The organism is Brevundimonas sp. FV1ye28 (assembly GCF_058681135.1).
Window position 1 is genome coordinate 126,325 of record NZ_CM178731.1, and the last position, 221,166, is coordinate 347,490.

Genomic DNA, 221,166 nt, shown 5'->3' on the forward strand with positions numbered 1-221,166 from the left:
GCGCGCCTCGGCGACGATATCGATCAGTCTTGTCTCTGAAATCGTGAGCGGCTCAATGCGCTCGCTCAGCTCATCGATGATGAATTCCGCAGAGCGTACCTTGATGCGCCCCGCCGCGATCAGGTCATCTAGCTCGATCAGGACCAGAGGCGAGATGACCAAGCGGCTGGATCGGGCGATGAGCGTCCTGGCCCTCCGCTCGATCCTGTTGTCCAGCCTCAGAAAGAGACGGGCGACGACATGGGTGTCGAGATGGACGGCGCCCACTACAGGTCTTTGAACTTCTCGACCGGATCGTATTCCGAGGCACCGGATTCCAGAGGCTCGATGTCCCAGTCTTCCCAGCCTTCGCGTGGACCCAGGGCCATATAGGCGTCGAACCTGCGGGCCCGTCTGTCGGCTTCCGCTTCGGATGTCTCGGTGGTCACCCTGACGTTCACGATCTTGCCCTTACGGACCAGGCGCACGGTCTCGCCCGTCTCCAACATCCGATCCAGGATGTTGAACAGGTCCTTCCTCAGGTCGCTGGCGGTGACTTCGATCATGCGTACATGATCCGCCGCCGACATGTACATGTCAACGGAAACGCCCCGTCACCCACTGTGACACCCGCCGGCGGCCGACCTGTGCGATAGGCCTCGCGTGCCCGTAGTTCCCGACAAGCCCCACAGCCCGCTGACCCTCATGGAGATTGGCGCGATCGCCGCCATCGTGGTCATCTGGGGCGCCAACAACGCCGCGGCCAAGATCGCGACCGAGGTCCTGCCGCCGCTATTGGTCGGGACGCTGCGCTTCGCGATCGCCGCCGTCTGCCTGATCCCCTTCGTGCGCCCGCCCTTCCCGAACTGGAAGAGCATGGCCCTGATCGTCATCCTGGGCGGCCCGCTTCACTACGGATTCCTCTACTGGGGCTTTTCCCTGGCCCAGGACGTCAGCCCCGTCTCGGTGGCGTCCCAGCTCTGGATCCCGTTCACGACCCTGTTCGCCTTCCTGTTGCTGGGCGAGCGGCTGTCGGTCCATGCGCTGATCGGCATGGTGATCTCCCTGCTGGGCGTGGTGTGGATGTCGGCCGATCCACACGCCTTCAACGACTGGAAGGCGATCCTGCTGATCACGGTCGCGACGGCCTTCTGGGGGATGACCACGGTGATCGCCCGCCGGACCACCTCGATCCCGCCGCTGAAGATGCAGGGCCTCCTCGCCTTCGTGGCCCTGCCGACGCTCGCCTTCGCCTCGGCCATGTTCGAGACGGGTCAGGTCGAGGCCGTCCGCTCCGCCACGCCCCTGATCTGGGTCTGCCTGCTCTGGGCCGGCATCGTGTCGTCCGTCTTCGCGACCTCCATGGTCTTCTGGCTGGTGCAGAAGCGCGAGGCGGGCCGGGTGACGCCCTATTTCCTAGTCACCCCGGTCGTCTCCATGGCCATCGGCTGGGGCTTCCTCGGTGACGTGCTGACGGTCCAGATCCTGACCGGCGCGGTCCTGACCATGGGCGGCGTCGCTGTCGTGGCCCTGGCCGAGCGCGGCTTGCGAGCCGGCGCGGCGAAAGCCTAGACCGCTAGAGCGCCTTCATTGGCTAGGCGGACGGCTTCCGCCGCCTCGTCGTGCATGAAGGGCAGGAAGGCGAACCGTTCGCCCCTCGTCACCGGCGTCGCCTCGTGCAGGATGGAGCAGGAAAAGACGCAAGCCCCGCCCGGCGGCGGCCGATAGGTCCGCGATCCGTACTCCGGGAACCGCAGATCGCCCCCCTCGTAGTCGTCGTTCAGGTTGATCGACACGGCGAAACGCCGGTGCCGGGTCACGGCGGTCATGTTGTCGCGATGCGGCCGGAAATACCCTCCGGTCTCGGCGCTGTAGCAGGCGACGAGGTAGCGTTCGAGCCGCGTGGCCTTGAAGTTGAAGACCTTCTCGATCTGCGGCACCAGCCGACGCGACAGTCGCTCGAAGATCGCCTTTCTCAGTGTCTCCTCCGCCACCAGCACGTCGGACCGCTTCTTGAAGGCGTCGTTCATCACCAGATGGGTCTTTTCGCCGACCTGGCTCATCACGCCGGAGGCGGCCCCGCCCTGGCGGCGATAGGCGGCGATCAGGACTTCGCAGAACGGCGGCTCGAAGATGCGCGGCGTCACCAGCACCGGTGCCGCCGCCTCGAACCCGCCATGCGTGGCCGGGGAGGGCAGGGCAGGCACGCGGTCGATCATATAGGCGGCCCGATCGGCCCCGCCCCCGGCCAGGATATGCAGCGCCGGATCGACCAGCACCCAGCGTTCGCTCTCGACCGCATCGAACATCGCCGCCGCCGAGCCGTCCGTATCGAACAGAAAGCGCTGACCCGGCGTCTGGTCGCGTCGCCCCTCTCTTTGCGGATCTTCGCCCACGACGATGACAAAGCCGCAGGCATGGACGTCGTCGAACGCCGCGCGGCGCTCGGCCATCGCCTTCATCGCCGCATCGGCGCGGGCCGCACTGACGAAGGCCAACAGCAGATACCGTCCCGCCGCCACATCCAGCGCATAGCGGGGGTTCGTCAGCCCGGAGACGGTGAAGATCGGCAGCGGATCGCCGGGAAGGAGCGCCATGCCTCACGATTGAAGGCGACGGCGTCGCAGATCAAGTGCCGGGCGCGACGTCGCGCCCGGCCTCATGGCCGCTAGTGTCCCGCGTGACCGGCGGCGGCGGCCTGGAACACGCCGCAGGCGATGCGGTCGCCCGCGCCGCCGATCGGCTGGGACACATGGTCGTCGCGGTTGGCGTGGACCAGGAACGAGGTTCCGTCCCCGCCGGTGAAGTCGATCTCGGTCGTCGGCGCATAGACCTCGGCATTGACCGAACCGTCCGCGCCCGCATGCACGTTCTGCAGATCGCCTAGGTCAGGCCCCGCGCTGTTCAACAGGCCGTGCGGCAGCTTCTGTGGGTCCGCATGGTTCACGTGTGCGCCGGCCGAGGTGAAGCCCGGACCTTCGCAGGTCCCCACGGCATGCAGGTGCACTCCGTGCCAGCCCTCGGGCCAGCCCTTGCCCTCGACCTTGAACAGGAAGCCGTCGGGGCCGGCGAAGGCGGTCACCATGCCCGCGTCGCCGCCGTCTGCGGTTTTCAGCGCGGCCATGGCGACCGGCTCGGGCGCAGGCGCGGCCATGGGCGGGGCCGCCGGCGCGGCCGTCTGGGCAAGGGCGCACCCGGCGGTCATCAGGGAACCGGTGGCGAGGATCAGGGCGAGGGGAGAGTGGCGCATTTTTGGTCCTTTCACGGATCGCGTCGCAATGAGCGCAAACTTTGCCTCGCGACGCCTCGAATGCTAGAAAACCGGACAGCGGATCACGTTCCGATTCCGGCAGACTAAAGCCCAGATTCCTTGACCGACGACAGCTACGAAAACGCCGCACCGCCCGCCGGTTCGGGCGGCTCCGACATTTCCGTGATCACGATCGAGGACGAGCTGAAACGCTCCTACCTCGACTACGCCATGAGCGTGATCGTCTCGCGCGCCCTGCCGGACGCCCGTGATGGGCTGAAGCCGGTTCACCGTCGCATCCTGTATTCGATGCACGATCTGAACATGACGCCGGAGCGGTCGTACTCGAAGTGCGCCCGCGTGGTCGGCGACGTGCTGGGCCGCTTCCACCCGCACGGCGACGCCTCGGTCTATATGGCCCTGGTCCGTATGGCCCAGCCCTTCTCGATGGGTCTGATGCTGGTCGACGGCCAGGGCAATTTCGGCTCGGTCGACGGCGATATGCCGGCCTCCATGCGATACACCGAGGCCAGGATGGCTCCGGCCGCCGTGGCCCTGCTGGCCGATATCGACAAGGACACCGTCGATTTCCAGCCGAACTACGACGAGAAGGAGCTGGAGCCTGTCGTCCTGCCGGCGCGGATTCCGAACCTGCTGGTCAACGGCGCGGGCGGCATCGCCGTCGGCATGGCCACCAACATCCCGCCGCATAACCTGGGCGAGATCGTCGACGCGGCCGTGGCCCTGCTCGACAACCCCAATATTTCCGACGACGCCATCCTGGACATCGTGCCCGGACCGGACTTCCCGACGGGCGGCGAAATCCTGGGCCGCACCGCGCCCCGTAATGCGCTGCGTGACGGTCGCGGCTCGGTCGTCGTGCGCGGCGTCGCCTCGGTCGAGACCATCCGCAAGGATCGCGAAGCCATCGTGGTCACCGAGTTGCCGTTCCAGGTCAACAAACAGACCCTGATCGAGCGCATCGCCGAGATGGTCCGCGAGAAACGCCTTGAGGGCATCTCCGACGTCCGCGACGAGTCCGACCGTCAGGGGATGCGGATCGTCATCGAGCTGAAGCGCGATGCCTCGGGCGACGTGATCCTGAACCAGCTGTGGCGCTATACGGCCATGCAGTCGTCGTTCGGCGTCAACATGCTGGCTCTGAACCACGGCCGCCCGGAGCAGATGGGCCTGCGCAAGATGCTCGAGGTCTTCCTCGAGTTCCGCGAAGAGGTCGTGGTCCGCCGCGTCAAGTTCGAGTTGGCCAAGGCCCGCGACCGCGGCCACGTCCTGGTCGGTCTGGCCGTCGCCGTCGCCAACATCGACGAGGTCATCCACATCATCCGGTCTTCTGCGGACCCCGCAGAAGCGCGTGAACGCCTGCAGGCCAAGTCCTGGCCCGTCGGCGACATGATCGCCCTGGTCGAGCTGATCGCCGATCCGCGCTCCATGCTGATCGACGGCGACAAGCTGAACCTGACCGACGAACAGGCCCGCGCCATTCTGGGCCTGACGCTCAGCCGCCTGACCGGCCTCGGTCGCGACGACATCTTCGGCGAGGCGCGCGGTCTGGCCGATACCATCCAGGGCCACCTGACCATCCTGTCGGACCGCGCCAACATCCTCGCCATCATCCGCGAGGACCTGCTGAAGGTCCGCGCCGAGTTCGCGGTCCCGCGCCGCACCCAGATCGGCGAAGGCGACTTCGAGCTGGAAGACGAGGACCTGATCCCGCGCGAGGACATGGTCGTCACCGTCACCCACGGCGGCTACGTCAAGCGCGTCGCCCTCAACGCCTATCGAACCCAGCATCGCGGCGGCAAGGGCAAGTCCGGCATGACGATGAAGGACGAGGACGCCATCACCGGCGTCTTCTCCGCCTCGACCCACACCCCGGTCCTGTTCTTCGCCACCAACGGCAAGGCCTATAAGCTCAAGGTCTGGCGCCTGCCGCTCGGCGCCCCGACTTCGCGCGGCAAGGCCTTCGTCAACCTGCTGCCGATCGAGCCCGGCGATTCGATCATGAACGTCCTGCCCCTGCCCGAGGACGAGACGACCTGGGGCGACTACGACATCATGTTCGCCACCCGCTCGGGCGACGTGCGCCGGAACAAACTGTCGGACTTCGCCACGGTCAACCGCGCCGGCAAGATCGCGATGAAGCTGGAAGACGGCGACCACATGGTCGGGGTGGCGCTGTGCACTGCCGAGGACGACGTCTTGCTGACCACCTCGGGCGGCCGCGCCATCCGCTTCAAGGCCGATGACGTCCGCGTCTTCAAGGGCCGCGATTCCACCGGCGTGCGCGGTGTCCGCCTGCAAGGCGAAGACGTCGTCATCTCCATGGCCATCCTCGGCCGTGTCGACGCAACGCCTGATGAACGCGCCGCCTATGTGAAGCACGCCAACCTGATGCGGAAAGCCGCCTCGGGCGAGACGGACGAAGACACGGTCGTGGTCGATACGGATGATGAGGCTGAAGCCACGGGCGACGCCGCCCTGTCGGTCGAACGCATCGCCGAACTGGGCGCGGCCGAACAGTTCATCCTGACCGTCACCGACACCGGCTTCGGCAAGCGGTCCTCCGCCTACGAATACCGTCGCACCGGTCGCGGCGGGCAGGGGCTGACGGCCCACGGCCTCGGCGGTCGCGCCGGCACCCGCCTCGCCGCCGCCTTCCCGGTGGAAGAGACGGATGACCTGCTCCTGGTCACCTCCAACGGCCAGATGATCCGCACCCGCGTGGGCCAGGTCCGCATCGTCGGTCGCTCCTCGCAAGGCGTGACCATCTTCCGCACGGCGGAAGGCGAAAAGGTCGTTTCGGTCGAACGCTTGGCCGAGACAGGCGGGGACGAACCCGAGGTCGACACCGATGAGGCCGGCGAGGACTGATCCCTCTCCCGGTGGGAGAGGGCTTGAGGCTCGCAGAGCAAAGCGATGCATCTTCAGCCGAAAGGGTGAGGGGCAGCCCTCACCGGTCAGCGCCAGCCCCTCACCCTTTCGCGCAAGGCTGATCACCTGTCGGCTCTCAGGCGCTCAATCCCTCTCCCACCGGGAGAGGGCAGCGTGACAGACCTCCTCATCGACGGTCTCCCACCGACCGAGGCCGACCTCCACTACCTCGCGGCGGTCAACTACGGCGCCTACACCTCCTTCCGACTGGAGGACGGCGGTGTCCGGGGCCTCGACCTGCATCTGGCCCGCCTCGACGCCTCCGCGATCGAACTCTTTGGCGAACCGCTCGGCGAGGCGCGCCTTCGCGACCTGATCCGTAACGCCGTCGCAGACCGCCGCGACGCCTGGCTCCGCGTCAGCCTGTTCGCGCCGGAGATCCTGCCCCGCAGCCCCTCGGCCGAGGTCCGCCCCAGGGTCATGATCGGTGTCTCCCCGTCGCCATCCCCGCTGGCGACCTCCGTCCGAGCCCAGGTTCGGACCTATGTGCGCGCCGACGCCCACATCAAGCACACCGCCATCTTCCCGCTGATCCGGGCCCGTCGTCTGGCGCGACAGGCCGGCTTCGACGACGCCCTGTTCGCCGATGCGGACGGGTTGATTTCCGAGGGCGCCACCTGGAACATCGGTTTCCTGTCCGGCGACACCGTGACCTGGCCCGAAGCCCCGATGCTGCACGGCGTCGCGAAGGCGCTGATTTCCAGCCGCCTCGCCGAGGTCGGTCTGACCCAGGGCAGCGCCCCCGTCCGACTCGCCGACCTGGCGGCCTTCGACGCCGCCTTCCTGTGCAACAGCGCGACGCCCGCCTGTCCGATCACCGCCATCGGCGACCGGATCTTCGACGCTGCGCCGGCGCGGATCGAGCGCATCGCCAAGGCCTGGGCTTCGAATCGCATACAAGCGATCTGACCCTCTCGCCCTCTTCGCCCGATCGGGAGGGAGAAGACATCGCCGACGACCACTGCTAATCACACCTCGCGGCGGGGAGAAAACGCATGCGTATCGGGCTCTACCCGGGGACCTTCGACCCCGTCACCAACGGCCACATGGACATAATCGGCCGCGCCGTGAAGTTGGTCGACAAGCTGGTCATCGGCGTCGCCCAGAACGACGACAAGGGTCCGCTCTTCTCGACCGCCGAGCGCGTCGAGATGGTCAAGGCCGAGGTCGCGCGGCTGAACGCCGATATCGAGGTCCAGCCCTTCTCGACCCTGCTCATGCATTTCGCCGAGAAGCTGGACGCCAACGTCATCGTGCGCGGCCTGCGCGCCGTCGCGGACTTCGAGTACGAGTTCCAGATGACGGCCATGAACCAGCGCCTCAATGACGACATCGAGACCGTGTTCCTGATGGCCGATCCGCGCCACCAGGCCATCGCCTCGAGACTGGTCAAGGAAATCGCCCGGCTGGACGGAAACATCGAAAGCTTCGTCAGCCCCGCCGTCGCCGCCGCCGTGCGCGCCAGAGTCAAACGCTAGAACGCGTCAAACGCTAAACGCGCCAAACGCCAGAACCGGACCGCCTCAGTTGAAGATCACGCCTTACGCCCTCGCCGCCGTCCTGTCGGTCGTCGCCTCCACCGCCACGGCCCAGACGACCCCGGCTCCTGCCGCCACTGCAGCGACCGCACCCGCGCCTGCCGCAAGCGACTGGCGCACCATTGCGCCCGAAAACCTGCTGGTCATCGACACGGCCAAGGGCCGCATCCTGGTCGAGCTGGACCCGCGCGCGGCCCCCAACCACGTCGTGCGCGTCCGCACCCTGGCGGACCAGGGCTTCTACGACGGGCTGAAGTTCCACCGCGTCATTCCCGGCTTCATGGCCCAGACCGGCGATCCGGAAGGCACGGGGCAGGGCGGTTCGGAGCTGCCGGACCTGGAGCCCGAGTTCACCTTCCGACGGGGTCGCGACGCCGGCTTCGCCAGGATCGAGGGCGGCGCCCCCAGCGCCGTGGTCGGCATAGTCGGCTCCCTTCCAGTGGTGACCCAGCCGGACGCCCAGATGATGGTGACCGCCGATTTCAAGACCGATGCGGGCGGTCTCTTCTGTCCGGGCGTCGCCGGCATGGCCCGCGCCGGCGCCCCCAACAGCGCCAACAGCCAGTTCTTCCTGATGACCGGAAACAACGCCAGTCTGAACGGCCTCTACACCGCCTTCGGCCGCGTGGTCTCCGGCTATGCGGTCGTCGAAAGCCTCAAGACCGGCAGCGAGGCGAACAACGGGGCCGTGACCGACCCTGACGTGATGACCCGCGTCCGCACCGCCGCCGTCCTCCCCGAGGGCGAGCGTCCGACGGTCCGCGTGCTCGATGCCCGCTCCGCCGCCTTCCAGGCCCGCGTGGCCGAGATCCGCGCCCAGCGCGGAAGCGAGTTCACCGTCTGCGACGTGCAGCCGGGGGTCGAAGTCACAGGGGGATGATCATGCGGTTGACGGCTCTGGCGATCGGTCTGGTTCTGGCGGGCGCATCCGCCGTTCAGGCTCAGGAAACGGCGGCCACCGCCCCGGCTCCGGCCGCGTCCGCCGCTGCGGACTGGCGTACCGTCCCCGCCGACGACCTGATGATCATCGACACCAACCGGGGCCGGATCCTGGTCGAGCTGGCCCCCCAGGCCGCGCCCCTGCACGTCGAACGCATGCGGCTTCTGACCCGTCGCGCCTTCTTCGACGGCATCACCTTCCACCGCGTCATCGACGCCTTCATGGCCCAGACCGGCGATCCCCTGGGCAATGGCGAGGGCCAGAGCCCCTATCCCGACCTCAAGGCCGAACTGACCTTCCGGCGCGGTCCCGAGATCCCCTTCACCCCGGTCGCCTCGCCCGCCGGGGCCATGCTTGGCTTCGTCGACAGCCTGCCGGTCCAGACCCAGCCGACGTCCCTGATGGCGACCACAGGCGACGGAAAGGTGCACGGCTGGGGCGCCTATTGCCCCGGGGTCGCCGGCATGGCCCGCGACGATGCGCCCGACAGCGCCAACTCCCAGTTCTTCCTGATGCGCCAGCCCTATCCCGCGCTGGACAAGCGCTACACCGTCTGGGGCAATGTGGTGTCGGGCCTCGATGTCGTGCGCGCCATCAAGGTCGGCGACGGCGACAACGGCGCGGTCACCGCCGATCCCGATCGCATGATCCGCGTCCGCATCGCCTCGGATCTGCCCGAGGCCGAACGGCCCGTGGTTCAGGTGCTGGACACGGCCTCGGCGGCCTTCCGCACCCTGGCCGAGAGCGTGCGCACCGCGCGCGGCGCGGACTTCTCGATCTGCGACATCACCCTGCCGGTTCAGGTCTCGGGCGCGCCGGCCCCCGCCGTCTGACCCCCACGCCCCCGACCGCGACGCCGCCGCTGGGGTTTTCGGGCTTCCCGCATCTGCTGCAGCAATAGACCTTCGCGCAGGCCCCTGTCGGCGACGCGCACCCGCTCGCTGGGCCAGGCCCGCTGCACGGCATCCAGGATCGCGGCCCCCGCCAGGACCAGATCGGCCCGGTCAGGCCCGATGCAGGATTCCGCCGCCCGACCCTTCGGCCCCATCGCCTTCAGCCGCTCGGCCGCCGCGTCGCATTCGGTCCGCGTCATCCACAGCCCGTCGACCAGATCGCGTTGATAGCGCCTCAGCTTCAGATGCACCCCCGCCAGACTGGTGATCGCGCCGGACGTCCCCACCAGATGCCCCCTGCCGGCGGCGAACAGGCTGCGGAACTCGGTGTCGTCGAACGTCCCTGCCGCCAAGGCCGCGCTCATGTCTGCGACCATGGCCTCGTACCAGGCCTCGCCCGAGTCTGCCGGCTCGGGGTGCCGCTCGGCCAGGGTCACGACGCCCAGCGGCGCCGACATCCAGGCGACCGTCTTCATCTCCGCCCCCGACTTTCTCAGCCAGGACAGTTCCGTCGATCCCCCGCCCACGTCGATGACCAGCACCGCCTCCGCGTTCGGATCGAACAGGTTCAGACACCCCTCCACCGACAGCCTGGCCTCTTCCGCCGGATCGATGATGCGCAGCTTCAGTCCGGTTCCGCGCCTCACCCGATCGATGAAGGCCTGGCCGTTCTCGGCCTGACGGCAGGCCTGTGTGGCGACGGCGCTGAGCCGGACCGAATCGACGCCGCGTCGCACCACCCGCTCGGCGCACAGGGCCAGGGCGTCGTAGGCCCGGTCCATCGCCGCATCGTCGAGCCGCCCGGTCCGCGACAGGCCCTCGCCCAGCCTGACGATGCGACTGAAGCTGTCGACCACGCGGAAACCCGATCGCGCCGGACGCGCGATCAGCAGGCGACAGTTGTTGGTCCCCAGATCCAGCGCACCGAACACGGGACCGTCACGACCTGACAGATCCCGCATGGACGCCCTCTGGACCCGGGACCGCTCGTCGCGCCGCCGTGGCGCGCCGTCGGGTTCCGGCATGGGCCGAACTTTCATGTGGGCGCAGCCGAACCGGGCGCCCGTCCTGACCAACCTAGTCCGCCGATGCGATCCGCGCCAAGCCTATCTGACGCGAAGATGAACGGGACCACACGCATACGGCTCAGGTGGGCGGTCGTATCTCTCCATGATGACCCAGTCCCAGACAGCGAAATTCGGCCTCGGCCAGATCGTGCGTCACCGTCAGGAAAGCTTCCGCGGCGTGGTCGTCGATGTCGACGCCGCCTACGCCGGTCCTGCCGAAGAGCCGGGCCCGCACGACCGTAACCAGCCCTTCTATCGAATCCTCGCCATGGGGATCGATTCCGGCTTCCTGGTCTATGCGGCCGAGAACGTTCTCGAGCACGATCCGGACGTCGCGCCCCTGTCGCCCGACGAACAGTCCCGCTGGTTCGCCGTGGACGGCCACGGCCGCATCGCGCCGCGTGCTCAGCCGATTCATTGACGGGGACCTGCCTGCACGACCGATGCGCGACCTTTTCGTTGGCGCTAGGCGACAAGGATGTCGTTGGCTCCCGGCCGCCGGGGTTCTAGACTGGCGGTCCAAGGAGTGCGGCATGGCTGATTTCGAACACGTCTTTCAAACCCCGCCCGAAGGCGCGGCGGCGGACTGGACCATTTCGCAGAACTGGCGTGCCTATACCCAGGTCGAGCACGACACCTGGGACACCCTCTATGCCCGCCAGATGGACATCCTGCCGGGCCGCGCCTCCGACGCCTTCATGAAGGGGCTGAAGGCGCTGGACCTGAACACCGGCGGCATTCCCGACTTCGCCCTGATGAACCCCAAGCTGAAGGCCCTGACCGGCTGGACCGTGGTCTGCGTGCCCGGCCTGGTGCCGGACGAGGTCTTCTTCGACCACCTCGCCAACCGCCGCTTCCCGTCGGGCCAGTTCATCCGGAAGCCCGACCAGCTGGACTACCTGCAGGAGCCGGACATCTTCCACGACGTCTTCGGCCACGTCCCCATGCTGACCGACCCCGATTTCGCCGACTACATGCAGGCCTATGGCAAGGGCGGCCAGCGCGCCCAGAGCCTTGGAATGCTCAAGAACCTCGCCCGCCTTTACTGGTACACGGTCGAGTTCGGCCTGATGGACGAGGGCGACGGCCTGCGCATCTACGGCGCAGGCATCGTCTCTTCGGCGTCTGAAAGCGTCTTCGCCGTGGAGGACCCGTCGCCGAACCGCATCGCCTTCGATCTGGAGCGGATCATGCGGACCGACTACCGCATCGACGACTTCCAGCAGGTCTATTTCGTCATCCCCTCGATCGAGGCCCTCAACGACGCGACGCTCGAGGATTTCGGCCCGATCTACGACCGCCTGAAGGGCGCGACCGACATCGGCATCGAGGCCATCCAGCCCTACGACCGGGTTATCACCCAGGGCACCCAGGACTATGCCCACAAGGGCGGAAGGTTCGCAGCATGACCCGCACCATCACCCTGGTCCTGATCGCCGGCCTGGCTGTGTCATCCGCCGCCTGCACGGAGTCGAAACGGGCCCGCAACGCCGCGACCTGGGGCGACAAGCCCGCCGACATCACCTGCTGGACCTATGGGACCGAGACCTTCTCCGGCCGCTCGACGGGCAAGGTCGAGTACAGCGACGAGGGTCGCCTCGCCTTCGTCGACGCCGCCAACGGCCGCTACACGACCGTCGATGGCGAATGCCGCGTTGTCTATCTGGCCGATGGCGAGGAGACGGCGGCGGTGCCCGCGCCGGTCCCGCCGCAACAGCCCACCAGCACGCCCACTCAATAACTCTCCGTGCACCCCGGCGAAGGCCGGGGTCCAGTTGGCGAACACGGTGTCTGGGTCGGACGACACGGCGCTAAATCCCAGTCGCCTCAATCCGTGATCTGGACCCCGGCCTTCGCCGGGGTGCACGGATGAGTTTCAATCCTCTGCGATCAGACTCTTCGCCTTCGTATCCCGCATCAGGACGTAGGTGATCAGCGAGATCCCGATCATCCCCGTGACGTACCAGAAATACAGGCTCTCGCGCCCGTCCAGCTTGAACCAGAGGGCGACGTATTCGGCCGTGCCGCCGAAGGTCGCATTGGCGATGGCATAGGGCAGGGCGACGCCCAGCGCCCGGATATGGGCGGGGAACAACTCGGCCTTCACCACGGCATTGATGGCCGTATAGCCCGACACGATCACCAGCGCCGTCAGTGACAGGCCGAACGCGACGAACGCATTGTCGGTCACCGCCAGCGCAGTCATGATCGGCACCGTCAGGAACAACCCCAGCACCCCGAAGGCGATCATCACGGGCTTCCGGCCGATCCGGTCCGACAGCGCCCCGACCAGCGGCTGGATCAGCATGAAGATCAGCAGCGCCGCCGCCGAAATCTCGGTTGCCTGAGCCTTGGAGAAGCCCGAAGTGTTGGTCAGGAATTTCTGCAGATAGGTGGTGTAGGTATAGAAGGCGAGCGTTCCCCCGGCCGTCAGCCCGATGACGATCAGCGCCTCCTTCGGATGACGCAGCACCAGTTCCAGCGCGCTCGATTTCGGCGCGGCGCGCGTCTCTTCCGACTGGAAGGCCCGCGTTTCGTCCAGACCCCGACGCAGCCAGAAGACGATCACCGCCAGCGCCGCCCCGAAGAAGAACGGGATACGCCACGCCCACTCCGACAGCGCCGCCTCGCCCAGCGTCCGCTGCAGGACGATCAGCAGGGCCAGCGCCAACAGCTGCCCCGAGATCAGCGTCACATACTGGAAACTCGACCAGAAGCCGCGATGCTTCGCCGTCGCCATCTCCGACAGATAGGTGGCGCTGGACCCGTACTCCCCGCCGACGCTCAACCCCTGCATCATGCGAGCGATCAGCAGCAGGGCGGGCGCCGCGATGCCGATGGTCGCATAGCCGGGGGTCACCGCGATCAGAAGCGACCCCGCGCACATCAGACTAACCGACAGGGTCAGTCCGGCCTTGCGCCCCTTCCGGTCGGCGTAGATCCCCATCACCCAAGCGCCGATGGGCCGCATCAGGAAGCCGACCGCGAAGATGGCGGCGGTGCTCAACAACTGCGCGGTCGAGTCGCCCTTCGGGAAGAAGACCGGTGCGAAATACAGGGTGAAGGCCGCATAGGCGTACCAGTCGAACCACTCGACCAGATTGCCGGCCGATCCGCCGATGATGTTCCTCAGGCGGCGGGCAGGGGTCATAGAGAGTTCGGTCAATCCAACCTCCGTGCACCCCGGCGCAGGCCGGGGTCCAGATTACAGACTCAGTCGGTTGGGATCAGACACCGGATCGCCTCGCCGAGGACAGTCTTTTCCATCTGGATCCTGGCTTCCTCCGCGATGCACGGTGAACGACGGACATTTACCTCATCGAAATCGACTTAAGGTTGTATGCAGCGTCCGCCTCTGCGGTCTCGGAGGCCGCCGTGGCGAACATCGACCAGACCTTCGCCGCCACCCAGGCTCCGCCCAGCCTGCGCCGCGACGCCGTCTCCGCCTGGTGGCGCACCGGCATGGCCACGCGTCTGAAGCGTCGCCGCATCGAGATCATGGGCCGCATCCTCGGCATCGACTTCTTCGACGGCCCCGGCCTGTCGATCTGCGACGTCGGCTGCGGCTCGGGCAAGGATTTCATCCGCCCGCTCGCCGACACGCCCCATCGTCTGGCCGGCGTCGATGTCGTCGACGTCGACCTCCAGCAACCCAACTTCCAGTTCATCCAGTCCGACGCCGCCCGCATCGACGTCCCCGACGGCCTCTACGACCTCGCCGTCAGCTTCGGCGTCCTCGAGCACATCGAGCCTATGGAGCATCTGTGCGAGGTCGTCTCCGAGATCCGCCGCATCTCGAAACGGTTCGCCGTCGTCGTTCCCTGCGTCTCGACCCGGCTGGAGCCCCATGTCTTGAAGTTCGGCTGGCCGCTCCAGCCGGTCCGCGAACGGATCGACATCAACTACCTGTCCGACCAGGCCTGGCTGAAGTTCGCGGGCTTCTCGGAGGCGAAGACCTACCGCTTCGACTACGTCCCCGGCCTCATCACCAACCTGTTGATCGTGGGTTAGGGCTACTCTTTCAACCGTGCACCCCGGCGAAGGCCGGGGTCCAGACAGCGGACTCGGTCGTCAGAGCAGAGAGCCAAGACGCTCATCCCGGCCATCGCCGGGGTGCACGGAGGGGATGGCTTGGCCTTCAGGTTCGCTGGAACGGATAAAACCCAGACCCCAATCCCAGGATGCCCGTCAACTCATCCAGCGCCCCCCGGCTCTCGTCCAGCAGGGCCGGATCCATCAGGTCCTTCGGCGCGAGCACATCGCGATACCAGGTCGTCGCCCAGACGCTCAGCGCCCCGTGCAGTTCCTCGGTCAGCCGCATGTCCGGGTTCGTCGCCGCCAGCTCCTCCTCCGTCAGCACGACCCTCAGCCTCAGACACGCCGGCCCGCCGCCGTTCCGCATCGACTGGCGCACATCGACATACTCGACCCGCCCGATCGGCCCGTTCGACGCGACCAACCCCTGCGCCACCGCATGCGCCCGCCCATTGTCCCGCGTCTCCGTCGGACAGATCAGCGTCAGCCGATCCTCGCCCGGCAGGCTGACCAGCATCGAGTTGAACAGATAGGACGAAATCGCATCGGCCAGCGGCAGGTCGGCGTCCGACACCTCCACGAAGACCGGCTCGAACCCTTTCGCCGCCGCCCGGATCGCGGCGTGGGTCCCGGCCGTGTCCTCGAACGCCAGCTCATGATGGAACAGCGTCTCCAGCGCCCCGACGCAGACCACGTCATTGTGGAAGGTCCCGCCCGCGATCGCCGCTCGCGACTGCTGGGCCAGCACCGCACCACTCGCCCCATGCCGTCGCGCCACGGCCTCCGACGCCTGCCGCGTCTGCCGGGCAGGGTAGGGCCCCTCCCACGGCTCGAAGGCGTCCCGTCCCCAGACCAGCAGGTTCACACCGGTCGCACCATGCTCCGCGCACAGCCGCACATGGTTCGCCGCTCCCTCGTCGGCCAGATGCGCCACCGGCCACAGGGCGTCGTGCACCGCGAACCGCTCGCGGTCCGGGAACAGCGCCTCCAGCGCCCGCTTCGTCTGCGCATGCTCCAGCGACCGATGCAGGTTCGTATGCAGGTTTGCCGGCGTGAAATGCACCCGCCCGTCCGCGCTGTCCGCCGAGGGCGTCACCGTCGCCGCATTGGCCGCCCACATCGGCGAGGCGGAACAGGCCGCCGCCGCGAAAGTCGGCGCGTCCTTCCAGGCTTTCGCCAGCACCTCGCCGTCCGATCCGCCGAACCCCAGCCCGCGCAGGAATGTCATGTCCGGCCGCTCGTGCGGCGGCAGGACGAACTGCGGCAGACCCAGGTCCGCCAGCCGCTTCATCTTGTCGAGCCCCTGCAGCACGGCGGCGCGTGGGTTCGACGCCTGCCCCGCATTCAGGCTCGCCGCCAGGTTCCCCGGCGACAGCCCCGCATAGGAATGCGTCGGCCCGATCAGCCCGTCGGCGTTGGCTTCAGTCGCTTTCACGCCCTTCTCCCCTTGGGGGAGAAGGTGGCTCGCGAAGCGAGACGGATGAGGGGGCTGCCAGATACGAGGCCAATCGTCGGATGGGTCGTTCGCGTGAACAGCCCCCTCATCCGACCCTGACGGGCCACCTTCTCCCCCGAGGGGAGAAGGGTCACGCCCTCAACCCCTTGATCTCGCCCTCGATATTCTTCACCGCCCCCGCCTCGAAGCTGGCGACCGGGTAGGCGCAGTAGTCGGCGGCGTACCAGGCGCTCGGCCGGTGGTTGCCGCTGTCGCCCAGCCCCCCGAAGGGCATGTCTCCCGCCGCCCCGGTGGTCGGCCGGTTGAAGTTCACCACCCCCGCCCGGATTCTCCGGATGAACCGCTCCCAGTTCTTCGGATCGTCCGATACCAGACCCGCCGACAGCCCGTACCGCGTGGCATTGGCCGCCTCGATCGCCGCCTCGAACGAGCTCACCCGCGTCACCGACAGGAAGGGCGCGAACATCTCCTCGTCGGGCACCTCCACGCCGGTCACGTCGATGATCGCCGGCTTCACGAAGGCCCCCGGCAGGTTCGCCACCGGCCCGGACGCCCGGATCACCTTCGCCCCCAGATCGATCCGCTGCTGCAAGGCCGCCAGCGCCTGTTCCGCCGCCCGCTGCGAAATCAGCGGCCCGCCATAGGGCTCCGGCGTCTGATCCCACGCGCCGAAGATCAACCGGTCCACCAGCGCATCCACCGCCGCCACGATCGCATCGCCCGCCGCGCCCTCCGGCACGATCAGCCGCCGCGCGCACGAACACCGCTGCCCTGTCGTCACGAACGCCGACTGCACCACGATCCCCGCCACGGCCTCCGCATCCGCCGCGTCCCAGACCACCAGCGGATTGTTGCCCCCCAGCTCGAGCGCCAGGATCACATGCGGATTGTCCGCAAACTTCCGCCGGAAATGCGCCCCCGCCGCGCCCGATCCGGTGAACATCAGCGCGTCGATCTTCTGGTCCAGCAGCGCCGCCCCGACGTCCCGCCCGCCCTGCACCAGGTTGAACACCCCGGCCGGCAGCCCGGCTTCCTCAAGACATTCCGCCATCAGCTGACCCGTATGCGGCGTCTCCTCCGAAGGCTTGAACACCACCGTGTCCCCCGCCAGCAGGGCCGGCACGATATGGCCGTTGGGCAGGTGTCCGGGGAAGTTGAACGGCCCCAGCACCGCCGCCACCCCATGCGGCCGATGCCTCAGGGTCGCCGACCCGAACGCCGTCTCCGCCGTCCGCTCGCCGGTCCGTTCGTCATAGGCGCGGATCGAGATATCGACCTTGCCCGCCATGGACCCCAGCTCGGCCGTGGTCTCCCACAACGCCTTGCCGGTCTCGCGGCTGATCGCCTCGGCAAAGGCCGGCGCCCGCGCCTTCAGCACCGCCTGATACCGCTTCATCGCCGCGATCCGTTCGGCGCGCGCCCGATCCGCCCAGTCGGGGAAGGCCGCCCGCGCCGCCTGGACCGCCGCCCCGACCTGGGCCCCCGATGCCGCGTTCCCGCGCCAGATCCGCGCCTCCGTCGCCGGATCGAACGAGGCGAACCCGTCGCCCGCGCCCTCCACCCAGGCGCCGTTCAGAAACAGTTTGCCGTCGCTCATGATTTCACTCTCACGATGTCGCCCGCCCGCACCTTCAGCGCGGCGGCCGTCTCTGCGGTCAGATGCACGCTGTCACCCTCGATCGCCGCCTTGGCCCGCACCGCCCGGAACGCCTCCACGCTGTCGGTCGAAACCAGCGCCGGCAACTCCGCCTCGAACTCCTCCGTCACCAAGACCGACAACCGCCGCGCATCCCGCACCGTGCGGATATGATCCCTCGGACAGGTCACCGTCGGCCCGGCGTCAAAGATGTCCACCAGCCCGTTCGGCCGGAAGCCTTCGCTTTCCAGCAACGCCATCGCCGCCACCCCTTGCGGATGCACCTTGCCGATCACCGCCCGCGCCGCCTCGGGCAACAGGTCGACATAGATCGGATGGCGCGGCGCCAGGTCGAGGATGAACTGCTTGTCCGTCGACCCCGTCATCATGTCCGCCTGGTCGAACGGCATGGGGAAGAATTTATGCGCCACATGGTCCCAGAACGGACAGGCGCCGTCGGGCGTGAACACCCCGCGCAGCTCGGCCAGCACCGTCTCGGCGAACAGGTCCGGCTGCGCCCCGATCAGCATGTAGCGCGACTGGCTCAGCAACCGCCCCGCGCCGCCTTTGCGCCGATCCGCCTTGAGGAACAGCGACCCCACCTCGGTCCAGCCCGAGCATTCGTTGACCAGGGTCAGGGTCTGGTGATCCATCCGGATGCCCAGCGACGGCGACTGCGCCGGGTTGTTGGCGATGCGGAACGAAAAGAACGGCCGCTTCAGACCCACCGTCGCCTTGACGCTGGCGATGCCGTCGACGTCGCCGGTGTCGGTCTCCTCCATCATCAGGGTGAACCAGCGTTCCTGTGCCGGCAGCACCCCGGTGAAGCTGTCGCGGCTGACGTCGAGCCGCTCGGACAGCTGATCCGGATCCTCGGGCAGGCTGGTGAACCCCGGCCCCGACAGGATGGCCAGCTCCAGCAGGTGATCGAGATCGGCCGGACCGGCAGGACGAACGACGAGCATCAGCAAATCACTCCCACTACCTCTTCGTCATCCTCCGGCGAGCGCAGCGAGACCGGGGGACGCAGCGGCGCGCGAGAGCGCGAACCTTTCGCGGACACAGCGTGCCTGAACGGATCGCCTTCGGCGTGTGCAAAGCCAGGAATCACATCGTCTCCAATCGTAGCGCCTTGAGCTTCACCGCATCGATCTCGCCCGACGCGATCTTGCACAGCATCAGGCACGACAGCCGCGCCCGCTCGACGAAACTGTCGGGCCAGGCGAACTCCTCTGACGAATGGATCAGCCCACCGCGAACCCCGAGCGTGTCGATATTCGGCAGCCCCGCCGCATGCAGATTGTTCCCCTCGCACACTCCGCCGGACGCAGACCAGGCGATCGCCTGCCCCAGCAGGGCGCCGGTTTCCCGAAGCGCTTCGAACAGCGCGGTCTGTGACGCATCCATCGGCTTGGGCGCCCGCGTCATCCCGCCGTGCAGGTCCAGCGTCAGTCCCTCGAACGGCGCCGCCGCCACGATCTCCCCGATCGCATCCACGACCCAGGCCGCACTCTGCGCATCCGGCACGCGGACATTGAACCGCACCACGGCATTGTCCGCCACGACGTTCAGCGCCCCGCCGCCCGAGATGCGCGCCACATTGACCGTCACCCCCTCGCGCCGCCCGTTCAGGCCATGCAGGGCCGCCGCGACCATCGCCGCCCCGGCCACCGCATTGGCCCCCTCATGGAAGGCGCGCCCCGCATGCGCCGCCTTGCCCGTGACGATCAGGTGGAAGTTCCCGCTGCCCTTCCGCGCTCCCGCCAGGGTGCCGTCCGCCAGCGCCGGCTCATAGGTCATGCCGACATGCCCCCGTGCGCCCAGTTCGGCCAGCAGCGGCGCCGAGGCCGGGGATCCGATCTCCTCGTCCGGCGACAACAGGACGGTCCACCCGACCCGCTCCCGCTCCGGGTGGGTCTCGAACGCCTCCAGTGCCCCGAGCATGACGGAGATGCCGCCCTTCATGTCGGCGATCCCCGGCCCGTTCAGCGCCCCGTCCGACCGCGCCAAGACGGTCTGGAATCCGCTGTCCGCCGGATAGACGGTGTCATAATGGCCGGTCAGCACGACCTGGATCGGCGCCTCCGGCCGCGCGGTGATCTTCAGCGCATCGGCCCGCGCCTGGGGCTTCAGCGCCCCGTCGTCGCCGATGGTGGAGAACCCCAGCGTCGGAATCCGCTCGACCTCGGCCGGCAGTTTCGCCGCCTCGGCCTCCAGCAGCCCCAGGACGGCCTCCAGCCCTTCCGCATGATCGCTGCCGGAGTTGACGTTCGCCCACCGAACCGCACGCTCGACCAGAACGGCCTCGCCCCGCCCGACCAGGTCGAGGGCGGCCTGATCCTGTGGGAGAATCCGCATGGTGGGACTCTAGACGGGGCAGGAGCAAAGGTGAACACCACTTCCCTCTCCCCTTGCGGGCGGGTGAAGGATCATCTCCGCTCTCTCTCACCGTGCACCCCGGCGAAGGCCGGGGTCCAGATGGAGGTCACCAAGGGTTCAGGCAGCACACCGACACCTCATCCCGGCCGCCTGGGCGCTTGATCTGGACCCCGGCCTTCGCCGGGGTGCACGGATAAGGGCGTCCAAGTTTGCCCAAGTACGCCCCGAATCCCCCAACGATTCCAACGCCCCGAACTTTTAAGACCCCTCCGAACCGGCGCCCCCTCGAACATCCCTTATGATGGGAGCCATCCCGTCGTCGGGGAAGGCGTCCTGGGCCCAGGACCCGGACGTGCGGCGGGACCGATCGTAGCGGGATTGTCCGGGGGGCGTGAAACCTCGGAGCCCGGCGGGCCTGAGCCCGCCGCCCGTCGCGGGCCTATCGCCTGAGGGTCCAAAGGACTCGGGATTCGTGGCCGGTCTTCGCCGAGGCGGGGATGCAGGCCCCCCCGGGGTGTCCGTAAACCCGCTGGGTGACGCTCGCGGACCCGGTCGGGGACGGAGCCTTCGGCGCGAGCCGAAAACACAATCAATCGGTCCCCGTAACGCGAAAGCAGGGGGCCACCTCGGTTCCGGGCAACCGCCCAGGCTCCGTCGACTTCCCCATACCCGTTCAACGCGGAAGGACGATGAGGCGTGTCTGGCGCCACCTTGTGTAAGGCACCCTTGTCATGTAAGGGTCGCTTGTCATATTTTTGGAAGGAAGCGACATATGAGCTGGTTGAACGCCCTGAACCCCTCGACTCCCATCACCACGGAATCCGAGGCCGCACGTGCCGCCAAGGCCAGCGCGATCTCGATCATCATCGGCGTCGTCGTCGGTCTGGCCAGCCTGGCCTGGACCCTGGCCAATCCGGGCGCGGTGCAGGACGCCGTGGCCACCGCATCCCAGGGCGGGGCCGGCGACCCGGCGACCACCCAGGCCGCGCTTCAGGCCGGTCTGTGGATGGCGGGCGGACTGGTGCTGATCCAGGCCATCTTCGCCATCGTCCAATGGCGCAGCCCGGGCAAGTTCATCGCCATCCTCTTCATGGTCCTGATCGCCTTCGGCCTGGTGTCGTCCCTGGCCACGCCTCTGCTCGCCGGATCCGTCCCGAACATGCCCAACACGCCGATCTGGCAGATCGCCCTCTCGGTCGTGATCATGATCGTCCAGATGATCCTGCACGTCACCGGCCTGAAGGGCATCAAGGCCCTCGACCGCATCCAGATGGAGCAGGCGCGCTAATCGCCCGCTGATCGATTGGGCCGTCGGTCCTGCGCTCCGGTCCCCGGAACGCGGGACTGGCGGCGCCAGCGGATCGACAGGGTCGCGTCGCCTTGTCCGCCGAACTCGGAGCTGATGGCCAGGTTGCGCCGCACCTGCCATTCGACATTGACCGCCGCCCCGCCTTCGCCGCCGCCGATGATCTCCAGATAGACGTCGTCGGTGATGTAGCGACCGCCCGCCACCGTCAGGGCCGAGGCCTCGCCGCCGAACGACAGCCGGTCCAGACCGGCCAGTTCACGCAGGTTGCCGATCACGTCGAACCCGCCGCCGCCCGCCAGCGACGCCACACCCGCCGCCAGTTGAGCCGCCTCGAACGGCGACAGCTGGGACGCCGATCGCCCGAACAGGACCTGCGACAGGATCTCGTCCTGCGGCAGGGCAGGGGTCGAGGTCAGCAGGATCTCCGGCCTCGCCGCCGTGCCGGTCACCCGGATCGTCGCTGTCAAAGCCGGATCCTCGCGCACCGCCGAAAGGTTCAGCCGGATGCGGTTCGGGTCTGTGGACAGGGCGACCGAGCCTCGGTCGTCGAAGACGAACCGCTTGCCCGCGAACTCGTAGTCGCCTCGCACGATGTTGGCAGTCCCGCTCAGCACGGGCTGGGCGATCGTGCCCCTGACCTGGGCGTTGACGTTGAGCAGGACGTTCAGGCCCCGGCCCTCGACGCTGACGTTGCCGCCGCGCGAACGCAACCGGATGTCCATGCCGATCTGCGGACCCCGGCTCGGGCCGTCTTCGGTCTCGACCGGATCGCCGCCGGGGCGGTTGATCTCGACCACGTCCATGCCGACGATGCCGCTGGAGCCCGGCGGATTGGCTTCGATCCGGGCCTCGTCGATGACGATCTCGCCGGCCAGCTGGATATTGCCGTCGGCGCCGCGAACCACGGTCAACGGACCCGAGGCGCGCCCTTCGGCGATCTCGTTGTCGATGATCTTGAAGCGCGTCAGGGCCAGTTCGAAGTTCGATCCCGACCCTTCCCGCAATCCGATCCGCCCATCGCCCGAAACCGTGCCGCCCGAACCGTCGTTGGCGGTGAAGGTCTGGATCAGGGCCGTCGCATCGTCGAACCGGCTGGCCAGGGTCACGTCGTTCAGCGTCAGGCCCACGCCGTTGTCGCGGAACCGCCCCTGCTGAAGGTTCAGCCGCCCGTTGATCAGCGGCGCCGCCAGCGTCCCTCCGAGGGTCGCCGATCCGTCGACCTGACCGGCCAGGGTCCGTTCGCCGCCAAAGAATACGTCCCAGATCGGCTGGATCTGGCCCTGCACCTCGACCTCGCCCGACATCGTCCGGGTCCGGGCGATGGCCAGTCTCAGCGGCGCGGCGGAGGCCTCGACCGGCAGGGTGACGTCGGCGGTCGCCCGTACCGCATCGGTGCCGGCCGCATTGGCCTGGATCCGCAGCGTATCGTTGACCAGCGTCGCCGTGACCGCCCCGTCCACCGAAAGCCCTCGGGGCGCGTCGACGCTTCGCAGCTGCGACAGGTTCACGTTCGCCGATCCCGACAGGTCGTCACCCGAACCGCGCAGCGATATCCGGCCGGTCACCCGACCCCTCAGGTCCGGTGCGATCGATCCCAGTTCGACGCTCGTGAGATCGGCCTGAATGACTGCCGCATCGGAATCCTGCCGGACCTCGCCCATCAGGACCCCGCCGCCGACCGACAGGTCCACCCGGGCAACGCGGCCGTCTCCGGCCAGGGCGATCACCGCCGGATTGCGGGTCGAGAAGGCGACTTCTCGCACCTTGCCGTCGCCGCTCAGGGTCACGCTCTGCGCTTCGCCCTGTCGCGAATAGACGCCGGACCCGTCGAACGAGACGGGCGTCCCCCCACCGACATCGGCCTTCAGAGTGAACGGCAGACGGTCCAGCGTCCCGCGTCCGTCCAGTGCGAAGGTCCGGATCAGATAGGTCGACCCCGCCAGCCGAACATTCGTCCCGCTCACGTCCAGGATCGCCGTCTCGTCCCCCTCGCCCTCGGTCAGGCGGACCCGGCCATCAGCCGAGCCGGAGGCGAGGAACGCCCCGGGCCGGGCGGTGAAGGTCAGGTCGGCGCTCGACGGCGTGTTGTTCGCCAGCGCCACCGACCCCTGCGCGGTGATCCCGCCGGCGTTCAGATCCACGTCCGACAGCCGTATCCGATTGCCGCCGAGGAAGAAGTTCCCCGCCGCCCGGGCCGGGCCATAGTTCGATCCGGCAGTCATCACCACCCGCCCGTCCGAGGCGTCCGCCCCCTTCCTGAAGCTCAACACCAGATCGGCGTCAGTCAGCTTCAGCGGACCCGCGGCCACGCTGCCGAAGGCGGCGGTCAGATCGACACGGGGCTGGGCCAGGGTGCCGGTCAGGGCGCCGTCTCCGGTCATCGCCCCGTCGATGGCCACAGGCCCGACGCCGAAGGGACCGCGAGCATTCCAGTTCAGCGCCAGTCGTAGACGTCCTTCGGGCTCGATCAATCCGCGCGCCGATGCTGTCCCGGCCGCCCCGGTCAGCAGGCCCCGCTCGATGGCGATCCTTCCGTCGTCGAGGTTGCCTGTGAGCTGCAGCCGGGGTGTCGCGCCCAGCAGGCGATCCAATTCCTCCATGCCGGTGGCCAGTCGTCCGCCGCGCCCGTCGAAGGCCAGGACCCAGGGCGCACCGCTGCGGGCCGAGGACGCCTGGATCGGCCCGCCGAAGGTCCCTCGTGCGCCCGGCTGAATGCGGCCGACATCGGTGATCTCGGCCCGACCCCGGAAGCCGAGGCCGCCGGTCAGGCTGCGTCCGCCCGAACCGTTCAACGTCAGCGCCTGCCCCCGCACATCGATCTTCTGCAACAGGATCGCGCCGTCCGACAGACGCGAGGCCTCGAACGAAGCGCGCGGCGCGGCGCCGAGCAGGGCGCCGACGATGCCTTCGCTGCGACCGCCGACGACCCGGAGATCTCCCGCCAATCCGATGCGGCCCCGGTCGGCCGATATGTCCAGCGGTCCGGCGATCGCGCCAGCCGCGTAGCTGGCGAGATCGGCGTTCGACAGACGCACGTCTCCGTCGAGCTTCCAGCGGGTCGCGTCGCCGGTGAAGACGCCGGAATAGGTCGCCGCACCGCCGATGGTCGAGCCGGCCAGCCGGGTGACCGAACCGGTGGACACCGTCACCGTGACGCCATCCGGCGCGCTGCGGTCGTCGAGATGAATCAGACCCTGGGCGCTGGACTGCAGATTCTCCGACGTCAGCTGCCAGGCCATGCCCTGTACGCCTTCGCGGTCGGCCGCCGGAATGGAGGCGAAGCCGAAACGCGCGGTGCGGCCGATCCGCTCGACGAACGGCTCCAGCAGGTCCGAACCGCTGAAGTCGAAATAGCCCGAGATGCGTGAACCCTCGGGGCCATATCGACCCGAGACGGTCAGAGGCGTGAACTCACCGGTCCGGACCACGGCGTTGACGATGTCGCCATTGACCAGGGCCGATGCGAAGAAGGGCTGATCCGGCGAATAGCCGAGCGATCCCGCCAACGGTCCTCCCTGGGCCTCGCTGGCCCGCAGGTTCAGACGCAGATCCTCGGGCTTGGCGCCGAGCGTGGCGCCGATCCGCAGAAAATCACCGGGCCGGTTCAGGCTGTAGGCGGCGACATTGGCGACCCTGTCGCCGGCACGAGGGACCAGGGCGTCGCCGGTCAGTCGCCAGCGACCATATTCCTGCGAGAACCCTTCGAGCAGTTCGATGTCGGCGGTGAACTTGTCGATATCGATGCTGATCGGCATCGGTTGCGGCGGCCGGCCGTCCGGCGGATCGAGCTCCGGTCTACGGATCAGGCGGATCGACTGGGCAGTAATCTCGCTGGCGTGGAACCTGCGGGTCAGAAGCGGCCAGTAGCTCCAGTCCACGCGAACATCCCGAGCCTCCAGCCAGACGCCTTTCTCGTCGGTGATCGTGACGCGACCGAGCGTGAAGTCGTCGAACAGATCGCCCCGAAGGCCTTCGACATTGATCCGGCCGTAGCGGCTGATCTTCTTGCCGGCGACGAAGCTGGTGACCAGGTCTCGCCCCGGTCCGGAGACCAGATACATGCGCCCCCCGAACGCCAGGATCAGCGTCAGCGCCAGCAGACCGATGAGCGCGAAACCGCCGAAGAAGGCGAAGGCCTGGAGCCGCGTGCGACGGCGCCTTTCCGCCTTGGCCGGCGTCTCCATGCCGGCGGCGATCTCTTCAGACGAAACGACCTCGACCGGCTTCTTCTTTCGAAGGGACGGCAAGCGACGCGGAGGCTTGGGGGTCGGATCGGTCAAAACGCCTGACCGATGCTGACATAGACCTGGAAGTCGGCGTCGCCCTCACGCTTGTCGAGAGGGAAGGCGATGTCGGCGCGGATCGGGCCGAAGGACAGATTGTACCGCGCCCCGATGCCGACGGCGGAGCGCAGGTTCGACAAGTCGGGTGTCTCCGAGAAGCCGACCGCTCCTGCATCGACGAACCCGACCACACCGAACCCCTTGCCGAGGTCGCGGCGTACCTCGCCCGAAACCTCGAACAGGGAGATGCCGCCGCGGGGCGTATTGTCAGGCAGGCGGGGGCCGACGCCCTGGTACTGATAGCCGCGCACAGAACCGCCGCCGCCGGAGTAGAACAGACGATCCGACGGGACGCTCAACTCGCTGCCGCCGATGATCGACCCCAGCCGGGCGCGACCAGCCAGGACGGTTCGGGCGTCGTCCTGTAAAGGCAGATAGGCCGTGGCCTGGGCCTCGGTCCGCAGGAAGAGGATCGTATCCTCGCCGGCCACGGCGGTCGGCTGGACGTTCAGCGTCATGCGCCAGCCTGTGGTCGGGTTCAGCGGATCGTTCGAATGGTCGATATAGGCGCTGCCCCGGCCGGTAAGGATCGCCAGGTCACGGTCGAACGAGATCGGTGCCTGGGTGACCGGATCGAACCGGTTCTCGCTATAGCGACCCGCGTCCAGGCCGATGCCGTAGCTGTAGAAGGACGTCTTGCCGATGCGCTGGCGCAGGTCGGCGGACAGGACGCCGGCCGTCCGGACGTAGGCGTCCGTATCCTCGTTCACGACAGCGGCGGAAAGGGCCAGCGTCTGGCCCGGGGTCCGCCAGTGCGGCAGCGACAGGTCGGCGCCGATCCGGCTGTCGATATTGGCGATCCGCGCCTGGAACCTCAGGGTGTCCGCCCGGCCGAAGCGATTGTACCAGGTCCACAGCCCTTCGACGCCGGAACCGTCGGCGGTCGAGAAGGTCGCCCCGGCTTCAAGAATGCGGCGCGGCCGGTCGGTCAACGTCACCACGACCGGACGATTGCCCTCCGGCGTGGTCTGGTCCGCCGCCGTGAGCGCCACCGCCACCCCGTCATAGACGCCAGTCTCCAGCAGCCGACGTTCCAGTTCGGCGACCTGTTCCGGATCGTAGCGCTGACCCTCGTTCCAGGGCGCCAGAGCCATGACCCATTCCGGGTTGGTCGGACCCCGTGTCTCGACCCGCACGCCGTCCAGGCGGACAAGGGGGCCGGCGTCGATGTTGAAAGTCGGCGCCACGGTCATGGCGGCGTGGTCGACGACGACGCGGCGCGGCTGGGTCACGGCGTCGGGATACCCCTCGCGCCCCAGGCTGGCGATGATCCTGCCCTCTCCGGCGATAACATCCGCGGCCCGGCCCGGTTCGCCCGGCTCAAGCTGGATCTCGGCTTGGGCGGTGCGGATGACCTCGGCTTCGGGCTCCGCATCCACCCACTGGATGACAGGCTCGGCCAGGATGAAGCGAGGCCCCGGTGTGATCTCGACGATGGCGACCGGATTATCCTCGCCCTCGACGATGTCGGAGAGCACCGGCTGGTAGTAGCCCTCTGACCGAAGCAGGGCCTCGGCGGATTCTACGGCGGCTCGAGCTCGGCGGCGGGCGTCGAAGCCATTAGTCGGCGGGCCGTCGGTCTCGCCGATCGCACGAACCAGGGCCGCACGTAGGTCGGCGTCCATGTCGCCCCTGATCTGGGCGCGAGAATCGGCCAGAGCCGCCCCAGTGCCGACCAAGCCAAGCGCCGCCGCTACCAGTGCGGTCGAGATATGGCGGAAGGGAGTAGTCGTTGACGTCAAAATGCAACCCTGATCGGCGATCCGGTCCGGATGGATCGAACCCGCCTGAGGCCCCCCTCAATCAGCGAATCGGGACGACCTTGCGGCCGATCAATAAAACAGGGTTTCGCTCTCGGGCTGAACCGTCTCTTCCGACGACCGATTTTCCGGCGGCAGGGTCGAGTTGGGCGGCGCGATGTCGGTCGGGGCGGCGGTGTCTGCGGCCGGCACTCCGGCATCGGCCGCGGACGGAGCGGCGGGGGCCTCGATCGGCGGCGGCGCAGTCTCAACATCCTGATAAGCCGGCTCCTCGCAACCCGCGACGGCCAGACCCACGCCACCCAAAGCGGCCAACAACATCAAACGCTTCATTTCAAATCTCCCCCGGAGTGCGGCGTCGGAACGCGCCGTGAACTGGCCTGTTCCATAGCTTGTCGCGGTTCTTTGGTCACCTTGGATCAACGCCGTTCTGGCAACCAATCCTTCGTCTATTGGAGCGACAATCCCTCCAACGGGAGGACTCCAACATGACGGCGAACGGCTATGCCATGATCGCCCAGGTGCGTTTTCGCGAGTTGAAGACCCGGATCGCCCTGGCGGCGTTCATCGCCGTTACGGCCTGGTTCCTAACGCAGACGATCTGGCCGGCCGTCTGGTTCGGTGCCGTGGTGGCGACGCAGGCGCTCGACTGGATCGCCTTCCGGCCCTTGCGCAAACAGCCCGATCTGGATCCGTCGCTGGCCTACAAGATTATCCTGTGCGCGACCGCTTCGATCAATGTGATCGTCTATTCAGGCATCGCGGCCTACCTGTGGGCTGCGGGTGGTGACGCAGGCCGGCTGTTCGCCATCATCCAGGTGGCGGGCGGCCTGCTGCACGTCAGCCTGCACATGCACCACATGCGACCCCTACTGTTCGCAGCGGTCATTCCGCACAGTCTCTATTTCCTCGGTATGCCGATTGTCAGCGCCATCGCGCACGGCAAGCCCCAGGAGGCGCTGATCGCGCTCGGCGGCGTGCTCTACATGATGCATCTGGTCGTCGCTGTTCGTCAGAGTTCCATGACGACCAAGGCGCTGCAGACGGCCAACACGGAGGCTCGAGAGGAACGCGAGAAGGCGGAGGTGGCCAGTGCCGCCAAGTCCGATTTCCTCGCCGTGATCAGTCACGAGATTCGCACCCCCATGAACGCCGTGATCTCGGCGGCTAACCTGCTGCGCCGCACCAGATTGGATCGGGAGCAGCGCGAGCACGTCTCGATGTTGCTCGACGCCGGTGATGTTCTAGTGGGTCTGCTGAACGACGTTCTTGACCTCTCAAAGATCGAGGCCGGCAAGATGCAGCTCGAGTCCTCGGTCATGGACCTGCGGGAAAAACTGGGTTCGCTCGGTCGCCTGTGGGGGCCGAAGGCGGAGGCGAACGGGGTGCGGTTGAAGATCGAGATCAATCCCGAGGTGCCCGACAGCGTCCGGACCGACCCGCTGCGCCTGCAACAGATGCTTTTCAATCTCTTGTCCAACGCCGTGAAGTTCACCGACGACGGCTCGATCACCGTTTCGGTGGATTGGCGAGGGGCCGATAGTCGCCTGATCATCGCAGTGATCGACACCGGCGTCGGCATTCCGACCGACCGGCTCGCTCGCATCTTCGACAGTTTCGAACAGGTGGATGCGGGAACGACGCGGAAATACGGCGGCACGGGCCTAGGGCTTGCGATCAGCCGCAAGCTTGCCGAGATCATGGGCGGCCGTCTGACGGCCGAGAGCGTAGAAGGCGAAGGCTCGACCTTCGTTCTTAGCCTGCCGATGGAGGCGGTGGCCAAACCGGCGGCTGAGACGCGTCGCCGGGCCGCCCCGCAGACCGGCCTGAAGGGCAAGATCATTCTCGCGGCGGACGATCACGCGGTGAACAGACGTATTCTCAGCCTTCTGCTCGAACCGCACGGGTGCAAAATTCATCTGGTCGAGAACGGCGCTGAGGCCGTGGAGGCGGCGAAGGCCCAGCGTTTCGACGCCATCCTGATGGATATGCAGATGCCGGTGATGGACGGGCTGGAAGCGTCTGCGAAGATCAGGGCCGAGGGTCTCAATCGCAGGACTCCGCTGATCGCCCTGACCGCCAACGCCATGGATACGCACCGTGCGGCCTGGGACGACGCCGGCGTTCACGCCTTCCTGACCAAGCCGATCGACCCAGTCCTGCTGGCCGCGACATTGGCCGAGGCCTGCGCCGAGCCGGTCGATGACGATCAGGCTCTGGTCGCCTAGGCCCAGCGTGAAAGCGCCTCCTCCAAGGTCAAGGATCCTGCAGGTTCGATAGGCGCCACCTCGGCGTCGAAACGCGGCGCGGGCGACGGCTGGGGCGGTGCGCCGGAAATGGTCTGGCGGGCCTTGTTGTGAGGATGCTCGGCGGCCTCTGCAAAGCTCAGGACCGGTGTGACACAGGCCTCCGTCCCTTCGAAATGCGCGGCCCATTCGTCGCGGGGCCGGCCGGCGAACAGTTCGCCAATCCTCGCCTCCAGCGCAGGCCAGCCGCTGATCGGGAACTGCGGCGCCTCCTCCGGCGTCAGTTCCAGGCCGGCCAGCAAGGCGGCGTAGAAGCGCGGCTCCAGCGCTCCGACCGCTACGAACTTTCCGTCTGAGCAAGGGTAGCAGCGATAGAAGGGCGCGGAGCCGTCCAGCAGATTGGTCCCGCGTTCGCTCGACCACTGGCCGCCTGCCGACAGGGCGAAGAACAGTCCCGACAGAAGCGTCGTGCCGTCGGTCATGGCGGCGTCGACGACACGGCCCTTGCCCGTGGTGCGGGCCTCGATCACGGCGGCGAGCACGCCGACGATCAGCAGCATGGCTCCGCCGCCGTAGTCGCCGACAAGGTTCAGCGGCGGCACGGGCGGCCGACCGGCCTCGCCCATCGCATGCAGGGCCCCGGTCAGGCCGATATAGTTGATGTCGTGCCCGACCATCTGGGACAGCGGCCCCGTCTGACCCCAGCCGGTGACGCGGCCATAGACCAGCTTGGGGTTACGCTCGGCGCAGACCTGGGGGCCGAGCCCCAGTCGTTCCAATACGCCGGGACGAAAGCCTTCGATGATCGCATCAGCGCCCGCGATCAGGTCCAGCACCCGATCGCGATCCTGCGGTGACTTCAGATCGACCGGCACGGCGTTGCGGGCCCGATGTGTCACCGAGCCGCCGGCGTCGCCGAAGGCTCCGGTGCCGTTAGCGCGGCTGAGGCGCAGGACGTCTGCTCCCAGATCAGCGAGGACCATGCCGGCGAAGGTCACGGGACCAAGGCCGTCGAACTCGATGATGCGGACGCCGGAAAGTGGTTTCATCGACGTTTGCTAGCCGTTGCCGCGAGCCCGGTCGAGATTATCTAGGGGAAGCCTCACGCCATCAAGGCGGAGAAACGATGGTACGTCCTCTCGGGCTCGAACCGAGGACCCTCTGATTAAAAGTCAGATGCTCTAACCAACTGAGCTAAGGACGCACATCGCATGTCCGCAAACGGCTGGGCCGTTTCGCGGTTGCGCCTTCTGGTTCATCGGGCGTGTCGGGTCAAGGGCTGAACCTTCCTTTCCTGATCTTGTCGGCCGTGTTCGTGGACATGAGTCCCATGCCGCGTATGGTGCGGCATCGTTCGGGGGAGAGTTGGCATGCGCGGTTTCGGGATCACGGCGGCTGCGGTTGCAGCCATCGGGCTGACGGCCTGCACGCCGGCCGAAGACAAGGCAGCCGCCCCTCCGGCTGTGGCTCGGGCTGCGCCACAGCCGAGCCAGACGATGAAGGAGACCTTCGTCAACTGCACCTGGGGCGAGACGACAGGCGGGGGGCTGTCGATCTGGAGCTATGCCTGCCCGCAGTCCGGCAATACGCACATGGTCTATGACGCCAGCCTGCCGGGCTTCGCGCTGGAAGGGACCTACGACGGCCAGACGGCGCGCAGCCCGGCCGTCGTGATCTTCAAGAAGGCCGCAGAGGCGCCCCTCGACTCCATATTGGCCGAGGTGCGCGCCAAATCGCCGGGACCGCACTCGGCGACCTGCGTCCTGTCGACCATTCCGAGCCCCGAGGGCGATATCGCGGGCTTCGAACCGACCGGGGCGGTGAAGACCCAATGGGACGCCTTCGCGTCCGGCGCCGAAGGGGCGGAGCCGATGGACGCACCGTGCGGCGACATGGGGCCGCAGATGTCGGGCGACCGGGGCTTCCGTGTGCTGGCCGACGACCCGACGACGGTGGTCTTCATCGAATACGGCAGCGAGATCCAGCCGTTCGATTTCACGACGATCCGCAAGGTCGGTTGATCCGGAGTTCTAGTGTCGGTGCGTAGCGTTCTGATCCTTTCGTGTCTGGCCCTGCTGGGCGGCTGTTCGGCCGCGCGTCAGGTGGGAGACGGGTTCGGCGATGCGGTGACCTCCCCGCTGGTCGATCTGAATGTGCGCCGGGACCAGATCCCGACGGTGCTGCTGCAGGCTCAGGCCAATCCGTATGACCGGCGGAATCTGAGCCAGTGCACGACCATCGGGGCCGAGGTGGCGCGGCTGGACGAGGCGCTGGGACCCGATCGCGACGAACCGCCGGCGCCCGACAGCCCGACGCTGAGTGAACGGGCCCAGGACGCGATCGCCGAGGCGGCGCTGGATGCGATCCGCGACGCGGTGACCGACTTCATTCCGTATCGCAGCTGGGTTCGGCAGCTGACCGGCGCCCAGGCGCGGTCCAAGACGGTGCAGGATGCGGTCGAGGCCGGACGGCTCAGGCGGGCCTTCCTGAAGGGGCTGGGAATGCGGGCCAACTGTTCGCCCCCGGCGTCGCCCGCCTGGTTCAGGCCAGCAGGGCGTTCGCAGCGTTGACAGCCCGCTCTGGTGAGGCAAACCTTAGCCTGCATTTTGGAGCTGATATGTCTTGCACCAGGCCGTCGCGTTCCCAGCAGGTCGTCATCATTCTGCTTGGTGCGCTCGCGGTGCGCGCTCTTTCCGGCGACGCGATCGGTGCCTTCATGGATGGAATGTACATCGGGTTCACCGACGGGATCTAGCGACCGGCGGGTCGGCGTTTGTCGCTGCGGTCGCCTCTGATCTGGACCGTGCCGTCCCTGGCGAAGGCCTCGAAGGTCGGCTTGTCGATGTTGCGGAACTCGCCCGTGCGGTCCCAGTCCCAGTCGAAGGAGATCAACTCGCCCTTGTGAGCGAACTTGCCGGACCAGTGGGCGAAGAAGGAATATTTGTCGCCGCCGATAATGATGACGTGGCGATGCAGCGCCGTCTCATTGCCCTCGTCGCGGGGTGGCTCTTCCAGATAGGTGTTGTAGGCGTGGAAGCCTGACTTCTCGATGCGCATGGCTAGTTCGACGTATGGCGGGCGTGGAAGTCGCGGCGGAACTGTTCGAAGCGGCCGTGCTGGATGGCGTCGCGCATGGCGGCGGTCAGGGCCTGGAAGAAGGCGATGTTGTGCCAGCTGAGCAGGATCTTACCGAGGATTTCGTCGGCGCGGATCAGGTGATGCAGATAGGCCTTTGAATAGGTCGAGGACGGGCCGTCGATGGTCGGATCCAGCGGATCCTGGTCCTCGGCGAAGCGGGCGTTCTTGAGATTGATGGGGCCCTCCCAGGTCCAGGCCTGGCCGTGACGGCCGGCCCGTGTGGGCAGGACGCAGTCGAACATGTCGACGCCGCGATGCACGGCCTCGACCAGGTCGATCGGCTTGCCGACGCCCATCAGATAGCGGGGGCGGTCGGCGGGCAGCATGTCGGGGGCGTAGTCCAGGACCTCGCACATGGCTGTATGGCCCTCGCCGACGGCCAGGCCGCCGATGGCGTAGCCGTCGAAGCCGATCTCCTGAAGCTGGTCCGACGACTGGCGGCGCAGATCTTGATACGTCGAACCCTGCTGGATGCCGAACAGGGCCTGGGTCTCCCGCGTGCCGAAGGCGGCTTTCGAGCGGGCGCCCCAGCGGATGGAGAGCTCCATGGCGGCCTTGGCGGCGGGTTTCTCGGCCGGGTAGGCGACGCACTGGTCGAGCTGCATCGAGATGTCGGCGCCGATGCGGTCGGCCTGGATCTCGATCGAACGCTCGGGCGACAGGACGTGTTTGGAGCCGTCGATGTGGCTGGAGAAGGTGACGGCGTCTTCCTTGACCTTGGAGATGCCGGCCAGGGACATGACCTGGAAACCGCCCGAGTCGGTCAGGATCGGCTTATCCCACCCCATGAATTTGTGGAGGCCGCCGAGGCGCTCCATGCGCTCGGGGCCGGGGCGCAGCATCAGGTGGTAGGTGTTGCCGAGGATGATGTCGGCGCCTGTCTGTTTGACCTGATCGACGGTCATCGCCTTGACCGTGGCGGCGGTGCCGACGGGCATGAAGGCGGGGGTGCGGATGTCGCCGCGCGGAGTCTTCAGAACGCCGGTGCGGGCACGGCCTTCGGTGGCCGAGATGTCGAATGGAAAGGGCATGGGGTGGTGGCCTTAGCGGCTAAGGCCCTTGAGGTCACGCCTCAGGCCCGCGATCTTGTCGTCAGGCCGTCAGCGCTCGAGGAAGTTTGAATGTGACGGTCTCCGGCTCGCCGGGATCGTCGGCAAGGGTGACGTCAAAGCGGTCCTGCAAGGCCTGCACGACGGCTTGCACGAGCGGCTCCGGGGCCGAGGCACCCGCGGTGACCCCGACGGTCGAGACGCCGTCCAACCAGCTCCAGTCGATGTGCGAGGCGTCGTCGATCAGCTGGGCGTTGCCGGCGCCGGCGCGCAGGGCCACTTCGACCAGCCGCACGGAGTTGGAGGAGTTCTTCGATCCTACGACCAAAATCAGATCCGAACCTACGGCCAGTTGTTTGACCGCCTCCTGCCGGTTGGTGGTGGCGTAGCAGATGTCTTCCTTGTGCGGGTCCGGCAGTTCGGGGAAGCGACGCTTCAAGGCGCGCAGGATCTCCGAAGTGTCGTCCAGCGACAGGGTCGTCTGGGTCGCGTAGGCCAAGGGCAGGTCGCCGGGGCGCTGGAAGGTCTCGGCGTCCTCGACTGTTTCCACTAGCGTGATGGCACCCTCGGGCAACTGGCCCAGGGTGCCGACGACCTCGGGGTGGCCGGCGTGGCCAATCAGGATGATATGGCGGCCGTTGACGTGATGACGTTCCGCCTCGACGTGGACCTTGGACACCAGTGGGCAGGTGGCGTCGAGGAACAGAAGTTCACGGGCGCGAGCGGTTGCGGGCACGGATTTCGGCACGCCATGGGCGGAGAACACGACGGGGCGGTCGTCGGGGCATTCGTCGAGATCCTTGACGAAAACGGCGCCGAGCCCCTTGAGGCGATCAACCACATGTTTGTTGTGGACGATCTCGTGGCGGACGTAGACCGGCGCGCCGAATTTCTCGATCGCGCGCTCGACGATCTGGATAGCGCGATCCACCCCGGCGCAGAAGCCACGGGGCGTCGCCATGCGCACGGTCAACGGGCGAAGCGCGGCGACGGGGGAGGGGGCAAACGCGTCCATGGGCTGAACCTAGTCGTTCCGGGTCTTCGTCGCCACCGCCGCGGCGCGATAGGTTTGCGACGCCTCGCTTTAGCCGCTATCAGGCGGGAAGCCTGACCGCGTTCCGTCAGCGCCCAGATTCCGGATTTCCCAATGCGTCTTGCGACCGTCGCCCTCGCCGCCATGGCGGTCTTCGCTTCAGCGCCTGCTCATGCCCAGATGCAGAGCCAGGGCCAAGGCCAACGCGAGCGTGGCCAAAGCCCCAACGAGCAACAACAGGAGAACGGCGGGCGCACCCGCGCACCGCGCATCGCCCCGCTGCGCTCCGTCGCCAACGCCGGTCCCTGCCCATTCGTCAAAATCCTCTATGATGCGGCCCGCTACGTCGAACTGGAAGGTGGCCGCGCTGCTGCGGCCAATGTCGGCTACACAGGTGAGATCGAGGGCGTCAGCGCCGGCTGTTCGTATCAGTCCGACGAGCCGATCTCGGTCCAGATGGACGTCCTGTTCAACCTGGGTCGAGGACCGCAGGCCACGGGCGATCAGCGAACCTACCGCTACTGGATCGCGGTCACGGAGCGGAACAGCGCCGTCCTGGCCAAGGAATATTTCGATCTGCCAGTCAACTTCGAAGGCGGTGCCACCGCCTCGGTGACCGAGGAGCAGTCGATCCTGATCCCCCGTGCGAACGCGGAGACCAGCGGTGGAAACTTCGAGGTCCTGATCGGCTTCGACGTCACGCCAGAGATGGCCGAGTTCAACCGCACCGGCAGCCGCTTCCGCATGACGGCGGGCCAGGCTGCGGCGGCCCCTCCGGCGGAATAAATGACCGATCTCAGAACCGACCTCGGCGAAGCGGTCGCGGCCGCCTTCGCCGCCGAAGGCGTGGACGCATCCGTCGCCCGCGTCACCGCCTCCGACCGTCCTGATCTGGCCGATTTCCAGTCCAACGGCGCTTTGGCCGCCGCCAAGGCGCTGAAGGCCAATCCCCGCGAACTCGCCGGCCGCGTCGCCGAGCGTCTGGCATCTGACCCGCGGCTGTCGGGCGTCGAGGTCGCGGGGCCGGGTTTCATCAACCTGAAGCTCTCCAACGCGGCCTTGGCCAAGCGAGCGCAGAGCGTGGCGGATGACGCTGCGCTCGCCGGCGCGTCCAAGGTCGCCGAGGCCCGCAAGGTCGTCATCGACTTCGCCGGGCCGAACGTGGCCAAGCCGATGCACGTCGGTCACCTGCGGTCGTCCATTATCGGCGAGAGCCTGAAGCGTCTGTTCCGCTTCCGGGGCGACACAGTCTGGGGCGACGCCCACTTCGGCGACTGGGGCTTCCAGATGGGCCTGCTGATCGTGGCCGTGGGCGACGAAGGTAAGGCTGAAGCCTTCCTGGCCGAGGGCGAGGGTCCGTTCCCGGACCACAGCCCGGTAACGCTGGAGGACCTTGAGCGCCTCTATCCGATGGCGGCGGCCAAGGCCAAGGAAGACACCGAGTATCGCGACCGGGCCCGCAAGGCGACGGCGGAGCTGCAAGGCGGCCGCCTCGGCTACCGCGCCCTGTGGCGGCATTTCGTGGCGGTCTCGAAGACGGCGCTGCAACGCGAGTTCGGCGCTCTGGGCGTGACCTTCGATCTGTGGAACGGCGAAAGCGACGCCGATCCCCTGATCCCGGCCATGGTCGAGCAGATCAAGGCCAAGGGTCTGGCGGAGTTCGATCAGGGCGCCTGGATCATCCGCGTCAACGAGGAGGGCGAGAAGCGCGAGTTGCCGCCCTTGCTGCTGGTCTCGTCGGAAGGTTCGGCCATGTACGGGACGACCGATCTGGCGACGATCCTGGATCGGCGTCAGCAGTTCGACTTCGATCTGGTCCTCTACTGCGTCGATCAGCGTCAGGGCGATCATTTCGAGCAGGTGTTCCGGGCCGCCTACAAGGTTGGCTACGCCACGCCGGGGCAGCTGGAGCACGCCGCCAACGGCACGATGAACGGGTCGGACGGCAAGCCTTTCAAGACGCGGGCTGGGGGCGTGCTCAAGCTGCATGACTTGATCACCCAGGCGCGGGACAAGGCGCGCGAGCGGCTGAAGGAAGCCGAGCTGGGTGCAGACCTGCCCGAGGCGGAGTTCGAGGATATCGCGTCCAAGGTCGCCGTAGCCGCGCTGAAGTTCGCCGACCTGTCGAACAGTCGAACGACCAGCTACGTCTTCGACCTCGACCGGTTCATGAGCTTCGAGGGCAAGACCGGGCCCTACCTGCTTTACCAGGTGGTGCGGATCAAATCCCTGTTGCGGAAGGCGGCGGCGCAAGGCGTGCTGGCCGGGCCGATCTGCGTCAAGGAGCCGGCGGAGCGGGATCTGGTGCTGACGCTGGACGCCTTCGACCAGGCGGTGTCCGATGCCTATGACAAGCGGGCGCCGCACCTGATCGCCGAACACGCCTATCGGCTGGCCCAGTCGTTCTCCAAGTTCTATGCCGCCTGCCCGGTGCTGGCGGCGTCTGAGCCTGAGACGGTGGGGTCGCGGTTGGCTCTGGCCGGGGCGGCGCTGAGCCAACTGGAGACGGCGTTGAGGCTGCTCGGGATCGATTCGCCCGACCGGATGTAGCGCCGACGACACGGACTCCGGCGTTATCCACTGGTTAACTGTCTCGCTTGGGGCGAGGCGAGGCCGGATATGGCGGGGTCTGGATACAGGGGCGTTCAGACGCCGGCGGTGCGCCGGGATGGTTTCCGGCTGCCGATCTTCCGAAAGCGCGCCCGGCTCTATGTCGATGGGTTCAACCTGCATCATGCGATCCTGGATCTGGAGCGGCGGGAGCTGCTGTGGCTGGATCTGAACGCCCTGGGGCGGGCGCTGCTGCCGCCCGGCGAGCGACTGGCCGGGGTGACCTGGGTCAGCGCCCATCGGCCCCAGAGGCGGGACCGGATGGAGGCGTTGCTGGCCTATGAAGAGGCGCTGAGGGCGCGGTCCGTGCGGTGTCTGATGGGGCATTTCGTCATCCACGGTGACCACTGTCAGGCCTGCGGGCATCAGTGGATGGACGCGACCGAGAAGCAGAGCGACGTGAACCTGGCCCTGTCGGTGGCGGCCGATGCGGCGGCGAACCGGTTCGATACGGCCTACATCCTGACCACCGACGGGGACCATGCAGCGACGACGCGGTTCCTGCACGAGAGCTATCCCGACAAGACGGTGGTCAGCGTCGCGCCGCCGGGGCGAGGGCATAATCGCCAGCTGCTGGAATGGGCGCATCTGAGGACCGAGATCGAGATCCCGATGCTGGAGCGGTCCAGCCTGCCCGAGCGTATCCTGACCCGGTCGGGCTTCGTGGACCGGCCACAGGGCTGGCGGGCTGGGGAGGCAGCGCCGCCGCCCCCGACGCCGCTTCCGCCGACGCCGGAGGTCAAGCGTGGACATCTCAGGCTGGTGGTGTCGAACTGACTGGGCTGGTAGCGAGGGATCATGACCGACCTGAACGCCTATATCGCCGGCCTGCCGAAGGCTGAACTCCATCTGCACATCGAGGGCTCGCTGGAGCCCGAGCTGATGTTCGAACTGGCCCAGCGGAATGGGGTCCAGATCCCATTCGACAGTGTCGAGGCGGTGCGGGCGGCCTATGACTTCTCGAACCTGCAGGACTTTCTCGACATCTATTACGCGGGGGCGAACGTCCTGCTGACCCGCAAGGATTTCGAGGACCTGGCCTTCGCCTATTTCCAGCGGGCGGCCGCCGACAATGTCCGTCACGCGGAGATATTCTTCGATCCCCAGACCCACACCGACCGAGGGGTCGCCTTCGGGGTGGTCGTCGAGGGGCTGATCGCGGGGATGGACCGGGCGAAGGCGGAGCTGGGCGTGACGTCCGGCCTGATCCTGAGTTTCCTGCGGCATCTGTCGGAGGAGGAGGCCTTCGCGACGCTGGAGATGGCCAAGCCCTATCTGCATCACTTCATCGGGGTCGGGCTGGATTCATCCGAGGTCGGGCATCCGCCGTCGAAGTTCGTCAGGGTCTTCGCCGCCGCCCGTGAGCTGGGCCTGAAACTGTGCGCCCATGCGGGGGAGGAGGGCCCGCCTGCCTATGTGCATGAGGCGCTGGACCTGTTGCACATCGACCGGATGGACCACGGCAACCGCTCGATGGAGGACGAGAGCCTGATCCAGAGGTTGGCGGCAGAGCAGATGACGCTGACGGTTTGTCCCCTGTCGAACCTGAAGCTCTGCGTGGTCGACGACTTGAAGGATCACCCGGTGCCGGAGATGCTGCGCCGGGGCCTGCATGTGACGCTGAACTCGGACGACCCGGCCTATTTCGGCGGATACGTGAACGCCAACTATGCGCGGCTGGCGGAGGCGGTGGGCCTGTCCAAGGCGCAGGTGACGCAGATGGCGCGGAATAGCTTCGAGGGGTCGTTCCTGTCGGACGCCGAGAAGCTGAAGCACCTCGAGGAAATCGACGCCTACGCGGTCTGAGGCTCGGTCCAGGGTCCGGTCTTAAAACACCATGACATTTCGGACATTACGGACAAAAGGCCGATCGCTCGCTCTCTCCGCGAACCGTGGGCTCGATTGTAGGTCAGCCGCAGACCTGGGCTAACAAATAGGTCCCGACGGAGTGCTGGGGCAGGCGTCGCGGTGTTTCTGCATGCGCGCAAAAATTTTTTTGCATCAGTGAATCCGTGCACCCCGGCGAAGGCCGGGGTCCAGATCGCAAACCGGGACGACTGGGATTGCCGCAGAGTCCGCTAACGTTGGTGCGGCGTCTTCCATCTGGACTCCGGCCTTCGCCGGGGTGAACGGATAAGGGGTAAGCAGGCCCGCGCGAAAAAGGGCGCTCCCGAAGGAGCGCCCTCTCTCTAATCGGATCCCTCGCTATCAGATCGGCAGGATGGCCGTGCCGAAGGCGCGCTTCAGTTCGTGGGCGGCGAAAGTCTGGGCCACGGCGGCGTCTGGGACCACCAGGCCCATGCCGAAGAATTCGTGCGTCGAGCCGTTGAAGGTCTTGGCGCGGGTATCGACGCCCGCAGCCTCCAGCTTCTCGGCCAGTTGCTGGCCCTCGGTGCGCAGGGGGTCGATCTCGGCGGTGATGACCGTGGACGACGGAAGGCCCGACAGATTGGCGGCGCCGACGACGTTGATGCGCGGATCGGCTGTCTCGGACGGGTCGTTGAAGGTGTGCTTCACGAACCATTCCATCATCGGCTTGCTGAGCGGCTTGGCGGCGGCGTTCTCGACGTAGCTCTCAGTCGTCATGTCGTTGCCGACCAGCGGATAGACCAGCACCTGATGCTTGGGCGCAGGCAGGCCCTGATCGCGCGCGGCGATGGAGACGTTGATGGCCAGGTTGCCGCCCGCGCTTTCGCCCATGACGGCGATCCTCTGCGGGTCGCCGCCGATGGTCTGGGCATTGGCCAGCGCCCACTTGTAGGCGGCCGTGGCGTCGTCATGAGCGGCAGGGAACTTGTTCTCGGGCGCCTGGCGATAGTGGACCGACAGGACGACGACGTCGGCGAAACGGGCAACGCCGCGCGGGCCGCCGTCATAGACGTCAAGGTCGGCGATGACGAAGCCGCCGCCGTGGAAATAGACGACCAGCGGCTTCAGGTCGGTGCTGTCGAGGTCGGGCGAATAGACGCGCCCCTGAAGTGGGCCGGCGGCGCCGTCGATGGTGATGTCGCGGGTCTGGATGCCCAGGGTCGGGTCCTGATCCTTGATCGTCTCCTGCAGGATCGCCTTGACCGCATCGGTCGGCGTGGGCTGGAGACGGGCTTCCTGAGGCGACAGGGTTTCGATCGGCTTGCCGCCGAGGCGAGCCAGATGATCGAGAACATGCTGCATCGCAATGTCGGGCTTGGCAGGGCTGGTGCGCTGTTTGTCGTCGTCGCCGAAGATTTTATCGAGAATAGACATGGACTTCTCCGAGGCAGAAAGGCGTTGGGGATGCAGGGCTAAAGCCGGAGAGACGGGCGACGTTCCGTAAGCCGAAGCTTGACTCCGGCCCGGAGTCGGGGCCTTGGTCACTTCGCTCTCGCGGGAGAGATCGGGCGGCTTCAAGCTGACCCGGAGCCGAAGGCGCAACCGCCCCGGAAACGCTCAGGCAAACGGACCGCGAGGACATTCGGACGCTGGAAAGTCGATCTCCGGATCGCGCCGACGGAGCAAGACGCCTCACTTCTGGCGTCGGAATCTCTCAGGCTTCACAGACAGCGGGGGCGCGAGGACGGCGGAGCTTTCCGCCTCGATACGCGACCCTGAAAGTCTGGACCCCGCATGACCGACGACACGCTGAAGACGACCGTCCTGAACGCCGCGCATCGCGCAGCCGGCGCCCGAATGGTCGGGTTCGGCGGATACGACATGCCGGTGCAGTACGAAGGCGTCCTGGCCGAGCACCGCTGGACGCGCGAACATGCCGGTCTGTTCGACGTGTCGCACATGGGCCAGTGCAAGATCACCGGCGCCGACGCGATCAGCCAGTTCCAGCGCTTCGTGCCCGGCGACTACATGGTGCTCAAGGCCGGCAAGCAGAAGTATTCGCTGCTGCTGAATGCCGAGGGCGGGATCATCGACGACCTGATGGCGGGCAAGCCCGACCATGACGGCCTATTCGTCGTGGTCAACGCCGGCAATAAGGACGAGGATTTCGCCTTCTGGTCCGAGCATCTGTCGGGCGACGCCAAGCTGACGGTGCTGGACGACCGCGCACTGATCGCCATCCAGGGGCCGGAAGCGGCCGAGGTCATGATCGCGCACGAGCCGGTCCTGGCCGAGTTCGGCTTCATGGACTGTGCCCGGCTGATGCTGTTCGGGGTCGACTGCTACGTCTCGCGCTCGGGCTATACGGGCGAGGACGGCTACGAGATTTCGGTCCCGGCGGCGGATGCCGAGCGGGTGTGGAACACGATCCTGGAAGATGCCCGGGTCAAGCCGATCGGACTGGGCGCGCGGGACTCGCTGAGGTTGGAGGCCGGCTTGCCGCTGCATGGCCACGACATCGATCCGGGCACGTCACCGGTCGAGGGGGCGCTGACCTTCGCCCTGTCGAAGTCGCGCAAGGAAGCCGCCGACTTCAACGGCGCCGAGCGCATCCTGAAGGAATTGGCCGACGGTCCGTCGCGGGTCCGCGTGGGCCTGAGCGTCAAGGAAGGCGCACCGGCTCGTGAAAGCGCCGAGATCGCCGATCTGGACGGGAATGTCATCGGCAAGGTGACCTCGGGCGGGCCTTCGCCGACGCTGGGTCGCAACATCGCCATGGGCTATGTGCCACCGGCCTTCGCCGCGCTCGGCACCGAGTTGAAGGTCATCGTGCGCGGCAAGGCGGCCGCCGCAGAGGTGATCGACATGCCCTTCGTCGCCCAACGCTATTACCGCAAACCGAAAGCCTGATCCTCCGGTCAAGCCGGAGGACGACGAGAACAAGGAACACGCCATGCATTTCACCAAGGATCACGAGTGGGTTCGCCTCGACGGCGATGTCGCGACGGTCGGCATCTCGAAGCACGCCGCCGATCAGCTGGGCGACGTTGTGTTCGTCGAGACCCCGGAAGCCGGCAAGACCGTCGGCAAGGGCGACAGCTTCGCCGTCGTCGAGAGCGTCAAGGCGGCTTCGGACGTCTACGCCCCCGTCTCGGGCGAGGTGATCGAGGGCAACGCGACGCTGGCGACCGCGCCCGAAACCGTGAACGCCGACGCCGAGGGCGAGGGCTGGTTCGCCAAGATCAAGGTGTCGGACGCGGGCCAGATCGACGGCCTGATGGACCGCGCCGCCTACGACGCGTTTTTGGCTTCGCTGTAAGAATACCCGCTCATCCCCGCGAAAGCGGGGACCCAGTTCTGTCGCGAGGCAGGGTGACTGGGATCAGCGGTTTGTCCTCCCCGGCGACGGTCTTCGCCCAAAGCACTGGCTCCCCGCTTTCGCGGGGATGAGCGGAAAAGAATAGATGCGTTACCTGCCACTGACTCCCGACGACCGGACGGCGATGCTCGCCGCCATAGGCGCGAAATCGATCGACGACCTGTTCGTGGACGTACCGCAGCCTGCAAGGCGGGACGGCTTCGTCGACCTGCCCCACGTCATGGGGGAGCTGGAGGTCGATCGGGCCCTATCGATGATGGCCGGGCGGAATGTGGCGGCAGGGTCGCGGCCCTTCTTCTGCGGCGCGGGTGCCTATCGCCACCATGTGCCGGCGACGGTGGATCACGTCATCCAGCGTTCGGAATTCCTGACCAGCTACACGCCCTACCAGCCCGAGATCGCGCAGGGGACGCTGCAGTATCTCTATGAGTTCCAGACCCAGGTCGCGAACCTGACGGGCATGGATGTGGCCAACGCCTCGCTCTACGACGGCTCGACCGCCATGGCCGAAGGCGTGCTGATGGCGACGCGGGTGACGCGCCGGAACAAGGCGGTCATCTCGGGCGGGGTGCACCCGCACTACGTCAAGGCGACCGAAACCGTCGTGCACGCCGTGGGCGTCGAGACCCAGGTCCTGGCCCCCGCCGTGCACGCCGAGGCCGACGTCATCGCCCAGATCGGGCCGGACACGGCCTGCGTCGTCGTCCAGACCCCGAACGTGTTCGGCACGGCGACCGACGTGACGAAGATCGCCGAGGCCGCCCATGCCGCGGGCGCCCTGCTGATCGTCGTCGTCACCGAGGCCGTGTCGATGGGCCTGTTGAAATCGCCGGGCGAGATGGGGGCCGATATCGTCGCCGCCGAGGGCCAGTCGATCGGCAACGCCCTGAACTTTGGCGGACCTTACGTCGGCCTGTTCGCCACGCGCGAGAAGCTGATCCGCCAGATGCCGGGCCGCCTGTGCGGCGAGACGGTCGATGCTGACGGCGAGCGGGGCTTCGTCCTGACCCTGTCGACGCGCGAGCAGCATATCCGCCGCGACAAGGCGACGTCGAACATCTGCACCAACTCGGGCCTGTGCAGCCTGGCCTTCACCATTCACATGAGCCTGCTGGGCGAGACGGGGCTGCGGAAACTGGCCCTATTGAACCACGAGAAGGCGATTGCGACACGCGATGCGCTGGCGGCCATTCCGGGTGTCGAAATCCTGACCGGCCGGTTCTTCAACGAGTTCGCCGTGAAGCTGCCCAGGAACGCCGCCGAGGTGGTGGATCAACTGGCGGCGCATCACGTCCTGGCCGGCGTGCCCTATAGCCGTCTGGCGCCCGATGCGGGGATGGATGACGTCCTGCTGGTCTGCGCCACCGAGACGACCCTGGATGCCGACATCCAGATCCTCGCCAAGTCTCTGACCAAGGTTCTGGGAGCCGCCCAATGAGCACGATGAATACCGTCGGCCGCCCGACCGCGCCCACCGCCGTCGATCACGACTACAAGCATCCGACCCTGACCGGCGCGCGCGGCCTGTTGCAGGACGAGCTGCTGATCTTCGAGAGCGACGGCTGGGGCAAGACCGGCGTCGATCTGCCGGAGCCGAAAACGGACGGCAGCGATCTGGGCGACCTGATTCGCCGCGACCCGATCGGCCTGCCGGGCTTGTCGGAGCCCGAGACGATGCGCCACTACGTGCGTCTGTCGCAGAAGAACCACGCCATCGACCTGGCGCTGTATCCGCTCGGCTCGTGCACGATGAAGCACAATCCGCGTCTGAACGAGAAGATGGCGCGCCTGCCGGGCTTCTCGGACATCCACCCGCTGCAGCCGATCTCGACGGTGCAGGGGGCGCTGGAGCTGATGGATCAGCTGTCGCACTGGCTGAAGACCCTGACCGGCATGCCGGCCGTGGCCCTGTCGCCCAAGGCGGGCGCGCATGGCGAGCTGTGCGGCCTGATGGCCATTCGCGCCGCCCACGAGGCGTCGGGCGAGCACGAGGCGCGCCGCAAGGTGCTGGTGCCGACCTCGGCTCACGGGACCAACCCGGCGACGGCGGCCTTCGTCGGCTATTCGGTGGTCGAGGTGGCCCAGACCGAGGACGGCCGCGTTGACGTCGCCGATCTGGCGTCCAAGCTGGGTCCGGACGTGGCCGCCATCATGGTGACCAACCCCAACACCTGCGGCCTGTTCGAACGCGACATCCTGGAGATCAGCCGCCTGACCCACGAGGCGGGGGCGTACTTCTACTGCGACGGCGCCAACTTCAACGCCATCGTCGGCCGGGTTCGCCCAGGCGACCTGGGCGTCGATGCGATGCACATCAACCTGCACAAGACCTTCTCGACGCCACATGGCGGCGGCGGTCCCGGCGCGGGTCCGGTGGTGCTGTCCGAGGCGCTCGCGCCGTTCGCGCCGGCCCCGTGGGTCGTGCACGGCGTCGACGGCTATGAGCTGATCGAGCGGGAGGAGGGCGATGCGGCTCAGGCTTTCGGTCGGATGTGCGCCTTCCAGGGCCAGATGGGCATGTATGTCCGCGCCCTGTCGTACATGATGAGCCACGGCGCCGACGGCCTGCGTCAGGTCGCCGAGGACGCGGTGCTGAACGCCAACTATATCAAGGCCCGCCTGTCGGACGTGATGTCGGCGGCCTTCCCGGACGGTCCGTGCATGCACGAGGCCCTGTTCGACGACGAATGGCTGAAGGGCACGGACATCACCACGCTCGACTTCGCCAAGGCGATGATCGACGAGGGTTTCCACCCGATGACCATGTATTTCCCGCTGGTCGTCCACGGGGCCATGCTGATCGAGCCGACCGAGACGGAATCCAAGGCCGAGCTGGACAAATTCATCAACGCCCTGCGTCTACTGGCCCAGGCTGCGAAGGCCGGCGAGGTCGAGCGGTTCAAGGGCGCGCCCTTCCATGCGCCCCTGCGTCGCCTGGACGAGACCCGCGCGGCACGGACGCCGAAACTGCGCTGGACCGCGCCGGAGGGCACGAATATCGCGGCGGAGTAGTCGTCGCGCGCGATCGATGAAGAAAGGCCATGCCGGTTCGCCAGCATGGCCTTTTCGATTCTAGCCCCAGGTCACGCCTGTCAGGCGCTCCGAAGCCGCCCACAGGTCAGAGGCGACGCGGGCGTCCAGCGCCTGGGGTTCGATCTTCCCGGGGCCGGGCGGGCCTTTCATTTCCTGGAAGCCCTGGGGCCCGAAATACTGGCCGCCGGTGACGCCCGGCATCGTCGCGGCCATCAGGGTCGGCAGGGCGCCGTCGGCGGCAGAATGGCTGAGGAAGGCCGACAGGACGCGCGTGCCCAGGGTGAAAAGGGCATTGCCGTCGGCTGGACCGTTGGCGATCAGGTCGGTGCGGGCGAAGCCGGGGTGGGCCGCGACGCTGGTCAGGCCCCAATCGTTCGCCCGGCTGCGACGATCCAGCTCGATCGCGAACATCAGCATGGCCAATTTGGACTGCTGGTAGACCGGCCACGGCTTGTAGCTGTGCTCGTAGTTCAGGTCGTCCAGCCGGATCGCGCCGCCCCGGTGAGCCATGCTGGACAGTTGGACGACGCGGGCCTTGGCGGCGCTCAGAAGCGGAAGCAGCCGCCCGGTCAGGGCGAAGTGGGACAGGTAGTTGGTTCCGAACTGCATCTCTAACCCGTCCGCCGTGGTCTGACGCTTCGGCAGGGCCATGACGCCGGCGTTATTGATCAGGAGATCGATCGGCCGTCCCGCTGCGAGCAGGCCGTCGGCGAAGGCCTGGACCGAATCCAGGTCGGCCAGGTCGACCTGTGCGAATCCGACCCGGGCCGTCTTGTAGCGGCCGCGAATGAGGGCCTCGGCGTCGCGGCCCTTGGCCGGGTTGCGACCGGCCAGGACCACCTCGGCGCCGGCGCCCGCGAGACCCAGGGCCGTCTCCAGCCCTAGTCCGCCCGTCGCGCCGGTGACGACGGCCAGCTTGCCCGACTGATCGGGAATTTCGTGGGTGGTCCAGGTCGTCATGTTCGCTGTCCTTCGTGCGAGAAGCCGCCGGAGAGGCCTTGAGGCGGACCCTATCCAAGTCGGCGGCGTCAGTCGCCGAGGCGGGGCGCGGCGTAGTTCTGGCTCGACATCATCTTGGGCGACTGACCGTAGGCATTGGCGGTCGGATCGCCGTCGAGGAAACCGAGGGTGATCAGGAAATAGACGGCGCAGATCAGGCCGATGACGGCGAAGGCGAAGACGAAGGCAGCGCCGAACGGAACCGTCGGCAATGCGAGCCCAAGCGTCAGGGCCGCCATCGGAACGACGCTCCAGCCAAAGCTGATGGCCTGATACAGGATCAGGCCGCCGCCGGACTGGCCGCGATCATGAGATCGACGCACGCCGACGGCGATCTGGATCCAGAACACCAGAGCGCCCACCGCCAGATTGACGATGACGATCGGCACAGGCCTGGTTGCGCTGCTCGACAGGCTCGACCAGTCGCCGCCCGAGACTGCCAGCGAAACGACGCTGATCAAGACGCTGCCGAGGAGGGTCACACCGATGCAGACCAGCCACCACTCCGAGCGGCGGGCGCGGCCCTCGAAACTGAACAGGCCGGGCAGGGCGCTCATGGGTCAGGCCTGCTGCGGGTGGAAGCCGTGCGCCGTCTCGTCTTCGACATCACGCTTGCGCCTCGGGCCATAGGCGTTCGCGCCGGCGTCGCCGGGCAGCAGGATGAGGACGGCGAACAGGGCCTGGGCACCGACGAAGGGGACCAGGGCGATCCAGGCGTAGCGACCGGGGCGTCCCAGATCGCGCAGGCGGCGTGCGCTCAGGATCAGGAAGGCGCCGAAGAGAGTCAGCATCACCACTCCAGTCGCGGCGTAGCGAGGGCCCTGGCTTGCCGTTTGGTGGATCGCTGCGTCAGCGGCCATGCCGAAGGCCTCGTGCTCGCCATCCCACAGCAGATCCAAAATCCGGCCGCTCTCACTGAAGGTCGGCAAGCCCAGCAGCAGAGGCTGGGCCAAGAGGAGGACCAGCCATAGCCCCATCACCGACAGGAAATAGGGAAGGCGGGATATGCGGCCCTGGAACAGGCGTGATTGAAACACAGTGCGTCTCCCGTTGGACGGCTGAACTCTAGCAAGGGTTGTCGGGACGGCAACGGGTGGGGCGGGAAAATACGGGGTATCCCGCAACTGCGAAGCACGCGGTTGTGAATGTGGCCGAATAGCGTCTTGTCGAAAGAGGCGTAGAGTCCTCCTTGCGTTATCGGAACGGGAAACAAGCGTTGGGAGGCGCTGTCGTTATGATGTCACGCGTACAAAAGGGAATGATCGCCGGGCTTATCGCGACGGTCGCCGTATCAATACTCGAAGCCGTGAATCTGTTTGCTGGGCCGTGGGTGGAGCCTTTTCCGCTGTTCATCGCCAGCCTGATCGGGATGCCTGACAACCTGGCTGTGGGGTGGGTCGTCCACTTCGTCGCCGGGACGGTGATCCTGGGCTCGCTGTTCGGGATCCTGTGTCCCCGGATGCCGGGCCAGACGCCGGAGACCAAGGGGATCATCTTCGCGGTCGGCGCCTGGGCGGTGTTGATGGTGACGGTCTTCCTGTTCGGCGATCCCCGGATGTTCCGAGGATCGGGCGGATTCGGCATGGTCGGCTGGATGCTGGTCAGCCACGCCGTGTTCGGCATCGTGCTGGGCAATGTCTATGCCCGGCTGGTGGCGCGCGAGAAGCGCGCCGCCAAGATGATGGACGGGGTCGCGCCCGCTCACTGATCCGGGATCAAGTCCGGGATGACAAAAGAAGGTTCCGGATCGGGTCCGGGATGAAGAAGTCCGGATAACAAAAGAAGAGAGCGGCGCACCAGACATGGTGCGCCGCTCTTTCGTATTTGGGAATATGTTCGTCGAGTTCAAGCCCGACGTGGCGGCCTAGTTCAGGCGCGTGCCGATCTGGGCGATGGCGGCGTCGAGCAGGGGGTCGGTCTTGGAGCCGGCGGCGCGGGCGGCCAGGATGGTCTCGGCAGCCTGGGCGGCGACGTCGGCGGCGGCGGCCTTCACTTCAGCGGAGGCCTGGGCTTCGGCCGAGGCGATGCGGCGTTCGGCCAGGGCCTGACGGCGGACCATCGACTCTTCGAGGCGGGCCTTGGCTTCGGTTTCCATGATGCGGGCGTCGGCTTCGGCGGCGGAGATCATGGCCTTGGCCTGGGCTTCGGCCTCAGCCTTTTCCGTGCGGATCTGGGCCAGCAGGGCCTCGGCCTCGGCGCGCAGACGCGCAGCCTCATCCAGGTCCGACTGAATCTTGGCGCCCTTGGCGTCGAGAGCGCCGGCTACCAGCTTGGGCACGCCGGCGGCGATGACGATGCCGAAGAAGATGGCCAGGCCGACGGCGACCCACAGCTCGGGATTATCGAGCGAGTAGAGGTGGGGATTGAAGAATTCCATCAGGCGGCTCCGGCGGTGCGGGCTTGGACGACAGCGGCATCGGCTTCGGCCTTGGTCGGGGCGACGCCCGTCAGGCGTTCGACGATGGCGCGGGCCGTGTCGGAGGCGATCGAAGAGACATTGGTCATGGCGGCGTCGCGGGTCCGGCCGATGGCGGCCTCGGCCTCGGCGATGCGGGCGTTGACGACGGATTCTTCCTCGGCGGCGCGGCGAGCCGTCTCTTCGGTGATGCGGGTCTTGGCGGCGACCGAGGCGGCGCGGGCGTCGGCGCGGGCCTTCTCGACCTCGGCCTTGGCGGCGGCGGCCTGTTCGGCGGCCTCGGCCTGGACCGAGCGGGCGGTCGCGATTGCGGTGGAGATCGAGGTCTCGCGCTCATCCATCACGCGGCGGATACGCGGTGCGAAGACCTTGGCGATCAACAGGTAGAGGACGAAGAACAGGACCAGCAGATAGACGATCTGTCCGACCCAGACGCTGGTGTCGAACTGGGGCAGGCCGCCCGAGGCTTCGCCGTGACCCGCGGCCTCTGTCGAGGCGTGAGTGTCGGCGTGGATGTCTGTTGGGGCGTGCGCGACCATGGTGTCCGTCTGCGAGAGTATAAGCAAAGAGGCGACGCCCCCGTTGCCGGGGACGTCGCCGCTGTGACGCCTGAACGGATTAACCGTTGAGGATCAGGATACCCAGAACGAAGGCCAGGATGCCCAGGGCCTCGGCCAGGGCGGCGCCGACGAACAGGTTGCCGACTTGCGAACCGGCGGCCGACGGGTTGCGCAGGGCGCCGTTCAGGAAGTTGGCGAAGATGTTGCCCACGCCGATGGCGGAGCCGATCATGCCGAGGGTGGCCAGGCCGGCGCCGATGTATTTGGCGGCTTCAGCTTCCATGGTTCTATTCCTAGTGTTTCTGAGGGTTCAGGGTTGGGTTGAAAGGGCGGGGTGAGCGGGCTGGGTCTGGCCTTAGTGGCCGTGACCCAGGTTGACCACATCATTGAGGTAGATGCTGGCCAGAACGGCGAAGACGAAGGCCTGAAGGAAGGCCACGAGGAACTCCAGGGCGGTCAGGGCGACGACCATGCCCATCGACAGGGCGGCGATCGGCAGGGCGAACAGGCCCAGGCCCTCGCCGGCGAAGGCCATGCCGCCCAGGGACACCACGAAGCCGGCAAAGATCTTCAGTGCGACGTGGCCGCCCAGCATGTTGCCGAACAGACGAAGCGCCAGGGTGACCGGACGGAGCAGGAAGGAGAGGAACTCGATCGCGCCGACGACGGGGCGCAGCAGCAGCGGCGCGGCCGACGGCCAGAACAGGCCGAAGAAGCCCAGACCGTGGCGACCGATGCCGATGCCGATGACCAGGAGGATGGTCAGAAGGGCGTAGGTCAGGGTGATGGCCAGCTGCGACGTCGCCGTGAACGACAGGAACATGCCCAGAAGGTTCATGCCCAGGATCAGGGTGAAGAGGGTGAAGACGAACGGGAAGAACTTGCGGCCCTCGTGCCCGATGATCGAATCGGTCACGCCGTCGATCATGCCGAACATCTGTTCGCCGGCGGCCTGGAGCCGGCCGGGAACGACCTTGGCGCCCGAGGTGACCAGTTGCAGGAAGCCCACGACCACGACGAAGGCGATGGTCATGGCCATGTGCGAGTTCGTGAACGCGATCTGCTGCTCGCCGATGACGGGCAGGGTCACGGTGCCGAAATCGATGATCGGCGTGACCTGGAACTGGTGAAGCGGATCGGCCATGCGTTCAGTCTTCTTCTTCGTCGTCGAAGGGAACCGACTTGGGCTCCACTCCACTTGCCTTGGCCTTGGCCATGATCCGCTGAGCGGTCCGCCAGGCCATCCATATCGAAATGGCGAAGCCCAGAAGGACGCCGCCGATCAGGCCCCAGGGATTGGTCCCCGCGACCCTGTCCACCACGAATCCGAGGGCCAGGCCCACGAAAACGCCGCCCAGCAGGTCGGCGATGATCCGCCACGCCTCGCTGGCCGCCGCATGACCCGCCATATCGTGATTGACCTCACGAACGGTCTTCGCCTCCAGAACGGATGCGCTGTCGTTGAGGCGTTTGATCGCCTCTTCGCGCGATTCCGGGGGCAGGGACATGGGCTTTTTGCGCTTCTGATCCCGCCCGGCCGCGCATGGATTTGCGGGCCCCGACAGGGGTCTGAATTCGGCGCGGAACCTATAGGCGAGGGGGCGGAAGGTCAAGGCGGGGCGAGATGGCTTTAAGTCCTTGAAATGGTGGGGGTCTGTCCGGGCGGCGCGGTGTGTGGTCGGGCCGGGGGCGCGGGGTGCGACAATGGGGGCCGCACGGTGAAACACCGTCCGAAGCGTCCGAAGCGTCCGAAGCGTTCGGGTGCGCGACTCTAAATAGTAGATACAGAGTCGACAGAGTCGCGCCGAGGGCTGGTGGGCGACGATGTCAAAGACCGGGCGATCAGTGTCGCACGGTTTCGAGGGGTGTCAGGCATAGGGGCGTTCAAAAGAGGCGGGCGTTGAAAACGCTGATGGATCTGGGCGATGCGTTGCCAACTTCGCGCGCTTTCCTTCTCCCCCTGCGGGAGAAGGTGGCAGCCGAAGGCTGACGGATGAGGGGTCACGCCGGCGGCTGGAATGAGGGCTGCCGAGGCTTATCGGTGAGATCGGTGTGACCCCTCACCCGCCCGCGCCAGGACGACGGCTTCGCCGCCGTGCGCGGCCTCCCTCTCCCGCAAGGGGGAGAGGGATCGAAAGCTAGGCCGCCATCTTTTCCCAGGCGGCGCCGACCGGCTGGATATCCAGGCCGGCGGCCTTGGCCAGGCGGATGACGCGGTCGAGGTCGTCAGGGGTGCAGCCGTAGGGGGTTGGGGCGTCCATGACGTCGTGGCCGTAGGCGATCAGCCAGCCCTTGCGGTCGGCGGTCCGGGCCATCAGGGCTTCGAGGTCATAGCCGGGGAGGCGGCGGCTCTCCAGGCCGATGGCCTGCATATTGGCGCGGTCGGCGGAGCCCGAGTTCACGCCGTCGCGGACGCCGCGGGCCAGGGCGAACCGCTGGGCCACCACGGCCTTGGCGCCGACGGAGACGTCTCCGTAGGGGTAGGCGAAGGTGGTCATGACGTGGCCGGCCAGCCGTTCGGCGACCCAGGCGGCGTTCCTGTCCAGATCGGCGGCGTAGGCTTCGGGTGACACCGACAGGGCGCTGACGTGGCCGAAGGTGTGGCAGCCGACCTCGTGGCCGGCGCCGTAGAGGGCCTGGAGATGGTCGGTGGTGAACTGGGGCAGGCCCAGGTTCTGGCCGCCCGACAGGCCGCCGGCGACATAATAGGTCGCGGTGACGCCGTGCTCTTCCAGGATCGGGCCGGCCTCGGTCCAGGCGGTGACCGGGATGTCGTCGAACGACAGGCTGAAGACGCCGCGCGCCGGGCGGACGGGGACGGACTGGACGCCGAGGTAGCGGCCGCCTCTGCGGCGCATCTTGTCGAGGAAAGCGGACATGGGGGGAGGCTAGGGCGGTCGGCTTAAGGGCGGTTGAACGCGACACACAACTCCGTGCACCCCGGCCTTCGCCGGGGTGCACGGAGGGGTAATCATTTGGTCTTCGGCTTCAGCGCCCGCCCGGCCACGACGGCGGAGGCGCCGAACTTCTGGCGCAGGGCGTCGATGGTGGTCTCGGTCTTGAGGGTGCGGCGGTCGGCGGAGGCGAAGAGGCCTTCGGGGAGGTCCTCGGCGTCCTGGATGTCGGCCAGGCCGATGCCGATCAGGCGGTAGGGGCGGCCGAGTTCGGGGGTCAGCAGTTCGCGGCCGATGGCGAACAGGGCGCGGGCGGTCTGGACCGGGTCGGGCAGGGTGCGGCGGCGAGTGATGATCTTGAAGTCGGTGCGGCGCAGTTTGAGCACCACGACGCGGCTGGCGACGCCGTCGCGGCGGGCCTTGGACGCGACCTTTTCGCACAGGGGCCAGAGTTCGGCCTCGAGGTCTTCGAGGCTGGAGAGGTCTGTGTGGAAGGTGTTCTCGGCGCTCATGCCGCGCCGGTCGTGCTCAGGGTTCACGCTGCGGGCGTCGCGGGCGTGGGCGAGGTCGTGCAGGCGAAGCCCGGTCTCGCCGTAGCGTTTGACCAGGTCGCGGACGTCGGCGGCGGCGAGGTCGCCGACGGTGGCGAAGCCGTCGCTGACCAGGGTCTTGCCGAAGACGGGGCCGACGCCGGGGAGGATGCGGACCGACTTGGGGGCGAGCAGGGCCTGGGCGTTTCGCGCGCCGATGACCGAGAAGCCACGGGGCTTGTCGAGTTCGGAGGCGATCTTGGCGAGGAAGCGGTTGGGAGCCAGGCCGATCGAGACGCCGAGGCCGGTCTCGTCCTCGATTCGCTTCTGCAGGCGGATCAGCTGGAATGCGGGCGGGCCGCCGTTGAGCCGTTCGGTGCCGGACAGGTCGATCCAGGCCTCGTCGAGAGACAGAGTCTGGACCAGGGGCGTCAGCTCTCCGACGAAGCGGAAGATGCGCTCCGATTCGGGGACGTATTTGGAGAAGTCCGGCTTGATGACCACGGCGTCGGGGCAGGCCTTCAGCGCCTTGAACATCGGCATCGCCGAATGGACGCCGGACTGGCGCGCGATGTAGCAGCAGGTCGAGACGACGCCGCGCACGCCGCCGCCGACGATGACGGGCCGATCGCGCAGTTCGGGGCGGTCGCGCTTCTCCACCGAGGCGTAGAAGGCGTCGCAGTCGAGGTGGGCGATCGACAGCCGGTCCAGATCGGGATCGCAGACGACGCGCGGAGAGCCGCAGGCCGGGCAGCGTGCGACGGCGTCCGCACCGGTCCAAAGGCATTCGCGACAGATGGCGGTCATGGCCAAGCTTGGGTTTCCGACTTCACCCCAACTTAAGACCCGGTGGGGCACATTCCCACCCGAAGAAGCGGAAAGCCTCATTGCGCAGCGTGCGCATCAGCCGAGGCGGCCAGACCGGGTGAAGATGTCCAAGAAAGTCCTCATCGTCGAGGATAACGAGCTGAACATGAAGCTGTTTCATGATCTGCTCGACTCGCAAGGATACCAGATCCTGCAGACCCGCGAGGGGATGCAGGCGATGGCTATGGCGCGTCAGCACATGCCCGACCTGATCCTGATGGACATCCAGCTGCCCGAGATCTCGGGGCTGGAGGTGACCAAATGGCTGAAGGACGACGAGGAACTGGCTCACATCCCGATCATCGCCGTGACCGCCTTCGCCATGAAGGGCGACGAGGAACGGATCCGGCAGGGCGGCTGCGAGGCCTATATCTCCAAGCCGATCTCGGTGATGCACTTCCTGGAGACGGTGAAGAAGCATCTGCACCAGCCGGTAACAGTGGGGTAGCGTTCCGATGACCGCGCGTATCCTTGTGGTCGACGATGTCGAGGCCAACGTCCGCCTGCTCGAGGCGAAGCTGACGCTCGAATACTATGACGTGCTGACGTGCCAGGACGGCGCGACGGCGATTCAGCTGGCGGCGACCGAACAGCCCGACATCATCCTGCTGGACGTCATGATGCCCGGCATGGACGGGTTCGAGACCTGCAGGCGCATCAAGGCCGACCCGACGACCAGCCATATCCCCGTGGTGCTGGTGACTGCGCTGGACGGGCGCGAGGACCGGATCAAGGGGCTGGAGGCCGGGGCGGATGACTTCGTCACCAAGCCGCTGGACGATGTGATTCTGTTCGCACGCGTGCGGTCGCTGACCCGGCTCAAGCTGGTCATGGACGAGCTGCGCGAGCGTGAGGAAAGCGGGCGCCGGCTGGGGGTCACGACCGACGGGGCCGGCAGGCTGCGGGGGTCGGGCGGACGGGTCCTGATCGTCGACGACAATCCGCGCCAGGCCGAGAAGATCGCCCTGGAGCTGGAGCGAGAGCACCGGCCGACGATCGAAAACAACGCCGGCGACGGGTTGGTGGCGTCCAAGGGCGCGATCGACCTGATGATCGTGAATGTGGCGGCGGCCGAGTTCGACGGCCTGCGCCTGATCGCCCAGGCGCGCTCGGCCGAGCCGACGCGGCACCTGCCGATCCTGGCGGTGGTGGATCCGGCGGACCGGCCGCGACTGGTCAAGGCGCTGGAACTGGGCGTCAACGACATCCTGATGAAGCCGGTGGATCCCGAGGAACTGGCGGCGCGGGCGCGGACGCAGATCCGGCGCAAGCGCTACACCGACTTCCTGAAAGAGAAGCTGGACTACAGCCTGGAGATGGCGGTCACCGATGCGCTGACGGGCTTGCATAACCGCCGTTACATGGCGGGGCAGCTGCAGGCCTTCGTGACGCGGGCGATCCAGGGCGGGGAGCCGGTGTCGGTGCTGGTGCTGGACATCGACCACTTCAAGAAGGTCAACGACGGCTTCGGCCACGACGCGGGCGACGAGGTGCTGCGCGAGTTCGCGGTGCGTCTGGCGACCAATGTGCGGGCCGTCGATCTGCCGTGCCGTTTGGGCGGCGAAGAGTTCGTCGTCGTCATGCCAGGGACCAAGCTGGAAGACGCGCACCGGATCGCCGAGCGGATTCGCAGGGACGTGGGCACGACGCCCTTCCGCGTGATGGGGGGGCAGGAGCACCTGACGGTGACGATCTCGATCGGTGTCGCGGCCACGCTGGGGGCTGGAGATACGCCCGAAGCCCTGCTGAAACGCGCGGACGAAGGCGTCTACGAGGCCAAGGCCACGGGCCGCGACCGGGTCATCGCGCGGGCGGCTTAAACCCAAACACTTTCGTCATCCTCCGGCGAGCTTAGCGAGACCGGGGGACGCAGCGGCGCCGAAGGCGATCTGTTCAAACAGGATGTCGGAAGTGGCTCGCGCGCGGCAGGTTCGCGCTCTCGCGCGCCGCTGCGTCCCCCGGTCTGCGGCGCGAAGGCGCGCCTTGCCGGAGGATGACGAAGCACAAGAAAAACGCCCGGTCATTGCTGACCGGGCGTTCGAAAATCAGAGAGGCGTGAGCCTTACTTGATCTTGCCTTCCTTGAAGTCGACGTGCTTGCGGACGACCGGGTCGTACTTCTTGACGACCATCTTCTCGGTCATGGTGCGAGCGTTCTTCTTGGTGACGTAGAAGAAGCCGGTGTCGGCGGTCGAGTTCAGACGGATCTTGATGGAGGCGGGCTTTGCCATCGGAAATTACCTTTGCGACGGCGGTGAGAGCCGTGAAATGAGAGGCGCGGAACATACTCAGGGAAGTCGCCAAGTCAACCGGCGTATTGGCGCATTGAGCATGATCTCACAGCGCGCGACCCTGACGCCATGAAAACCGCTTTGATCGCCGCTCTCGCCGCTTTTTTGTCCGCCTGCGCCTCGACGCCGGTCCCGTCGGGCCCTCAGGACGTCTTTCTGGCCCGGCTGAACGCCCTGTGCGGCCAGAAGTTCGTGGGCAGGGTGGTCACGACCGACGCCGCCGACGCGCGGTTCGCCAGCGAGCGGCTGTTGATGCATGTGCGGGACTGTTCGCCCGGCGAGGTGCGAATCCCCTTCAGCGTCGGCGAGGACCGCTCGCGGGTGTGGATCGTGACGCGTACGGAGGAGGGGCTGCGGCTGAAACACGATCACCGGCATGAGGACGGCACGGTCGACGTGCTGCACATGTACGGCGGGGACACTGCGGATATCGGGACGGCCGAACGGCAGACCTTCCCGGTCGACGCCTTTTCCATCGCCCTGTTCAACGCCAATGACGCCGCCGTCTCCACCACCAATGTCTGGGGCATGGAGGTTCATCCCGAGCGGATGTTCGCCTATGAGCTGCGTCGCGCGAACCGACACTTTCGGGTAGAGTTCGATCTGACGAATCCTGTCGAGGAGTAGGTCGATGCGGAGTGCGGCGCTGGGACTGGCCCTGATCGGGCTGACGGGCTGCGCCGCGACCGACGATTCGACGATCGTGCCGACCGATGTCGAGGTGACGATGAGTTGCCGCGTTCAGATGGACGGCGGGCTGGCGGACTGTCGCGTGATGCGCGAGCGCCCCGGCGGATACGGCATGGCGGCCGAGGCCCTGGCCTCGGCGGAGGAGGGGCGGGCGAGTTTGCAGCCGATCGGCGGCGGACCGAGGACCGCCTCGGGCAGCCGCCAGACCTTCACCATGCGGGTCGCCATCGATGCGGCGGCCATGACCCGCTTCCGCAGGATCCAGACCGAGGTCTCCGAGCCCCGGAACTGACCGGCATCGCGTTTCAAAGGGGCCGTTCGCGGCGAAGAAGGAGGGCTTAGGATGAAGGGTATTAATCTGGGGCTGGTCGCGGTGGGCGTGGCGGTGTCCGGCTGTGCCGGTGCCGGAGGCGGCACCGGTCTGGTCAATCTGAACTGCGGCGTTGCGACGGACGGCCTGTTGTCGAACTGTCTGGTGGTCTCCGAGAGCCCCGAGGGGCAGGGTTATGGCGCGGTCGCCGCACGATCGGCGGAAGGGACGCGACTGTCCGAATCGACGATGCGCGAACCGCCGGCGTCGGGACGGATCAACTTCGTCGTCCGGGGCGTCGAAAAGCCGGCCGGTTAGCGCGCGCAAAGGCGCTGACGAGGCCCGGTCTTGACCTGATGGGCCTCTAAGCGTAAACGCGCCGGACTTTCGAGGCGGCCCCTGTCTAGGGACCATCCTGATCGTGACAATTGAACGGACGGGCTGTGCCCGCCGGAACGCCCGAAGCGCGCGTTCCGGTTTTTTCGTTTGGTCGACGCGTCAAGGTCTCGAACGACCCCGGGCAGGCCACGAGGCCTGTTCAAAAGAAGGAACCGAGGCGCCCCGGCCGACAGGCACACGCCTCCATCAGAAGTCGAGACTGTTCTACCGATGCCTACGATCAACCAACTGATCCGCAAGCCCCGCAAGCCCAAGCCCGTGCGCAACAAGGTGCCGGCCCTGGAGGGTTCGCCCCAGCGTCGCGGCGTTTGCACCCGCGTCTATACGACGACCCCGAAGAAGCCGAACTCGGCTCTGCGTAAGGTCGCCAAGGTACGCCTGGCCAAATCCGGCTACGAAGCCGTTTGCTACATCCCCGGCGAGGGCCACAACCTTCAGGAACACTCGGTTGTTCTGATCCGCGGCGGCCGCGTGAAGGACCTTCCCGGCGTTCGCTACCACATCCTGCGCGGCGTGCTCGATACGCAGGGCGTCAAGGACCGCAAGCAGCGCCGTTCGCACTACGGCACCAAGCGTCCGAAGTAAGCGACCCGCTCCATCAGAATTCGGCCGTCCACTTCTTCGAGAAGCCGGGGCGGCCCGTCGAAACCGAACTAGAAGGCCAACCGCATGTCACGTCGTCACCGCGCCCAGAAACGCGAAGTTCTGCCGGATCCCAAATACAAGGATCTGACCGTCACCAAGTTCATGAACTACGTCATGTACGAGGGCAAAAAGGCCGTCGCCGAAAACATCGTCTACGGTGCGTTCGCGATCCTGGCCGACAAGAAGAAGGACTTCGAGCCGGTCCAGACCTTCCACACCGCCCTGGAAAACGTCCAACCGTCGGTCGAAGTCCGTTCGCGTCGCGTCGGCGGCGCCACCTATCAGGTGCCGGTCGAGGTTCGCCCCGAGCGTCGCCGCGCCCTGGCCATCCGCTGGCTGGTCAACGCCGCGCGCAAGCGTGGTGAGAACACCATGACCGAAAAGCTGGCCGCCGAGCTGCTGGACGCTTCGAACAACCGCGGCACCGCGGTCAAGAAGCGTGAAGACACCCACAAGATGGCCGAGGCCAACCGCGCCTTCAGCCACTATCGCTGGTAACCGCCTTCAAAGCGTCATGGCTCTTACGTAAGGGCCGGGCGCTGACTATCTAGTGACTATCCGGCGCGGGCGGTTTGAGATAAATCGCCCGCGCCCGCTTATCCGCACACCGACATCTCCCGAGGGCGCCCTCCGCGTCCTGAAAAATTTCAAGGCACGCTTTCATGGCCCGCACACACGCGCTCCAGGACTACCGCAACTTCGGAATCATGGCCCACATCGATGCGGGCAAGACGACGACGACCGAGCGGATCCTGTACTACACCGGCAAGAACCATAAGATCGGCGAAGTCCACGACGGCGCCGCGACCATGGACTGGATGGACCAGGAACAAGAGCGCGGGATCACGATCACGTCCGCCGCGACGACCGCTTTCTGGAAAGAAAAGCGCCTCAACATCATCGACACCCCCGGACACGTGGACTTCACCATCGAAGTCGAGCGTTCGCTGCGCGTGCTCGACGGCGCCGTGACGGTGCTGGACGGTAACGCCGGCGTCGAGCCGCAGACCGAAACCGTCTGGCGCCAGGCCGACAAGTACTCGGTGCCGCGCATCGTCTTCGTCAACAAGATGGACAAGATCGGCGCCGACTTCGACGCCTCGGTCCAGTCGATCCGCGACCGCCTGGGCGCCAAGGCCGTGCCGATCCAGTTCCCGATCGGTTCGGAGAACACCCTGTCCGGCCTGGTCGACCTGGTCGAGATGAAGTCGGTCGTCTGGGACAACGACGCCCTGGGCGCCAACTTCACCGTCGGCGAGATCCCGGCCGACCTGATGGACAAGGCCGTCGAGGCTCGCCAGTACCTGATCGACAACTCGGTCGAGCTCGATGACGAGGCGATGGAAGCCTATCTGGAAGGCAACGAGCCTTCGGTCGAGACGCTGAAGAAGTGCATCCGCAAGGCCGTGCTGACAGGCGCCTTCTATCCGATCCTGTGCGGCTCGGCCTTCAAGAACAAGGGCGTGCAGACGCTGCTCGACGCCGTCGTCGACTACCTGCCTTCGCCGCTGGACATCCCGGCGACCCCCGGCATCGACTTCAAGACGGAAGAGCCCATCACCCGCAAGGCCTCGGACGACGAGCCCCTGTCGGTCCTGGCCTTCAAGATCATGGACGACCCGTTCGTCGGCTCGCTGACCTTCTGCCGCCTGTACTCGGGCAAGATGGAAACGGGCATGAGCCTGCTGAACTCGTCGCGCGACAAGCGCGAGCGCGTCGGCCGCATGCTGCAGATGCACTCGAACAACCGTGAAGACGTCAAGGAAGCCTTCGCCGGCGACATCGTCGCCCTGGCCGGCCTCAAGGAAACCCGCACCGGGGACACCCTGTGCGATCCGCTGAAGTCGCCCGTCATCCTGGAGAAGATGGAATTCCCGGCGCCGGTCATCGAGATCTCGGTCGAGCCCAAGACCAAGGCCGACCAGGAGAAGCTGGGCGTCGCCCTGGCCAAGCTGGCTTCGGAAGATCCGTCCTTCACCGTCTCGACCGACCACGAGTCGGGCCAAACCATCCTGAAGGGCATGGGCGAGCTTCACCTGGACATCAAGATCGACATCCTGAAGCGCACCTACAAGGTCGAGGCCACCATCGGCGCGCCGCAGGTCGCCTATCGTGAATCGCTCGGCCGCAAGGTCGACATCGACTACACCCACAAGAAGCAGACCGGCGGTACGGGTCAGTTTGCCCGCGTCATGCTGACCTTCGAACCCGGCGAGCCGGGCTCGGGCTTCGTGTTCGAGAACTCGATCGTCGGCGGGGCGGTGCCCAAGGAATACATCCCGGGCGTCGAAAAGGGTCTGAACTCCATCAAGGATTCGGGTCTGCTGGCCGGCTTCCCGCTGATCGACTTCAAGGCCACCTTGACGGACGGCAAGTACCACGACGTCGACTCCAGCGTGCTGGCGTTCGAAATCGCATCGCGCGCCGCCTTCCGCGAACTGAAGGAAAAGGGCGCTCCGAAGCTGCTCGAGCCGATCATGGCGGTCGAAGTCGTGACCCCCGAGGAATACCTCGGTTCGGTCATCGGCGACCTGAACGGCCGTCGCGGCATGATCCAGGGTCAGGACATGCGCGGCAACGCCACCGTCGTGAACGCCTTCGTGCCGCTGGCCAACATGTTCGGCTATGTGAACACCCTTCGCGGGATGTCGCAGGGCCGCGCCCAGTTCACCATGCAGTACGACCACTACGAGCCGGTGCCGCAACACGTCGCCGACGAAGTGATCAAGAAGTACAGCGCCTAAGCACCACCCAATCCCGACGGGTTTCGGCCCGTCGGACACCCCCTGAAAACCTAGGATATGCCCCCTCAATTCAGGGGACGGAGAGAAGAGAATGGCCAAGGAAAAGTTCGAACGCACCAAGCCGCATTGCAACATCGGCACCATCGGTCACGTTGACCACGGCAAGACGACGCTGACGGCGGCGATCACGATGACCCTGGCCAAGGCCGGCGGCGCCAAGGCCATGGCCTATGCCGACATCGACGCTGCGCCGGAAGAAAAGGCCCGCGGCATCACGATCAACACGGCTCACGTCGAGTATGAGACGGCCAACCGTCACTATGCTCACGTCGACTGCCCCGGCCACGCCGACTACGTGAAGAACATGATCACCGGCGCCGCCCAGATGGACGGCGCGATCCTGGTCGTCTCGGCCGCCGACGGCCCGATGCCCCAGACCCGCGAGCACATCCTGCTGGCCCGTCAGGTCGGCGTGCCCGCCCTGGTCGTCTTCATGAACAAGGTCGACCTGGTCGACGACAAGGAACTGCTGGAGCTCGTCGAGATGGAAGTGCGCGAGCTGCTTTCGTCCTACCAGTTCCCGGGCGACGACATCCCGATCACCATGGGTTCGGCCAAGGCCGCGACCGACGGCGTGAATCCGGAAATCGGCGAACAGCAGGTGCTGAAGCTGATGGAAACCGTCGACGCCTACATCCCGCAGCCGGAACGTCCCGTCGACCTGCCCTTCCTGATGCCGGTCGAAGACGTCTTCTCGATCTCGGGCCGCGGCACCGTGGTCACGGGCCGCGTCGAAAAGGGCATCGTCAAGGTCGGTGAGGAAGTCGAGATCGTCGGCATCCGCCCCGTTCAGAAGACGACCTGCACCGGCGTGGAAATGTTCCGCAAGCTGCTGGATCAAGGTCAAGCGGGCGACAACGTCGGCGTGCTGCTGCGCGGCACCAAGCGTGAAGACGTCGAGCGCGGTCAGGTCCTGTGCAAGCCGGGCTCCATCACCCCGCACACCAAGTTCCTGGCCGAAGCCTACATCCTGACCAAGGAAGAAGGCGGCCGTCACACGCCGTTCTTCACGAACTACCGCCCTCAGTTCTACTTCCGCACCACGGACGTGACGGGCATCGTTCACCTGAAGGAAGGCGTCGAGATGATCATGCCGGGCGACAACGCCGAGCTGACCGTCGAGCTGATCACCCCGATCGCCATGGACCAGGGCCTGCGCTTCGCCATCCGTGAAGGCGGCCGCACCGTCGGCGCCGGCGTCGTCGCCAAGATCGTCGAGTAATCGACGGTCCAAGCGACCACTGACTACGAAGAGGCCCGCCGGAGAAATCCGGTGGGCCTTTTTCTTTGCCCTTCTCCCGCAAGGGGAGAAGGAAAGCGGTCGGCGGGAACACCGCGTCAGCCCCCGCGTTCGCCAGCGAGTGTTTCCAAAGGAGCCCTCGATGAAGTCCATCTGGACCCTGGCGGCCGTGTCCGCTGCGACCCTTTTGACCGGCGCCTGCGCCACGACCGACAACTACGCCTCGGCGTGCGAGCGCGACTACCGGGACAACCAGAGATACGCGACCGCCAGCGGCGCGGCTCTGGGCGCCATCGCCGGGGCCGCTATCGCGGGCGAGAACGACCGGGAACGAGGGGCCGCGATCGGGGCCCTGGCCGGTGGGCTTCTGGGCAATCAGCTGTCGGAGCGGGACGATCCCTGCGGCTACGGGTTCGGCGGCTATAATCGCGATGGCCGCTATGGCTACGACCGCGTGCCGAGGCGCGGGAGCTACGGCTACTACTGAGGCGTGGGCAAGACCTATCCGACGACGCCGGACGGACGGTATTTCGTGGTCCGTGGCCGTCTCTGGCGCGCGTCGAACGCGGCGCTGAGCGAGGGCGAGCGCGAGGCGCACGTCCGCGACCTGATGACGGCCAGGCGGGCGGTGCGGGCGGCGCTGGCGGAGGACGACGCGGACGCCCTGAAGGCGGCCAGGGCCGGGGTCCAGGCGGCCAAGGTCGCGCTGGGCGAGCGCGGTCCCGTCTGGTGGCGCGACGGCTCGCCGGACTTCAATCGCCATATGGCCAGGAACACCCCCTATGCCGCGTGGCATGCCGGGGTGGACGCGGGTTAAGAGGGCGGATGCTGTTCCGTCTGACCGTGATCCTGGCCTTGCTGTTCCTGGGCGGTTGCGTCGCTACCCATCCCGGCAAGGTGGATCGGGTGCGGTTCGCGCCTGATCGTGAGTTCGTGCAGGCACCGACCGAGGCCGGCATCGTGCGCGGGGTGCAGGGAGCCGGCGTCAGGGCCTTCCTCGGCGTTCCCTACGCCAGAGCGCCGATCGGAGATCTGCGGTGGCGAGGGCCAAGGCCGGTCGAGGCGTGGGACGGCGTGCGCGATGCGACGCGGCTGGGGTCCGATTGCACGCAGGCCTTGGGGCGCAAGGCCATCCTGGGCGGAGGCGCCGGGATCGTCGTCGGGTCCGAGGACTGTCTGTTCGTCAATGTGTACGCGCCCTTCCCCGATCAGGTCCGGGATGACGACCAGCCGGAAGCGCGGCCGGTGATGGTCTATCTGCATGGCGGAGCCTTCACGATCGGATCGGGGGCCAACTACGACCCGTCGCGGCTGGCGGTCGAGCAGGACCGGGTCGTGGTGACGGTCAATTTCCGGCTGGGGGCGCTGGGCTGGCTGGCGCATCCGGGTTTCGAGGCCGAGGGCGAGGGTGTCGGCGGGAACTGGGGCCTGATGGACCAGCAGGCGGCGCTGGCCTGGGTGCAGAGGAACATCGGGGCGTTCGGGGGCGATCCGGCGGACGTGACCCTGTTCGCGGAAAGCTCCGGCGCCTGGAGCGCCTGTTACCTGATGGCGTCGCCGGGGTCGGAGGGGCTGTATCAACGCGTGATCCTGCAGAGCGGACCGTGTCTGGAGCCGCAGTCGCTGAACGCGGCCAAGGATCAGGTTCCGGCCGGGCCGCCGTTTGCCGACGATCTGGGGTGCACGCAGCAGGGACAGGTAGAGTGCCTGCGCGAGCTGTCCGCCTGGCGGATCGCGCGGGCGCCGTCGTTGAGGTCTGGGATCAACGGGCCCGGATCGTGGGGGCCGGTGCATACGGATGCGATCGTGCCGCTCAGTCCGCCCGAGGCCTTTGCGTCAGGCCGGTTCACCCAGGTGCCGGTGATCGTGGGGACCAACACTGACGAGGGGCGACTGTTCGCTGTCGAGGTCAGGGATATGGACCGGTATGCCAAGGAGACGGTCTGGCTGTACGGCGCCGACGGGGAGCGGGCCCTGGCGCGGTATCCCGTGGGGGCCGAGGGGCCGGCGGTGGCCATCGCGCAGAGTTTCACCGACAGCCGGTTCTCTTGCCCGGCCGACGCCCTGCGACGGCTGCTGGCGCGCCATGTGCCGGTGCATGGCTATGAGTTCGCCGATGCGGAGGCGCCCTTCATCCTGCCCGACTGGATCACGGGCCTGGACATGGGGGCCTATCATGCGTCCGAGTTGGCCTATGTGTTCGGGACGAGCTGGCTGTTCGCGGATACCGGCAAATGGACGGACGAACAGCGGGCTCTGTCAGACCGGATGATGCGGCTGTGGGCCGGGTTCGGGCACGACCCGGCCTTCGAGGCGGAGTGGCCGCGAGTCAGTGAAGGCGGCGGGCCGGTCGTAGTGTTCGATCCCGCAGGGGACCGGGTCGATGCGACCTTCCACGACCGGCATCAGTGCGGGTTCTGGGGCGGGACGGCGCTGGGGGCGGTGGAGCCTAGCTGAAGACGACCTCGACGCCCGGCTTGACGGCGGCTGCCAGCTGTTCGGCGCTCCAGTTGGTCAGACGGACACAGCCGCTGGAGGCGGTCTTGGCGATCTTCGAGGGCTCGGGCGTGCCGTGGATGCCGTAGGTGTCGCGCGACAGCTCGATCCAGACGGAGCCGACCGGATTGTTCGGACCCGCGGGCACGACCAGACGCTTGTCGCCCCGGTCGTAGCTGACCCGCTCCGGGTCGTAGGTGTAGTCGGGTTCGTTGGCGACGCCGACGACCGTCAGGCGACCGGACGGGGCAGGGCGTTCGCTGGAGCCGATGGTGGCTGGATAGAAGGCCAGCAGGGTGCCGTCGGCACCATAGGCCCTGAGCGAACTCTCGGTCTTGTCGACCACGATGCGGGTGACGGCGGCGGGCAGGGGGGCGGCCGAGACGGCGGGGACGACGATGGTCGCGCCGACGCGCTCGAAGTTGGCGTCGGGGTTCAGCGCCGACAACAGAGCTTCGGTAACGTGGAACTTCTCGGCCAGGCCCTCGAAGGCGCTGGAGTAGTTCAGGGCGTCGAGTTCGGCCTGATCCTCAAGCGACGTCGGGACGGGACGGAAGGGGCCGGCGACATCCTCGGCCGTGATCGTATAGCGGGTCAGGACCGGAGCGGAGGCCTGTGTCAGCCTGGCGAAGACCTCGGCGGTCAGTTCGCCGTTCGACTGGAGACCGTTGGCCTTGGCGAAGGCGGCCAACGCCTGGCGCGTATTTTCGCCGCCGAGGCCGTCGATGGAGCCCGGCGAGAAGCGGGCGCGTTCGAGCAGGATCTGGGCGCGCACCATCTCCGGGCGAGGCGGCGTGTCGGCGGCGACAGTGGCCGGATCGGCGCCCGGCGCGGTCGGGGCCTGCGCGCCGGGCGTCACGGCCGGCGTCGCGGGCTCTGCCTGCCAGACCGCCGATTCGATCGCCTGGGCGGAAAGGGGACCTGTCGCGTTCACCTGGGCCGGTTGGGTCGCAGGCGCCGTCTCGGTCTGCGCTGTTCGCTCTCCTGATCCACAGGCGGCCAGGGAGACGGAGGCGAGGAGGACGGCGGCGAACGGCAGGCGGATCATGAATCGGACTCTCACGGGACTGGTCCTAGCCAACCCGCACGCCCGTTTACCGTTCCGCACAACCGACAGGGGCGGGGGCTTGCGTGCAACCCCGAAGCGGGGCCTACGTTCGGTTCGGGACGTTAGGGATTTGGTAACCATCATGCGACGCGCGCTTCGGATCGGCCTGTTCATCGGCACCCTGATCGGGGTCTCCGCCTGTGCGTCGCTGGATGACGGCCGGGGCGGCGCCTACGGCTCTGTCGAGGCCGGCCGGACCCGATGATCGCTCCGTCCAAGGAAATCGTGGCGAAACCGGCCGTGTTCGGCTAGGAAAGAACAGCGGACGCCGACGGTTGCGCCGCGCTGGTTCTCTCCCCCTAGATGTTACTGATCGCTATCGTCGTCGTTCTGCTCCTCGTGGTGCTCAACGGCCTTTTCGCGATGACCGAATTGGCGGTCGTCTCCTCACGCCGGTCGAAGCTGCAAAGCCGGGCCGAACGAGGGGATCGCGGCGCGCGAGCGGCGTTGAAACTGTCCGAGAACCCGACGCACTTCCTGTCGGCGGTTCAGGTGGGCATCACCCTGATCGGCATTCTGGCGGGCGCCTACGGCCAGGCGACGATCGCCGGCGAACTGGACAAGATACTTACCGCCGCCTTCCCGACGCTGGATGCCTACACTCAGATATTCTCGACGGCCCTGGTCGTCATCTGCATCACCTATATCTCGCTGATCGTCGGCGAACTTGTGCCCAAGCGGATCGCCCTGATCTTCCCCGAGGCCGTGGCGTCCAAGATGGCGGCGCCGATCTCGACCCTGGCCATCGTGCTCAATCCCTTCGTCCTGCTTCTGACGGCCTCGACCTCGGGCATCCTCAAGCTGCTGGGCGTAAAGGATCGGGACGGCTCCGACGTCACCCAGGAAGAGGTCGAGACCATGATCGCCGAGGGCACCTCGGCGGGTCTGATCGAGCCTGAAGAACAGACGATGATCGAGGAAATCCTGACCCTCGGCGACCGTCCGATTCGGGTGGCCATGACGCCGCGCCACGAGGTGTTCTGGATCGCTCTGGACGACACCGAAAAGGAACTGCGCGAGGAAATCCGCTCCTGCCCCTATTCGCGGATCGTGGTCGCCAGGGAGAACGACGTCGATAACCCGCTGGGCGTCGTCCACAAGAAGGACCTGCTGGACAGCCTGCTGAGCAACGGCAAATTCGATATCGAGGCCCTGGTCCAGACCCCGGCCTTCATTCCGCAGTCGACCTCGGTGCTCAAGGCCCTGGGGATCCTGAAGGCGTCCAAGGTCCACATGGCCTTCCTGGTCGATGAATACGGCGCCTTCGAAGGCGTGGTGACCGCGACCGACCTGCTGGAAATGATCGCCGGCGATTTCGACGAAGGGCACGACGACGTCGAGGCATGGATCCGCCAGCGCGAGGACGGCACCTGGATGGTCGATGGTCAGACGGACCTGGAGGAGCTGTCCGACGTGCTCGGCGAAGATTTCGGAGAGACCGAGGGCTTCCACACCGTGGCCGGCCTGGTGCTGCACCAGCTATCGCGCGTGCCGGACGAGGGCGAGATCCTGCAACTGGGCCGGTTCGAGGTCGAGGTCATCGACATGGACGACCGCCGCATCGACAAGCTGCTGTTCAAACAGCTGGTGAAGCCGGAAGACGAGGCCGAGGCCGTCGCGGCGCATCTGGATCAGTAAGTCCCCCTGAGGGCGGATTAGCCTTGAAATGGCCCGCCGGCTGGGGCATAGCCCCCGGTCTGGCGAGCAGACGCGCCGTTGGGTTCTCCCACGGCGCGCTTCTGTTTTGTCTAGGAGCTTAGCTCAGCTGGTAGAGCACCGGTCTCCAAAACCGGGGGTCGTGGGTTCGAATCCCCCAGCTCCTGCCACTTCCCCCTGTTCCCGCAGACTGGGCCTCCCCATCTGCGGGGACAGGATCAAGCGTTTACGAAGAGACCCCTAGAGCCCATGGCCAAGTCCAAGTTCCCCGGCGGACGCCGTACAGGCAACCCGGCCGCCGGCGCGAAGCCGCAGATGGCGGCGGCTGCATCGGCCTCCACGGTCACGGTGGATGCCCCAACGGCCAAGCCGCGCACGTCGCCGGCCCAGTTCTTCAGCCAGGTTCGTGCCGAGGCCCGCAAGATCGTCTGGCCGAGCCGCAAGGAGACCTGGATCACCTCGGTGATGGTCTTCATCATGGTGATCATCGCGGCGATCTTCTTCTGGGTGGTGGATACGGGCCTGGGCTTCGCCTCGCGCTTCATCCTCGCCCTCGGCCAATAAAGAACAGAAGGAGACGCGCCCATGACGGATGCAGCGCCCGAAACCAAGCCGGCCTCGAACCCGCGCCACAAGTGGTACATCGTCCACGCCTATTCGAACTTCGAGAAGAAGGTCGCCCAGCACATCCGCGATCAGGCCAAGCAGCGCGATCTGGAAGAGTGCTTCTCCGAAATCCTGGTGCCGACCGAGGACGTCGTCGAGATCCGTCGGGGCCGCAAGGTCAACTCCGAGCGCAAGTTCTTCCCGGGCTATGTCCTGGTGAAGATGGAACTGACCGACGACGCCTATCACCTGGTCAAGGACACGCCGAAGGTCACCGGCTTCCTGGGTGCCGCGGGCGGCACCAAGCCCCTGCCGGTCAGTGAGCGAGAAGTTCAGGCCATCATCGGCCAGGTGGAAGAGGGCGTCGAACGTCCCAAGCCCACCATCCGCTTCGACATCGGCGAGACCGTCAAGGTCATCGACGGCCCGTTCGCCAGCTTCGACGGCCAGGTGGAGAGCGTCGACGAAGACGCCGCCCGTCTGCGCGTCGCCGTGTCGATCTTCGGCCGCCCGACCCCGGTGGATCTGGAATACAGCCAGGTGGAGAAGGTCGCGGCCTAAGCGCATTCAGCTTGTCCCTTCCCCTCGGGGGAGGGTGGTCGCGCAAGCGGCCGGGTGGGGCGGTTCGGCAACGAGCCGCCTTTTTGCTGGAGAGTGTTCGGGTTGCCTTGCCGCCCCCACCCGGCCTCGCTTCGCTCAGCCACCCTCCCGCGAGTGGGAGGGAAAATGTCGGCGTTGCCTGATCCTCACCTCTCTGCTACACGCGCGCCTCCCGTGGCTCCGGCCCCGGGATAAATCCGTGGGAGGCAGCCATGCCCGACCACGGCTCACCGGCCCCGATTAGGTTCGGGGTCATTGTTTAGGAGAGACCAATGGCCAAGAAGATCCTCGGCTATATCAAGCTGCAGGTGCCGGCCGGTTCGGCCACGCCTTCCCCCCCGATCGGCCCGGCACTGGGTCAACGCGGCGTGAACATCATGGGCTTCGTCAAGGAGTTCAACGCGCGCACCGAGAAGGAAGTCAAAGGCACCCCCCTGCCGACCGTGATCACGGTCTACCAGGACAAGTCGTTCACCTTCGTCACCAAGACCCCGCCGGCCACCCACTACATCAAGCAGGCCGTGGGCATCACCTCGGGCTCCAAGCTGACGGGCCGCGAGACGGTCGGTTCGATCACCCGCACCCAGCTGCGCGAGATCGCCGAGAAGAAGATGAAGGACCTGAACGCCAACGATCTGGATGCTGCCGCCAAGATCATCGAAGGTTCCGCCAAGGCCATCGGCCTCAACATCGTGGAGCGCTGACCCATGGCCAAGCAAACCAAGGCTCAAAAAGCCCGCACCGGCGACACCCTGGCGCTGATCTCGTTCTCGGACGCCATCAAGGCCGTCAAGGAAAACGCCAAGGCCAAGTTCGACGAGTCGATCGAGATCGCCGTCAACCTGGGCGTCGACCCGCGTCACGCCGACCAGCAGGTTCGTGGCGTCGTCAACCTGCCGTCGGGTACGGGCCGGGATGTCCGCGTGGCGGTGTTCGCGAAGGACGCGAAGGCCGATGAGGCCCGTGCGGCCGGCGCGGAATATGTCGGCGCCGAGGATCTGTACGAGCAGATCGCAGGCGGCCTGATGGACTTCGACCGCGTCATCGCCTCGCCCGACATGATGGCCCTGGTGGGTCGTCTGGGTAAGGTGCTGGGTCCGCGCGGCCTGATGCCTAACCCCAAGGTCGGCACCGTGACGCCGAACGTCGGCCAGGCGGTCAAGGACGCCAAGGGCGGCGCAGTCGAGTTCCGCGTCGAGAAGGCCGGTATCGCCCATGGCGGCATCGGCAAGGCCTCCTTCACCCAGGAAGCCCTCGAAGCCAACGTGAAGGCCTATGTGGACGCCCTGAACCGCGCCAAGCCGGCCGGCGCCAAGGGCACCTACGTCAAGCGCATCACCCTGTCCTCGACCATGGGCCCGGGCTTCAAGATCGATCCGGCCTCGCTGACGGCCTGATTAAACTTACGATTTGACTTCTGATGGGGGCGGCGGCTGAAAGGTCGCCGCCCCTTTCTTTTTGCCCATCGCGCCGGAGACCCGAATGATCAACGACCCGATGTCGGAGAAATACGCCGGCGTTCCCGGCACCATCCCGCTGCCGGTCGCGCGGATGCGGGAAGGCACCAGTATCGCGGACCTCGGCAAGTGGATGGTTCTGGGCGAGACCTTCGCCCATATGGCCGCCCGCATCGCGCCGGTGGCCCAGCCTCGCTACGTCGACATCGGCTGCGGCTGCGGGAAGATGGCGCGGTTCCTGACGCTGGATCGGGGCTGCAGCTACCTGGGCATCGACATCCACAAGGCCGCGATCGACTGGTCCAACGAGGCCTTCGTCCAGCATCCCCGGTTCAACTTCGTCCACATCGACGTCGACTCGCCGATCGCCAATCCGGAGGGGACCATCGATCCGGCCGAAATCCATCTGCCGTGCGAGGATGGGACGGCGGACGTGGTGCTGTGCGGGTCGCTGTTCACCCACCTGATCGAGCCTGTCTTCATCCACTACATGGAAGAGATCGAGCGGCTGCTGTCGCCGGTCGGGCGGGCGCTGATCTCGATCCACAACGAGCCGGCGGACGGCCGTTTTTCGGGCGACGTGCCCAAGATCGACATCTCCGAGGACTATTTCCGCGAGATCGTCGAAGCCGCCGGTCTGAAGATCGTGCACCGCATCGGCTTCTGGCTGGGCCAGTATGTCTTCGTGGTCGGCAGGCCAGAGGATCCGGGATTGGATCTGGGCTGACCCGCCAAACGACAACGGCCCCGGAGAGCGATCTCCGGGGCCGTCTTGGTTTGCGGTCTTCGCTGTGCGCGGGGCCGAAAGACGGACTGCAAAAATCAGGCGACGTGAACCGCCGACACCGCCGATGCCGCAGGCCGATACCGCCGAGGCTGCTAATAGGCGGCGGTTGATGGCAGAGAACTGGCGGGATGGGCGTGATTTCTGGAGGTCTCCAGCCGCGTCCGATACGAGGCCGCTTGCGAGGGGGGCGAGACGCGACAGAGGTTGCCCGGAGAGTGGAGTTCGTAGGACAACTCCGGGTAACGGCCTGGAGGGCGAAGCGTGACTTTAAATCAGCAGATCAAGAAAGTGATGATCGCCGGCCGGGAGCGCATCCTGCGCTCGTTGCCCCACCCTGGTCGTGGATCCAGAAACGCTGATTTGGTCGCCCAGGAGGCTTCCGAGCACAGCCGTACCGAGGCGCAGGCATTGGCGACGCTCAGGCCGAAGTCGCTTCACGTGCTGATGGACATCGTCAACAAGTGCAACCTGCGCTGCATCATGTGCCATTTTACTTTCGACGAGGTCTTCTATCAGAAGTCCCAGCACATGTTGCCCGAAGATTTCGAGAAAATCATCAATAGCGTCGCCCCGTATACCCAGAAGCTTTCCCTTTCGGCCGCATACGAGCCGACATCATCTCCGCATTTTGCTGAAATTCTATTGCTTGCAGCTGGTAAAGATCTGGAGATCAGCTTCCTGACCAATGGAAACCTTCTGAACGAACGGGTGATCGAGGCGATACTGGATTCGGGGGTCTCGGAAGTCTGTTTTTCGATCCATGCCGCGCGGCCGGACACCTACGCCAAGATTCTCAAAGGCGGGAGCCTGGCTCGCGCTCGCGCGAACGTTGCCAGGCTGATCGAGCTGCGTGATCAGCGAGGGCTGGCCTACCCAAAGACCCAGCTAAACATCGCGCTCATGCGCAGCAACCTCGAGGAACTCACGGAGATCATCGATCTGGCGGCGGACCTGCGTATGGATTCCGTCGCCTTTCGCCATCTGATTGTGTTTGAGGGCTTGGGCATGGAAGAGGAGACGCTCGTCGGTCAGGACGACGCCGTCACGAACGCCTTTATTCGGGCCGCCCTGGAACGCGCGCAAGGGCGCAGGATTCGCGTCTATAACAGCCCGGACTTCTTCTCCGCCGAGGGCTTCTCACCTTTCAGCCAGTGGTCGGCGGAGCCGGCGGGGCCGCACTCTCAGCCTGCCGGAGCGACAGGGTTCTCGCCGATCGGCAACACAGACAATCCTCCGGAAGGATCTGACTTCGGCATGGAAGTCGAACTGTCGGGATGGGCTCTCGGGCCGACAGGCCTGAGGGAAGTCTATGTCGTCCGGATGCCAGTCGAAGGCGAGGACGAGGTCGCTGATGCCGATGGCCATATCAGGATCGGCTCTGCTCGCTTTCATAATGGGGTGAGAAGCGACGTCGCCGAGTTGTTTCCAGGAAACCGCTACGCCTACCGTGCGGGATGGTCATTTCGGCTAAGACGTTCAGACCTTCCCCGAGCTTTGTCCAATGTCGCCCTTAAGGTCGTAGCGGTGGACATGGATGGCTCTAAGCAGATTATCGGCGAAAGGCATTTGCGGCTCTCCGCCACTCTCTCCTGGTCAAACGCGCTGCGGTGCCACAAGCCGTTTGACAGTCTCTACATCGATGCTCGTTCGCTGGTTTATCCCTACCCGGACTGCCATACTGACGAGCCCTTCGGCGTACACGTTGGGCAGCCTTTCGATGAGGTCTGGAACGATCAGCGGCTCGTCGATCTTCGCGCACAGCTAGTCGCGGGCCAGGCGCCGGAGATGTGCGTCCACTGTCCTCTCTTCATCAACCGAGAGGTTGACGAGCTGGTGAATGTGGCTCCGCATCCGGACTTCTCGACAGAGACCCGGCGCTAGAGGCCAGGCATCGCCGTTCGAGTTCGCCCGACCCCGGTTGCTTTCCACGCTGCGTCCTGTATAGAGCGCGCCTCTCCGTCAGAGCTTCGGCCCTGACGGTCCTGTCCGAGAACTTCGGGGTCTGGGGGTCACCCAGGCCGTAAATGTCAGAGAGCCCTCTGACGCCGTGGGGAGATAGCGACGCAGACGACGAACGGTCGGCCCGGTTTCCGGGACGGACCCACGTCAGAGCATCCTTCGGACATCGCTGCCGGCCTAGACACAATGCGGCAACGCATTGGGCCCTGGCCACTCGCCGTCGGGAATAAGCCCGGCGTCGAACCTCAAGACTGGAGACCGCAATGGACCGCGCACAAAAAGCCGAGTCGATCGAGTCGCTGAAAAGCGTATTCGCTGACGCCGGCGCCGTGGTCGTGACCCACAACCTGGGTCTGACCGTTGCGGAAATGGAAGACCTGCGGGGCCGTCTGCGCACCGCGGGCGGAGCCTTCAAGGTGGTCAAGAACCGCCTGGCTCTGAAGGCTCTCGAAGCCGCCGAAGGTTCCGACCACCACGCCCTGTTCAAGGGCCCGGTCGGCATCGCCTACGCACCCGACGCCGTGACCGCCGCAAAGGTCACCGCCGAATTCGCCAAGACCAACGACAAGTTCGTCGTCCTGGGCGGCTTCATGGGTGACAAGGTTCTGGACGCGAAGGGCGTGGAGACTCTCTCCAAGCTGCCGTCGCTGGATCAGATCCGCGCTTCGTTCCTGGGACTGCTGTCGACGCCTGCGACCCGTATCGCCGGCATCGTTCAGGCCCCGGCCGCCCAACTGGCCCGCGTGTTCAACGCGTACGCCACCAAGGACGCCGCGTAAGCGAACCCGCTTCCATCTCTGCAAGAATCCAAACCAACCCAATCCTCCGAAGGAACTACTGAAATGGCCGACCTGAACAAGCTCGTCGAAGACCTGTCCGCTCTGACCGTCCTCGAAGCCGCTGAACTGTCCAAGCTGCTGGAAGAAAAGTGGGGCGTCTCCGCCGCCGCTCCGGTGGCCGTCGCTGCTGCCGGCGGCGCTGCCGCTGCTCCGGCTGAAGCCGCCGAAGAGCAAACCGAGTTCACCGTCGTCCTGATCGACGGCGGCGACAAGAAGATCAACGTCATCAAGGAAGTCCGTGGCGTGCGTTCGGACCTGGGTCTGAAGGAAGCCAAGGACCTGGTCGAAGGCGCTCCGCAGAACGTCGTCGAGAATGTCTCCAAGCAGAACGCCGACGAAGTCGCCAAGAAGCTGACGGAAGCCGGCGCCAAGGTCCAGATCAAGTAATCTGGACCGGCTTTCCCGCCCTTGAGGCGGGGTCGATCTTGAAGGCCCGATGGGAAACCATCGGGCCTTTTTCGTCTGGGCGGTAGCAACCGGGCGGGTGCGCCCCCATTTCGTGGCTCCCCCCGACGCAAGGACGCCCCTCATGAAAATCCTGATGGTTCTCACCTCCCACGATCAACTCGGCGACACCGGCAAGAAGACCGGCTTCTGGCTGGAAGAGGTCGCGGCGCCCTATTACGCGTTGAAGGATGCCGGCGCCGATATCGTGCTGGCCTCACCTGCGGGCGGTCAGCCTCCGCTGGACCCCAAGAGCGACGACGCCGACGCCCAGACGGACGACACGCGTCGGTTCAAGGCCGATCCCGAGGCGCAGAAGGTTCTGGCGACCACGGTGACCCTCGACAGCGTGACCGCCGCTGATTTTGACGGGGTCTTCTATCCCGGCGGGCACGGCCCGCTTTGGGACCTGGCCGAGGATCCGGTGTCGATCGCGCTGATCGAGGCCTTTGCAAAGGCTGACAAGCCGGTGGCCGCGGTCTGTCACGCGCCGGGCGTCCTGAAACACGTCAAGGCCGAGAACGGCGAGCCTCTGGTCAAGGGGCGGGCGGTCGCGGGCTTCACCAACTCCGAAGAGGAGGCGGTGGGGCTGACTGATGTGGTGCCGTTCCTGGTCGAGGACATGCTGAAAGCCCATGGCGGCCTCTATGCCAAGGGCGATGACTGGGCGTCGTTCGTGCAGGTCGATGGCAAGCTGATTACCGGGCAGAACCCGGGATCGTCGCGTGAGGCGGCCGAGGCGCTGCTGGCGCAACTGAAGGCTTAACGGCCCCAATCAGCAGAATTCGTCGAGACGCTGACGGCAGCCAGCGCGAGGGCGCCGAGCAAGAAAGACCCTGTCCTCGCGGACTGGATCTGCGAAGGGCCGGTGGGAAACCACCGGCTCTTTCGTCTGTGCGTGTGGGTGGGGCGTGAGTTCCGGTTTGCACACCGAATGGAAAGTCAGTTCTCGACCCGTTGCAGACCTTTTCGTTAGAGGCCGAGAAAGTTCGCCAGCACTACGGTGATTGCGAATGCGAACAGACCTCCGCCCACGAGGAGTAGAGCGGACAGTAAGTCTCGCCTGAATAGGCAGACCGCAATCACGCTTCCGACGACAAGCGCAAACATCACAATGAAGGCGTCTAGAGCCCGACGCTCCGAAACGGTTGAAATCATTAGACCTACAACGACGCAGACCGCCCACGAAGACAGGACGATCGCGATCAGTCGATCGCCCTTCTCCCTAGTGAAAGTCATCCGTGCCCCCTTTTGTCGCCAGCCAACATATGAAGGCGGGTGTCCGCAATCCACCCGTTACTGACATTGGCTAGGTCCGCTCTCCGACCTCTAGGGCGCCGCGAGCCGTGATCGGGCCTATGGCCGGGCGGCGTCGATGCAGGGGAGGATCAGATCCTCGATCTGGTTGATCGCGGCGTGCAGGGTGCTGGGGCCGGGACCGGTGCTCTGCACGATGTCGATGAAGCCTCCGTCCGGGAGGCGCGCCGGGCCCCAGACCCAGTTGGTCGGGCCATGCGGGGGCGGTGGGGGCGGGAAAAGCGAGGTTTGATAAACCGACAGACCGGGCGTCGTGAGGGTCGCGGCGGGCAGGTCTTCGAACAGCAAAGCCGCCTGTCGAAGGGCGGGGCAGTCCGCCTCCTCGATCATTACAGCATGCTCGTGGTCGCCGTCGGCGGTCAGGAGCGACCGTCTGGCCGCCAACTGCGTGGTCCCGAGCTTGATGTAGATTTCCGTCGCCCAGAAGCCCGGTTCGCGGGTTGTCGCGATGGCTGCGAGAAAGCCGTGGCCGGCGGGCGCTGCCTGCCGACTGTGGGCCACAGAGACGTAGGCCACACTCGATTGCGCCGCCAGCGACGCGGCGATGAGCAGGGCGACCGACACAGATCTACCGCCCGCGCGCCGACATGATGTCGCCGATCCGGTCGCGCGTGCCCTCGATCCGCTCGAGGCGCGGGTAGCGGAGGCCGCCAGTGTAGGTGAGCTCGACCGTGCGGATGCGCTGGCCGTTCTTCAGGATCAGGCGGATCGGAGCGTCGCCGGACTTGGCGGCGGTGACGGCGGTGCGCAGGACCTCGGCGGTGGCGACGCGGTCTCCGACGGCGATCAGGTCCCAGCCGGCGCCGATGCCCGCCTCATAGGCCGGGCCGCCCCACTGGATGGCGCCGATGCGCAGGCTCGGGCCGGCCAGGCTGAAGCCCAGGGAGTAGCGGAAGTCAGAGCCCCAGTTGCCGTGCATCGCCTTTTCGTCGGCGTTCGGCTCCTCGACATAGATCAGGCGGTAACCGCCGCGCTCCAGGCCATCCAGAGGCGCGCGGGCATCGGGGCCGGCGGCGTCGAGGCGGGTGCGCAGGAAGGTCGCCCAGTCGTGTGGCTGGACCGCGTTGAGGGCCGCGACCACGTCGGCGAAGGTATAGCCCTGGGGCGTCCACGATCCGTCCGTGCCCTCGGGCGAGAAGAAGGTGCGGGCGAAGTCGTCGAGCGACCGGCGGTCGCGGCTGAGCTCTCGGATCAGGGTGTCGGCGTCCAGCCACATCAGGGCGGCTTCGTCATAGTAGTCGCCGGTGCCGCGCATCCATGACGGCCACTGGCCGGGGACGCGATAGCCGAGCAGGTTGTGGTTGTTGGTGTCCTGCAGGTTCCGCCACGCGCGGCCCGGCTGGTTCTCGTAGAAGGCGGCGCGGTCGGCCAGGCCGATCAGGGCCTGGGCCTTGGTGTGAAGGCCGGCGCGGGCGGATAGGACGTCGCCCCAGTATTCGGTCTGGCCCTCATAGACCCACAAGAGGCTGTTCTCGGTCGGGACGTTGTAGTTGGCGGTCAGCTCGTCGGCCGGGCGCATGAACTTGCCGTTCCAGGAGTGGGCGTATTCGTGCGGCAGCAGGGCCCGGTTACCGGCAGAGGCGCTCCAGCTGGTGAAGAAGTTGGGGCCGGCGGTGTTCTCAGAACTGCGGTGATGCTCCAGCCCGATCCCGCCCAGCTGGTCGGTGAGGGCGAACAGGAAGTCGTACTTGTCGAAATGGCGCGAGCCGAACAGGCGGTCCGCCTGGGTCACCATGTTGGTGTAGAAGCCGATCTGCTCGTCGGTGGGAGCCAGGTTCGCAGCCGTGTCGGCGACGATGTTCAGGTGGACGTCCTCGCCCGTCGGGTCGATGTCGATGCGGCGATAGTGCTCGCCCGCGAACATCGGGCTGTCGACCAGGGTGTAGAGGTCGGTTGGGGCAAAGGTGGCGACGCCGTTCTCGAACGAGGTGGTCTCAAGCGCCACGCCGTAGTTCCAGCCCGTGGGCAGCTTGATGCTGGGGGCGAAGGTGATGCCGGTTGACTGATAGCCGGCCGGGTAGAGCAGGGCCTTTTCCCACTCCATGTTGACGATCGACGGGGTCATGACGACGCGCCAGTTGGCGTTGTCGGCCTGGGTCAGCCACTGGAACTCTGCGACGATTTCGGTCGCGCCCTCGGGGACATCGATGTGGAAGGCGTAGGGATCGACGGCGTCGCGGCGCCATTCGATCCGCTGGCCGGCGGCGGTCAGGGTCAGGCCGGCCAACAGCTGGATAGGACCTGAGTCGGCGTGGTTGCCCGGCAGATATTTCGGATACAGCAGCGTCAGGCTGCGGCTTGCGACGGGGATGGTCTGGCGCACCGAGATGACGCGGTGATCGAGGTCGGTGGCGTCGACCTCGTACTTGATGACGCCGGGATAGGTCGCTTGCGTCGGGGCCGGGATCTGGGGGCTGTCGGGGAAGCCGCCGATGTCGGGGGTGGTCGGGCCGCGCGGCGCTGCTGTCTGGGCCGCCGAGGGCGAGGCGCTCGCGATCAGAAGGGCGGCGAGGCAGGCGGAGACGGCGAGACGCGACATTGGCTGGTCCGAGGCTGACGGCGAGGGGCCGCAGAGGACGCCGGGGGCGATCTCAGGTCAAGGGCGCACGATGCAGCAGGGAGCCGTCGCCGTAGGAATAGAAGCGATAGCCGTCCGCGACGGCGTGGGCGTAGGCGGCCTTCATGGTGTCGAGGCCGGCGAAGGCGCTGACCAGCATGAACAGGGTCGACTTCGGCAGGTGGAAGTTGGTCATCAGGACATCGGCGGCGCGGAAGGCATAGCCGGGCGTGATGAAGATGGCCGTGTCGCCGTGGAAGGGCTGGATCACGCCCTCGGGCGTCGTGGCGGATTCGAGCAGGCGCAGCGAGGTGGTGCCGACGCAGACGATGCGGCCGCCCTTGGCGTGGACGGCGTTGAGGGCGGCGGCGGTCTCAGGCGACACCTCGCCCCACTCCGAGTGCATCCTGTGCTCGGACGTGTCGTCGGCCTTGACAGGCAGGAAGGTGCCCGCGCCGACGTGAAGGGTCACGGCATGGGTGGTGACGCCCTTGGCGCGGATGGCCTCGAGCAGGCGAGGCGTGAAGTGCAGACCCGCCGTGGGGGCGGCGACGGAGCCGTCGTGCTCGGCGAAGACGGTCTGGTAGTCCGAACGGTCGCGGTCGTCCTCGGGGCGTTTGGCGGCGATATAGGGGGGCAGGGGCATGACGCCGACCTCGCGGATGGCGTCGTCGAGGGCCGGGCCGGAGAGATCGAACTTCAGCGTGATCAGGCCGTCGTCATGCTTGGCTTCGACGGTGGCGGTCAGGGTTTGGAAGGCGACACGGTCGCCGGGCTTGATGCGCTTGCCCGGCTTCATGAAGGCCGACCAGGCATCGGGGGCGTCGCGGTGGTGCAGGGTGGCCTCGACCTCGACGGTCAGGGTTTCGCCCTCGGGGCCGCCGATGACGGGGTTGGGGCGCTGGCGGACGCCGGACAGGCGGGCGGGGATGACGCGGGTGTCGTTGAAGACCAGGGCGTCGCCGGGGCGCAGGAAGTCGGGCAGGTCGGAGATGACGTGGTCCGACAGGTCGCCGTCCTTGACGACCAGCAGGCGGGCGCTGTCGCGCGGGTCGGCGGGCCGCAGGGCGATGCGGTCCTCGGGCAGGTCGAAGTCGAAATCGGCGGTCTTCATGGTCGGCGCGAATGGCCACGGGGGCGAGGCGGGGTCAAGAGCGGGGCGACCATCTGTCCGGGCGACCGGGGCGACCGGTAAGGTCATAATGAGCATATGAAACTTTTGACCGTTCTCGCCGTCTCCGGCCTCGCCCTGTCCATCGCCGCCTGCGAGGACGGCGCCTCCGCCTTGCAGGACCTTCAGGACACGGCCGCCCAGGCCGAGGCGACACTGAACACCGTCAACACCCGCACGGCCCAGATCCAGCAGACGATCGACAATCCGGGCGGAGCGCTGCTGGCGGCCGTGGGCGCGACCTTCTCGAAGACGGCGACGGACCAGCCGGGCGTCTATGTGCTGACCGACCTGCAGACGGGCTGCCAGTTCCTGGGCACCTATGGGCCGGACGGGACGACGGTGAGTTCGATCGCGCCGCGTGTCGAAGCGGCGCCGGGCGGCGGAACGCGACAGCGCTGCGTGACCATTCCGGGCGTGGCCAGTCCCGAGGCGGCCGAGAGCGAAGCCGAGGGCTGACAGATGGGCGCCGGCTGCTAGGCTGGCGCCGATGATCACCCTGGACTGGAAGACCGGCTTCGAGATCGAGCTGATGGCGCCATCCGGCCTGTCGCGGCGCGATCTGGCGGAGGCCGTGGCCGCGCGCGTCGGCGGGACAGTCGAACGCTTCTTTCACCCGCAGTCCGAGCCCAGCGCCGTCGAGGGACGGCCCGTGTTCGAGAACCTGACGCCGGGATTTCGAGTGCGGGACGGGCAGGGGACATGGGTCGCGTCCTTCGTCGACGACCTGACGCTGCAACGCGATCTGGACCGGGAGCGGGCGCCGCTGGCGGGCTGGCGGCGGATCGTCGCCGACGACGGACGGCTGTTGAGACTGGTGGAGCGGCATTGCGATCCCGATGCGGCGGGCGACCGGGCGTTGGAGCCGCTGGCCGCCCTGTTCGGGACGCAGGCGCAGCGGCATGAGGCGGAGATGGTGCGGGTCGTCGATGCGAACGGCCGGTCGGTGGCCATCGACGCCCCTCTGCCCGGCGAGCGCGAGCGGCCCTGCGAGATCGTGACGGCGCCGATCGACAGGGACCATGCGGCGGTGCTGGAAGGTCTGCTGGCCGATGCGCGGGCGCTGGGTTTCGTCGTGCCGGTCGAGGGGGCGACCCACCTGCATTTCGACGGCGAGGCGCTCTGTTCGGCGCAGGCGATTGCGGGGTTGGTCGAGATCTGGACGCGGCATGGCGAGGCGTTGAAGCGGCTGGTCGGGGTCAATCCGCGCTGCGTGCGGCTGGGCGACTGGCCGATGGGGCTGGCCGATCTGACTGGCGGCGAGGCGTTCGCGGCGATGGACTGGACCGAGGCGAAGGCGGCCTTTGGGGCTGCGGGACTGACCAAATACTGCGACCTCAATCTGTTGAACCTGCTGACCGGTCGGGCGGACAAGCACACGGTCGAGGTGAGGGTTCTGCCTGCCGTGCTGGAGGTCGAGCCTCTGATGCAGGCGACCGCTCTGTTCGAGGCTGTTCTGGGTTGGTGCCGGGATCGGGCGCCGGGAGAGGCGACTCCGCGCAGCTTGGTAGACCTGCTGATCCAGTCGCCTATGGACGAGACGGCGAAATCGCATTGGCTGAACGCTGTGCGGCGAGAGAACGCAGCTATCGCCTGAACGTCAACAGGCTATAGTCGGGCGTCGGCCGGGGGGCCGTGATCCGCGCGGAGATTGACCATGACCAGTCCCTTCAAGGCGCGCCTGCGTCGTCTGTCAGCCGGGCTTCTGATGTCCAGCGCCATCGCCCTGGTGATGTTCGGACAACCCGCGCAAGCCGTGCCGCAACAGCGCGAGTACGACGCCTTCTTCTCGTCGCGCTACAACTACTGCGACGCCAAGCTGGTGGGCGCGCTCTATGGCCAGGACGCCGCGGGCGGCAAGGTCATCATCGGCCAGAAGATCCTCAACGGCATCGGCACCAACGTGCCGGTCGTCCTGCGCGAGAGCCGGGAGTACGGCAATGTCTGCGAATGGGAGGACACCGGGCTGGAGTATTCCGACGCCCAGGTGCTGGCCGAGACCTGGGGCTTCGACGATCCCTACGACGCCAAGCTGAAGGCGGCTGACCTGTTCACCCATGGGCGCGAGCAACAGGTTCGGAACGGCCTGGGCTACTGAGCCTCGCCGAGAGCTCTGAGCTTCGCCAGCTTCGGGGCGATGTGGGTCTGGCAGAACGGACGCTCGGGGTCCGATGCGTAGTAGTTCCGGAACCGCTCGTCCGACGCGTCGAAGGCTGAGAACGGCAGGACCTGAGTGATCAGGGGCCTGTCGAACTGCGGCTCGAGCTGGACAAGGGCCTGCTGGGAGTCTTTGGCCTGACCGTCGTCGAACACGTAGATCGCGCTGCGATACTTATGCCGCATCGAGTGAGCCGAGGTGCTGGCGTGGGTGTGCAGGTGCGCCTCGATCAGAGCCTTAAGGTCGATGACCGCTGGGTCGAAATGGACGATGACTGCTTCGGACGGTGCGTCGTGAGGCGGCGCCGAACGGATGAAGCCCTGATCGACCTGAACCACGCCGGGCAGGGACTGGAACACCGCCTCGGTGCACCAGTGACATCCGCCGCCCAGACCTATGCGTTCAGTCGCCATCACGATGAAATCGGGGAGGTCGGGCCGGTGCGCAAGCTGAGCAGCGAACCGATGACGGTCCAGCGCATTCAAGCCGCATGAAAATCCTCGATCTTCTGCCTTCCGTCCTCATCGGCGCTGTCGCCAGCGCCCGGTCCATGACGCCAATGGCGGCGCTGGCGGGCGCGCATGTGTTGCACCGGAAGACGCCGGGCAAGCTGTGGCTGCTGGACAAGCCTCTGTTCACCGCCGGGGCCCTGGCGATGGGGGCGGGCGAGCTGTACGGCGACAAGATGAAGACGGCGCCCGACCGGACGGTGTTTCTGGGACTCTTGGCGCGGGTGATGAGCGCCGGCATCGCGGGCGCGGCGCTGGCTCCGAAGGGGCATGAGCGGACGGGCGCGGCCCTGGCGGTCGGGACGGCGGTGCCGATGGCCTATCTGACGCTGGCGGGTCGCAAGAAGGCGATGGCCGAGATCGGCCAGACGAAGAGCGGCGTGATCGAGGATGTCCTGATCGTCGGTGCGGGTCTGGCGGTGGTCGCCTGGGCCATCGGGCGGCGCTGAACGCGTTGACCCACGGGCGCTGAGGCGGCAAACCCGCGCCCATGTTGCAGAACCTCGAAACCCTGGCGCGCGACGCCAAGTCCTGGCCCTTCGAACAGGCCCGCGCCCTACTGGACCATGTGCTGAAGAAGCGTCTGTCGGACGCGGATCGCACGGCGGCGAAACTGCTGATCGACGCCGGCAAGGCGGATGAGGCTGTGGCGACGTTCGAGGCCCTGGTGAAGCCGGTGGTGCTGGAGACAGGTTATGGCCCGTCCGGCCTGCCGCACATGGGGACCTTCGGCGAGGTGGCGCGCACGACGATGGTGCGGAACGCGTTTCGCGCCCTGACCGGCGACCATTGGGCGACACGGCTGATCGCGTTCTCGGACGACATGGACGGGCTGCGGAAGGTCCCCGAGGGCGTACCGAACCCGGAAATGCTGCGCGAGGACCTGCATCTGTCGCTGACGCGGGTGCGCGATCCGTTCGGGACGCACGACACTTTCGGCGCACACAACAATGCGCGGTTGCGAGCCTTCCTCGACAGTTTCGGTTTCGATTACGATTTCATGTCCTCGACCGAGACCTACAAGAGCGGACGGTTCGACGAGACCCTGTTGCGGCTGCTGGAGCGGTTCGACGCGGTTCAGGCGATCATGCTGCCGACGCTCGGCCCGGAGCGGCGAGAGACCTATTCGCCCTTCCTGCCGGTCAGCCCGATTACGGGCCATGTGCTGCAGGTGCCGACGCTCGAGCGGAACGTCGAGAAGGGCACCATCGTCTTCGACGACCCGGCGGGCGGGCGCACCGAACTGCCGGTCACGGGCGGCCATGTGAAGCTGCAATGGAAGCCGGACTGGGCCATGCGCTGGACCGCGCTGGACGTGGATTACGAGATGTCGGGCAAGGACCTGATCGAGAGTGTGCGCGAGTCGTCCAAGGTCTGTCGCGCGCTCGGCGGCGTGCCGCCCGAGGGCTTCAACTACGAGCTCTTCCTCGACGTCGAGGGCAAGAAGATCTCCAAGTCGAAGGGCAACGGCCTGACGATGGAGCAGTGGCTGCGCTACGGAACGCCGGAGAGCCTGAGCTGGTACATGTTCCAGTCGCCGAAGTCGGCCAAGTCGTTGCACTTCAACGTCATTCCGCGCGCGATCGACGACTACCTCGGCGCCATCGATGCCTTCGGGACGCAGGAGCCGGCCAAGCAGATCGACAACGCCGTCTGGTCGATCCACGCGGGCGTACCGCCCAAGGTCGCCTCGCCGGTGTCGTTCGCCCTGCTGCTGAACCTGGTCGGCGTGGCCAATGCGTCGTCGAAGGCGCAGCTTTGGGCCTATTTCGCCAAATACCTGCCGGATGCGACGGCCGAGAACGAGCCGGTGCTGGACGGGCTGATGGACCGGGCGCTGAACTATTACGAGGACTTCGTGAAGCCGACGAAGTCCTATCGCCTGCCCGACGACAGGGAGAAGGTGGCGTTGCTGGATCTGGCCGGGCGGCTGAAGGCCCTGCCGGCGGATACGACCGACGGCGAACTGATCCAGGGCGAAGTCTATGCGGTGGGCAAGGAACACGCGTTCGAGCCGCTGCGCGGGTGGTTCGGGGCGCTGTACGAAGTGCTGCTGGGCGCTTCGCAGGGACCGCGGTTCGGCTCGTTTGCGGCCATCTATGGCCTGCCGCAGACGATCCAGCTGATCGAGGCCGGGGCGAACGGGGAACTGGCGAGCTAGGCTCCACCGTGTGGCGCTTATGTCTTCTGGCGTACATGAACCGAAAATAACGGCAGCGCTCCGGGAGCCTTCATGTGGTGCGGCGCATTCTCACGCCATCGACCAACCTCGATGAAACGGAGAGAGCCATGTCGAAGACATTGAACACCACCCTGGCCACCGCAGCCGCACTGGCCGCCCTGATCACCGCCGCCCCCATGGCGGCCCAGGCCCAGCAGTCCAACGGGATCACCAGCTGTGACGCCCCCGGCGGCCGTCAGCAGGCCGGCGCCGTGATCGGCGGCGTGCTCGGCGCCCTGGCCGGCAGCCGGATTTCCTCGAATGAGCGCACGCTCGGCGCCGTCGCGGGCGGCGCGGCCGGTGCGGCGGCCGGCTCTTACATCGGCTGCAACCAGCAGCGCGGTCGTGCCGCGTCGCAGGCCAGCTCGTCGGGCGCCCAGTATCGCGCCGCGTCGAACCTGCGCATCCGTTCGGGTCCCGGCACCAACTATCGCCAGGCCGGCAGCCTGTCGGCCGGCCAGCCCTTCACGGCCGTCGGCTCGCAAGGTGAGTGGGTCCAGATCGCCGGCGGCGGCTGGGTCAACGCCAACTATGTCCAGCCCTACTAAGGCTGAGACGCTGACAGCGTGACTGAAGTCAGGGCCGTTCCGACGGGGGCGGCCCTTTCTCCTGTCCGTCATCCCCCGGTCTCCGTTTGGCTGGGACGGAGGGTGACGAAAGTAAGAGAGGCTCTACTGGCTGACCCAGAGGATGCGGGCCATCCAGTCGATGTCCTTGCGGGCGATGACGCGCGGCTCGTAGGCCGGGTTGATCGAGTTCAGCGTCACGGCCTTGGCGGTCAGGGAGGCGATCTCCTTGGCCGTGGTTTCGCCCGTGGTCGTGCGGACGACGACGCGATCGCCTTTGCGGACGTCGGTGCGGTCGCGATCGACCAGGACGCGGTCCCCTTGGCGATAGAGGGGCGCCATCGAATCGCCCGTGATCTGAAGGCTGAACAGGGACGGGCGGGGCAGGGGGAGGTCGGTCTGGTCCCAGCCCTCTCCGGTGGGCAGGCCCGCATCGTCGAAGAAACCGTCGGCGCCCGCCTGGGCCATGCCCAGCAGCGGAATAGTGGGCGCGCCCTGATCGTCATCCTCGGCGAGGGCGGCGAACTCGGCCAGCGACAGGCCGGCGATCTCCAGCACCCGCGTCAGGCTCTCGGTCGAGGGCCAGCGAGGGCGTTTCGCCTCACCCGGTCCAAATCGCTTGGAGACGTTGAAGGAGGTGGCGTCGAGGCCCGCGCGTCGCGCCAGACCGGAGACGGAAAGGCCTTCTCGGCGCGCGATCTCGTCGAGCGCGGTCCAGACTTTGGAGTGGGATAGGGGCATGGGATCCGCCGAATGATTCGGCGACTACTCTAGCTAGGAATTTCGGCCTATTCCAGCCCTGCCGCGCGCCGCTCCTGCCACGCCCAGAACGTGCCCAGGCCGATGGCGAGCAGGATGCCGTATCCGGCCAGATTCACGACCGTGTAGAAGGACATGATGCCCCCACGCATGTCGAAGAGGACAACCAAGTGGCTCATCACGATGACGAGCTGCAAGGAAGTGGCCCAGATCGGCCAGGTCCGGCGGAACTTCCAAGCCAGTCCGCCAAACACCAGAAGCATGATGACGTCGAGTGCAAACAGGCCGGGTTGCCAGCCCGGACGATTGCCGTCGGCCTGGATCAGCATTCCCGCCATCCAGCCCAGGAGATAGGCACCCATGGCAAGGCGCTCCGGCTCGTCGCCCTTGGTGAAGGCGAAGATGCCGACCAGCACCATCGGCAACAGGCCGATCTGCGAGTACAGGGTGTCCAACATGAAATCGCCCCCGCGTCGAAGGACGCGGAGGCGATCATGCTTCGAGTCTGGTCAGGCGAAAACCGGAGTCCTCGACATTAACCCGAATTCACGCAGCGCGAATTGGACGCACCGTGGTGAACTTCTGTTCGCCCAGCGACGGGGGTGGGGGTACGCCTTGGCCCCAGTCGCCGTCATCCGGCTTGTCCAGCGGGCCGACATTGTATGTGCCATAGCCCATACGACGGTGGTCCTTGGCCAGTTCGGTGTGGCAGGCGACGATGGCTTCGCGCGCGGCCGAGAGGGCGGCGATCGCTTCCATGGCCTTGGCCTGAGAGCCCGCACCGGCGACCGGCGAGACCTTCAGAAGGGCGCGGGCACCGATCATGGATTGAACGAGGGTGGTCGCCGAGGTGATGGCGGCGTCAACTGCCTGCTCGGTCGCATACAGATCACCAGCGACGCTGGCGACGACTTCAGTCCGGTCCATGTTAGCCCCTTCCAAAAAGTTACATTGGTGAAGAGAGCGTTAACACGTCTAGGGTGAGGTTGGTAGGATTTCCTTAACCATTCGAGCGAGGACGCGTCCGCCGTTCCTGCTGATCCACAGGGGACATCGACCGGCCAAGCTGGCGATGATCAGGAGTTGTGATCGTCCATCGAGAAATGCGCAGTCAGGCTGGCGATCGGTTGCAACGGATCCTCCTGCCAGGCCTCGGCAAGGACGTGGGCGACGCGGCGGCCGGCGCGGGAGATGCGGGCGCGGGCGTAGACATCCATGGGCTTGCCCGATCGCAGATAGGCGGTGGTCACCGTGATGGGGCGCGGCAGGCGCAGGCGCGGCCAGGTGTGGGCGACCTGGGCCACGGCGGTCAGCTCCAGCATCGCCGCCGTCGAGCCGCCGTGCAGGGCCGGGAGCATGGGATTGCCGACCAGGTGATCGGCGAACGGCATGATGACCGTCAGGACGTCGTCTTCCATCTCGGTCCGCAGGCCGAGGAAACGGGCATAGGGGATGGACGCGAGCAGGTCGGTCATGCGCGGTCCGCCTTCGGCTTCAGGTTGGCGCCGGGGCCGCGGCCGCCGTCGGACGAGATGACATAGGTCGCCTGGGCCGCCGCGACGGGATCGGCGGGATCGTCCTCGAAGGCCCAGGCGCGGACGAAACCGATGGTGCGGGTGGCGCGGTAGCAGCGGGCCTCGCTGAGCAGATCCACACGCGGCCTGGCCGGGCGCATATAGTCGACGCGCAGGTCGAGGGTGGCGATGGGCTCGTAGCGGCCCAGAGCGGTCCAGACGGCGAGGCCTCCGACATGGTCCAGCATGGCGGTGACCAGGCCGCCGGCGATGACATCCGTCTCCGGATCGCCGACCAGATCGGGCCGCCAGGGCGTGCGCAGCCGGACCCGGTCGCCGACGATTCCCTCATAGACGAAGCCCAGGGCGTGGGTGTGGGCGGCGCCCGAGGCCAACTGAGGCATCAGGGTGGTCAGGAACGTATCGCTCATGAGATCGTCCTTATCGGGCGAGCATCCCTGCGCAAGCCCCGACCTGAACCCATATCCCGAACATGATCCGCCCCGAAGACCTGCTGAGGCCGACCCCGGCCGGCCTGTATTGCCCGCCGGGAGACTTCTACGTCGATCCAGTGAGGCCTGTTCCGAGGGCCGTCGTCACCCATGGCCACTCCGATCACGCGCGATCGGGTCACGGGGCGGTGCTGGCGACCGGCCAGACCTTGGCGATCATGGCCGAACGCTATGGCGAGGATTTCACGGTGCTGCGCCAGCCGGTCCCCTATGGCGAGACGGCGACCCACAACGGCGTGGAGATCAAGCTCGTCCCGGCGGGCCATGTGCTGGGCTCGGCCCAGGCTGTCGTGACTTATCAGGGCCTGACGATGGTGGTGTCGGGCGACTACAAGCGCCGTCGCGACCCGACCTGTGTGTCGTTCGAACCGGTGCCCTGCCATGTCTTCATCTCGGAGGCGACCTTCGGCCTGCCGGTCTTTACCCATCCGCCGGACGCTGAGGAGGTCGCGCGGTTGGTCCAGTCGCTAGGCCAGTTCCCCGAGCGAGCACATCTCGTCGGGGCCTATGCCCTGGGCAAGGCGCAGCGCGTGATCAAACTGTTGCGCGAGGCGGGTTGGGAGCGACCGATCTATGTTCACGGCGCGCTGGAGCGGTTGAACCGACTTTACGAGCGTGAGGGCATGGACCTCGGGCCGATCCTGCCGGCGACAGGGCTGAAGAAGGACGCCTTGGGCGGGGAGGTCGCCATCGCGCCGCCGTCGGCCATCCAGGATCGATGGGCCAGGCGGTTCGCCGATCCGGTGACGGCGTTCGCCTCGGGCTGGATGCTGGTCAAGGCGCGGGCGAGACAGCGGGGCGTCGAACTGCCCCTGGTGATCTCAGACCACGCCGACTGGCCCGAACTGATCGCCACCTTCGAGGAGATCCGGCCGGAAGAGGTCTGGATCACCCACGGCCGCGAGGAGGGGCTGCTGCGCTGGGCCGAGATCAACGGCATGAAGGCGCGGGCGCTCAGGCTGGTCGGCTATGACGAAGAGGACGACGAGGCTCCGGCTGAACGACCGGATTGATCGCTAGAGAAGCTGATTGTCGGACAGGTCTGCCGCCATGTCGCGCAGCTCCGTCCGAGGCTGATCGCCGATCATGACGAAGGACTGACCCTGGATCTCCCAGAAGACCATGGTTTCCCCGAAGCGATCGACCACCACGGGCTCGAAGGTTTCGTCGCCCCGCGTCATCGAGGAGAACAGGGAGACCTGACCATTGTCTCCGGTATCGATCAGAAGCTGTGCGCTTGGACCCAGGTCGGACGGAAAGACCTGAACATCGACCAATCGCCAGCCGTCCGGAAGCACCGGGAGGCGTATGCGGATGGCCGTGCGAATGTCGCCGGGCCTCATCCAGGGAACCTTTGGACGTGACGACATCGCGGTGCGGATCAGGCTGGCGTCGCGCGACTGGACCGCGTCGTCCAGATAGTCCGGGGTTCCCGTGATCATCCGCGTCACCTGATAGGCATCGGGACCGAACCCCAGCAGAAGGCCCGCTGCGATCACGGCCGCCATGGCGGCGAGAGGACGCCACGAGATGACGGTCCGAGCCTGGCGAGGGCGGTCCTCCGATCCGACGAGCGCTTCGAGCGCGGGCGAGGGGCGAAGCGGCAGGACGCCCGTAGCGACGCGCAAAGCCGTCCGCCGCGCCAAGTCCCCCATCATGTCCGCTGCGGCCGAAGGATTTCGCGAGAGCGCGCTTTCGACTGCCAGACGACGCGGCTCGTCGAGCTGGCCGTCCACATAGGCCATCAGGTCGACCTCGGTGATTTCGGGATCATGCATCGCGGTCACTCACCAATCTGACATGGGCCTTCGAAACAGGCTGCGGCGGGACTTTGAGCCCCTGTCGGGCGCGACTCAGCCGAGACATCACCGTGCCGACGGGCACATTCAGGATGTCGGCCGCCTCTGCGTAGGAGGCTCCCTCGATGACCACCAGGTGCATCACGGCTCGCTGCTCGGTCGACAAGGCCTCGAACGCCCTGAGCACCTCGTTGAGCATCGCGGACTGTTCCTGTGAAGGTTCGACGCGGTCGAAGGCCGCGTCGGCGACCTCGACCCGGTGACGATCCCAGACACGCTGTCTGCGCCAGCCGTCGATGAAAAGATTGTGGGTCAGGGCCAGAAGCCAGGACTGATAGCTCCGGTTGGTGTCGAAGCGGACATCGCGCTCCAGCGCTCGCACCACGGCGTCCTGCACCAGATCGTCGGCCGCCGTCGGGTCGCGGGTCAGCGAGCGCGCGAAACGCAGCAGGGCCGGCAGGCTCGCAGTCAGGTCGTCTGTGCGATCGCGGTTCATTGCGGTGCTTACGTCGCGGCCATGAAATTTATTCCCTCGATCGCGGAATATGACGTGGGGCCGCTCGTAAGCCGATCATGACCCTCGATTTCCATCTTCGCGACGTCGCGCCATGCCCCTTCTGAGCGGCGTCAGCGCGCCCGTCTTCAAGGCCGCCACCCACCAGCGGCCGGATTTTTCGTTTGGCAGCCTCGGCGGGCTGTTCGTGCTGCTTGCCTTCCTGCCGGATCGTGGACCTGAAAGGGAGGCTGCGGAGGCGGCTCTGCGGCAGAGTGCGAACCTGTTCGATGACAAGACCCGCACATTCTTCGGCATCGTCCGGGAGGAAGCGGATTTCGCCTCGCTGACATCGAGGCTGCCAGGCATCCGCTATTTCCACGATGCGGAAGGCCAGATCGCCGCCCAGTACGGCCTTCAGCAGGCGGATCGGTCGATCATGGGCCAGTGGGTCCTCCTGGATCCGACGATGCGTGTGATCAGCAGCCGTCCTCTGGCCGCCTGGCCGGAGACCCTGGCCGAAATGCGGGCGATGAATGACACCGAGGCCCACGCGGGCGTCCCCGTACACGCCCCTGTCCTGATCGTTCCCCGCATCTTCGAGCCCGAGTTCTGCCGCAAGCTGATCGACGTCTACACCGCCGACGGCGGCGGGCCCTCCGGCGTCATGCGTGAGATCGACGGACGCACAGTCGGGGTTCTGGACGACACCAAGAAGCGCCGCGACGCCAATGTCGAGGATGAGGCGTTGAAGGCCGAGATCCAGAAACGCATCCGGCTCAGGCTCCTGCCGCAGATCGCCAAGACCTTCATGTTCAATGTGACGCGCATGGAGCGCTACATTGTGGCGCGCTACGACGCCGCGGACGGCGGATATTTCAAGGCGCATCGCGACAACACGACCAAAGGCACGGCGCACCGACAGTTCGCTTGCTCGATCAACCTGAACGCCGAGGCGTTCGAAGGCGGCGATCTGCGCTTTCCCGAGTACGGGCATCGAACCTATCGACCGCCGACGGGAGGAGCCGTGATCTTTTCCTGCGCGCTGCTGCACGAGGCGACCCCGGTCACCAAGGGCTCGCGCTATGCCTTCCTGCCCTTCTTCTACGACGACGCGATGGCCAGGATTCGCCGGGAGAATGCGGGATTCCTCGATCTGCAGCCGACGGAAGGACGACCTAAGGTCCTCGCCTGACTTCGAGGATCTGGCGGGCTGCGATCAGGCCGCGCGACCCTTGCGGGCCACGGGGGTGGCGATTTCCACCTCTGCCGGTTCGGCGAGGGCGGCATTCATCGCCATGCGCAGGCGCTCGGGCTTGATCGGCTTTTCGACGACGGCGGCCATGCCGATCGAGAGGTAGTGTTTCGCGTCGTCGGGGTCGGCGTTGGCGGTCAGGGCGATGATCGGGATGTTGCGCTCAGGTCCCGACAGGGCGCGGATGGCCTGGGTCGCCTGGACGCCGTCCATGCGCGGCATCTTGATATCCATCAGGATCATGTCGAAGGGACGCGCTTGAACCGCCTCAAGCGCATCGAGGCCGTCTTCTGCGGTCTCGGACGAGCAGCCGAACATCTCGCAGAGGGCCTGGGCGACCACGCGGTTGGTGGCGTTGTCGTCGACGATCAGGATGTGGGGATTGGATTGAAGCTCCAGCTCGGCCAGGGCGGAGACGTTGGAGGCGTTCTGCTCGACCGGTTCGGAAAGGGGCGCCGAAACGTCGAAGGCGAAGGTGGCGCCGCGACCGGCGTTGTTTTCGGCCCAGATCCGACCTTCCAGGCGCTCGACGACCTGGCGGCAGATCGACAGGCCAAGGCCTGCGCCGTCGGGGCCGGAGCCGTGCACGAAGGGTTCGAAGATGGCGTCTACGTTGTCGGCGTCCACGCCGGGGCCGTCGTCGCGTACGCGAGCTTCCATCCGGACCACGCCGTTCTCGGACCAGGCCTTGAGGCTGGCCTCGACCATGCCGTTGCGGGCGAATTTCAGCGCGTTGCCGATCAGGTTGTTGAAGACCTGTTTGATGCGGACGCCGTCGATGTCGGCGGTCAGTTCGGTGTCGCCTTCGTAGCCCACCATGAGGCGGACGTGATCCTGGGATGCGCGGGGCGCCCACATGGCCTCGATGTCGTCCATCAGGGCGCGGAGCGGGGTCGGGGTCGGGGTCATCTCCAGCTCGCCGGCCTCGGCGCGCGAGAGGTCCAGCGCGTCCTGAAGGATGCGAAGCAGGGTTTCCGACGAGTCCACGATCGTCTGTACATGAGAATGGGCCGCATCGTTCAGGGGCTGGCGACGAAGCAGTTCGGCGACGGCGAGGACACCGTTCATCGGCGTGCGCAGCTCATGGCTCATGATGGCCAGGAACTGGCTCTTGGCGCGGGCGGAGGCCAGGGCCTGGGTTCGGCTGTCGGTCAGGGCGCGCTGCTGTTCGGCCAGTTCGGCGTTCTGGGCGCGTTGTTGTTCGTTGACGGCCTGGAGCAGGGAGACGGCCGTGCCGACGCCCCGATAACGACCGCCGTGGGTGACGATGAAGCCGCGCATCAGCGACCCCGCGCCGCCCTTGATCAGGATGTCGCAGAAGGCGTCGATGCGAACGCCCGCGTCGACCACCGCCGGTTCGGGATCCATGACGTTCGAGACGGGACGATTGGCGTAGAGGGCATGGCCGAAGGGACCGGCGATCTTGAGGAGGAAGCTGTTCCGCTCCACGAGGCCGACGGGGCGATCGTTTTCCACAACCGGAATGACCAGAGTGTCCGGTTCGCGCTGGAAGCGAGCGAAGATGTCGGCCGCCGACGTCGTCGGCGGAACCGGGTCGGCGCGTTCGGTCAGAACTTCGATCGTCGGCATACTGGCCGAAACTCCCTGATACCGGTGGACAATGCGGGAAAAGCATTTGCAAAATCGTTAAGTCCGAAAATCGCCCTTTTTGCTTGCCGGATCACACGGGTCGCTTTTGCCGGATCGTTCAGTCTGGTGTAGGGATGGGTGTCCTATTCATCTCTGTACTGAACCCGATGCGCGCGGCCCAAAGGCCGACCGCAGAACTGTCATGACCGAAACCCAAATCCTGACCCTGGCGACCGACACCGCCCACGACGCTCTGGTCCTGTTCTCAGGCGGACAGGACAGCGCCACCTGCCTGGCCTGGGCATTGGAGCGCTACGAGCGTGTCGAGACGGTCGGCTTCGACTATGGCCAGCGTCACGCCGTCGAGATGGAGGCGAGGCTTCGTGTCCGTGACGGGATGTCGAAAGTCCTGCCCGAGTTCGCCGGGCGCCTGGGGCCGGACCACGTCATCGACCTGACGGGCTTCGGGGCCATCGGCGAGACGGCGATGACGACCGACCGGGCGATCCAGGTCGGGGCGCGGGGGCTGCCCAACACCTTCGTGCCAGGGCGCAATCTGGTGTTCCTGACCTGTGCGGCGGCGTTGGCGGATCGACGTGGGCTGGCGGTGCTAGTGGGCGGCATGTGCGAAACGGACTTCTCAGGCTATCCCGATTGTCGACGCGACACGATCAGCGCGATGGAGCGAGCGCTAACCCTGGGCCTCGACAAGCCGTCGCCGATCGAGACCCCGCTGATGTACCTGACCAAGGCCCAGACCTGGGAACTGGCGCATGGGCTCGGCGGCGCCCCTCTGGTCGAGTTGATCGTCGAGGAGAGCCACACCTGCTATCGCGGCGACCGCACGCATCGGCATGACTGGGGCTATGGCTGCGGCGACTGCCCGGCCTGCGAACTGCGCGCCGCCGGCTGGCGAGAGTGGCTGAAGTCGCGATGACCTATGCGGTCAAGGAGGCCTTCCTGACGGTGCAGGGAGAGGGCGGTCAGGCGGGTCGTCCGTCGGTCTTCCTGCGCTTCGCCGGCTGCAATCTGTGGACCGGGCGCGAACAGGACCGGGCGGATGCCGTCTGCACCTTCTGTGACACCGAGTTCGTCGGCACGGACGGCGGCGGCGGCGGCAAGTTCCGCGATGCCCAGGCGTTGGCCGATCATGTCGCCTCTTTCTGGATCGGACGGGACGGGGATCCCAAGCTGGTCGTCTGCACGGGCGGGGAGCCGCTGTTGCAGTTGGACGCGCCCTTGATCCAGGCTCTGCACGACCGGGGTTTCGACATCGCCGTCGAGACCAATGGCACGATCCCAGCGCCCGATGGGATAGACTGGGTCTGCGTCAGTCCGAAGGCCGCCGCGCCGGTGGTCCAGACCTCGGGGCAGGAGCTGAAGCTGGTCTATCCGCAGGCGCTCGCCATGCCCGATCGGTTCGATGACCTGGATTTCGAGCGATTCTGGCTCCAGCCGATGGACGGGCCGGATCAGGCGGCCAACACGGCCGCGGCCATGGACTATTGCCTGCGCCATCCGAAATGGCGGCTCAGCATCCAGACGCACAAATACATCGGAGTGCGCTGACTAGCAGCGCTGGCCGTTGGCGCGGCGCTGTTCGCAGCGGCGTTGCTCGCGCTCATAGTCGCGCTGTTCGCGCTCGCGGCGGGCGCGGGTTTCCTCATCGGAGGTGGTGACGGCATCGACACCGGCTCCGACGACGGCTCCGGTCGCCTTGGCCGCGCCGCCGACGACGGCCCCGGCCGTGCCGACCACGGCTCCGACCAGGCAACCCTGGAGCATCAGCGAACCGCCCAGGACGGCGGCGAGGGCGGCGGTGCGCGACAGGGTCTGGATCATGGCGCGCATCTAAGCGGAACAGGGTGAACGGAAGATGACCTCAACCGCCGGGGGCCGCCTTGCGCAGGGCGTCGTTCATCCGACCCTGCCAACCGGGGCCCGTGGCTCGGTAGCGTTCCAGCACATCGGCATCGACGCGGAGGGAGATGGGGGTCTTGGTTGCTGATTTCTGTGCACCGCGAACGGGGCGTGGAGTGTTCGGAAAGGCCTCGAACACCCACTCCGGAAATTTCCCCGGCCGCAAGGATCGCGTGAAATCCTCCTTGGTCAGCTCTGGATTGTCGGGATCGGTGAGGTCGGGCTCGAAACCATCATCGAAGACTCCGGGCGTTTCAGGCGGGGTCGACATAGCGACGGAATTCCTTGCTGTGGACGCGGCGGAGACTGATGGCTCTACGTCTGCCATCGCGGTTGGTGAAAATCAGACAGAACGTCTTTCCCTCGATCCATCCAAAGGCCCGCCACCGCAGTTCCGAGGAAAATGGGTCAGGCCAGATAGCCTCGATGACCAGATCGCTCGCCCGCGAAAGGGAGATGCCGTGCTTGGCGACGTTGGCGGCGTCCTTGTCCGGGTCGAAGTCGATCATGTATATACGATCTGACCCTCGACTTCAACCGACCTGGGCGCGGTGCCTGAGCAGGGCGTCGGCCAGGACGCAGGCGGCCATGGCCTCGACCACGGGAACGCCGCGCAGGGCGACGCAGGGGTCATGGCGGCCCTTGGTGCGAAGATCGGTTTCGGTTCCGTCGCGGGTCACCGTCCGGCGAGGCGTCAGGATCGAGGATGTCGGCTTGAAGGCGACGCGGGCGATCAGCGGCTGGCCGGTCGAGATGCCGCCCAGGATGCCGCCCGCATGGTTGGAGCCGAAGACGATCTTGCCGTCGTCGAGGCGCATTTCGTCGGCGTTCTCCTCGCCCGACAGTTCGGCCGAGCCGAAGCCTGCGCCGATCTCCACGCCCTTGACGGCGTTGATGGACATCATGGCCGCAGCCAGCTCGGCGTCGAGCTTACCATAGAGCGGCGAGCCCCAGCCGGCGGGCACCCCCGTGACCTCGAGCGCGACGACGGCGCCGATGGAGGAGCCGGTCTTGCGGACGCCGTCCAGATACGCTTCCCAAGCGGGCACGACCTCGGCCGAGGCGGCGAACAGGGGGTTGTCGTAGACGGCGGAGAAATCGACCGCCTCGGGCGCTATCCGGTGCGGGCCCAACTGTACGACACCCGCGCGGATGACGATGCCGTCGCCCAGCACTCGCCGCGCGACGGCTCCGGCTGCGACACGGCTGGCGGTTTCGCGGGCGGAGGATCGGCCGCCTCCGCGATGGTCGCGGACGCCGTATTTGGTCTGATAGGTCAGGTCGGCGTGGCCCGGGCGATAGGCGCGGGCGATCTCGCCATAGTCCTTGGAACGGGCGTCGACGTTGTCGATGTGGATGGCGACGGGCGTCCCGGTCGTGACCTGACCCGCGCCGTCGTCGAAGACGCCGGACAGGATACGGGCGACGTCGGTCTCCTGGCGCTGAGTGACGAAGCGGCTGCCGCCGGGCTTGCGCAGGTCGAGCCAGGGCTGGAGGTCGGCTTCCGTGAGCGGAATCAACGGCGGACATCCATCCACGACACAGCCGATCGCCGGACCGTGGCTCTCGCCCCAGGTCGTCACGCGGAAAAGATGGCCGAAGGTGTTGTGAGACATTGGGTTCAGTGATGCGCCGCCAGGCTACGACCGTAGCCAGATGCGGCCGTGTTGAGGCGGCGGTCGCGCGTCCAGAAGGTGACGCGAGCGTCGAGCAGTACGGACGCCAGCAGGTGCATGTCCACCCAACCCAAGCCTTTTCCGGAGTGATCCCCGACCTCAATCAACTGCATCACTTCTTCATCCCCCGCCTTTCGCATCGTGGGAAGGTCGGCCAGTCGTTTGAGGAACCTCGGGCGATCAGGCAGATTTCCCATAGCCAACTCCCCCAGCACGAATGGATGCATGACGATCTGGTCGGTAGCCAGAAGGTGCGTCATCAACTCGTCGGCCGAGCGAAGGTGATCGGCCCAAATAGAGCTGTCTGCGAGCACCATCAGTCTTCTTGGACGCTCCAGCGGCGGCGCGCCGGAACCTCGAAGTCAGGCTGACTACCGCCCATCCTTGCCAGTCTGCGAGACGCTTCGCTCTCGACGTAGCGCTTCAGAGCTAGATTTATCAGCGCCGACTTCTCCGTCAGGCCGCTATACTCGCTGGCCGACTCGAGCAGGGCGTCGTCAATCGTCACAGTCGTTCGCATGCGCATCTCCTTACGCATCAAATGATGCGCTTTCAGGTGCGTCTTGGCAATATCAGGCGGCCAGCCGGTCTGGCGTCCAGACGCGGGTGAAGCGGGCCAGAAGATCTTCAGCGGCCGATGGGGCGTCTTCGGACGGCTTCAGCGAGACGAACAGATGACCCTGGGGTCGGCAGCCGCGTGCGGGCATGCCCAGGCCGCGCAGGCGCAGCCGGACCGGCGTGGTCAGGCCAGGGGCGACCCAGGCATCGCGGGGACCGGCGTGGGTCTCGATCTCCACGCGGCCGCCATCGGCGAGGACGCGCGTGGGGACGGGCGCGCTCATATACAGGTCGTCGCCCATGACGCTCATGCCTTCGGAGGGGCGGATCAAGACGGGCAGATAGAGGTCTGCACCGTCTTCGGCGCCGCTCTTGAGGCGGAGATGTTCGCCCGTTCGCATTCCAGCCGGGGCGAGGACGCGCAGGATGCGGTCGCCGAGCCGGACGGTGGTTTCGCCGCCGAGCACGGCTTCCAGCGGCGTCAGGTTCACGACGGGCAGGGCGGTCGGCCGCAGAACAGGCGCTGCGATGGCCGGACGCGCGCCGTGCGACTGGATCAGGCGGTAGGCGGCGATGACCCGGCGGAACCGCTCGGCGTCACCGCCCGGCAGGTCGGGACGGGCGCCCTTGACCGCCAGCCGGAAGGCGCGGGTCAGCGCCTCCTGTTCCGTCGGGCCATGCAGGCCCAGGACGGCGAAGGCTTCGTTCAGGCTGGGGCCGGGGGCGCTCATGCCCTCCATAGGCCGTGACCATGGTCAATGCCGGGTTAACCGTGCAGGTCGGCGACGCCCTTGCTATATGCGCCCCATGACCAACGCCGCCATTCCGCCCAGCCCTTCGCGCGAAGACTATGCTCGTGACTATGCCGCCGCCCTCGCGGCCAATGGCGACGAGACGATCTTCGAACGGTCCGAGCCGATCGCCCTGTTCGTCGCATGGCTCGAGCAGGCGAAGGGGCATGAGCCGAACGACGCCAACGCGATGGCTCTGTCGACCGTGGACGCCGGGGGCGCTCCGGATAGCCGCATGGTTCTGCTGAAGGATGTCGATGAGCGTGGCTTCACCTTCTACTCCAACCAGGAGAGCGCCAAGGGGATCGAACTGAGCGCGGCGCCCCGCGCGGCCCTGTTGTTCCACTGGAAGTCGCTGCGGCGTCAGGTGCGGGTGCGTGGGGCGGTCGAGCCCGTCAACGAGGCCGAGGCCGACGCCTATTTCGCGAGTCGGGCGCGAGAGAGCCGCATCGGGGCCTGGGCCTCGGACCAGTCACGTCCGCTGGCGAGCCGCGCTGATCTGGAAGCTGCGGTGGCGCGGGAAACCGAACGCTTCGAGGGCAAGGACGTGCCCCGACCCGCACACTGGACGGGCTGGCGAGTGATCCCTCAAACCGTGGAGTTCTGGCGCGACCGGCCGTTCCGCCTGCACGATCGACTGCTGTTCACGCGCGATGGCGACGGCTGGAGCCGGAAGCGCCTGCAGCCCTAAGGCGTTCCGTAGCGGGCCAGGAAGGTCTCGACGGCGTCGGCGGCGATCGATTCGGGGCTGCGTGTGGCCTGCACTTCGTCGCCGGTGACCAGAGGCATGAGGAAGACCGGGTGTTCGATCATGCCCATCAACTGGCCAGCCGCCCAGGACGCCTTGTCGAACTTGAGGTCGCCAATAGCGGCCAGGTCGGTCAGGGCCTCCATCAGCGGACGACCGAAATCGGTACGGCCGCGCTCGAAGAAGCCCATGGCGACATCGCGGAAGCGCGGACGTTCGGCCATCACCAGGCGGAACACCGACCGGACGAAAGGGTCGCCCATGAAGCCGGCGTAGGCGAGGGCGAAACGGGTCAGGCGCGTTCGGGCGTCGCCCGCGTCGCAGCGGACGCTCTTCATCTGTTCGGAAAAATCCTCCGAAGCGTCGGCGATGACGGCGGTGAACAGATCGCCCTTGGACGGGAAATAGCCATAGAGGGTCGCGGTGGAGACGGCCGCCGCCCGGGCGATCGGTTCGATCCGCGTCGCCGCGTAACCCTCGGACATGAAATGTCGTCGCGCCTCGCGAACGATGTTGTCGCGCCGGGGGTCTGCCTTCGGGGTCTTGGTCGCGCCCCGTTCGTTTTCGGCCAGTGAGTGCATAAGGCCTCTAGGGTTAGCCAAAATGTCCAGGCTGGCGATGTCGGATGGCCGATCGTCAGGTTTCGACAGGTTTTAACTCAACAGGGCGCAGAGGCGCCAGCAGCGGGTGGGCCAGGACCGGTGCGGCCAGCCGCACCACGGCCTGAGGGTCGTCCAGGCGAACGGCGGCGGTGGCGTCGGCGATGATGAAGTCGGCGCGGGTGCGGGACGGTTCGGTCAGGCGTTCGTGTCCGGGACGAACGGTCTTCAGATACTGGTCGATTACCGAATGGGCTGTCCGACCGCGTTCGGCCTGATCGCGCAACAGGCGGCGGATGAAGCGGATGTCGGCGGGCGTGTCGACGAAGACGCGGATGTCGAACAGGTCGGCCAGGGCCGGGGTGCAGAGAACGTGTGTGCCCTCGACGATCACCACCTCGGCCGCCGGGATCGGTTCGCCGTCCGGCTCGCGCCCGTGATGGATGAAGGAATAGACGGGGGCCGTCACCGGCTTTCCAGCCTTCAGCCGGTTCAGGTCTTCGATCAGCAGGTCGTGGTCGCGGGCCGCCACGTCGTCGAAGTCGAAGGTCGCGGCGTCGAAGCCGGGCAGGGAGGCTGCGTCGCGGTAGTAGGAATCCTCGCGCATGAGTGCGGCCGCGCCGGCGGGCAGGGAGGTCAGCAGGGCCTCGGCCAGGGTGGACTTGCCAGAGCCGGAGCCGCCGGTGATCGCGATCAGAATGGTCATGGCGGGCCTTCTAGAGACCGCCGGGCGTCAGCGGAAGAAGCAGGTCAGGCCGGCGTAGAGGCTGGTGACCGTTCCCTGCGGGGTCGCATTGGTCAGGATGCCGCCCAGGTCGCCGGACGAGAACTCGGCGCCGAGGGTGCTGTCTTCCTGCATCTCGACCGTGCGGCTTTCCTCGATCGAGGCGCGTGTCGAGCCGACGCCGACGCCGTCCACGGTGGTCAGGCCCGGCTTGTCGACGAACCAGCCCTGGAACTGCTCGTTCTGGAATGCCAACTGCAGCCCGTTGGAGAACTGGGCGAATTGGGTCGGGCCTGCTCCGCATTCCGAGTTGGTGGTGACCTCGGGAGCGGGACCGACGAGAGAGGCTGCGACGACGGATATGGCGGTTGCCTGGGGTGTGCCGAAGGGGATGGCGCGGGCCGCGCCGGCATCGTCGAACAGACGCAAACCTTCGCCTTCGATGGTCAGGCCGCCGCCTGAAACGCTCTGTCCCACAGCCGGCTCGGCTTTGGCGGCGACGGCAGGCGACGCGGCGGGGGCCGCCGGCTCGGCCGGAGCGGGTGTCGCAGTCCGATCACAGGCGGCGACGGCCACGAGGGCGGTGAAAGCGAGGGCGGTGCGGGTGGCGATACGCATATCCGGACGTCCATTTCGATGTTGCAGCGACGGAGGTGACGGCAAATCCGGCCAGGACGCAACGGTGAAGCTCACAACGCCGTTCGCGGTGAGGTGTCGCGGTGACCTAGCGTCACGTTGCTTATCAGCGGTCACCTCGGCTAGCGTGACGCCAAGTCCCGCATCCAGCCGGGACAGATTGAGGGAATGCGATGCTCGGTTTGATGCAGGATTGGCCCCTGACGGTCGATCGTATCCTGGACCACGCCAAGAACTGGCATGGCCACCGCGAGGTGGTGACCCGTTCGGTCGAGGGACCGATCGTCCGCACCACCTATGCCGAAATCCACAGCCGGGCCCGCAAGGTCTCCAACGTGCTCAAGGACTGGAACGTCAAACCGGGCGACCGGATCGCGACCCTGGCCTGGAACACGGGCAAGCATATGGAGGTCTGGTACGGCATCATGGGCATCGGCGCCGTGTGCCACACCCTGAACCCGCGCCTGTTCCCCGAGCAGCTGATCTACATCATCAATCACGCCGAAGACCGGATCATCTTCGTCGACCTGACCTTCGTGCCGCTGCTGGAGGCGGTGCTGTCGCACTGCCCGTCGGTCGAGCGCGTCGTGGTCATGACCGACGAATGGCATATGCCGGCGACCAAACTGCCCAAGGCTGAATGCTATGAGCAGCTGCTTTCGGGCGTGTCGGACGAGGTCGTCTGGGGCGGGTTCGACGAACAGACAGCCTGCGGCCTCTGCTACACCTCGGGCACGACCGGGAATCCGAAGGGCGTTCTCTATTCGCACCGGTCGAACTTCATCCATACCCTGATGGGCATGCAGTCCACGGTGCTCGGCCCGTCGCCGGCCGAAGTCATCCTGCCGGTCGTGCCGATGTTCCACGCCAACGCCTGGGGCATCGCCTTTGCGGGCCCGGCCTCGGGCGCGCGTCTGATCATGCCGGGTGCGCGGATGGACGGCGCGGCCATCTATGAACTGATCGAAAGCGAGCAGGTGACCTTCTCGGCCGCCGTGCCGACCGTGTGGCAGGGGCTGCTGACCCACCTGCGCGAGAACAATCTGAAGATCCCCTCGGTCAAGAAGGTGCTGATCGGCGGCTCGGCCGTGCCGGAGAGCCTGATCCGCGCCTTCCATGAGGAGTTCGGCGTAGAGGTGCTCCAGGGCTGGGGCATGACCGAGACCTCCCCGATCGGCACCTTGTCCAACCTCACGCCGGAACTGGCAGCCTTGCCTTACGACGAGGGCATGAAGTGGCGCATCAAGCAGGGCATCCCGCCGCTGGGCGTGGAGCTGAAGCTGAAAAACTATGCCGGTCAGGAGATGCCGCACGACGGCACGACCTATGGCCGCCTGATGATCAAGGGCCCGACCATCTCCAAGAGCTATTTCAAGGACGAAGGCGGCGACATCCTCGACCATGAGGGCTTCTTCGACACGGGTGATGTCTCGACCGTCGACGAGCATGGCTTCATGCAGATCACCGACCGCGCCAAGGACGTGATCAAGTCCGGCGGCGAATGGATTTCCTCGATCGAGATCGAGAATATCGCCGTGGGCCATCCCAAGGTCGAGCTGGCCGCCGTCATCGGCGCGGCCCATCCGAAATGGGATGAGCGCCCGGTGCTGGTCATCAAGCTGAAGCCCGGCGAAACCGAGGACAAACAGGAGCACCTCGACTTCCTGGTCGGCAAGATCGCCAAATGGTGGATGCCCGACGACGTGGTCTTCGTGGACGACATCCCGCTGGGCGCCACGGGCAAGATCGACAAGAAACTGGTTCGCGAGCGGCTGAAGGACTACGCCCTGCCCAGCGCCGTCTCGCCCGAGCGCGTCTGAGCCATGGCCCGGGGTCCGCGTTCGCGGTTGAAGGTCGGAATGGGCAAGGTGCGGATCGCCGCAGGTCTGGCTGTGGCCGCGCCGCTGCTGACCTTCATCGCGGTCCTGCTGACGCGGAACGGCATCGTGTCGCTCGACTTCGGTCTGGACGTGCTGACGATGCGGGTGGCCTGGGGGCTCGCCGGAGTGGCGGTGGGCGCCGCGCTCCTGACCCTGGTGCTGTCCCTGCCGCAGTTCGGACGATTGGGGTTGCCCACACTGGCCATCCTCGGCGTCAGCATCGCCGTTGCGGGCGCCTTCTTTGTGCAGTCGCGTTCGATCGCGGTCGCCGGGCCGCTGGATGTCTCGACCGATCTGGCCGAGCCGCCCGCGGTGGCGGGCGCACCGGGCTCGCCTGTCGCCTGTCCGGGCGTGGAGGCCGTGATGCGCCAGATCGCTCCGGCCGAGGCGACGGCCGCCCTTCAGGCCGCCGGTTTCTCGATCACCGAGTCTCAGCTGTTCCGCTCGCGCGGCGTCCGCGCTGGTTTCTGGTTCGGCATGGGGCACGAGGCGCATGTCCGCATCCGTCCCGGCCGCACCGATATCCGGGTGGTCGCCCGCTATGACCACACCGACGGCGGCGAGACCTGCCGCATCGCCGGGCAGATGGTCGCCGCCCTTCAGTCCGCCGAGTAGTGCGACCCCAGGCCGGGCGCACCATCCGTCGAAATCCGGCCGTCGGCGACCAGCTTGATCAGGTGAGCCAGCACCGAAAGGCTGGCGGCCGGCCACAGCCGCTGATCCACGGCCGCGTAGAGGATCGGCACGATCTCGCCGATCGTGCGGTCGCCCGCCCGGACCCGTGACAGGATCTGCGCCTCCCGTTCCAGCCGATGCGCGCGATAGGCCGCCAGGAAGGGCGCGACCTCCGTCACCGGCGCCCCATGGGTGGGCCACAGGGTCTTGAAGTCCGCCGCGATGACCGCGTCCAGACTGCGCAGATAGTCGGCCATGTTTCCGTCCGGCGGGGCGACCACGGTCGTCGACCAGCCCATGACGTGATCGCCGCAGAACAGGGCGTTCTCCTCCGCCAGCGCGAAAGCCATGTGGTTCGACGCGTGGCCAGGCGTCGCCATGGCCGTGATGGTCCAGCCGTCGCCCGTTATCCGCTCGCCGCCGATCAGGATCGTGTCAGGGTCGAACACCGCGTCCTCATCCTCGTCCAGAGCCCCGGAGGCGTGGGTCTCGCGGACCGGGGGACGCATCGCCAGCACCGGCGCTCCGACCCGGTCCGCGAAGGGCCGGGCGAGCGGAGAGTGGTCGCGGTGGGTGTGGGTCACCAGCACATGGCTGACCGTGCGGCCCTCGACAGCCGTCAGCAGGGCCTGGAGATGGGCCTCGTCAAAAGGGCCGGGGTCGATCACGGCGACCGAGGCGCCGTCATCCGGCCGGCCGACGATATAGGTCCCCGTCCCGGTGAAGGTGAACGGCCCTGGATTGTCGCAGATCACCCTCTGGATCAGGGGCGAAACCTGATCGCGCCGGCCATATTCGAAGTCGAACGCACGAACGAAGGGAATCACGCAGCTGTCTCCGGCTGGCGGCGCGGTCCTTGCCTTAACGAGAGGTAAATCCCGTTCGGAGCGTACCCCGTGGCTCGTACCATCGCCTTCAGTGTCTCAAATCGGCTCCAGCCCATCGCGGCGGCGATCCTGTGTCTCATGGCGGCGCAACTGGTGCTCGCGTCTTGCGGCGATCCTGAGCCGATTCCCTACGCCGCCCGCGTCGCCATCCAGCGCTGACGCCGAAGATCAGAGCGGCAACCGGCTGAGGTCATAGCCGGCGTTCGCCGCCGCCTCACGGATCTCGCCCGGCTTCGCGCGATCCAGCGCTCGCATCGCCAGCGCCCAGGCGATCGTCGAACGTGTGCCCGATCGGCAATACATCAGGACCGGCTCGCCCGCTTCCAGGGCCGTGATCGCGGCTTGAACCGTCTCGGGTCCCGGCATGCCCATGACCGGCGCATGGACATACTCCAGCCCGGCTTCCCGCACCGCGGCCTCGATCTCAGCCGAGGTCGGCTGCCCGTGATCTTCCCCGTCCGGCCGGTTGTTGATCACCGTCCGAACCCCCATCGCGGCGATCTCGTCCAGGTCTTGTTTCGTGATCTGAGGCGCGGCCCAGACCCTGTCACCGAGGGGACGGGGGGAGAACATGATGAAGACCTCTCAAATCGACGACGCCGGAGTGACCATTAGCCGTCCGCAACGTGTCCTGAATGCGACACTCGTGGGGCGATAACATTACGCAGGAGTAATTGCTGTGGCGCGGCAAAGTTCACGGGGCCTATCGTCGGTCTGCCTGCGGCAAAGTGCGTCGCGCGGCGACCAAGGCGCGACGGAGGGTCGTGCTCATCGTTTCAGGAGAACGATTTTGAGAAACCAAACCATTCGACAGCGTCTGCTGGCGACCACGATGATGGGCGGGGTGGCCCTTGCGGCCGTCGTCGCGCTCCCCGTCGCCGCCGTCGTCGCGCTTCCCACGCACGCCGCCGCCCAGGACCTTTCGAGCGGCGCTCTGCAAGGCTCGGTCGTCGATCAGTCCGGCGCGCCCGTCGCCGGCGCCACCGTCGAACTGCGCTCGAATGAACAGGGCTTCACCCGTTCGGCCACGACCGATTCAACCGGCTCCTTCCGTTCGGCCCTGCTGCCGCTCGGCAGCTACACCGTCACGATCACGGCCCCGAACTATGATCCGGTCTCGCAGACCGCGAGCGTTCGCCTGGGCGGTACGTCGAGCTACGACTTCACCCTGGCGCCCGCCTCGGGCACGAGCGTCGACGACATCGTCGTGACCGGCGCCCGCCAGTCGCTGGACTTCACCGAAACCACGACCGGCCTGACGGTCGACCTCGCGGAACTGGTCACCCAGGTGCCGATCGGCCGCAGCCTGACCTCGGTCATCCTGCTGGCACCCTCGACGGTTCAGGGCGACAGCGCCTTCGGCGACAACCCCGCCATCGGCGGTTCGTCGGTCGCCGAGAACGCCTATTACGTCAACGGCCTGAACATCACGAACTTCGACAACTACATCGGCGCTTCGCAGGTCCCGTTCGACTTCTACCGTTCGGTTCAGGTGATGACCGGCGGCTATCAGGCCGAGTACGGCCGCGCCACGGGCGGCATCGTCAACGCCGTGACCAAGTCCGGTACGAACGACTTCACCTTCGGCATCCATACCAACTGGGCGCCCGACAGCCTGCGTGAGCAGGCCCCGGACACCTTCTCGACCCGGAACGAGCTGTCGGAAGCCAGTTCGTCGCAGACCGCGATCGAAGTCGGTGGTCCGATCATCCGCGACCGCCTGTTCGCCTATGGTATCGCCGAGTTCCGCGACAGCGAGAGCGTCGGTTACAGCAAGACCTCGGGTCAACAGTCGACCACGACCAGCGACGATCCGTTCTATGGCGTCAAACTGGACGGCTACATCACCGACGATCATCGTCTGGAGTTCACCTGGTTCGATACGACGCGTGAATCGAACACCGACGTCCGCTCGTACAACCCGCTCACCGATGTCGTCGGCGGCGCCCTGCCGGGGACGGTCAGCTATGCTGGCGGCGAGAACTGGGTGGCCCGCTATACCGGTTCGATCACGGATTGGCTGACCATTTCGGCCGCCTATGGCGAAAACAATGACCGCGCCATCGTAACGCCGCAGGACATCACGTCGAACCTGGCGAACGACGCCCGCGACGGTGTCTCGAACCGTGTTTCGCAACAGACCTCGGGCTCCTACACGCCGATCCGCAACACTCAGCGGATCTTCTATCGCGCAGACGCCGATGTTTACTTCTCGATGCTGGGCGACCACCACGTCCGCTTCGGCTACGACAAGGAAGAGCTGAGCCTCGAGCGCCAGACGTTCCGGACCGGCGGCTACAACCTGCTGTACCGCACGGCGACGGCAGGCACGCTCCAGGCTCAGGGCGCCAGCAACCTGGCCCCAGGCCAGGAGTTCGTTGAAGTCAACGTCTACCGCTCGGGCGGCACGTTCAACGGCGAGAACGAAGCCTTCTACATTCAGGACTCCTGGGACGTCACGGACCAACTGACCCTGAATCTGGGCGTTCGCCTCGACAAGTTCTCGATCACGGGCGCCGACGGCGTCAACATCGTCGAACTGGACGAAGAGATCGGTCCGCGCTTCGGCTTCACCTACGACCCGACCGGTGACGGCAGCTCGCAGGTCTATGGTTCGTATGGCCGCTACTACCTGCCGGTCGCCGCCAACACCGGCTTCCGGATGGCCGGTTCGGAACTGTTCTACCGCGAATACTTCCTGCTGGGCGGCTACACCCCGAACCCGGCAAACCGCGAAAGCGTCCGCGCCTATGACTCGGTCGGTCGCCCGCTGGCTCTGGGCGCTCAGATCGTCAACTGGAACGGTGCCAACATCTGCCCCGGCGCCGCTTTGGGCACGGCCGGTGTCCGTGGTTGTACGGTGACCGGCGACGGCACCGTCAACCCGGTGGACTCGCTGATCGCCGGCAACCTTGAGTCGACGATGGAGGACGAGTTCCTTGTCGGCTACAAGTACAAGCCGAACGATCTGTGGACCTTCGGTGCGGCCTTCACCTACCGTGACCTGCTGCGCAACGCCGAAGACGTGGCTGTCGACGCCGCCGTTCTGGCCTACTGCGACGCGCAGAACATTGACGGTTGCGAGAACATCTGGACCGGCTTCCACCAGTACGTGATCATCAACCCGGGCGCCGACTCGACCATCACCCTGTCGGATCCGCTGCCGGGCGAAACCGGCCTGCGCACCATCGACCTGACGTCTCAGCAACTCGGCTACCCTGACGTGAAGCGCACCTATACTGCACTGGAACTGACGGTCGAACGCGCCTTCGACGGCGTGTGGAGCCTGAATGGTTCGTACGTGATCTCGGAGAGCACCGGCAACACCGAAGGCTACGTCAAGTCCGACGTGGGCCAGACCGATGCCGGCATCACCCAGGACTTCGACCAGCCGGGTCTGACCGACGGTTCGGACGGCCTGCTGCCGAACCACCGCGGCCATGTGTTCAAGCTGTTCGGCGCCTATCAGCTGACGTCCGACCTTCTGGTCGGGGCCAACGTCACGGTCGCCTCGCCGCGCGCCTTCGGTTGCCTGGGCTATCACCCAAGCGATCCGTTCGCCAACGCCTACGGTGCGGCCTCCTACTTCTGCGACGGCAAGTCCACGCCGCGCGGCACCCAGTTGGAAAGCGACTGGACCAAGCAGATCGACCTGTCGGTCCGCTACACCCTGCCCGTCCAGGTGCCGGGTGATCTGGTCTTCCGTGCCGATATCTTCAACGTCTTCGACCTGGAAGGTGTGACCGACGTATACGAGTTCGGTGAGCTGACCGGTATCGGCGATCCCGATCCCAACTACGGCGCACCGATCGGCTACCAGCAGCCGCGCTACGTCCGTCTCGGCTTCGACTGGACGTTCTAACCGACGACTGACTCCATGACTGACTGGGCGGCGGATCTCCGGATCCGCCGCTCTTTTCTTTGTGTTTCCACCTTCGGAGCGCTGACTTGCGACCCCATCCGACGACTGTTACCGCCATCCCATGATCTCACTGTCCACTGAGGCCCCGGCGGCCCAGATCCAGCAGGCCCTGGCGGCTTTCAATGCTCGGGACCGGGATGCGGCTGCGGCCGTCCTGGCCGGCCTGGTGGCCCAGAATCCGCCCTTGGGCGCGACTTGGGGTGCGGTCTCGCGCCTGGCCATGACGCTGGGCGAAATCTCCCTGGCCGTGACGGCGGCGTCGCGGCACGCCGATCTGGATGGGCGCGACGTCGCCGTCCGTCTCGCCCATGGCCACTTGCTGGCCCGGACCGGAAGGGCCGCCGAGGCCCTGCAGGTTGCCGAGCGCGCCGCGCGCGAACAGCCCAGCGTGGCCACCCTGCATTTTCTGGGCAGCTGTCGCTCCGCTCTCGGCGCGTCCGACGCGGTCGATGCGTTCCGCCGGGCCATCGGCCTGTCTTTCGATCCTCTGGCGACAGCGTCCAGCCGGTTGGCGATCGCCGAAGCGCGGACCTTCACCGCATCCGATGATCCAGAGCTTGTCGCCATGGAGCAACTGCGCGCCGACTGGCCCCAGGGCCAGGGCCATCCCGAGGCCTTGGCGGCTCTGCTCTATGCCCTGGGCAAGGCCTATGACGATCTGGGCCGGCATGATGCAGCGTTCGACGCCTATGCGCAGGGGGCTCGCCTGGTTGCGGCGGCTCGCCCGAACGTCCAGTCCCGGTCGGATGCCTTCGTCGACCGTGTGGTGTCCGGGTTCACGCCGTCCCTGATGGCGCAGCTTCCCCATGGCGTCGACAGTCGCCGCCCGATCTTCGTCCTGGGTCTGCCGCGCTCCGGCACCACACTTGTCGAGCAGATTCTGACCAGCCACAGCCAGGTCGTGGACGGAGCCGAGATCAATCTGTTCCAGGCCGCGGCCATGCCGATCGGCGGGCTCGATCCCGCGGCCGTTTCCGCCTTCGCCGCCTCGACGCCGGACGGCCTGGAGCGCATCGGCCAGGCCTATCTGCGCATGCTCGAGCAGAGGTTCGGTCCCGACGGCCGCGTGGTCGACAAGACGCTGAACCACACCCGTTTCGCGGGATTGATCCACAAGGTCCTGCCCAACGCCCGCTTCATCTGGTTGCGGCGCGATCCGGCCGCCGTGGCCTGGTCCACCTATACGACCTGGTTCGCCCAGGGCATGGAATGGACCTGGTCGCTGGAGGCGATCGGGCGACATATGCGCAGCGAAGACCGCCTGCATGCCCACTGGAGCGAAACCCTGGGCGATGCGGTCCTTACGGTGCCCTACGAGGCCCTGGTCGCCGAGCCGTCGGCATGGATCGGTCGGATCCTGGACCACGTCGGCCTCGAGTTCGAACCGGGCGTCGAGCAGTTCCATCGGACGGAGCGGGCCGTGACGACCGCCAGCTTCGATCAGGTCCGCAAGCCCATCTACACCTCCTCCGTCGCGGCCTGGAGGGCGTACGAGCCCCGGATGGCGGACTTCTTCGCGGCTTATCACGGGACATGAGGATGTCGTCGGCAGGATAAATCCGCCGCAGAAAAACCATTGCGACGCTTCACGCGTTAGGCGGGGCGATATCCCCGAAACAGATCACGGACCCTCCATGCGCCTTCGTCTCGCCGCCTCGCTTCTCGTTCTGGCCGTCGCCGCCCAATCCGCCGTCGTGGCGCCCGCCTTCGCCCGTCAGGACGACGGCCCGGTCGTCACCGCCCGTGACGCAGGCGAGAGCGCGGACGCGCTGAGGGCGCGCGAGGCCATCGCCTATGAGACGCCGTTGCCGCGTGGCGCGCCGAGCCAGGACTATCCGCTGGTGGCCTGGTGCGCCGCCCTGGTGGAGGGCCATATCGCCCTGGGCCAAAGCCTGACGACCGCCGACGATCTGGATCGCGACATCATGCGCCTGGGGGGGCTGGAGGCGGCCGACTTCCGCGATGCGCTGCAAGCCGGCCAGGGTCGTCAAACCCCGGCGACCCTGGCTGCCGCTCGCACGGCCGAGGCGGACGCCGCATCGAAATGGCAGCCGCTGATGGCCCAGGAAGATGAACGCGCCCGCAGCGAGGCCTTCGGCCTGTTCTTCGGCCTGCCGGGTCGGTGCGAGCATGCCGCTCGTCGCGTGCGCGAGAACATCACGACGCCGCCGGTTAGGCTGGATCAGGCCGGTCTGGACGAGGTCGGGGTTCCGAAGGCGAACTAGCGTTCAGGAAGGCGACAGGCCTTTTACGCCGCCGCGACCCTCGGTGCCTGGCCCGGCTCGTAGTTGAGGATGGGCGACAGCCAGCGCTCGGCGGTCGCCACGTCCCAGCCCTTGCGGGCGGCATAGTCCTCGATCTGGTCCTGATCGATCTTGCCGACGCCGAAATAGTGGCTGCCCGGATGACCGAAATAGAGGCCTGACACCGACGCCGGCGGCGTCATGGCGAAGCTTTCGGTCAGGGCCATGCCCGCGTTCTCGCCCGCGTTCAGCAGGCGGAACAGGGTGGCCTTTTCCGTGTGGTCGGGCTGGGCCGGATAGCCGGGGGCGGGGCGGATGCCCTGGTATTTCTCCTCGATCAGGTCCTGCACGGTGACGGCCTCGTCGGCGGCATAGCCCCAGAGCTGGGTCCGGACTTCCTTGTGCAGCCGTTCGGCGAAGGCCTCGGCCAGACGATCGGCGAGGGCGGCGGCCATGATGGCGGAATAGTCGTCGCCGGCCGCCTTGAACCGCTCGGACGCCTCGACCTCGCCATGGCCCGTGGTGACGGCGAAGGCCCCGATATAGTCCTCGCCCTCTTCGGTCACGAAGTCGGACAGGGCCAGATTCGGTTTGCCGTTCGACTTCTTGATCTGCTGGCGCAGGGTGTGGAAGCGGGCGATCTCTTCGGTGCGGCTCTCGTCGGCATAGACCGCCACGTCGTCGCCGACGGCGTTGGCGGGCCAGAAGCCGACCACGCCCTTGGCGGTGAACCACTTCTCGTCGATGATCCGCTTCAGCATGACCTGGGCGTCGGCGAACAGATCTTTCGCGGCCTGGCCGACGATCTCGTCCTCCAGGATCAGCGGATAGCGGCCGATCAGCTCCCAGCTGGCGAAGAAGGGCGTCCAGTCGATGTGGTCCGCCAGGTCCTGCAGGTCCCAGCCATCGAACGCCTTCACGCCGATAAAGGACGGCTTGCCGGGCATGGTCTGGGCCGGATCGATCCGGAAGCGGTTCTCGCGCGCCTGGGGCAGGGTGGCGCGCGCCTTGACCTCCTGGCCCCGGGCGTACTGTTCGCGGATGCGGATGTATTCGTCGCGGGTGATGGCCTCGTTCTTGGCGCGCTCGGTCTTGGACAGCAGGCCGGAGACCACGCCCACTGCGCGTGACGCATCGATGACATAGGTGGTCGAGCCGGCCGAATAGCCAGGCTCGATCTTCACGGCCGTATGGGTCCGGCTGGTCGTCGCCCCGCCGATCAACAGGGGGATATCGAAACCGCGCCGCTGCATCTCGCGCGCCACGAACACCATTTCGTCCAGCGACGGTGTGATCAGGCCCGACAGGCCGACGATATCCACCTTGTGCTCGATAGCGGCGTCCAGGATCCGGTCGGCCGGCACCATGACGCCCAGGTCGATGACCTCGTAGTTGTTACACTGCAGCACGACGCCGACGATGTTCTTGCCGATGTCGTGGACGTCGCCCTTGACCGTCGCCATCAGGACGCGACCCGCCTGCTCGCGCGGCTTGCCTTCCTTTTCGGCCTCCATGAAGGGATTCAGCCAGGCCACGGCCTGTTTCATCACGCGCGCCGACTTCACCACCTGCGGCAGGAACATCTTGCCCGAGCCGAACAGGTCGCCGACCACATTCATCCCGTCCATCAGCGGACCTTCGATGACGTGCAGGGGCCGGTCGAACGACAGGCGGGCTTCTTCGGTGTCGGCGTCAATGAACTCGGTGATGCCGTTGACCAGGGCGTGTTCGATGCGCTTGCCGACCGGGGCGTTGCGCCATTCCAGATTGACGACCTTGGGCGCCGACTTGTCGCCCTTGAAGCCCGGGGCGATGTCCACCAGCCGCTCGGTGTTGGTGACATTGGTCCGCTGGGGCCGGTTCAGGATCACGTCCTCGACGGCTTCCCTCAGCACCGGGTCGATGTCGGAATAGACCGGCAGGTCACCCGCGTTGACGATACCCATGTCCATGCCCGCCGCGATGGCGTGGTACAGGAAGACGGAGTGGATCGCCCGGCGCACCGGCTCGTTGCCACGGAAGCTGAACGACACGTTCGACACCCCGCCCGAGACGCGGGCGTGGGGCAGGGTGGCCTTGATGACCTTGACCGCCTCGATGAAATCGACGGCGTAGTTGTCGTGTTCCTCAATCCCCGTCGCCACGGCGAAGATATTGGGGTCGAAGATGATGTCCTCGGGCGGAAAGCCGACCTCGTCGACCAGAATCTTGTAGGCACGGCTGCAGATCTCGATCTTGCGCGCGGCCGTGTCGGCCTGGCCGACCTCGTCGAAGGCCATGACCACGACGGCGGCGCCGTAGCGCATGCAGGCGACGGCCTGTTCGCGGAACTTGTCCTCGCCCTCCTTCATGGAGATGGAGTTGACGATCGGCTTGCCCTGAACACACTTCAGGCCGGCCTCGATGACCTCCCACTTGGACGAGTCGATCATCACCGGCACGCGGGCGATGTCGGGCTCGGCCGCGATCAGGTTGAGGAAGGTGATCATCGCCTGCTTCGAATCCAGCAGGCCCTCGTCCATGTTGATGTCGATGACGGCGGCGCCGGCCTCGACCTGCTGACGCGCAACCGCGAGGGCGGCGGTATAGTCGCCCTCGATGATCAGCTTCTTGAACTTGGCGGATCCGGTGACGTTCGTGCGCTCACCGATATTGAGATAGACGGGGCGCATCAAAGACTCGCAGGCTCAACCCGAGGATTCGCCCGGGCGATTTGGAAAGGCGTGGTCAGTTTCGTCAAAACCATAATAGTGGAGCCGACAAAGCTGCCTCTTGGAGAGAAATTGATTTTAGGGTCGAGCTTCAACTTCAGCCGGGCAATGAGCTTTTGGACCTTATCTGTTGAGAATTCGCAGTCGATTTGATGGGCAAATTCATTACGAATTTTCCGAAGTAGATTGAGTTCGCTTTCTTCATTCTCATCGATAAGGCCGAACGCTCTAGCAGCGGCTATTCGAGCGGAGAATGAGCTCAACGGTGAAGCGAACCCGTCAAGCAATTTGGTGGTGGATTCGCAGGGGACGAGGAAGGCCTCGAGCATACTTTTTAACAAGTCATCGAGGTAACTACACGCGACAATAGAGACGCCGCGATCGCTCTCTTCATTCAGTGCGGCAATCCACTTGCTGATCTTTCGATCAAAGTCGTCCGCAGTACCACTCATCCTATCATCTCAAACGGTTCAAGGCCGGACAGACGCATCGCCACTGGGCGTTCCGGGATCGGGCGGGTCGGTAGTTTCGAGACGCCCTCGGCCACGTGCTTGATGTGGTCCGGCGTGGTGCCGCAGCAGCCGCCGACGATGTTGACCAGACCGGCCTCGGCCCACTCCTCGATGAAGTGGGCGGTCTCGTGCGGCTCCTCGTCGTACTGGCCCATGGCGTTGGGCAGGCCGGCGTTGGGATAGGCGGCGACCAGGGTGTCGGCGACGCGGCTGAGCTCGGCGATGAACGGACGCATCAGATCGGCGCCCAGGGCGCAGTTGAAGCCGATGGCGAAGGGCTTGGCGTGGCGCACCGAGTTCCAGAAGGCCTCGGCCGTCTGGCCCGACAGGGTCCGGCCCGAACGGTCGGTGATGGTGCCCGAAATCCAGATCGGCAGGGCGTCCATGCCCTCGTCTTCGAGGTCCTTGATCGCCTTGATACAGGCCTTGCAGTTCAGCGTGTCGGTGATGGTCTCGATCAGATAGAGGTCGACGCCGCCCTCGTTCAGGGCCCGGATCTGGTGGCGATAGGCGTCATAGACCTGGTCGAAGGTCACCAGGCGCGCGCCCGGATCGTTCACGTCCGACGACATCGACAGCATCTTGTTCAGCGGCCCGATCGAACCGGCGGCGAAGCGCGGCTTGTGCGGCTCCTTCTCCGTCCAGCGGTCTGCGGCGGCGCGGGCTAGCTTGGCGCCTTCCAGATTGATGTCCCACACCGCCTGGGCGTCCAGCTTGTAGTCGTCCTGGGCGATGACGGTGCCGGAGAAGGTGTTGGTCTCACTGATGTCGGCGCCGGCGGCGAAATACTGGTCGTGAAGGTCGCCGATGACGTCCGGGCGGGTGATGCACAGGATGTCGTTGTTGCCCTTCATCTGCTCCTTTTCGTCATAGCCGTTGGCCGCGATGAAGCGGTCCCCGCGGAAGTCGGCTTCCTCTAGCCCGCGCCGCTGGATCATCACGCCCCACGATCCGTCGAGGACCAGGATGCGTTCGGCGGCGGCCTTGTGCAGGGCGGCGATGCGGTCTGCTCGTGTCATCAGGCGGCCTTCTGTTCGCGAACGCCCAGGACGCGGCAGATCGCATAGACCAGGTCGGCGCGGTTCAGGGTGTAGAAGTGGAAGTCGGAGAAGCCCTCTTCCTGCAGCCGGGCGCAGGTTTCGGCCGCGACCGAGGCGGCCAGCAGCTTGCGGGTCTCGGGATCGTCGTCGAGGCCGTCGAAGTGGGCGGCGAGCCAGTCGGGCACCGAGGCGCCGCACGATCCGCACATGCGGACGAGGCCTGTGAAGTTCGACACGGGCATGATCCCGGGGATCAGCGGAATGGTCACGCCCGCCGTCCGCACCCGGTCGCGGAAGCGCAGGAAGGCGTCGATGTCGAAGAAGAACTGGCTGACCGCGCGGGTTGCGCCCGCGTCGATCTTGGCCTTCAGCACGTCGATGTCGTGGTCGATCGACGGGCTTTCCGGATGCTGTTCCGGATAGACGCCGACCGTCACGTCGAAGCCGCCCACGCGGCTGATCGCCTGGGTCAGTTCGGTGGCGTTGGCGTAGCCGTCGGCGCGGGGCTGATAGACCCCGCCGATCCCGGCGGCGCCCGGCGGATCGCCGCGCAGGGCGACGATGTGGTTCACGCCGATCGCCTTATAGTCGCGGATGACCTCGTCGACCTCGTCCTTCGAGGCGTCGACGCAGGTCAGGTGGGCGGCGGGCTTCAGCGTCGTCTCCGTCAGCATCCGCTGCACGGTTCGGTGCGTCCGTTCGCGCGTAGAACCGCCCGCGCCATAGGTCACCGAGACGAATGCGGGGTTCAGCGGCTCCAGCCGGCGCACGGCCTCCCACAGGGTTTCTTCGGCCTTGTCGGTCTTGGGCGGGAAGAACTCGAACGAGACGCGCACGGGATTGGCATTCTGGCCCGCACGCGCGACCGGCCCCAGCGGTGACAGCAGAAGGGCGCGAGCTTCGGCGAGGGGGGAAACTGTAGCGGCCATCAGGCGACGCTCCTCTTGGCGACGGCCGGGCGGGTCGCGGTCCAGATGGTGACGGTCAGTCCCGCCGTGTCGGGCGGCAGGGCGATGGAGGCGGAGGCGTCGAGGCCGGCCTCGGCCAGCCAGCGCCCGATCTCCTCGTCCGCGAAGCCGAGACGGCGGTGCTGATGCTCCTCACGCAGCCGCTCCAGATCGTGCGGCGCGAAGTCGACGATCAGCAGCTTGCCGCCGGGACTGACCAGACGCGCGGCCTCGGCCACGGCCGCCGAAGGGTCGGCGAGGTAATGCAGGACCTGGTGCACCAGCACGAGGTCGGCTGACTGCGCCGGCAGGCGGGTCGCGAAGATGTCGCCGTGGCGCAACTCGACCTTGTCCAGCCCGGCCTTCACGACATTGGCCCGGGCGATGTTGAGCATGTTCTGCGACAGGTCGAGGCCGATCGACATCTTCGCCTTGCGACCCAAGAGGGTCAGCATCCGACCCGAGCCGGTGCCCAGATCGACGACCCGCTCGAACGGTCCCGGCCCCGCGGCGCGTTCGATGGCGCTCTCGACCGCCGTCTCGGAGACGTACAGCGAGCGGATGTGATCCCAACTCGGCGCGACCTGTTCGAAATAGGCGGCGGCGGCCTCGGATCGTTCGTCGCGGACGGCATCCAGACGTTTGTGATCCGCCTCACCCTCGCGGTCGTCCAGCAGGTCCAGCACGGTGTCGATCAGTCGCCGCGCCAGCGGCTCGTGCGAAATCCGATAGAAGACCCGCGCGCCGTCCGGGAATCGCTCGATCAGGCCGGCGTCGGCCATCAGCTTCAGGTGACGCGACACGCGCGGCTGGCTCTGTTCCAGCACGCGGCTCAGTTCCATGACCGACAGCTCCTCGCCGGCCAGCAGCGACAGGATGCGCAGGCGCGTCGGCTCGCCGGCGGCGCGCAGGGCTTCTACAGTCTGATCGGCGGTCAGCGACATTCCATAATCATATAAGGATATCCTTATATGATGTGAAGCGGAAAGCGCGGGTCGAAGTCGCTCTCAGCGGCCACGCACGACGGGCGTGATCAGGGGCTCCCCGGCCACGGTGGCGGCGAGGTTTCGCATCAACAGCATCAGCATGCCCTGAACCGCCTCGCCCGTGGCCCCGGCCGTGTGAGGCGTCAGGACGACATTGGGTGTATCGGCCCAGCGTGCCGCTTCGGTCGGCTCCGTCTCGAACACATCGAGCGCCGCCTGGCCCAGCCGCCCGGCCTTCAGCGCCGCGATCAGGGCGTCTTCATCCACCAGCGACCCGCGCGCCACATTGACCAGCAACCCGCCGGGACCCAGCGCCTCGATCACTTCGGACGAGATCAGCCTGCGGTTGGTCTCGTCCGCCCGACAGGCCACGACCAGCACGTCGCAATCGCGGGCCAGTTCGACCAGCGACGCCGCCATCGGCCAAGGCGCCTCCTTCGCCCTCGGCCCCCACCAGGCGACGGAGCAGCCCATGACCGCGACCCGTTTCGCCACGGCCTCGCCGATCAGTCCCAGCCCCACGATCCCGACTCGCTTGCCCTTCATCGACGGCGTCATCAGTCGCTGGTCCAGCGTCCATTCCCCGGCCTTCACCGTCCGGTCGCCGTCGACGATCCGCCGGACCGAGGCGAGGATCAGCCCCAGCGCATGGTCGGCCACATCCTCATGGTTCACCGCCGGCGCATGCGTCACGGCCAGGCCGCGCGCCTCGCACCAGTCGATGTCGATGCCGTCATAGCCCGAGGTGAAACAGGCCAGCAGTTTCAGGTTTGGCAATCGCTCGATCACCGCCGTGTCCAGCGGCGCCTCGCCCAGCACGATCGCCGCCTGGATCAGGTCCTGCGCCTCCACCGGCGGATGCTCCCACAGCCGATGAACGTTGTAGGCGCTCTCCAGCACGGGGCTCAGCAAGCCGAGAGGCGACTGCATGATCAGGACGTGCGGGCGATGGGGCATAGGAGAACTCTAGCAGGGGATGGGCGCCGCATGGACAGGGGGCATTGCGTCGATCATAGACGCCTCGTGCAAACTCCCGCCGATCCGGTCCGTCGCCTCGATCTGGACTGGATTCGGGTGTCCGCTTTCGGGCTGCTGATCCTGTATCACGTAGGCCTCGTCTATGCGCCCTACGACTGGCACGTGCACAGCGTCCATACCTTCGAATGGATGCGCGAAGGCGTCCTGATCACCAACCCGTGGCGGCTGACGCTCCTGTTCCTGGTGTCCGGTGCGGCGCTCCGCTTCATGACCGCGCGCCGGACGGCGGGCCAGGTGGCCAAGGCGAGGGCGGAGCGACTGATCCCGCCGCTGATCTTCGGAACCCTGCTGCTCGTGCCGATCCAGTCGTGGATCGAGGCGATGGACAAGGGCGGCTGGTCCGGTGGCTTCTTGGGCTGGTGGGCGCGGGAGTTCAGCCTGTCGGGCATCGCCAACGGCGTGCCGGTCAATCACCTGTGGTTCATCGTCTATATCGCGGCCTACAGCGCCGTGGCCGTGCTGCTGATGGCCCGGCCGGAGACGATTGCGAGGGCCGAGGCGGGCCTGACGCGGCTGCTGGTCGGGCATAGGGTGATCTGGGTTCCGATCCTCTATCTGGTCGTCATCCGCCTGATCCTGTTCCCGATGTTCGGCATCACCAACCGGCTGACCCATGATTGGTACAACCACGCCCTGTCGCTGGGCGCTTTCCTGTTCGGCTTTCTGATCGTGCGCCAGGAAAGCATCTGGCGGGATCTGGAGCGGTACCGCTGGATCGGCGTCGCCCTGGCCGTCATCGCCCTGCCCATCATGATGATGCAGACCGCGCATCCGGGGGGAGGGGCCTTCTGGGGCGTTCCGCGCGGCGTCGTCTTCGCCATCGACCAGTGGGCCGTGATCCTCGCCGTCCTGGGCTTTGGCAGCCGGCATCTGCGTCGCGCCGACAGTCCGGTGCTGCGCTACGTCACCGACGCGGTCTTCCCCTGCTACCTCGCGCACCAGACCATTCTCGTGGTGGCCGTCTGGCTGATCCAGGCGCGCGGGTGGCCTGCCCCGGTCGAGGCCTCCGTTCTGGTCGTCGCGACCATCGGGGGCAGCCTGCTGGTCTATGAGATCGTGCGGCGCATCCCCCTGATCCGGCCGATCTGGGGCCTGAAGCCGATAAAGGCCTCGAAACCCGGGCCGACCGACATGCGGGCGGCGCGCGACGGCGATCCGGCATGAAGATGACGCACGCTCAGCTGAGACAGGTCGCACGCGCCCTCCTGCTGGTCGGCATAGCGGCGCCCCTGTTCGCCCTGGCCTCCGTCCTGATCGCGGTGGTCTGCTACCCCGACTTCAACCACGCCCGCCAGTATCTGAGCGAACTGGGCGGAGCGACCGCGACCCAGCCGTGGATCTTCAATCTCGGCGTGATGATCGCGGGCGCCATGACGGCCGTGGCGGGCGTGGGCTTCGGCCTGGCCCTTGTACTCTTGTGCCGCTCGCCGGTTTCGGCGGTCGTGGTCGGAGCGCTGTTCGTGGCGGCCGGCGTCGGACTGGTGATGTCCAGCCTCTATCCCTGGCCGGATCCCCGACACATGGCGATCAACCTCGGTCTCGGGATCCAGCTGGCCCCGGTTTTCCTGTTGATCGCCCTGCGCCAGACGCTCGAAGTGACGGGCCTGAAGCGCTTCCTGCTCGGGGTCTTCGTCCTGATGGCGGTGCTGACGGTGCTGACGAAACATCTGCTCTTCCCCGGAACGGTCAATGACTTCAACGTCGGCTATTGGGAGCGGGCCTTCGCCATCGTTCTGGTCGAGTGGGTCGGGGTCGCGGCTCATTTGACGAGGCGCGCCCTGCGGCCGTAGTGGGCTGAGGCGGTCCACAACGCTTTCGCACAAAATTCGTCGTCATCACCATTCCGTGATTGAAAATCGCGGACAAGTGATAGAGAGTGCGCACATGGTGCAACGCAACAATCACGCTCGGATTCTTGCCTCTTCGCGCGCCCAGGGGGATTTCTCATGAGCGGCCAAGCCTCGACCGCCCGTGTCCACGACATCGACGCCGACATTCCTGCCTATCCGGTCTATGCAGGTGCGTCATCCTGGCTGCCCGAACGCGCGCCCCTGTCCATGCCGCGTCAGACGTTCGATGACGCGACGCAACAGGTCACCGAGCGGCTGGACACGCGCCCGGATGGCCTCCTGGCCCGCCGCTTCGTCGTCTTCGGTTCGACCCTGGCCGTCGCCGTCCTGGCCATGATCGCCCCGGTGATCCTGTGCGCCCGCGAGGGCTTCCAGCCGCTCGAGATCGTCTCTCTGACCCTGTTCGCCGTCCTGATCAGCGCCATCGCCTGCTGGTTCTGCTCGACCCTGGCCGGCCTGGTCGTGATGCTGACCGGCCGCGAGCAGGATGACATGGACTTCGCGCCCTATCCGCCCATGCCCACGCGTCGCACAGCGCTTCTGATGCCGCTCTATAACGAGGATGCTCGCGCCGCCCTGGCCCGTCTCGGGGCGCTCGACGCCTCGCTGGCCCGGCTGGGTGCCTCGACCGCCTTCGACCTGTTCGTCCTCTCGGACTCGACCAAGGACGAGGCCGCCGCCGCCGAGATGCAAGCCTGCATCGCCCTTCGCGCCCACTCCGGTAGCAAGCTCTTCTACCGTCGCCGCACCGAGAACGTGGAGCGCAAGGCCGGCAACATCGCCGACTGGACCCGCACCTTCGGCGGCGCCTACGACTTCATGATCGTGCTCGACGCCGATTCGACCATGGCCGGCGAGACCGTCCTGCGTCTGGTCGACGCCATGGAGCGCAATCCGGGCGTCGGCCTGATCCAGACCGCCCCGACCATCATCAAGGCCGAGACCGTCTTCGCGCGCCTGTCGCAGTTCGGCGTCCGCCTTTACGGCCGCGTCGCCGCCGCAGGCCTCGCCTGGTGGGCGGGTTCCGAGGCCAGCTACTGGGGCCACAACGCCATCCTGCGCACGCGCGCCTTCGCCGACTGCGCCGGCCTGCCGGAACTTGAAGGCCGCAAGCCGTTCGGCGGCCACATCATGAGCCACGACGTCGTCGAGGCCGCCCTGCTGCGCCGCGCCGGCTGGGCCGTCCATGTCACCGCCGCCCTGGACGGATCGTGCGAAGAGACGCCGCCGACCCTGACCGACTTCATCCGCCGCGATCACCGCTGGTGCCAGGGCAACCTGCAGCACATCGCCCTGATCGGCGCCAAGGGCCTGAACCCCATCAGCCGCCTGCAACTGGCGATGGGCTGCATGGCCTATCTGTCGTCGCCCCTGTGGTTCGCCTCCCTGGTCGTCGGCATGGCGATGCAGCTTCAGGGTCCGGTCGACTGGGCCTCGTTCTGGTACGTCCTGAACCCCGAACTCTCGCCCTTCATGCTGGCCTCTCTTCTGGGTGCGGTCATGCTGATGGGACCCAAGATCATGGGCTTCATCCTGGTGCTGACCCGTCCGGGCGAGCGTCGGGCCTTCGGCGGTGCCCGTCAGATCATGAAGGGCATGGTCATGGAGATCGCCCTGTCCGCCGCCCTCGCGCCGATCCTGATGGTCGCCAACACCAAGGCCGTGATCCAGATCGTCAGCGGCCACGACGCCGGCTGGGCCACGCAGTCGCGCACCGCCGACGGCCTGAGCTGGAAGGACGCCTTCGTCGCCATGCGCTGGCAGATGATTACGGGCGTGATGTTCGCGCTCGGCCTGCTGGTCCGGCCCGACCTGGCGACATGGTTCGCCCCGATCGTCCTGCCGCTGCTCTTCGCCGCCCCCATCGCCGTCTTCACCTCCCGCGCCCGCACCGGCCAGGCTCTGGCTGCCAACGGCTGGCTGGTCACCCCGGACGAGGATGGCGTCTCCGCATCCCCGGCCGTCCTCTACCCGGCCGCTCGTCCCGCCGCCGACTTCGGCAGCCCCGCCTGGGCGCGGCGCCTGCAGCGGATGGCCTGATCACCGCAGGTCGGAATGGGGGGCGGGTCCTTGGGGCTCCCGCTCGGCGCTCGGTATTCGACTTTGAGAGACCCGAGCGAACGCGCTCTGCCCGTCAGGCCAACATCCAGTCCTCGGCATTCCAGCCGCCATTGACGGGGGTCTTGGTGGAAGCATCCAAATCGACGCCGTCATCCTGGCTGTAAACGGCATTCGTGGTCTCGAAGACGACAGCGGCGGCATGTTGCAGGGCCTCGGACGCTTCGGGTGCCGCGTTCAGCGATCGTGTCGTCATGGTGATCGAATAGCTTCCCACCGACCCGCCTGTAGCCACCAGGTAATAGGGGGCGGGACCGTAGGCGCCGTCCGAGTTGCTGATGAAAAACTGGAAATCTCGGCCATCCGCATCCGATGCGATCAGCCGACCCGTCGAGTTGTAGACCGCCAGCCCCGCCACTCCGGCCGAGCCATTGAAGGTGATGGTCTGATAGACCGGCAAGGTGATCGCAAACCAGTCGCGATCAGCAGCGGTCTCGAACTGGCCGATCGTCGAACTCCCGGTGAAGCTGAAGGCGGTCTGCTCGCGCCCGAACAGGGCGTCGCCGACACGGTCCTGGTCGGCTCCGGTGGTCAGCCAGTGTGTTCGCGCTTGCGCGGGGGTCAATCCCGTAAGATCGGGGTTGCTCAGCAGATAGGCGACGCTGTCGAACCCGGCGACGGCCCGGCCCTCGTCGACGCCGTTGGTGATGTAGTGGCTGGTTGCCCTGACGGCGTCAGTGCCGATCACGCGCGCCAGATCGGGATTGCTGGCGGCATAGGCGGCGGGATCGAAGGTCACCACCCGACCCTCGTTCACGCCGGCGACCATGTAGTGGTAGGCGCCGGCGGATGCGTTTGGCCCATAGGCATCGATCAGGTCGCGATAGCTGGCGATATAGCTGAGCGCGTCGAAGGAGCCGATCCGTCCTTCGGCTTCGCCGGCGATTTTCCAGTGCTGATAGGCCTTGACCTCGTCCGTGCCGAACGCCGCGCGCAGATCGGCGTAGCGGGCCAGATAGCCGGCGGCGTCGAAGTCGGCTCCCGAGGCAGCCGCGTCCACCGTCATCGCCGCGCCGCCGGCGAACGACACCGTCTCGATGTTCGAAACCTGATGCACGACGGTGCGCCCGTCGTAGATCGACCAGCCGGAACTGGTCTTGGCGAAGAAGTAGTCGCTGGCCTGGTTTTCCAGGTTGAGCCGGTCGACGCCGCCTCCGCCGTTGATCTCGGAAGGATAGAGGATGCGAATCTCAGACCCATCGAAGGCAGGTCTCAACCGGGTCGTCAGCGTGATCGTATCGTCGCCCGATCCGGTCCAGATGCGCCCGCCGCCGAGTGAGATGATCTCGAGCGGTGCGGTGAAGCCGTCGAGTTCTATCGATATGTCGGACCCGATGATCCGCTCGACCGAGGTTGCCGTCAGAAAATCCTGATCAAGCCCCGGACTGAAGAGACCGTTGTAACCCGTGACGTGGCCCAGGATCGAGTTCGTCTGGGGGCCGTCCTGAAGGACGAGACTGCGGCTGCGGAAATAGAAGCCGGCCTCATGGCCGGTGAAGTCGATCGTGTCGCGACCCGGGCCGCCGTTGATCTGCTGCAGGATGAAGTCTTCGCCCCGACGCCACAGGAACCTGTCGTCGCCTTCGCCGCCGAGCAGGGTGTCGTATCCGCCGCCGGGGATCAGCAACAGATCATCGCCCGCGCCTCCGTCGATCCGGTCATCACCTGCGCTCCCGTCGATCGTGTCCGCGTCGGCCGTGCCCTGAATCGTGTCAGCGCCGTCTGTGCCCTGGATAAGCGGCATGGTTCACCCCGAAAACTGCCCGTTTCTATGGCGTATCACGAATGCATGACGATCTGCCACCGGCCAGTTTCCGGTCCGATACGGCTGTCGGTCAGGCGATCTCGCCTGCCCAGTTCGCTGTGATCGAGGTGTCCGACGCCGTCTGGTCGGTCGTGCCGGCGGCCCACGACGGTTCCAGTACCGCGTCCTGCTCCAGGCCCAAAGCGATCCCGGCAGCCATGGCGTGCCAGGCCTGGTCGGCAGTCTGCGACGCGACAACGACATCATCGGACGGCGCGGTCATCCCTCGGGTGAACTGAACCTCGTAGGATGAGGCGACCTGACCGGTCGAGGACAGGGCGATATAGTAGGTTCCCCCAACGGCCAGGTCGAATGTGTTGGCCTGACCTGCGACCGGCGTCAGGACGCGGCCAAGTGCGTCGTAGACGTCGTAGGTCACGCCGCCGAAGCCCGTAGCGGACACGGTGATCCGGTCCCCGGCCGTGAACACACGCTCGTACCAGTCGCGATCGGTCGTGGTCTGGAAACTGCCGGTGGTGACCGGGTTCCACAGGTGGTTCGGCTGCTCACGCCCGTACAGACTGTCGCCGGCTCGACCCTGATCCGCGCCCGTCGCCAGCCAGTGGTCGATCGCTTGGGTCGCTGTGCGTCCTGCGATGTCGGGGTTGCTGAGCAGATAGGCGACCGGGTCGAAGCCGGTGGTGACACGGCCCTCGTCCGCGCCGTTCTGGAGATAGTGCTGGAGCGCTCCGGTCTCATCGGTTCCGAAATACCGGGCCAGGTCCGTCCAGGTCGCGGCGTAGAGCTTGGCGCTGAATGTGTCGGTCGGACGGCCCTCGTCGGCGCCCGCCGCCAAATAGTGGTTCAGACCAACCGCTGCGTTGGCTCCAAAGATCTGGGCCAGGTCAAAGTTCGAGGCGATATACTGGAGAGCGTCGAAGCCGTTCGTTGGCCGGCCGGCCGCGAAACCTTCGTCGATGTAGTCCTGTGCCGCGCCGGTCGAATCGAGACCGTACTCGCGTGCGACGGACGGGTTGCTGGCGGCGTAGAGCAGCGGATCGAACGCGGTCGTCGAGCGATTCTCATACACGCCGGCGCCCAGATAGTGCAGCAGCCCGGCATCCGCATCGTCGCCAAACGCCGCGATCAGATCAGGATTGGACGCGATGTAGCGATAGGCGTCGAAGAGGTTGGTCTGACGCCCCTCCGCCATGCCTGCCTGCAGATAGTGCAGAGAGGCGCGCTCGGTATCCAGGCCAAAGGCGCGGATCAGATCGGGATTGGACGCCAGATATCCATAGGCGTCGAACAGTCCGTAGTCGCGGCCTTCCGACTTGCCGGCGCCCTCGAAGTGACTGCGGGCGAGGGTGGCGTCGGTTCCAAACGCAGCCCGCAGATCCCCATAGCTGGCCAGGTAGCGGTACGGCTGAAACGTCAGAGACTGAAACTCGCTCAGCGACATTGACGTCGCGCCGCCATCGACGCTGACGCGTTCGACGCCGGACACCTGATCCCAGTTGCCGGAAGACGGGCTGGTCAGGCGGAAGGCATCGATCGTGCCGCCCGCCGTGTAACGTCCTGCGCCGCCGGTGAGGACCAAGGTGTCGATGCCCGCCCCACCGTCGATCAGGTCCTGGCCACGATCTCCGCTCAGCCAATCGGCCCCGTCGCCGCCACGCAGGGTGTCGTCGCCGCGACCGCCGGACAGGACGTCTGCCCCCGCTCCCCCGATGAGGCTGTCGCGACCCGTTCCACCCGACAAGCGATCATCACCATCTCCCCCGACCAGGGTATCGGCTCCAGTCCCGCCGGTCAGAGCATTGGCCCCCCCGTCGCCGGTCAGGACATCGCCAAAGCTCGATCCGATCAGGTTTTCGACGTTGGTGAGGGCATCGCCGCCGGTGTTCCCCGTCGCGCCGGCGGCCAGGCTCACGGCCACCCCGGCCGTGGCGTTGCTGTAGTCGGCCGTGTCGATGCCGGCGCCACCGTCGAAACTGTCGCCCGCCGGTCCGCTGACGAAGCGATCGTTCCCGCCATTGCCGCGAACCGCCGCCGAGCTGGCGCCCGCGATGATCACGTCGTCGCCGAGACCGGCGTCAACAGTCAATAGTGTCGGCTGGGTTGCGAGCGTCAGAGTGTCAGCGAAGTCCGTGCCGCGCAGATAGGCGAAAATCTCGATACTGTTGATGACGCCGCCGCCGAGGGTGACAGACTGGCCGGTTCCAATGCCGGCTGTGTTGAACACAATGCCGTTGGCCAGTCCGCCAAGAGATAGACGCAACGTGTCCGTGCCCGACCCACCGTCGGCGCTGTCGCCGTAGCCGATCGCAAGGGCGTCGTCGCCACCGAAGCCTGTCAGGATATCGCGCTCAAGCCCCATGTCATCGACGGCGAGACCGGTCGTCGCGTCCCGATCACCGGAGAACAAGAAGTCCTGACGGAGGCCGCCGGTCAGCGTATCGGCCCCTGTTCCACCTATGATCGTGTGACCGGCGTCGGATGCGCGGATTTCGTCGTTACCTGCCTCACCGAAGACCAATCCGGTGTAAAAGCTGAACTGTAAGGCGATGAGGTCGTTGCCATCGCCACCATAGGTCGTTCCGTGTGAATAGATGGTGTCGTCACCGGAGCCGCCATTGGCGGTCGCGAACGTATTGGTGTTTGTGTAGAGGGTATCGTCGCCGTTATCTCCACTTACGGACTGCAGATACTGACTACCGCGTCCATCGACGATGTCGTTTCCGTCACCACCGAACAGGGTGCCGGTGTAGTAGCCGGCGACCAAGCGGTCGTTGCCGCCCATTCCATAGACAGCGGCGAAGTCCGAGTAGCCGTTGTTGGAGCCTGTTCCAACGTTGATGTCGTCGTCAAAGTTGCTGCCCTGGACCCAACTGATGTTTTCGATCCCGGTGATCACTCCGCCGCCGATCGTCTGGGTCGCCAATCGGAAGTCGGCGGTCACGCCGGTCTGAGCGCCCATGAAACTGATGTAGAGATAATCGCCGAAAGTGCCGTTCGTACCGCCGTCGATGTTGTCGCCATAGCCACCGAAAAGACGATCGCTGCCGTCGCCTCCCAAAAGGGTGTCCCTTTCACTCCCGGTGTCGAGAACCGGCGGCGTGAATGGATTGCCGTAGTAGGGCAGGTTGAATGGCGGGGATTCATCGCCGCTGAACAACCGGTCGTTCCCGGCGCCTCCACTGAGGCTGTCCGCGCCGGAGCTTCCGACGAGAAGATCCGCACCCCCGGCGCCGCTCAGGGTGTCGTTGCCGCCGTTTCCGACGGCGGTATCGGCGTCGTCGCTGCCGGTGAAGGTATCGTCGCCTGACGATCCGTTGAAATTCGCCATGGGGATTCCCTCCGGTTGTTCCGGAGTCAACGAAACGCAGATCATGCGGTTCCGCAGCCGGTCGGCAAGGCCCGGCCCGAAGGCTCTACAACTGGAAGGGAGGCGTGGTCGGAGGCATCACGCGCTGCAGGGCGGCGCCTTGGGCGCCGCCCCTGACGCTTCTAGCGCCCGAACTTCTGGAACTTGATCCGGTGCGGGATCAGCGCATCCGTGCCGAGGCGGCGCTTCTTGTCTTCCTCGTAGGCTTCGAAGTTGCCCTCGAACCATTCGACGTGGCTGTCGCCCTCGAAAGCCAGGATGTGGGTGGCCAGACGGTCCAGGAACCAGCGATCGTGGGAGATGACCACGGCGCAACCCGCGAACTCCTCCAAGGCCTCCTCGAGGTTCTGCAGGGTCTCGATGTCCAGGTCGTTGGTCGGTTCGTCGAGCAGGATCAGGTTGCCGCCGGTCGCCAGGGTCTTGGCCAGGTGGACGCGGTTGCGCTCACCGCCCGACAGCTGTCCGACCTTCTTCTGCTGGTCGCCGCCCTTGAAGTTGAAGCTGCCGACATAGGCGCGGGTGTTGATCTCGCGCTTGCCGACCATCATCACGTCGGTGCCGCCTGAAATCTCTTCCCAGATGGTCTTGTTGGGATCGAGCGCATCGCGCGACTGGTCGACATAGGCCAGCTTGACCGTCTCGCCGACCTTGATCGTGCCGCCGTCGGGCGTTTCCTGGCCGGTGATCATGCGGAACATGGTCGACTTGCCGGCGCCGTTCGGGCCGATGACGCCCACGATGCCGTTGGGCGGCAGGCGGAAGGTCAGGTTGTTGAACAGCAGTTTGTCGCCATAGGACTTCTGCAGCCCCTCGACCTCCAGCACGACGTTGCCCAGGCGCGGGCCGGGCGGGATCTGGATGACGGCGTGGGTCTGAGCGCCGCGCGCCTGGTCCTGCTCGTCGACCATGCGCTCATAGGCGGCCAGACGGGCCTTGGACTTGGCCTGACGGGCCTTGGCGCCCGAGCGGACCCATTCCAGTTCGCGGGTGAGGGCACGCTGGCGAGCTTCGGATTCCGACTGCTCCTGCACGACGCGCTTCTGCTTCTGCTCCAGCCAGCCGGAGTAGTTGCCCTCGTAGGGGATGCCCTTGCCGCGATCGAGTTCCAGCGTCCACTTGGTCACCAGGTCCAGGAAGTAGCGGTCGTGGGTCACCAGGATGACGCAGCCCGGGAAGGCCTCCAGGTGGTGCTGCAGCCAGGCGACCGACTCGGCATCGAGGTGGTTGGTCGGTTCGTCCAGCAGCAGCATGTCGGGCTTCGACAGCAGCAGGCGGGCCAGGGCGACGCGACGTTTCTCACCACCGGACAGGTTGGTCGTCATCCAGTCGTCGGGCGGGCAGCGCAGGGCGTCCATCGCCATCTCGATGCGGCTGTCGATGTCCCAGACGTCGCCGGCGTCGATCTTTTCCTGAAGCGCCGTCATCTCCGACATCAGCTCGTCGGTGTATTCCTCGGCCATCTCGGCGGCGATGGCGTTGAAGCGGTTGACCCACTGCTTCTCTTCGCACCAGGCCTCGACGTTCTCGCGAACGTTCAGGGCGTCGTCGAGGTGGGGTTCCTGTTCCAGGTAGCCGCGCTTGATCCCGTCGGCGGCCTTGGCCTCGCCGGTGAACTCGCTGTCCAGACCGGCCATGATCTTCAGCAGGGTGGATTTACCCGAGCCGTTGACGCCGACAACGCCGATCTTGGCGTCGTTGTAGAAGCTCAGCCAGATGTTCTCGAAGATCTTCTTGCCGCCGGGAAAGGTCTTGGTCAGACCCTGCATCTGGAAAATATATTGCTGCGCCATGAGGTGCGTTGCGCCCTGTCGTCAAAATCGAATGGGGAGGTAGGCGCGGGATGTAGCGATCCCGCCGCCGAGTGGCAAACGACTAGCGGAAGGGCGAGGCGGTTTCAGGGCGCGTCCGGTGCCGGAAGAACCGCCGTAAGCGCGCGAGTGAAGCCGCGCGGCGCGACGGTCAGGTGGTCCTCGTCGTTGAGCACTTCGCTGGTCAAGGTCAGGCCCTGATAGTCACGGGACCTGAGTTGGGCCTCGAAACGGGCGTTGTCTCCGACCATGTCGTAGCGTGTGTTGCGGCGACCGGACCCCGGGAACTCATGCTCGCCGATATACATATGGACCCGAGCCGGCAGGTCCGTTTGGGCGCGCGCATAGGCCGCTTCGGTCCGCATCATCGCATAGTCGCCGAACCAGAAGGATGGACTACCCAGGATGTAACCACTGAACAGCTTCGGTTCGCTGAACAGAATCTGCGCGCCAAGTAGCCCGCCATAGGAGTGACCCAGCAGGATGCGCCGCGCGGGGTCGGCCCTGAACCGGCCCTCGATGAAGGGCAGGGCCTGGGTCTTCAGATAGGTCTGGTAGGCCGCGCCGCCGCCCGTGCGCTCATTGATGCGGACCGGGGTGTAGTCGCGGGTGCGGCTGCTCGTGCCGCCTTCGCCCACCGCATAGGACAGGCCGACCAGGATGAACTCCTCGATCACCGGGCCGTCCAGATTCACGCGTCGGGCGATCTGGCGAATAATCGGGAAGGCGTAGTCTGCGTCCGTGACATAGACCACCGGATAGCGGCGCTGGGGACTGGCCTCATAGCTGGCGGGCAGGCTGACGAAGACTTCGTATTCGCGCCCCGACACGGGATCCGGCACGGTCCAGACCTGGGTGCCGAACACCTCGTAGGGCGCCCCTTCGCCGCGCTGCGAGGTCTGGGCGCTCGGGGCTGGAGGGGACGACCGGGCATCCGCCTGATCCGAACAGGCCGCCAGCGCGACCGCCCCCACCGCCATCGTCCAAACCAGCGCCCGCATTCCCGTCTCCCCGAAGCTCTACTGTGCGAGCCACCCTAAGGGCGAATATGGCGGGCAGGGGGCAGTCGGGCCGCCTGCCGCTACCAGCGGAACACGGCCCGGCCCACCACCGCGCCGCCGATCATCGCCAGCCCGATGCCGAGCGAATACCAGACGGCGACGAAAGGCGCGGTGTGTTCGGGGCAATGCAGGCCATACAGTGTCGTGGCCAGCCCCGCCGTCAGCAGGCCCGCAGCCGCCCCCGCCAGCGCCGGTCGGGTCGGGGCGAAGGCGCGTGCCGCCCAGAAGACGAACGGTGCGGCCAGGGCGCTGAGCACCAGGATGTTGGGGGCGCAGATCCTGGCGGAATCTCCCATCAGGGCCGGCATCCGCTCAGGGCTGGGCATGGTGACCATCTCGTAGGTCGCCAGGCCCGCGACGCCCAGCACCAGCGCGACCAGAGCGATCAGCGGCGCCACGGCGCTGGCCCCCGGTCGTCCCAGCCGGGCGAGCAGCCAGAAACCGGTCACCGCGAGGGCCGACGTATAGGCGGCCTTGGCCCAGAAGGTCGGACCGATCATGGCCGAGGCCAGATCGCTGCGGAACCCCAGCCACAGCCCCACGCCCGCGACTACGAGCAGGGCGGCGGGGATCATCCACAGCGCGATGTTGCGCTCGATCTGGCGGGCGGCGGACGGCGGCAGGTCCACCGACAGGGCGTCGATCAGGTCTTCAGTCTTCATCATAGGCAGTCCCGGCCATCTCGGGCGTGGCGTCGGTGGGGGCGAAGCGCGCGTTGAGGGATTTCATGGAGCGGTGGATCGACACCTTGGCGGCGGTGAGGGTGTAGCCATGGTTGGCGGCCGCCTCCGCCACCGTCAGCCCCTTCAGGCGCACGTCCTCGATCAGGCGGCGCTGGCGGGCGGGCAGCAAGGCCAGGCAACGGCCCAGATCGGCCTGGGTGGCGCCGTCCTCCACCGTGTGGTCGGCGAACAGGTCCGAGGCCTCGTCCAGCGGGTGCGTGGGCCGTCTGCCGCGCCGGCGCAGGTGGTCGATCAACTTGTGCCGGGCGATGGCGAACGCCCAGCCGGTGAAGGGTTGGTTGCGGTCCCAGGTCGTTCGCTTCGCGTGAATGGCGATCAGGGTTTCCTGCACCAGGTCCTCGGTGTCTGCGCCCCCGTCGAACAGTCGGCGCGAAAAGAAGGGGCGCAGGTGCGCGCCCATGTCCGTCAGCAGCACGCGCCAGGCCGCTGCGTCGCCATCCAGGCCACGCAGCATGAGGGATTGGAGATGCGCTTCACGGTTGGTCACGGGCGCTTTGCATTCGCTGCCGATGCGAAAAGGTTACGGGCTTTCGACCGCTGCCTGCAAAAATATTCTCCGGCCGGTTTGCGTAACCGGAGCGGGGCCCGCCGCGAAACCTGGACCATGCGGTCATTTCCGGCCGCGCCATTCCAGAGGATACGCCATGACCCGCAACAAAGCCGCCGTCGCTGGCCTGACCGCCATCTCCGCCCTCATCGCCGGCGCCGGCATCGCTCAGGCCCATAGCGCCGGCCAGACCACGGCCCCCGCCGTCGAGAAATGCTACGGCGTCTCGCTCGCCGGCAAGAACGACTGCGCCGCCGGCCCCGGCACCACCTGCGCCGGCACCTCGGTGCGCGACTACCAGGGCAATGCCTGGAAGAACGTGCCCGCCGGCACCTGCACCTCGATCCGCACGCCGCGCGGCGCCGGCTCGCTGACGCCCGTCTCGCGCTGATCCCGATCCCAGCACGATGATGCCCAGACCCGCCGCCGGAACGCACCCGCACTCACCCGTCCCCCTCGGGCCGACGTCGGGCCTGGGCCTCAAGGCCCAGCACTACGAACAGGCCCTGGCCTGTCCGGCGGCCGGTCTGTGGTTCGAGGTCCACCCCGAGAACTATATGGTCGAGGGCGGACCCCGCCTGGCCTGGCTCGAGGCCATCCGGCGCGACAAGCCGCTGTCGCTCCACGGCGTGGGTCTGTCCCTCGCCGCCGACGAGCCGCCGGACCTCGACCATCTGGCCCGTCTGAAGATCCTGGCCGACCGCTACCAACCCTTCGTGATGTCGGAGCATCTGGCCTGGTCGCAGCGGGCCGGGGTCTATCACCCCGACCTTCTGCCTTTTCCCCGCACCCGCAGGCTGCTGACCCAGGTCGCCGACAACATCGGTCGTGCCCAGGACGCCCTGGGGCGCCGGCTGCTGATCGAAAATCCCGCCCTCTACCTGTCCCTAGACGGTCACGAGATGGACGAGCCGACCTTCCTGAACGAGCTGGCGGTGACGACCGGCTGCGGCCTCTTGCTGGACATCAACAATGTCCACGTCAGCGCCAACAACCTCGGTGGCGACGCGACCGCCTACCTGGACGCCCTGGCGCCGGAGGCGATCGGAGAGATCCATCTGGCGGGGCACGCCCCCGATCCGGAATGGGGCGAGGCCCTGTTGATCGACACCCACGCCGCCCCTGTCTCCGATGCGGTCTGGAGCCTCTATGCGCGGACGATCGCCCGGATCGGTCCGCGACCCACCTTGATCGAGCGGGACGACGATATCCCTGCCTTCGACGTGCTGATGACTGAGCGCGACCGGGCGGACGCGATCCTCACAGCCGTCGCGGAGGCCGCCCATGCCTGAAGCCTTCCACATCGCCATGCACGCCGCCCTCGACGGTGACGAACACGCACTCGCTCCCTGGCTGAGCGGCGACGCGGCCGGGCGCGCGGGCCTGGCCGTCTATCGCAACACGGTCGCCAAGGCGCGGGCCGACGCTCTGGCCGCCCTTTATCCCACCATCGAGCGGCTGGTCGGGCCGGACTGGTTTCGCGACGCGGCCCTCATCTTCGCCCGACGCCAGCCCCCGTCAGGCCCGGTCATGGATGAATACGGCCACGGCTTCCCCGACTGGCTGGAGACCTTCCCGCCCGCCGCCGACCTGCCGTTCCTGGCACCCGTCGCCCGGCTGGACAGGGCGTGGAGCGAGGTACATCGGGCGGCCGACGCGCCCGTCCTGACCCCCCTGGACGTTTCGGCCGTCCCCCCCGCCGCCCTGTTCGGAGCGCGGGCCGTTCTGCACCCCGCCGTCCGCCTGTTCTGGTTCGACTGGACCGTGCCCTCGATCTGGAGCGCCAATCGTCCGGGGGCGGACCCTGCTCAACCGGTCATTTGGGACGCGTCGCCCGAGGGCCTGCTTCTGGCCCGCCCGCGAGACGCCGTCACCCACCATGGGCTCAGCCGACCCCAGTGGCGGCTTCTCGACGCCTGTCGTCGGGGACAACCTCTGGGCCGGGCGGCCGCCGCGCTGCGCGTGGATCAGCCGACCCTCGACCTCTCGCGCCTGTTCGCCGACCTGCTCGGCCTGGGCGTCTTCACCCGTCTGGAAACCTGAAAGAGACCGATGACCGAGACTTCCCTTCGCACCGACGCCGCGCTGTCCCGTTTCGACGGCCCCATCCGCCTCATCGAGCGGGCCCTGCCGGTCGACGTCCTGACCCTGATCGTCCGCGTGGCCATCGCGGCCGTCTTCTTCCTGTCGGGCCGGACCAAGGTGGAGGGTCTGCTGACGATCACCGACAGCACCTACTATCTGTTCGCGGAAGAGTACCGCGTGCCGTTGATCCCCAGCGACATCGCCGCCCATATGGCGACCTATGCCGAGCACCTGTTTCCCGTCCTGATCGTCCTGGGCCTGGCGACCCGGCTGTCCGCCCTGGCCCTGCTGGGCATGACGATCGTGATCGAGGTCTTCGTCTACCCGCTCGGCTGGCCCACCCACCTGATGTGGGCGGCGTTGCTGCTGTATCTGATTCGCTTCGGCGCGGGCCGGTTCAGTCTCGACCGGCTTCTGAAGCTGCCGTGAACCGGGTCAGGCGTAGTTGAAGCTGATCGAGATGCGCTCGGCCTTGGCCGCATTCACCGGCACCTCGTGTCTCAGCCAGCTTTCCCACATCAGCACCGTCCCCGCCTGCGGGGCCAGATAGACGAACGGCTGTTCGGCCTGCGGGGCGTCTGGATCGACCGACGGCCGGGCCATCATCATCGGCAGGCGCGGGTCCTCCAGCTTCAGCGCCGATGCGCCGTCGGGAACCTCGACATAGACCGTGCCCGACAGGAAGGCGTGCGGATGGATGTGACCGGAGTGGGCGCCGCCGGGCTTGAGGATGTTGACCCACATCGTGTCCAGCCGGGGCTTTCTCGCCAGGTCGAAGTTCAGCCCCCGCGCGTAAGCCAGCGCATGCCGGTCCAGATGCTTCTTCAGCTCGGCGAACTCCGGCAGCCGATGGGGCAGGTCGTTCAGCGAGCCATAGGAGGTGTAGCCACGATAGTGGTGCGCCTTGCACCAGGCCCGTCCGGCTCCATCCTCGACCGCCAGCATCCGGCAGGCCTCGGCCAGTTCGGCGTTGAAATCCTCGAAGCCGGAAACGGCGGCGAGCGAGGCCTCATAGACCTGGGTGACGAAGAGGGGGCGCAGTGACATCCCGCTCTCATAGCCTCTCCCTCCCACTTGGGGGAGGGTGGTCGCACAGCGACCGGGTGGGGAGGGCAAGGCGACGGGGCGACAGGGAGATGGCGCGACGATCTCCGCCGATGTTTGGCCAAGGATCGCCCGAATCCGCGAGAAATTCCAATGCACCGGATCTTTGAAGCCCGTAGGAACTGGCGCTGTGCGAGACGGCCTTACACTCTATGCCATGCGAACCCGTTGGACGCCTCCGTCAGACACACCTTCCGGACGCTTCGGACGCTTCGGACGCTTCGGACGGTGTTTACCAGTTCAGCTCGGCCTCACCCCGCAGGATCGACTCGGCCTCCGGCGCATGTTTCGCCCCCGACCGATCATGCAGGATCAGCGCCGGCAGCAATCTCAACGGCGCCTTGCCCGAGCGGATCGCATGGACCAGCACCCGTTTCGCCGGCTGGTCGGCATAGGGCTGAACCGGCCGGATCGCGAACGACCCGCACCGCTCGCCGAGCAGGCTCAACAGGTCCGCCAGCCGATCCGCCCGGTGCACGACCACGATCCGACCCCCGTCGCGCACACCGTCGGTCAGGAACTTCGTCCAGACCGCGAGCCCGTCGTCGGCGATCCAGGCGCCCCGCTTGGCCGGGGAGGGCGCCCGCAAGGCCCGTTCGTCGTCGAAGAAGGGCGGATTGGAGATGGCCCAGTCGAAACGCGGCCGATCCAGCGTCGCGAACCCTCGCGCGATGTCGCCGTTGATCGCATCCATCCGGTCGCCCAGCCCGTTCAGGGCGGCGTTCTCGACAGCCAGTCCCGCTGCGACCGGATCGCGCTCCACGCCGGTCAGCGAAACCCCCGGCCTGCGCGCCGCGATCTGCGTCAGGACTCCGCCAACGCCGCATCCCGCCTCCAGCACCCGCTCGCCCGGCTTCGCGGGAACGGAGGCCGCCAGAAGGGCTGCGTCCATGCCCGCGCGATAGCCGTCTGCGGGTTGAATCAGCCGCACGCGTCCATTCAGAAGCGAGTTCGGCTGTGGCGGTGATGCTGATGCGACGGTCACGCGGCTTGACCCTTTATGGCGGGGTCACCATTGTCCGCCCGAGCGCGATGCCGCAAGACGCCGCGCCGCCCATGCGACGCGATCCCCCCGCGCGCCGTGCCTGTTGAGAGAGTTTTCCTTTGGATGCCGTCACTTTGACCGCTCCCCGCGCCAAGGCCCCCCGGGCCCAGGGCGACGTGGACGCCCTGGCCGCACTGGCCAAGGTCGACATGGCTGCTGTCGATGCCCTGATCATCGACCGCATGCAGTCGCCGGTGCCGGTCATCCCTCTGTTGGCCGAGCACATCATCGCGGCGGGCGGCAAGCGCCTGCGTCCGCTCCTGACCATCGCCGCCGCCCGCGCCGCCACATCCACCCGGTCGGACGTCGATCTGAGCGGCGCGATGAAGCTGGCCGCCTCGGTGGAGTTCATCCACACCGCCACCCTGCTGCACGACGACGTCGTGGACGGGTCGGAGCGTCGCCGCGGCAAGGTCGCGGCCCACCTGATCTGGGGTTCGGCCACCAGCGTCCTGGTCGGCGACTTCCTGTTCGCCCGCGCCTTCGAACTGATGGTCGAGACCGGCCAGCTTCGCGCGCTCGGCATCCTGGCGCAGGCCTCCAGCGTGATCGCCCAGGGCGAAGTGCTGCAACTGACCCGCGCCCACGACCTGAACCTGGATCAGGAAACCTATCTGCGGATCATCTCGGCCAAGACCGCCGAACTGTTCGCCGCCGCCGCCGAATCCGGCGCCGTGGGCGTCAACGCCGACGAGAAGACCACCGCCGCCCTGCGCGCCTTCGGCCTGAACCTCGGCCTGGCCTTCCAACTGGCCGACGACGCCCTCGACTACGGCGGCTCGTCCGAGGCCCTAGGCAAGAATGCGGGCGACGATTTCCGTGAAGGCAAGGCGACCCTGCCGCTGCTGCTGGCCGTGGCCCGCACCCGCGGTCGCGAAGACGCTTTCTGGGAACGGACGATCACCAGGGGCGAGCGGACGGAGGACGACTTCCGTCGAGCGCGCGAGCTGATCGTGGGCTCCGGCGCCCTGACCTCCACCCTGGATGCCGCAGCCGAGTACGCCGACGCCGCCAAGGCCTCCCTGTCGGTCCTTCCGGCCGGTGCCTGGCGCGACGCCCTCGAAGGCCTGGCCGATTTCGCGGTCAGTCGCGCTACCTGAAGGCTTCAATCGCCCGGATCGTCAGCTGGAAAACCTCGCGCCAGAACACGCCGACCGAGACCCCGATCAGCATCAGAGCCAGCGAGTGGAACAGCCCTGGCGACAGGCCGCGCTGATCGGACAAGAAGCGCGAATCAGGGCCGGGCCCCTCGTCGGGCTCGGAACCTGTGGGATCCTCACGATCCTTGATGCCGGTCACGGCACATCCTCCACCGGCTTCGACTCGAGCCGTTAGAGCGATGATGACAGACCTGTGACGCCGCGGCGATCAAATACGCCCGCTGGCGCGAGTTTCAACCTAGCGCAGGGACGCCGCGAACCTCTGGATGCGGGTGCAGGCCTCCTCCAGCACCGTCTCCGACGTCGCATAGCTGATGCGGAAATAGGGGCTCAGGCCGAAGGCCGCGCCATGCACCACGGCCACGCCCTCAGCCTCCAGCAGGGCGGAGGCGAAGGTCTCGTCGGTGTCGATGACCACGCCGCCCTCGGTCGTCTTGCCGATCAGCCCCTCGATGGACGGATAGACATAGAAGGCGCCCTCCGGGTTGGGGCAGCGGATGCCCGTCGCCTGGTTCAGCATCGATACGACCAGATCGCGACGCTTCTCGAACGCCTCGCCACGCTCGGCGATGAAGTCCTGTGGCCCGTTCAGCGCCTCGACCGCCGCCGCCTGGCTGATGGACGAGGGGTTGGACGTCGTCTGGCTGGCGACCTTGCGCATCAGGTCGATCAGGGCCTTGGGGCCGCCCGCATAGCCGATGCGCCAGCCGGTCATGGCGTAGGCCTTAGACACGCCGTTGACCGTCAGGGTGCGGTCATAGAGGTCCGGCGCGACCTGGGCGATCGTGGTGTATTCGAAGTCGCCATAGGTCAGGTGCTCGTACATGTCGTCGGTCAGGACCCAGACGTGGGGATGACGACGCAGGACATCGGCCAGAGCTTCCAGCTCGGCCTTGGTGTAGGCAGCGCCCGTCGGGTTCGACGGCGAGTTGAGGATCAGCCACTTGGTCCGCGACGTGATCGCGGCGTCCAGCACCTCGGGGCGCAGCTTGAAACCGTCGGCCTCCTCGCCCGTGACGAAGACAGGTTCGCCCCCGGCCAGCAGGACCATGTCGGGATAGGACACCCAGTAGGGCGCCGGCACGATGACTTCGTCGCCCGCATTCAGCGTCGCGACGAAAGCGTTATAGATCACCGGCTTGCCGCCCGAGGCGACGTGGATCTGCGCGGCCGTATAGGTCAGGCCGTTCTCGCGCTCGAACTTGGCCACGATGGCGGCCTTCAGCTCGGGTGTGCCGTCGACGTCCGTGTATTTGGTCTCGCCACGCTGGATGGCGGCGATGGCAGCGGCCTTGATATTGTCCGGCGTGTCGAAGTCCGGCTCCCCGGCACCCAGGCCGATCACGTCGCGCCCGGCGCGCTTCAGCTCACGGGCTTTGGCGGTCACGGCCAGGGTGGCGGACGGCTGGACGCGGGCGAGGGCGGTGGATTGCAGTTGCGACATGACGATTCCCGGGGAGAGCGGCGTTGTCTCTTACGCAGATGCGAAAGCCGGATCAAACGGTGAGGCTCGCTTGGACGCCCCCGCCGATGCTAAGCGCGCATCCATGAAGCCCATCCTCGACTTCATTCTGAACATGGAGGCCCGGCGCTGGCGGACGGCGCTGGCCGCTGCCCTGCTGCTCGGAGCCACTCTGGGTCTGCTGATCCTGGGCAAGAGCCAGTTCGGGCTGGCCGCCGAGGAAAACCTCGAGGCCTGGCTCCAGGGCTATCGCGGCAGTCCCTGGGCCTTCGCGGCGACAGTCGTCCTGTTCGTCGTCGCCGCCTTCATCGGCGCCCCGCAGTTCATCCTGATCGCGGCCTGCGTCGTCGCCTTCGGGCCTTCGCTGGGCTTCTTCTACAGCTGGGCGGCGACGGTCGCTTCGGCGGGGGTGACCTACTGGCTGGGCCGGGGACCGACCGCGAGGGTCCTGGACCGGTTCGGCGGATCGACCCTCGATCGGCTGAAGCGGTTCGTCGGCAAGAACGCCTTCTACGCCAGCTTCATGATCCGCAACGTCCCGTCCGCGCCCTTCATCGTCGTCAACATGGCGTTCGGCGCGACCCGTGCCTCCTTCCCCGCATTCCTGGCCGGATGCGCCCTGGGCGTCCTTCCCAAGACCGCCCTGGTGGCCTTTTTCGGCGGGGCGGTGGTTGCGGCGGTCAGCGGCGACGGGGTGTGGACCTCGCTGATCCTGGCCGGTGTCGCGGTCGTGGTGGTGGGCCTGATGCTGGTCGTGCGGGAATGGGTGAAGCGTCGTGAGCGAGCTGCAGACGCGCTCGATTGATCCTCCGGGGACGGAGGGCGCGGAAACCCAAGCGGGGCCGTAACTTGGTCGTGATCGGAAGCGGGCCTTCGCACGGCATCGGGGCTTGTATTCACCTGTCCATGCGGGCAAACGGGCGCACGGCCGGTCAGGCGAGGACGATCAGGAAACCCGTAGCGTATGGGGATATGCGCCGGGTGGGGCGTCGCCGAACCAGTCGAACTGTAGCGCCTTGAAGGCCCCAACCGAACGGTATTCGACCCCCATGAGCTTCTCCCTCTTCGGCGCTATCTCGAATGACATCGCGATGGACCTCGGGACCGCCAACACCCTGATTTACATGAAGGGCAAGGGCATCGTTCTGAACGAACCGTCCGTGGTCGCGCTGCGGAACGTCGGTGGACGGAAGATCGTCCACGCCGTCGGCATCGAAGCCAAGCAGATGCTGGGTCGCACCCCCGGTCACATGGAAGCCATCCGTCCGATGCGCGACGGGGTCATCGCCGACTTCGAAGTCGCAGAGGAGATGATCAAGCACTTCATCCGCAAGGTTCATAACCGCAAGGGCTTCGTGAACCCCAAGATCATCGTCTGCGTGCCGTCGGGCGCTACGGCGGTCGAGCGTCGCGCCATCAACGATTCCTGCCTCAACGCCTCGGCCCGCCGCGTCGGCCTGATCGACGAGCCGATGGCCGCCGCGATCGGCGCCGGTCTGCCCATTCACGAGCCGACGGGTTCGATGGTCGTCGACATCGGCGGCGGCACGACCGAGGTCGCCGTTCTGTCCCTGTCGGGCATCGTCTATTCGCGTTCGGTCCGCGTCGGCGGCGACAAGATGGACGACTCGATCATCAGCTACATGCGCCGCAACCATAACCTTCTGATCGGCGAGACGACCGCCGAGCGCATCAAGAAGGACATCGGCACCGCCCGCATCCCGGCCGACGGCGAAGGCCTGTCGATCGAGGTCAAGGGCCGCGACCTGATGCAGGGCGTGCCCCGCGAGGTCCGCATCTCGGAGCGTCAGGCCGCCGAAGCCCTGGCCGAGCCAGTCTCGCAGATCATCGACGCCGTGAAGGTCGCCCTGGAGGCCACGCCTCCGGAACTGGCTGCCGACATCGCCGACAAGGGCATCATGCTGACGGGCGGCGGTGCCCTGCTGCGCGGCCTGGACGCCGAGATCCGCGATCACACGGGCCTGCCGGTGTCGGTCGCCGACGATCCGCTGTCCTGCGTGGCCATCGGCTGCGGCCGGGTTCTGGAACATCCGCGCTGGATGAAGGGCGTGCTCGACTCGGCCCTTTAGGTCAAAGTCCACGCTGGGCCGCAAATCCTTGTGATTGCGGCCCAATCGCCGGTTCCAAAGTGGCCCGGTATTTGCGATAGGCTGCACAAAGCGGCGGGGGGCGTCCCGCCGATTCTCTCTGTTGGAAGGCTAGGCCGTGGCGTTTCGCGACGGACCGTTCGAGTCGCTGAAAGTACCGCTGGCGTGGACCGCCGCGGTTGTGACCGTGGTCGCCATCATCGCCTCGATCGTCATGATCCTGGCGGACCGCCGCCATTTCGATCATCCGGACGCCTACGGCCCAGTCCGCGCTGGCTTCGACGCCGGGGCCGGACCGGTCAACGGTCTTCTGGCCTGGCCCGTGCGCTGGGCCGGCAACGCCACCGACTATGTGAAGGGCTACTTCTTCGCCGTGTCGGAGAACCGCCGCCTGCGCGCCGAGCTTGAAGAGCTGCGACCCTGGCGAGACCAGGCCATCGCGCTCAAAAACGTCAACGGTCGCTATGAAGCGATGCTGGGTCTGCGGACCGAGCCGCCGGTGGCTCTGGCCACGGCGCGATCGATCTCGGAATCGCGTGGTCCCTTCATCAACGCCCGCCTGCTGGACGCCGGGACGTCCAAGGGTGTCCGCGTCGGCAACCCCGTCATCAACGAGGACGGCCTGGTCGGACGCATCGTCGGTGCGACCGGCGGCGTCAGCCGGATGCTGCTGCTCACCGACGTCGCCAGCCGGACCCCGGTCCTGATCGACCGCACGGACGCCCGCGCCATGCTGACCGGCGACGGCTCCGGCAATCCTAAGCTCGAGTTCGTGCGCGGCCAGGACTCGGTCCAGGCCGGCGACCGAATCCTGTCGTCCGGGGACGGCGGCGGCGTTCCGCGCGGCCTGCCCATCGGCGTGGCCGCCAAGGGCATCGACGGCTCCTGGCGGGTCAAGCTGTTCAGCGACCGGGGCGCGATCGACTATGTCCGTATACTGCTGTTCCAGGACTTCGGCCAATTGGTCTCGCCTGACGCCCTGAACGCCCCGCCTTTGGCCGGTCTGGCGGCCGCGCCCGCACCGACGGCGACGGCCGCCGCGGCCATCGGCGACGCCGTCGTCCGCCGTGATCGCCAAACCCCTGCGCCTGCTGCCCCGGCGCCCACGACGCCCGCTGTCGTTCCGCCCGCTGCTCCCGCGCCAAGGCCCGCCGAGTGAGGCGGCCGGTCACCATACGGGTCGTCGGACCGGTCCAATGGGTCTTCTACCCCGCCCTGATCGCGATCGCCGTGACGGTTCTTCTGGCCACCCCGGTCGAACTGTTCGGCCTCAAGATGCCCGAGCCCGTCCTGCCGCTGATCCTGGCCTTCGCCTGGCCCCTGATCCGCCCCTCGATGGTGGCGCCGGCGGTGCTGTTCGCGCTCGGCCTGTTCCTCGACCTGTTCTGGGGCGGCACCCTGGGCCTGTGGCCCCTGTGCCTGCTCAGCGTCTATGGCGCGGTGCTCGCCTCCCGCAGCCTGCTGGCGGGTCAGGAGACCCAGATTTTGTTCGTCTGGTACGCGCTGTGCGCCCTGGGCGCCTTTGTTGTGGCGTATCTGATCGTCACACTGGACGCGGGTCGGGCGCCCAGTGTTCTGGCCCTGCTGGGCCAGGTCGTTCCGACTCTGCTTCTCTTCCCTGTAGCCGACTGGATGATCCAGCGGTTCGATGACGGTGACGTGCGGTTCCGATGAGCGGCGAACCTTCCATCTTCTTCTCCGATGTGAACGAGCGCCAGGGCTCCTTCTTGCGTCGGACGTTTGTGGTCGGTGGCCTGACGGCGCTCGGCGTGACCGCCCTGACCGTCCGGCTGGCCCAGCTTCAGGTGGTTCAGGCGCAGGAATATTCGACGCTCGCCAGCCAGAACCAGTTCAACTTCCGCCTCGTGCCCCCGCCGCGCGGCCGCATCCTGGACCGCAATGGCGTCACCATCGCCGGCAACCGTCCCAGCTTCCGCGTCCTGGTCGTGCGCGACGAGACCAAGGACCTGGACCAGACGCTCGACCTTCTCGGCCGTCTGCTGCCCGACACCCTGGACCGCCGCCGCTCCATCATCCGCGACGTCAACGCCGCCCCGCGTTTCAGCCCCGTGCCGGTCAAGAGCGATCTGACTTGGGAGGAGTTCGCCAAGGTCAACATCTACGCCCCTGAACTGCCGGGCGTCATGGCCGACATGAACGAGGCGCGCTACTATCCCCACACCGGCGCCTTCGCCCATGTGATCGGCTATGTGGCCAAGGTCTCGGACCGGGACATCAAGGCCCTCCGCGATAAGGGCGAAGAGCCGCCTCAGGTCATGTTCAACCCGGGCTTCCGCATCGGGCGCACCGGGGTGGAGAAGGCGCTGGACGCCCAACTGCGCGGCGAGGCCGGCGGCAACCGGGTCGAGGTCGATGCCCGTGGCCGCGTCGTGGCCGAGGATGTCGGCGGATCGCGCCCTGCGGTGCCGGGCCAGGACGTGGTCCTGACCCTCGACGCCGACATTCAGAACCGCGCGCTGGAGGTTTTCGGCGAGGAGGCCGGCAGCTGCGTCGTGATGGACGTCCGCACCGGCGACATCCTGGCCATGGTCTCGTCTCCGGCGTTCGACCCGAACCTGTTCGTCAGCGGAGTGCCGACGCGGACCTATCGCGCACTGGCGGACTATGAGCGCAGGCCCCTGACCGACAAGGCGATCGACGGCACCTTCGCGCCCGGATCGACCTTCAAGCCGGCGGTCGGCCTCGCGGCCCTGCGGCGCGGGGTCAGCCCCGACCGACGCATCACGTGCACCGGCGGCTACTACCTCGGACGGCGGTTCGCCTGTCTGGGCCGTCATGGGTCTCTGGATATGCGCGGCGCCCTCAAGGCGTCGTGCAACGTCTATTTCATGACCCTGGGCGTGGAGATGGGGCCGGACGCGATTGCTGAGTCGGCGCGCGATCTGGGTCTGGGACAGGTCTTCGACATCGGCATCGACGGTCAGAAGCGCGGCCTGGTGCCCGACACCAAATGGCGCCGCGAGAACCCGGTGCGGGGGGACGGCAAGTGGTACCCGGGCGAGACGCCCAGCTATTCGATCGGGCAGGGGGCGCTGAACGTCAACGCCCTGCAGTTGGCGGTCTATACGTCCCGCATTGCCAACGGTCAGAAGGCCGTCATGCCGCGTCTGATCAAGTCGATCGGCGGCGTGGAACAGGCCGCCAGCGCACCGTTCGCCGACCTTCCATTTGCGCCTGACCTGGTCAAGGTCATGCGCGACGGCATGGAGGCCGTGACCGACGTCGGCGGGACCGGCTTCAGGAACAGCCAACTGGGCCTGGGTCCTGTCCGGATGGCGGGCAAGACCGGCACGGCCCAGGCCCGGAACTACGGCGCGGGCTCGCGCAAGGGCTCTGGCCGGCCCTGGCAGGACAAGGACCACAATCTCTTCATCTGCTACGCCCCGACCGATAATCCGCGCTATGCCATCTCCGTGATCGTCCAGCACGGCGGTCTGGGCGGCGGCACCGCCGGCGCCCCGCGTGCGCGCGAGGTGATGCGGACGACCCTGTTGAAGGATCCCGAGATCCGCGCCCGCATCGAACAGTCCGGCTTCGAGGCCGCCGCTCCGGAACCGACGCCCCTGGCGGAAGTCGGGCCGCTGGAACAGGCGCCGGCCGGGCCCGCCGCTCCCGCCGCCGACACCGGTCCGCGTCCCTATCTGTCGGGGGCCCAATGACCGCCTCCGCACTGACCCGGCCCGGCGAGCGCGATCGCCTGTCGGTCAAACTGTCCCAGATCGACTGGCGGCTGATCAGCCTCATGTGCGTCGTCGCGGGCCTGGGCTGCGCGATGCAGTATTCCATCGCCGGCAGCAGCTGGCAGCCCTGGGCCCTGGATCATCTGGTGCGCTTCTGCGCCCTTCTGGTCGTGATGCTGTGCCTGTCGATGGTGGACCTCAAGTGGTGGTTCCGCATCGCCTATCCCATGTATGGCATCCTCCTGATCATGGTGCTGATGATCGAGTTCACGCCGCTGGGCTATGAGCCGGCCGGTGCCGGCGCCAAGAACTGGCTGAACCTGGGCTTCACCCGCATCCAGCCGGCCGAGTTCATGAAGATCGGTCTCGTCCTCGCCCTGGCCCGCTGGTACCACGACCACAGCGCCCAGGAGGCGCGCTGGCACTGGAAGCTGATCTTTCCGCTGGGGATGATCGGGGTTCCCTTCCTGTTCGTGGCGAAACAGCCCGACCTCGGCTCCGCCATGATCATCGGCCTGACCGGTGCGGTCGTCATGTTCCTGGCGGGACTGAGCTGGCGCATCATCGCGGCGGCCATCGCGGCTGCGGTCGCCGTCATCCCGCCCTTCGTCATGTTCGTGATGCACGACTATCAGCGCAATCGCGTCCTGACCTTCCTCAGTCCGGAATCCGATCCGTCCGGCACCGGCTACAACATCATCCAGTCGAAGATCGCTCTGGGCTCCGGCGGTCTTTTGGGGCGGGGATACGGGCTAGGCAGCCAGAGCCAGCTCGAGTTCCTGCCAGAGCGTCAGACCGACTTTATCTTCTCGACCCTGTCGGAGGAGTTCGGCTTCGTCGGCTCTTTCACCGTGCTGATGTGCTACGTCGGGATCATCCTGATCGCCCTGCGCATCTCGTCGCTGTCGCACAGCCATTTCGGGCGGATCGCCTCATCCGGCATGGTCGCCTTCTTCGCCCTGTTCGTGCTCATCAATGGTGCGATGGTCATGGGTCTGGCGCCGGTCGTCGGCGTGCCTATGCCGCTGCTGTCCTACGGCGGGTCGTCGATGCTGACGGTGATGATCGGCTTCGCCCTGATCATGGCGGTGCGGGTCAATCGCTACGCCGAACTGCCGAAAGGCAACGGCCTGTTCTGACTGGTGAGAGGGAAGAAGAATTTATTCTTCTTTCGCCCTTGCGCTTGTATGATGCCCTGCCGATATGCGGCTCGGGTCTTTGAAAAGTCTGTCGCCAGCGTCTTGCGATTTCGTCCGTTTTGTCCGCTATTTTTCGTCCGGACTCAGGCGGACGATCGGGCCGTCCCGATCTTCGACACCAGCGATCGACGCGCCTTGTCCTGATCCGCCGTCAGTCTCTCACGCTCCGCTTCTATCTCGGCCAGTCTCTCGTCGAGCGCCTTCGTCGCCTCGGCCTGATCAGCGTCCATGGCTACGAGATCCGCCTCCAGCGCCTTCAGCTTCGCCTTGGCCTTTTCGTTCGTGGGTTTGGGCTTTCGCGTCTCGGCCTTGCCGATATCGACCGACAGGCCACGAGATATCACGGCACCCGGAGCGGCGAGCGCGGCCTCCCGGTCGTCGCCTTGATCGATCTCATGGGCCAGGCCGGTCTTGAACAGGTCCTGATCGACGCCCCAGGCCGCCAGCGCCTTCGGGCGTGAACTGGCGGCGACCGTGAAGGCGTGAAACCCGTCGGACCAGGTGAAGACCTTGAGCTTCGCTGCCATCCCGCGCCTACGCGCGGATTGGGCCTGCGGTTCCGTCTAAAGCTTGGCCGCCCAGTCCGTACCACGCACCAGGCTGTCGACGATGCCTGGCTCGGTCGAGGCGTGGCCGGCATCGGGCACGATGTCCAGAGTCGCTTCCGGGATGGCCCGATGCAGGGCCCAGGCGCTGGCGATCGGGGTCACCACGTCGAACCGGCCCTGGGCGATCCAGGTCGGGATGTGGCGGATGCGGCCTACGTTCTTCAACAGCCAGCCTTCCTCGGGGAAGAAGCCGCCGTTGACGAAGTACCAGCACTCGATGCGGGCGAAGGCGACCGCGAACTCGGGCTCGGCGAACTTGTCGGGGCGGGCCGACGGGCCTTCCACGCTGACCGTCTCGCCCTCCCAACTGGACCAGGCGATGGCGCAGCGCTCGCGCTCTTCCTTGTCGTCGCCCGTCAGACGCTTGTAGTAGGCGCCCATCAGGTCGTGCCGCTCATCCTCCGGGATCGGAGCGACGAACCGCTCCCAGGCGTCCGGGAAGATCATCGAGGCGCCTTCCTGATAGAACCAGTGGAGCTCCTTCTTGGTCAGCAGGAAGATGCCGCGCAGGATCAGGGCGTCGACCCGCTCTGGATGGGTGATGGCATAGGCCATCGACAGGGTCGAACCCCAGGACCCTCCGAACACGACCCATTTGTCGATGCCGCACCGCTCGCGCAGCCGCTCGATGTCGTCGATCAGGGTCCAGGTGGTGTTGTCTTCGAGCGAGGCATTGGGCCGCGACTTGCCACACCCCCGCTGGTCGAACATGACGATCCGATAGATGGCCGGGTCGAAATAGCGTCGCATCCCGGGGTTGACCGCCCCGCCGGGGCCGCCGTGCAGGACCAGGACGGGCTTTCCCTGCGGGTTGCCGCTCTCCTCGTAGTAGATCTCGTGGGCGCTGCCGGTCTGCATCCATCCGGACGCAAAGGGCTCAAGCTCGGGGTAAAGCTCGCGTCGGGGCGTCTCGGTCACGGGAAAGGCCATGCAGTGGTCGGAGCTTTCAGATAAAGGGATCAGGCGTTTACGGACTGTGACCGAAACGCGGCGAACGCGAGAACGAGCCAACCGGCGATCATCAGCACGCCCCCGATCGGCGCGACGGCGCCGAGCGCCGGAAGACTGAGCAGGGCCAGGAAGGCCAGGGCGAGACAGAAGATCAAGCCGCCGGCGGACGCCAGCCACCCTGCGATAGCGGGCAGGGCGCCTCGGACGGGAATGACGGCGCATATCAGGGCCAGAAGGGCGTGCGTCAGCTGGTAGGAGGCCCCGGTCGTCAGAAGGGTCTTGATCTGCGGGCCCGCCTCGTGCGCGGCGAAGGCGCCGATCATCACGGCCATGGCGCCGTTGAAGGCTGCGAAGACGGCGAGGTTCCGATTCCAGATCATGGGATCGAACCTAGCCCACGGATTTGTCGCCGTCTGCTATCGGATCGCGCATGAACCCTGCTCGCCGCCTGGCCCTCCAGTATGTGTTGCTCTTCGGAGCCAACGGCGTGAGCCTACCGTTCGCGGGATTGTGGTTTCGGTCCCAGGGCTTCACCGGGGCGGAGATCGGCATCCTTCTGGCCGCCCCGATGCTGGCGCGGCTGGTGACCGGCCCGCTGATCGCGGTCTGGGCCGACGGCTTCCGCCGCCGGCGTTCGCCCATCTCTATCCTGGGACTGGCCCTGTGCCTCGGCTACGCCGGAGCCGGCCTGGCCGAGGGCATCTGGCTTCAGGGTGCGCTGTGGTTCGTCGCGGCCACCGCGATGGCGGGCCTGATCCCGCTCACCGATGTGCTCTCCCTGCAGGTCGCCCGCAGGCACGGCTTCGACTTCGCCCTGCCTCGCGGCTTCGGATCGGCGTCCTTCGTTGCGGCCAACGTCGTCATGGGGGCCATCTTGACGCGCGGCTCGGTGGATTGGGTCATCGTCTGGATCGCGACGGCTGGCGCCCTCGTCGCCCTGACAGCCGCGACCTTCCTGCCCAGCGACCCGGTGACGGAGGGGCCGAAGATCGCAGGTCGCGAACGCTTTGCCGGCCTGGCCCGCCTGAGCGTCGATCCGACCTTCATGACCGCGGTCCTGGCCATCGGCGCGGTGCAGGCGACCCACGGCTTCTATTACGGCTTCTCGGCCATCGCCTGGAAGGCGCAAGGGATCTCGGAGACGATGACGGGCCTTCTCTGGGCGGTCTCGGTCGTGGTCGAGATCGCCTTCATGTGGTGGATCGAACCGTGGCGGAAGCGGCGCGGGATCGGGCCGGGCGCGATCCTGATGCTGGGTGGCGTCGCGGCCGTTGTGCGCTGGACGGCGCTCGCCTTCGCCCCGCCCCTGTGGATGCTGTGGCCATTACAGGCGCTCCACGCCCTGACCTTCGCGGCGACCTATCTGGCGGGGGTGCAGATCATCGAAAGGCTCGCTCCCCCCGGCGGCCACACGGCGGCCCAGACGCTGAACTCGGTGATGGCGGCGGGCGTCCTGATCGGGCTGGCGACCCTGGCGGCGGGACCGCTCTACGACCGTGTCGGCGTGCTGGGCTATCTGGCCATGACCATGCTGGCGGTGATCGGCCTTCTGCTCCAGTGGCGGCTGCGATGGATCGGCGGGGCTAGCTGAAGCGCGCGCGGGGCAGGGGAGAGAGGTGACGGGCCATCGCTGCCGTCGCCGTCTGCAGGCCGAGCCGAAGCTGATCGCCCTGCAGAGAGATCGGCGCGCGCAACAGGCCGACAGCCGGTGCATCGAGGTTGTCGGGAAGGGCGGTCAGCACCCGGTAGAGCAGGTAGGAGCCCGCATCCTCCTCGCTCTCTGAAGTCGCATCGGCCGCCATGCCGACATCGATCAGTGCGCGGACCATCTCTGCTGCGGGAGCCGTCGCGCGCGCCATGGCGGGGCCGATCTGGGATATCTTCCCACCGCCGACCAGGGCTCTGTTCTCGGCTCGCATCTGAATCCGAAAGCCGCTGCTCTTTCGGGTTCGTCCAATCAGCAGGACCGCTCGACAGTCGGCATCGGCCAGCTGGCTCGATATCAACCCCGCCAGCGCCGCTGGCTCTTCGGGGGCCAGCGATCGGACCTGAGCTCCGGCCGTGCTCAATGCGGACGCGCCCTCTGTCTCCACTGCCGCCCAAAGAGGATCGTCGGCTTCATAGAGACAGGCGAGGATCACAGGCCTGCGGTCCGGCGGGTTCTCGGCGGTGGTGTCGAGCATGGGCCCTGCTAGGCGTGTGACAACGTCGTGACAGTCGGGGGACCGTGGTCGCAGACTGAAGATTTCGTCAAGTCAAAAGCGGCGACACGGACGATCCGGAGCCCCGTTTCGCGTTTCAGGCGAGGTCGCCGACCGCTGCATCCAGGAGCATGAAAGCCCGGCCGGCGTCTGTCGCCAAGGCGCCCAAGACCGCCGTCGGGCCGCCCCTGGCTTCGTCGCTGAGACGGTTCGCATATGACCTCACATAGCCTTCGGCGTCGCTGCGCAGATCGGGGTCGCTCATCACGCGGCGCGAGACGCTGCGTACGGCGGCCGGGGCGACGCGGCGGACGATCTGGCGAGCGCGGTCGGGGTCGCGGTCGGCGAAGGCGGACGCGGCCTCTTCCACGCGCGAGCGGGGGAGGAGGGCGTTCGGATCGACGCCCATCCGGCGGATGGCGGCCGTGATTCGGTCGGTCAGGGCGCCGTCGTCGGCGGGCATGACCGGTGTGTCGAGGTCGAGTGGCGCCTCGGCCGGTGCGTCGTCGACCAGATCGCTCCAGTCGAGTCGGTCTTTGGTCGGCGGCGGGGTGCGGGTCCCCGGATCGTCACCCGTGGGCGCCAGCTTGAGGCGACCTCGCAGACCGAAGCCGCGATCGGTGTCGGCGGGCGGTACGCGCCGGTCGCTGGTGGAGAGGGGGGTGTCGGCCAGTGTCTCACGCCGCCTGATGGGCGCGCCACCGTCCCCGGAAACCACCCCCATCAAACGCACGGCCTCGGTCAGCATGTCGTAGTTTCGGCGAACCCGTTCCTGGAAGCCGACATCGAGGGCCTCGGTGTCCTCGGCAGCCTTGCGCGAGGCGGCGCCCAGCGCGGCCAGACCTTCCTCGACGGTGAGGCGCACGGCCTCGGCGCGAGCCCGGGCTTCTTCGGGAAGGCGCGACGCGCGCTCGTCCAGTTCGCCGATGGCGGCGTCGACCTCGCCCAGCGCCCGGTTCATTCGGTCGAGGGTCGATTCCAGCTTGGCGATCGCGCGCTGGCCGGCTTCATCGACGAGCTCGACCGTTTCGCCGACGATCCGGCGCGCCCCCTCGACGCGGGCGTCGGCCGCAGCATCGGCCTTCTGGGCTGCGTCGAACAAGGCCTCGCCCAGGCGGTCGGCGCGCAATTGAGCCTGGCCGGCGGCGTCCTCGGCGGTAATGCGGCTTTCTTCGGCCGTGGCTTTCAGGACCGCCAGGGTGCGACGGGTTTCCTCCAAGAGGGTGTCGCGTGCCTCGGCGGCGAGTGCCTCGAAGCGGTCGAGCGAGAGCTTGGTTGCGGCGTCGAAACCGTCGGCCTCGCGTTGTGATAGATCGACCAGGGCGCGGAACTGGTCCGTCGCCGCCTCGACGAGGTCGCGCAAGCCCTCGGTCGCCTTGGTCGAGGTCGCGCCGAGGTCGCCCGCGGCGCTGCGGGCCGCAGACAACTGCTCGGTCAGCTGTGCGCGCTGGCTCTCGACCTGGGCGGAGAAGTCCTCCTGGTCGGTGCGCAAGGCATAGGCGGCGGTAACGAGGGCGGCACGTTGTTGGCCCAGGCCTTCCTCGACGGACTGAATCTGTTCGGCGACGCCGGTTCCGGCGTTCTCCAGACGCAGGGTCTGGCGGGCCAGGTCGTCGGCGGCGAGACGGGCGGCGTCCTGAGCCTCGCCGGCGGCGGCGGCCAGGTCGGCTGCGCGGGCGGCGAGCGCTGCCTCGGCTTCGCGAAGTTGGGTCTGCGCCAGGTCGGACGCGTCGACGATCAGGCGCGATTGTCGCTCCACGGCGTCGAGCACGCCCGTGGCCTGTCCATCGAGGCGATCGCCGAGAACCGACATCTCGTCGCGCTCTCGCCCCAGCGATTCGGTCAGGCGCCGCGCCGTGCGGCCGGCGGCCTCTGCGGCGTCGTTCAGGCGGGTGGTCTCGGCGGCTAGGGCTTCGCGCAACATCGCCATGTCGTTGCGGGCGCGCTCGGCGGCGAGGGCGGCCTGATCGATGTCGTTGCGCAGAGCGTTCAGCACGTGGCCGGTCTGCTGGGCGGCCAGCGCCGTCGGAGCGACCAAGGCCTCGGCCAGCTCGCGTGCGCGCTTGGTTTCGGACGCCAGACCGGCGCCCTGACGCACGGCGTGGGCCAGAAGGATAGCCAGGCCCGCGGGCGCCAAGGCGATCAGGGCGAAGATGGCCAGACGAAGGGGATCGGGAGAGACCGCGCCCGAACCGACCTCATAGGCGGCCCAGGACGCCACACCGCCGACCCACAGGGCCGCAGCGATGCCGGCGATCAGGTAGGTGGGGCCGGATTTGGCGGGGGCGGGCTTCAGCGTCGGGACCTGCGCCGCACCGGTGGCCGCAGGCGCGGACGGCGGCGAATAGGTCGCGGGCGGGGCGTCTGCGCTGGTCGAGAAGGCGATCGGCTCGGCGGCCTCGACGACAGGGGGGGCTTCCGGCTCGGCTGTCGGGGGGACCTCCAGGTCGGACGCGCGCTGCTGCTCGAGCAGCCGACGGCGACGGCGCTCCGACATCGGCCGCTCAGGCGGCGTCTCGGGTTGCGCGACCGGCTCTGCGGCGGCTGCATCTTCAGGCGTGGTGGCGGCGTCGGACACGGGAGCCGGTTCGGGATCGGAAAGTGTCAACGGCGGCCGGGAACGGGACTTCATGGGGCGCGGATCTCAGGTGGGCTGTCGCGCGACGCGGGAGTCACGCGCGAGCCCGACCCTAGACCATTTTGTGCGGGTATCGACTCGCCGTTGCGTCAAAAAAGCAATCGCCTGCAGCGGAACTGTGTTTTGACGCAACCGGTTTAGCAGCGATCCTGCTGACGCACCGAGATAATGGCATCTGTCGGAGAGGGCTCTGGACAGTCGCTGACGCGGTGAATTTCGCGATCCGGTCGGGCGGTGTTCAGGTCGACGCCGAACTGGGCCAGGGCCGCAGCGGCGAGCAGTGCGATGAAGCCAGCCAGCAACTCGATCAGCGCCTGCACGTTCAACCCTCCCCGTTCAGGGTGCCTTATGCCTGATTTCGACGAACCGGACAATCCGATGGCTTCACGGCCATTGACCGGCCAGGCTTGACCGTGGAACGGAAGCGAAGTCCGCGCGTCTTTGGGAGCCGGACGCTCCTATTTTCGACGCCGGCAGGGACACCGACATGGACGCCGCCCAAGGCCCGACGCTGGACACCGGCGCCCTGCTGACACCGGGCGACACCGTATGGCGGGTCGAACGGGCCGACCGTCTGTCGATCCTGATGGAGAACGGTGCCTATTTCGATGCCCTGGCCTCGGCGCTGTCGAAGGCGAAGCGGTCGGTGGTGGTGCTGGGCTGGCAGTTCGATCCGCGCACGCGGCTGGATCCGGAGACGCGGCACGGGGACAAGCAGGCCGAGATCGGCCACCTGCTTCGCATGATGGTCAAGACGCGGCCCGAGCTGGATGTGCGGCTGCTGATCTGGAAATCGCCCCTGCTCATCGCGGCGTCGCAGGGCTTCTATCCGCACAAGTCCCAGGCCTGGTTCCGCAAGCGGATGGTGGAGTTTCGCCTCGATTCGCCCGGCCCGATCGGTGCCTGCCATCACCAGAAGGCGATCATCATCGACGACGCCGTGGCCTTCTGCGGCGGCGGGGACATCTCGGTCGACCGATGGGATTCCGATCAGCACCTGGACGATGATCCGCGCCGCTGTCAGCCCTCGGGCGTCTTTTCTGCGCCCCGGCACGAGACGATGTGCGTGATGGACGGAGCGGCCGCCAAGGCGCTGGGCGATCTGGCGCGGGAGCGCTGGTTCAAGGCGACCTGGGAACGGATCGTTCCGGAGACGGTGGACAGCGACCCGTGGCCCGACGGGCTGGCGGTGGATTTCCACGACACTCCGGTCGGCATCGCCCGCACCGAACCGAGCTACGGCGGCCGCCACGAGGTGCGCGAGAACGAGCGGCTGCACGTCGAGGCGATCCGTGGCGCCCGCAAGCTGATCTATATGGAGAACCAGTATTTCACCTCTCCGGTGATCGCCCACGCGCTGGCCGAGCGGCTGGACGAGCTGGATGGACCGGAGATCGTCCTGGTTTCGACGGGTCGCAGCCCCAGTTGGTTCGACAGTATGACGATGGACACGGCGCGCGCCGAGGTCCTGTTCCGGCTGGAGAGCGCCGACAGGCACAACCGCTTCTCGGCCTTCAGCCCGAACACCAAGAAGGGCGAGCGGATCATCGTCCATGCCAAGGTGACGGTGATCGACGACGTCCTGCTGCGGATCGGCTCGACGAACCTGAATAACCGGTCACTGGGTTTCGACACCGAGTGCGATGTGGCGATCGCGCCGGAGGACGATGCGGGCCGGGCGGCGATCAAGCGCTTCCGCCAGCACACCATCGGCCATTTCGTCGGGGTGACGGCGGAAGAGTTCGCCGCTGCCGAAGCGATCTGCGGGGGGATAGGCGAGGCCATCCAGCAGTTCGACAACGGTCGGATGTCGCCCCTCGGGGCTCTGCCCCCGTCGATGATCCAGCGGACCATCGCAGAGTTCCAACTGGGCGACCCGACATCCCCAGGCGATGCCTGGCGGCCGTGGAAGCGGCGTAACCGCTCGCAGCGGCTTCAGGCGGCGGACTGAATCTCGAAATCCACGACCAGCGGAAGGTGGTCGGAGGCCATCCGCGACAGGGGCGAGAAGGGAGCGGCGACCCTGGTCACCCTGATCTCCGGGCTGACGAAGACGTGGTCGATGCGTATCGCCGGGAAGCCCGAAGGGAAGGTCTTTAGCGTCGGCTTCTGACCGATCTGGCGCTGACAGTCGGCGTGCTTGCGCGTCAGCGTCTGGTAGGGCCGGGTAATCGACGTACAGTTGAAATCGCCCGCCAGCAGGGTCGGGCCGGTGCAGTCCGGATGACCCATCCAGTCCTTGCCGACCAGGGCGGCCGCCTGGAGCCTCTGTTCCTTGGGGACGAGGCCGAGGTGGGTGGTCAGGACGTTCAGATCGACGCCGTCGATCGTGATGCGCACCCACAGGGCGCCGCGCGGCTCCAGCCCGGGCACGCCGCGGATGCTGGGCAGGGCGCCGACGCGGATCAGCTTTTCCGGATGCCGCGTCAGGATGGCGTCGCCGTACTCCTCAGCCTCGATCCGCATGGCAGGGTGAAAGCGGACCGCCATGGACAGGCGGTTGCCGATAGCCTTGGCCTGATCCACGCCGCCTGTGCGGGCACGGCCGACGTCCAGTTCCTGCAGGCAGACGATGTCCGGATCCAGCTCGGCGATCACGCCGGCGATGCGTTCGACATCCAGGCGCTTGTCGACCCCGACGCAGCGATGGACGTTGTAGGTGACTAGCCGCATGGCGCGACGGGCTAGGCCATTTGCCGGGCAAAAGCGAGGGCGCTCATCGGCTCAGATCTCCACGAGCCGATCCGCGACTTCGTTCGGATTGCGGGGCCGGGGCGGAAAGTGTTCGGCCAGCACGCCGCCGACGAGGACTATGGCCTGTTCGAATCCCTCGGCGGGGCGGCGGTCGCGCAGCCCTTCGGTCAGAACCTGGACTGCCTCGCCCCACACCGACTGATCGACGCGCGAGTGGATACCCTGATCGGCGATGATCTCGACCTGACGGTCGGCGAGGGCCGCGAAGATCAGGACGCCGGTGCGATGTTCGGTGACATGCAGACCGTGGGCGAGGAACTGGTGCATCGCTGCCTGCCGCGTTCGGTCGCGACGGATTCCGCGCGGCGTGACCAGTCGGGTCAGGGCGGGGATGCGAAGCAGCAGATAGACCGCTACGAACACCGCAGCCTGGACCACAGCATAGACCCCGATGGCGTGACCGATCGTCAGGGGCAGTGCGGACAGATGCGCGGCCTCCCATCGGTCGGAGACCCCGGGGAACCAGCCGGGCTCGAAGCCGAACGGGATCAGGGCCAGCGGCAGGAGGAAGGCCGCAGCGGCCGCCCAGGCCAGGCTGATGTCGCGATAGCTGGAGACCTGACCTGCCAGAACGCAGAAGATCTCGCCCGAGGTCCGTGCCTCTGCCGTCGCTATGGCGGAGGCGACGCGCGCATGATCGGAGGCGTTCACTCGCATCACCATCCGCCCGAGGCTCCCCCGCCGCCGAAACTGCCGCCCCCGCCCGAGAAGCCGCCGAAGCTGCCGCCGCCCGAGCTGCCGGATGACCGCGAGGATCCGCGCGATGCGTTCGACAGGACTTCCGATGCGGCCCAGACCCAGACCGGATCGATCCCGCTGCGCTTGGCGCCGCGCCGCCGACCGCGACGACCGATGCCGCGAAGCAGGCTCAGGAAAAAGAAGATGAAGATCACGGCGATGATCAGGCCGGGCAGGATCGGCGCATCCGCCTCGCTGGGAGCGGCCGCCGCGGCGCGGGCCTGGGCCTCTGCTGGATCGAGCGTCAGCTGGGTGATCAGGGCATCGACCCCCGCTTCGATGCCGCTCGCGAAGTCACCGTCCCGGAAGGGCGGCAGGATGTCGGTCTGGATGATCTGGTTGGAGAGGGCGTCGGTCAGGACCGGCTCAAGGCCATAGCCGACCTCGATACGCACCTTTCGTTCCTTGGGAGCGACGATCAGCAGGACGCCGCTGTCGTTCTCCGCATTGCCGATGCCCCAGGCGCGGCCCAGGCGGTAGCCGTAGTCCTCGATCTCGTAATCCTGGAGGCTGTCGAGGGTCGCCACCACCAACTGATCGCCGGTCTGGGTCTCGAGCTGGGCCAGCCTGGCCGTGATGGCGGCTTCCTGATCGGGCGGCAGCAGATCGGCCTGATCGACCACACGACCGGACAGGGCCGGGAAGGTCGGGTCGGCGAGCGCCCGGGACGGGGTCGCCAGGGTCGAGGCCAAACCGATCAATGAAATGACCAGAAAAGCCCTGACCGCCTTAGTCATGCTGGTCAAAATCACGGGGCGGGCGGTGCTGAACCCGGGGCGACGGCGGGGGCCGCGCCACCCGGCTGAGCCGGAGCCTGGCCGTCGAGGTTGAACGACACCTGGGGCGCGGTCTGGGCTTCAGTCGTGGCGGTGAACAGCTGCATCGGCGCCTCGCCCGAGAAGGCCGTCTTGGCCCAGATCACGGTCGGGAAGGTGCGCAGGGAGGTGTTGTAGTCCCGAACCGCTTCATTGTAATCGCGCCGCGCGATGGTGATCCGGTTCTCGGTGCCCTCAAGCTGCGACTGGAGCTGAAGGAAGCCTTGGTTGGCCTGAAGTTGGGGATAGGCCTCGACCGTGACTAGCAGGCGGGAGAGGGCGCTGGTCAGTTGGCCCTGCGCCGCCTGAAACTGCTGGAAGGCGGCGGGGTCGCTCAGGGTGTCGGGCGTGATCTGCACTGAGGTCGCGCGGGCCCGGGCCTCGATCACCTGGGTCAGGGTTGTGCGTTCCTGGATCGCCGCGCCCTGGACGGTCGCGACGAGGTTGGGAATCAGATCGGCGCGACGCTGGTACTGGCTCTGGACATCGGCCCAGGCCGCTTCGGCCCGCTCCTGCTTTTCCGGGATGGTGTTGTAGCTGCAGGCCGCGACGCTCTGGGCGGCGAGAACCACCGCGATCGTGCCGACGAGACGAGACGTGCTGCGAGCCATGAACCCCTCCACCCGACGGCAGATCGCCGTCTGTCTTGTGGAGACTATCAGCGCTTCACGACGCCGCTTCAAGCGTCCAGACTCTCCGGTTCGACGCCCGCCGCGCGACAGGCGGCCGTGTAGGTGTTGGCCAGGAGGCAGGCGATGGTCATGGGGCCGACGCCGCCCGGCACCGGGGTGATGGCGCCGGCCACTTCGACCGCTTCCTTGAACGCCACGTCGCCGACGACGCGGGTCTTGCCTTCGGCCGCCTTGACCGGATCGGCCGAGGGGACGCGGTTGATGCCGACGTCGATTACGGTCGCGCCCGGCTTGATCCAGTCGCCCCTGATCATCTCCGGCCGACCGACGGCGGCGACCAGGATGTCGGCGGTGCGGCAGATGGCGGGCAGGTCGCGGCTGCGCGAGTGGGCGATGGTGACGGTGCAGTTCTCGGCCAGCAGCAGCTGGGCCATCGGCTTGCCGACGATGTTGGAGCGGCCGACGATGACCGCGCTCAGACCCGACAGATCGCCCAGACGATCCTTCAGCAGCATGGTCGAGCCCAGGGGGGTGCAGGGCACGAGGCCGGGCAGGCCGACCGCCAGTCGCCCCGCGTTGACGACATGGAAGCCGTCCACGTCCTTGTCGGGATCAATGGCGCCCAGCACGGCCGAGGAATCGATCTGAGCGGGCAGGGGCAGCTGGACCAGAATGCCGTGGATGCCGGCGTCGGCGTTCAGCGTCGCGATCAGGTCCATCAGCTCGGCCTGGCTGGTCGTGTCGGACAGGCGGTGGGTATCGGACCGCATTCCGGCGCGGGCGGTCGTCTCGCCCTTGTTGCGGACGTAGATCTGGCTGGCGGGATCCTCGCCGACGATGACTACGGCGAGGCCGGGCTTGATGCCATGGGCCGCCTCCAGACGGGCCGAGGCGGCCGTCACCCGATCCACCAGAGCGGCGGCGAAGGCCTTGCCGTCGATGATCGTCGCGCGCGCGTCGGTATCGGCCATTGCGGGCCCTCTTTCGTCAGGATTCGATATGGTCCGCGCGATTTACAGCCGTCACGGTTCAGCGTCTATGTTCAGGCCGCAGAACAGGGGAAACCAATGCGCCGCTCCGCCTTCATCATGACCGTCAGCGCCCTGGCGTTGTTTGCCGCCGGATCCGTCGCGGCCCAGGACGCCACCCCTCTGCGTATCGGCCAGACGGTGAGCGGCCAGCTGACCGCCGAGGACACGAAGGTCGATAGCGAGGAGATGGGCCAGTACATCTACGACACCTATGCGATCCAGGCGCGCGATGGTCAGCGACTGGAGGTCACGATGCGGTCGGATGCCTTCGACGCCTATCTGGAGGCCTATGAGGGGTCGGACGACGGCGATGCGATCGCCATGGACGACGACGGCCTGGAGGAGGGCACGAACGCGCGTCTGCGCTTCTCGGCCGACAACGGGACCTACATTATCCGCGCCCGGACCCTGGGCGGTCTGGAAGGCGGCGACTACACGATCCAGGTGACCGATCGCGGCCCTGCGCCCCGTGCGCCGCGCCCGACCGCCATTCGCATGGGCGACGAATTGGACGGCGAAATCTCCGATCGTAGCCCGGTGGAGGAAGACGGGCAGTACGGGGAGTACACCTACGACGCCTACAGCTTCCGGGCGCGGGAGGGGGACCGCATCGCCATCGCTCTGGAGAGCGAGGCCTTCGATCCGATCGTCCGCGTGGGCCGGATGGGGCGCGGCGGCGCGTTCGAGGAACTGGCCCAGAACGACGATTCGGGCGCGGGCGGCCTGAACTCCTATCTGATCTTCACGGCACCTTCGTCGGGCGAGTTCGTGATCCGCGCCGCGCCTCTGGATGGTACGACCGAGGGTGACTACGAGCTGTCCCTGTCGGAGGCTCCGCCGCCGCTGGTCGCCCGTCCGATCGCGGTCGGCGAGACGGTCGAGGGTGTGCTCGAGGCCAGCGACGGCGGCAACGCCTCCGGCCAGCGGACCGATGCTTATTCCTTTAACGGCGTCGCGGGTCAGAGGGTCGTCGTGACCATGAGCTCGGAAGCGTTCGACACCTATCTGGAGCTGTTCTCCGAGAACGTCGAAGAGAACGGCGGCCGGTATGCGCTGGACTCGGACGACGACGGCGCCGGCGAGGGCACCAACTCCCGCCTGACCTACACCATCCCGTCGGACGGCCAGTACACGATCGAGGCCCGCGCCTTCACCGGCGAGGGCGAAGGCGCCTATGCCCTCGGCTTCGAAGAAGCCCCGCCGTTGCCGGCTCCGGTCGCCCTGACCTTCGGTGCGACCGTCCAGGGAGAGATCGTTTCCGAGGATCCACGCGACGACGAGAACCGGGGCTTCGACGCCTATTCTTTCACCGGTACGGCCGGGAACCGGGTGCAGCTGATCATGCGCTCTGGGGACTTCGACACCTACCTGCAGGTCGGAAGCCCGGAGGGGGAGTTCTATGCGATGGCGTCGGATGACGACGGTCTGGGAGAGGGGACGGACTCGCGCCTGAACTACATCCTGCCCAGCGATGGGGAGTTCATCGTGCGGGCTTCGCCCTTGTCTGCCGACGCCGACGGCCTGTACTCGCTGGAGCTGCTGGATCGTGGTCCGCAGCCTCTGCCGGGCAGCATTCTGGTCGGCGCGACGGCGCGCGGGACCCTGGGCGAAGACGACGCCCTGGCAGAGGACGGCAGCTTCTACGACGCCTACAGGATCTCGGCGAAGGCGGGCGACAAGCTGCGTTTGACCATGGTTTCCAATGAGTTCGATGCCTTTATCGACATCGGTCGGGAGGACGAATCGGGGACCTTCACCTCGGTTGTTTCCGACGACGACAGCCTTTCGGACACCCATGCCAAGGTCGACTGGGCGGTCGAGGAGGAGGGCGACTACGTCATCCGGGCCCGCAGCTTCGCCTCGGGTCAGTCCGGCGCCTACGCCCTCACGGTCGAGACCAAGGAGTAGGTTGCAGGCTCGATTGCCGTCCGGTTAGTCCGCGACGATTTCGACGACGCAATGCCCGCCTTTCGCCGACGATTTCGGTGAGATCGGCGACGCAGTGACTGCAGATTTTTGTGCAGTTTGGATAGGATGGTTACGGCGGAGACCCCAGAGTTGCGGCAAAGACCGCAATCGGCCTGAAACACCCAAAGGAGCCCCGATGCGTTCGCGTCGGGGCTTCTTTCGTCTATGGGTCGGGCATGGGCTTACCCGATCCTGATCTGATCCTTGTCGGCGGGGGACTGGCTTCGAGCCTGGTCGTCTGGAGGCTTGCGATTGACCGGCCGGAGTTGCGCGTCGTCGTGGTCGAGCGCGACGGGCGGCTGGGCGGAAAACACACATGGTCCTTCTTCGACGGCGACGTCTCGGCCGAGGATCGGGCGTGGCTGGCGCCGGCCACGCCGCACCGCTGGCCGGACGGGTACGAGGTCTATTTTCCCGGACTGAGCAGGGTTCTCGAGACGCCGTACAACAGCCTGACCTCGGAGCGGCTGCACGAGACCGTCGCGCCGTTGCTGGGCGATCGGCTGGTCGTGGGCGAGGCGGTCGAAGTGCGGCCGGATGGCGTTACGCTGGCGGATGGTCGGGTGCTGAGCGCGCCGGGCGTCATCGACGCAAGGGGGCCATCGTCGACCCCGCATCTGGACCTGGGCTGGCAGTTGTTCGTCGGCCGCACGGTGAGGCTGACCGAGCCGCACGGCCTGACGCGGCCGACCATCATGGACGCCACGATCGCCCAGGGTGACGCCTATCGCTTCGTCTATCTGTTGCCGTTCGACGAGCGGACCGTGCTGGTCGAGGACACCTACTATGTCGATGGCCCGATGCTGGATCGGGGGCTGCTGAACCGCCGCATCGACGCCTATATCCGGTCGCGCGGGTGGACGGTCGAGGCGGTGGTGGACGAGGAAGAAGGCGTTCTGCCCATCGCGCTGGACGGGGACATCGATCGCTTCTGGGCCGAGGGACCGGCGGTGGCGCGGGTCGGGCTGGCGGGCGCCTTGTTCCATCCGACGACGGGCTATTCCCTGCCGGACGCGGTGACGATGGCCCGGCGGATCGCGGCGGCGGACGACCTGACGTCGGCGGGACTGCGGCGTCTTGTCGAGCAACATTCGAAGGCGTTGTGGTCGGATCGGGCCTATTATCGGCTGCTGGACAGAATGTTGTTCCGAGCGGCCGATCCGGGGGAACGCTGGAAGGTCCTGCGACGCTTCTACGGCTTGTCGGAAGCCTTGGTCAGGCGCTTCTATGCAGGGCGATCGACGACGTTGGACAAGGTTCGCATCCTGGCGGGCAAGCCGCCGGTGCCGATCGGCCTGGCGATGAAACAACTCCGGGAAACCGGGCGAGGACGGACGGTATGAGAGACGTGACGGCCAAGCGCGCTGTGGTGATCGGCGCGGGCTTCGGCGGCATCGCCCTGGCCATCCGGCTTCAGCGCGCGGGCGTGCAGACGACCCTGGTCGAGAAGCGGGACAAGCCCGGCGGCCGCGCCTACGTCTGGAAGGAGCAGGGCTTCACCTTCGACGCCGGCCCGACGGTCATCACCGACCCGGATTGCCTCATCGAACTGTTCGAGGGGACGGGCCGGTCGCTGTCGGACTATGCGGAGCTGATGCCCGTCGATCCCTTCTACCGGCTGTGCTGGGAGGACGGGGCGTCGTTCGATTACAACGACGACCAGGCGGCGATGGAGCGCCAGATCGCGGCGTTCAATCCGGCCGACGTCGAGGGCTACAACCGGTTCCACGCCTATTCGGAGGAGCTGTATCAGGAGGGCTACGTCAAACTGGGCGCGGTGCCGTTCCAGTCCTTCTGGTCGATGATCAAGGCGGCGCCCGAGCTGGCGCGGCTGGAAAGCTGGAACAGCGTCCACGCCATGGTGGCGCGCTACATCAAGGACCCGCATCTGCAGCAGGCCTTCAGCTTCCACACGCTGCTGGTCGGCGGGGACCCGTTCAAGACGAGCTCGGTCTATGCCCTGATCCATGCGCTGGAGCGGCGCGGCGGCGTGTGGTTCGCGCGGGGCGGGACGGGTGCCTTGATCGCCGGTCTGGTGAAGGGGTTCGAGGACCTGGGCGGTACGGTCCGGCTGAATACTTCCGTCGAGCGGATCGAGACGGAAGGCGACCGGGCAACGGGGGTTACGCTCGACACCGGCGAGACGATCCGCGCCGACATGGTCGCGTCCAATGCCGATGTGGTCCACACCTACGACAAGCTGCTGGGCCGCACGCCGCGCGGAAAGGCCAAGGCGAAATCGCTGAAGTCCAAGCGGTTCTCCATGTCGCTGTTCGTGCTGCACTTCGGCACGTCGCAGCCGCAGCCGCAGCTGGCCCACCACACCATCTGTTTCGGGCCGCGTTATCGTGAGCTGATCTCCGAGATCTTCTCCGGCCCGACCCTGCCCGAGGACTTCTCCCTCTATCTGCACGCGCCCTGCGCCACCGACCCGTCGATGGCGCCCGAGGGTATGTCGAGCCACTACGTCCTGTCGCCCGTGCCGCACCTCGGCGCCGCCGACATCGACTGGGAGACCAAGGGGCCGGAGTACCGCGAGAAGATCATCGACTACCTGGAGGAGCGGTACATCCCGAACCTGAGGCGCGATCTGGTGACGACGCGCATCTGGACGCCGGCGGACTTCAAGGAAGACCTGAACGCCCACCTGGGCTCGGCCTTCTCGCTGGAGCCGATCCTGACGCAGAGCGCCTGGTTCCGGCCGCACAATCGCGACGATGTCATCTCGAACCTGTATGTCGTCGGCGCCGGCACCCATCCCGGGGCGGGCATTCCCGGCGTGGTCGGTTCGGCCAAGGCGACGGCGGGGCTGATGCTGGAACAGGCCGCACAGAACGCATGACCGCAGACGCCGTCCTCGCCGCCTCCAAGGCCTCGATCACCAAGGGGTCGAAAAGCTTCCGTTCGGCCTCGCGTCTGTTCGACCCGGCCGTGCGGGAGGACGCCTGGCTGCTCTACGCCTGGTGCCGGGCCTGCGACGACGAGATCGATGGCCAGGACCACGGCTTCGGCCACGAGAATCTGACGACCGAAGAACAGCAACGGCGGCTGGCGCGGCTCTACGACATGACCCGGCGGGCCATGACGGGCGAAGCCATGCCAGACCCGACCTTCGCCGCCTTCCAGCGTGTGGCCCTGCGCCACCGGCTGCCGGAACGGTGGGCCATGGACCTGATCGACGGGTTCGCCATGGATGTGGAGCACCGGGAGTATCGGACGATCGACGACGTCATGGCCTATTGCTGGCATGTCGCCGGGGTCGTGGGGGTGATGATGGCGCGGGTCATGGGGGTGACCGACCCCGAGGTGCTGCGCCGGGCCCAGGATCTGGGGCTGGCCTTCCAGCTGACCAATATCTCGCGCGACGTGATCGAGGATGCCGAGGACGGGCGGGTCTATCTGCCGTCCGACTGGCTGGTCGAGGCGGGGCTGGAGCCGACGGCGGCGGCTGTTGCGGACCCGGCGAACCGGCCGGCGGTGCATGAGGTCACCCAGCGGCTGTTGAGCGTAGCCGAGCCCTATTACGACAGCGCCCGCGATGGTTTGCGCGGCCTGCCGTTCCGCTCGTCGATGGCGATCGCGGCGGCGCGAGGCGTCTATCGCGAGATCGGGCGCAAGGTGATGCGGCGAGGTCCGGGCGTTTGGGTCAAGCGGGTGTCGGTCGGCAAGGCGATGAAGTTGTGGCTGTTCGGGCGGGGCGCGCTGATCGCCGTCTGGACCCAGACGCTGGATCGCGGGAAGGTGCCGCCGACCCGTGCGGCGCTGTGGACGCGGGTCTAGCTCGGGTCCGATAGGGTCTTCGGCAGGTCGCGCTGCATATGGAGAACCCGCCAGACGACGATGCTGTCGCCGTGGTCATAGTAGAAGACGAGATATGGAAAGCGCTTGAGCGGCCAGGACCTCAAGCCGGGGAGGCCGACTTCCTGGCCAAGCCGCGGTGATCCAGCCGTCGGCATCTGGGCGACATGCCGAAACGCAATGTCTATCGCTTCGAGGAAGGATTGGGCGACGGCTTCACCGGCTTCGCCGAGGTAGAAGTCCACGGCGGATCGGACGTCTTCCCGGGCCAGGACATGGCGCTCGATCCTGCGGGTCTTCAACCCGCGTGGGCCTTAATTCGCTCTCTCAGGGAGGCGATCCAGTCCTCATAGGGCTGATCGTCGAGAGGTGACGCCGCCCCATCAAGCAGCAGGCGCCGAAGCCTTTGGCGGTCAAGGTCGCGCCGGATAAGGTCTCGCACATATTCACTGCCGGTGCCGTAACCGCCTTCTGAAATGCGGTCATCGACGTCTGCCTTGAGGCTGTCGGGGAGCGATATGTTCATCGTAGCCATGCGCCAACCTAAGACGATGGCAAAAAATGGCAAGCCTCAGGCTGGCGGTCGGTGTCTCATCTCCGGCAACCGCCACCAGGGCGTCCTGGGCGACAGGTGGTGCTCGTGGTGCAGGCCGAAGTGGAAGCAGGTCAGCAGGGAGGCGATCCACGGCATCGGAACCGTGCGGGCATTGTGATGGTCCGCGAAGTCGGGGCCGGAGCCGACATGGCGATGCGGGAGCCAGGTGCCGAAGACGAACAGCTGTAGCGCGCTGAGGATCGCAGGGATCGCCCAGAACAGGATGAGGTTGGCGACCTGGGCCCCGATCAGCAGATAGGCGACCAACACCGCCGTCACGACGGCGAACTCGCGCCAGCCGAAATAGCGGGTGAAGAAACCGTAGAACCAGGGTCCGAAGGCCTCGGGTCGACCTGCGTGGAAGTCGGGGTCGTCCGCCTGTCCAGGCGTGCGGTGATGCTGGTGGTGATTGATGTTGAGCTTGCGGAAGGAGAAGGCGGCATAGGCGCCGACGCAGACCTGGCCCACCAGGGCGTTGAGGCGTGGGCGGCCGGGCGCGAGCGAGCCGTGCATGGCGTCGTGGGCGACGATGAACATGCCGGCCCCGAGCCAGCTCTGGGTCAGGATGATCAAGGGCGCGAGGGCGACGGCCGGCCAGGTCAGGGGCTGGAAGAAGACGCCCCAGACATGCAGCGAGAGCCAGCTGGAGACGATCAGGGCGGCGAGCGTCAGGCCGATGGCAGTCTGGCGGGCAGGGCTCATCCTGGGGTCATTCCGCGGCCGCTTGTCGGTCCGGAGCAGCGCGCTCCGCCCGGCGGGCCTTCAGGATGGCGCTGAGGCGGTGCGGATCGGGCGCGAAGACGAAGCCGAAGGAGACGGCGCCGTCGCGCGTCTGGACCGCGTGATGCAGCTTGTGCGCCTGAACCAGGCGGCGGGCGTAGCCGTTCTTCGGCATCCAGTGGAACGGCCAGCGCTGGTGCACCAGGCCGTCGTGCACGAAGGCGTAGACGACGCCGTACAGGGTCACGCCCAGGGCGATGGCCCGCACCCACCACAGGCCGGTCAGCCACGCGAGGACGAACAGGCCCGTCCCCACCACCGCCCCGACGACGCCATAGAGGTCGTTGGTCTCGAAAGTCTTGTCGTGCGGCTCGTGGTGATCGCGGTGCCAGCCCCAGCCGAGCGGGCCGTGCATGACGTAGCGGTGGGTCCACCAGGCGACGCCCTCCATGAGGAAGAAGACGGCCAGGGTCAGAAGGGTGAACCAGACGGGGAGCATGATCGGACACTACGCCTCGGCGCGCCCTGTTCCAACCGTGGCGTCGTGCCGCTAAGCAGTCGGCATGACCGATGACGCGATCCGCGACCGCAAGGACCAGCATCTGGACGTCGTCCTGTCGGGCGGCGGGCGGCATGCGCGGGATGCGGGGTTCGACTCGGTCCGCTTCGTGCACGAGGCCCTGCCGGATTTGGACCACGCCAAGATCGATCTGGGGGCGGATTTTCTGGGGCGCAGGCTGAGAGCCCCGTTGCTGATCAGCTCGATGACGGGCGGGCCGGCGCGGGCGGAGGCGATCAACGCCCATCTGGCCGAGGCGGCGCAGGCGCTGGGGATCGCCATGGCGGTCGGTTCGCAGCGGGCGGCGCTCGAGGGGGCGGGCGCGGGTCTGGATCAGTCGCTGCGACGCCGGGCGCCGGACACGCCGATGCTGGCCAATATCGGCGCGGCCCAGCTGACGCGCGGCTTCGGCGTGGACGAGGCGCGACGGGCCATCGAGATGATCGGCGCCGACGCCCTGATCGTGCATCTGAACCCTCTGCAGGAAGCGTGTCAGCCGGAGGGAGACCGCGACTGGTGGGGCGTGGGGGCGGCGCTTGAGGCTCTGGTGCGGCGGCTGGAGGCGCCGGTGGTGGTCAAGGAGACGGGCGCGGGATTGTCGGCGGCGACGGCGCGACGGCTGGCGGACATGGGGGTGGCGGCGCTGGATGTGGCGGGCGCGGGCGGGGCGAACTGGGGGCTGATCGAGGGCGAGCGGGCGACCGATCCGGGCGACAAGGCGCACGCCCGGGCCTTCGCCGACTGGGGCATCCCGACGGCCGTGGCCATCGCCCAGGTACGGGCGGCCTGCCCGGACATGGTCCTGATCGGCTCGGGCGGGGTGCGCGACGGGCTGGATGCGGCCAAGGCGATCAGACTGGGCGCCGATGTCGTGGGACAGGCGGCGGGGGTGCTTCAGGCGGCGACCGTGTCGACCGAGGCCGTGGTCGCGCATTTCCAGGTGGTCATTCGCCAACTGAGGACGGCGTGTTTCTGCACGGGGTCTGCGAACCTGCAGGGGCTGAGGACGGCCCCGCTGCAATAGCGGTCGGGGGCGCGGCCAGCTGAATACACTCTAAACGGGTGTTTGAGCTATACCCTAAAGTTGTGTCCGGGTTCGTGTATGATAGACGGATCATCGGAGTTGATTCGTGAGTGTTCATCCTTTCCCCGCCCATCGCGTGCTTCGCCGGACGCCGGTTCGTGCGCCGGATTGGGTCGAGACGATGCTGGTGGCCGGGCTGTTGCTGACGACCGCCGTGCAGATCGGCCTGTGCGTCTGGGCCTGGCTGGCCTAACGCGGCGCGCCGTCGGGCCAGACGGTGACCTCATCGGGCCAGACCCGGCGGTTGGGCGAGCCCTGGTAGACCCAGTCCATCGTGCGGGCCAGCGATCGGGCGCCGAACCTCTGGGTCGGCAGGGCGGCGGGCAGGCCGTGCATCCGCCTGGCCCAGTCGGGCAGCAGATCCGCGCCGGCGGCCATGACCAGACCGGCCGCGACGCCTTCCGCCGGTCCCCCGATGCGCTGGCCCATGACGAGGGCGGCGACCTCGCGCGTGCGGGCGTCGGCCTTGAGCTGGGGACGCATGGACTGGATCAAGGCCTCGGCCTCGGCGCGGTTGCGGGGCACGGGATCGGCGCCGAGGGCGAGACCGATCCGGGCCATCTCGGCGAAATAGGCGTCCTGATCGGCCCCCGACATCTGCGGGTCCTGGTAGCGGACCCAGGCGTCGAGGAAGCTCTTGATCTCGGTCACATGGACCCAGGCCAAGAGGGTCGGGTCGTCGACCTTGTAGGCCGTGCCGTCGGGCAGGGTCCCGCCGAGTTTGCGATGGATGCCCTTGACCCGGTCGATGGCCGCCTGACCGGCCGAGGCGTGGTCGAAGGTGGTCACGGCGATGAACTTGGCCGTGCGGCGCAGGCGGCCATGCATGTCGGCGCGAAAGTCGGAGTGGTCCCAGACGCCGGCCAGCACCGCCGGATGCAGCATCTGGAGCAAGAGGCCCGACACCCCGCCGATCATCATGGTGACGATGTCGCCGTTGACCCGCCATGCGACGGCGTCGGTCGGAAACAGGGCGTCGGCGCGACGCAGGGCCGGCCGCTCGCCCGCCTCATAGTCGTTGAACAACTCGTTGATCCGGCGGCGGATCATGACCTTGACGGGCTGCAACGGGTTCATCCGATCAGGCCGCGTCGCGCCATTGCTTGAGCGCGTCCAGCGCCCGGATGCTCATCAGCCGCTTCTTGGCCCGGCCGCGTTCCTTGAGCGGGATCTTGACCCCGGCCTCGTCGACTTTGGGGGCCTCGAGTGGGGGCAGAAGTCCATAGTTGATGTTCATCGGCTGGAACTTCGACCCGGCCAGGTGGCCGCCGGTGATGTGTTCGACCAGGGCACCGATGGCGGTGTGGGCCTCTGGCGCGTCCAGGGTTTTGCCCAACCGTTCGGCGGCGGCGAGACGGCCGGCGAGCAGGCCGGTGGCGGCGCTTTCGACATAGCCTTCCACGCCGGTGACCTGACCGGCGAAGCGCAGGCGCGGCATCGACTTCATGCGCAGCTGGCGGTCCAGCAGATGCGGGCTGTTCAGATAGGTGTTGCGGTGCAGGCCGCCGAGCCGCGCGAACTGGGCGTTCTGCAGGCCGGGGATCATGCGGAAGGTCTCGGCCTGGGCGCCGTGCTTCAGCTTGGTCTGGAAGCCGACGATGTTGAACAGGGTGCCGAGCGCATTGTCCTGACGCAGCTGGACGATGGCGTGGGCCTTGACCAGCGGATCGCGCGGGTTGGTGAGGCCTACCGGCTTCATCGGGCCGTGGCGCAGGGTCTCGCGACCGCGCTCGGCCATGACCTCGATGGGTAGGCAGCCGTCGAAATAGGGGACGTTCTCCCACTCCTTGAACTCGGCCTTGGGGCCGTCGATCAGGGCGTCGATGAAGGCGTCGTATTCGGCCTTGTTCATCGGGCAGTTGACGTAGGCGGCGGCGTCTCCGCCCGGGCCCTCCTTGTCGTAGCGCGACTGGCGCCAGGCGATGTCGAAGTCGATCGACTCGGCGTGGACGATGGGGGCGATGGCGTCGAAGAACGACAGGCTCTCCTCGCCGGTCAGCTTCAGGATGGCCTCGGCCAGGGCGGGGGAGGTCAGCGGTCCGGTGGCGACGATGACATTGTCCCACTCTTCCGGCGGCAGGCCGGCGATCTCTTCGCGCTGGACGGTGACGAGGGGGTGGGCGTGCAGTTTGGCGGTGACCGCTTGCGAGAAGCCGTCGCGGTCGACGGCGAGGGCGCCGCCGGCCGGGACCATGTGGTCGCCGGCGCAGGCCATGATGATCGAGTCCAGCGCCCGCATCTCGGCGTGCAGAAGGCCCACGGCGTTGTGCTCCCAGTCGTCGGACCGGAAGGAGTTGGAGCACACCAGCTCAGCGAGGCCATCGGTGTGGTGGGCGTCGGTCTTGACGCCCGGAACGCCGCGCATCTCGTGCAGGATCACCGGGACGCCGGCGGAGGCGATCTGCCAGGCGGCCTCCGAACCGGCGAGGCCGCCGCCGATGACGTGGATAGGGGAGAGGTCAGTCATGGCGGCTTCATAGACACGTCACAGGTGTTCGTCAGCAGGCGTCTGTCGGCATGTGGTATCGCGCGCTATGATCGGACGAACGCTCAGCGAGGGGGCTTGATGAGCCGCAAGGATGTGGGAGGCCGGCGCCTGAACCTTCGGGTCGCCCTGGGACGGACGCTGCGCGTGCTGCCGCTGCTGTGGTCGGGGTCGGCCGGGGCACTGGTTCTGTGCGTCGCGATCTCGCTGCTGCCCCTCATCTGGGCGCCGGCGGGCGGACTGGTCTGGCTGTGGATCGCGGCCGCAGTGGTCGCGACCGTGGTCGCCGTCGGGGCTCTGGCGAGGCTTTCGATCAGCGATGATCTGGCCGGCGCCCGAGCGCTGGGGCTCGGTCTGCTCGGATTGCAGGCGAAACTGCCCGAGGCGCGGCTGGTCGGCGCGGCCCTGCTGTGCCTGCTGTTCCTGACGATGATCCTGTCGATCCTCGGTTTGGTGGTGCTGGCCATCTTCGGCATGGCCGAGCTCGATGTGCAGGCGATCCAGGCGCGGGATTGGGCCAGGGTCGGAGAGCCGTGGAAGCTCGGCGTCCTGGCCGCGCTGGCGATCGGCGCCGTGGCCATTCCTTTGTTACTGACCGTGCGGCTGTCGCTGTTCGCGCCCGCGACCCTGGGGCGGCGTCAGATGGTGTCGCTGAACGCCATGGGCATCGCCTACGGCAGCTTCTGGCCGATCCTGGGCGGTCTGATCATCACGGCTGTGCCCAAGATCGTCCTGCTGACCCTGATCGGGACCGGTTTGCTGACCGGTGCGGTGGGACAGGTGGTCTGGGTGCTGGGGCTGGTCGGGGTGCAGTTACCGCTGACGCTGGGCTTCCTCGGCGCCGCCTATCGACAGCTGGAATACTGGTCGCCCGACGAACCCAGATGATGGAGCCGAAGCGATGAAGCCGAGCTTTTCCTTCAACGACGCCCTGTCGGCGCCCTTCGCCATGCTGAAGCGGCGACCGCTTTATCTGTTCGTCTGGGGGCTGTTGATGGTCGCGTTGATGGCCGCCCTGTACGCGATCATGATCCCGGCGTTCGCGGCGCTGCGGCTCGACCAGGCGGGCGAACCGGCCTTCATAGACCAGTACATACTGGAGATGTCGCGGTTCAGCGCGGCGATCAACGGCATGAATGTGCTCATGTATCTGGGCATGCTGGTGCTCTGGACGGCGGCGGGGCGGTCGACCCTGTCGCCCGGGCGCGGCGATCGGTTCCTGTTCCTGCGCCTGGGGATGGACGAGGTCAGGGTCGCGGTGACGTTCGTCGCCGTTTTCGTCGGCTGGTACATCGCCCTCGTCGTGCTGGCCCTGATCGGCGTGGCCCTGGCCCTTGCTCTGTGGCCGTCCGGCGAGGCGACGGCGGTCGGGGTCGTGATGGTCTATGGCCTGATCGTTTTCCTCGGCTCGATCTGGGCTCTGGTGCGGGTCTCCCTGATCGCGCCCGCCACGCTGATCCTGAAACGGTTTGCCTTTTCGGAAGGCTGGGCGCTGGCGCGGGGACAGGTGTGGAAGCTGATCGGCCTCAACCTGGTCGTCTGGGTCATCTATATGGTCGGCCTGATCCTGCTGTATGCGGTGGTAGGCGGCGTACTGGCGGCCGGGTTCTTCGGGCAGGGTCTGGTCTGGCCTTCGGAGGTCGAGACCATCGCCGATCTGGAGCCGCTGTTCCGGTCCATGGTCGCCCCCCTGGCCGTGACGGCCTTGCCGGTGGCTCTGGGCTACGGCTGGATCATGACCCTCTATGCGGCGCCGCCGATCATCGCGGCGCGACAACTGCTCGACGGGAACCCCGCGCCCGCGCCGATCGGCGAAGACGCGCCGCCCGCCGATAGGCTACAACCCGTGCCATGAGACCCAAGGGAGGGATTCGATGACCTTTTCAGCGACCGAGGCCGCGTTCGAAGGCTTCCGCATCGTTCGGCGTCATCCGCTGGCGATCGTGTTCTGGGCCCTGGCCTATGTGATCTTCTTCGGGGCCTTCCTGGGCCTGTTCGCCGGCCCCCTGGCGAGCGTGATGGCGACCACCGAGGCCATGGAAGGATCCCAGCCGAGCCCGCAAGAGGCCCAGGCCCTGATGGCGAGTTGGTCCGGCTTCATCGTTCTCGGCGTGCCGCTCAGCCTGGTGCTGGGCGCGGTGCTCAACGCCGCGGTCGCCCGGTCCGTCCTGAGGCCGGCCGAGAAAGCCTTCGGCTATCTGCGCCTCGGCGGTGACGAGCTGCGCGTGCTGGCTGTCACCTTCATTCTCGCCATCGTCTTCTTCGCCGCGACGATCCTGCTTTTCGTCGTCGTCGGTCTGGTGGCCGGACTGGCCGCTCAGGCCGGCACGGGCGTCAGCATTCTGGTCGGCGTCCTGCTGGGGCTCGGCGCCTTGGGCCTGCTGATCTGGCTGGCGGTTCGGTTGAGCCTCGCGGTGCCGATCACCTTCCACGAGCGGCGGATCGCCCCCTTCGCCTCGTTCGCCATGACCAAGGGACAGTCCCTGCCGATCCTGGGCATGGCCGTGATCGCCGTCATCATGTCGCTTCTCGTCAGCCTTCTGGGCACCATCATCGCCCTGCCGGTCACCCTGACGACGGGCGGGCTGAACCAGCTGGCCACCATGGACGGCCAGTCGACGGCGCAGATCCTTCAGGCCGCCGGACCCGCGCTGGCGGCCTGGGCCGTGATCAATGCCATCTTCTCGGCCCTGCAGCTTGCCGTGATCTACGGGCCCTTCTCGGCCGCCTATCGCGACCTGAAGGACCTGCCGCACGAGTGAGGCGGGCCGCGAGCGTCGATACGCTCACGACCTCATGCCTATGCCGAGGCCTTGGCCCGCGTCTTCCTGGCCGGGGCCTCGGCGGTCAGGGCCGCGACCCGCGCCTTGCGGCGCGTCTCGTGCCGGTCCAGCACCTCCTTGAGGTATTTGCCGGTCCAGGACTTGTCGTTTCGCGCGACCTCCTCCGGCGTGCCGACCGCCACGATCTCGCCGCCGCCGTCGCCGCCCTCGGGACCGAAGTCCAGCAGGTAGTCGGCGACCTTGATGACATCGAGGTTGTGCTCGATCACCACGATTGTGTTGCCGGTCTCGACCAGCTCCTGGAGCACTTCCAAGAGCTTCCGCGTGTCCTCGAAATGCAGGCCGGTGGTCGGCTCGTCGAGGATATACAGGGTCTTGCCGGTCGCCCTTTTCGACAGCTCCTTCGACAGCTTGACCCGCTGGGCCTCGCCGCCTGACAGGGTCGTCGCCGACTGGCCGACCTGGACGTAGCCAAGGCCTACCCGCTCCAGCGTCTTCATCTTGTCCCGGATCGGCGGCACGGCGGTGAAGAAGCGCGCGGCCTCCTCGACCGTCATGTCGAGAACGTCCGAGATGGACTTGCCCTTGAACACGATCTCGAGGGTCTCGCGATTGTAGCGCTTGCCCTTGCAGACGTCGCAGGTGACGTAGACGTCCGGCAGGAAATGCATCTCGATCTTGATCAGGCCGTCGCCCTGACAAGCCTCGCAGCGCCCGCCTTTCACATTGAACGAGAAGCGGCCGGGGCCGTAGCCGCGCGCCTTGGACTCCGGCAGGCCCGCGTACCAGTCGCGGATGGGGCCGAAGGCGCCGGTGTAGGTGGCCGGGTTCGAACGTGGGGTGCGACCGATGGGCGACTGATCGATGTCGATGACCTTGTCGAAATGCTCCAGCCCCTCGATCCGGTCGAAGGGGGCGGGCGCCTCGGAGGCGTTGTTCAGGCGACGCGCGGCGGCCTTGTAGAGGGTCTCGATCGTGAAGGTCGACTTGCCGCCGCCCGACACCCCGGTGATGCAGGTGAAGACGCCGACCGGGATCTCGCCCGTGACGTTCTTCAGGTTGTTGCCGGTCGCGCCCGAGACCTTGAGCATCCGCTTGCGGTCGAGCGGGCGGCGGCCTTCGGGCGGCAGTTCGATCTCGCGCTCGCCGGTCAGGTATTTGCCGGTCAGGGACTTGGGATTGGCCATGACCTCGGGGGGGGTGCCCTCGGCGCAGATCTGGCCGCCGTGGACGCCGGCGGCGGGCCCCATGTCGATGACATAGTCGGCGGTCATGATCGCCTCCTCGTCATGCTCGACGACCAGGACCGAGTTGCCGAGGTCGCGCAGACCCATCAGCGATTCCAGCAGCCGGGTATTGTCGCGCTGGTGCAGGCCGATCGACGGCTCGTCCAGCACGTACAGAACGCCCGTCAGGCCCGAACCGATCTGGGACGCCAGACGGATGCGTTGGCTCTCGCCGCCGGACAGGGTGCCGGAGGACCGCGACAGGCTGAGGTAGTCGAGGCCGACGTTGTTCAGGAAGCGCAGTCGGTCGCCGATCTCCTTCAGGATGCGACGGCCGATCTCCATCTGTTTTTCGGTCAGGTGCGCCGGCAGTGCCTCGGCCCAGTCGAAGGCCTTCTTGATCGACAGCATCGAGATTTCGGCGATGTCGTTGCCGGCGATCTTCACCGCCAGGGCCTCGGGCTTCAGGCGTTTGCCGTGGCAGGCGTCGCAGGGCGTCTCGGACTGGAACCGGCCCAGCTCTTCGCGAACCCAGGCCGAGTCGGTTTCGCGCCAGCGGCGGTCGAGGTTCGGAACGACGCCCTCGAACGGCTTGGAGACCTCGTATTTGCGGGCATTGTCGTCATAGACGAACTTGATCTTCTCCGAGCCCGTGCCGTTCAGGATGACCTTCTGGGCCTTCTCCGGCAGCTCGCGCCACGGCTTGTCCATCGAGAACCCGTAGTGGAGCGCCAGCGCCTGAAGCGTCTGGGTGTAGAGGGGCGACGGCCCGCGCGACCACGGGGCGACGGCGCCCTTGTGCAGGGTCTTGTCGCGGTCCGGGATCACCAGGTCGGCGTCGAAGGCCAGCTTGACGCCCAGGCCGTCGCAGACCGGACAGGCGCCGAACGGGTTGTTGAACGAGAACAGACGCGGCTCGATCTCGGCGATGGTGAAGCCGGACACCGGGCAGGCGAACTTCTCGGAGAAGGTCAGGCGGCGCGGGTCTTCACCCTCGGTCGCGTTGGCCCATTCGGCCACGGCGATGCCGTCGGCCAGACCGAGCGCGGTCTGCAGGCTGTCGGCATAGCGCGCCTCCAGCCCGGCCTTGGTGACGATCCGGTCCACGACGATGTCGATGTCGTGCTTGAACTTCTTGTCGAGCGTCGGCGCGTCCTCGATGGCGTAGAACTGACCGTCGATTTTCAGGCGCTGGAAGCCCGAGCGCTGCCACTCGGCGATCTCCTTCTTGTACTCGCCCTTCCGGCCACGAACGACGGGGGCGAGCAGCAGCAGCCGCTCGCCCTCGGGCAGGGCGACCAGCTTGTCGACCATCATGGAGATGGTCTGGCTCTCGATCGGCAGGCCGGTGGCGGGCGAATAGGGGACCCCGACCCGCGCCCACAGCAGCCGCATGTAGTCGTGGATCTCGGTCACCGTGCCGACGGTGGAGCGCGGGTTCTTGGAGGTGGTCTTCTGTTCGATGGAGATGGCCGGCGACAGGCCCTCGATCAGGTCGACGTCCGGCTTGCCCATCAGCTCCAGGAACTGGCGGGCGTAGGCGCTCAGGCTCTCGACATAGCGCCGCTGGCCCTCGGCATAGATGGTGTCGAAGGCGAGCGAGGATTTGCCCGACCCCGACAGGCCGGTCATGACGACCAGCTGCTCGCGCGGGATGTCGACGTCCACGCCCTTGAGATTGTGCTCGCGCGCGCCACGCACGCGAATGAAGTTGTGCTTTTCGGTCATGCTTTCCGGGAACGCAGGAGAGCCGGACAGGTGTCCGGTGCAACATCGCTATATGGGGACTGATCTCGCTGATTCAGCAAGAACAATGTGGGAACATCAAGGCGCTGCTGACAGAGGCTGTCACTCCAGCAGTGCGGCGCCTGTGTTCAGGGTGACAACGCAGGTGAAGTCATCCGGGCCGCCGGTCGAGCAATAGTCCACGCCGAACAGGTCGCGCTCCACGATTTCCGTGGTGCGGACGGTGCGGCCGTCGATCTGCACCTCCGTGCCGATCGCTGCACTGCGGGCCGCCAGTCCCTCATAGAAGGCGCGGGCCGGAGCGCCGGAGCAGGTGAACAGCAACCGGTCGCTGTCGCCCGAATGTGCGTGCCCATAGGTCCCGGACGCCGTCGCCTGGGCGATACAATCGACGAACAGCCGGGCGCGCGGGTGGGGCTGCGTCTGGATCGGGCTGTAGTCCGGTGGGCCTGCGACCATCTCGTCGGGCACCGTGGCGCAAGCCCCGAGGGCGAGTGAGGCGGCGAGGGCGGCGACGGCGAAACGGGTCAAAGCGACCTCCGGATGGTGATCGCTCACCCTGTCACAGCGAGCGGCGTCGCGTCAGCCCCAGCCGGCGACGGCACCCATGCGGCGGGCGGCGATCGGTTCATGGACGGCGAGATGGGTGCGGGGCTCGGCCTCGGCCTTGCCGAACAGCCAGCCCTGACCCTGATCGACGCCGATGTCCTTCAGGATGTCGGCGGCGCTCTGAGTCTCGATCATCTCGGCGATGGTTGTGACCTTGAGCGAGCGGCACAGTTCGACGAGATGGCCGATCAAGGTGCGGGCCTTGGGATCGCTCTCCAGCCCCTGGACGAAGGTTCCGTCGATCTTGACCGTGTCGACCGACAGGCGGCGCAGGTAGTCGTAGCTGGCCGCGCCAACCCCGAAGTCATCGATGCAGACCTTGATGCCGGCGGCGCGCAGGCCGCCGAGACGGCGATCTGCGGCCTCGACGTCTGACAGAGCCGCGGACTCGGTGACCTCGACGATCAGGCGATTGCGGTCGTCCGGCCTGCCGGAGGTCATGCGCAGCAGGGCTTCGACATAGCGATCGTCGTCGAAAGAGGAGCCGGAAACATTGACGGCGAACTTGAGCAGACCGGCGCCCTTCTGGCGCAAACGGCCCAGCGCCTTTTCAGCTACGGCGATGTCGAAACTGTCGATTAGGGCCATTTCCTCAGCCATGCGGATGGCTTGGGCCGGGCTTTCCTCACCCTTGAAGCGGGCCAAGGCCTCGAAGTGGTGCACGGCGCCGGTCTTGAGATCGACGATCGGCTGGTAGTGCAGGTCGAAACGGCGGTCGCGGACCATGCTCTGGAAAGCGTGCGCCTCCGCCAGCGTGCGGGACAGGGAGGCCGTGAAGCTCAGTTGGGGCTCGCCGCCGTCATTCAGACAGCCTTCGACGGCGACGCGCAGAGCGCGGAGCGCGTTCAGCGATCCCCCGGCCGCAGCCAGATCAGTTTCGAATGCCCGAGCTGACAGGTCGAAGCCTTCGCTCAACGCGATCTCGTTCACTTCGTCGGCAATATCGACGCCGTCGTTCCGGTCCCGCAGCAGGGCGAACCGCTCCGGCCCCAGCTTGCCCGCCGAGGACCCGTCAAGTGACGCGGCCTGAAGCGCGGCCTCGACGCGGGCATTCAGGCGTTCGCCGGCTTCACCCTCGGCCGTGGCCAGACCTTCGACATCGACGAAGGAGACGGACAGATCCTTGGTGTCGGCGGGCGGGGCCATAGCCTCACGCGCGCGCGCCAGGAAGGCGTCCGGCGTCAGGGCCGGCGCCGCCGCTGGATTGTGCAGTGGATAGGCCGGGCCTTCCCAGGTCACCGAGCAGGAGACGTTCGGGGCCAGGTTGGGAAGCAGGAAGAAGCGTGCTGTCGCGCGGCGAACTCGCCCCGTACCCGCCAGGAACAGGATGTCGATCGGCGCCGAGCGCGCGCCGGGACGCAGATCCTTCAGCAGGGTCTTGATCGGTGTGACGCTCTCCGGGGCGACACGGTGCTCAAGCGCGATACCGGTGAAGCTTTCGGCGGCCAGATCGGCCGATGGACCCGACCCGAGCCCAAATGTCACCGCGCCCTTGCCGTCAAGCTCGAGCAGCAGGTCGGAGGCGGCAAAGGCGAAACCGAGCAGGCGATGACGGATCATGCGCTGATCCTGCGCGCGAATCCGTTAAACTTCGCCGCAGAGGCATCCTTAACGGCGAAAGAATGCCCGCCAGGGTTCGGTCGGACGCGCCCTGGCTCAGGCGGTGCGGTTCAGGGTCACGGCCCGACTGTCGCCGCCATAGGCCTGGCCGGACGAACCATAGCCCGTGCCCATCGCCCGCGCGCCGGCGACTTCCTGGGCGATGGTGCGAACCAGGCCCTCGGAGATGGTCCGCGCGGCCTCGACCGTGCGGCCGTGTATGGCCAGGACGGCTTCGAACGCCTCGGTCGCCTTTATCAGTGCCATGCGCTCGCTGACGGGCGCGGCCATCAGGATCGCGCGGTTGGCCTTCAGGTGCCCGGATTCCTTGCGGTACTGGTTGGCCAGTTCCTGGGTCTCGGCCAGGCCCGCGGCGACATCGGCGGCGCGTCGGCCGGCGAAGGCGTCCGTCTCCATTTCCAGACGGGCGGTCAGCCGGTCGGTCAGGGCCGTCAGCTTGCGCAGATAGGCGGTGGCGGTGGTGGCGTCGGGGCTCATGCCGTGGCTCCGGGCAGGATTTGCGACTGCTGCTGTTCGGCCTGCATGCGGATCATTTCGGAGACGACGGTATCGGCCAGGCCGATGCCGCCGGCGCGGACGGTCTGTTTGGCCATCTCGTCGATCATGAAGCTGCGCCAGGTGCCCTCGGCCTCGCCGCCGCCGAACGGGCCGTCCGTCTCGATACCCTCGAACATGGGCTTGAGCATCTGAGACAGGAAGGACGCCTCGAACTTCTCGGCCGTCTCGCGCATGCGCGGCGTTTCGGCGTTCGGGGCGACGACCGAGGTCAGCAGGGAAGGGGAGACGGCCAGGTCGCTCATCACAGCACCTCGATATCGGCCTGCAGGGCGCCCGCCGCCTTGATGGCCTGAAGAATGGAGATCATGTCGCGGGGCGAGACGCCCAGGGCGTTCAGCCCGTTGACCAGGGTCGACAGCGAGGTCGCGCCGTTCACCAGCCGGATCTCGCGGCCCAGCTCCTCTTCGACGGTGACGTCGGATTGGGGGACAACCGCCGTCTGGCCCTGGCTGAAGGGGGCGGGCTGGCTGACCTGCGGGTTTTCCTGGACCGAGATGGTCAGGTTGCCCTGAGCGATCGCCACGGTGGAGATGCGGACGTTCTCGCCCATGACGATGACGCCATTGACCTCGTCGATGATGACGCGGGCGGGCGTGTCGACCGCGACCGGCATGTTCTCGACGCGGCTGATGAAGGCGGCCATGCCCAGTTGGGCCGGGGCGCGCAGGGTGATGACGCTGCCGTTCTCGGCCAGCGCCGTGGCGGGATAGGTGGCGTTGATCGCCGAGGCGACGCGCTGGGCCGTCGTGAAGTCGGGGTTGCGCAGGTTCAGCCGAACCTCGGGCATCGAGTCGAGGTGGAAGGCCGTCTCTGTCTCGACCGTGGCGCCCGAGGCGATCCGGCCGGCGGTCGGCACGCCGCGCGTCACCGAGGAGCCGGACCCGCCGGAGCCCGAGACCGCGCCGGTCTGGATCGAACCCTGGGCCACCGCATAGACGGCGCCGTCCGCGCCCTGGAGGCTGGTGACCAGAAGCGTGCCGCCCAGAAGGCTCTTGGAATCGCACATGCTGGAGACCGAGACGTCGACGCGCGAGCCGGGCGTGGCGAAGGGCGGCAGTTCGGCGGTCACCATGACGGCGGCCAGGTTCTTGGAGTTGGCGTTGGTCCCGCGGATGTTGACGCCCAGACGCTCGGTCATCCCTTCCAACGACTGGCGGGTGAAGGGGCAGTTGCGAAGGCTGTCGCCCGTGCCCGCCAGACCCACGACCAGGCCGTAGCCGACCAGCTGGTTGGTGCGCACGCCCTCGATCGAGGCGATGTCCTTGATGCGCGACTGGGCCGAAGCCTCACCGGCGAAGACGGTGAGGGCGGCGATGGGCGCGAGAAGGGCGGTGAGAAACTTTTGCACTGAGCCGGCTTTCCACGAGGGTTCGCCGCAGTCGTTGCGAAGATCGTGCCGGACTGAAAACCCAGTGAAATCAAACGCGCGTGTTGTGAGAGGCGGTGCGGCCCGGCAAATCCTGCCTCGCTGTTAACCAAACGGTGACGGTCCGCGCCCGATGGTGCGGCATGTCCCGGAGTCTCCGCCCATGAAGGTCAACGGTCCGTCAGGCGCCGCCCCCACAGGCGGTAACCGCCCGACGCGTGCGGCCGGCGGTTTTTCCATGCCCCAGACCACGGGCGCGGCTTCGGCCTCCGCAACGACGGCAGCGGCGCCCAGCTCTGCGGTCGCCGATCTCTCGGCCCTGATGGCGCTTCAGGGTGTCGAGACGGCGACCGAGCGTCGGCGTCGTGCGATCCGCCGGGGCGGAACCCTGCTGGACCGTCTGGAAGAGCTGAAACTGGCCATGCTGTCGGGCGAGGCGGGCGAGAACGCGCTAGAACGCCTGGGCCGCACCCTGCGCGAAGAGCGTCCCGAGGACGAGGATGCGGACCTGACTGGGCTGCTTCAGCAGATCGATCTTCGCGCTGCGGTCGAGCTCGCCAAGGCTCAGGTTCGCCGCAACGCAGCATAAACCCTGGGGAAACACCCGTTCCTCTTCGAGGCGGGAGCGAGGTGAGGGGGAAATGTCACGGTGCCGGTTGCAACGAAGCTTAACCGCGATCACGGACGCGAGAACCGTGTTGCCGCGACTCTTCGCCGTCACTATACGCCGTCAGACGCCATGGGGGGCGTTGTTGTTAGAGTGTGAGTGCGATGACCGCATTAGCCTCGATCGTGTCTGACGAACCGGTCGCCTACCGACCTTCCGACGACGAGCCGTTCATGAATGAACGTCAGCTCGCCTATTTCAAACACAAGCTGATGGCGTGGCGGGATGACATCCTGCGCGAGTCCAAGGGCACCGTCGTCAACCTGAAGGCGGAGACGGAGAACCATCCGGATCTGCTGGACCGGGCGTCTTCGGCTTCGGACCGCGCGCTGGAACTGCGCACACGCGACCGCCAGCGCAAGCTGATCTCCAAGATCGAGGACGCCCTGCGCCGGATCGAGGACGGCTCCTACGGCTATTGCGAGGACACTGGCGAACCCATCGGCCTGGGCCGCCTGGAAGCCCGTCCGACCGCGACCCTGTCGGTCGAAGCCCAGGAGCGCCATGAGCGCCGCGAGCGGGTTCACCGGGACGATTAGCAATCTCCCTCTCCCGCTGGGAGAGGGCTTGAGGCCCGCAGAGCGTAGCGATGCGTTTTGGCGGAAAGGGTGAGGGGCGTGCCCTTACCGGTTAGCGCCAGCCCCTCACCCTTTCGCGCCAGAACGACGGCTATCGCCGCCGTGCGCTCAATCCCTCTCCCAACGGGAGAGGGAAGGCAGGCCTACTCCGGAATATCGCTGAAGTTGCCGTAGCCTGAGCGGGCCAGGTTGCCGAACCGGGTGGTGTCCGCGTCGAAGCTCAGTTTGACGATGCCGATGGGGCCGTGGCGCTGCTTGCCGATGACGACCTCGGCCTGGTGCTGCAGCCGGTCCATGTCTTCCTGCCACTGCATATGCTCAGGCGAGCCTTCGCGCGGCTCGGTGCGGCCGAGATAATAGCTCTCGCGATAGACGAACATCACGCAGTCGGCGTCCTGCTCGATCGAGCCGGATTCGCGCAGGTCGGACAACTGCGGCCGTTTGTCCTCGCGCTGCTCGACCTGACGCGACAGCTGCGACAGCGCGATGATCGGGACGTTCAGTTCCTTGGCCAGGGCCTTGAGGCCGCCGGTGATCTCGGACACCTCCTGGACCCGGTTCTTCTGGCCGCCGCCCTCGCCGACGGTGATCAGCTGAAGATAGTCGACGATGATCAGGTCCAGACCCTGTTCCATCCGCTTCAGGCGACGCGCGCGGGCCGCCAGCTTGGAGATGGCCAGGCCGCCGGTGGCGTCGATGTAGAGCGGGCTCTCGCCGATCTCGATGGCGGCGTCGCGCACCTTGCCGAAGTCCGAGGCGTCGATCTCGCCCTTGCGGAGCTTGTCGGACGACACGCCGGAGGCATCGGCCAGGATCCGCATGGCGAGCTGTTCGGCGCTCATTTCCAGCGAATAGAAGGCGACCACACCGCCGGACACGGTCTTGCGCCCGTCCGGCGTCGGCTCCCAGCGGTAGTTGCGGGCCACGTTGAACGCGATGTTGGTGGCCAGCGCCGTCTTGCCCATCGACGGGCGGCCCGCAAGGATCAGAAGGTCGGACGGGTGCATGCCGCCGAGCTTGGAATCGAGATCGTCCAGGTGGGTGGCCAGACCGGCCAGCTTGCCTTCGCGCTGATAGGCCTCTCCCGCCATCTGCACGGCCCCGGCGAGGGCGGTCGAGAAGCTGACGAAGCCGGACGAGGGCGCGCCGGTCTCGGCCAGAGAATAGAGGGTCAGTTCGGCCTGCTCGATCTGATCCATCGCCGGCGTCTCGGGATCCGGCGCATCCTTGATGATGTCGCCGCCGATGCGGATCAGGTCGCGGCGCAGGGCCAGGTCATAGACCACGCGGGCATAGTCGGGCGCATTGGCTCCCGGAGGCGCGCGGTCCATCAGGTCGGCGAGATAGCGCAGGCCGCCGAACTCGGCGAAGGCCGGGTCCTGCTTGAACCGCTCCATCAGGATGGTCGGCTCGGCCAGCATGCCCTGGCGGATATGGTCCTCGATCGCGTCGTAGAGCCGCTGGTGGAAGGGCTCGTAGAAATGGCTGCCGCGCAGGCGATCGCTCAGCCGCTCGAAGATGGCGTTGTCGAACATCAGGGCGCCCAGCAGCGCCTGTTCGGCCTCGAGGTTGTGAGGCAGGGAGGGGATGGCGACGGAGTCGGCGGAGAAGGGGGCGAAGGCGTTCATCGGGTTAACGCTTACCCGTATGAGGCCCCCACGACATCGCCGGACGCACCCGCGAGCGGGGATGGTTTCCGCCCGTCTGTGGACCGCTGCAGAATCCCTAGACGGAACAGTTCGCGGTCAGGCGGCGGGGCAGGGGTAGCGGTCGGCCATCCATTCGCGGATGCCGTCGGTCGGAGTCATCCGGGCGCGGCGCGACTGGGGGATGGCGTTCAGAAACACCAGCAATTGTCGCGGGCTGACCTGCATCTCTGCGGGCGGGCAGGCGGCAGGACGACGCCCTGCGGCGCGCGCGGCGCGGTTCTCGGCCCCGACCGTCGTGAAGGCGGCGTTGGCCTCGTTCATCAGTCGGCGTGCATCGGGCCTGAGCGCCGCCAGGGGATTGAGCGGGATGCGGTTGGCCCGAGTGACGAAGGCGTCGAGCGTGGCGCTGGTCTGGGCGACGGCGGGCGTGGCGCAGGCGACGGCGACAGCCAGGGCGATGGCGGCGATTCTCATGTCGGACCCCTCCGGTGGAAAGGCCAAGCTTCAACCCCTGCTCGTGGCGGAAGCATGGCGCGGAAACGCGAAACGGCGCGGAGATCGCTCTCCGCGCCGTCCCGTGTTCGAGGCCGAACCCGTGTTTAGAAGTTGTAGCTCACGCGGGCGAACAGGAAGCGTCCGTTGAAGCCGTAGGGCGAGAAGCTGGGGTAGCCCACCGAACCCGTGGCGCCGTTGTTCGCGGCCGGGGTGAAGTTCGGATACTCGTCCGTCAGGTTGTTGACGCCGACTGCGGCCGTGACGCCGATCGGGAAGGTGTAGCGGCCTTCCAGGTCGAGTAGGGTCGCGTCACCGACCTTGTAGTCCAGGCTGGCGCTGTTGTTGGCGACCAGGACGTCGCCGTAGTAGGTGGCGCGGGCCGTGGCCGAGAAGTCGCCCAGGGTCCAGTCGACGCTGCCTACGACCTTGCGCTTGGGCGTGCCGTCCGTGAACGACAGCTGGTTGGAGCGGTCGAACAGATAGCCCGGCGAGGTCGGGATGGCGACAGTCGCGGGGACCGAGGCGAGGTCGGTGATCTCGGTCGCGTTGAAGTTGGCCGCGCCCGTGAAGGTGAACTGGCCGAAGTCCTGATCCGTGCGGTAGCGTGCGACGATATCGACCCCGTTGGTCGTGGTGTCGGCGCCGTTCAGGAAGAACCGCGCGCCGCTTACGCCGAAGGGGGCCAGCAGGGCCGCGGTCGCCGTCGTGGTGGCGGCCGTCTGGCTGGGTCGAGCCAGGCCGAGGGTTTCGGAGTAGATGATCCGATCCTCGATATCGATCCGGTAGGCGTCGACCGTCAACTCGAAACCGCCGTTGCGCAGGACGAAGCCGGCCGAGAAGTTGGTCGAGTGTTCCGGCTCGAGCGGCGCGGAGCCCAGGGCGATGGCGACAGGGTCGTTGACGCGGAACGAACCGGCATTGACCAGTCGCGTGACGGGAACGCCGGCCTCGACGGTCGTGACCAGGTTGGTCGCGACATAGCTGAAGAACTGCTGCTGCAGGGCCGGGGCCTTGAAGCCGGTTGAGATCGCGCCGCGCAGGGCGAAACGCTCGTTGGCGTCCCAGCGGGCCGACAGCTTGCCGGTCAGGGTGTCGCCGAAGTCGGAATAGTCTTCGTACCGGGCGGCGGCGCCGATGGTGACGCTCTCCGACAGTCGGCCTTCCAGGTCGATGTAGGCGCTGACGTTGTTGCGGTCCTCATCGGTGACGTTGGACGGCTGGAAGCCCGGGAAGCCCTGGGCGCCGACACCGGCGTTGACCGGTCCCCGGTTGTAGGACGTCGGCTCGCCGGCCGTGACCTCGAAGGTCTCGCGACGGTATTCGACGCCGAAGGCGACGTTGAGCGGTTCGAACAGACCCGCGTCGACCTGTTTCACGCCATCCGCCGCGATGGTCAGCTGGTCATAGCCCAGACCGCCGGCGTCGAAGAAGGTCTGGGACGCTGCGCCATAGGAGGCGTTGAGCGTGTTCAGGACGGTGTAATCCAGTTCGTTGCGACCGTAGCCGACCGAGAAGTCCCAATCGATGCCGGCGGCTTCACCCTTGAGGCCGCCGTACAGGTTCCAGTCGTCGATCGAGGCGCCGATCACCGGCAGGAAGCCCCTCGGATAGATGGCCGTGACGTTGTTGGCGTTGTTGAAAGCGCGCGCGGTGGCGGCGGCCTGCGAGTAACGGTGCTGATAGCCGCCGAACGAGTAGGCTTCCCAGCCGTTCTGCAGCGGCTTGCCGGCGTTGAACCAGATCGAGCCCGCACGGGTTTTCGGATCGCCGAAGCGGCCGATGACCGTGTTCGAGGAGCCGCCGAGGACGGCGCTGGATGCGGCATAGTCGGAACGATTGGTCGGATCCCGCTCCTGCACCTCGCCCGAGACGGTCAGGAAGCCGTCGCCGAACAGGGGCAGGCCGATCCAGCCGGCCAGGGAGTACTGCTCGCCGTCCGTCTCGCTGTGCGAACCGCGCGCGGTGTCGAACTCGGTGTCGTAGATGCCGTAGGTGGCCGTCAGGCCGCCGCCCGAGGAGGCCTCGCGCAGACGCAGGTTGATGACGCCGGCGATGGCGTCGGCGCCGTACTGGGCCGAGGCGCCGTCACGCAGAACCTCGACGCTGCTCAGGGTGACGCTGGGGATGGTGTTCAGGTCGAAGGCGGTCGAGCCGCGACCCAGGTTGCCGTTCACGTTCACCAGGGCGGCGACGTGGCCGCGCTGGCCGTTGATCAGGACCAGGGTCTGGTCGGGGGCCAGGCCGCGCAGGGTCGCCGGACGCACGTGGTCCGAACCGTCCGAGATGGCCGGGCGCGGGAAGTTGATGGCGGGGGCGGTGGCGGCGAGGGCTGCGGCCAGCTCGGTGCCGGCGCCCTGGCGGGTCAGGACCTCGCCGGAGATGACGTCGACGGGCGCGACCGAATCGAGGCGCGTGCGCCCGACGGTGCGGGTGCCGGTGACGATGACTTCCTCGACGGAGGTCGCGTCGTCCTGAGGCGTGCTCTGGGCCATGGCCGCGATCGGGCAGGCCAGCAGGGTCGCCGCCGAGGCGAAGCCGAGAAGGACGGAGCGAGATATTCTGACGTGCATGACGAGCCTGACGAGATATGGGCCGACGCGGGACGCGCGGCGCGCGAGAGAAGGTCAAAGTCCGGCGTAGGCCGCCGTGTGGTTGTCGACCGACCGCCCGTGCAAGATAATTGCGCGAACCGGCGCGGACGCCCCCTGTCGTGCAAGCTGGGTGCGCCAAACCGCACCGTCAAGCTCGTGTTAACGCAAGTGACTGGCTTCGTTGCAATTTTGACATAGTTTCTGCGAGCGGTTCGCGCCGCGCAGCAAAAAGGGCGTGCCCGGAGGACACGCCCTTTAGGTTCTCTGTCAGTCCGGCGAACCGAACTGAAAGGGATCAGGCCTCGGAGCCGAGACCGTCCTGTTGGCCGGCGCCGCCCTCGACCATGTCGCGGGCCTGTTCGGCGGCGGCGTTGCGATCTTCGTCGTAAGCCGACTTGATCACGTCCTCGCCCTTCGCCTGACGTTCGGCTTCATCGGCCGAGCGGGCGATGTTGATCTTGACCGTGGCGGTGACCTCGGCGTGCAGGCGCACGACGACTTCATGGACGCCCAGGGTCTTGATCGCCGTGTTCAGGGCGATTTGCGAACGCTCGACCTTGCCGCCTTCAGCCTGAACGGCTTCGGCGACGTCGCGACCTGCGACCGATCCGTAAAGCTGGCCGGTTTCGCCGGCCTGGCGGATCATGACGTAGGACTGACCGTCGATCTTGTCGGCGATCTTCTGAGCCTCGGCCTTGTTCTTGTCGTTGCGGGCCTCGATGGCCGCGCGGTCGAGTTCGAACTTCTCGAGGTTCTTGGAGGTGGCCCGCAGCGCCTTTTCACGGGGCAGCAGGAAGTTACGGGCGAAGCCATCCTTGACGGTGACGACGTCGCCGATGGCGCCGAGGTTCTCGACGCGTTCGAGCAGAACGACCTTCATCTTACTTCACCACGTAGGGCAGGAGGGCCAGATAGCGGGCGCGCTTGATGGCCTTGGCCAGTTCGCGTTGCTTGATCTGGGACACGGCGGTGATGCGCGAGGGCACGATCTTGCCGCGTTCGGAAATGTAGCGTTGCAGGAGCTTGACGTCCTTGTAGTCGATCTTCGGCGCGCCTTCGCCCGAGAACGGGCAGACCTTGCGACGACGATAGAAGGGACGACGGCCCGAGCCGCCCGAACCGGCGGGGGTGCCGGGGACGTTTTGCGAGGAGGTGGTGTCAGTCATGTGTCCAGATCTCCTTACGCGGCCACTTCGGCGTCTTCACGCGGGGTGCGCTCGCGGTCGCGTTCACGCTCGCGCTCACGACGGGCCAGCAGGGGCGACAGCTCCAGGTCGAGCTCTTCGACCTTGACCGTCAGCCAGCGCAGGACGTCTTCGTTGATGCCGAGCTGACGCTCGACTTCGGCCATGGCGGCGGGGGGGCAATCGATCGCCAGCAGGGAATAGTGAGCCTTGCGGTTCTTCTTGACCCGATAGGTCAGGTTGCGCAGGCCCCAGTACTCGATCTTGGCGACGGAACCGCCGCCGGCCACGATGAGGTCCTTGATGGTGTCGTTGAGGGCTTCGGCCTGTTGCGCGCTGATATCCTGGCGCGACATGACCGTGTGCTCGTAAAGAGCCATAGGTTCGTCTCCCTTGTAGGGCGTCGGCGCGGAGGGACCGGGTAAGTCCGAACCACGATGGATCCCGAGGCGGCGGCCGGGATGATTTCCCGAACCCTTTGGAACTCCGCTCCGGGACCGAAGCCCTGGAAAGCGGGCGCGTATAGGGGAAAAGGGCCCGGACGGCAAGGAGGATAGCGCGGTTCACCGGAACCGTCGCCGTGGCGGGGCGCTTGCTTCCTCATGCAGGACATGGACAAGCTTGACGAGACCGCGCTGGTGAAGATCGCCGGGGCGACCATCACCCTGGGCGGACTGATGTCCGCCCTCGTCATCATGACGCTGGCGCTCGCGCTGCAATGGCTGGTGACGCGGGGGTTGCGGCGAGCGAGGACGAAAGCCGTCCGAAGCACCCAGGCGCTGTATCTGCTCGAGAAACTCGCGGGCTACGGCATCTTCATCGCCGGTGCGATGATGGCCCTGTCGGCGGCGGGGCTGAACCTGTCGTCCCTGGCGGTCTTCGCCGGCGCCATCGGCATCGGCATCGGCCTGGGCCTGCAGGGGGTGGTCAAGGAGTTCGTCTCGGGCGTCTTCCTGATCTTCGACCGGATGGTGTCGGTCGGCGACTACGTCGAGATGGAGGGCGGCGTCCGGGGCGCGATCATGGAGATCGGCCCGCGCGCGACGCGCATCCGCACCAACGACAACGTCAACGTCCTGGTCCCGAACTCGCACCTGATCGAGGGGCCGGTGACCAACTGGACTCTCAAGGGCGACACCCGCCGCATCCATATTCCGTTCTCCGTCGCCTATGGGTCGAACCGGGCGGTCGTGCGCGACGCGGTGCTGGAGGCCGCGCGGGCCAATCCCTTCACCCTGCCGGAGACGGACCAGAGGAAGAGCCAGGTCTGGCTGGTCGGCTTCGGTGATTCGAGCCTGGACTTCGAGTTGCTGGTCTGGCCGACGCAGGAGGCGGTGAAGCGGCCGGCGGCGATGCACGCGGCCTATACATGGCTGATCGCCGACGCCCTGGACGCCGGCGGCATCGAGGTGCCCTTCCCGCAGACCGACCTGCGCATCCGCAGCCTCTTCGGGCGTGAGGGCGAAGAGGCGCTGGAGACGCTGAAACCGCGGCTGGCCGGACAGAAGGCCGCCGCCCGCAAGCCGAGAGCCGCCAAGACGCCGCAACCGTCTTCGACCCCGACCGCGAACGACGCCGCCGAGGACCTGATGTCGGCGGATACGGGCGTCGAGCCGACGCCCGAAAAGGCCTGACGCCCATCCGGTTGCCCGAACGTCACAACCGGCTTAACCCTCCGCGCTTCTGACACTGACACGGACCCTATCGATGACCCTCGCCCTCCTGTTCCCCGGACAAGGCAGCCAGGCGGTCGGCATGGGGGCGGCGCTGGCCGACGCCTTCGGATCGGCGCGCGAGGTGTTTGCCGAGATCGACCAGGCCCTAGGACAGGATCTGTCCGGCCTGATGCGGAACGGGCCCGAGGACCAGCTGACCCTGACCGAGAACGCCCAGCCGGCCCTGATGGCCGTGTCCCTGGCCGTCATGCGGGTGCTGGACAAGGAATTCGGCGTCGGTTTCGATCGCGCGGCCTTCGTCGCCGGCCATTCGCTGGGCGAGTACTCGGCCTTGGCGGCGGCGGGCGCCCTCTCGCTCGCGGACACCGCCCGGCTGCTGAAGCTGCGCGGCCAGGCCATGCAGCGCGCCGTGCCGGTGGGGCAGGGGGCGATGGCTTCCCTGATCGGGCCGAAGACGGATCTGGCTCTGGCTGAAGCCGCTGCTGCTGCGGGTGCCGAGGTCGGCGTCTGCGTCGTCGCCAACGACAACAACAACGGCAATGTCGTGATCTCGGGCGAGAAGGCCGCCGTGGACCGCGCCATCGAGAAGGCCAAGGAACTGGGCGCTCGGGCCATCCCGCTGAACGTCTCGGCGCCCTTCCACTGCCCGCTGATGCAGCCCGCCGCCGACGAGATGGCGACGGCCCTGGCGACGGCCGCGCTCGTCGATCCCCGCGTGCCCGTGGTCGCCAACGTCACGGCGCGCCCCGAGCAGGCCGCCGACACCATCCGCCGTCTGCTGGTCGAACAGGTCACCGGTCGCGTGCGCTGGCGCGAATCGATGGACTGGATGGCCACCGAGGGCGGCGTCACCCGTTTCGTCGAGATCGGCTCGGGCAAGGTCCTGACCGGCATGGCCAAGCGCATCGCGCCGGACGCCGAAAGTTTGGCGCTGAACAGCCCCGAAGACATCGAGGCGTTCGCGAAGTCGCTTTGATTTCTTTCTCCCCTTGCGGGAGAAGGTGGCAGGCGAAGCCTGACGGATGAGGGGTCATCCCCCTCTTTCCGGGAGGTTTTAAGGGCCACAGGCTTATGGGTCCGCGTGACCCCTCATCCGGCCCTCCGGGCCACCTTCTCCCGCAATGGGAGAAGGATCAGGGAGATTTTCATGTTCGACCTCACCGGCAAGACCGCCCTCGTCACTGGCGCCACGGGCGGTATCGGCGGGGCTGTCGCCCGCGCCCTGCATGCGCAAGGCGCCACCGTCGTTCTGTCCGGCACGCGCGAGGCGGTGCTGGCGGATCTGGCCAAGGAGCTGGGCGAGCGGGCCTTCTTCGCCGCCGCCAACCTGTCGGATCCCGAGAGCGTCGATGGCTTGATCGCACGGGCCGAAGAGGCCGCAGGCGCGCCTCTGGACATCCTGGTCGCCAACGCGGGCATCACCAGGGACGGCCTCTTGATGCGGATGAAGGACGAGGACTTCCAGTCCGTCCTGACCGTCAACCTTGAGAGCTATTTCCGCCTGTCGCGCGCGGCCATGAAGGGGATGATGAAGCGCCGCTCCGGCCGGATCATCGGTGTGACCTCGGTCGTCGGCGTCACCGGCAACGGCGGCCAGACCAACTATGCGGCGTCCAAGGCGGGGATGATCGGCTTCTCCAAGTCGCTGGCCCAGGAAGTCGGATCGCGCGGTATCACCGTCAACTGCATCGCCCCGGGCTTCATCACCTCACCCATGACCGATGTGCTCAACGAACAGCAGCGCGAGGGCATCCTGCGCAACATCCCGGCCGGCCGTCTGGGCACGGGCGACGAGATCGCCGCCGCCGCCGTCTATCTGTCGTCGGACGAAGCCGCCTATGTGACGGGCCAGACCCTGCATGTGAACGGCGGCATGGCGATGATCTGATGATCGCCCTGCGTTATCTCGCGACGATCCTCAGCGGCCCCCTGCTGCTGGTCGGGATCATCTGGGTGCTGCAGGGCCTCAACATCCTGCCGGGCAGTTTCATGACGGGCCAGATCATCTGGGCCGTCTATGGCGCGCCCATGGCTCTGGCGGGCGCAGCGCTGGTCTGGTGGGTCAATCGACGCCGCTGATCGCCCATCAAGGAGAGTTACGCCCTATTTCCCTCCGCGAGGGGTGTGCTAAAGGCCCCGCAACCGGTTGGGTCAGTGAGGCGTTGCCTCTTGCGCAAGCGGAGCCGTCGTGAGACGGCAGACCACCATACGCCGCCCCGGCGGCTCTATAAGGCAGAGACACACATGTCCGACATCCTGGAACGCGTCCGCAAGATCGTCATCGACCACCTGGACGCCGATCCGGACAAGGTCACCGAAAAGGCCAGCTTCATCGACGACCTGGGCGCCGACTCGCTCGACAACGTCGAACTGGTCATGGCCTTCGAAGAAGAGTTCGATATCGAAATCCCGGACGACGCCGCTGAACACATTCAGACCGTCGGCGACGCGGTGAAGTTCATCACCGAGAAGACCGCGGCCTAAGCCAAGGTCCCACCGGCAATCGATGGCCGCCCGGCCCTCCTAGCGGAGAGGCCCGGCGGCCATTATTGTTTCTGAATCGGATTTTCGGAGTTGGAGCGCGAACGCATGCGCCGTGTCGTCGTAACGGGTCTCGGCCTCGTCACCCCCCTGGGCAATGGCGTGGAACACAGCTGGAAGGGGATCGTCGAAGGTCGCTCCGGCATTCGCCAGATCACCGCCTTCGATACCGAGGGCTATGGCTGCACCATCGCGGGCGAGGTCCCCAGCGTGGATGGTCGTGGCGGCGGCGCTCCCGATCAGCCCGGCAGCTTCGATCCCGACGCCATCATGTCCGCCAAGGACCGGAAGCGCGTCGACGACTTCATCCTGTTCGGCATCGCGGCGGCCGACGAGGCCCTGAACGATGCGAACTGGCATCCCGAAACCGACGAGGACAAGGAACGCACCGGTGTGATGATGGGCGCCGGCATCGGCGGCCTGGGCCCCATCGCCGACAGCGCGAAGATCCTGAACGAGAGCGGCCCGCGCCGCATCAGCCCCTTCTTCATTCCGTCCTCCCTGATCAATCTCGCCAGCGGCCAGATTTCGATCCGCCATGGGCTCAAGGGCCCGAACCACGCGGTGGTCACGGCCTGCGCCTCCGGCGTCCACGCCATCGGCGACGCGGCGCGGATGATCATGCTGGACGACGCCGACGTCATGGTCGCGGGCGGGGCCGAGAGCTCGATCGTGCCGCTGGGCATCGCCGGCTTCCTGGCCTGCAAGGCCCTGTGCACCGCCTACAACGACACGCCCGAGGCGGCCTCGCGGCCTTATGACCGGGGCCATGCCGGCTTCGTCATGGGCGAGGGGGCGGGCGTCGTGATCCTGGAGGAATACGAACACGCCAAGGCGCGAGGCGCGAAGATCTATGCCGAGGTCATCGGCTACGGCATGTCGGGCGACGCCTATCATATCACCGCCCCGTCCGAGGACGGCGACGGCGCCTATCGCGCCATGAAGGCGGCTGTGAAGCGGGCCGGGATCGCGGTCGAGGACATCGACTACGTCAACGCCCACGGCACCTCGACCATGGCCGACTGGATCGAGCTGCGCGCCGTCGAGCGGCTGGTCGGCGACCACGCTAAGGACATGGCCATGTCCTCCACCAAGTCCATGACGGGCCACCTGCTGGGCGCCGCCGGAGCGATCGAGGCGGTGTTCTCCGTCCTGGCCATCCGCGACCAGATCGCCCCGCCGACGATCAACCTGGACGATCCCGAACACGAAACCGCCATCGACCTCGTGCCACACAAGGGCAAACCGATGGAGATCGACGTCGCCATGTCCAACAGTTTCGGGTTCGGGGGCACCAACGCCTCCATCATCTTCCGCAAGGTGAGCTGACGTGGCGAACGCCGGGGGGCAGCCGAAACCGAAACGTCCGGGTCTGGTGGTGGCGCTGCTGGCGGCGTCGGCGACCTTCAGCCTGTTCCTGATCGCCGCCCTGGCCTGGGGCTGGAGCGTCTACTATTCGCCGGGCCCGACCGCGCGCGAGGGCGACACGACCGTCGTCACCCTGCCCAGCGGATCCGGGGTCTCGGCCATCGCTTCGACGCTGAAGCGGGCCGGGGTGATCCGTTCGGTCGACATGTTCAAGGCCGCCGCTACCCTGACCGGCGCCGACCGCCGCCTGAGGGCGGGCGAATACGAGGTGCCGACCCGCGCCTCCCTGAAGACGGTGATCCAGCTGCTGACCGACGGCCGGGTCGTGCGTCATTTCGTGACCATCCCAGAGGGTTGGTCCTCGGCCCAGGCCGTGGACATCCTGAACGCCGAGACCATCCTGACCGGCACGATCGATGAGGTCCCTGAGGAAGGTTCCCTGTGGGCCGATACGTACGAAGTCTCGCGCGGCGAGACCCGCGCCTCGGTCATCGCCCGGATGCAACGCGACGCCGCCGACAACCTGGCCCAGCTCTGGGCCAAACGCAGCCCGAACACCGTCGTCCGCACCCCGGAAGACGCCGTCATCCTCGCCTCCATCGTCGAGAAAGAGACCGGCGTGGCCAGCGAACGGCCCCGCGTGGCCGCCGTCTTCTCGAACCGCATCCGGCTTGGCATGCGGCTGGAGAGCGATCCGACCATCATCTACGGCATCACCAAGGGCCGCCCGCTGGGGCGCGGTATCCGCCTGTCGGAACTGCAGCGGGACACGGGCTGGAACACCTATCTGATCGACGGCCTGCCGCCGACGCCGATCGCCAATCCGGGGCGTCAGGCCCTGGAGGCCGTGCTCAACCCGCCGACGACCCAGGACCTGTTCTTCGTCGCCGACGGGACGGGCGGCCACGTCTTCGCCCGGACCTATGCGGAGCATCTGACCAATGTCGCCCGCTGGCGGGCCATCGAGGCGGGCAAGGCGCCGCCCGCCGAAGCCCTGCCGCCGGGCGCGATCCCTGGCGCGCCGCCGCCTGGAACGCCCGCGACCGAGGGCGCCGCGCCCGCCGCCTCGACCCCCCTGACCGGCGAGGCCGTGATCACCATGCAGGCGCCGGGCGCCCTGACCCCTCAGCGCGCCGCCCCGCGTCCGGCCACGCCAGCCCCGGCCGCTCAGTGAGCGTGACCTCGGACACCGCCTTGTCAGGTATGACCGGCTTCGGCCGGGCCGACGGAGCGCTCGACGGCTGGACCTGGTCGGTCGAGGCGCGCTCGGTCAACGGCCGCAATCTGGAGGTCCGCTTCCGGGGCCCGAACGGCTTCGACAACCTCGAACGCCTCGCCAAGGCCGCCGGTCAGGCGCGGCTGAGCCGGGGCCAGGTCACCATCGGCGTGCAGGCGCGCCGGGCCCAGGGCGACGCCTCGGACCTGAAGGTCAACGAGGCCGTCCTGGCCCGCTATCTCCAACTCGCCAACCAGCTGGCCGAGGAAGGCGCGACACCGCCGTCCGCCGACGGCCTGCTGGCTCTGCGGGGCGTTCTGGACACCGACGACGAGGCCGAGGACCCGGAGGCCCGCGCGCCCGTCGAGGCCGCCATGGCCGCGACCGTCGAACAGGCGCTCGATGCCCTCAAGCTTTCGCGCGGACGCGAGGGTGCCCAGTTGCGCCCCGTGATCGAGGACTTCGTCGCCCGCATCGAAGCCCTGGTCGCCACGGCCGAGACCGAGGCGAGCGCCCAGACCGCCGCCGTCCGCGACCGCTTCGCCCGCCGCATGGCCGAACTGGCCCCCGATGCGCCGGGCCTCGAAGACCGCATCGTGCTGGAGGCCGCCGCCCTCGCGACCAAGGCCGATGTCCGCGAAGAGCTGGATCGGCTCACCGCCCACGTCGCCTCGGCCCGCGCCCTGCTGGATCAACCGCCCGCCGGACGTAAATTGGACTTCCTGATGCAGGAGTTCATGCGCGAAGCGAACACACTCTGCTCGAAATCGGCTACGACGGCGCTCACCGCCACGGGGCTCGACCTGAAGGCGGTCATCGAGCAGCTTCGAGAGCAAGTCCAGAATGTCGAATGAACGCACGCCCCGCCGGGGCGTCCTCTTGATCGTCGCCAGCCCCTCGGGCGCGGGCAAGACCTCGCTGTGCCGCCGCCTGATGGCCGACCACGGTGGTCTGCAACTGTCGGTGTCGATGACCACGCGGGGGATCCGCCCCGGCGAGGTGGCGGACCGCGACTATCATTTCGTCAGCCAGGAAACCTTCCAGCAGGGCATCGACGACGATGCCTTCCTGGAATGGGCCGACGTCCACGGCAACCGCTACGGCTCGCCCCGCGCCCCCATCGACAAGGCCCTGTCGGAGGGCCGCGACGTCCTGTTCGACATCGACTGGCAGGGCGCGGCCCAGATCGCCGAGAAATGCCCCGAGGACGCCGTGCGCGTCTTCATCCTGCCGCCCAGTCTCGAGGAACTGCGACGTCGCCTGGTGACCCGGTCCCAGGACGCGCCCGAGGTGATCGAGCGCCGCATCGCCAACGCCAAGGGCGAGATCGAGCACTGCTCGGAGTTCGACTACGTCTTCGTCAACGACGACTTCGACCGGTCCTACGCAGAACTGGCCCACATCTATCACGCCGAGCGCAGCCGCCGCTTCCGCAACATCTGGGTCCGCGGCTACCAGGCCTCGCTGCTGGCCGAGGACGTCTGAAAGACCGCGCGACCTGCGGAGTCCAATGAGGAATCCCTGACAAGGCTTTGACCTTCCTGGATTGGACTCATTGGACTCGGTGTCCCCGGAGTCCAAATCCCGGTCAGGCCGAGCGACCCTCGAACCACGGCGTGATCCGTCGCAAGGCCTCCTCGATCTCCGGCGTCGAGACCGCGAAACTGAAGCGCATAAAGCGGTGGCCGTCGACCGGATCGAAGTCCACGCCTGGCGCCGTCGCCACGCCGGTGTCGCGCAACAACTGCTCGCAGAAGGCCACGCTGTCGTCGGTCAGATGGCCGATGTCTGCCCAGATGTAGAAGGCGCCGTCCGGCGGGGCGATCGACTTCAGACCCAGGGCGGGCAGGGCCGCCAGCATCAGCGCGCGGTTGCGGCGGTAGTTGTCGATATGGCCTTCGAGGACTTCCGTCTGGTCCATGGCGATCAGGCCTGCGTGCTGGCTCAGCGACGGCGGGGTCAGGAACAGGTTGCCGATGAAGGCCTTGGCCCGATCGATATGATCCGGCGGAACCAGCAGCCAGCCCAGCCGCCACCCGGCCATGCTCCAGTATTTCGAGAAGCTGTTGATGACGAAGGCCTCGGGCGCGAACTCCAGCACCGAGGGCGTCCGGCCCGTATAACTGAGGCCGTGGTAGATCTCGTCCGAGACGATGACGATGCCGCGCGCGAGGCAGACCGCGACGATGGCCGCCAGTTCCTCGGGCGGGATGATCGAGCCAGTGGGGTTGGCGGGGCTGGCGATGATGACCCCGGCCGGCGCCGGGTCCAGCGCCTCCAAGGCGGCGGCGGTCAGCTGGTAGTGTTCGTCGGGACCGCAGGCGATCTCGACGGGTGTCATCCGCAGGGCCTTCACCGTGTTGCGGTAGGCGACGTAGCCCGGCCGGGCCATGGCGATACGGTCGCCGGGCCCAAATCGCGACGACAGGGCAAGCACCAGGGCCGGCGACGCGCCATTGGTCAGCAGCAACTGGTCCGGCGAGATCGTGACGCCGTATCGCTCGTCATACAGGCGGGCGATCCGGGCCTTGAGCGGGGCGCTCTCCCAATAGCCCATCGAGTCCGCGTCCAGCACGCGGTGGGCTTCGGCGATGGCCGCGGGCGGGGCGCCGGTCGAGGGCTGGCCGAACTCCATGTGGATGACCGACCGCCCCTCCGCCTTCAGCGCATGGGCCAGGCGACTGATGGTGATGGCGCGGAAAGGTTCGATCTCGCTCATGCGAGGGCTCCGGCGAGGCGCAGGAAGCCGGCGATGTCTATGACCTCGGCTCGCGCGTCGGGGTCGATGCCGGCGGCCTCGCACAGGGCGCCGCCGCCCAGCTGTTTCAGGCTGGATCGCAGCATCTTGCGACGCTGACCGAAGGCGGCGGCCGTGACCCGCTCGAGCCGCTTCAGGGTCGCCGCGTCGGGCCGGTCCGGGCGGGGCACGACATGGACCACGGCCGAGGCCACCTTGGGCGGCGGGGTGAAGGCGGCGGCGGGCAGGTGCATCACGATCCTGGCCTCGGCCACGGCCTGGGAGATGACCGCGAGGCGGCCATAGGCGTCGTCGCCCGGCGCGGCCACGATCCGCTCGGCCACCTCCTTCTGGAACATCAGGGTCATGGCGACAGGCGTCCACGCCCCGGTCAGCCAGTCGATCAGCAGGGGTGTCCCGACATTGTAGGGCAGGTTGGACACGACATGGGCCGGTCCCTCGACCAGCTTCGACTGATCGACCTTCAGAGCGTCCGCCTCGACGATGGCCAGGCGGCCGTCGCCGGTGTCCAGCTCAGTGAGCAGAGGCAGGAACCGAGGGTCCTTCTCGATCAGGACAACTTTCCCGGCGTCGCTCTCAAGGATGGCGCGGGTCAGGCCGCCGGGGCCGGGGCCGACCTCGATCACGGCGCGACCTTCGAACGGCCCGGCCAGGCGGACGATCTTGCGCGTGATGTTGAGGTCCAGCAGGAAATGCTGGCCGAAGCTCTTCTTGGCCAGCAGGCCGTGGGCTTCGAGGGATTCGCGGAGGGGAGGGAGGTCGGTCACCGGCCCCTGTTAGCCCGCCGCTCGCCGCGCCGCCATCTCCGAGGCCAGACGGATGGCCGCGATCAGGCTGTCGGGACGGGCGATCCCCTTGCCGGCGATGTCGAAACCGGTCCCGTGGTCGGGCGAGGTGCGGATGACGGGAAGGCCCAGGGTCGCATTGACCCCGCCCCAGAAGTCCAGGGTCTTCACCGGGATCAGGGCCTGGTCGTGGTACAGGCAGATGGCGGCGTCGTATCCCGCCCGCGCATCCTCGTGGAACATCGTGTCGGCGGGCAGGGGATCGGTGATGTCGATCCCCTCGGCGCGCAGGGCCTCGGCCGTGGGTTTCAGCACCGTGATCTCCTGCAGCCCCAGAGCCCCGCCTTCGCCCGCATGCGGGTTCAGGGCGGCCAGGGCCAGCCGGGGGCGGGCGATGCCGAAGTCGCGGCGCAGGGTCTCGTGCACCACGCGGGCCGTCCGGGCGACCCGCTCCTCGGTCACCAGTTCCGGCACCTGATCCAGGGCGACGTGGATGGTGACGAGGCAGGCGCGCAGGTCCCGGGCGGTCAGCATCATCACCGGGCCGCGCGTCCCGGCGTAGGGCGCGTCGGCGGTCAGTTCGGCGATGAACTCGGTGTGGCCGGGGAAGCGGAAACCCGCGGCGTAGAGAGGGGCCTTGGCGATCGGGGCGGTGACGACGGCGGACGCCTCTCCCATCAGGGCCAGGGAGACGGCCCGCTCGATCCAGTCTGCGACGACGCCGGCGTTGCGGGGGTCGGGCCGGCCGGCCTCGATCTGCGCTGGGGCGGGGTGGTTCAGGACGGGCAGGGCGCGGGCGAAGAAAGTCGTTGCGTCCGACAGGTCGCCGATCTCGCGAACCGGTATGCCCTGAGCTTCCAGCAGACGCAGATCGCCGATGACGGCGAACGGGGCCTGATCCGACAGGGCGGACCAGGCCTTGGCGATGATCTCAGCGCCGACGCCCGCCGGCTCGCCGAGGGTCAGAACAAGCGGCGCCACCCTGTCTGGAGCGGGCGCCACCCGATTACTTGATTTCGATCAGGGCGTCCGCGCGCAGGTCGCGGATGTAGCGGCGGGCGAGCATGGCCAGGTTCTGGTTCTGCAGCCGGGACTCGACCTCGCGGGCCGTGGGGACGTCGACGCCGCCGACCCGCCGACCGCAGACAGCCAGGAGGTGGATGCCGAGCGGCGTGCGGACCGGGTTGGACACCGTGTTCACCTCGGCCGAACGAGCGACCTGCTGGAACTGCGGCGCGAGATTGGCGACGTCGCTCTCGCCAAGATCGGAGCCGAGCAGGCCCGTTTCCGACGTCGCGCGCTGCAGAATGTTGTCGCACGTCAGGCTGGGGCGGATCGCCTCGAGACGCTGGGTTGCGGCGGCGACTTCGTCGGTCGTCGCGGTCTCGGGCAGTTCAATCATCGCCTGCTTCATCGTGACCAGGCTGGTCGCGGCGCCGGAGCGCTTGTCGCGCATGTAGATGATATAGACGCCGCCATCGACCGGGATCGGGCGCGACAGCTGACCGACCTGCAGGGAATCGAGCGCGGTCTGGAGCGCGGGCTGCACCGTGCCCTGGACGATCCAGCCGGCGTCGCCGCCTCGCGCGGCCGAAGGGGCGGCCGAGAACTGACGCGCGACGTTCTGGAAGGCGGCGCCCTGAACCATCTGGGCCACCAGTTGCTCGGCGCCGTTCAAGGCGGCCTGCTGACCGCCGACGCGGTTGGCTTCCAGGTATATTTCACCGACCAGATACTGGGGCTTGGAGGCGGCCTCGGTCAGCTGACGCACGGCCTGTTCGACCTGGGCGCGGCTTACGCGAGCGCGGGAGTTGAAGCGGCCCCCGACCAGCTCGCGCCAGCCGATCTCGGTGCGCAGCTGTTCGCGCATGGCGTCGGGGCGGATGCCGCCCTGGGCCAGGAAAGCCATGTAGTTTTCAGGGGTCGTGCCGGCTTCTTGAGCCATGGCCGCGATTTCCTGATTCACCTCCTCGTCGGTGATCTTCAGGGTCTCGTAGTTTGCGATCTCCTGGGCCTGGAGCCGCTCCTCGACCAGGGCTTGCAGCGCCTGCTGCTGGATGGCCGGGATGTTCTCTTCAGTCGGCTGCACCTGGCTCATGGCGATGACCGACAGCATGCGCTGACGCAGGTCGAAGCCGGTGATGATCTGGTCGTTGACCGTGCCGATGATGCCGTCGGCCAGGGTGAACTCGGCGGCGGCCGGCGCCGCAGTCGTGGGCGCCTGTTCCGCTGCGGGATCCAGTCGTCCGGCCGCAGCCTGATTGGCGGGCGCCGCCGGCGTCGCCGTCTGAGCAATCGCAGATCCGGCGACCAGCGCGGCCATCGCGACCCCGGTCGTAATACGCATCAAACCCATGGTCAGTCCTGATTCCTTCGAGCCTGCAGCCCCAGTTCGCCACCGGGTCGGCGCCGCCTTTACGCGTCATGCCTAACGCAAGCCGTTTGATCCATAGCCTGACCCTCCAAAAGTGGCGAGGTTTAGACGGAAATAGACGCCTTCGGAGGGACCGGTCGGGCTGACGCGGGTGTTGTCCCGGCGATAACCGACCTCGACGCGGAAACAGTCGTCATCGAAGACGATCCCGACTTCCGATCGGGTGATCAGGTCGCGCTCCAGATCGGCGATGCCCGCGACCGCCACGCCCCAGTTGCCGGCGACGAACTGCTGGCCCGCCAGCTGGACGAATTCGTAGTTGCGGTTGAGCGGTCCATCCAGCGGATTGGAGCGATCGACGATATAGCTGAGGGTCGCCAGATTGCGCCGGCCCCAGCGGCCATCGACGGCCATCTCGGCGCGGCGGATGTCGCCCGATCCGTCCACTGTCGCGTGGCCCCAGCCCCGGACGCGGTCCGACGGCTGGAAGCTGGCCTGGACGACCCAGTCTGAGGTCTGCGCCGCCAGACCGGAGGGGTCATACAGGCTCGTCGGGGCGTCCGGGATCGGGATGCGGAAGGCGTCCTCCTCGGCGTCGCGCATGCTGCGGCCGACGAACAGGCTGGCGGTGCGGCCTTCGCTCCAGCGCAGGGTGGTGCGGACGCCGGCGGTGACGCGGACCCCGCCTTCGAGCAGGTCGTAGCCGGGGAAACGATCCATGCGGAACAGGGACGATTCGTCGAGCTCCAGCGTCTGGGCGTCCTCGACCGGGATTCGCGCGTCGAGGTCGGGATCGGTGGAGACCGAAATCTGGCCCAGCGGCTCGACGATCAGATCGGCGCCTTCGCTGAGACGGCGGATCAGGGGATAGCTGACGTCCACGCCCAGGGAGGCGCGACCGCGGGTGATGGTCTCGTCCTCCAGGCCCAGCAGCGGCGGCAGGTCGGCGACGGAATAGACGTCGCCGCGCACGTCCACGAACGGCTCGTAGCGGATGCCGGCGGCCGAGGTGAAGGTCCGGCGCCAGTCCAACTGGCCGGTCACGCGACGGCTGTCGACGCCGGGGAGGCCCAGGGTCGAGCCGGTCGGAACCACCTCGGGGCGCAGGACCGGGCTGCCGAAATAGTCGTCGCGATACAGGGACACGGCTGAACCGCGCAGGCGCAGGCGTCCGCCCAGCACCGGACCGGACGGCTCCCACCGTGCGTCGATCAGGGGTGCGACCAGGGGCAGGGCGCCGTCGGATTCGAAGATGTTCAGCGCCGGGGTGACGTCGTTGAACTGGGCGACGCGCAGGCTCTGGATCGAGAAGGCGGCGACCGAGAGATAGGAGCGGGCGGTCTGGCGTTCGGCGTAGATCTGGCTGATCAGGCGGCGCTGGTCGCCGTAGTAGAGGCCGTTGTCCTGATAGGGATCGATGACGTCGTAGCGGTCGAACAGGGTCTTGTCCGAGGTCCGCTCGGCCGTGAAGCCCCAGCGCCACGGGCCGGCCGGATCGAACCGGCCGTAGCCGAGAAAGTAGCTGCGGCTGGTGCGGTCGCCGAAGTCGACGTTCGATTCGGCGGAGCCGTCGCCGTTCAGGTCGAAGTCGCCGAAGTTCTGGGCATAGGTGTAGCCGCCGCGCGCGACGATGGTCCCGTCGGCGAACCGGCGGCGCCATTGCAGGTTCAGGAACGGCAGCACCCGGGTGTTGAACTGAGGACTGATCAGCCAGTCCTCGGACGGCGAGACCACGTGCAGATAGGGCGTTTCCACCGATACGCCGCGCCCGTCGTCGTAGTTGAAGATCGGCACGAGAAAGCCGGACGCCCGCTCCACCGTGGGATCGGGGTGGGCGAAGAAGGGGGTCCACAGGACCGGCACGCCGCCGACCTTGAACACGGCGTTGCGATAAAGGACCGCGCGCAACTCCTCGTCCTGGACCACCTTCTCCGCCTGGATGGCGATCGAGGGCGTCTTCGGGTTCCCCTCGGCGTCGCAGATCGGGCAGGGGGTGAAGAGGGCGTAGTTCAGCTCATTGACGTTCTCGGACCGACGGACGGCCGTGGCGGCCATCAGGCTGGCGCCGGTGGCGGTGCGCGTCGCGAAGTCGACGGCGACGCCGGCCCGCAGGTCCGAATCGAGTTCGAGGTGGCTGGCGAAGACGGTGTTGCTGTCGGGGTCGATCAGTTCGACATCCCCGTCGGCCGTGCCGATGCCCTGAGCCAGATCGTAGGTGACGGCCCGGCCGCGCAGGGTGTGGCCCTGGAAACGGGCATAGACGCGGTCGCGTTCTCCGGTCGCGCTGATGACGTCGCCCTGGCGTCCGGCCTCGTCGGCCTCGATGTAGATGGAATCCGCAGCGAGACCGTCGGCGACGACCGGGGCGGTCTGAGGCGCTGGCGCTGTCTGGGCCAAGGCGGAGACCGGCGCGCAGACCAGCAGGGCGGCTCCCGCCAGCAGGCGACCGCGCAGAGCGTTCTTGCGAGAGACGGCGCCTTCAGCCCGCATAGTTCAACCGTTCCTTCAGGCCCCCGCCGGGGGCTCGCTTAGCCGTCTTCGGTATAGAACAGCAAGGTGAAGGCGGCGAGCGCCGTCAGGATCGCCGGCAACCAGGCCGCAACGAACGGCGGCACCACCTCGGCGGACCCCATGGCGGCCGAGAACTGGTTGAGGAAGAAGAAGGCAAATCCCAGCACGACCGCGACCACGGCCATGCGCGCCAGATCGCCCAGACGCATCAGCCTGAGCGAGAAGGCGGCGGCCAGAATAGTCATGGCCGCGAAAGCGAGCGGCGTGGACAGCAGGGTCTGGAGCCGCAAACGGTAGGCTGTCGACGAGAAGCCGGCGTCCTCGATCCGCTGGATCTGGCCGGGCAAAGACCAGAAGGGCGTGGACTGCGGGCGGGCAAAACGTTCGAACGCCTCGTCGTCGGCGAGATTGGAGGGCAGGTCGAGCGTGGCGTATCGCACTGCGCGCTGACCGGTCTGGGCGCCCACGGCATCCAGCAGTCGCCAGCGGCCGGCGCTGAGGCTGGCTGAGGGGGCGTCGATCCGCTCGGTGAAGGCGCGACGACCCTCGGGATTGGTGGCGTAGATGAAGAAGGTCACGTCCAGCAGGCGGGCGTTGGCCCGATCCTGACGCGCGGCGCGGATGACCATCTGACGCGGACCGTCGCCTTCGCGCAGCCAGATCGCCTCCTGTTCGTCGCCGCTGACGATCGAGCCCGAGATGCGCTGACGCTCGCGCTGGAACAGGCCGTCGCCCGAGGCGGCGACAGGGCCGATCACGGTCACGGTCAGGACGCCCAGCACCAGGGCGGCGCCGGCTGCGGGCAGGACGAACCGCCAGGCCGAGACGCCGGCTGCGCGCATGGCGACCAACTCGGAACGCCGGTTCAGACCGACGAAGGCCGCCAGGGTGCCGAACAGGAAAACGAAGGGCAGCAACTGGACGATCACCGCCGGCGACTTCAGCAGCATCAGGCCGAGAATCCGCAGGCCCGACAGGTCGGTGTCCGAGCCGAGACCGCGCGAGATCTCCACGAAGTCGATCAGCATCACCAGGGCGGCGATGACAGCCAAGGCCACGCCCAGCGAGCGGGCCAGCTGGATCAGTACATAGCGTTCGATCCGCCCCAGCCGCAGGGCGCTGAGGACATGACGGGGCGCGTCGGCGATCGATCCCAGACCGGTCATGCGAAGCGCGCCTTGAGTTGGGCCAGGGGCGATCCGCCCTTGGACCGACGCGGTTTCAGGGCGCGGAACAGCAGGCGCAGTGCAACGGCGGTCGCAGCGATGGGCAACAGGTACTGGAAGACGTTGAGCCAGCTGTTCCAGGCGCTCGCCGCCACGACGGCGTAGCCGAAGATGCGTACCAGCAGGAAGGCGGCCGAGGCCTTGGCGATCCGCATGCTGTAGCCCGTGCGACTGAAGGCACCGCCCATGATGGCCGCCAGCGCCATGGCCATGGCGGTCAGGGCGTAGAGGGGTGAGGACAGGCGGCTGTGCGCCTCGGCCAACAGTTCGCCGCGCGGAGCGGTGTCGCGGATCAGCGCAGGTGAAGGGTCGAACAGCTGGGTCATCCACAGATCGGCCGGCTTGTAGCGGATGTTCTGGTCGTCAGTGACGTACTGGCCGAGCGGGAAGACGTATCCGTCGAATGACAGTTGCTGGAGGACCCCCTTTGAGTCGTACTGTTGCCAGGACCCCTGTTTCATCGTCAGAACCGGCTGGCCGTCGACCCGGCCGAAGCGGGCCTCCGTGGCGTCCCAGGTCGTGACCCTGTCGCCGTCCTCGATGTAGATGAAGAGGTTCTTCAACAGGCCGTTCTGTTCGATCTGCTGGACATAGACGGTCAGGCCGTTGGGACCCTGGACGAACCGGCCTTCCTCGACCAGTAGGGCGGCGAGGTCGGTGCGGATTTCGAATGCCTGTTCGCGCGCCGTCCTCTGGGCCCAGGGCTGGATCAGGACATTGGTGGCCAGGGCTACGAGGGTGACGGCTATGGCCAGGCGGGCGGCGGGGGCGATCATCTGCCAGCGCGACATGCCGCTTGCATAGGCGGCGGTCAGTTCCTGTTCGCGTTGTAGCCGGGTCAGGGCGATCAGGGCACCGACGAACAGGCCGATCGGCAGGATGACGGCCAACAACTGGGGCACGGCCAGGAGGGTCAGCTTCAGCATCACCCAGACGCTCTGGCCGCGCTCAACGATGACCTCGAGCTGATCCAGGCTCTGGCTCAAAAGGCCGATTCCGACCAGCGATCCGCAGGCCGCAAAGACTGGCAAACTGATCTGTCGGAAAAGGTAGCGTTGAATCAGGGTCATGCGGGCGATGAAAATCACCCGGTTGCGGGCGCGGACGTTGCGGCGCATCTAATACACGTCCGGGCGCGCCGCCGACAATGGCAGGTGTGACCACCCACAGTTCAATGACCGGGAGTCTCCATCCCGGCTGGAGTCTGCGTTTCCATGAAGATCGAATTCGTCGCCGAAGCCGGTGCTGCCGGCGCGCTCGCCATCCTCGTCAACGACGGCCGTGTGCTGACCGGAGAGGGCGCTTCGCATGACGCCGCGACCGGTGGCGCGTTGACCAAGGCGATGGGCGCAAGCCGCTTCACCGGTGGCTCCCACTCCAGTCTGGTCGTGGCCGCGCCCGCAGGCGTGCAGGCAGATTCGATCGTGCTGGTCGGCGCGGGCGAAGCGGGCAAGTTCGATGATCTGGCGCTCGAGACCGCCGCCGGCGCCGCCTACAACGCGGTGAAGCTGTCGGGCGCCGAGACCCTGACCCTCGACCTGGGACATCTGTCGGGCGCCGAGGCGGCCCGCGCCGCCTTCGCCGTGCGTCTGGCCGCCTATCGGTTCGACAAGTACCGGACCAAGGAAAAGCCGGACAAGATCCCGTCGATCAAGACAGTCCGCATCGTCACCAAGGACGCTGCGGGAGCCAATGCCGCCGCCGAAGGCCTGAACGCCGTGGCCGATGCCGTCTATTTCTCGCGCGATCTGGTCGCTGAGCCCGCCAACATCCTCTACCCGGCCGAGTTCGCGCGCCGTGTGAAGGAACTCGAGCGTCTGGGCGCGACCGTCGAAATCCTCGGCGAGAAAGAGATGGAAGCCCTGGGCATGCACGTCCTGTTGGGCGTCGGTCAGGGGTCGGTGCGCGAGAGCCAGCTGGCCGTGATCCAGTGGAACGGCGGTGTGGCCGGCGACCAGCCGATCGCCTTCGTCGGCAAGGGTGTCTGCTTCGACACCGGCGGCATTTCGATCAAGCCGGCCGCCGGCATGGAAGACATGATCTGGGACATGGGCGGCGCCGCCGCCGTGGCCGGACTGATGCACGCGCTGGCGGGCCGCAAGGCCAAGGTCAATGCCGTGGGCGTCCTGGGCCTGGTCGAGAACATGCCTGACGGCAACGCCCAGCGTCCGGGCGACATCGTCACCTCGATGTCGGGCCAGACGGTCGAGGTGATCAACACCGACGCCGAGGGTCGCCTCGTTCTGGCCGACGCCCTCTGGTACACGCAGGACCGCTTCAAGCCGAAGTTCATGATCGATCTGGCGACCCTGACGGGCGCGATGATCATCTCGTTGGGCCTGGATTATGCGGGCGTCTTCTCGAACGACGACGATGTCGCCAACGCCATCCTGGCCGCCGGTCCCAAGGTCAACGAGAACGTCTGGCGCATGCCGATGCCGCCGCAGTACGACAAGATCATGGACAGTGTGAACGCCGACGTGAAGAACTCGGCCGGTCGCGACGGCGGCTCGATCACGGCGGCCCTGTTCCTGCAGCGGTTCGTCAACGGCACGCCGTGGGCCCACATCGACATCGCTCCGACGGCTTGGGTCGCCAAGTCGACGCGCCCGACCGTGCCGGACGGCCCGGTCGGCTGGGGCGTGCGTCTGCTGGACCGGATGGTGGCCGACAAATACGAAAACTGATCGCCGTGTAAGGCGGGCGGCTCGCGGCGGCGTCTGGAACAGGAAGGGAAGGACGGCGCGGCGTGTCGGAGGTTTGGTTCTATCATCTGGAGCGGTCCACGCTGGATCAGGTTCTGCCTGAGCTGCTGGACCGCACGCTCCAGAGAGGTTGGCGCGCGCGCGTCAGGGTCGCCGACCCGGATGCGCGCGAGGCCATGGACGAACGTCTGTGGACCTGGCGGGACGAGAGTTTCCTGGCCCACGGCCTGTCGGACCAGCCGCATGCAGAGCGCCAGCCCATCCTGCTGACGGCGGGAAATGAGAACCCGAACGGGTCTCAGGCGCTGTTCATCGTCGACGGCTCAGACATGAGTCTCACAGAGGAGTTCGAGCGGTGCTTCATCATATTCGACGGGCGGGACGAGACCGCCCTGCATCAGGCGAGGGAACGCTGGAAGGCGCTGAAGGGGCAGGGGGCCAACCTCGCCTATTGGAAGCAGTCGGACGAAGGGCGTTGGGAAAAGGCGGCCTGATCGCGCCTCTTTTGGCGTCGAGCCTGTTCCTTGCCGCCTGTTCGTCGGGGCCGGCGGCGGTGGAGGCTCCGGCTCCCGCCGTGGTAGCCGAGGCCGAGGCCAACCAGCCGGTCGGGTCGCGCATGCCGGACGGCGAGGCCGATCTCTGCAAGGCCGCCGACTTCCAGTATCTGGTCGGCAAGCACAGGAACGAGATCCCTGTGCCGGTCGAGGTGGTCAATCGCCGGGTGGTCTGCACCACCTGCCCGGTGACGATGGACTTTTCGCCCTACCGGCTGAACATTTTCTACAACACCCAGACCGAGATCGTGGAGCAGGTTCGATGCGGATGATCGCGGGTCTGATGCTGGCGGGTGGTCTGGTGGCGGCTTGCGCCCAGCCGCCGGCACCGCGGCCGGACGAACCCAAACAATGCGATGCGGCTGCGGCCCAGTCGCTGATCGGTAGTCATAGGGGGGCGGTCGATTTTGCGCCCGGGGCCAATGTCCGGTTCGTCTGCACGACATGTTCAGCGACGGAGGACTATCGTCCGAACCGCCTGAACATCCGCTTCGACGAAGCGACCGGGATCATCCGCAGCGTCGACTGCGGCTGACCCCGGCCCGCCCGCCTGGCGCTACCAGCGCCAGGCGTCGTGGATGACCTCGATGATGTAGCCGTCGTAGCTGTCGATCAGATAGATCGTGTTGTCGACGGCGACCCATTGAGTCCCCGGAGGCGGGTAGCCGAGCCCGTAGGTGCGGTAGTCACTGAGGCTGTAGCGCCAGAAGATCGAAGGCAGGTAGCCGCCCTCATAGTAGCGCTGGCCGAAATACTGTCTCGGAACAGCGTAGTAGCCGTAGTTGGGCGCGAAGTAGAAGCCGCTGCGGAAGCCGGTATAGCCTCGGAACCCGCGATCGTTGCGCCACCAGTCGTTCGAGCGGCCACGGTTCCAGCTGCGGCGCCAGTCGTTCTGGTTCCAGCGGTTGCCCCAGCCGTTGTAGTCGCGGCGGCCGTTGCGGTCGCTCTGCCAGTTGCGGCCGCCGTTGTTCTGGCCGTTCCAGCCGCCGTTGCCGCGATCGTCATTGCCCCGGTTCCAGTCCTGGCCGCGCCCGTCGCGACCCCGATCACCGCCGTTCCAGCCGCCGTTGTTGTCCCGGCCGCGACCGTCGTTGCCGCGGTTCCGGTCCTGGCCATCATTGTCGCGGCCGCGTCCGCCGCGATCCTGACCGCCTCGGTCCTGGGTCGGGGCCGTAGGGGTCACGACGGGCGGGTTGTTCTGGTTCCAGCGGCCGGGGCCGTTGCCGGTCTCGGTATTGCCGCCGCGATCGCGCTCGCGGCCGCCGCCACGGTTTCCACCGCGATCGCCGCGATCGCCGCCACGGTCTGCGCCGCCGTTCCAGCCGCCGCCGTTACCGCCGCCCTGGCCGCCGCGATCCCCGCCACGGTCTCTGGCACCGCCGCGCTCTCCGCCACGGTCGCCGCCGCCGCGTCCGCCTCGGTCACCGCCGCCGCGTCGGTCCTGAACGTCCTGGACCTGGGGGCGGGGCTGTTCGAAGCGGGCTTGCGCCAGCATCGGCGGAGGCGTGTTCTCGTCCGGCTGGAAGCGGCCGCCCGCATCGTTCGCCGGCGGCGGAGGGGGCGGCGGAGCCGCCTCGACCACCATGGCCACCTCGTCTTGCGCCATCGCCAGGGCAGGCAGACCGGCCGGGAGGGCCAGGGCGGTGAAGGCCACGAAGGCCGTCAGCATCGATTTCATTTCGTTTCTTCCCCGCACGCCGGTTCTCCGGCGGCTCGTGATCACGGTCTGCCTTTGTCCATGAACGGTGGCTGAACGGCGGTTCAGACGCCGCTGACGGGACATGACGACCTTGCGGCCGCGCTTTTTCGCGCCCAGATCGAAGCCTGCCCCACGGATGAGAGACGCGCCATGACCGCCCCGATCGAGCTCTGGTACTGGCCCACGCCCAATGGGTGGAAGGTCTCTATCGCCCTGGAGGAGATGGGGCTGGCCTATGAGATGAAGCCGGTGAACATCGGCGCCGGCGAGCAGTTCACGCCCGAGTTCCAGGCCATCAGTCCGAACGGCCGTATGCCCGCGATCGTCGATCCCAACGGGCCGGGCGGCGAGCCGATCTCGATCTTCGAGAGCGGGGCGATCCTGCAGTATCTCGGCAACAAGTCGGGGCGGTTCTATCCCGCCGATGTCCGCCAGCGGGTCGAGATCGATCAGTGGCTGTTCTGGCAGGTCGGAGGCCTGGGACCGATGGCGGGGCAGACCCATCATTTCCGCCAGTACGCCCCGGCGATCATCAAGGATCAGAGGCAGATCGCCTATGGGGTGCGCCGCTATACCGACGAGACGCACCGGCTGTACGGCGTGATGGATCGACGGCTGGCGGACCGGGAGTACCTGGCCGGCGACTATTCCATCGCCGACATGGCGGCCTGGCCGTGGATCCTGCCGCAGGTGCAGGGACAGGATCTGGCCCACTTCCCGCATCTGGCCGGCTGGATGGAGCGGGTCGGGGAGCGGCCGGCGGTGAAGGCGGGTCGGGCGCTGGGCGACGAGATGCGCAAGAACCTGGCGGCGTCCGGCAAGGCCGCGGAGGAGGCCCGGAAGGTGCTGTTCGGACAGCGGGCGCGTTAAGCTTCACAGCATCAAGGTAAACGGCGCCTTTACGGTATATTTCGGAGGTCTGAACCGCGGTTGCGGTATTCATTTTCCCTTTACTGAAAAGACTTTACGGTCCGGGGCGCTGTTAACTTTAACTTCAAACCGGGGGTATTTGATCACGGTCGAAGGGCGGGTCCAGAACGGACGTCCGCCATCGCAAAGGACGACCGTGATGAACGCGCAAGAAACCGCGCCGGAACTGCACAACGAAGCCGAGGCCTCGTTGCCCCTGCCCACCGCCGACATGGACGGTGAAGCCCTGTTCCGGCTGGGCATGATGTATTCCTCGGGATCGGGCGGCTGCCCGATGGACCGGGTCTCGGCCCACATGATCTTCAACCTGGCGGCCATGAAGGGCTCGATCGAAGCCCGCGTCTATCGCCGCGAGATGTCCGAAGAGATGGAACGCGAAGAAATCGCCGAAGCCCAGCGCGCCGCCCGTCGCTACATCGACGCCGGCGTGGTCAAGCTGGCCGCCTGAGGTTTCCGCGACGGATGGGGCTCTGAATTCAGAGTCCAGATCGTCCAGAACGTGGAGCGTGCGGCGCGATCTCGTTGAAATCTCAGCAGATCGCCTTTGAGGACGAATGGGACTCGAGTCCCACCGTCGGGACTCTTTTGGAGCGCTTCGGCGCCTGTGATCGACTTGTCAAAGACCTTGGCTGTGCAGGTGGCGCGCACCCGGCAGCATACAAGGTCCGGACATGAATAAATTCTCCGCCGCGTCAACGCTCGATGCGCGCCGCGTTCCGCAGCAGACTAGAACTGCTGATACTGGCCGTTGATCGTATAGTTGAAGCCGACGGGCAGGGCCGCCTTCACCTGGGTGAAGAAGTTAGCCAGTTCGCCGAGCGTCGAGCGCGGCACGTAGAGAAGGTCGCCGCGCCGCAGGGCCACGACCTCTCCGCGCCGCTGGCGCAGATCCACAACCCGCATCATGCGAACGCCGCCGGGACCGCGGCGGATGAGAGCGACCTGTTGCGGGCGGGCGCTGGGCAGGAAGTCGCCGGCCTGGACGATGGCCTGATAGGCGTCGCTGTCGCCGATCAGGTCGTAGACGCCGGGGGTGCGGACCTCGCCTGCAACCCAGACCTTCACCGGGCCGGCGGTCTTGAGGGTGACCTCGACGATCGGGCGCACCAGTTGGGACGCATAGGCCGAAGACAGTTCATACTCGAGTTCGGCCAGGGTCCGGTCCGCCGCCATGGCCTGTCCGATCAGGGGCAGGGCGATGCGGCCGTCGGGGCCGACGCGGATGGTGCGGGTTAGTTCGGTGGCCGTCGGGGTGGCGACCTCGATCTCGTCACCCGGATAGAGCAGGTATTCCGGCTCAGCCTCCGTCCAGTCGGCGAAGGCGATATCTTCGAAGTCGCCGCGCTGGATGCGCTGGCCGGCCGGCGAAGACTGGCCCGAGGCGCAGCCGGCTGCGGACGAGGCGACCATGGCCGCGCCCATGGTCCAAAGAATCTGACGCCGATCGAACATAGGGCGACACTCGCCAGTTATGGGTAACGGGTGGTTAACGCCGACAGGCGAAGGATCGGACACGGTTCACTTTCCTACGGATTCGCCAGTTCCATGCGTTCGGCCACAACGACAGCCTATGTCTCGGCGCGACCGCGCTACGGGCTGTTCGACGTCATCGGCCTGCTGTTCCGCGAACTGGTGGTGATGATCCTGGTGTTCGTGCTGGTGCTGGGTCTGGGCGCAGCGGCCGTAATGACCCTGAAGAAGACCTACACCGCCGGGGCCACCCTGCTGGTTAGTCCCGGTCAGGAGTATGTCTATCAGCCGCGCGTGGGTGGGATGACCGACCGCCAGTCGCAGCCGCCGGCCGTCGGCGAGGTGGCGCAGGCCGAGGCCAATATCATCGGTTCCCGCGAAGTGAAGCTGCGCGCCGTGCGGGCCCTGGGCCTGGCCTTCTTCCAGAAGCCGGGCAAGGTGAACACCGATCCCGTGGCCAAGCAGGAAGGCGACGCGATCAAGTTCATCAACGACGGCCTGACCATCTCGACCACCCCCCAGGGCGCTGTCATCGGCCTGGCCTTCGAAAGCGACGACGCGGAGAAGTCGGCGCGGGTCCTGAACGCCCTGATCGACCAGTACCAGATCTATCGCCGCGAAGTGTTCCGCGACGGCACGACCGAGGCCATCCAGACCCAGCGCCGGGTGTTCGAGGACGAACTGGCCGATGCGGACCGGACCTATGAGGCCTTCCTGACCTCCAACGACATCGGCGACTTCGCGGCCAGCAAGGCCGCGCTGGCGGCGGCCTATCAGACGGTTCTGGCGGACAAGTTCGCGGCCGAGAGTCTGCTCAACCAGGCGGCGCGGCGGTTGCAGACCCTGGTGGCGCAGCAGGCGGCGACGCCTGCGGAGGTGACGCTGCAGCAGGACCTGAACGTCTCGGCCCAGGACCAGATCCTGCAGTTGCGAACCGAGCGGGAGCAACTCCTGGCCCGCTATCAGCCCGGCAGCCAGCCGATCCAGGACATCGAGGCGCGGATCGCGGGGTTGCAGGCCTATGTGGCCTCGGGCACCACGGTGGGCGCCAAGGAGGTCCGTCTGGGGCCGAACCCGGTGTGGACCGAGCTGGAATCGACGCGGATCACGACCCAGGGCGAGCGGGATGCGATGGCGGCGCGACTGGCGTCGGTGAACCGGCAGCTGGAGGAAATCCGCCAGCGTCAGGCGATGCTGACCCGCGAGGAATCCGAAAACGCGACCCTGAGCTCCAACCGGGACGTCCTGACGGCCTCGATCCGCGAGTTCCAGCAGCGCGAGACCCAGAGCCGGGCCGACAACGGACTGGTGGCGGCGGGCGCGGACAATGTGCGGGTCATCGAGCGGGCGGCGGCGCCGACGCGGGGGACGAGCCTGAAGCTGCCGCTGCTGGCGCTGGTGGTGCTGTTCGCCGGTTTCACGGCCCTGTGCGTCGGGCTGCTGAGGGTGTTCACCCGGCGGGGCTATGCGACGCCGGCGATCGCGGGACGGACGCTGGAGATGCCGGTCCTGGCCGTCGCTCCGATGAAGGCTCATTGAGATCATCGTGTTAGCCTTCGCGGCATTGGTGAGCGCGTAACGATTCGCATGGTCGATCTGACATCGGAAATGGCGGGCCTGTGGGCCGCGCTGGGACCGGCCCCCGCGCATCGCGGACGGGTCATCCAGTTCGCCTGCGCCAACTCCGGCGAGGGGGCGTCCACCGTCGCGCGCGAGTTCGCGCGGCTGGCGGCGGTGCGGGCGAGAAAACCTGTCTGGCTGATCGACGCGGACCTGGCCCAGCCGGGACAGCAGGAGGCGGTGGCCGCAGAACCCGAGCGTTTCGGACGGCTGGGCGCGGCGGCGTCGTCTTCGCCGGATGGGGCGAGCTTCTTTGCGGTGACGCCGCCGGTCATGGGACGGGATCAAAAGCCGATCGCGCCGGCGCGGCTGATGACGGCGCGGCCCTGCCTCGGCGGGCGACTGTGGATCACGCGGTTCCGGGCCGAGGTGCTGCGGTCGGGGCAGAGGGCCGAGCCGCTGTCGGATCCGCGGTATTGGGATTCCATGCGCAAGCATGCCGACACGGTGGTGATCGACGCCCCGGCGGCGGACCGCAGCGACCTGTGCATCACGCTCGCTCCTTACGTCGATGCGACGGTGCTGATCGTGGCGGCGGAGAGCACGGCGGCGAACGAGCCGGTCATTCTGCGTGACGAGATCGAATCGGTCGGCGGGCGGATCGCCGGGGTGGTGGTGAACCGCTCGACCTATTCTCCGCCGGCCTTCCTCAGGCGGCTGACGGGCTGATCCGGTTCAGGCGGGCGAGTTCGCGCGCGCCGTAGAAGTGCGGTTCGAACCCCTTCATCCAGAAGATCTTTCCGAGACCGCGCGCGGCCTTGTCCATCATGCGGGCGCGCGACGGGTGGACGATGAGGGTCACGGCGATGGCGGCGAGGCCCCAGACGAAGGCCTGGACCGCGCCGACGATCATCCATTTGGCGACGCCGGGCCAGTCGCGGGCCTTGGCGGCGGTCTGGCTGGGGCCCTGGCCGTAGGCGAAGGCGCGTGACAGGGCGTAGCGCATGGTGGCGCGGTGGGGCGGGGCGAACTCCTCGACCCAGGCGTCGGCGGCCCAGCCGAAGGTCCCGCCTCGGGCTTGGAGGGCGGCGAACAGGGCGTCGTCCTCGCCGCCGGACTGGTCCGCCGAGGCGTCGAAGGGTCCGGCGCCGGGCAGGGCCGTGGCGCGGATCATCAGGGAGTTGCCGCAGCCCCAGGGCTTGTCGATCGCTTGCGTGGTCGTGGGACCGGCGCGGCCGAAGAAGGCTTCGAGATAGGGCGTGGCCCAGCCGGTGTCGGCGGGCACGCGACCGGCGATAGGGCCGAAGACAACGTCGGCTTTCGTCTGGTCGAGGGCGGCGAGGAGGGCCGACAGCCACTGCGGAGAGGCGGCTTCGTCGTCGTCGAGGAAGGCGATCAGGGGGGCGTCGGTCTCGGCCAGACCGGCGTTGCGGGCCGTGGCGACGCCGGGGCGAGGTTCGTGGCGGTAGATCAGGGGGCAGGGCGCGTCAGGCGTCAGACGGGTGACGGTGTCGTGCGCCGTGGCGGCCGGATCGTTGTCGACGACGACAATGGAGGCCATGGGAGCTGTCTGGACGAACAGGGAGCGGAGCGCGCGCTCGAGGCTCGCGGGGCGGCGCATGGTCGGCACGATGACCGACACGGTCTGCATCACACGGCTCCGGCGTAGAGGGCGGCGCGGTAGAGGCGGAGCGAGAAGGCGCGGGCCTTGGTCGGCATCCAGGTCGTGGTGGCGGCGCGCTTGATCCAGGGGCGGATGGCGCCGATGGCGGGAACCTTCTTCAGCAGGCGGGCGGCCTTGTAGCTGGGGTAGGTTCCGACAATGTCGGGGTGGCGGGCGACGACGCGGGCGAAGTTGCCGGCGGACTGTTCGTACTTGCCGGCGAGCGCCTCGACGGTGTCCAGGCCCATGTGGGTGGAGGGGTTGTCGACGTGGACGACGGTGAAGCGGCGCGAGACGCGCATGGCCCATTCGACGTCCTCCCAGCCCCAGCCGGAGAATTCGGCGTCGAAGGTTTCGGCCTCGAAGACGTCGCGGCGGACCAGCAGGTTGGAGGTGAAGACGTATTTCTCGGGCGTCTTGGCGCGCTCCTGATAGGGGACGCAGTCGCTCTTGGCTGCCATTGAGCGGTGGACCTGGAAGCGGGCGTCGGTCGGGGCCTGTAACAGGGAGAAGCCGCCGAAGGCGACGGCCGGGTCCTCGCACGCGACGAGGTCTGCCCAGGTCCAGAGGAAGCGGCGGTGGTCGGGGCGCATGTCGCTGTCGAGGAACAGAAGGGAGCCTCCGCGGGCGGCGTCGGCGAGGCGGTTGCGGCCCTTGGAGCGACCTTCGTTCTTTTTGAGCGTAATCAGGCGGGCGGGGAGGGCCATCGCCCTGATGCGAGTCTGCAGGCGAGCGGTCAGTTCGGGGTCGTCGGTGCCGTCGTCCATGACGATGATCTCGACCGCGCCGGAGACGGAGGCGGCCTCTTCGTCGAGCAACTGGAGCAGTTCGGACGGATCGTCGCGCAGGAACGGGATCAAGACCGAGACGGCGGGCTTGGCTCGGCGACGCGCGGCGTTGTCGGTGATGACGGGACGGCTCATGCGGTGGCGCTCCGGTTCAGGCGGGCGCCGATCAGGCGTGTAGCGAGGTCGCGGACCCCGGCGGCGTTCAGGACCATGACGACGACGGCGTAGACGATCGCGCCGACCCCGGCCTTGAGGATCAGCTCGGCCACGCCGCCGATGGCGGGAAGCGGCAGGACGGCGGCGGCCATGGCTGCGGAGGCGACAGCGCAGCGGACCAGGGTGTCCCAGGGGATGGGCATCTTCACGATGCCGCGGCCCATGAAGATGGAGGCGAGGACACCGATGGCGAAGCTGGTCGCGGTGGCGATGGCGGCGCCGTGGACGCCCATCATCGGGACGAGGATCAGGTTGAGGACCACGTTGGCCCCGGCCGGGATGCACAGGGTCAGCAACAGGCGGTCGGTGCGTCGGCCCAGGACGAAGGACTGGCTGAGATAATAGGCGGTGCAGCCCGACAGGAAGGCGGAGAGGGCGATCCAGGGGGTGACGGAGGCGGCGACGGCACGCAGGTCCTCGCCGATCATGAAGTCCGCCAGTGGTCGCGCGACCAGGGCCACGCCGACGGCGGCGGGCAGGCCGATCAGGATGAAGGTCGAGGCCTGTTCGCGCGCGGCCTTCATGAAGGCGTCCTTGCTGCCCCGCTCCCAGGCCATGATCAGGGCGGGGGTGCCGGCCGCGCCCAGCCAGATGAACAGGACGTCGAGGGTGCGGTTCGCGAGGCTGTAGCCCGCGTGATAGGCGCCGACGGCGGCCGAACCCATATAGATTTCGAGCAGGAACCGGTCGGTCGAGGCCATGATGAGGGACAGGCCGAGGCCCGCCGCAATGGGGTAGCCGTAGCGGGCGTAGCTCGCCGTGCGGGTGCGGTAATGAACGCCGCCCCTGGCCTGTTTCAGCTCGCCCGGCAGGATGAATGGCAGGACCAGCAGGGGACCGATGGCCAGGCCGATCAGGGGCGAGGCGGCACCCATACCGCTGACGGCGCAGAAGGCCCCGATAGCGAATCCGCCGAGGGTGACGGCGATGTCCATGCCCGCCGATTTTGAGACCTCTCCGGCCGCTCGGTAACGCTCCTGGGCCAGCTTGGCGAAGCAGCGGATCGGCATGCCGGCCAGACCGGCGGCGATGGCGATCTTCAACCCGTCCCCGATGGGAGCGAGCCAGAGGGCCAGGCCGGCGATCGGGAGGACGGCCAGGGTGACCAGGGCCGCGCCGCGATAGAGGGTCTGGAAGTGGTCGGACAGCGACTGGCCCTGTTCAGCGGCCCAGAAGCGCGCCATGGCGGCTTCAAACCAGCTGAAGGTCACAACATGGACCAGGGTCATGATCGAGAAGGCGATGGCGTAGCGGCCGAAATCCTCGGCCGACAACAGACGGGTGAAGACGACGATCGCGCCGAAGCCGACAAGGCCCTGGACGATGTTGGCGGGCAGATAGCCCCAGACGCCGCGCCAGAACATCAGCGGATCGCGGCTCGGTCGCCCAGCAGGACGGGGACGGTGACGACCATGATCCAGAGGTCGAGCCAGAGCGACTGACGCTCGATATATTCGATGTCGAGCTGGACCCGGCGGCGGACGTCCTGGGCCGAGTGCAGGGGGCCGCGCGAGCCCTTGATGGCGGCCCAGCCGGTCATGCCGGGCTTCATGCGGTGGCGGTGGGCGTATTCGGCGACGAGGCGGGCGCTCTCGACCGCGCCCGTCTTCATGCCGATGGCGTGGGGGCGGGGGCCGACCAGAGACATCTCGCCCTTCAGGACGTTGAAGATCTGTGGCAGTTCGTCGAGGCTGGTCGAGCGGATGATCCTGCCGACGCGGGTGACGCGGTCGTCGTCGGTGGTGACCTGACGGCTGGCGGTGGCGTCGGCCGCCTCCTGGCGCATCGAGCGGAACTTCCAGACCACGATCTCCTCGTGATTGAAGCCGTGGCGACGCTGGCGGAAGAAGATCGGGCCGGGGCTGTCGAGGCGGATGGCGAGCGCGGTCAGGGCCATGATCGGCGCCAGCAGGATCAGGGCGACTGTACCGATGATCAGGTCCTGGATGCGCTTGTTGAAGGCGCGGCGGTCGTCGTCGATGCGGCCGTCGAGCGAGGCGAGCGGCGCGCTGGCCAGACGGTCGAGAGCGGCGCTGCGCTCACGCTCATCGACCGGGTCGACCAGCAGGGTGACTTCGTTGGGCAGGGTGGAGAGGCGGGCGGTCAGTTCGCGGACGCGCTTTTCGGCCTTGGGGTCGATGGCGAGGACGATCCTGTCGACATAGGGCGTCATCCGGTGCGTCATCAGGGCCTCGGCGTCGCCCAGCACAGGCACGCCGGCCACGCTGTCTGGATTTCGGGCCAGACGGTCGTCGAACACGCCCAGGACATTGATGTCGCGACGCTGAAGCGCGTCCTTGATCAGGGTCTCGGCATGGCGGGTCGCGCCGACCAGGACGATGTTGGGCGTCAGGGCACCCTTGCCGCGCCAGCCGGCGACGAGGTCGCTCCAGCCCATGTGCAGGACATACAGGGCGACCGTCACGAGTGCGGTCCAGATGATATAGACGGACAGGGCCGCACCGCCGGCCAGGATAGCGTCAAGGATGACGGCGCAGGCACCGCCGATCAGGGCCAGGCCCGTGACGGCTGCGAGATGCAGCGACGTCTTCTGCCCGCGCGAGAAGCGATAGAGGCCCAGCGATCGCATCAGGCCGAGAAGCAGGACGGCGCCGACGGTCAGCGGCAGAGCGGCTGAGAGGGGTGCGGCGAGCAGGCCGCCGGGCGTCATGGCCCAGACGAGAGCGAGCGTGATGGCGGCGACGACGGCGACGTCGGCGCTGCGGAACCAGTGGACGGCCAACCGCGACGCGTGACGCTGTCGCGCGTTCAGCCAGACCTCGGGGCGGAAGGGACCGCGCCGCGCCGCGCCGTCGGTCTTGGCCACGGAGCGCGCGGCCAGAGCCTGAAGCCCCGGCGCGTCCAGCCGCGCGGCAGCGTCCGCGTCGGAAGGCGCCGTCGCACGGCCGATATCGATGGCGCTCGTCATGGGCGTCATCGTGCACAGGCGCCGTGGATGTGGCGTTAACGCCCGGCGGTTTGCGGGATCACCCGGCTGCGCGTGCGGCCAGCCACGCCTTCAGCTCAGGCTTGACCACCTTACCGGCCGCGTTGCGGGGCAGGGGATCGGCCTGGATGATGATCTCGGTCGGGACCTTGAAGGCGGCGAAGCGGGAGGCGACGAGATCATGCAGGGTCGCGGCATCCACCGTCTCGCCCGGAGCCAGAGAGATGAAGGCGACCGGGACCTCGCCCATCACCGGGTCGGGTCGGGCGACCAGGGCGGCCTCGGCCACGGCCGGGTGTTCGAACAGGACGGCCTCGATTTCCTGGCAGTAGATGTTCTCGCCGCCCCGGATGATGATGTCCTTGGCGCGGTCGACGATGAAGCAGAAACCTTCCTCGTCGAGCCGGGCCAGGTCGCCGGTGTGAACCCAGCCGTCGACGAAGGTCTCGGCCGTCGCCTCGGGCTTGTTCCAGTATTCGCGGACGACGTTGGGGCCGTAGGCGAGGAGTTCGCCGACCTCGCCGGTCGCCAATTCGCGGCCCTCGGCATCGACGATCTTGAGCCGCCCGACCGGGATGGCCGGGCCGCAGCTGTCCGGGCGGTTCAGATAGTCTTCGCCCAGGTGGTGGGTGTGGGTGGCCGAGGTCTCGGTCATGCCCCAGCCGGAGCCGGCCTTGGCGGGTGTGGCCTGTTCGATCTGGCGGACCAGATCGGTCGGGGCGGCGGCCCCGCCGTAGGCCACGGTCTCCAGGGACGACAGGTCGTAGGCGTCGCGGTTGGGATGCTGGAGCAACTGGATGGCGACGGTCGGGACGCCGCCGATGTTGTTAATCCGCTCGCGCTGGATCAGGGCGAGGGCCTCTTCGGCATCGAAGCGGCGCTGGCAGACCAGCTTCTGGCCGGTGATCAGGGCAGGGATCAGGACGGCGTTGCAGCCGGTCGTGTGGAAGAAGGGGATGGAGACGAGGCCCGATTTCTGGGGCGCGGTCGGGTCGAGCGTGGGCGGGGCCTCGCCGCGTCGGAGGGCCGTGCGGCAGAGGGAGAAGACGCCGGCCATGACGCTGCAACCCGCGTTGCGGTGCGTGCCCAAAGCGCCCTTCGGCGAGCCCGTGGTGCCGGAGGTGTAGAAGATGGTCGCGGCGTCTTCGGCGGCGAGGGGAACGGCGGGCATGTCGCCGGGCGGCAGGCCGGCCCAGGCGGCGCTTTCGCCGATGATGTCTTCGAGGCGGGTGACGCGCGGGTCGGCGGCGGAGGGCGCGCCGCGCGAGACGAGGACGTGGCGCAGGTCCGGCAGGTCGTGCAGGGCTGTGCCGATCCGTTCGAGCCGCTCGATGTCGAGGATGGCGACGACGCTGCCGGAGTCCTTGAGGCCGTAGGCGAGCTCAGCGCCGCTCCACCAGGCGTTCAGCGGGGTGACGACGGCGCCGACAAGGGCGCCTGCGAAGAAGGCGACCGGCCATTCCGGCAGGTTGCGCATGGCGACGGCGACGCGGTCGCCGGGGTTGACGCCCCGCGCCTGAAGATCGGCGGCGAGGGCCAGTGTGGCGCGGGCGAAGGCCTCGAACGAAACGCGCTCGTCGTCATAGACGAGGAAGGTCTTGTCGCCATGGGCGCGGCCGGCGAGGAAGCTGTGCATCAGGGTCGGCGGGGCGTTCTTCCAGACCTTGTGCGGCCTGCCGTCGATCTGGGCGTCGACGATTTCGAGAAGCGAGCCGGACGCGGTCAGCAAGGCCGTAGCCTGGGCCAGGCTCATGGCCGGCCATTGGGGGACGGGCGATAGGCTGTCGGTCATCGGGGCTCTTCCTGCATCCGCGTTCGTCGCGGTTATGCAGCCGTTGTAGGCGCTGGCGACGCCTGCGTCAGCGGGAAGAGACGCCGCATGAGGCTCCCCCTTGGCCGAGGCGGGGGGACCGGCCAGGGTCAGGTGAAAGCGGCCATCCGCCTAGCGGAACAGGGCCCGCGAGCCGAAATAGCCCGCAACAGCGGCGGTCGAGGCCAGGAAGGTTCCCCAAGCCATGTCGCTGAGGGTGATGGTTGTGGACCAGCGTGTGAGCGTGGCGTGATTGGTCAGGTCGTAGGTGGCGTAGGCGACCAAGCCGAAGACGGCGCCGTTGATCGCCGCGATCCGCCACGAGTTCTGCTGCAGCGCCGGGACCGTGGCCAGGAAGGTCACGCCGAACAGGAACAGGACATAGAAGGCGATGGCCGGCGGCCAGTTGACCTGGCGGTTCATCCAGTCCCCCAGAACGGGGCGATAAAGGCGATCGGCCATGAGGGTCAGCCAGATGGTGTCCAGAACCGCCATGACCACGGCGGACGAAACGAAGGCGGCGAGATAGCGCATCGGTCAGGCTCCCTTTAGCCGGTAGTGGCTGACGCCCCAGACGGTTCCGTTACTGTCGCCGAACAGGCCGGCCGTGGCCATGAAGAACCGGCGCCAGCGACGCATCCACAGGGCGTGATCGGCGCCGTAGACCTCCGTCATCAGCCCGCGAATCTCATCGACGTTGGCGTCGAAGTTCACCAGCCAGTCGTCGGCCGTACGCTGATAGTGGGTTCCGCTCCAGCGCCAGTCGTGTTCGACCTCGAAGAGATCGGCGTACTGGCGGATCAGATTGTGGCTGGGCATGACGCCGCCGGTGAAGAAATGCTGGGCGATAAAGTCGCTGTCGTCCGAAACCTCGAAACGATAGGGCGCGTCGACGTGGCTGAAGACGTGCAGGAACAGGCGGCCGTCGGGCTTCAGCCAGGTCCGGGCGCGGGTGAGCAGGGCGCGCCAGTTGGCCATGTGCTCGAACATCTCGACCGAGACGATCCGATCGAAGGTCCGGTCGATGGTGAAGACGTTCATGTCGGCGGTCACGATTGTCAGATTGGTCAGGCCCCGCGCCGCCGCCTCCGCATCGATGAAGGCCTTCTGGCTGCGGGAGTTGGAGACGGCCGTGATGGTCGAGGCCGGGTAGTGCTCGGCCATCCAGAGGGACAGGGACCCCCAGCCGCAGCCGAGCTCGAGGATGGCCTGGCCGTCCTGAAGGTCCGCGTGTTCGCAGGTCATCCGAAGCGCGGAGGCCTCGGCCTCGCCCAGAGTCGCGGTCGGGGTCTCGTAGAAACAGCTGGAGTATTTGCGGTGCGGGCCGAGGCAGAGCTGGAAGAAGCGGGCGGGCAGTTCGTAGTGCTGCTCATTCGCCGCGTCCGTATGTTCCGCGACCGGTCGGGCGGCCATTTCGACGGCGAAGCGGGCGTCGTCTTCTGGCGCGGAAGCGTAGGTCTTGCGCGCGTTGGCGACCAGGAGCGCGATGGCGGGTCGCGTGATGAAATCCGGGAAAGGCGCGTCCTGCAGACGGTTCACGCGTTCGGCGATCAGTTTCATGGCGTGGGTCTCAGCGCTGGATCAGTTGGCGAGTGGGCAGGCCCAGTTCGGCCATGCGGCCGCGAAGCTGGGTCTGTTGGGCGGCGCTCATGGTCGGGCTGCGCGACAGCAGGGCCGGGAACCGGCCATCGGCGGTGGTGGCGATCATCCAGCTGTAGTCGGGGGCGACATCGATGACCCAGTAGCGCTGACGGATCAGGCCGGCGAAGAAGCTGGCCTCGAACTTGGCGTTGGTGGTGGTGTCGGTGACGCGGGCGCGGGTGTTGAAGGTGGTCACCCGGCCGTCGCGCGAGCCGCGATGGCACGACTGGACGATGGAGAAGTCGTTGGACGCGCGGCGGCTCCAGACCTGGCTGGCGGCGAAGCAGTCCCGCTGATGGTCGTTCGGGCTTCGCAGGATCTCGTGCCAGCGGCCCATGAAGCGGTCGAGATCGATGGTGCGGCGCGGCTCGGGCGCATCGGCAGAGGCGGCGGTGGCGATCAGCAGCAGAAGGGCGGTCGCGAGGATGGCGGCTCTAGGCATGTCGGGCTCCGGTTGAGGGTTCGGACGGTCCCCCGACCGTGACGGGATGGGCGGGCGTGACGCCGCCGCGCAGACGCAGGCCCTTGAGCAGCAGACGCACCGCCTCCCAATGGATGCCGGCGATGACCTTCAGGGTCAGCAGCGGATGAGACAGCCAGGCGCGGCGCAGGTTGGCGTCCGTCATTTCGGCGCGGAGGCCGGAGAAGCCTGTGAACAGAAGCGGGCCTTCGGCGTCGTCGACGGTGATCGAGACGCGCGCGGTATCGCCCTGGACCGCAGCGGGCGGATCGACCTCGAAGCGATAGGTCAGGTCCATGTCCATGAAGGGCGAGACGTGGAAGGCCTTGTCCACCGCCTGGCGCACCGGGCCTGACGCGACGCCGACCGGCATTAGGTAGGAATGGCGGCCGCCGAAGGTGTTGGAGACCTCGTACAGGATCGCCGTCAGCCGGTCCGACGCGTCGTGGCAGAAATAGACGCTCAACGGGTTGAAGCCGTAGCCGAGGATGCGCGGCAGGGTGAGGAGCTGGATGCGACCGCCTGTCGGCATGTCGGCGTCGATCAGGCGGCGTTCGATCTGGGCTTTCAGCGGCGTGACGGAGTCGTCGCCGTGATCCTGTTGGCGCAGGGTCATCAGGCCGAACCGGCCCGAGCCGAGCCAGCGCAGACGACCGGTCAGGGCGTCCCACTCGTCCAGATCGATCAGCAGCATGAAGAGGCGATAACGCAGCGCATGGGCGCGCGGCCGGACGCGACGGTGGAACACCGTGCCGGAATAGACGCCGGACCGGACCGCCGCCTGGGTCATGCGACGGCGACCGTGGGCCGGGGCAGGGGGATGCGGGCGCTTTCGTTCTCGACGGTCCAGGGACGGCGCACGCCGCCGATGGCCTCGGCGACGGCCAGACCGGCCTGAAGCCCGTCCTCATGGAAGCCCGAGCCGAACCAGGCGCCGCAGAACCAGGTGTTCTTCCGGCCCTGCAAGGAACCGAGATCACGCTGAGCCGTCAGGGCGGTGGCGTTGAAGATGGGATGGTCGAACTCGCGGTCCGCCAGGACCACGGCAGGGTCCGGCTCGCGGTCGGGGTTCAGGGTGACGAACAGGTCCGGGCCGGGCAGGCCCTGGAGCAGGTTCATCCAGTAGGTGACGCTGGCGCCCGCGGTGTCGCC

The 221,166-nt window shown here is 67.1% G+C and carries 225 protein-coding genes, 2 tRNA genes and 2 riboswitches (2 of these 229 cut by a window edge); of the genes, 108 read left to right on the plus strand and 119 right to left on the minus strand.

Translation table 11 applies throughout. The features are described 5' to 3' along the window. Both ACW171_RS00615 and ACW171_RS00620 read right to left on the minus strand, forming a co-directional pair. Positions 1-267 carry the 5' portion of a type II toxin-antitoxin system VapC family toxin gene (locus ACW171_RS00615; protein ID WP_492094970.1) on the minus strand. The gene continues 126 nt to the left of window position 1, outside the view, so only the first 267 of its 393 coding nucleotides appear in the window; the start codon lies at positions 265-267; its stop codon lies off the left edge, out of view. Further along, a complete protein-coding gene (locus ACW171_RS00620; RefSeq protein WP_492094972.1) occupies positions 267-545 on the minus strand; it encodes a hypothetical protein in 279 nt (92 codons plus the stop codon). Before ACW171_RS00620 ends, ACW171_RS00615 begins: the two co-directional genes overlap by 1 nt. 97 nt (positions 546-642) lie before the next feature. Between ACW171_RS00620 and ACW171_RS00625 the strand changes: the two genes are divergently transcribed. Then, entirely contained in the window at positions 643-1,551 is a 909-nt protein-coding gene (locus ACW171_RS00625) for a DMT family transporter (protein ID WP_492094974.1), read from the plus strand. Here the strand turns inward: ACW171_RS00625 and ACW171_RS00630 are convergent. Together ACW171_RS00630 and ACW171_RS00635 are read right to left on the minus strand one after the other, a co-directional pair. Beyond that, positions 1,548-2,576 carry a 2OG-Fe(II) oxygenase gene (locus ACW171_RS00630; RefSeq protein WP_492094976.1) on the minus strand — a complete coding sequence of 343 codons (1,029 nt, stop codon included), beginning with the start codon at positions 2,574-2,576 and terminating at the stop codon, positions 1,548-1,550. The genes ACW171_RS00625 and ACW171_RS00630 overlap by 4 nt on opposite strands. Before the next feature lie 71 nt (positions 2,577-2,647). Beyond that, positions 2,648-3,229, minus strand: coding sequence for a superoxide dismutase family protein (locus tag ACW171_RS00635; protein ID WP_492094977.1), 582 nt, complete (start codon positions 3,227-3,229; stop codon positions 2,648-2,650). Positions 3,230-3,349: 120 nt separating this feature from the next. Between ACW171_RS00635 and gyrA the strand changes: the two genes are divergently transcribed. The 5 genes from gyrA to ACW171_RS00660 all read left to right on the plus strand — a co-directional run bounded on the left by gyrA (position 3,350) and on the right by ACW171_RS00660 (position 9,492). Continuing rightward, the gene (gene gyrA / locus ACW171_RS00640; RefSeq protein WP_492094978.1) at positions 3,350-6,121 is read left to right on the plus strand and encodes a DNA gyrase subunit A; all 2,772 of its coding nucleotides are present in this window, start codon (positions 3,350-3,352) and stop codon (positions 6,119-6,121) included. Positions 6,122-6,295: 174 nt separating this feature from the next. After that, entirely contained in the window at positions 6,296-7,090 is a 795-nt protein-coding gene (locus tag ACW171_RS00645) for an aminotransferase class IV (protein WP_492094980.1), read from the plus strand. Between the two features lie 86 nt (positions 7,091-7,176). Beyond that, entirely contained in the window at positions 7,177-7,659 is a 483-nt protein-coding gene (gene coaD, locus ACW171_RS00650) for a pantetheine-phosphate adenylyltransferase (protein ID WP_492094981.1), read from the plus strand. Between the two features lie 49 nt (positions 7,660-7,708). Then, positions 7,709-8,599, plus strand: a complete 891-nt coding sequence (locus tag ACW171_RS00655; RefSeq protein WP_492094983.1) for a peptidylprolyl isomerase — start codon at positions 7,709-7,711, stop codon at positions 8,597-8,599. Next, the gene (locus ACW171_RS00660) at positions 8,596-9,492 is read left to right on the plus strand and encodes a peptidylprolyl isomerase (protein WP_492094985.1); all 897 of its coding nucleotides are present in this window, start codon (positions 8,596-8,598) and stop codon (positions 9,490-9,492) included. Before ACW171_RS00655 ends, ACW171_RS00660 begins: the two co-directional genes overlap by 4 nt. Here the strand turns inward: ACW171_RS00660 and ACW171_RS00665 are convergent. Continuing rightward, a complete protein-coding gene (locus ACW171_RS00665; protein ID WP_492094987.1) occupies positions 9,459-10,577 on the minus strand; it encodes a Ppx/GppA phosphatase family protein in 1,119 nt (372 codons plus the stop codon). The two genes, ACW171_RS00660 and ACW171_RS00665, sit on opposite strands and share 34 nt — an antisense overlap. 148 nt (positions 10,578-10,725) lie before the next feature. Between ACW171_RS00665 and hspQ the strand changes: the two genes are divergently transcribed. The 3 genes from hspQ (at position 10,726) to ACW171_RS00680 (ending at position 12,360) form a co-directional block, all read left to right on the plus strand. Then, the gene (hspQ, locus tag ACW171_RS00670) at positions 10,726-11,040 is read left to right on the plus strand and encodes a heat shock protein HspQ (RefSeq protein ID WP_492094989.1); all 315 of its coding nucleotides are present in this window, start codon (positions 10,726-10,728) and stop codon (positions 11,038-11,040) included. A gap of 112 nt (positions 11,041-11,152) precedes the next feature. Next, positions 11,153-12,028: a phenylalanine 4-monooxygenase gene (gene phhA, locus ACW171_RS00675; RefSeq protein ID WP_492094991.1), complete on the plus strand. Its 876-nt coding sequence runs from the start codon at positions 11,153-11,155 to the stop codon at positions 12,026-12,028. Then, positions 12,025-12,360 carry a hypothetical protein gene (locus tag ACW171_RS00680; protein ID WP_492094993.1) on the plus strand — a complete coding sequence of 112 codons (336 nt, stop codon included), beginning with the start codon at positions 12,025-12,027 and terminating at the stop codon, positions 12,358-12,360. Before phhA ends, ACW171_RS00680 begins: the two co-directional genes overlap by 4 nt. A gap of 135 nt (positions 12,361-12,495) precedes the next feature. On the opposite strand, the gene ACW171_RS00685 is transcribed toward ACW171_RS00680, so the two are convergent. Next, a complete protein-coding gene (locus ACW171_RS00685; RefSeq protein WP_492096567.1) occupies positions 12,496-13,770 on the minus strand; it encodes an MFS transporter in 1,275 nt (424 codons plus the stop codon). Positions 13,771-13,994: 224 nt separating this feature from the next. Here ACW171_RS00685 and ACW171_RS00690 point away from each other — a divergent pair, with 224 nt between their 5' ends. After that, positions 13,995-14,630 (plus strand): class I SAM-dependent methyltransferase, encoded by a 636-nt coding sequence (locus tag ACW171_RS00690; RefSeq protein WP_492094995.1) that lies wholly within the window; start codon positions 13,995-13,997, stop codon positions 14,628-14,630. Between the two features lie 127 nt (positions 14,631-14,757). Here ACW171_RS00690 and astB read toward each other — a convergent pair whose 3' ends face one another. The 4 genes from astB to ACW171_RS00710 form a co-directional block, all read right to left on the minus strand. Continuing rightward, the gene (astB, locus tag ACW171_RS00695; RefSeq protein ID WP_492094997.1) at positions 14,758-16,089 is read right to left on the minus strand and encodes an N-succinylarginine dihydrolase; all 1,332 of its coding nucleotides are present in this window, start codon (positions 16,087-16,089) and stop codon (positions 14,758-14,760) included. 151 nt (positions 16,090-16,240) lie between these two features. After that, entirely contained in the window at positions 16,241-17,707 is a 1,467-nt protein-coding gene (gene astD, locus ACW171_RS00700; protein WP_492094998.1) for a succinylglutamate-semialdehyde dehydrogenase, read from the minus strand. Next, positions 17,704-18,711, minus strand: a complete 1,008-nt coding sequence (locus ACW171_RS00705) for an arginine N-succinyltransferase (protein ID WP_492095000.1) — start codon at positions 18,709-18,711, stop codon at positions 17,704-17,706. The genes astD and ACW171_RS00705 overlap by 4 nt, the downstream gene beginning before the upstream one ends. A 142-nt stretch (positions 18,712-18,853) precedes the next feature. Then, positions 18,854-20,104: a hydrolase gene (locus ACW171_RS00710; RefSeq protein WP_492095002.1), complete on the minus strand. Its 1,251-nt coding sequence runs from the start codon at positions 20,102-20,104 to the stop codon at positions 18,854-18,856. A 793-nt stretch (positions 20,105-20,897) separates the two neighbouring features. Between ACW171_RS00710 and ACW171_RS00715 the strand changes: the two genes are divergently transcribed. Beyond that, positions 20,898-21,413 carry a hypothetical protein gene (locus ACW171_RS00715; protein WP_492095004.1) on the plus strand — a complete coding sequence of 172 codons (516 nt, stop codon included), beginning with the start codon at positions 20,898-20,900 and terminating at the stop codon, positions 21,411-21,413. On the opposite strand, the gene ACW171_RS00720 is transcribed toward ACW171_RS00715, so the two are convergent. The 3 genes from ACW171_RS00720 to ACW171_RS00730 form a co-directional block, all read right to left on the minus strand. Then, a complete protein-coding gene (locus ACW171_RS00720) occupies positions 21,410-25,618 on the minus strand; it encodes a translocation/assembly module TamB domain-containing protein (protein WP_492096568.1) in 4,209 nt (1,402 codons plus the stop codon). The genes ACW171_RS00715 and ACW171_RS00720 overlap by 4 nt on opposite strands. A 92-nt stretch (positions 25,619-25,710) precedes the next feature. Continuing rightward, positions 25,711-27,402: an autotransporter assembly complex protein TamA gene (locus tag ACW171_RS00725; RefSeq protein ID WP_492095005.1), complete on the minus strand. Its 1,692-nt coding sequence runs from the start codon at positions 27,400-27,402 to the stop codon at positions 25,711-25,713. Between the two features lie 207 nt (positions 27,403-27,609). After that, positions 27,610-27,870 carry a hypothetical protein gene (locus ACW171_RS00730; RefSeq protein ID WP_492095007.1) on the minus strand — a complete coding sequence of 87 codons (261 nt, stop codon included), beginning with the start codon at positions 27,868-27,870 and terminating at the stop codon, positions 27,610-27,612. 155 nt (positions 27,871-28,025) lie between these two features. Here ACW171_RS00730 and ACW171_RS00735 point away from each other — a divergent pair, with 155 nt between their 5' ends. Continuing rightward, the gene (locus ACW171_RS00735; protein ID WP_492095009.1) at positions 28,026-29,765 is read left to right on the plus strand and encodes an ATP-binding protein; all 1,740 of its coding nucleotides are present in this window, start codon (positions 28,026-28,028) and stop codon (positions 29,763-29,765) included. Here ACW171_RS00735 and ACW171_RS00740 read toward each other — a convergent pair. Together ACW171_RS00740 and ACW171_RS00745 are read right to left on the minus strand one after the other, a co-directional pair. After that, on the minus strand, positions 29,762-30,832 hold the full coding sequence (locus tag ACW171_RS00740; RefSeq protein WP_492095011.1) for a CaiB/BaiF CoA transferase family protein: 1,071 nt from the start codon (positions 30,830-30,832) through the stop codon (positions 29,762-29,764). The two genes, ACW171_RS00735 and ACW171_RS00740, sit on opposite strands and share 4 nt — an antisense overlap. Before the next feature lie 78 nt (positions 30,833-30,910). Then, a tRNA-Lys gene (locus ACW171_RS00745) sits at positions 30,911-30,987 on the minus strand. 166 nt (positions 30,988-31,153) lie between these two features. Between ACW171_RS00745 and ACW171_RS00750 the strand changes: the two genes are divergently transcribed. Continuing rightward, positions 31,154-31,804, plus strand: a complete 651-nt coding sequence (locus ACW171_RS00750; protein ID WP_492095012.1) for a hypothetical protein — start codon at positions 31,154-31,156, stop codon at positions 31,802-31,804. A gap of 18 nt (positions 31,805-31,822) precedes the next feature. Beyond that, on the plus strand, positions 31,823-32,353 hold the full coding sequence (locus tag ACW171_RS00755; protein WP_492095013.1) for a hypothetical protein: 531 nt from the start codon (positions 31,823-31,825) through the stop codon (positions 32,351-32,353). A gap of 181 nt (positions 32,354-32,534) precedes the next feature. On the opposite strand, the gene ACW171_RS00760 is transcribed toward ACW171_RS00755, so the two are convergent. From ACW171_RS00760 to ispH, 3 genes are all read right to left on the minus strand, one after another. Beyond that, positions 32,535-32,840 carry a hypothetical protein gene (locus ACW171_RS00760; RefSeq protein WP_492095015.1) on the minus strand — a complete coding sequence of 102 codons (306 nt, stop codon included), beginning with the start codon at positions 32,838-32,840 and terminating at the stop codon, positions 32,535-32,537. Between the two features lie 2 nt (positions 32,841-32,842). Next, a complete protein-coding gene (tgt, locus tag ACW171_RS00765; protein WP_492095017.1) occupies positions 32,843-33,952 on the minus strand; it encodes a tRNA guanosine(34) transglycosylase Tgt in 1,110 nt (369 codons plus the stop codon). Positions 33,953-34,013: 61 nt separating this feature from the next. Beyond that, positions 34,014-34,985: a 4-hydroxy-3-methylbut-2-enyl diphosphate reductase gene (ispH, locus tag ACW171_RS00770; protein WP_492095019.1), complete on the minus strand. Its 972-nt coding sequence runs from the start codon at positions 34,983-34,985 to the stop codon at positions 34,014-34,016. Positions 34,986-35,117: 132 nt separating this feature from the next. On the opposite strand from ispH, the gene ACW171_RS00775 reads away from it, so the two are divergent. From ACW171_RS00775 to ACW171_RS00790, 4 genes are all read left to right on the plus strand, one after another. Beyond that, on the plus strand, positions 35,118-35,789 hold the full coding sequence (locus tag ACW171_RS00775; protein ID WP_492095021.1) for a Tat pathway signal sequence domain protein: 672 nt from the start codon (positions 35,118-35,120) through the stop codon (positions 35,787-35,789). Beyond that, positions 35,790-37,553 carry an arginine--tRNA ligase gene (gene argS / locus ACW171_RS00780; RefSeq protein WP_492095022.1) on the plus strand — a complete coding sequence of 588 codons (1,764 nt, stop codon included), beginning with the start codon at positions 35,790-35,792 and terminating at the stop codon, positions 37,551-37,553. A gap of 69 nt (positions 37,554-37,622) precedes the next feature. Beyond that, positions 37,623-38,390, plus strand: a complete 768-nt coding sequence (locus ACW171_RS00785; RefSeq protein ID WP_492095024.1) for a PIN domain-containing protein — start codon at positions 37,623-37,625, stop codon at positions 38,388-38,390. Between the two features lie 21 nt (positions 38,391-38,411). Continuing rightward, the gene (locus ACW171_RS00790; RefSeq protein WP_492095026.1) at positions 38,412-39,419 is read left to right on the plus strand and encodes an adenosine deaminase; all 1,008 of its coding nucleotides are present in this window, start codon (positions 38,412-38,414) and stop codon (positions 39,417-39,419) included. A gap of 402 nt (positions 39,420-39,821) precedes the next feature. Here ACW171_RS00790 and ACW171_RS00795 read toward each other — a convergent pair whose 3' ends face one another. Further along, on the minus strand, positions 39,822-40,856 hold the full coding sequence (locus ACW171_RS00795) for an alpha/beta hydrolase (protein WP_492095028.1): 1,035 nt from the start codon (positions 40,854-40,856) through the stop codon (positions 39,822-39,824). Between the two features lie 111 nt (positions 40,857-40,967). Then, positions 40,968-41,065: riboswitch (glycine riboswitch) on the plus strand. Between the two features lie 4 nt (positions 41,066-41,069). Continuing rightward, a riboswitch (glycine riboswitch) is annotated at positions 41,070-41,155 on the plus strand. Positions 41,156-41,216: 61 nt separating this feature from the next. Between ACW171_RS00795 and gcvT the strand changes: the two genes are divergently transcribed. The 4 genes from gcvT (at position 41,217) to gcvPB (ending at position 45,813) form a co-directional block, all read left to right on the plus strand. Continuing rightward, on the plus strand, positions 41,217-42,332 hold the full coding sequence (gene gcvT, locus ACW171_RS00800) for a glycine cleavage system aminomethyltransferase GcvT (RefSeq protein WP_492095030.1): 1,116 nt from the start codon (positions 41,217-41,219) through the stop codon (positions 42,330-42,332). A gap of 43 nt (positions 42,333-42,375) precedes the next feature. Then, on the plus strand, positions 42,376-42,741 hold the full coding sequence (gene gcvH / locus ACW171_RS00805) for a glycine cleavage system protein GcvH (RefSeq protein ID WP_492095031.1): 366 nt from the start codon (positions 42,376-42,378) through the stop codon (positions 42,739-42,741). A gap of 145 nt (positions 42,742-42,886) precedes the next feature. Next, positions 42,887-44,239 (plus strand): aminomethyl-transferring glycine dehydrogenase subunit GcvPA, encoded by a 1,353-nt coding sequence (gene gcvPA / locus ACW171_RS00810; protein ID WP_492095032.1) that lies wholly within the window; start codon positions 42,887-42,889, stop codon positions 44,237-44,239. Then, on the plus strand, positions 44,236-45,813 hold the full coding sequence (gene gcvPB / locus ACW171_RS00815) for an aminomethyl-transferring glycine dehydrogenase subunit GcvPB (RefSeq protein WP_492095034.1): 1,578 nt from the start codon (positions 44,236-44,238) through the stop codon (positions 45,811-45,813). The genes gcvPA and gcvPB overlap by 4 nt, the downstream gene beginning before the upstream one ends. Positions 45,814-45,873: 60 nt before the next feature. On the opposite strand, the gene ACW171_RS00820 is transcribed toward gcvPB, so the two are convergent. The 3 genes from ACW171_RS00820 to ACW171_RS00830 all read right to left on the minus strand — a co-directional run bounded on the left by ACW171_RS00820 (position 45,874) and on the right by ACW171_RS00830 (position 47,870). Beyond that, positions 45,874-46,794, minus strand: coding sequence for an SDR family oxidoreductase (locus ACW171_RS00820; protein WP_492095036.1), 921 nt, complete (start codon positions 46,792-46,794; stop codon positions 45,874-45,876). Positions 46,795-46,862: 68 nt separating this feature from the next. Next, positions 46,863-47,390, minus strand: coding sequence for a DUF805 domain-containing protein (locus ACW171_RS00825; protein ID WP_492095037.1), 528 nt, complete (start codon positions 47,388-47,390; stop codon positions 46,863-46,865). Between the two features lie 3 nt (positions 47,391-47,393). Then, positions 47,394-47,870, minus strand: coding sequence for a DUF805 domain-containing protein (locus tag ACW171_RS00830; protein ID WP_492095039.1), 477 nt, complete (start codon positions 47,868-47,870; stop codon positions 47,394-47,396). A gap of 200 nt (positions 47,871-48,070) precedes the next feature. Here ACW171_RS00830 and ACW171_RS00835 point away from each other — a divergent pair, with 200 nt between their 5' ends. Then, on the plus strand, positions 48,071-48,541 hold the full coding sequence (locus ACW171_RS00835; protein WP_492095041.1) for a DUF6789 family protein: 471 nt from the start codon (positions 48,071-48,073) through the stop codon (positions 48,539-48,541). 156 nt (positions 48,542-48,697) lie between these two features. On the opposite strand, the gene ACW171_RS00840 is transcribed toward ACW171_RS00835, so the two are convergent. From ACW171_RS00840 to ACW171_RS00870, 7 genes are all read right to left on the minus strand, one after another. Beyond that, positions 48,698-49,210 (minus strand): F0F1 ATP synthase subunit B, encoded by a 513-nt coding sequence (locus ACW171_RS00840; protein WP_492095043.1) that lies wholly within the window; start codon positions 49,208-49,210, stop codon positions 48,698-48,700. Then, positions 49,210-49,788 (minus strand): F0F1 ATP synthase subunit B family protein, encoded by a 579-nt coding sequence (locus ACW171_RS00845; RefSeq protein ID WP_492095045.1) that lies wholly within the window; start codon positions 49,786-49,788, stop codon positions 49,210-49,212. Before ACW171_RS00845 ends, ACW171_RS00840 begins: the two co-directional genes overlap by 1 nt. Positions 49,789-49,867: 79 nt before the next feature. Beyond that, on the minus strand, positions 49,868-50,092 hold the full coding sequence (locus tag ACW171_RS00850; RefSeq protein WP_292087330.1) for a F0F1 ATP synthase subunit C: 225 nt from the start codon (positions 50,090-50,092) through the stop codon (positions 49,868-49,870). Positions 50,093-50,164: 72 nt separating this feature from the next. Beyond that, a complete protein-coding gene (locus ACW171_RS00855) occupies positions 50,165-50,953 on the minus strand; it encodes a F0F1 ATP synthase subunit A (protein WP_492095046.1) in 789 nt (262 codons plus the stop codon). Between the two features lie 4 nt (positions 50,954-50,957). Further along, a complete protein-coding gene (locus ACW171_RS00860; RefSeq protein WP_492095047.1) occupies positions 50,958-51,317 on the minus strand; it encodes an AtpZ/AtpI family protein in 360 nt (119 codons plus the stop codon). A gap of 630 nt (positions 51,318-51,947) precedes the next feature. Beyond that, the gene (locus tag ACW171_RS00865; protein ID WP_492095048.1) at positions 51,948-52,688 is read right to left on the minus strand and encodes a polysaccharide deacetylase family protein; all 741 of its coding nucleotides are present in this window, start codon (positions 52,686-52,688) and stop codon (positions 51,948-51,950) included. Between the two features lie 92 nt (positions 52,689-52,780). After that, a complete protein-coding gene (locus tag ACW171_RS00870; RefSeq protein WP_492095049.1) occupies positions 52,781-54,040 on the minus strand; it encodes a DNA polymerase IV in 1,260 nt (419 codons plus the stop codon). A gap of 124 nt (positions 54,041-54,164) precedes the next feature. Between ACW171_RS00870 and ACW171_RS00875 the strand changes: the two genes are divergently transcribed. Next, positions 54,165-54,548 (plus strand): response regulator, encoded by a 384-nt coding sequence (locus ACW171_RS00875; protein ID WP_492095050.1) that lies wholly within the window; start codon positions 54,165-54,167, stop codon positions 54,546-54,548. Positions 54,549-54,555: 7 nt separating this feature from the next. Beyond that, the gene (locus ACW171_RS00880; RefSeq protein WP_492095052.1) at positions 54,556-55,920 is read left to right on the plus strand and encodes a PleD family two-component system response regulator; all 1,365 of its coding nucleotides are present in this window, start codon (positions 54,556-54,558) and stop codon (positions 55,918-55,920) included. Positions 55,921-56,162: 242 nt separating this feature from the next. Here ACW171_RS00880 and rpmG read toward each other — a convergent pair whose 3' ends face one another. After that, complete coding sequence (rpmG, locus tag ACW171_RS00885; protein ID WP_008262536.1) at positions 56,163-56,330, minus strand: 50S ribosomal protein L33; 168 nt, start codon at positions 56,328-56,330, stop codon at positions 56,163-56,165. Positions 56,331-56,459: 129 nt separating this feature from the next. On the opposite strand from rpmG, the gene ACW171_RS00890 reads away from it, so the two are divergent. From ACW171_RS00890 to ACW171_RS00935, 10 genes are all read left to right on the plus strand, one after another. Continuing rightward, the gene (locus ACW171_RS00890) at positions 56,460-57,017 is read left to right on the plus strand and encodes a hypothetical protein (RefSeq protein ID WP_492095054.1); all 558 of its coding nucleotides are present in this window, start codon (positions 56,460-56,462) and stop codon (positions 57,015-57,017) included. A gap of 4 nt (positions 57,018-57,021) precedes the next feature. Beyond that, entirely contained in the window at positions 57,022-57,372 is a 351-nt protein-coding gene (locus tag ACW171_RS00895) for a hypothetical protein (protein ID WP_492095056.1), read from the plus strand. Between the two features lie 51 nt (positions 57,373-57,423). After that, positions 57,424-57,708, plus strand: coding sequence for a hypothetical protein (locus ACW171_RS00900; RefSeq protein WP_492095058.1), 285 nt, complete (start codon positions 57,424-57,426; stop codon positions 57,706-57,708). A gap of 291 nt (positions 57,709-57,999) precedes the next feature. Next, a complete protein-coding gene (gene rpsL, locus ACW171_RS00905) occupies positions 58,000-58,374 on the plus strand; it encodes a 30S ribosomal protein S12 (protein WP_013269204.1) in 375 nt (124 codons plus the stop codon). A gap of 84 nt (positions 58,375-58,458) precedes the next feature. After that, positions 58,459-58,932, plus strand: coding sequence for a 30S ribosomal protein S7 (gene rpsG / locus ACW171_RS00910; protein ID WP_492095059.1), 474 nt, complete (start codon positions 58,459-58,461; stop codon positions 58,930-58,932). Positions 58,933-59,096: 164 nt separating this feature from the next. Continuing rightward, positions 59,097-61,178, plus strand: coding sequence for an elongation factor G (gene fusA / locus ACW171_RS00915; protein ID WP_492095060.1), 2,082 nt, complete (start codon positions 59,097-59,099; stop codon positions 61,176-61,178). Positions 61,179-61,269: 91 nt separating this feature from the next. Next, positions 61,270-62,460, plus strand: a complete 1,191-nt coding sequence (gene tuf, locus ACW171_RS00920) for an elongation factor Tu (RefSeq protein ID WP_492095062.1) — start codon at positions 61,270-61,272, stop codon at positions 62,458-62,460. 160 nt (positions 62,461-62,620) lie between these two features. Continuing rightward, on the plus strand, positions 62,621-62,965 hold the full coding sequence (locus ACW171_RS00925; protein ID WP_492095063.1) for a YMGG-like glycine zipper-containing protein: 345 nt from the start codon (positions 62,621-62,623) through the stop codon (positions 62,963-62,965). A 3-nt stretch (positions 62,966-62,968) separates the two neighbouring features. Next, entirely contained in the window at positions 62,969-63,295 is a 327-nt protein-coding gene (locus tag ACW171_RS00930) for a hypothetical protein (protein ID WP_492095065.1), read from the plus strand. 8 nt (positions 63,296-63,303) lie between these two features. Further along, a complete protein-coding gene (locus ACW171_RS00935) occupies positions 63,304-64,935 on the plus strand; it encodes a carboxylesterase/lipase family protein (protein WP_492095067.1) in 1,632 nt (543 codons plus the stop codon). Here the strand turns inward: ACW171_RS00935 and ACW171_RS00940 are convergent. Beyond that, on the minus strand, positions 64,928-66,022 hold the full coding sequence (locus tag ACW171_RS00940; protein WP_492095070.1) for a L,D-transpeptidase family protein: 1,095 nt from the start codon (positions 66,020-66,022) through the stop codon (positions 64,928-64,930). The genes ACW171_RS00935 and ACW171_RS00940 overlap by 8 nt on opposite strands. 142 nt (positions 66,023-66,164) lie before the next feature. Here ACW171_RS00940 and ACW171_RS00945 point away from each other — a divergent pair, with 142 nt between their 5' ends. The 12 genes from ACW171_RS00945 (at position 66,165) to ACW171_RS01000 (ending at position 75,196) form a co-directional block, all read left to right on the plus strand. Next, the gene (locus tag ACW171_RS00945) at positions 66,165-66,287 is read left to right on the plus strand and encodes a hypothetical protein (protein WP_492095071.1); all 123 of its coding nucleotides are present in this window, start codon (positions 66,165-66,167) and stop codon (positions 66,285-66,287) included. 98 nt (positions 66,288-66,385) lie between these two features. Next, on the plus strand, positions 66,386-67,720 hold the full coding sequence (locus tag ACW171_RS00950) for a hemolysin family protein (protein ID WP_492095073.1): 1,335 nt from the start codon (positions 66,386-66,388) through the stop codon (positions 67,718-67,720). Positions 67,721-67,832: 112 nt separating this feature from the next. Further along, positions 67,833-67,908: transfer RNA gene (locus ACW171_RS00955), tRNA-Trp, on the plus strand. Positions 67,909-67,987: 79 nt separating this feature from the next. Next, positions 67,988-68,302, plus strand: a complete 315-nt coding sequence (gene secE, locus ACW171_RS00960; protein ID WP_492095075.1) for a preprotein translocase subunit SecE — start codon at positions 67,988-67,990, stop codon at positions 68,300-68,302. Positions 68,303-68,323: 21 nt separating this feature from the next. Further along, the gene (nusG, locus tag ACW171_RS00965; RefSeq protein ID WP_492095077.1) at positions 68,324-68,905 is read left to right on the plus strand and encodes a transcription termination/antitermination protein NusG; all 582 of its coding nucleotides are present in this window, start codon (positions 68,324-68,326) and stop codon (positions 68,903-68,905) included. A 311-nt stretch (positions 68,906-69,216) separates the two neighbouring features. Next, entirely contained in the window at positions 69,217-69,648 is a 432-nt protein-coding gene (gene rplK / locus ACW171_RS00970; RefSeq protein WP_492095079.1) for a 50S ribosomal protein L11, read from the plus strand. A 3-nt stretch (positions 69,649-69,651) separates the two neighbouring features. Beyond that, a complete protein-coding gene (gene rplA, locus ACW171_RS00975) occupies positions 69,652-70,341 on the plus strand; it encodes a 50S ribosomal protein L1 (RefSeq protein ID WP_492095081.1) in 690 nt (229 codons plus the stop codon). 85 nt (positions 70,342-70,426) lie between these two features. Then, positions 70,427-71,128 (plus strand): class I SAM-dependent methyltransferase, encoded by a 702-nt coding sequence (locus tag ACW171_RS00980; protein ID WP_492095083.1) that lies wholly within the window; start codon positions 70,427-70,429, stop codon positions 71,126-71,128. Between the two features lie 321 nt (positions 71,129-71,449). Next, a complete protein-coding gene (locus ACW171_RS00985) occupies positions 71,450-73,069 on the plus strand; it encodes a radical SAM/SPASM domain-containing protein (RefSeq protein WP_492095085.1) in 1,620 nt (539 codons plus the stop codon). Between the two features lie 341 nt (positions 73,070-73,410). Beyond that, positions 73,411-73,926, plus strand: a complete 516-nt coding sequence (gene rplJ / locus ACW171_RS00990; protein WP_492095087.1) for a 50S ribosomal protein L10 — start codon at positions 73,411-73,413, stop codon at positions 73,924-73,926. Positions 73,927-73,989: 63 nt separating this feature from the next. After that, positions 73,990-74,373, plus strand: coding sequence for a 50S ribosomal protein L7/L12 (gene rplL / locus ACW171_RS00995; RefSeq protein WP_492095089.1), 384 nt, complete (start codon positions 73,990-73,992; stop codon positions 74,371-74,373). Positions 74,374-74,515: 142 nt separating this feature from the next. Continuing rightward, positions 74,516-75,196, plus strand: a complete 681-nt coding sequence (locus tag ACW171_RS01000) for a type 1 glutamine amidotransferase domain-containing protein (protein WP_492095091.1) — start codon at positions 74,516-74,518, stop codon at positions 75,194-75,196. Positions 75,197-75,786: 590 nt separating this feature from the next. Here the strand turns inward: ACW171_RS01000 and ACW171_RS01005 are convergent. The 3 genes from ACW171_RS01005 to queA are packed head-to-tail and all read right to left on the minus strand — an operon-like array spanning position 75,787 to position 79,418. Further along, positions 75,787-76,311 (minus strand): hypothetical protein, encoded by a 525-nt coding sequence (locus ACW171_RS01005; RefSeq protein WP_492095092.1) that lies wholly within the window; start codon positions 76,309-76,311, stop codon positions 75,787-75,789. Positions 76,312-76,315: 4 nt separating this feature from the next. Then, a complete protein-coding gene (locus tag ACW171_RS01010; protein ID WP_492095094.1) occupies positions 76,316-78,286 on the minus strand; it encodes a M61 family metallopeptidase in 1,971 nt (656 codons plus the stop codon). Between the two features lie 52 nt (positions 78,287-78,338). Then, positions 78,339-79,418 (minus strand): tRNA preQ1(34) S-adenosylmethionine ribosyltransferase-isomerase QueA, encoded by a 1,080-nt coding sequence (gene queA / locus ACW171_RS01015; RefSeq protein WP_492095096.1) that lies wholly within the window; start codon positions 79,416-79,418, stop codon positions 78,339-78,341. Between the two features lie 96 nt (positions 79,419-79,514). On the opposite strand from queA, the gene ACW171_RS01020 reads away from it, so the two are divergent. The 3 genes from ACW171_RS01020 to ACW171_RS01030 are packed head-to-tail and all read left to right on the plus strand — an operon-like array spanning position 79,515 to position 81,573. After that, positions 79,515-79,934, plus strand: a complete 420-nt coding sequence (locus tag ACW171_RS01020; protein WP_492095098.1) for a hypothetical protein — start codon at positions 79,515-79,517, stop codon at positions 79,932-79,934. 31 nt (positions 79,935-79,965) lie between these two features. After that, complete coding sequence (locus ACW171_RS01025; RefSeq protein WP_492095100.1) at positions 79,966-81,072, plus strand: amidoligase family protein; 1,107 nt, start codon at positions 79,966-79,968, stop codon at positions 81,070-81,072. 60 nt (positions 81,073-81,132) lie between these two features. Next, complete coding sequence (locus ACW171_RS01030) at positions 81,133-81,573, plus strand: hypothetical protein (RefSeq protein WP_492095102.1); 441 nt, start codon at positions 81,133-81,135, stop codon at positions 81,571-81,573. Here the strand turns inward: ACW171_RS01030 and ACW171_RS01035 are convergent. Then, the gene (locus tag ACW171_RS01035) at positions 81,567-82,046 is read right to left on the minus strand and encodes a peptide-methionine (S)-S-oxide reductase (protein ID WP_492095104.1); all 480 of its coding nucleotides are present in this window, start codon (positions 82,044-82,046) and stop codon (positions 81,567-81,569) included. The genes ACW171_RS01030 and ACW171_RS01035 overlap by 7 nt on opposite strands. Positions 82,047-82,123: 77 nt before the next feature. On the opposite strand from ACW171_RS01035, the gene ACW171_RS01040 reads away from it, so the two are divergent. From ACW171_RS01040 to ACW171_RS01050, 3 genes are all read left to right on the plus strand, one after another. After that, on the plus strand, positions 82,124-82,591 hold the full coding sequence (locus tag ACW171_RS01040) for a hypothetical protein (protein ID WP_492095106.1): 468 nt from the start codon (positions 82,124-82,126) through the stop codon (positions 82,589-82,591). 41 nt (positions 82,592-82,632) lie between these two features. Beyond that, positions 82,633-84,303 (plus strand): lysine--tRNA ligase, encoded by a 1,671-nt coding sequence (locus ACW171_RS01045; protein ID WP_492095108.1) that lies wholly within the window; start codon positions 82,633-82,635, stop codon positions 84,301-84,303. A gap of 128 nt (positions 84,304-84,431) precedes the next feature. Further along, positions 84,432-84,911, plus strand: a complete 480-nt coding sequence (locus tag ACW171_RS01050; RefSeq protein WP_492095110.1) for an SH3 domain-containing protein — start codon at positions 84,432-84,434, stop codon at positions 84,909-84,911. A gap of 123 nt (positions 84,912-85,034) precedes the next feature. Here the strand turns inward: ACW171_RS01050 and ACW171_RS01055 are convergent, their stop codons facing one another. The 5 genes from ACW171_RS01055 to ACW171_RS01075 form a co-directional block, all read right to left on the minus strand. Then, complete coding sequence (locus ACW171_RS01055) at positions 85,035-85,670, minus strand: S24 family peptidase (RefSeq protein WP_492095112.1); 636 nt, start codon at positions 85,668-85,670, stop codon at positions 85,035-85,037. A 47-nt stretch (positions 85,671-85,717) separates the two neighbouring features. Continuing rightward, on the minus strand, positions 85,718-86,146 hold the full coding sequence (locus tag ACW171_RS01060) for a hypothetical protein (protein ID WP_492095114.1): 429 nt from the start codon (positions 86,144-86,146) through the stop codon (positions 85,718-85,720). Positions 86,147-86,234: 88 nt separating this feature from the next. Next, positions 86,235-86,615, minus strand: coding sequence for a hypothetical protein (locus ACW171_RS01065; RefSeq protein WP_492095116.1), 381 nt, complete (start codon positions 86,613-86,615; stop codon positions 86,235-86,237). A 149-nt stretch (positions 86,616-86,764) separates the two neighbouring features. Beyond that, the gene (locus ACW171_RS01070; RefSeq protein ID WP_492095118.1) at positions 86,765-87,163 is read right to left on the minus strand and encodes a PaaI family thioesterase; all 399 of its coding nucleotides are present in this window, start codon (positions 87,161-87,163) and stop codon (positions 86,765-86,767) included. Beyond that, positions 87,160-87,633, minus strand: coding sequence for a PaaI family thioesterase (locus ACW171_RS01075; protein WP_492095120.1), 474 nt, complete (start codon positions 87,631-87,633; stop codon positions 87,160-87,162). Before ACW171_RS01075 ends, ACW171_RS01070 begins: the two co-directional genes overlap by 4 nt. A 62-nt stretch (positions 87,634-87,695) precedes the next feature. Between ACW171_RS01075 and ACW171_RS01080 the strand changes: the two genes are divergently transcribed. After that, a complete protein-coding gene (locus tag ACW171_RS01080) occupies positions 87,696-88,727 on the plus strand; it encodes a ligase-associated DNA damage response exonuclease (protein ID WP_492095122.1) in 1,032 nt (343 codons plus the stop codon). A 3-nt stretch (positions 88,728-88,730) separates the two neighbouring features. Here ACW171_RS01080 and ACW171_RS01085 read toward each other — a convergent pair whose 3' ends face one another. Continuing rightward, positions 88,731-89,501: an anti-sigma factor family protein gene (locus tag ACW171_RS01085; protein WP_492095124.1), complete on the minus strand. Its 771-nt coding sequence runs from the start codon at positions 89,499-89,501 to the stop codon at positions 88,731-88,733. Beyond that, on the minus strand, positions 89,485-90,009 hold the full coding sequence (locus tag ACW171_RS01090; RefSeq protein ID WP_492095126.1) for a sigma-70 family RNA polymerase sigma factor: 525 nt from the start codon (positions 90,007-90,009) through the stop codon (positions 89,485-89,487). Before ACW171_RS01090 ends, ACW171_RS01085 begins: the two co-directional genes overlap by 17 nt. Before the next feature lie 112 nt (positions 90,010-90,121). Here ACW171_RS01090 and ACW171_RS01095 point away from each other — a divergent pair, with 112 nt between their 5' ends. After that, on the plus strand, positions 90,122-91,201 hold the full coding sequence (locus ACW171_RS01095; protein ID WP_492095128.1) for a 2OG-Fe(II) oxygenase family protein: 1,080 nt from the start codon (positions 90,122-90,124) through the stop codon (positions 91,199-91,201). Between the two features lie 24 nt (positions 91,202-91,225). On the opposite strand, the gene ACW171_RS01100 is transcribed toward ACW171_RS01095, so the two are convergent. After that, positions 91,226-92,851, minus strand: a complete 1,626-nt coding sequence (locus ACW171_RS01100; protein ID WP_492095129.1) for a response regulator — start codon at positions 92,849-92,851, stop codon at positions 91,226-91,228. A gap of 202 nt (positions 92,852-93,053) precedes the next feature. Between ACW171_RS01100 and queC the strand changes: the two genes are divergently transcribed. After that, positions 93,054-93,788 carry a 7-cyano-7-deazaguanine synthase QueC gene (queC, locus tag ACW171_RS01105; RefSeq protein ID WP_492095131.1) on the plus strand — a complete coding sequence of 245 codons (735 nt, stop codon included), beginning with the start codon at positions 93,054-93,056 and terminating at the stop codon, positions 93,786-93,788. Continuing rightward, positions 93,785-94,420, plus strand: a complete 636-nt coding sequence (gene queE / locus ACW171_RS01110) for a 7-carboxy-7-deazaguanine synthase (RefSeq protein ID WP_492096569.1) — start codon at positions 93,785-93,787, stop codon at positions 94,418-94,420. Before queC ends, queE begins: the two co-directional genes overlap by 4 nt. Here queE and ACW171_RS01115 read toward each other — a convergent pair whose 3' ends face one another. From ACW171_RS01115 to ACW171_RS01145, 7 genes are read right to left on the minus strand one after another with little or no spacing between them, the layout of a single operon-like run. After that, positions 94,421-94,693: a hypothetical protein gene (locus ACW171_RS01115; protein ID WP_492095133.1), complete on the minus strand. Its 273-nt coding sequence runs from the start codon at positions 94,691-94,693 to the stop codon at positions 94,421-94,423. Between the two features lie 40 nt (positions 94,694-94,733). Beyond that, positions 94,734-95,042: a BrnA antitoxin family protein gene (locus ACW171_RS01120; RefSeq protein ID WP_492095135.1), complete on the minus strand. Its 309-nt coding sequence runs from the start codon at positions 95,040-95,042 to the stop codon at positions 94,734-94,736. Further along, entirely contained in the window at positions 95,026-95,280 is a 255-nt protein-coding gene (locus tag ACW171_RS01125) for a BrnT family toxin (RefSeq protein WP_492095137.1), read from the minus strand. The genes ACW171_RS01120 and ACW171_RS01125 overlap by 17 nt, the downstream gene beginning before the upstream one ends. Before the next feature lie 24 nt (positions 95,281-95,304). After that, on the minus strand, positions 95,305-96,387 hold the full coding sequence (gene aroC / locus ACW171_RS01130; RefSeq protein WP_492095139.1) for a chorismate synthase: 1,083 nt from the start codon (positions 96,385-96,387) through the stop codon (positions 95,305-95,307). A 5-nt stretch (positions 96,388-96,392) separates the two neighbouring features. After that, on the minus strand, positions 96,393-96,764 hold the full coding sequence (locus ACW171_RS01135) for a type II toxin-antitoxin system VapC family toxin (RefSeq protein WP_492095140.1): 372 nt from the start codon (positions 96,762-96,764) through the stop codon (positions 96,393-96,395). Continuing rightward, a complete protein-coding gene (locus tag ACW171_RS01140) occupies positions 96,764-96,967 on the minus strand; it encodes a type II toxin-antitoxin system VapB family antitoxin (protein ID WP_492095142.1) in 204 nt (67 codons plus the stop codon). Before ACW171_RS01140 ends, ACW171_RS01135 begins: the two co-directional genes overlap by 1 nt. Positions 96,968-97,019: 52 nt before the next feature. Continuing rightward, positions 97,020-97,736 (minus strand): DnaJ C-terminal domain-containing protein, encoded by a 717-nt coding sequence (locus ACW171_RS01145; protein ID WP_492095144.1) that lies wholly within the window; start codon positions 97,734-97,736, stop codon positions 97,020-97,022. A gap of 76 nt (positions 97,737-97,812) precedes the next feature. Between ACW171_RS01145 and pdxH the strand changes: the two genes are divergently transcribed. Then, positions 97,813-98,487 (plus strand): pyridoxamine 5'-phosphate oxidase, encoded by a 675-nt coding sequence (gene pdxH, locus ACW171_RS01150; RefSeq protein WP_492095145.1) that lies wholly within the window; start codon positions 97,813-97,815, stop codon positions 98,485-98,487. Here the strand turns inward: pdxH and ACW171_RS01155 are convergent. The 3 genes from ACW171_RS01155 to ACW171_RS01165 are packed head-to-tail and all read right to left on the minus strand — an operon-like array spanning position 98,484 to position 100,485. Next, positions 98,484-99,125, minus strand: a complete 642-nt coding sequence (locus ACW171_RS01155; RefSeq protein ID WP_492095147.1) for a TetR/AcrR family transcriptional regulator C-terminal domain-containing protein — start codon at positions 99,123-99,125, stop codon at positions 98,484-98,486. The genes pdxH and ACW171_RS01155 overlap by 4 nt on opposite strands. A gap of 55 nt (positions 99,126-99,180) precedes the next feature. Next, positions 99,181-99,849 carry a uridine kinase gene (gene udk / locus ACW171_RS01160; protein ID WP_492095148.1) on the minus strand — a complete coding sequence of 223 codons (669 nt, stop codon included), beginning with the start codon at positions 99,847-99,849 and terminating at the stop codon, positions 99,181-99,183. Between the two features lie 27 nt (positions 99,850-99,876). Continuing rightward, entirely contained in the window at positions 99,877-100,485 is a 609-nt protein-coding gene (locus ACW171_RS01165; protein WP_492095150.1) for a hypothetical protein, read from the minus strand. Positions 100,486-100,676: 191 nt separating this feature from the next. Here ACW171_RS01165 and ACW171_RS01170 point away from each other — a divergent pair, with 191 nt between their 5' ends. Together ACW171_RS01170 and ACW171_RS01175 are read left to right on the plus strand one after the other, a co-directional pair. Beyond that, the gene (locus tag ACW171_RS01170; RefSeq protein WP_492095152.1) at positions 100,677-102,323 is read left to right on the plus strand and encodes a long-chain-fatty-acid--CoA ligase; all 1,647 of its coding nucleotides are present in this window, start codon (positions 100,677-100,679) and stop codon (positions 102,321-102,323) included. Positions 102,324-102,326: 3 nt separating this feature from the next. Beyond that, positions 102,327-102,998, plus strand: a complete 672-nt coding sequence (locus ACW171_RS01175; RefSeq protein ID WP_492095154.1) for a hypothetical protein — start codon at positions 102,327-102,329, stop codon at positions 102,996-102,998. Here the strand turns inward: ACW171_RS01175 and ACW171_RS01180 are convergent. Further along, entirely contained in the window at positions 102,983-103,885 is a 903-nt protein-coding gene (locus ACW171_RS01180; RefSeq protein ID WP_492095156.1) for an MBL fold metallo-hydrolase, read from the minus strand. The genes ACW171_RS01175 and ACW171_RS01180 overlap by 16 nt on opposite strands. Positions 103,886-103,954: 69 nt before the next feature. Between ACW171_RS01180 and ACW171_RS01185 the strand changes: the two genes are divergently transcribed. After that, complete coding sequence (locus tag ACW171_RS01185; protein ID WP_492095157.1) at positions 103,955-104,104, plus strand: hypothetical protein; 150 nt, start codon at positions 103,955-103,957, stop codon at positions 104,102-104,104. A gap of 9 nt (positions 104,105-104,113) precedes the next feature. On the opposite strand, the gene ACW171_RS01190 is transcribed toward ACW171_RS01185, so the two are convergent. Further along, positions 104,114-104,518 carry a protein tyrosine phosphatase family protein gene (locus tag ACW171_RS01190; RefSeq protein WP_492095159.1) on the minus strand — a complete coding sequence of 135 codons (405 nt, stop codon included), beginning with the start codon at positions 104,516-104,518 and terminating at the stop codon, positions 104,114-104,116. A gap of 217 nt (positions 104,519-104,735) precedes the next feature. Between ACW171_RS01190 and ACW171_RS01195 the strand changes: the two genes are divergently transcribed. From ACW171_RS01195 to ACW171_RS01205, 3 genes are all read left to right on the plus strand, one after another. Continuing rightward, the gene (locus tag ACW171_RS01195) at positions 104,736-107,807 is read left to right on the plus strand and encodes a TonB-dependent receptor (RefSeq protein WP_492095161.1); all 3,072 of its coding nucleotides are present in this window, start codon (positions 104,736-104,738) and stop codon (positions 107,805-107,807) included. A 121-nt stretch (positions 107,808-107,928) separates the two neighbouring features. Next, entirely contained in the window at positions 107,929-109,404 is a 1,476-nt protein-coding gene (locus ACW171_RS01200) for a tetratricopeptide repeat-containing sulfotransferase family protein (protein WP_492095163.1), read from the plus strand. 97 nt (positions 109,405-109,501) lie between these two features. Beyond that, on the plus strand, positions 109,502-110,092 hold the full coding sequence (locus ACW171_RS01205; RefSeq protein WP_492095165.1) for a hypothetical protein: 591 nt from the start codon (positions 109,502-109,504) through the stop codon (positions 110,090-110,092). Between the two features lie 23 nt (positions 110,093-110,115). Here ACW171_RS01205 and metH read toward each other — a convergent pair whose 3' ends face one another. The 6 genes from metH to ACW171_RS01235 all read right to left on the minus strand — a co-directional run bounded on the left by metH (position 110,116) and on the right by ACW171_RS01235 (position 117,263). Then, positions 110,116-112,782, minus strand: a complete 2,667-nt coding sequence (gene metH / locus ACW171_RS01210) for a methionine synthase (protein ID WP_492095167.1) — start codon at positions 112,780-112,782, stop codon at positions 110,116-110,118. Further along, a complete protein-coding gene (locus ACW171_RS01215) occupies positions 112,782-113,273 on the minus strand; it encodes a hypothetical protein (RefSeq protein WP_492095168.1) in 492 nt (163 codons plus the stop codon). The genes metH and ACW171_RS01215 overlap by 1 nt, the downstream gene beginning before the upstream one ends. Beyond that, the gene (locus ACW171_RS01220; protein ID WP_492095169.1) at positions 113,270-114,352 is read right to left on the minus strand and encodes a homocysteine S-methyltransferase family protein; all 1,083 of its coding nucleotides are present in this window, start codon (positions 114,350-114,352) and stop codon (positions 113,270-113,272) included. The genes ACW171_RS01215 and ACW171_RS01220 overlap by 4 nt, the downstream gene beginning before the upstream one ends. Continuing rightward, complete coding sequence (gene metF / locus ACW171_RS01225; protein WP_492095170.1) at positions 114,352-115,302, minus strand: methylenetetrahydrofolate reductase [NAD(P)H]; 951 nt, start codon at positions 115,300-115,302, stop codon at positions 114,352-114,354. Before metF ends, ACW171_RS01220 begins: the two co-directional genes overlap by 1 nt. Continuing rightward, positions 115,302-116,264 (minus strand): ArsR/SmtB family transcription factor, encoded by a 963-nt coding sequence (locus tag ACW171_RS01230; RefSeq protein WP_492095171.1) that lies wholly within the window; start codon positions 116,262-116,264, stop codon positions 115,302-115,304. The genes metF and ACW171_RS01230 overlap by 1 nt, the downstream gene beginning before the upstream one ends. Positions 116,265-116,327: 63 nt before the next feature. Then, complete coding sequence (locus ACW171_RS01235) at positions 116,328-117,263, minus strand: 2-hydroxyacid dehydrogenase (protein ID WP_492095173.1); 936 nt, start codon at positions 117,261-117,263, stop codon at positions 116,328-116,330. Between the two features lie 66 nt (positions 117,264-117,329). Here ACW171_RS01235 and ACW171_RS01240 point away from each other — a divergent pair, with 66 nt between their 5' ends. The 3 genes from ACW171_RS01240 to mdoH all read left to right on the plus strand — a co-directional run bounded on the left by ACW171_RS01240 (position 117,330) and on the right by mdoH (position 121,234). Then, positions 117,330-118,508, plus strand: coding sequence for an acyltransferase family protein (locus tag ACW171_RS01240; RefSeq protein ID WP_492095174.1), 1,179 nt, complete (start codon positions 117,330-117,332; stop codon positions 118,506-118,508). After that, a complete protein-coding gene (locus ACW171_RS01245) occupies positions 118,505-119,134 on the plus strand; it encodes a DUF998 domain-containing protein (RefSeq protein ID WP_492095175.1) in 630 nt (209 codons plus the stop codon). Before ACW171_RS01240 ends, ACW171_RS01245 begins: the two co-directional genes overlap by 4 nt. A gap of 156 nt (positions 119,135-119,290) precedes the next feature. Next, a complete protein-coding gene (mdoH, locus tag ACW171_RS01250; protein ID WP_492095177.1) occupies positions 119,291-121,234 on the plus strand; it encodes a glucans biosynthesis glucosyltransferase MdoH in 1,944 nt (647 codons plus the stop codon). Between the two features lie 94 nt (positions 121,235-121,328). Here mdoH and ACW171_RS01255 read toward each other — a convergent pair whose 3' ends face one another. The 6 genes from ACW171_RS01255 to ACW171_RS01280 form a co-directional block, all read right to left on the minus strand. Next, complete coding sequence (locus ACW171_RS01255) at positions 121,329-123,056, minus strand: calcium-binding protein (RefSeq protein ID WP_492095179.1); 1,728 nt, start codon at positions 123,054-123,056, stop codon at positions 121,329-121,331. A gap of 91 nt (positions 123,057-123,147) precedes the next feature. Then, entirely contained in the window at positions 123,148-126,405 is a 3,258-nt protein-coding gene (locus ACW171_RS01260; protein WP_492095181.1) for a hypothetical protein, read from the minus strand. Between the two features lie 161 nt (positions 126,406-126,566). Beyond that, the gene (ettA, locus tag ACW171_RS01265; protein WP_492095183.1) at positions 126,567-128,234 is read right to left on the minus strand and encodes an energy-dependent translational throttle protein EttA; all 1,668 of its coding nucleotides are present in this window, start codon (positions 128,232-128,234) and stop codon (positions 126,567-126,569) included. A 104-nt stretch (positions 128,235-128,338) separates the two neighbouring features. Next, entirely contained in the window at positions 128,339-129,253 is a 915-nt protein-coding gene (locus ACW171_RS01270; protein ID WP_492095185.1) for an alpha/beta hydrolase, read from the minus strand. A gap of 80 nt (positions 129,254-129,333) precedes the next feature. After that, the gene (locus tag ACW171_RS01275) at positions 129,334-129,975 is read right to left on the minus strand and encodes an NrsF family protein (RefSeq protein WP_492095187.1); all 642 of its coding nucleotides are present in this window, start codon (positions 129,973-129,975) and stop codon (positions 129,334-129,336) included. Then, a complete protein-coding gene (locus tag ACW171_RS01280) occupies positions 129,965-130,543 on the minus strand; it encodes a sigma-70 family RNA polymerase sigma factor (protein ID WP_492095189.1) in 579 nt (192 codons plus the stop codon). The genes ACW171_RS01275 and ACW171_RS01280 overlap by 11 nt, the downstream gene beginning before the upstream one ends. 157 nt (positions 130,544-130,700) lie before the next feature. Here ACW171_RS01280 and ACW171_RS01285 point away from each other — a divergent pair, with 157 nt between their 5' ends. From ACW171_RS01285 to ACW171_RS01300, 4 genes are read left to right on the plus strand one after another with little or no spacing between them, the layout of a single operon-like run. Beyond that, the gene (locus ACW171_RS01285; protein ID WP_492095191.1) at positions 130,701-130,994 is read left to right on the plus strand and encodes a BufA1 family periplasmic bufferin-type metallophore; all 294 of its coding nucleotides are present in this window, start codon (positions 130,701-130,703) and stop codon (positions 130,992-130,994) included. Between the two features lie 19 nt (positions 130,995-131,013). Then, entirely contained in the window at positions 131,014-131,895 is an 882-nt protein-coding gene (gene bufB / locus ACW171_RS01290) for an MNIO family bufferin maturase (protein WP_492095193.1), read from the plus strand. After that, on the plus strand, positions 131,888-132,646 hold the full coding sequence (locus tag ACW171_RS01295) for an HvfC/BufC N-terminal domain-containing protein (protein WP_492095195.1): 759 nt from the start codon (positions 131,888-131,890) through the stop codon (positions 132,644-132,646). Before bufB ends, ACW171_RS01295 begins: the two co-directional genes overlap by 8 nt. 9 nt (positions 132,647-132,655) lie before the next feature. Continuing rightward, the gene (locus tag ACW171_RS01300; protein ID WP_492095197.1) at positions 132,656-133,117 is read left to right on the plus strand and encodes a DoxX family protein; all 462 of its coding nucleotides are present in this window, start codon (positions 132,656-132,658) and stop codon (positions 133,115-133,117) included. A 6-nt stretch (positions 133,118-133,123) separates the two neighbouring features. Here ACW171_RS01300 and ACW171_RS01305 read toward each other — a convergent pair whose 3' ends face one another. Further along, a complete protein-coding gene (locus tag ACW171_RS01305) occupies positions 133,124-133,735 on the minus strand; it encodes a TIGR02466 family protein (RefSeq protein WP_492095199.1) in 612 nt (203 codons plus the stop codon). A 289-nt stretch (positions 133,736-134,024) separates the two neighbouring features. Continuing rightward, positions 134,025-134,684, minus strand: a complete 660-nt coding sequence (locus ACW171_RS01310) for a tRNA1(Val) (adenine(37)-N6)-methyltransferase (protein WP_492096570.1) — start codon at positions 134,682-134,684, stop codon at positions 134,025-134,027. Between the two features lie 269 nt (positions 134,685-134,953). On the opposite strand from ACW171_RS01310, the gene ACW171_RS01315 reads away from it, so the two are divergent. Continuing rightward, the gene (locus ACW171_RS01315; RefSeq protein ID WP_492096571.1) at positions 134,954-135,937 is read left to right on the plus strand and encodes a polyprenyl synthetase family protein; all 984 of its coding nucleotides are present in this window, start codon (positions 134,954-134,956) and stop codon (positions 135,935-135,937) included. Here the strand turns inward: ACW171_RS01315 and ACW171_RS01320 are convergent. Further along, positions 135,930-136,136: a hypothetical protein gene (locus tag ACW171_RS01320; RefSeq protein WP_492095201.1), complete on the minus strand. Its 207-nt coding sequence runs from the start codon at positions 136,134-136,136 to the stop codon at positions 135,930-135,932. The two genes, ACW171_RS01315 and ACW171_RS01320, sit on opposite strands and share 8 nt — an antisense overlap. Before the next feature lie 99 nt (positions 136,137-136,235). After that, positions 136,236-137,441: a pyridoxal phosphate-dependent aminotransferase gene (locus ACW171_RS01325; protein ID WP_492095203.1), complete on the minus strand. Its 1,206-nt coding sequence runs from the start codon at positions 137,439-137,441 to the stop codon at positions 136,236-136,238. Between the two features lie 103 nt (positions 137,442-137,544). Here ACW171_RS01325 and ACW171_RS01330 point away from each other — a divergent pair, with 103 nt between their 5' ends. The 6 genes from ACW171_RS01330 (at position 137,545) to rodA (ending at position 144,407) form a co-directional block, all read left to right on the plus strand. Then, complete coding sequence (locus ACW171_RS01330; RefSeq protein ID WP_492095205.1) at positions 137,545-138,264, plus strand: TVP38/TMEM64 family protein; 720 nt, start codon at positions 137,545-137,547, stop codon at positions 138,262-138,264. A 244-nt stretch (positions 138,265-138,508) separates the two neighbouring features. Beyond that, on the plus strand, positions 138,509-139,549 hold the full coding sequence (locus ACW171_RS01335; RefSeq protein WP_013269710.1) for a rod shape-determining protein: 1,041 nt from the start codon (positions 138,509-138,511) through the stop codon (positions 139,547-139,549). A 136-nt stretch (positions 139,550-139,685) separates the two neighbouring features. Continuing rightward, positions 139,686-140,726, plus strand: a complete 1,041-nt coding sequence (mreC, locus tag ACW171_RS01340; protein ID WP_492095207.1) for a rod shape-determining protein MreC — start codon at positions 139,686-139,688, stop codon at positions 140,724-140,726. Continuing rightward, a complete protein-coding gene (locus tag ACW171_RS01345) occupies positions 140,723-141,241 on the plus strand; it encodes a hypothetical protein (protein WP_492095209.1) in 519 nt (172 codons plus the stop codon). Before mreC ends, ACW171_RS01345 begins: the two co-directional genes overlap by 4 nt. Next, the gene (gene mrdA, locus ACW171_RS01350) at positions 141,238-143,247 is read left to right on the plus strand and encodes a penicillin-binding protein 2 (RefSeq protein WP_492095211.1); all 2,010 of its coding nucleotides are present in this window, start codon (positions 141,238-141,240) and stop codon (positions 143,245-143,247) included. The genes ACW171_RS01345 and mrdA overlap by 4 nt, the downstream gene beginning before the upstream one ends. After that, positions 143,244-144,407, plus strand: coding sequence for a rod shape-determining protein RodA (rodA, locus tag ACW171_RS01355; protein WP_492095212.1), 1,164 nt, complete (start codon positions 143,244-143,246; stop codon positions 144,405-144,407). The genes mrdA and rodA overlap by 4 nt, the downstream gene beginning before the upstream one ends. Before the next feature lie 143 nt (positions 144,408-144,550). Here rodA and ACW171_RS01360 read toward each other — a convergent pair whose 3' ends face one another. Genes ACW171_RS01360 through ACW171_RS01370 form a run of 3 tightly spaced genes read right to left on the minus strand, consistent with a single transcriptional unit; the run spans position 144,551 to position 146,406 of the window. Beyond that, a complete protein-coding gene (locus ACW171_RS01360; protein WP_492095214.1) occupies positions 144,551-144,994 on the minus strand; it encodes a DUF7203 family protein in 444 nt (147 codons plus the stop codon). A 36-nt stretch (positions 144,995-145,030) separates the two neighbouring features. Next, positions 145,031-146,005, minus strand: coding sequence for a prolyl aminopeptidase (gene pip, locus ACW171_RS01365; RefSeq protein ID WP_492095216.1), 975 nt, complete (start codon positions 146,003-146,005; stop codon positions 145,031-145,033). A gap of 29 nt (positions 146,006-146,034) precedes the next feature. After that, complete coding sequence (locus ACW171_RS01370) at positions 146,035-146,406, minus strand: DUF423 domain-containing protein (protein WP_492095218.1); 372 nt, start codon at positions 146,404-146,406, stop codon at positions 146,035-146,037. Positions 146,407-146,456: 50 nt separating this feature from the next. Here ACW171_RS01370 and ACW171_RS01375 point away from each other — a divergent pair, with 50 nt between their 5' ends. Continuing rightward, a complete protein-coding gene (locus ACW171_RS01375; protein ID WP_492095219.1) occupies positions 146,457-147,617 on the plus strand; it encodes an MFS transporter in 1,161 nt (386 codons plus the stop codon). On the opposite strand, the gene ACW171_RS01380 is transcribed toward ACW171_RS01375, so the two are convergent. The 3 genes from ACW171_RS01380 to ACW171_RS01390 form a co-directional block, all read right to left on the minus strand. Further along, positions 147,610-148,209, minus strand: coding sequence for a hypothetical protein (locus ACW171_RS01380; RefSeq protein ID WP_492095222.1), 600 nt, complete (start codon positions 148,207-148,209; stop codon positions 147,610-147,612). The genes ACW171_RS01375 and ACW171_RS01380 overlap by 8 nt on opposite strands. A 115-nt stretch (positions 148,210-148,324) precedes the next feature. Then, positions 148,325-150,859 carry a coiled-coil domain-containing protein gene (locus tag ACW171_RS01385; RefSeq protein WP_492095224.1) on the minus strand — a complete coding sequence of 845 codons (2,535 nt, stop codon included), beginning with the start codon at positions 150,857-150,859 and terminating at the stop codon, positions 148,325-148,327. A 143-nt stretch (positions 150,860-151,002) separates the two neighbouring features. Continuing rightward, positions 151,003-151,185, minus strand: a complete 183-nt coding sequence (locus tag ACW171_RS01390; protein WP_492095225.1) for a hypothetical protein — start codon at positions 151,183-151,185, stop codon at positions 151,003-151,005. Positions 151,186-151,352: 167 nt separating this feature from the next. On the opposite strand from ACW171_RS01390, the gene ACW171_RS01395 reads away from it, so the two are divergent. Next, the gene (locus ACW171_RS01395; RefSeq protein ID WP_492095227.1) at positions 151,353-152,816 is read left to right on the plus strand and encodes a phospholipase D-like domain-containing protein; all 1,464 of its coding nucleotides are present in this window, start codon (positions 151,353-151,355) and stop codon (positions 152,814-152,816) included. Here the strand turns inward: ACW171_RS01395 and ACW171_RS01400 are convergent. The 5 genes from ACW171_RS01400 to folD form a co-directional block, all read right to left on the minus strand. Continuing rightward, entirely contained in the window at positions 152,801-153,538 is a 738-nt protein-coding gene (locus ACW171_RS01400; RefSeq protein WP_492095229.1) for an endonuclease/exonuclease/phosphatase family protein, read from the minus strand. The genes ACW171_RS01395 and ACW171_RS01400 overlap by 16 nt on opposite strands. Positions 153,539-153,589: 51 nt before the next feature. Continuing rightward, the gene (locus ACW171_RS01405) at positions 153,590-154,276 is read right to left on the minus strand and encodes a TPM domain-containing protein (RefSeq protein WP_492095231.1); all 687 of its coding nucleotides are present in this window, start codon (positions 154,274-154,276) and stop codon (positions 153,590-153,592) included. Further along, complete coding sequence (locus ACW171_RS01410; protein ID WP_492095233.1) at positions 154,276-155,094, minus strand: TPM domain-containing protein; 819 nt, start codon at positions 155,092-155,094, stop codon at positions 154,276-154,278. The genes ACW171_RS01405 and ACW171_RS01410 overlap by 1 nt, the downstream gene beginning before the upstream one ends. 11 nt (positions 155,095-155,105) lie before the next feature. Further along, positions 155,106-155,783: a LemA family protein gene (locus ACW171_RS01415; RefSeq protein ID WP_492095235.1), complete on the minus strand. Its 678-nt coding sequence runs from the start codon at positions 155,781-155,783 to the stop codon at positions 155,106-155,108. Positions 155,784-155,851: 68 nt separating this feature from the next. Continuing rightward, positions 155,852-156,775 carry a bifunctional methylenetetrahydrofolate dehydrogenase/methenyltetrahydrofolate cyclohydrolase FolD gene (folD, locus tag ACW171_RS01420; RefSeq protein WP_492095237.1) on the minus strand — a complete coding sequence of 308 codons (924 nt, stop codon included), beginning with the start codon at positions 156,773-156,775 and terminating at the stop codon, positions 155,852-155,854. A 96-nt stretch (positions 156,776-156,871) separates the two neighbouring features. Here folD and ACW171_RS01425 point away from each other — a divergent pair, with 96 nt between their 5' ends. The 4 genes from ACW171_RS01425 (at position 156,872) to ACW171_RS01440 (ending at position 162,583) form a co-directional block, all read left to right on the plus strand. Then, positions 156,872-158,743: a PPC domain-containing protein gene (locus ACW171_RS01425; RefSeq protein WP_492095239.1), complete on the plus strand. Its 1,872-nt coding sequence runs from the start codon at positions 156,872-156,874 to the stop codon at positions 158,741-158,743. A gap of 236 nt (positions 158,744-158,979) precedes the next feature. Continuing rightward, positions 158,980-160,146 (plus strand): lycopene beta-cyclase CrtY, encoded by a 1,167-nt coding sequence (gene crtY / locus ACW171_RS01430; protein ID WP_492095241.1) that lies wholly within the window; start codon positions 158,980-158,982, stop codon positions 160,144-160,146. Continuing rightward, the gene (locus ACW171_RS01435; RefSeq protein ID WP_492095243.1) at positions 160,143-161,645 is read left to right on the plus strand and encodes a phytoene desaturase; all 1,503 of its coding nucleotides are present in this window, start codon (positions 160,143-160,145) and stop codon (positions 161,643-161,645) included. The genes crtY and ACW171_RS01435 overlap by 4 nt, the downstream gene beginning before the upstream one ends. Next, positions 161,642-162,583, plus strand: coding sequence for a phytoene/squalene synthase family protein (locus ACW171_RS01440; protein ID WP_492095244.1), 942 nt, complete (start codon positions 161,642-161,644; stop codon positions 162,581-162,583). The genes ACW171_RS01435 and ACW171_RS01440 overlap by 4 nt, the downstream gene beginning before the upstream one ends. Here the strand turns inward: ACW171_RS01440 and ACW171_RS01445 are convergent. From ACW171_RS01445 to ACW171_RS01460, 4 genes are read right to left on the minus strand one after another with little or no spacing between them, the layout of a single operon-like run. Then, entirely contained in the window at positions 162,580-162,903 is a 324-nt protein-coding gene (locus ACW171_RS01445) for a type II toxin-antitoxin system RelE/ParE family toxin (RefSeq protein ID WP_492095246.1), read from the minus strand. The two genes, ACW171_RS01440 and ACW171_RS01445, sit on opposite strands and share 4 nt — an antisense overlap. Then, positions 162,900-163,136 carry a ribbon-helix-helix domain-containing protein gene (locus tag ACW171_RS01450; protein WP_492095248.1) on the minus strand — a complete coding sequence of 79 codons (237 nt, stop codon included), beginning with the start codon at positions 163,134-163,136 and terminating at the stop codon, positions 162,900-162,902. The genes ACW171_RS01445 and ACW171_RS01450 overlap by 4 nt, the downstream gene beginning before the upstream one ends. A 36-nt stretch (positions 163,137-163,172) precedes the next feature. Then, positions 163,173-163,898 carry a fatty acid desaturase gene (locus ACW171_RS01455; RefSeq protein ID WP_492095250.1) on the minus strand — a complete coding sequence of 242 codons (726 nt, stop codon included), beginning with the start codon at positions 163,896-163,898 and terminating at the stop codon, positions 163,173-163,175. Between the two features lie 7 nt (positions 163,899-163,905). Then, positions 163,906-164,415 (minus strand): sterol desaturase family protein, encoded by a 510-nt coding sequence (locus ACW171_RS01460; protein WP_492095252.1) that lies wholly within the window; start codon positions 164,413-164,415, stop codon positions 163,906-163,908. A gap of 64 nt (positions 164,416-164,479) precedes the next feature. On the opposite strand from ACW171_RS01460, the gene fni reads away from it, so the two are divergent. Both fni and ACW171_RS01470 read left to right on the plus strand, forming a co-directional pair. Beyond that, the gene (fni, locus tag ACW171_RS01465; protein WP_492095254.1) at positions 164,480-165,499 is read left to right on the plus strand and encodes a type 2 isopentenyl-diphosphate Delta-isomerase; all 1,020 of its coding nucleotides are present in this window, start codon (positions 164,480-164,482) and stop codon (positions 165,497-165,499) included. A 106-nt stretch (positions 165,500-165,605) separates the two neighbouring features. Further along, positions 165,606-165,752, plus strand: a complete 147-nt coding sequence (locus tag ACW171_RS01470) for a hypothetical protein (RefSeq protein WP_492095256.1) — start codon at positions 165,606-165,608, stop codon at positions 165,750-165,752. On the opposite strand, the gene ACW171_RS01475 is transcribed toward ACW171_RS01470, so the two are convergent. Then, entirely contained in the window at positions 165,749-166,636 is an 888-nt protein-coding gene (locus ACW171_RS01475; protein ID WP_492095257.1) for an oxygenase MpaB family protein, read from the minus strand. The genes ACW171_RS01470 and ACW171_RS01475 overlap by 4 nt on opposite strands. A gap of 4 nt (positions 166,637-166,640) precedes the next feature. Continuing rightward, on the minus strand, positions 166,641-168,026 hold the full coding sequence (trmFO, locus tag ACW171_RS01480) for a methylenetetrahydrofolate--tRNA-(uracil(54)-C(5))-methyltransferase (FADH(2)-oxidizing) TrmFO (RefSeq protein ID WP_492095259.1): 1,386 nt from the start codon (positions 168,024-168,026) through the stop codon (positions 166,641-166,643). A 99-nt stretch (positions 168,027-168,125) separates the two neighbouring features. Between trmFO and ACW171_RS01485 the strand changes: the two genes are divergently transcribed. From ACW171_RS01485 to ACW171_RS01495, 3 genes are read left to right on the plus strand one after another with little or no spacing between them, the layout of a single operon-like run. Beyond that, positions 168,126-168,932 carry a hypothetical protein gene (locus tag ACW171_RS01485; protein ID WP_492095261.1) on the plus strand — a complete coding sequence of 269 codons (807 nt, stop codon included), beginning with the start codon at positions 168,126-168,128 and terminating at the stop codon, positions 168,930-168,932. Between the two features lie 13 nt (positions 168,933-168,945). Next, entirely contained in the window at positions 168,946-169,899 is a 954-nt protein-coding gene (locus ACW171_RS01490; protein WP_492095263.1) for a hypothetical protein, read from the plus strand. Between the two features lie 19 nt (positions 169,900-169,918). Beyond that, positions 169,919-170,806, plus strand: a complete 888-nt coding sequence (locus ACW171_RS01495; RefSeq protein ID WP_492095265.1) for a hypothetical protein — start codon at positions 169,919-169,921, stop codon at positions 170,804-170,806. Positions 170,807-170,844: 38 nt separating this feature from the next. On the opposite strand, the gene uvrA is transcribed toward ACW171_RS01495, so the two are convergent. The 6 genes from uvrA to ACW171_RS01525 form a co-directional block, all read right to left on the minus strand. Beyond that, entirely contained in the window at positions 170,845-173,781 is a 2,937-nt protein-coding gene (gene uvrA / locus ACW171_RS01500; RefSeq protein WP_492095267.1) for an excinuclease ABC subunit UvrA, read from the minus strand. A gap of 120 nt (positions 173,782-173,901) precedes the next feature. Then, the gene (locus ACW171_RS01505) at positions 173,902-174,330 is read right to left on the minus strand and encodes a hypothetical protein (RefSeq protein ID WP_492095269.1); all 429 of its coding nucleotides are present in this window, start codon (positions 174,328-174,330) and stop codon (positions 173,902-173,904) included. A gap of 51 nt (positions 174,331-174,381) precedes the next feature. Beyond that, positions 174,382-175,968 carry an EAL domain-containing protein gene (locus ACW171_RS01510; RefSeq protein ID WP_492095271.1) on the minus strand — a complete coding sequence of 529 codons (1,587 nt, stop codon included), beginning with the start codon at positions 175,966-175,968 and terminating at the stop codon, positions 174,382-174,384. A gap of 96 nt (positions 175,969-176,064) precedes the next feature. Next, complete coding sequence (locus ACW171_RS01515) at positions 176,065-176,505, minus strand: flagellar basal-body protein FlbY (RefSeq protein WP_492095272.1); 441 nt, start codon at positions 176,503-176,505, stop codon at positions 176,065-176,067. Further along, positions 176,502-176,828, minus strand: coding sequence for a rod-binding protein (locus ACW171_RS01520; RefSeq protein ID WP_492095274.1), 327 nt, complete (start codon positions 176,826-176,828; stop codon positions 176,502-176,504). The genes ACW171_RS01515 and ACW171_RS01520 overlap by 4 nt, the downstream gene beginning before the upstream one ends. Further along, the gene (locus ACW171_RS01525; RefSeq protein WP_492095276.1) at positions 176,828-177,934 is read right to left on the minus strand and encodes a flagellar basal body P-ring protein FlgI; all 1,107 of its coding nucleotides are present in this window, start codon (positions 177,932-177,934) and stop codon (positions 176,828-176,830) included. The genes ACW171_RS01520 and ACW171_RS01525 overlap by 1 nt, the downstream gene beginning before the upstream one ends. 181 nt (positions 177,935-178,115) lie before the next feature. Between ACW171_RS01525 and ACW171_RS01530 the strand changes: the two genes are divergently transcribed. Both ACW171_RS01530 and dksA read left to right on the plus strand, forming a co-directional pair. Continuing rightward, positions 178,116-178,541, plus strand: coding sequence for a flagellar assembly protein FliX (locus tag ACW171_RS01530; protein ID WP_492095277.1), 426 nt, complete (start codon positions 178,116-178,118; stop codon positions 178,539-178,541). Between the two features lie 182 nt (positions 178,542-178,723). Further along, the gene (dksA, locus tag ACW171_RS01535) at positions 178,724-179,158 is read left to right on the plus strand and encodes an RNA polymerase-binding protein DksA (protein WP_492095279.1); all 435 of its coding nucleotides are present in this window, start codon (positions 178,724-178,726) and stop codon (positions 179,156-179,158) included. Between the two features lie 182 nt (positions 179,159-179,340). Here the strand turns inward: dksA and ACW171_RS01540 are convergent, their stop codons facing one another. The 6 genes from ACW171_RS01540 to rpsF form a co-directional block, all read right to left on the minus strand. Beyond that, the gene (locus ACW171_RS01540) at positions 179,341-180,825 is read right to left on the minus strand and encodes a replicative DNA helicase (protein ID WP_492095281.1); all 1,485 of its coding nucleotides are present in this window, start codon (positions 180,823-180,825) and stop codon (positions 179,341-179,343) included. A 117-nt stretch (positions 180,826-180,942) separates the two neighbouring features. After that, positions 180,943-181,320 (minus strand): hypothetical protein, encoded by a 378-nt coding sequence (locus ACW171_RS01545; protein ID WP_492095283.1) that lies wholly within the window; start codon positions 181,318-181,320, stop codon positions 180,943-180,945. A 125-nt stretch (positions 181,321-181,445) separates the two neighbouring features. Further along, positions 181,446-183,911: a TonB-dependent receptor plug domain-containing protein gene (locus ACW171_RS01550; protein ID WP_492095285.1), complete on the minus strand. Its 2,466-nt coding sequence runs from the start codon at positions 183,909-183,911 to the stop codon at positions 181,446-181,448. A 316-nt stretch (positions 183,912-184,227) separates the two neighbouring features. Next, on the minus strand, positions 184,228-184,812 hold the full coding sequence (gene rplI / locus ACW171_RS01555) for a 50S ribosomal protein L9 (RefSeq protein WP_492095287.1): 585 nt from the start codon (positions 184,810-184,812) through the stop codon (positions 184,228-184,230). A 1-nt stretch (position 184,813) separates the two neighbouring features. Beyond that, the gene (rpsR, locus tag ACW171_RS01560; RefSeq protein ID WP_396593655.1) at positions 184,814-185,098 is read right to left on the minus strand and encodes a 30S ribosomal protein S18; all 285 of its coding nucleotides are present in this window, start codon (positions 185,096-185,098) and stop codon (positions 184,814-184,816) included. Between the two features lie 14 nt (positions 185,099-185,112). Further along, positions 185,113-185,496 carry a 30S ribosomal protein S6 gene (gene rpsF / locus ACW171_RS01565; protein WP_492095289.1) on the minus strand — a complete coding sequence of 128 codons (384 nt, stop codon included), beginning with the start codon at positions 185,494-185,496 and terminating at the stop codon, positions 185,113-185,115. Between the two features lie 231 nt (positions 185,497-185,727). Here rpsF and ACW171_RS01570 point away from each other — a divergent pair, with 231 nt between their 5' ends. From ACW171_RS01570 to gmk, 9 genes are all read left to right on the plus strand, one after another. Then, positions 185,728-186,750 carry a mechanosensitive ion channel family protein gene (locus tag ACW171_RS01570; protein WP_492095291.1) on the plus strand — a complete coding sequence of 341 codons (1,023 nt, stop codon included), beginning with the start codon at positions 185,728-185,730 and terminating at the stop codon, positions 186,748-186,750. Positions 186,751-186,823: 73 nt separating this feature from the next. Continuing rightward, positions 186,824-187,768: an ACP S-malonyltransferase gene (fabD, locus tag ACW171_RS01575; RefSeq protein ID WP_492095293.1), complete on the plus strand. Its 945-nt coding sequence runs from the start codon at positions 186,824-186,826 to the stop codon at positions 187,766-187,768. Positions 187,769-187,939: 171 nt separating this feature from the next. Continuing rightward, positions 187,940-188,680, plus strand: a complete 741-nt coding sequence (fabG, locus tag ACW171_RS01580) for a 3-oxoacyl-[acyl-carrier-protein] reductase (RefSeq protein ID WP_492095295.1) — start codon at positions 187,940-187,942, stop codon at positions 188,678-188,680. Next, positions 188,680-188,871: a hypothetical protein gene (locus tag ACW171_RS01585; RefSeq protein ID WP_492095297.1), complete on the plus strand. Its 192-nt coding sequence runs from the start codon at positions 188,680-188,682 to the stop codon at positions 188,869-188,871. The genes fabG and ACW171_RS01585 overlap by 1 nt, the downstream gene beginning before the upstream one ends. 165 nt (positions 188,872-189,036) lie before the next feature. Then, on the plus strand, positions 189,037-189,276 hold the full coding sequence (locus tag ACW171_RS01590; RefSeq protein ID WP_271083588.1) for an acyl carrier protein: 240 nt from the start codon (positions 189,037-189,039) through the stop codon (positions 189,274-189,276). Between the two features lie 105 nt (positions 189,277-189,381). Then, a complete protein-coding gene (fabF, locus tag ACW171_RS01595; protein ID WP_492095299.1) occupies positions 189,382-190,662 on the plus strand; it encodes a beta-ketoacyl-ACP synthase II in 1,281 nt (426 codons plus the stop codon). 1 nt (position 190,663) lies between these two features. Then, positions 190,664-191,875, plus strand: coding sequence for an endolytic transglycosylase MltG (mltG, locus tag ACW171_RS01600; protein WP_492095301.1), 1,212 nt, complete (start codon positions 190,664-190,666; stop codon positions 191,873-191,875). Between the two features lie 29 nt (positions 191,876-191,904). Then, a complete protein-coding gene (locus ACW171_RS01605) occupies positions 191,905-192,771 on the plus strand; it encodes a YicC/YloC family endoribonuclease (RefSeq protein ID WP_492096572.1) in 867 nt (288 codons plus the stop codon). Beyond that, entirely contained in the window at positions 192,761-193,402 is a 642-nt protein-coding gene (gene gmk, locus ACW171_RS01610; protein ID WP_492095303.1) for a guanylate kinase, read from the plus strand. Before ACW171_RS01605 ends, gmk begins: the two co-directional genes overlap by 11 nt. A gap of 103 nt (positions 193,403-193,505) precedes the next feature. Here gmk and ACW171_RS01615 read toward each other — a convergent pair whose 3' ends face one another. The 7 genes from ACW171_RS01615 to ACW171_RS01645 form a co-directional block, all read right to left on the minus strand. Further along, entirely contained in the window at positions 193,506-194,636 is a 1,131-nt protein-coding gene (locus tag ACW171_RS01615; RefSeq protein WP_492095305.1) for a pyridoxal phosphate-dependent aminotransferase, read from the minus strand. Continuing rightward, the gene (rsmA, locus tag ACW171_RS01620) at positions 194,633-195,442 is read right to left on the minus strand and encodes a 16S rRNA (adenine(1518)-N(6)/adenine(1519)-N(6))-dimethyltransferase RsmA (protein WP_492095307.1); all 810 of its coding nucleotides are present in this window, start codon (positions 195,440-195,442) and stop codon (positions 194,633-194,635) included. The genes ACW171_RS01615 and rsmA overlap by 4 nt, the downstream gene beginning before the upstream one ends. A 9-nt stretch (positions 195,443-195,451) precedes the next feature. Next, positions 195,452-196,441, minus strand: a complete 990-nt coding sequence (pdxA, locus tag ACW171_RS01625) for a 4-hydroxythreonine-4-phosphate dehydrogenase PdxA (protein ID WP_492095309.1) — start codon at positions 196,439-196,441, stop codon at positions 195,452-195,454. Between the two features lie 25 nt (positions 196,442-196,466). Continuing rightward, positions 196,467-197,807 (minus strand): peptidylprolyl isomerase, encoded by a 1,341-nt coding sequence (locus ACW171_RS01630; RefSeq protein ID WP_492095311.1) that lies wholly within the window; start codon positions 197,805-197,807, stop codon positions 196,467-196,469. Between the two features lie 81 nt (positions 197,808-197,888). After that, positions 197,889-200,324, minus strand: coding sequence for an LPS-assembly protein LptD (locus tag ACW171_RS01635; RefSeq protein ID WP_492095313.1), 2,436 nt, complete (start codon positions 200,322-200,324; stop codon positions 197,889-197,891). 38 nt (positions 200,325-200,362) lie between these two features. Then, a complete protein-coding gene (lptG, locus tag ACW171_RS01640; protein ID WP_492095315.1) occupies positions 200,363-201,511 on the minus strand; it encodes an LPS export ABC transporter permease LptG in 1,149 nt (382 codons plus the stop codon). Further along, entirely contained in the window at positions 201,508-202,689 is a 1,182-nt protein-coding gene (locus tag ACW171_RS01645) for an LptF/LptG family permease (protein WP_492095317.1), read from the minus strand. Before ACW171_RS01645 ends, lptG begins: the two co-directional genes overlap by 4 nt. 96 nt (positions 202,690-202,785) lie before the next feature. On the opposite strand from ACW171_RS01645, the gene ACW171_RS01650 reads away from it, so the two are divergent. The 4 genes from ACW171_RS01650 to ACW171_RS01665 all read left to right on the plus strand — a co-directional run bounded on the left by ACW171_RS01650 (position 202,786) and on the right by ACW171_RS01665 (position 205,365). Continuing rightward, on the plus strand, positions 202,786-204,258 hold the full coding sequence (locus ACW171_RS01650) for a leucyl aminopeptidase (RefSeq protein ID WP_492095319.1): 1,473 nt from the start codon (positions 202,786-202,788) through the stop codon (positions 204,256-204,258). A gap of 62 nt (positions 204,259-204,320) precedes the next feature. Continuing rightward, positions 204,321-204,770, plus strand: a complete 450-nt coding sequence (locus ACW171_RS01655; protein ID WP_492095321.1) for a DNA polymerase III subunit chi — start codon at positions 204,321-204,323, stop codon at positions 204,768-204,770. Further along, on the plus strand, positions 204,752-205,102 hold the full coding sequence (locus ACW171_RS01660) for a hypothetical protein (protein ID WP_492095322.1): 351 nt from the start codon (positions 204,752-204,754) through the stop codon (positions 205,100-205,102). The genes ACW171_RS01655 and ACW171_RS01660 overlap by 19 nt, the downstream gene beginning before the upstream one ends. Then, positions 205,093-205,365 (plus strand): hemolysin, encoded by a 273-nt coding sequence (locus tag ACW171_RS01665; RefSeq protein ID WP_492095324.1) that lies wholly within the window; start codon positions 205,093-205,095, stop codon positions 205,363-205,365. Before ACW171_RS01660 ends, ACW171_RS01665 begins: the two co-directional genes overlap by 10 nt. A 21-nt stretch (positions 205,366-205,386) precedes the next feature. Here the strand turns inward: ACW171_RS01665 and ACW171_RS01670 are convergent, their stop codons facing one another. Then, positions 205,387-206,508 carry an RcnB family protein gene (locus ACW171_RS01670; RefSeq protein WP_492095326.1) on the minus strand — a complete coding sequence of 374 codons (1,122 nt, stop codon included), beginning with the start codon at positions 206,506-206,508 and terminating at the stop codon, positions 205,387-205,389. A 171-nt stretch (positions 206,509-206,679) separates the two neighbouring features. On the opposite strand from ACW171_RS01670, the gene ACW171_RS01675 reads away from it, so the two are divergent. Both ACW171_RS01675 and ACW171_RS01680 read left to right on the plus strand, forming a co-directional pair. Then, on the plus strand, positions 206,680-207,399 hold the full coding sequence (locus tag ACW171_RS01675) for a glutathione S-transferase N-terminal domain-containing protein (protein ID WP_492095328.1): 720 nt from the start codon (positions 206,680-206,682) through the stop codon (positions 207,397-207,399). A 199-nt stretch (positions 207,400-207,598) separates the two neighbouring features. Then, complete coding sequence (locus tag ACW171_RS01680) at positions 207,599-207,907, plus strand: sel1 repeat family protein (protein ID WP_492095330.1); 309 nt, start codon at positions 207,599-207,601, stop codon at positions 207,905-207,907. A gap of 278 nt (positions 207,908-208,185) precedes the next feature. Here ACW171_RS01680 and ACW171_RS01685 read toward each other — a convergent pair whose 3' ends face one another. After that, positions 208,186-208,911, minus strand: coding sequence for a polysaccharide biosynthesis/export family protein (locus ACW171_RS01685; RefSeq protein ID WP_492095331.1), 726 nt, complete (start codon positions 208,909-208,911; stop codon positions 208,186-208,188). 93 nt (positions 208,912-209,004) lie between these two features. Here ACW171_RS01685 and ACW171_RS01690 point away from each other — a divergent pair, with 93 nt between their 5' ends. Together ACW171_RS01690 and ACW171_RS01695 are read left to right on the plus strand one after the other, a co-directional pair. Then, complete coding sequence (locus tag ACW171_RS01690; protein WP_492095333.1) at positions 209,005-210,468, plus strand: GumC family protein; 1,464 nt, start codon at positions 209,005-209,007, stop codon at positions 210,466-210,468. A 48-nt stretch (positions 210,469-210,516) separates the two neighbouring features. Next, complete coding sequence (locus ACW171_RS01695) at positions 210,517-211,218, plus strand: P-loop NTPase family protein (protein ID WP_492095334.1); 702 nt, start codon at positions 210,517-210,519, stop codon at positions 211,216-211,218. On the opposite strand, the gene ACW171_RS01700 is transcribed toward ACW171_RS01695, so the two are convergent. The 10 genes from ACW171_RS01700 to ACW171_RS01745 all read right to left on the minus strand — a co-directional run. Then, positions 211,199-212,140, minus strand: coding sequence for a glycosyltransferase family 2 protein (locus tag ACW171_RS01700; protein ID WP_492095336.1), 942 nt, complete (start codon positions 212,138-212,140; stop codon positions 211,199-211,201). The two genes, ACW171_RS01695 and ACW171_RS01700, sit on opposite strands and share 20 nt — an antisense overlap. Then, complete coding sequence (locus ACW171_RS01705; protein WP_492095338.1) at positions 212,140-213,075, minus strand: glycosyltransferase family 2 protein; 936 nt, start codon at positions 213,073-213,075, stop codon at positions 212,140-212,142. The genes ACW171_RS01700 and ACW171_RS01705 overlap by 1 nt, the downstream gene beginning before the upstream one ends. Then, positions 213,072-214,520: an oligosaccharide flippase family protein gene (locus ACW171_RS01710; protein WP_492095340.1), complete on the minus strand. Its 1,449-nt coding sequence runs from the start codon at positions 214,518-214,520 to the stop codon at positions 213,072-213,074. The genes ACW171_RS01705 and ACW171_RS01710 overlap by 4 nt, the downstream gene beginning before the upstream one ends. Further along, positions 214,520-216,085, minus strand: a complete 1,566-nt coding sequence (locus ACW171_RS01715; RefSeq protein ID WP_492095342.1) for an exopolysaccharide biosynthesis polyprenyl glycosylphosphotransferase — start codon at positions 216,083-216,085, stop codon at positions 214,520-214,522. The genes ACW171_RS01710 and ACW171_RS01715 overlap by 1 nt, the downstream gene beginning before the upstream one ends. Positions 216,086-216,143: 58 nt before the next feature. Further along, positions 216,144-217,895, minus strand: coding sequence for a class I adenylate-forming enzyme family protein (locus tag ACW171_RS01720; RefSeq protein ID WP_492095344.1), 1,752 nt, complete (start codon positions 217,893-217,895; stop codon positions 216,144-216,146). A gap of 150 nt (positions 217,896-218,045) precedes the next feature. After that, positions 218,046-218,447 (minus strand): DUF2177 family protein, encoded by a 402-nt coding sequence (locus ACW171_RS01725; RefSeq protein WP_492095346.1) that lies wholly within the window; start codon positions 218,445-218,447, stop codon positions 218,046-218,048. A gap of 3 nt (positions 218,448-218,450) precedes the next feature. Beyond that, positions 218,451-219,473, minus strand: coding sequence for an SAM-dependent methyltransferase (locus ACW171_RS01730; protein ID WP_492095348.1), 1,023 nt, complete (start codon positions 219,471-219,473; stop codon positions 218,451-218,453). 10 nt (positions 219,474-219,483) lie between these two features. Next, on the minus strand, positions 219,484-219,996 hold the full coding sequence (locus tag ACW171_RS01735) for a lipocalin family protein (RefSeq protein ID WP_492095350.1): 513 nt from the start codon (positions 219,994-219,996) through the stop codon (positions 219,484-219,486). Then, a complete protein-coding gene (locus ACW171_RS01740; protein ID WP_492095352.1) occupies positions 219,989-220,804 on the minus strand; it encodes a DUF1365 domain-containing protein in 816 nt (271 codons plus the stop codon). Before ACW171_RS01740 ends, ACW171_RS01735 begins: the two co-directional genes overlap by 8 nt. Continuing rightward, on the minus strand, positions 220,801-221,166 hold the 3' portion of the coding sequence (locus tag ACW171_RS01745) for an NAD(P)/FAD-dependent oxidoreductase (protein ID WP_492095354.1). 984 nt of this gene lie beyond the right edge of the window; only the last 366 of its 1,350 coding nucleotides appear in the window; the start codon falls outside the window, past its right edge; it ends in the stop codon at positions 220,801-220,803. The genes ACW171_RS01740 and ACW171_RS01745 overlap by 4 nt, the downstream gene beginning before the upstream one ends.

Excerpts from the sequence above, each read along its gene's own strand:
- ACW171_RS01270 (WP_492095185.1), bottom strand. The coding sequence starts at position 129,253 with ATGCGGGCGCTGGTTTGGACGATGGCGGTGGGGGCGGTCGCGCTGGCG.
- ACW171_RS01025 (WP_492095100.1), top strand. The coding sequence starts at position 79,966 with ATGATCACCCTGGACTGGAAGACCGGCTTCGAGATCGAGCTGATGGCG.
- aroC (WP_492095139.1), bottom strand. The coding sequence starts at position 96,387 with ATGTCTCACAACACCTTCGGCCATCTTTTCCGCGTGACGACCTGGGGC.
- ACW171_RS01665 (WP_492095324.1), top strand. The coding sequence starts at position 205,093 with ATGCGGATGATCGCGGGTCTGATGCTGGCGGGTGGTCTGGTGGCGGCT.
- ACW171_RS00785 (WP_492095024.1), top strand. The coding sequence starts at position 37,623 with ATGGCGGGGTCTGGATACAGGGGCGTTCAGACGCCGGCGGTGCGCCGG.
- ACW171_RS01295 (WP_492095195.1), top strand. The coding sequence starts at position 131,888 with ATGCCTGAAGCCTTCCACATCGCCATGCACGCCGCCCTCGACGGTGAC.
- ACW171_RS00740 (WP_492095011.1), bottom strand. The coding sequence starts at position 30,832 with ATGAAACCACTTTCCGGCGTCCGCATCATCGAGTTCGACGGCCTTGGT.
- ACW171_RS01485 (WP_492095261.1), top strand. The coding sequence starts at position 168,126 with ATGAGCCGCAAGGATGTGGGAGGCCGGCGCCTGAACCTTCGGGTCGCC.
- ACW171_RS01060 (WP_492095114.1), bottom strand. The coding sequence starts at position 86,146 with ATGTTGGACACCCTGTACTCGCAGATCGGCCTGTTGCCGATGGTGCTG.
- ACW171_RS00925 (WP_492095063.1), top strand. The coding sequence starts at position 62,621 with ATGAAGTCCATCTGGACCCTGGCGGCCGTGTCCGCTGCGACCCTTTTG.
- ACW171_RS00900 (WP_492095058.1), top strand. The coding sequence starts at position 57,424 with ATGAAGGGTATTAATCTGGGGCTGGTCGCGGTGGGCGTGGCGGTGTCC.
- coaD (WP_492094981.1), top strand. The coding sequence starts at position 7,177 with ATGCGTATCGGGCTCTACCCGGGGACCTTCGACCCCGTCACCAACGGC.
- ACW171_RS01425 (WP_492095239.1), top strand. The coding sequence starts at position 156,872 with ATGCGCCGCTCCGCCTTCATCATGACCGTCAGCGCCCTGGCGTTGTTT.
- rpsR (WP_396593655.1), bottom strand. The coding sequence starts at position 185,098 with ATGACTGACACCACCTCCTCGCAAAACGTCCCCGGCACCCCCGCCGGT.
- ACW171_RS01455 (WP_492095250.1), bottom strand. The coding sequence starts at position 163,898 with ATGAGCCCTGCCCGCCAGACTGCCATCGGCCTGACGCTCGCCGCCCTG.
- ACW171_RS01360 (WP_492095214.1), bottom strand. The coding sequence starts at position 144,994 with ATGGCAGCGAAGCTCAAGGTCTTCACCTGGTCCGACGGGTTTCACGCC.
- ACW171_RS01570 (WP_492095291.1), top strand. The coding sequence starts at position 185,728 with ATGGACAAGCTTGACGAGACCGCGCTGGTGAAGATCGCCGGGGCGACC.
- ACW171_RS01460 (WP_492095252.1), bottom strand. The coding sequence starts at position 164,415 with ATGCTCCCCGTCTGGTTCACCCTTCTGACCCTGGCCGTCTTCTTCCTC.
- ACW171_RS01675 (WP_492095328.1), top strand. The coding sequence starts at position 206,680 with ATGACCGCCCCGATCGAGCTCTGGTACTGGCCCACGCCCAATGGGTGG.
- ACW171_RS00620 (WP_492094972.1), bottom strand. The coding sequence starts at position 545 with ATGATCGAAGTCACCGCCAGCGACCTGAGGAAGGACCTGTTCAACATC.
- ACW171_RS01370 (WP_492095218.1), bottom strand. The coding sequence starts at position 146,406 with ATGATCTGGAATCGGAACCTCGCCGTCTTCGCAGCCTTCAACGGCGCC.
- ACW171_RS00895 (WP_492095056.1), top strand. The coding sequence starts at position 57,022 with ATGCGGAGTGCGGCGCTGGGACTGGCCCTGATCGGGCTGACGGGCTGC.
- ACW171_RS01705 (WP_492095338.1), bottom strand. The coding sequence starts at position 213,075 with ATGAGCCGTCCCGTCATCACCGACAACGCCGCGCGTCGCCGAGCCAAG.
- ACW171_RS01380 (WP_492095222.1), bottom strand. The coding sequence starts at position 148,209 with ATGCTCGACACCACCGCCGAGAACCCGCCGGACCGCAGGCCTGTGATC.
- ACW171_RS01545 (WP_492095283.1), bottom strand. The coding sequence starts at position 181,320 with ATGAGAATCGCCGCCATCGCCCTGGCTGTCGCCGTCGCCTGCGCCACG.
- ACW171_RS01135 (WP_492095140.1), bottom strand. The coding sequence starts at position 96,764 with ATGGTGCTCGCAGACAGCTCTATTTGGGCCGATCACCTTCGCTCGGCC.
- ACW171_RS01720 (WP_492095344.1), bottom strand. The coding sequence starts at position 217,895 with ATGACCGACAGCCTATCGCCCGTCCCCCAATGGCCGGCCATGAGCCTG.
- fusA (WP_492095060.1), top strand. The coding sequence starts at position 59,097 with ATGGCCCGCACACACGCGCTCCAGGACTACCGCAACTTCGGAATCATG.
- nusG (WP_492095077.1), top strand. The coding sequence starts at position 68,324 with ATGACGGATGCAGCGCCCGAAACCAAGCCGGCCTCGAACCCGCGCCAC.
- fabD (WP_492095293.1), top strand. The coding sequence starts at position 186,824 with ATGACCCTCGCCCTCCTGTTCCCCGGACAAGGCAGCCAGGCGGTCGGC.
- ACW171_RS00630 (WP_492094976.1), bottom strand. The coding sequence starts at position 2,576 with ATGGCGCTCCTTCCCGGCGATCCGCTGCCGATCTTCACCGTCTCCGGG.
- ACW171_RS00850 (WP_292087330.1), bottom strand. The coding sequence starts at position 50,092 with ATGGAAGCTGAAGCCGCCAAATACATCGGCGCCGGCCTGGCCACCCTC.
- fabF (WP_492095299.1), top strand. The coding sequence starts at position 189,382 with ATGCGCCGTGTCGTCGTAACGGGTCTCGGCCTCGTCACCCCCCTGGGC.
- ACW171_RS01285 (WP_492095191.1), top strand. The coding sequence starts at position 130,701 with ATGACCCGCAACAAAGCCGCCGTCGCTGGCCTGACCGCCATCTCCGCC.
- ACW171_RS00825 (WP_492095037.1), bottom strand. The coding sequence starts at position 47,390 with ATGAGCGCCCTGCCCGGCCTGTTCAGTTTCGAGGGCCGCGCCCGCCGC.
- ACW171_RS01045 (WP_492095108.1), top strand. The coding sequence starts at position 82,633 with ATGTTGCAGAACCTCGAAACCCTGGCGCGCGACGCCAAGTCCTGGCCC.
- ACW171_RS01650 (WP_492095319.1), top strand. The coding sequence starts at position 202,786 with ATGAAGATCGAATTCGTCGCCGAAGCCGGTGCTGCCGGCGCGCTCGCC.
- ACW171_RS01630 (WP_492095311.1), bottom strand. The coding sequence starts at position 197,807 with ATGCGTATTACGACCGGGGTCGCGATGGCCGCGCTGGTCGCCGGATCT.
- ACW171_RS00750 (WP_492095012.1), top strand. The coding sequence starts at position 31,154 with ATGCGCGGTTTCGGGATCACGGCGGCTGCGGTTGCAGCCATCGGGCTG.
- ACW171_RS00790 (WP_492095026.1), top strand. The coding sequence starts at position 38,412 with ATGACCGACCTGAACGCCTATATCGCCGGCCTGCCGAAGGCTGAACTC.
- ACW171_RS01440 (WP_492095244.1), top strand. The coding sequence starts at position 161,642 with ATGACCGCAGACGCCGTCCTCGCCGCCTCCAAGGCCTCGATCACCAAG.
- udk (WP_492095148.1), bottom strand. The coding sequence starts at position 99,849 with ATGACCATTCTGATCGCGATCACCGGCGGCTCCGGCTCTGGCAAGTCC.
- ACW171_RS01040 (WP_492095106.1), top strand. The coding sequence starts at position 82,124 with ATGAAAATCCTCGATCTTCTGCCTTCCGTCCTCATCGGCGCTGTCGCC.
- ACW171_RS01220 (WP_492095169.1), bottom strand. The coding sequence starts at position 114,352 with ATGACACGAGCAGACCGCATCGCCGCCCTGCACAAGGCCGCCGCCGAA.
- ACW171_RS01690 (WP_492095333.1), top strand. The coding sequence starts at position 209,005 with ATGCGTTCGGCCACAACGACAGCCTATGTCTCGGCGCGACCGCGCTAC.
- ACW171_RS00660 (WP_492094985.1), top strand. The coding sequence starts at position 8,596 with ATGATCATGCGGTTGACGGCTCTGGCGATCGGTCTGGTTCTGGCGGGC.
- ACW171_RS01385 (WP_492095224.1), bottom strand. The coding sequence starts at position 150,859 with ATGAAGTCCCGTTCCCGGCCGCCGTTGACACTTTCCGATCCCGAACCG.
- ACW171_RS01415 (WP_492095235.1), bottom strand. The coding sequence starts at position 155,783 with ATGGCTCGCAGCACGTCTCGTCTCGTCGGCACGATCGCGGTGGTTCTC.
- fabG (WP_492095295.1), top strand. The coding sequence starts at position 187,940 with ATGTTCGACCTCACCGGCAAGACCGCCCTCGTCACTGGCGCCACGGGC.
- ACW171_RS01275 (WP_492095187.1), bottom strand. The coding sequence starts at position 129,975 with ATGAAGACTGAAGACCTGATCGACGCCCTGTCGGTGGACCTGCCGCCG.
- ACW171_RS01120 (WP_492095135.1), bottom strand. The coding sequence starts at position 95,042 with ATGTCGACCCCGCCTGAAACGCCCGGAGTCTTCGATGATGGTTTCGAG.
- ACW171_RS01700 (WP_492095336.1), bottom strand. The coding sequence starts at position 212,140 with ATGCAGACCGTGTCGGTCATCGTGCCGACCATGCGCCGCCCCGCGAGC.
- tgt (WP_492095017.1), bottom strand. The coding sequence starts at position 33,952 with ATGCCCTTTCCATTCGACATCTCGGCCACCGAAGGCCGTGCCCGCACC.
- gcvPA (WP_492095032.1), top strand. The coding sequence starts at position 42,887 with ATGCGTTACCTGCCACTGACTCCCGACGACCGGACGGCGATGCTCGCC.
- phhA (WP_492094991.1), top strand. The coding sequence starts at position 11,153 with ATGGCTGATTTCGAACACGTCTTTCAAACCCCGCCCGAAGGCGCGGCG.
- ACW171_RS01435 (WP_492095243.1), top strand. The coding sequence starts at position 160,143 with ATGAGAGACGTGACGGCCAAGCGCGCTGTGGTGATCGGCGCGGGCTTC.
- ACW171_RS01325 (WP_492095203.1), bottom strand. The coding sequence starts at position 137,441 with ATGTCGCAACTGCAATCCACCGCCCTCGCCCGCGTCCAGCCGTCCGCC.
- ACW171_RS00735 (WP_492095009.1), top strand. The coding sequence starts at position 28,026 with ATGACGGCGAACGGCTATGCCATGATCGCCCAGGTGCGTTTTCGCGAG.
- gcvH (WP_492095031.1), top strand. The coding sequence starts at position 42,376 with ATGCATTTCACCAAGGATCACGAGTGGGTTCGCCTCGACGGCGATGTC.
- ACW171_RS01030 (WP_492095102.1), top strand. The coding sequence starts at position 81,133 with ATGACCAGTCCCTTCAAGGCGCGCCTGCGTCGTCTGTCAGCCGGGCTT.
- ACW171_RS01230 (WP_492095171.1), bottom strand. The coding sequence starts at position 116,264 with ATGTCGCTGACCGCCGATCAGACTGTAGAAGCCCTGCGCGCCGCCGGC.
- ACW171_RS00635 (WP_492094977.1), bottom strand. The coding sequence starts at position 3,229 with ATGCGCCACTCTCCCCTCGCCCTGATCCTCGCCACCGGTTCCCTGATG.
- ACW171_RS01400 (WP_492095229.1), bottom strand. The coding sequence starts at position 153,538 with ATGCGGCTAGTCACCTACAACGTCCATCGCTGCGTCGGGGTCGACAAG.
- ACW171_RS00935 (WP_492095067.1), top strand. The coding sequence starts at position 63,304 with ATGCTGTTCCGTCTGACCGTGATCCTGGCCTTGCTGTTCCTGGGCGGT.
- ACW171_RS01680 (WP_492095330.1), top strand. The coding sequence starts at position 207,599 with ATGAACGCGCAAGAAACCGCGCCGGAACTGCACAACGAAGCCGAGGCC.
- ACW171_RS01375 (WP_492095219.1), top strand. The coding sequence starts at position 146,457 with ATGAACCCTGCTCGCCGCCTGGCCCTCCAGTATGTGTTGCTCTTCGGA.
- ACW171_RS00665 (WP_492094987.1), bottom strand. The coding sequence starts at position 10,577 with ATGCCGGAACCCGACGGCGCGCCACGGCGGCGCGACGAGCGGTCCCGG.
- ACW171_RS01725 (WP_492095346.1), bottom strand. The coding sequence starts at position 218,447 with ATGCGCTATCTCGCCGCCTTCGTTTCGTCCGCCGTGGTCATGGCGGTT.
- ACW171_RS00865 (WP_492095048.1), bottom strand. The coding sequence starts at position 52,688 with ATGTCCGCTTTCCTCGACAAGATGCGCCGCAGAGGCGGCCGCTACCTC.
- ACW171_RS01095 (WP_492095128.1), top strand. The coding sequence starts at position 90,122 with ATGCCCCTTCTGAGCGGCGTCAGCGCGCCCGTCTTCAAGGCCGCCACC.
- ACW171_RS00685 (WP_492096567.1), bottom strand. The coding sequence starts at position 13,770 with ATGACCCCTGCCCGCCGCCTGAGGAACATCATCGGCGGATCGGCCGGC.
- ACW171_RS01730 (WP_492095348.1), bottom strand. The coding sequence starts at position 219,473 with ATGAAACTGATCGCCGAACGCGTGAACCGTCTGCAGGACGCGCCTTTC.
- ACW171_RS00890 (WP_492095054.1), top strand. The coding sequence starts at position 56,460 with ATGAAAACCGCTTTGATCGCCGCTCTCGCCGCTTTTTTGTCCGCCTGC.
- ACW171_RS01080 (WP_492095122.1), top strand. The coding sequence starts at position 87,696 with ATGATCCGCCCCGAAGACCTGCTGAGGCCGACCCCGGCCGGCCTGTAT.
- ACW171_RS00820 (WP_492095036.1), bottom strand. The coding sequence starts at position 46,794 with ATGACGACCTGGACCACCCACGAAATTCCCGATCAGTCGGGCAAGCTG.
- pip (WP_492095216.1), bottom strand. The coding sequence starts at position 146,005 with ATGGCCTTTCCCGTGACCGAGACGCCCCGACGCGAGCTTTACCCCGAG.
- ACW171_RS01245 (WP_492095175.1), top strand. The coding sequence starts at position 118,505 with ATGAAGATGACGCACGCTCAGCTGAGACAGGTCGCACGCGCCCTCCTG.
- hspQ (WP_492094989.1), top strand. The coding sequence starts at position 10,726 with ATGACCCAGTCCCAGACAGCGAAATTCGGCCTCGGCCAGATCGTGCGT.
- rpsL (WP_013269204.1), top strand. The coding sequence starts at position 58,000 with ATGCCTACGATCAACCAACTGATCCGCAAGCCCCGCAAGCCCAAGCCC.
- ACW171_RS01215 (WP_492095168.1), bottom strand. The coding sequence starts at position 113,273 with ATGAGTGGTACTGCGGACGACTTTGATCGAAAGATCAGCAAGTGGATT.
- fni (WP_492095254.1), top strand. The coding sequence starts at position 164,480 with ATGACCGATGACGCGATCCGCGACCGCAAGGACCAGCATCTGGACGTC.
- dksA (WP_492095279.1), top strand. The coding sequence starts at position 178,724 with ATGACCGCATTAGCCTCGATCGTGTCTGACGAACCGGTCGCCTACCGA.
- ettA (WP_492095183.1), bottom strand. The coding sequence starts at position 128,234 with ATGGCGCAGCAATATATTTTCCAGATGCAGGGTCTGACCAAGACCTTT.
- ACW171_RS00730 (WP_492095007.1), bottom strand. The coding sequence starts at position 27,870 with ATGAAGCGTTTGATGTTGTTGGCCGCTTTGGGTGGCGTGGGTCTGGCC.
- ACW171_RS01035 (WP_492095104.1), bottom strand. The coding sequence starts at position 82,046 with ATGGCGACTGAACGCATAGGTCTGGGCGGCGGATGTCACTGGTGCACC.
- ACW171_RS01205 (WP_492095165.1), top strand. The coding sequence starts at position 109,502 with ATGCGCCTTCGTCTCGCCGCCTCGCTTCTCGTTCTGGCCGTCGCCGCC.
- ACW171_RS00855 (WP_492095046.1), bottom strand. The coding sequence starts at position 50,953 with ATGGCCGATCCGCTTCACCAGTTCCAGGTCACGCCGATCATCGATTTC.
- ACW171_RS00710 (WP_492095002.1), bottom strand. The coding sequence starts at position 20,104 with ATGCGGATTCTCCCACAGGATCAGGCCGCCCTCGACCTGGTCGGGCGG.
- ACW171_RS00835 (WP_492095041.1), top strand. The coding sequence starts at position 48,071 with ATGTCACGCGTACAAAAGGGAATGATCGCCGGGCTTATCGCGACGGTC.
- ACW171_RS01450 (WP_492095248.1), bottom strand. The coding sequence starts at position 163,136 with ATGGCTACGATGAACATATCGCTCCCCGACAGCCTCAAGGCAGACGTC.
- ACW171_RS01530 (WP_492095277.1), top strand. The coding sequence starts at position 178,116 with ATGAAGGTCAACGGTCCGTCAGGCGCCGCCCCCACAGGCGGTAACCGC.
- ACW171_RS01645 (WP_492095317.1), bottom strand. The coding sequence starts at position 202,689 with ATGCGCCGCAACGTCCGCGCCCGCAACCGGGTGATTTTCATCGCCCGC.
- ACW171_RS01515 (WP_492095272.1), bottom strand. The coding sequence starts at position 176,505 with ATGAGCCCCGACGCCACCACCGCCACCGCCTATCTGCGCAAGCTGACG.
- ACW171_RS01255 (WP_492095179.1), bottom strand. The coding sequence starts at position 123,056 with ATGCCGCTTATCCAGGGCACAGACGGCGCTGACACGATTCAGGGCACG.
- ACW171_RS01010 (WP_492095094.1), bottom strand. The coding sequence starts at position 78,286 with ATGTCGCGTCTCGCCGTCTCCGCCTGCCTCGCCGCCCTTCTGATCGCG.
- ACW171_RS01405 (WP_492095231.1), bottom strand. The coding sequence starts at position 154,276 with ATGCGAGTGAACGCCTCCGATCATGCGCGCGTCGCCTCCGCCATAGCG.
- uvrA (WP_492095267.1), bottom strand. The coding sequence starts at position 173,781 with ATGACCGAAAAGCACAACTTCATTCGCGTGCGTGGCGCGCGCGAGCAC.
- ACW171_RS01260 (WP_492095181.1), bottom strand. The coding sequence starts at position 126,405 with ATGGCGAATTTCAACGGATCGTCAGGCGACGATACCTTCACCGGCAGC.
- tuf (WP_492095062.1), top strand. The coding sequence starts at position 61,270 with ATGGCCAAGGAAAAGTTCGAACGCACCAAGCCGCATTGCAACATCGGC.
- ACW171_RS01735 (WP_492095350.1), bottom strand. The coding sequence starts at position 219,996 with ATGCCTAGAGCCGCCATCCTCGCGACCGCCCTTCTGCTGCTGATCGCC.
- ACW171_RS01065 (WP_492095116.1), bottom strand. The coding sequence starts at position 86,615 with ATGGACCGGACTGAAGTCGTCGCCAGCGTCGCTGGTGATCTGTATGCG.
- pdxH (WP_492095145.1), top strand. The coding sequence starts at position 97,813 with ATGACCAACGCCGCCATTCCGCCCAGCCCTTCGCGCGAAGACTATGCT.
- ACW171_RS01075 (WP_492095120.1), bottom strand. The coding sequence starts at position 87,633 with ATGAGCGATACGTTCCTGACCACCCTGATGCCTCAGTTGGCCTCGGGC.
- ACW171_RS01550 (WP_492095285.1), bottom strand. The coding sequence starts at position 183,911 with ATGCACGTCAGAATATCTCGCTCCGTCCTTCTCGGCTTCGCCTCGGCG.
- ACW171_RS01070 (WP_492095118.1), bottom strand. The coding sequence starts at position 87,163 with ATGACCGACCTGCTCGCGTCCATCCCCTATGCCCGTTTCCTCGGCCTG.
- ispH (WP_492095019.1), bottom strand. The coding sequence starts at position 34,985 with ATGGACGCGTTTGCCCCCTCCCCCGTCGCCGCGCTTCGCCCGTTGACC.
- ACW171_RS00775 (WP_492095021.1), top strand. The coding sequence starts at position 35,118 with ATGCGTCTTGCGACCGTCGCCCTCGCCGCCATGGCGGTCTTCGCTTCA.
- ACW171_RS01140 (WP_492095142.1), bottom strand. The coding sequence starts at position 96,967 with ATGCGAACGACTGTGACGATTGACGACGCCCTGCTCGAGTCGGCCAGC.
- ACW171_RS00870 (WP_492095049.1), bottom strand. The coding sequence starts at position 54,040 with ATGACCGCCATCTGTCGCGAATGCCTTTGGACCGGTGCGGACGCCGTC.
- ACW171_RS01300 (WP_492095197.1), top strand. The coding sequence starts at position 132,656 with ATGACCGAGACTTCCCTTCGCACCGACGCCGCGCTGTCCCGTTTCGAC.
- queE (WP_492096569.1), top strand. The coding sequence starts at position 93,785 with ATGACCTATGCGGTCAAGGAGGCCTTCCTGACGGTGCAGGGAGAGGGC.
- ACW171_RS01020 (WP_492095098.1), top strand. The coding sequence starts at position 79,515 with ATGAAACTTTTGACCGTTCTCGCCGTCTCCGGCCTCGCCCTGTCCATC.
- ACW171_RS01125 (WP_492095137.1), bottom strand. The coding sequence starts at position 95,280 with ATGATCGACTTCGACCCGGACAAGGACGCCGCCAACGTCGCCAAGCAC.
- ACW171_RS01170 (WP_492095152.1), top strand. The coding sequence starts at position 100,677 with ATGCTCGGTTTGATGCAGGATTGGCCCCTGACGGTCGATCGTATCCTG.
- rplA (WP_492095081.1), top strand. The coding sequence starts at position 69,652 with ATGGCCAAGCAAACCAAGGCTCAAAAAGCCCGCACCGGCGACACCCTG.
- ACW171_RS01510 (WP_492095271.1), bottom strand. The coding sequence starts at position 175,968 with ATGATCCGTCATCGCCTGCTCGGTTTCGCCTTTGCCGCCTCCGACCTG.
- ACW171_RS00720 (WP_492096568.1), bottom strand. The coding sequence starts at position 25,618 with ATGGAGACGCCGGCCAAGGCGGAAAGGCGCCGTCGCACGCGGCTCCAG.
- ACW171_RS00715 (WP_492095004.1), top strand. The coding sequence starts at position 20,898 with ATGAGCTGGTTGAACGCCCTGAACCCCTCGACTCCCATCACCACGGAA.
- lptG (WP_492095315.1), bottom strand. The coding sequence starts at position 201,511 with ATGACCGGTCTGGGATCGATCGCCGACGCGCCCCGTCATGTCCTCAGC.
- ACW171_RS01615 (WP_492095305.1), bottom strand. The coding sequence starts at position 194,636 with ATGAGCGAGATCGAACCTTTCCGCGCCATCACCATCAGTCGCCTGGCC.
- ACW171_RS00795 (WP_492095028.1), bottom strand. The coding sequence starts at position 40,856 with ATGTCTATTCTCGATAAAATCTTCGGCGACGACGACAAACAGCGCACC.
- ACW171_RS00705 (WP_492095000.1), bottom strand. The coding sequence starts at position 18,711 with ATGCTCGTCGTTCGTCCTGCCGGTCCGGCCGATCTCGATCACCTGCTG.
- ACW171_RS00725 (WP_492095005.1), bottom strand. The coding sequence starts at position 27,402 with ATGGACGCCGACCTACGTGCGGCCCTGGTTCGTGCGATCGGCGAGACC.
- gmk (WP_492095303.1), top strand. The coding sequence starts at position 192,761 with ATGTCGAATGAACGCACGCCCCGCCGGGGCGTCCTCTTGATCGTCGCC.
- ACW171_RS01155 (WP_492095147.1), bottom strand. The coding sequence starts at position 99,125 with ATGCACTCACTGGCCGAAAACGAACGGGGCGCGACCAAGACCCCGAAG.
- rplL (WP_492095089.1), top strand. The coding sequence starts at position 73,990 with ATGGCCGACCTGAACAAGCTCGTCGAAGACCTGTCCGCTCTGACCGTC.
- mrdA (WP_492095211.1), top strand. The coding sequence starts at position 141,238 with ATGAGCGGCGAACCTTCCATCTTCTTCTCCGATGTGAACGAGCGCCAG.
- metH (WP_492095167.1), bottom strand. The coding sequence starts at position 112,782 with ATGCGCCCCGTCTATCTCAATATCGGTGAGCGCACGAACGTCACCGGA.
- ACW171_RS01585 (WP_492095297.1), top strand. The coding sequence starts at position 188,680 with ATGATCGCCCTGCGTTATCTCGCGACGATCCTCAGCGGCCCCCTGCTG.
- queA (WP_492095096.1), bottom strand. The coding sequence starts at position 79,418 with ATGAAGACCGCCGATTTCGACTTCGACCTGCCCGAGGACCGCATCGCC.
- rpsG (WP_492095059.1), top strand. The coding sequence starts at position 58,459 with ATGTCACGTCGTCACCGCGCCCAGAAACGCGAAGTTCTGCCGGATCCC.
- crtY (WP_492095241.1), top strand. The coding sequence starts at position 158,980 with ATGGGCTTACCCGATCCTGATCTGATCCTTGTCGGCGGGGGACTGGCT.
- ACW171_RS00950 (WP_492095073.1), top strand. The coding sequence starts at position 66,386 with ATGTTACTGATCGCTATCGTCGTCGTTCTGCTCCTCGTGGTGCTCAAC.
- ACW171_RS00945 (WP_492095071.1), top strand. The coding sequence starts at position 66,165 with ATGCGACGCGCGCTTCGGATCGGCCTGTTCATCGGCACCCTGATCGGG.
- ACW171_RS01115 (WP_492095133.1), bottom strand. The coding sequence starts at position 94,693 with ATGATCCAGACCCTGTCGCGCACCGCCGCCCTCGCCGCCGTCCTGGGC.
- ACW171_RS01540 (WP_492095281.1), bottom strand. The coding sequence starts at position 180,825 with ATGAACGCCTTCGCCCCCTTCTCCGCCGACTCCGTCGCCATCCCCTCC.
- ACW171_RS01475 (WP_492095257.1), bottom strand. The coding sequence starts at position 166,636 with ATGAACCCGTTGCAGCCCGTCAAGGTCATGATCCGCCGCCGGATCAAC.
- folD (WP_492095237.1), bottom strand. The coding sequence starts at position 156,775 with ATGGCCGATACCGACGCGCGCGCGACGATCATCGACGGCAAGGCCTTC.
- mdoH (WP_492095177.1), top strand. The coding sequence starts at position 119,291 with ATGAGCGGCCAAGCCTCGACCGCCCGTGTCCACGACATCGACGCCGAC.
- ACW171_RS00680 (WP_492094993.1), top strand. The coding sequence starts at position 12,025 with ATGACCCGCACCATCACCCTGGTCCTGATCGCCGGCCTGGCTGTGTCA.
- ACW171_RS01200 (WP_492095163.1), top strand. The coding sequence starts at position 107,929 with ATGATCTCACTGTCCACTGAGGCCCCGGCGGCCCAGATCCAGCAGGCC.
- rplJ (WP_492095087.1), top strand. The coding sequence starts at position 73,411 with ATGGACCGCGCACAAAAAGCCGAGTCGATCGAGTCGCTGAAAAGCGTA.
- secE (WP_492095075.1), top strand. The coding sequence starts at position 67,988 with ATGGCCAAGTCCAAGTTCCCCGGCGGACGCCGTACAGGCAACCCGGCC.
- ACW171_RS01605 (WP_492096572.1), top strand. The coding sequence starts at position 191,905 with ATGACCGGCTTCGGCCGGGCCGACGGAGCGCTCGACGGCTGGACCTGG.
- bufB (WP_492095193.1), top strand. The coding sequence starts at position 131,014 with ATGCCCAGACCCGCCGCCGGAACGCACCCGCACTCACCCGTCCCCCTC.
- ACW171_RS01495 (WP_492095265.1), top strand. The coding sequence starts at position 169,919 with ATGACCTTTTCAGCGACCGAGGCCGCGTTCGAAGGCTTCCGCATCGTT.
- gcvPB (WP_492095034.1), top strand. The coding sequence starts at position 44,236 with ATGAGCACGATGAATACCGTCGGCCGCCCGACCGCGCCCACCGCCGTC.
- gcvT (WP_492095030.1), top strand. The coding sequence starts at position 41,217 with ATGACCGACGACACGCTGAAGACGACCGTCCTGAACGCCGCGCATCGC.
- trmFO (WP_492095259.1), bottom strand. The coding sequence starts at position 168,026 with ATGACTGACCTCTCCCCTATCCACGTCATCGGCGGCGGCCTCGCCGGT.
- ACW171_RS01395 (WP_492095227.1), top strand. The coding sequence starts at position 151,353 with ATGGACGCCGCCCAAGGCCCGACGCTGGACACCGGCGCCCTGCTGACA.
- ACW171_RS01050 (WP_492095110.1), top strand. The coding sequence starts at position 84,432 with ATGTCGAAGACATTGAACACCACCCTGGCCACCGCAGCCGCACTGGCC.
- rpsF (WP_492095289.1), bottom strand. The coding sequence starts at position 185,496 with ATGGCTCTTTACGAGCACACGGTCATGTCGCGCCAGGATATCAGCGCG.
- ACW171_RS01235 (WP_492095173.1), bottom strand. The coding sequence starts at position 117,263 with ATGCCCCATCGCCCGCACGTCCTGATCATGCAGTCGCCTCTCGGCTTG.
- queC (WP_492095131.1), top strand. The coding sequence starts at position 93,054 with ATGACCGAAACCCAAATCCTGACCCTGGCGACCGACACCGCCCACGAC.
- rplI (WP_492095287.1), bottom strand. The coding sequence starts at position 184,812 with ATGAAGGTCGTTCTGCTCGAACGCGTCGAGAACCTCGGCGCCATCGGC.
- ACW171_RS01740 (WP_492095352.1), bottom strand. The coding sequence starts at position 220,804 with ATGACCCAGGCGGCGGTCCGGTCCGGCGTCTATTCCGGCACGGTGTTC.
- ACW171_RS00860 (WP_492095047.1), bottom strand. The coding sequence starts at position 51,317 with ATGTCCCTGCCCCCGGAATCGCGCGAAGAGGCGATCAAACGCCTCAAC.
- astD (WP_492094998.1), bottom strand. The coding sequence starts at position 17,707 with ATGAGCGACGGCAAACTGTTTCTGAACGGCGCCTGGGTGGAGGGCGCG.
- ACW171_RS01685 (WP_492095331.1), bottom strand. The coding sequence starts at position 208,911 with ATGTTCGATCGGCGTCAGATTCTTTGGACCATGGGCGCGGCCATGGTC.
- ACW171_RS01175 (WP_492095154.1), top strand. The coding sequence starts at position 102,327 with ATGGCCCGGGGTCCGCGTTCGCGGTTGAAGGTCGGAATGGGCAAGGTG.
- ACW171_RS01410 (WP_492095233.1), bottom strand. The coding sequence starts at position 155,094 with ATGACTAAGGCGGTCAGGGCTTTTCTGGTCATTTCATTGATCGGTTTG.
- ACW171_RS01145 (WP_492095144.1), bottom strand. The coding sequence starts at position 97,736 with ATGAGCGCCCCCGGCCCCAGCCTGAACGAAGCCTTCGCCGTCCTGGGC.
- metF (WP_492095170.1), bottom strand. The coding sequence starts at position 115,302 with ATGGCCGCTACAGTTTCCCCCCTCGCCGAAGCTCGCGCCCTTCTGCTG.
- ACW171_RS01190 (WP_492095159.1), bottom strand. The coding sequence starts at position 104,518 with ATGTTCTCCCCCCGTCCCCTCGGTGACAGGGTCTGGGCCGCGCCTCAG.
- ACW171_RS01490 (WP_492095263.1), top strand. The coding sequence starts at position 168,946 with ATGAAGCCGAGCTTTTCCTTCAACGACGCCCTGTCGGCGCCCTTCGCC.
- ACW171_RS00980 (WP_492095083.1), top strand. The coding sequence starts at position 70,427 with ATGATCAACGACCCGATGTCGGAGAAATACGCCGGCGTTCCCGGCACC.
- ACW171_RS01090 (WP_492095126.1), bottom strand. The coding sequence starts at position 90,009 with ATGAACCGCGATCGCACAGACGACCTGACTGCGAGCCTGCCGGCCCTG.
- ACW171_RS01590 (WP_271083588.1), top strand. The coding sequence starts at position 189,037 with ATGTCCGACATCCTGGAACGCGTCCGCAAGATCGTCATCGACCACCTG.
- rplK (WP_492095079.1), top strand. The coding sequence starts at position 69,217 with ATGGCCAAGAAGATCCTCGGCTATATCAAGCTGCAGGTGCCGGCCGGT.
- ACW171_RS00940 (WP_492095070.1), bottom strand. The coding sequence starts at position 66,022 with ATGATCCGCCTGCCGTTCGCCGCCGTCCTCCTCGCCTCCGTCTCCCTG.
- ACW171_RS01335 (WP_013269710.1), top strand. The coding sequence starts at position 138,509 with ATGAGCTTCTCCCTCTTCGGCGCTATCTCGAATGACATCGCGATGGAC.
- ACW171_RS01635 (WP_492095313.1), bottom strand. The coding sequence starts at position 200,324 with ATGCGGGCTGAAGGCGCCGTCTCTCGCAAGAACGCTCTGCGCGGTCGC.
- ACW171_RS01520 (WP_492095274.1), bottom strand. The coding sequence starts at position 176,828 with ATGAGCGACCTGGCCGTCTCCCCTTCCCTGCTGACCTCGGTCGTCGCC.
- ACW171_RS01055 (WP_492095112.1), bottom strand. The coding sequence starts at position 85,670 with ATGCCCCTATCCCACTCCAAAGTCTGGACCGCGCTCGACGAGATCGCG.
- ACW171_RS01695 (WP_492095334.1), top strand. The coding sequence starts at position 210,517 with ATGGTCGATCTGACATCGGAAATGGCGGGCCTGTGGGCCGCGCTGGGA.
- ACW171_RS00875 (WP_492095050.1), top strand. The coding sequence starts at position 54,165 with ATGTCCAAGAAAGTCCTCATCGTCGAGGATAACGAGCTGAACATGAAG.
- argS (WP_492095022.1), top strand. The coding sequence starts at position 35,790 with ATGACCGATCTCAGAACCGACCTCGGCGAAGCGGTCGCGGCCGCCTTC.
- ACW171_RS00840 (WP_492095043.1), bottom strand. The coding sequence starts at position 49,210 with ATGGAATTCTTCAATCCCCACCTCTACTCGCTCGATAATCCCGAGCTG.
- ACW171_RS01305 (WP_492095199.1), bottom strand. The coding sequence starts at position 133,735 with ATGTCACTGCGCCCCCTCTTCGTCACCCAGGTCTATGAGGCCTCGCTC.
- ACW171_RS01310 (WP_492096570.1), bottom strand. The coding sequence starts at position 134,684 with ATGGACGCAGCCCTTCTGGCGGCCTCCGTTCCCGCGAAGCCGGGCGAG.
- ACW171_RS01670 (WP_492095326.1), bottom strand. The coding sequence starts at position 206,508 with ATGAAATCGATGCTGACGGCCTTCGTGGCCTTCACCGCCCTGGCCCTC.
- ACW171_RS00880 (WP_492095052.1), top strand. The coding sequence starts at position 54,556 with ATGACCGCGCGTATCCTTGTGGTCGACGATGTCGAGGCCAACGTCCGC.
- ACW171_RS00760 (WP_492095015.1), bottom strand. The coding sequence starts at position 32,840 with ATGCGCATCGAGAAGTCAGGCTTCCACGCCTACAACACCTATCTGGAA.
- ACW171_RS01165 (WP_492095150.1), bottom strand. The coding sequence starts at position 100,485 with ATGCGTATCGCCACCCGCACCGCCCTCGCTTTCACCGCCCTCGTGGCC.
- ACW171_RS01710 (WP_492095340.1), bottom strand. The coding sequence starts at position 214,520 with ATGTTCTGGCGCGGCGTCTGGGGCTATCTGCCCGCCAACATCGTCCAG.
- rpmG (WP_008262536.1), bottom strand. The coding sequence starts at position 56,330 with ATGGCAAAGCCCGCCTCCATCAAGATCCGTCTGAACTCGACCGCCGAC.
- ACW171_RS01715 (WP_492095342.1), bottom strand. The coding sequence starts at position 216,085 with ATGACGAGCGCCATCGATATCGGCCGTGCGACGGCGCCTTCCGACGCG.
- ACW171_RS01000 (WP_492095091.1), top strand. The coding sequence starts at position 74,516 with ATGAAAATCCTGATGGTTCTCACCTCCCACGATCAACTCGGCGACACC.
- rodA (WP_492095212.1), top strand. The coding sequence starts at position 143,244 with ATGACCGCCTCCGCACTGACCCGGCCCGGCGAGCGCGATCGCCTGTCG.
- ACW171_RS01100 (WP_492095129.1), bottom strand. The coding sequence starts at position 92,851 with ATGCCGACGATCGAAGTTCTGACCGAACGCGCCGACCCGGTTCCGCCG.
- ACW171_RS01330 (WP_492095205.1), top strand. The coding sequence starts at position 137,545 with ATGAAGCCCATCCTCGACTTCATTCTGAACATGGAGGCCCGGCGCTGG.
- ACW171_RS00845 (WP_492095045.1), bottom strand. The coding sequence starts at position 49,788 with ATGGTCGCGCACGCCCCAACAGACATCCACGCCGACACTCACGCCTCG.